The 230686-nt window shown below is 35.9% G+C and carries 216 protein-coding genes, 4 tRNA genes and 2 pseudogenes (1 of these 222 only partly in view); 123 read left to right on the top strand and 99 right to left on the bottom strand.

All coding sequences use genetic code 11. The features are described 5' to 3' along the window. The 3 genes from EG849_RS01095 to recA form a co-directional block, all read right to left on the bottom strand. Positions 1 to 172: the beginning of an RNA polymerase sigma factor gene (locus EG849_RS01095; RefSeq protein ID WP_125011238.1), read on the bottom strand. 374 nt of this gene lie to the left of the window's left edge; 172 of the gene's 546 nt are visible here — the first part of the coding sequence; it begins with the start codon at positions 170 to 172; its stop codon lies off the left edge, out of view. Positions 173 to 192: 20 nt separating this feature from the next. Next, entirely contained in the window at positions 193 to 621 is a 429-nt protein-coding gene (locus tag EG849_RS01090) for a hypothetical protein (RefSeq protein WP_125011237.1), read from the bottom strand. Positions 622 to 721: 100 nt separating this feature from the next. Then, complete coding sequence (gene recA, locus EG849_RS01085) at positions 722 to 1738, bottom strand: recombinase RecA (RefSeq protein WP_125011236.1); 1017 nt, start codon at positions 1736 to 1738, stop codon at positions 722 to 724. Positions 1739 to 1877: 139 nt separating this feature from the next. Here recA and EG849_RS01080 point away from each other — a divergent pair, with 139 nt between their 5' ends. From EG849_RS01080 to EG849_RS01070, 3 genes are read left to right on the top strand one after another with little or no spacing between them, the layout of a single operon-like run. Then, on the top strand, positions 1878 to 2612 hold the full coding sequence (locus EG849_RS01080; RefSeq protein WP_125011235.1) for a lysophospholipid acyltransferase family protein: 735 nt from the start codon (positions 1878 to 1880) through the stop codon (positions 2610 to 2612). Positions 2613 to 2618: 6 nt separating this feature from the next. Next, the gene (locus tag EG849_RS01075; protein ID WP_125011234.1) at positions 2619 to 3614 is read left to right on the top strand and encodes an acyl-ACP desaturase; all 996 of its coding nucleotides are present in this window, start codon (positions 2619 to 2621) and stop codon (positions 3612 to 3614) included. Between the two features lie 54 nt (positions 3615 to 3668). Beyond that, the gene (locus EG849_RS01070; RefSeq protein WP_125011233.1) at positions 3669 to 4319 is read left to right on the top strand and encodes an HD domain-containing protein; all 651 of its coding nucleotides are present in this window, start codon (positions 3669 to 3671) and stop codon (positions 4317 to 4319) included. A gap of 35 nt (positions 4320 to 4354) precedes the next feature. Here EG849_RS01070 and EG849_RS01065 read toward each other — a convergent pair whose 3' ends face one another. From EG849_RS01065 to EG849_RS01040, 6 genes are all read right to left on the bottom strand, one after another. Next, the gene (locus EG849_RS01065) at positions 4355 to 5137 is read right to left on the bottom strand and encodes an enoyl-CoA hydratase/isomerase family protein (RefSeq protein WP_125011232.1); all 783 of its coding nucleotides are present in this window, start codon (positions 5135 to 5137) and stop codon (positions 4355 to 4357) included. 137 nt (positions 5138 to 5274) lie between these two features. Next, on the bottom strand, positions 5275 to 6690 hold the full coding sequence (locus EG849_RS01060) for a sensor histidine kinase (protein WP_125011362.1): 1416 nt from the start codon (positions 6688 to 6690) through the stop codon (positions 5275 to 5277). Between the two features lie 56 nt (positions 6691 to 6746). Then, positions 6747 to 7295: a CopD family protein gene (locus EG849_RS01055; RefSeq protein ID WP_125011231.1), complete on the bottom strand. Its 549-nt coding sequence runs from the start codon at positions 7293 to 7295 to the stop codon at positions 6747 to 6749. Next, positions 7279 to 8637, bottom strand: a complete 1359-nt coding sequence (locus tag EG849_RS01050; protein ID WP_125011230.1) for an MATE family efflux transporter — start codon at positions 8635 to 8637, stop codon at positions 7279 to 7281. Before EG849_RS01050 ends, EG849_RS01055 begins: the two co-directional genes overlap by 17 nt. Before the next feature lies 1 nt (position 8638). Beyond that, positions 8639 to 9670, bottom strand: coding sequence for a ferrochelatase (hemH, locus tag EG849_RS01045; RefSeq protein ID WP_125011229.1), 1032 nt, complete (start codon positions 9668 to 9670; stop codon positions 8639 to 8641). A 24-nt stretch (positions 9671 to 9694) separates the two neighbouring features. Next, positions 9695 to 10567, bottom strand: a complete 873-nt coding sequence (locus tag EG849_RS01040) for a helix-turn-helix domain-containing protein (protein ID WP_125011228.1) — start codon at positions 10565 to 10567, stop codon at positions 9695 to 9697. A gap of 269 nt (positions 10568 to 10836) precedes the next feature. On the opposite strand from EG849_RS01040, the gene hemA reads away from it, so the two are divergent. The 9 genes from hemA (at position 10837) to EG849_RS00995 (ending at position 18259) form a co-directional block, all read left to right on the top strand. Next, entirely contained in the window at positions 10837 to 12099 is a 1263-nt protein-coding gene (hemA, locus tag EG849_RS01035) for a glutamyl-tRNA reductase (protein WP_125011227.1), read from the top strand. Positions 12100 to 12211: 112 nt separating this feature from the next. Next, positions 12212 to 13132, top strand: a complete 921-nt coding sequence (gene hemC, locus EG849_RS01030) for a hydroxymethylbilane synthase (protein WP_125011226.1) — start codon at positions 12212 to 12214, stop codon at positions 13130 to 13132. A 149-nt stretch (positions 13133 to 13281) separates the two neighbouring features. Beyond that, positions 13282 to 13956: a uroporphyrinogen-III synthase gene (locus EG849_RS01025; protein ID WP_125011225.1), complete on the top strand. Its 675-nt coding sequence runs from the start codon at positions 13282 to 13284 to the stop codon at positions 13954 to 13956. Positions 13957 to 14019: 63 nt separating this feature from the next. Continuing rightward, positions 14020 to 15045, top strand: coding sequence for a uroporphyrinogen decarboxylase (gene hemE / locus EG849_RS01020; protein ID WP_125011224.1), 1026 nt, complete (start codon positions 14020 to 14022; stop codon positions 15043 to 15045). Beyond that, entirely contained in the window at positions 15045 to 15467 is a 423-nt protein-coding gene (locus EG849_RS01015) for a hypothetical protein (RefSeq protein ID WP_125011223.1), read from the top strand. Before hemE ends, EG849_RS01015 begins: the two co-directional genes overlap by 1 nt. 12 nt (positions 15468 to 15479) lie before the next feature. Then, a complete protein-coding gene (locus tag EG849_RS01010; protein ID WP_125011222.1) occupies positions 15480 to 15854 on the top strand; it encodes a hypothetical protein in 375 nt (124 codons plus the stop codon). Between the two features lie 5 nt (positions 15855 to 15859). Beyond that, a complete protein-coding gene (gene hemF, locus EG849_RS01005; protein ID WP_125011221.1) occupies positions 15860 to 16762 on the top strand; it encodes an oxygen-dependent coproporphyrinogen oxidase in 903 nt (300 codons plus the stop codon). Positions 16763 to 16822: 60 nt separating this feature from the next. Further along, positions 16823 to 17815 carry a porphobilinogen synthase gene (gene hemB, locus EG849_RS01000; RefSeq protein ID WP_125011220.1) on the top strand — a complete coding sequence of 331 codons (993 nt, stop codon included), beginning with the start codon at positions 16823 to 16825 and terminating at the stop codon, positions 17813 to 17815. A gap of 57 nt (positions 17816 to 17872) precedes the next feature. Next, positions 17873 to 18259, top strand: coding sequence for a c-type cytochrome (locus tag EG849_RS00995; RefSeq protein WP_125011219.1), 387 nt, complete (start codon positions 17873 to 17875; stop codon positions 18257 to 18259). 48 nt (positions 18260 to 18307) lie between these two features. Here EG849_RS00995 and EG849_RS00990 read toward each other — a convergent pair whose 3' ends face one another. Further along, the gene (locus EG849_RS00990; RefSeq protein ID WP_125011218.1) at positions 18308 to 18742 is read right to left on the bottom strand and encodes a DUF1573 domain-containing protein; all 435 of its coding nucleotides are present in this window, start codon (positions 18740 to 18742) and stop codon (positions 18308 to 18310) included. A gap of 178 nt (positions 18743 to 18920) precedes the next feature. Between EG849_RS00990 and EG849_RS00985 the strand changes: the two genes are divergently transcribed. From EG849_RS00985 to EG849_RS00960, 6 genes are all read left to right on the top strand, one after another. Next, the gene (locus EG849_RS00985) at positions 18921 to 20183 is read left to right on the top strand and encodes a sensor histidine kinase (protein ID WP_125011217.1); all 1263 of its coding nucleotides are present in this window, start codon (positions 18921 to 18923) and stop codon (positions 20181 to 20183) included. 4 nt (positions 20184 to 20187) lie between these two features. Then, positions 20188 to 20871 carry a response regulator transcription factor gene (locus EG849_RS00980; protein WP_125011216.1) on the top strand — a complete coding sequence of 228 codons (684 nt, stop codon included), beginning with the start codon at positions 20188 to 20190 and terminating at the stop codon, positions 20869 to 20871. A gap of 82 nt (positions 20872 to 20953) precedes the next feature. Beyond that, on the top strand, positions 20954 to 21427 hold the full coding sequence (locus tag EG849_RS00975; RefSeq protein WP_125011215.1) for a methylated-DNA--[protein]-cysteine S-methyltransferase: 474 nt from the start codon (positions 20954 to 20956) through the stop codon (positions 21425 to 21427). Between the two features lie 13 nt (positions 21428 to 21440). Continuing rightward, positions 21441 to 22601 (top strand): serine hydrolase domain-containing protein, encoded by a 1161-nt coding sequence (locus tag EG849_RS00970; protein ID WP_125011214.1) that lies wholly within the window; start codon positions 21441 to 21443, stop codon positions 22599 to 22601. Beyond that, positions 22585 to 23298, top strand: coding sequence for a 3'-5' exonuclease (locus EG849_RS00965; RefSeq protein ID WP_125011213.1), 714 nt, complete (start codon positions 22585 to 22587; stop codon positions 23296 to 23298). Before EG849_RS00970 ends, EG849_RS00965 begins: the two co-directional genes overlap by 17 nt. A gap of 25 nt (positions 23299 to 23323) precedes the next feature. Continuing rightward, complete coding sequence (locus EG849_RS00960; protein WP_125011212.1) at positions 23324 to 24436, top strand: DUF6794 domain-containing protein; 1113 nt, start codon at positions 23324 to 23326, stop codon at positions 24434 to 24436. A 91-nt stretch (positions 24437 to 24527) separates the two neighbouring features. Here the strand turns inward: EG849_RS00960 and EG849_RS00955 are convergent, their stop codons facing one another. Continuing rightward, positions 24528 to 25133, bottom strand: coding sequence for a hypothetical protein (locus EG849_RS00955; protein ID WP_125011211.1), 606 nt, complete (start codon positions 25131 to 25133; stop codon positions 24528 to 24530). A 198-nt stretch (positions 25134 to 25331) separates the two neighbouring features. Beyond that, positions 25332 to 28304, bottom strand: coding sequence for a S8 family serine peptidase (locus EG849_RS00950; RefSeq protein ID WP_125011210.1), 2973 nt, complete (start codon positions 28302 to 28304; stop codon positions 25332 to 25334). 186 nt (positions 28305 to 28490) lie between these two features. Between EG849_RS00950 and EG849_RS00945 the strand changes: the two genes are divergently transcribed. Together EG849_RS00945 and EG849_RS00940 are read left to right on the top strand one after the other, a co-directional pair. Then, positions 28491 to 30179, top strand: coding sequence for an ABC transporter ATP-binding protein (locus EG849_RS00945; RefSeq protein ID WP_125011209.1), 1689 nt, complete (start codon positions 28491 to 28493; stop codon positions 30177 to 30179). 12 nt (positions 30180 to 30191) lie between these two features. Continuing rightward, entirely contained in the window at positions 30192 to 30581 is a 390-nt protein-coding gene (locus tag EG849_RS00940; protein WP_125011208.1) for a hypothetical protein, read from the top strand. 70 nt (positions 30582 to 30651) lie between these two features. Here EG849_RS00940 and EG849_RS00935 read toward each other — a convergent pair whose 3' ends face one another. The 10 genes from EG849_RS00935 to EG849_RS00890 form a co-directional block, all read right to left on the bottom strand. Further along, on the bottom strand, positions 30652 to 31311 hold the full coding sequence (locus tag EG849_RS00935) for a 3-oxoacid CoA-transferase subunit B (RefSeq protein ID WP_125011207.1): 660 nt from the start codon (positions 31309 to 31311) through the stop codon (positions 30652 to 30654). 2 nt (positions 31312 to 31313) lie between these two features. Then, the gene (locus EG849_RS00930) at positions 31314 to 32015 is read right to left on the bottom strand and encodes a CoA transferase subunit A (RefSeq protein WP_125011206.1); all 702 of its coding nucleotides are present in this window, start codon (positions 32013 to 32015) and stop codon (positions 31314 to 31316) included. 69 nt (positions 32016 to 32084) lie between these two features. Next, entirely contained in the window at positions 32085 to 34397 is a 2313-nt protein-coding gene (locus EG849_RS00925) for a penicillin-binding protein 1A (RefSeq protein ID WP_125011205.1), read from the bottom strand. Positions 34398 to 34401: 4 nt separating this feature from the next. Then, complete coding sequence (locus EG849_RS00920; RefSeq protein WP_125011204.1) at positions 34402 to 34887, bottom strand: gliding motility lipoprotein GldH; 486 nt, start codon at positions 34885 to 34887, stop codon at positions 34402 to 34404. Further along, positions 34871 to 36373, bottom strand: a complete 1503-nt coding sequence (gene ricT, locus EG849_RS00915) for a regulatory iron-sulfur-containing complex subunit RicT (RefSeq protein ID WP_125011203.1) — start codon at positions 36371 to 36373, stop codon at positions 34871 to 34873. The genes EG849_RS00920 and ricT overlap by 17 nt, the downstream gene beginning before the upstream one ends. Before the next feature lie 189 nt (positions 36374 to 36562). Then, the gene (gene trhO / locus EG849_RS00910; protein WP_125011202.1) at positions 36563 to 37942 is read right to left on the bottom strand and encodes an oxygen-dependent tRNA uridine(34) hydroxylase TrhO; all 1380 of its coding nucleotides are present in this window, start codon (positions 37940 to 37942) and stop codon (positions 36563 to 36565) included. Between the two features lie 383 nt (positions 37943 to 38325). Beyond that, positions 38326 to 38736 carry a BrxA/BrxB family bacilliredoxin gene (locus tag EG849_RS00905; protein ID WP_125011201.1) on the bottom strand — a complete coding sequence of 137 codons (411 nt, stop codon included), beginning with the start codon at positions 38734 to 38736 and terminating at the stop codon, positions 38326 to 38328. Between the two features lie 114 nt (positions 38737 to 38850). Beyond that, positions 38851 to 39993 carry a lycopene cyclase family protein gene (locus EG849_RS00900; RefSeq protein ID WP_125011200.1) on the bottom strand — a complete coding sequence of 381 codons (1143 nt, stop codon included), beginning with the start codon at positions 39991 to 39993 and terminating at the stop codon, positions 38851 to 38853. 49 nt (positions 39994 to 40042) lie between these two features. After that, entirely contained in the window at positions 40043 to 40501 is a 459-nt protein-coding gene (locus tag EG849_RS00895; protein ID WP_125011199.1) for a thioredoxin family protein, read from the bottom strand. 10 nt (positions 40502 to 40511) lie between these two features. Further along, positions 40512 to 42770: a TonB-dependent receptor gene (locus tag EG849_RS00890; RefSeq protein WP_125011198.1), complete on the bottom strand. Its 2259-nt coding sequence runs from the start codon at positions 42768 to 42770 to the stop codon at positions 40512 to 40514. Positions 42771 to 42858: 88 nt separating this feature from the next. On the opposite strand from EG849_RS00890, the gene EG849_RS00885 reads away from it, so the two are divergent. Together EG849_RS00885 and EG849_RS00880 are read left to right on the top strand one after the other, a co-directional pair. Continuing rightward, positions 42859 to 43512, top strand: a complete 654-nt coding sequence (locus EG849_RS00885) for a metal-dependent transcriptional regulator (RefSeq protein WP_125011197.1) — start codon at positions 42859 to 42861, stop codon at positions 43510 to 43512. Positions 43513 to 43515: 3 nt separating this feature from the next. Beyond that, positions 43516 to 44334, top strand: coding sequence for a ZIP family metal transporter (locus tag EG849_RS00880; protein WP_125011196.1), 819 nt, complete (start codon positions 43516 to 43518; stop codon positions 44332 to 44334). Here EG849_RS00880 and EG849_RS00875 read toward each other — a convergent pair. The 6 genes from EG849_RS00875 to EG849_RS00850 form a co-directional block, all read right to left on the bottom strand. Continuing rightward, the gene (locus EG849_RS00875) at positions 44331 to 44459 is read right to left on the bottom strand and encodes a FeoB-associated Cys-rich membrane protein (protein WP_125011195.1); all 129 of its coding nucleotides are present in this window, start codon (positions 44457 to 44459) and stop codon (positions 44331 to 44333) included. The two genes, EG849_RS00880 and EG849_RS00875, sit on opposite strands and share 4 nt — an antisense overlap. 9 nt (positions 44460 to 44468) lie before the next feature. Further along, complete coding sequence (locus EG849_RS00870) at positions 44469 to 45287, bottom strand: hypothetical protein (protein WP_125011194.1); 819 nt, start codon at positions 45285 to 45287, stop codon at positions 44469 to 44471. 4 nt (positions 45288 to 45291) lie between these two features. Next, positions 45292 to 47397 carry a ferrous iron transport protein B gene (gene feoB / locus EG849_RS00865; RefSeq protein ID WP_125011193.1) on the bottom strand — a complete coding sequence of 702 codons (2106 nt, stop codon included), beginning with the start codon at positions 47395 to 47397 and terminating at the stop codon, positions 45292 to 45294. A gap of 2 nt (positions 47398 to 47399) precedes the next feature. Beyond that, on the bottom strand, positions 47400 to 47630 hold the full coding sequence (locus tag EG849_RS00860; RefSeq protein ID WP_125011192.1) for a FeoA family protein: 231 nt from the start codon (positions 47628 to 47630) through the stop codon (positions 47400 to 47402). Positions 47631 to 47847: 217 nt separating this feature from the next. Beyond that, the gene (locus EG849_RS00855) at positions 47848 to 48594 is read right to left on the bottom strand and encodes a hypothetical protein (RefSeq protein ID WP_125011191.1); all 747 of its coding nucleotides are present in this window, start codon (positions 48592 to 48594) and stop codon (positions 47848 to 47850) included. A 250-nt stretch (positions 48595 to 48844) separates the two neighbouring features. Further along, positions 48845 to 49228 (bottom strand): SPW repeat domain-containing protein, encoded by a 384-nt coding sequence (locus EG849_RS00850; RefSeq protein ID WP_125011190.1) that lies wholly within the window; start codon positions 49226 to 49228, stop codon positions 48845 to 48847. 209 nt (positions 49229 to 49437) lie between these two features. On the opposite strand from EG849_RS00850, the gene EG849_RS00845 reads away from it, so the two are divergent. The 4 genes and pseudogenes from EG849_RS00845 to EG849_RS00835 all read left to right on the top strand — a co-directional run bounded on the left by EG849_RS00845 (position 49438) and on the right by EG849_RS00835 (position 51306). Then, positions 49438 to 49869: a glycine zipper family protein gene (locus EG849_RS00845; RefSeq protein ID WP_125011189.1), complete on the top strand. Its 432-nt coding sequence runs from the start codon at positions 49438 to 49440 to the stop codon at positions 49867 to 49869. A 132-nt stretch (positions 49870 to 50001) separates the two neighbouring features. Further along, positions 50002 to 50286 carry a DUF2461 family protein gene (locus EG849_RS15800; RefSeq protein ID WP_233581729.1) on the top strand — a complete coding sequence of 95 codons (285 nt, stop codon included), beginning with the start codon at positions 50002 to 50004 and terminating at the stop codon, positions 50284 to 50286. Further along, positions 50261 to 50688 (top strand): annotated as a pseudogene (locus EG849_RS16045) (DUF2461 family protein). Before EG849_RS15800 ends, EG849_RS16045 begins: the two are co-directional and overlap by 26 nt. Before the next feature lie 24 nt (positions 50689 to 50712). Beyond that, on the top strand, positions 50713 to 51306 hold the full coding sequence (locus EG849_RS00835; protein ID WP_317125173.1) for a sugar O-acetyltransferase: 594 nt from the start codon (positions 50713 to 50715) through the stop codon (positions 51304 to 51306). Positions 51307 to 51339: 33 nt separating this feature from the next. Here the strand turns inward: EG849_RS00835 and EG849_RS00830 are convergent, their stop codons facing one another. Further along, positions 51340 to 52008, bottom strand: a complete 669-nt coding sequence (locus EG849_RS00830; RefSeq protein WP_125011188.1) for an SCO family protein — start codon at positions 52006 to 52008, stop codon at positions 51340 to 51342. A 118-nt stretch (positions 52009 to 52126) separates the two neighbouring features. On the opposite strand from EG849_RS00830, the gene EG849_RS00825 reads away from it, so the two are divergent. Further along, a complete protein-coding gene (locus EG849_RS00825; RefSeq protein WP_125011187.1) occupies positions 52127 to 54184 on the top strand; it encodes a M13 family metallopeptidase in 2058 nt (685 codons plus the stop codon). Between the two features lie 105 nt (positions 54185 to 54289). Here the strand turns inward: EG849_RS00825 and EG849_RS00820 are convergent, their stop codons facing one another. From EG849_RS00820 to EG849_RS00805, 4 genes are all read right to left on the bottom strand, one after another. Next, positions 54290 to 55087, bottom strand: coding sequence for an NAD(P)H-binding protein (locus EG849_RS00820; RefSeq protein ID WP_125011186.1), 798 nt, complete (start codon positions 55085 to 55087; stop codon positions 54290 to 54292). Next, positions 55074 to 57455, bottom strand: coding sequence for a M28 family peptidase (locus EG849_RS00815; protein WP_233581726.1), 2382 nt, complete (start codon positions 57453 to 57455; stop codon positions 55074 to 55076). The genes EG849_RS00820 and EG849_RS00815 overlap by 14 nt, the downstream gene beginning before the upstream one ends. Before the next feature lie 25 nt (positions 57456 to 57480). Beyond that, positions 57481 to 57831: a hypothetical protein gene (locus EG849_RS00810; RefSeq protein ID WP_125011185.1), complete on the bottom strand. Its 351-nt coding sequence runs from the start codon at positions 57829 to 57831 to the stop codon at positions 57481 to 57483. Positions 57832 to 58098: 267 nt separating this feature from the next. Further along, positions 58099 to 59622 (bottom strand): carbon-nitrogen hydrolase family protein, encoded by a 1524-nt coding sequence (locus EG849_RS00805; RefSeq protein ID WP_125011184.1) that lies wholly within the window; start codon positions 59620 to 59622, stop codon positions 58099 to 58101. A gap of 186 nt (positions 59623 to 59808) precedes the next feature. Between EG849_RS00805 and EG849_RS00800 the strand changes: the two genes are divergently transcribed. After that, entirely contained in the window at positions 59809 to 60144 is a 336-nt protein-coding gene (locus EG849_RS00800) for a single-stranded DNA-binding protein (protein ID WP_125011183.1), read from the top strand. A gap of 133 nt (positions 60145 to 60277) precedes the next feature. On the opposite strand, the gene EG849_RS00795 is transcribed toward EG849_RS00800, so the two are convergent. The 5 genes from EG849_RS00795 to metG all read right to left on the bottom strand — a co-directional run bounded on the left by EG849_RS00795 (position 60278) and on the right by metG (position 66583). Then, entirely contained in the window at positions 60278 to 61255 is a 978-nt protein-coding gene (locus EG849_RS00795; protein WP_125011182.1) for a fasciclin domain-containing protein, read from the bottom strand. 287 nt (positions 61256 to 61542) lie between these two features. Continuing rightward, positions 61543 to 62943, bottom strand: coding sequence for a hypothetical protein (locus EG849_RS15690; RefSeq protein WP_199732242.1), 1401 nt, complete (start codon positions 62941 to 62943; stop codon positions 61543 to 61545). 43 nt (positions 62944 to 62986) lie between these two features. Beyond that, positions 62987 to 63616 carry a chloramphenicol acetyltransferase gene (locus EG849_RS00785; protein ID WP_125011181.1) on the bottom strand — a complete coding sequence of 210 codons (630 nt, stop codon included), beginning with the start codon at positions 63614 to 63616 and terminating at the stop codon, positions 62987 to 62989. Positions 63617 to 63683: 67 nt separating this feature from the next. After that, positions 63684 to 64370 (bottom strand): HAD family hydrolase, encoded by a 687-nt coding sequence (locus EG849_RS00780; protein WP_125011180.1) that lies wholly within the window; start codon positions 64368 to 64370, stop codon positions 63684 to 63686. An 89-nt stretch (positions 64371 to 64459) separates the two neighbouring features. Beyond that, positions 64460 to 66583 (bottom strand): methionine--tRNA ligase, encoded by a 2124-nt coding sequence (metG, locus tag EG849_RS00775; protein WP_125011179.1) that lies wholly within the window; start codon positions 66581 to 66583, stop codon positions 64460 to 64462. Positions 66584 to 66903: 320 nt separating this feature from the next. Between metG and EG849_RS15685 the strand changes: the two genes are divergently transcribed. The 6 genes from EG849_RS15685 (at position 66904) to EG849_RS00750 (ending at position 70239) form a co-directional block, all read left to right on the top strand. Next, a complete protein-coding gene (locus EG849_RS15685; protein ID WP_199732241.1) occupies positions 66904 to 67074 on the top strand; it encodes a hypothetical protein in 171 nt (56 codons plus the stop codon). A 119-nt stretch (positions 67075 to 67193) separates the two neighbouring features. Beyond that, positions 67194 to 67421, top strand: coding sequence for a CDGSH iron-sulfur domain-containing protein (locus EG849_RS00770; protein ID WP_125011178.1), 228 nt, complete (start codon positions 67194 to 67196; stop codon positions 67419 to 67421). Positions 67422 to 67546: 125 nt separating this feature from the next. After that, positions 67547 to 68086, top strand: coding sequence for a DMP19 family protein (locus EG849_RS00765; protein ID WP_125011177.1), 540 nt, complete (start codon positions 67547 to 67549; stop codon positions 68084 to 68086). Positions 68087 to 68225: 139 nt separating this feature from the next. After that, positions 68226 to 69116, top strand: coding sequence for a S66 peptidase family protein (locus EG849_RS00760; protein WP_233581725.1), 891 nt, complete (start codon positions 68226 to 68228; stop codon positions 69114 to 69116). Between the two features lie 30 nt (positions 69117 to 69146). After that, positions 69147 to 69506 carry a YraN family protein gene (locus EG849_RS00755; protein WP_125011175.1) on the top strand — a complete coding sequence of 120 codons (360 nt, stop codon included), beginning with the start codon at positions 69147 to 69149 and terminating at the stop codon, positions 69504 to 69506. 73 nt (positions 69507 to 69579) lie between these two features. Beyond that, positions 69580 to 70239, top strand: a complete 660-nt coding sequence (locus EG849_RS00750) for an aspartate kinase (RefSeq protein WP_125011174.1) — start codon at positions 69580 to 69582, stop codon at positions 70237 to 70239. Between the two features lie 48 nt (positions 70240 to 70287). On the opposite strand, the gene mfd is transcribed toward EG849_RS00750, so the two are convergent. Both mfd and EG849_RS00740 read right to left on the bottom strand, forming a co-directional pair. After that, complete coding sequence (mfd, locus tag EG849_RS00745) at positions 70288 to 73590, bottom strand: transcription-repair coupling factor (RefSeq protein WP_449404082.1); 3303 nt, start codon at positions 73588 to 73590, stop codon at positions 70288 to 70290. A gap of 60 nt (positions 73591 to 73650) precedes the next feature. After that, a complete protein-coding gene (locus EG849_RS00740; RefSeq protein ID WP_125011172.1) occupies positions 73651 to 74313 on the bottom strand; it encodes a hypothetical protein in 663 nt (220 codons plus the stop codon). A 272-nt stretch (positions 74314 to 74585) separates the two neighbouring features. Between EG849_RS00740 and EG849_RS00735 the strand changes: the two genes are divergently transcribed. Further along, positions 74586 to 75551, top strand: a complete 966-nt coding sequence (locus EG849_RS00735) for an L-threonine 3-dehydrogenase (protein WP_125011171.1) — start codon at positions 74586 to 74588, stop codon at positions 75549 to 75551. A 58-nt stretch (positions 75552 to 75609) separates the two neighbouring features. Here the strand turns inward: EG849_RS00735 and EG849_RS00730 are convergent, their stop codons facing one another. Beyond that, entirely contained in the window at positions 75610 to 76101 is a 492-nt protein-coding gene (locus tag EG849_RS00730) for a nuclear transport factor 2 family protein (protein ID WP_125011170.1), read from the bottom strand. Between the two features lie 116 nt (positions 76102 to 76217). Here EG849_RS00730 and EG849_RS00725 point away from each other — a divergent pair, with 116 nt between their 5' ends. Further along, positions 76218 to 76826, top strand: coding sequence for a hypothetical protein (locus EG849_RS00725; RefSeq protein WP_125011169.1), 609 nt, complete (start codon positions 76218 to 76220; stop codon positions 76824 to 76826). 27 nt (positions 76827 to 76853) lie between these two features. Here EG849_RS00725 and EG849_RS00720 read toward each other — a convergent pair whose 3' ends face one another. Beyond that, complete coding sequence (locus EG849_RS00720) at positions 76854 to 78092, bottom strand: NAD(P)/FAD-dependent oxidoreductase (protein WP_125011168.1); 1239 nt, start codon at positions 78090 to 78092, stop codon at positions 76854 to 76856. Positions 78093 to 78220: 128 nt separating this feature from the next. On the opposite strand from EG849_RS00720, the gene EG849_RS00715 reads away from it, so the two are divergent. The 32 genes from EG849_RS00715 (at position 78221) to EG849_RS00560 (ending at position 110187) form a co-directional block, all read left to right on the top strand. Further along, entirely contained in the window at positions 78221 to 79741 is a 1521-nt protein-coding gene (locus EG849_RS00715) for an HAL/PAL/TAL family ammonia-lyase (RefSeq protein WP_125011167.1), read from the top strand. Between the two features lie 17 nt (positions 79742 to 79758). Further along, positions 79759 to 80871, top strand: coding sequence for a WG repeat-containing protein (locus tag EG849_RS00710; protein ID WP_125011166.1), 1113 nt, complete (start codon positions 79759 to 79761; stop codon positions 80869 to 80871). A 19-nt stretch (positions 80872 to 80890) separates the two neighbouring features. Beyond that, positions 80891 to 81622: a 3-oxoacyl-ACP reductase FabG gene (gene fabG / locus EG849_RS00705; RefSeq protein ID WP_125011165.1), complete on the top strand. Its 732-nt coding sequence runs from the start codon at positions 80891 to 80893 to the stop codon at positions 81620 to 81622. Positions 81623 to 81644: 22 nt separating this feature from the next. Continuing rightward, the gene (locus EG849_RS00700) at positions 81645 to 82865 is read left to right on the top strand and encodes a beta-ketoacyl-[acyl-carrier-protein] synthase family protein (RefSeq protein WP_125011164.1); all 1221 of its coding nucleotides are present in this window, start codon (positions 81645 to 81647) and stop codon (positions 82863 to 82865) included. Positions 82866 to 82874: 9 nt separating this feature from the next. Continuing rightward, positions 82875 to 83123 (top strand): acyl carrier protein, encoded by a 249-nt coding sequence (locus EG849_RS00695; protein WP_125011163.1) that lies wholly within the window; start codon positions 82875 to 82877, stop codon positions 83121 to 83123. A gap of 258 nt (positions 83124 to 83381) precedes the next feature. Further along, a complete protein-coding gene (locus tag EG849_RS00690; protein ID WP_125011162.1) occupies positions 83382 to 84269 on the top strand; it encodes an LpxL/LpxP family acyltransferase in 888 nt (295 codons plus the stop codon). A gap of 84 nt (positions 84270 to 84353) precedes the next feature. Beyond that, the gene (locus EG849_RS00685; protein ID WP_125011161.1) at positions 84354 to 86009 is read left to right on the top strand and encodes a phytoene desaturase family protein; all 1656 of its coding nucleotides are present in this window, start codon (positions 84354 to 84356) and stop codon (positions 86007 to 86009) included. Positions 86010 to 86060: 51 nt separating this feature from the next. After that, positions 86061 to 86963, top strand: coding sequence for a dialkylrecorsinol condensing enzyme DarA (locus tag EG849_RS00680; RefSeq protein ID WP_125011160.1), 903 nt, complete (start codon positions 86061 to 86063; stop codon positions 86961 to 86963). A 23-nt stretch (positions 86964 to 86986) separates the two neighbouring features. Beyond that, complete coding sequence (locus EG849_RS00675; protein ID WP_125011159.1) at positions 86987 to 88120, top strand: beta-ketoacyl-ACP synthase III; 1134 nt, start codon at positions 86987 to 86989, stop codon at positions 88118 to 88120. Positions 88121 to 88126: 6 nt separating this feature from the next. Continuing rightward, positions 88127 to 88552, top strand: a complete 426-nt coding sequence (locus tag EG849_RS00670; RefSeq protein ID WP_125011158.1) for a hypothetical protein — start codon at positions 88127 to 88129, stop codon at positions 88550 to 88552. 2 nt (positions 88553 to 88554) lie between these two features. Continuing rightward, positions 88555 to 89019 carry an ABC transporter permease gene (locus EG849_RS00665; RefSeq protein ID WP_125011157.1) on the top strand — a complete coding sequence of 155 codons (465 nt, stop codon included), beginning with the start codon at positions 88555 to 88557 and terminating at the stop codon, positions 89017 to 89019. After that, positions 89006 to 89410 carry a hypothetical protein gene (locus tag EG849_RS00660; protein ID WP_125011156.1) on the top strand — a complete coding sequence of 135 codons (405 nt, stop codon included), beginning with the start codon at positions 89006 to 89008 and terminating at the stop codon, positions 89408 to 89410. The genes EG849_RS00665 and EG849_RS00660 overlap by 14 nt, the downstream gene beginning before the upstream one ends. Continuing rightward, complete coding sequence (locus tag EG849_RS00655) at positions 89410 to 90405, top strand: BtrH N-terminal domain-containing protein (RefSeq protein ID WP_125011155.1); 996 nt, start codon at positions 89410 to 89412, stop codon at positions 90403 to 90405. Before EG849_RS00660 ends, EG849_RS00655 begins: the two co-directional genes overlap by 1 nt. After that, positions 90405 to 91160 carry an ABC transporter ATP-binding protein gene (locus EG849_RS00650; RefSeq protein WP_125011154.1) on the top strand — a complete coding sequence of 252 codons (756 nt, stop codon included), beginning with the start codon at positions 90405 to 90407 and terminating at the stop codon, positions 91158 to 91160. The genes EG849_RS00655 and EG849_RS00650 overlap by 1 nt, the downstream gene beginning before the upstream one ends. Further along, positions 91153 to 92415, top strand: a complete 1263-nt coding sequence (locus tag EG849_RS00645) for an ABC transporter permease (RefSeq protein ID WP_125011153.1) — start codon at positions 91153 to 91155, stop codon at positions 92413 to 92415. The genes EG849_RS00650 and EG849_RS00645 overlap by 8 nt, the downstream gene beginning before the upstream one ends. Next, on the top strand, positions 92390 to 92839 hold the full coding sequence (locus EG849_RS00640; RefSeq protein WP_125011152.1) for an acyl-CoA thioesterase: 450 nt from the start codon (positions 92390 to 92392) through the stop codon (positions 92837 to 92839). Before EG849_RS00645 ends, EG849_RS00640 begins: the two co-directional genes overlap by 26 nt. A 147-nt stretch (positions 92840 to 92986) precedes the next feature. Then, positions 92987 to 94123 carry a beta-ketoacyl synthase N-terminal-like domain-containing protein gene (locus EG849_RS00635; protein ID WP_125011151.1) on the top strand — a complete coding sequence of 379 codons (1137 nt, stop codon included), beginning with the start codon at positions 92987 to 92989 and terminating at the stop codon, positions 94121 to 94123. Further along, a complete protein-coding gene (locus EG849_RS00630) occupies positions 94124 to 94738 on the top strand; it encodes a 3-oxoacyl-ACP synthase (RefSeq protein WP_125011150.1) in 615 nt (204 codons plus the stop codon). A gap of 2 nt (positions 94739 to 94740) precedes the next feature. Next, the gene (locus EG849_RS00625) at positions 94741 to 94998 is read left to right on the top strand and encodes a phosphopantetheine-binding protein (protein ID WP_125011149.1); all 258 of its coding nucleotides are present in this window, start codon (positions 94741 to 94743) and stop codon (positions 94996 to 94998) included. Positions 94999 to 95001: 3 nt separating this feature from the next. Continuing rightward, positions 95002 to 96198 carry a beta-ketoacyl-[acyl-carrier-protein] synthase family protein gene (locus EG849_RS00620; protein ID WP_125011148.1) on the top strand — a complete coding sequence of 399 codons (1197 nt, stop codon included), beginning with the start codon at positions 95002 to 95004 and terminating at the stop codon, positions 96196 to 96198. Beyond that, entirely contained in the window at positions 96195 to 97259 is a 1065-nt protein-coding gene (locus EG849_RS00615; RefSeq protein WP_125011147.1) for a beta-ketoacyl synthase N-terminal-like domain-containing protein, read from the top strand. Before EG849_RS00620 ends, EG849_RS00615 begins: the two co-directional genes overlap by 4 nt. Further along, positions 97253 to 98026, top strand: coding sequence for a polysaccharide deacetylase family protein (locus EG849_RS00610; RefSeq protein WP_125011146.1), 774 nt, complete (start codon positions 97253 to 97255; stop codon positions 98024 to 98026). Before EG849_RS00615 ends, EG849_RS00610 begins: the two co-directional genes overlap by 7 nt. Further along, entirely contained in the window at positions 98016 to 98636 is a 621-nt protein-coding gene (locus tag EG849_RS00605; RefSeq protein WP_125011145.1) for a LolA family protein, read from the top strand. The genes EG849_RS00610 and EG849_RS00605 overlap by 11 nt, the downstream gene beginning before the upstream one ends. Beyond that, positions 98602 to 99237 carry a hypothetical protein gene (locus EG849_RS00600; protein ID WP_125011144.1) on the top strand — a complete coding sequence of 212 codons (636 nt, stop codon included), beginning with the start codon at positions 98602 to 98604 and terminating at the stop codon, positions 99235 to 99237. Before EG849_RS00605 ends, EG849_RS00600 begins: the two co-directional genes overlap by 35 nt. A gap of 13 nt (positions 99238 to 99250) precedes the next feature. After that, positions 99251 to 99874, top strand: a complete 624-nt coding sequence (locus EG849_RS00595) for an outer membrane beta-barrel protein (protein WP_125011143.1) — start codon at positions 99251 to 99253, stop codon at positions 99872 to 99874. Next, positions 99874 to 100248, top strand: coding sequence for a 3-hydroxyacyl-ACP dehydratase (locus EG849_RS00590; protein WP_125011142.1), 375 nt, complete (start codon positions 99874 to 99876; stop codon positions 100246 to 100248). Before EG849_RS00595 ends, EG849_RS00590 begins: the two co-directional genes overlap by 1 nt. Then, complete coding sequence (locus EG849_RS00585) at positions 100245 to 100730, top strand: hypothetical protein (protein ID WP_125011141.1); 486 nt, start codon at positions 100245 to 100247, stop codon at positions 100728 to 100730. The genes EG849_RS00590 and EG849_RS00585 overlap by 4 nt, the downstream gene beginning before the upstream one ends. 59 nt (positions 100731 to 100789) lie before the next feature. Beyond that, positions 100790 to 101983: a DUF2062 domain-containing protein gene (locus EG849_RS00580; protein ID WP_125011140.1), complete on the top strand. Its 1194-nt coding sequence runs from the start codon at positions 100790 to 100792 to the stop codon at positions 101981 to 101983. After that, complete coding sequence (locus EG849_RS00575; protein WP_125011139.1) at positions 101976 to 105593, top strand: 1-acyl-sn-glycerol-3-phosphate acyltransferase; 3618 nt, start codon at positions 101976 to 101978, stop codon at positions 105591 to 105593. The genes EG849_RS00580 and EG849_RS00575 overlap by 8 nt, the downstream gene beginning before the upstream one ends. A gap of 31 nt (positions 105594 to 105624) precedes the next feature. Continuing rightward, positions 105625 to 107142 (top strand): phytoene desaturase family protein, encoded by a 1518-nt coding sequence (locus EG849_RS00570; RefSeq protein ID WP_125011138.1) that lies wholly within the window; start codon positions 105625 to 105627, stop codon positions 107140 to 107142. Between the two features lie 15 nt (positions 107143 to 107157). Then, entirely contained in the window at positions 107158 to 108828 is a 1671-nt protein-coding gene (locus EG849_RS00565) for a C45 family autoproteolytic acyltransferase/hydolase (protein ID WP_125011137.1), read from the top strand. A 69-nt stretch (positions 108829 to 108897) separates the two neighbouring features. Then, complete coding sequence (locus EG849_RS00560; protein ID WP_125011136.1) at positions 108898 to 110187, top strand: phenylacetate--CoA ligase family protein; 1290 nt, start codon at positions 108898 to 108900, stop codon at positions 110185 to 110187. Between the two features lie 69 nt (positions 110188 to 110256). Here EG849_RS00560 and EG849_RS00555 read toward each other — a convergent pair whose 3' ends face one another. Beyond that, positions 110257 to 110442, bottom strand: coding sequence for a very short patch repair endonuclease (locus EG849_RS00555; RefSeq protein WP_233581724.1), 186 nt, complete (start codon positions 110440 to 110442; stop codon positions 110257 to 110259). 154 nt (positions 110443 to 110596) lie between these two features. Between EG849_RS00555 and EG849_RS00550 the strand changes: the two genes are divergently transcribed. Both EG849_RS00550 and EG849_RS00545 read left to right on the top strand, forming a co-directional pair. Further along, the gene (locus tag EG849_RS00550; protein WP_125011135.1) at positions 110597 to 111151 is read left to right on the top strand and encodes a helix-turn-helix domain-containing protein; all 555 of its coding nucleotides are present in this window, start codon (positions 110597 to 110599) and stop codon (positions 111149 to 111151) included. A gap of 11 nt (positions 111152 to 111162) precedes the next feature. Then, positions 111163 to 111618 carry a response regulator gene (locus tag EG849_RS00545; protein ID WP_233581723.1) on the top strand — a complete coding sequence of 152 codons (456 nt, stop codon included), beginning with the start codon at positions 111163 to 111165 and terminating at the stop codon, positions 111616 to 111618. Positions 111619 to 111627: 9 nt separating this feature from the next. On the opposite strand, the gene EG849_RS00540 is transcribed toward EG849_RS00545, so the two are convergent. Together EG849_RS00540 and EG849_RS00535 are read right to left on the bottom strand one after the other, a co-directional pair. Continuing rightward, positions 111628 to 112221, bottom strand: coding sequence for an HPP family protein (locus tag EG849_RS00540; RefSeq protein WP_125011134.1), 594 nt, complete (start codon positions 112219 to 112221; stop codon positions 111628 to 111630). Then, a complete protein-coding gene (locus EG849_RS00535; protein WP_233581722.1) occupies positions 112221 to 113453 on the bottom strand; it encodes a chloride channel protein in 1233 nt (410 codons plus the stop codon). The genes EG849_RS00540 and EG849_RS00535 overlap by 1 nt, the downstream gene beginning before the upstream one ends. A 229-nt stretch (positions 113454 to 113682) precedes the next feature. Here EG849_RS00535 and EG849_RS00530 point away from each other — a divergent pair, with 229 nt between their 5' ends. From EG849_RS00530 to EG849_RS00435, 22 genes are all read left to right on the top strand, one after another. Then, positions 113683 to 115725 (top strand): tetratricopeptide repeat-containing sensor histidine kinase, encoded by a 2043-nt coding sequence (locus EG849_RS00530; protein ID WP_125011132.1) that lies wholly within the window; start codon positions 113683 to 113685, stop codon positions 115723 to 115725. Positions 115726 to 115752: 27 nt separating this feature from the next. Beyond that, positions 115753 to 116406 carry a response regulator gene (locus EG849_RS00525; protein ID WP_158611900.1) on the top strand — a complete coding sequence of 218 codons (654 nt, stop codon included), beginning with the start codon at positions 115753 to 115755 and terminating at the stop codon, positions 116404 to 116406. 101 nt (positions 116407 to 116507) lie between these two features. Next, positions 116508 to 116702 carry a hypothetical protein gene (locus EG849_RS00520; protein ID WP_125011130.1) on the top strand — a complete coding sequence of 65 codons (195 nt, stop codon included), beginning with the start codon at positions 116508 to 116510 and terminating at the stop codon, positions 116700 to 116702. Between the two features lie 202 nt (positions 116703 to 116904). After that, positions 116905 to 117105 carry a hypothetical protein gene (locus EG849_RS00515; protein ID WP_125011129.1) on the top strand — a complete coding sequence of 67 codons (201 nt, stop codon included), beginning with the start codon at positions 116905 to 116907 and terminating at the stop codon, positions 117103 to 117105. Between the two features lie 454 nt (positions 117106 to 117559). Next, positions 117560 to 117985, top strand: coding sequence for a hypothetical protein (locus EG849_RS00510; protein WP_125011128.1), 426 nt, complete (start codon positions 117560 to 117562; stop codon positions 117983 to 117985). Positions 117986 to 118029: 44 nt separating this feature from the next. Further along, positions 118030 to 118971 carry a hypothetical protein gene (locus tag EG849_RS00505; protein WP_125011127.1) on the top strand — a complete coding sequence of 314 codons (942 nt, stop codon included), beginning with the start codon at positions 118030 to 118032 and terminating at the stop codon, positions 118969 to 118971. A gap of 23 nt (positions 118972 to 118994) precedes the next feature. After that, on the top strand, positions 118995 to 120227 hold the full coding sequence (locus EG849_RS00500; RefSeq protein WP_125011126.1) for a hypothetical protein: 1233 nt from the start codon (positions 118995 to 118997) through the stop codon (positions 120225 to 120227). A 165-nt stretch (positions 120228 to 120392) separates the two neighbouring features. Beyond that, a complete protein-coding gene (locus tag EG849_RS00495; RefSeq protein WP_125011125.1) occupies positions 120393 to 121136 on the top strand; it encodes a hypothetical protein in 744 nt (247 codons plus the stop codon). A gap of 290 nt (positions 121137 to 121426) precedes the next feature. Then, the gene (locus EG849_RS00490; RefSeq protein WP_125011124.1) at positions 121427 to 122665 is read left to right on the top strand and encodes an SH3 domain-containing protein; all 1239 of its coding nucleotides are present in this window, start codon (positions 121427 to 121429) and stop codon (positions 122663 to 122665) included. 123 nt (positions 122666 to 122788) lie between these two features. After that, positions 122789 to 123364 (top strand): hypothetical protein, encoded by a 576-nt coding sequence (locus tag EG849_RS00485; RefSeq protein WP_125011123.1) that lies wholly within the window; start codon positions 122789 to 122791, stop codon positions 123362 to 123364. 95 nt (positions 123365 to 123459) lie between these two features. Then, complete coding sequence (locus tag EG849_RS15540) at positions 123460 to 123603, top strand: hypothetical protein (protein WP_158611899.1); 144 nt, start codon at positions 123460 to 123462, stop codon at positions 123601 to 123603. Positions 123604 to 123826: 223 nt separating this feature from the next. Then, positions 123827 to 124081 (top strand): hypothetical protein, encoded by a 255-nt coding sequence (locus EG849_RS00480; RefSeq protein WP_125011122.1) that lies wholly within the window; start codon positions 123827 to 123829, stop codon positions 124079 to 124081. Then, positions 124075 to 124197 (top strand): hypothetical protein, encoded by a 123-nt coding sequence (locus EG849_RS15940; protein WP_262678913.1) that lies wholly within the window; start codon positions 124075 to 124077, stop codon positions 124195 to 124197. The genes EG849_RS00480 and EG849_RS15940 overlap by 7 nt, the downstream gene beginning before the upstream one ends. 77 nt (positions 124198 to 124274) lie before the next feature. Further along, positions 124275 to 125411, top strand: coding sequence for an SH3 domain-containing protein (locus EG849_RS00475; RefSeq protein ID WP_125011121.1), 1137 nt, complete (start codon positions 124275 to 124277; stop codon positions 125409 to 125411). Positions 125412 to 125950: 539 nt separating this feature from the next. Next, on the top strand, positions 125951 to 127774 hold the full coding sequence (locus tag EG849_RS00470) for a type VI secretion system Vgr family protein (RefSeq protein WP_125011120.1): 1824 nt from the start codon (positions 125951 to 125953) through the stop codon (positions 127772 to 127774). 2 nt (positions 127775 to 127776) lie between these two features. Further along, on the top strand, positions 127777 to 129030 hold the full coding sequence (locus EG849_RS00465; protein WP_125011119.1) for a hypothetical protein: 1254 nt from the start codon (positions 127777 to 127779) through the stop codon (positions 129028 to 129030). Beyond that, a complete protein-coding gene (locus EG849_RS00460) occupies positions 129027 to 129812 on the top strand; it encodes a hypothetical protein (protein WP_125011118.1) in 786 nt (261 codons plus the stop codon). The genes EG849_RS00465 and EG849_RS00460 overlap by 4 nt, the downstream gene beginning before the upstream one ends. 12 nt (positions 129813 to 129824) lie before the next feature. Further along, positions 129825 to 130646, top strand: coding sequence for a hypothetical protein (locus EG849_RS00455; RefSeq protein WP_125011117.1), 822 nt, complete (start codon positions 129825 to 129827; stop codon positions 130644 to 130646). A gap of 11 nt (positions 130647 to 130657) precedes the next feature. Then, complete coding sequence (locus EG849_RS00450) at positions 130658 to 131122, top strand: DUF4280 domain-containing protein (RefSeq protein ID WP_125011116.1); 465 nt, start codon at positions 130658 to 130660, stop codon at positions 131120 to 131122. Positions 131123 to 131124: 2 nt separating this feature from the next. Next, a complete protein-coding gene (locus EG849_RS00445; RefSeq protein WP_125011115.1) occupies positions 131125 to 133629 on the top strand; it encodes a hypothetical protein in 2505 nt (834 codons plus the stop codon). Continuing rightward, entirely contained in the window at positions 133616 to 134026 is a 411-nt protein-coding gene (locus EG849_RS00440; protein WP_125011114.1) for a hypothetical protein, read from the top strand. Before EG849_RS00445 ends, EG849_RS00440 begins: the two co-directional genes overlap by 14 nt. Further along, on the top strand, positions 134023 to 134634 hold the full coding sequence (locus tag EG849_RS00435; protein WP_125011113.1) for a hypothetical protein: 612 nt from the start codon (positions 134023 to 134025) through the stop codon (positions 134632 to 134634). Before EG849_RS00440 ends, EG849_RS00435 begins: the two co-directional genes overlap by 4 nt. 15 nt (positions 134635 to 134649) lie before the next feature. Here EG849_RS00435 and EG849_RS00430 read toward each other — a convergent pair whose 3' ends face one another. From EG849_RS00430 to rseP, 5 genes are all read right to left on the bottom strand, one after another. Beyond that, positions 134650 to 134916, bottom strand: coding sequence for a hypothetical protein (locus EG849_RS00430; protein WP_125011112.1), 267 nt, complete (start codon positions 134914 to 134916; stop codon positions 134650 to 134652). A gap of 250 nt (positions 134917 to 135166) precedes the next feature. Further along, a tRNA-Asn gene (locus EG849_RS00425) sits at positions 135167 to 135240 on the bottom strand. Between the two features lie 163 nt (positions 135241 to 135403). Then, a tRNA-Asn gene (locus EG849_RS00420) sits at positions 135404 to 135477 on the bottom strand. Between the two features lie 163 nt (positions 135478 to 135640). Beyond that, positions 135641 to 135714 (bottom strand) — tRNA-Asn (locus EG849_RS00415). Positions 135715 to 135801: 87 nt separating this feature from the next. After that, positions 135802 to 137139: an RIP metalloprotease RseP gene (gene rseP / locus EG849_RS00410; protein WP_125011111.1), complete on the bottom strand. Its 1338-nt coding sequence runs from the start codon at positions 137137 to 137139 to the stop codon at positions 135802 to 135804. Between the two features lie 211 nt (positions 137140 to 137350). Between rseP and EG849_RS00405 the strand changes: the two genes are divergently transcribed. The 5 genes from EG849_RS00405 (at position 137351) to EG849_RS00385 (ending at position 142991) form a co-directional block, all read left to right on the top strand. Then, on the top strand, positions 137351 to 138415 hold the full coding sequence (locus EG849_RS00405) for an NADH:flavin oxidoreductase/NADH oxidase (RefSeq protein WP_125011110.1): 1065 nt from the start codon (positions 137351 to 137353) through the stop codon (positions 138413 to 138415). Positions 138416 to 138526: 111 nt separating this feature from the next. Next, positions 138527 to 139567 carry a Gfo/Idh/MocA family oxidoreductase gene (locus tag EG849_RS00400; protein ID WP_125011109.1) on the top strand — a complete coding sequence of 347 codons (1041 nt, stop codon included), beginning with the start codon at positions 138527 to 138529 and terminating at the stop codon, positions 139565 to 139567. A gap of 120 nt (positions 139568 to 139687) precedes the next feature. After that, positions 139688 to 140638 carry an aldo/keto reductase gene (locus tag EG849_RS00395; protein WP_125011108.1) on the top strand — a complete coding sequence of 317 codons (951 nt, stop codon included), beginning with the start codon at positions 139688 to 139690 and terminating at the stop codon, positions 140636 to 140638. A 94-nt stretch (positions 140639 to 140732) separates the two neighbouring features. After that, positions 140733 to 141707 (top strand): 2-hydroxyacid dehydrogenase, encoded by a 975-nt coding sequence (locus tag EG849_RS00390; RefSeq protein WP_125011107.1) that lies wholly within the window; start codon positions 140733 to 140735, stop codon positions 141705 to 141707. A gap of 78 nt (positions 141708 to 141785) precedes the next feature. Continuing rightward, the gene (locus tag EG849_RS00385; protein WP_125011106.1) at positions 141786 to 142991 is read left to right on the top strand and encodes an MFS transporter; all 1206 of its coding nucleotides are present in this window, start codon (positions 141786 to 141788) and stop codon (positions 142989 to 142991) included. Positions 142992 to 143200: 209 nt separating this feature from the next. On the opposite strand, the gene EG849_RS00380 is transcribed toward EG849_RS00385, so the two are convergent. After that, positions 143201 to 145120 carry a M1 family aminopeptidase gene (locus EG849_RS00380; protein ID WP_125011105.1) on the bottom strand — a complete coding sequence of 640 codons (1920 nt, stop codon included), beginning with the start codon at positions 145118 to 145120 and terminating at the stop codon, positions 143201 to 143203. A gap of 161 nt (positions 145121 to 145281) precedes the next feature. Here EG849_RS00380 and serS point away from each other — a divergent pair, with 161 nt between their 5' ends. The 8 genes and pseudogenes from serS to EG849_RS00340 all read left to right on the top strand — a co-directional run bounded on the left by serS (position 145282) and on the right by EG849_RS00340 (position 153690). Then, the gene (gene serS, locus EG849_RS00375) at positions 145282 to 146553 is read left to right on the top strand and encodes a serine--tRNA ligase (protein ID WP_125011104.1); all 1272 of its coding nucleotides are present in this window, start codon (positions 145282 to 145284) and stop codon (positions 146551 to 146553) included. A 154-nt stretch (positions 146554 to 146707) separates the two neighbouring features. Beyond that, positions 146708 to 148483 (top strand): tetratricopeptide repeat protein, encoded by a 1776-nt coding sequence (locus tag EG849_RS00370; protein WP_125011103.1) that lies wholly within the window; start codon positions 146708 to 146710, stop codon positions 148481 to 148483. A gap of 93 nt (positions 148484 to 148576) precedes the next feature. Beyond that, the gene (locus EG849_RS00365) at positions 148577 to 148897 is read left to right on the top strand and encodes a DUF4286 family protein (protein ID WP_125011102.1); all 321 of its coding nucleotides are present in this window, start codon (positions 148577 to 148579) and stop codon (positions 148895 to 148897) included. A gap of 79 nt (positions 148898 to 148976) precedes the next feature. Next, positions 148977 to 149756: a 16S rRNA (adenine(1518)-N(6)/adenine(1519)-N(6))-dimethyltransferase RsmA gene (gene rsmA, locus EG849_RS00360; protein WP_125011101.1), complete on the top strand. Its 780-nt coding sequence runs from the start codon at positions 148977 to 148979 to the stop codon at positions 149754 to 149756. After that, on the top strand, positions 149746 to 151098 hold the full coding sequence (gene mgtE / locus EG849_RS00355; RefSeq protein WP_125011100.1) for a magnesium transporter: 1353 nt from the start codon (positions 149746 to 149748) through the stop codon (positions 151096 to 151098). Before rsmA ends, mgtE begins: the two co-directional genes overlap by 11 nt. 293 nt (positions 151099 to 151391) lie before the next feature. Then, positions 151392 to 152339, top strand: a pseudogene (locus EG849_RS00350) (2-hydroxyacid dehydrogenase); the annotation flags it as partial. A 540-nt stretch (positions 152340 to 152879) separates the two neighbouring features. Then, positions 152880 to 153251, top strand: a complete 372-nt coding sequence (locus EG849_RS00345) for a DUF4234 domain-containing protein (protein ID WP_125011098.1) — start codon at positions 152880 to 152882, stop codon at positions 153249 to 153251. Between the two features lie 7 nt (positions 153252 to 153258). After that, positions 153259 to 153690, top strand: a complete 432-nt coding sequence (locus EG849_RS00340; RefSeq protein ID WP_233581721.1) for a DUF2752 domain-containing protein — start codon at positions 153259 to 153261, stop codon at positions 153688 to 153690. A gap of 48 nt (positions 153691 to 153738) precedes the next feature. Here the strand turns inward: EG849_RS00340 and EG849_RS00335 are convergent, their stop codons facing one another. After that, complete coding sequence (locus EG849_RS00335) at positions 153739 to 155547, bottom strand: GNAT family N-acyltransferase (protein ID WP_125011096.1); 1809 nt, start codon at positions 155545 to 155547, stop codon at positions 153739 to 153741. A gap of 147 nt (positions 155548 to 155694) precedes the next feature. On the opposite strand from EG849_RS00335, the gene EG849_RS00330 reads away from it, so the two are divergent. The 3 genes from EG849_RS00330 (at position 155695) to EG849_RS00320 (ending at position 158260) form a co-directional block, all read left to right on the top strand. Further along, a complete protein-coding gene (locus EG849_RS00330) occupies positions 155695 to 156456 on the top strand; it encodes an exodeoxyribonuclease III (protein WP_125011095.1) in 762 nt (253 codons plus the stop codon). A 182-nt stretch (positions 156457 to 156638) separates the two neighbouring features. Further along, positions 156639 to 157259 (top strand): hypothetical protein, encoded by a 621-nt coding sequence (locus tag EG849_RS00325; protein WP_125011094.1) that lies wholly within the window; start codon positions 156639 to 156641, stop codon positions 157257 to 157259. 41 nt (positions 157260 to 157300) lie between these two features. Further along, positions 157301 to 158260, top strand: coding sequence for an OmpA family protein (locus tag EG849_RS00320; protein ID WP_125011093.1), 960 nt, complete (start codon positions 157301 to 157303; stop codon positions 158258 to 158260). Positions 158261 to 158429: 169 nt separating this feature from the next. Here the strand turns inward: EG849_RS00320 and EG849_RS00315 are convergent, their stop codons facing one another. The 7 genes from EG849_RS00315 to EG849_RS00285 form a co-directional block, all read right to left on the bottom strand. After that, positions 158430 to 159788: a PQQ-dependent sugar dehydrogenase gene (locus EG849_RS00315; RefSeq protein ID WP_125011092.1), complete on the bottom strand. Its 1359-nt coding sequence runs from the start codon at positions 159786 to 159788 to the stop codon at positions 158430 to 158432. Between the two features lie 111 nt (positions 159789 to 159899). After that, a complete protein-coding gene (locus EG849_RS00310; protein WP_125011091.1) occupies positions 159900 to 160964 on the bottom strand; it encodes an endonuclease/exonuclease/phosphatase family protein in 1065 nt (354 codons plus the stop codon). Between the two features lie 204 nt (positions 160965 to 161168). Next, positions 161169 to 163139 carry a transglycosylase domain-containing protein gene (locus EG849_RS00305; RefSeq protein ID WP_125011090.1) on the bottom strand — a complete coding sequence of 657 codons (1971 nt, stop codon included), beginning with the start codon at positions 163137 to 163139 and terminating at the stop codon, positions 161169 to 161171. A gap of 76 nt (positions 163140 to 163215) precedes the next feature. After that, complete coding sequence (locus tag EG849_RS00300; protein ID WP_148096048.1) at positions 163216 to 164436, bottom strand: DUF3999 family protein; 1221 nt, start codon at positions 164434 to 164436, stop codon at positions 163216 to 163218. Continuing rightward, on the bottom strand, positions 164420 to 166678 hold the full coding sequence (locus EG849_RS00295; RefSeq protein ID WP_125011088.1) for a DUF2339 domain-containing protein: 2259 nt from the start codon (positions 166676 to 166678) through the stop codon (positions 164420 to 164422). The genes EG849_RS00300 and EG849_RS00295 overlap by 17 nt, the downstream gene beginning before the upstream one ends. 121 nt (positions 166679 to 166799) lie before the next feature. Further along, positions 166800 to 168164 carry a DNA repair protein RadA gene (gene radA, locus EG849_RS00290; protein ID WP_125011087.1) on the bottom strand — a complete coding sequence of 455 codons (1365 nt, stop codon included), beginning with the start codon at positions 168162 to 168164 and terminating at the stop codon, positions 166800 to 166802. A 4-nt stretch (positions 168165 to 168168) separates the two neighbouring features. Further along, on the bottom strand, positions 168169 to 169311 hold the full coding sequence (locus EG849_RS00285; RefSeq protein ID WP_125011086.1) for an alpha/beta hydrolase: 1143 nt from the start codon (positions 169309 to 169311) through the stop codon (positions 168169 to 168171). 127 nt (positions 169312 to 169438) lie between these two features. On the opposite strand from EG849_RS00285, the gene EG849_RS00280 reads away from it, so the two are divergent. Beyond that, positions 169439 to 169894, top strand: coding sequence for a nuclear transport factor 2 family protein (locus tag EG849_RS00280; RefSeq protein ID WP_125011085.1), 456 nt, complete (start codon positions 169439 to 169441; stop codon positions 169892 to 169894). Between the two features lie 2 nt (positions 169895 to 169896). On the opposite strand, the gene EG849_RS00275 is transcribed toward EG849_RS00280, so the two are convergent. Genes EG849_RS00275 through panC form a run of 3 tightly spaced genes read right to left on the bottom strand, consistent with a single transcriptional unit; the run spans position 169897 to position 172089 of the window. Beyond that, positions 169897 to 170862, bottom strand: coding sequence for a lysylphosphatidylglycerol synthase transmembrane domain-containing protein (locus EG849_RS00275; protein ID WP_125011084.1), 966 nt, complete (start codon positions 170860 to 170862; stop codon positions 169897 to 169899). A gap of 7 nt (positions 170863 to 170869) precedes the next feature. Then, positions 170870 to 171220, bottom strand: a complete 351-nt coding sequence (gene panD / locus EG849_RS00270) for an aspartate 1-decarboxylase (protein ID WP_125011083.1) — start codon at positions 171218 to 171220, stop codon at positions 170870 to 170872. A 20-nt stretch (positions 171221 to 171240) separates the two neighbouring features. Next, the gene (gene panC / locus EG849_RS00265) at positions 171241 to 172089 is read right to left on the bottom strand and encodes a pantoate--beta-alanine ligase (RefSeq protein ID WP_125011082.1); all 849 of its coding nucleotides are present in this window, start codon (positions 172087 to 172089) and stop codon (positions 171241 to 171243) included. 107 nt (positions 172090 to 172196) lie between these two features. On the opposite strand from panC, the gene EG849_RS00260 reads away from it, so the two are divergent. From EG849_RS00260 to EG849_RS00230, 7 genes are all read left to right on the top strand, one after another. Then, a complete protein-coding gene (locus EG849_RS00260; RefSeq protein WP_125011081.1) occupies positions 172197 to 173003 on the top strand; it encodes a glycogen/starch synthase in 807 nt (268 codons plus the stop codon). 21 nt (positions 173004 to 173024) lie between these two features. Continuing rightward, positions 173025 to 174650 carry a DUF4270 domain-containing protein gene (locus tag EG849_RS00255; protein WP_125011080.1) on the top strand — a complete coding sequence of 542 codons (1626 nt, stop codon included), beginning with the start codon at positions 173025 to 173027 and terminating at the stop codon, positions 174648 to 174650. A 12-nt stretch (positions 174651 to 174662) separates the two neighbouring features. Next, positions 174663 to 176507, top strand: a complete 1845-nt coding sequence (gene glmS / locus EG849_RS00250; RefSeq protein WP_125011079.1) for a glutamine--fructose-6-phosphate transaminase (isomerizing) — start codon at positions 174663 to 174665, stop codon at positions 176505 to 176507. A gap of 233 nt (positions 176508 to 176740) precedes the next feature. Further along, positions 176741 to 179551 carry a carboxypeptidase-like regulatory domain-containing protein gene (locus tag EG849_RS00245; protein ID WP_125011078.1) on the top strand — a complete coding sequence of 937 codons (2811 nt, stop codon included), beginning with the start codon at positions 176741 to 176743 and terminating at the stop codon, positions 179549 to 179551. A gap of 34 nt (positions 179552 to 179585) precedes the next feature. Further along, positions 179586 to 181136: an SGNH/GDSL hydrolase family protein gene (locus tag EG849_RS00240; protein ID WP_125011077.1), complete on the top strand. Its 1551-nt coding sequence runs from the start codon at positions 179586 to 179588 to the stop codon at positions 181134 to 181136. Between the two features lie 221 nt (positions 181137 to 181357). Then, positions 181358 to 182869 (top strand): F0F1 ATP synthase subunit beta, encoded by a 1512-nt coding sequence (gene atpD, locus EG849_RS00235; RefSeq protein WP_125011076.1) that lies wholly within the window; start codon positions 181358 to 181360, stop codon positions 182867 to 182869. Positions 182870 to 182953: 84 nt separating this feature from the next. Then, the gene (locus EG849_RS00230) at positions 182954 to 183235 is read left to right on the top strand and encodes a FoF1 ATP synthase subunit delta/epsilon (RefSeq protein ID WP_125011075.1); all 282 of its coding nucleotides are present in this window, start codon (positions 182954 to 182956) and stop codon (positions 183233 to 183235) included. A 79-nt stretch (positions 183236 to 183314) separates the two neighbouring features. Here EG849_RS00230 and EG849_RS00225 read toward each other — a convergent pair whose 3' ends face one another. The 11 genes from EG849_RS00225 to EG849_RS00175 form a co-directional block, all read right to left on the bottom strand. Continuing rightward, positions 183315 to 183500 carry a GldL-related protein gene (locus EG849_RS00225; RefSeq protein WP_125011074.1) on the bottom strand — a complete coding sequence of 62 codons (186 nt, stop codon included), beginning with the start codon at positions 183498 to 183500 and terminating at the stop codon, positions 183315 to 183317. Positions 183501 to 183515: 15 nt separating this feature from the next. Beyond that, complete coding sequence (locus EG849_RS00220) at positions 183516 to 183722, bottom strand: helix-turn-helix domain-containing protein (protein WP_125011073.1); 207 nt, start codon at positions 183720 to 183722, stop codon at positions 183516 to 183518. 2 nt (positions 183723 to 183724) lie between these two features. Further along, positions 183725 to 184240 (bottom strand): DUF2975 domain-containing protein, encoded by a 516-nt coding sequence (locus EG849_RS00215; protein ID WP_125011072.1) that lies wholly within the window; start codon positions 184238 to 184240, stop codon positions 183725 to 183727. Positions 184241 to 184473: 233 nt separating this feature from the next. Then, positions 184474 to 185553 carry an AI-2E family transporter gene (locus tag EG849_RS00210; protein WP_125011071.1) on the bottom strand — a complete coding sequence of 360 codons (1080 nt, stop codon included), beginning with the start codon at positions 185551 to 185553 and terminating at the stop codon, positions 184474 to 184476. A 385-nt stretch (positions 185554 to 185938) separates the two neighbouring features. Continuing rightward, positions 185939 to 189988 carry a T9SS sorting signal type C domain-containing protein gene (locus EG849_RS00205; RefSeq protein WP_125011070.1) on the bottom strand — a complete coding sequence of 1350 codons (4050 nt, stop codon included), beginning with the start codon at positions 189986 to 189988 and terminating at the stop codon, positions 185939 to 185941. A 300-nt stretch (positions 189989 to 190288) separates the two neighbouring features. Continuing rightward, positions 190289 to 190768, bottom strand: coding sequence for a regulatory protein RecX (locus EG849_RS00200; protein ID WP_125011069.1), 480 nt, complete (start codon positions 190766 to 190768; stop codon positions 190289 to 190291). Between the two features lie 421 nt (positions 190769 to 191189). Then, the gene (locus tag EG849_RS00195; protein WP_125011068.1) at positions 191190 to 192062 is read right to left on the bottom strand and encodes a cupin-like domain-containing protein; all 873 of its coding nucleotides are present in this window, start codon (positions 192060 to 192062) and stop codon (positions 191190 to 191192) included. Between the two features lie 131 nt (positions 192063 to 192193). After that, on the bottom strand, positions 192194 to 193858 hold the full coding sequence (locus tag EG849_RS00190; protein WP_125011067.1) for a tetratricopeptide repeat protein: 1665 nt from the start codon (positions 193856 to 193858) through the stop codon (positions 192194 to 192196). A gap of 191 nt (positions 193859 to 194049) precedes the next feature. Further along, complete coding sequence (locus EG849_RS00185) at positions 194050 to 194502, bottom strand: hypothetical protein (protein WP_125011066.1); 453 nt, start codon at positions 194500 to 194502, stop codon at positions 194050 to 194052. Between the two features lie 183 nt (positions 194503 to 194685). After that, positions 194686 to 196002 carry an HTTM domain-containing protein gene (locus EG849_RS00180; protein WP_125011065.1) on the bottom strand — a complete coding sequence of 439 codons (1317 nt, stop codon included), beginning with the start codon at positions 196000 to 196002 and terminating at the stop codon, positions 194686 to 194688. Then, positions 195999 to 196925, bottom strand: a complete 927-nt coding sequence (locus EG849_RS00175; protein WP_125011064.1) for a bifunctional riboflavin kinase/FAD synthetase — start codon at positions 196923 to 196925, stop codon at positions 195999 to 196001. Before EG849_RS00175 ends, EG849_RS00180 begins: the two co-directional genes overlap by 4 nt. Before the next feature lie 184 nt (positions 196926 to 197109). Between EG849_RS00175 and EG849_RS00170 the strand changes: the two genes are divergently transcribed. Then, a complete protein-coding gene (locus EG849_RS00170; RefSeq protein WP_125011063.1) occupies positions 197110 to 200370 on the top strand; it encodes a zinc-dependent metalloprotease in 3261 nt (1086 codons plus the stop codon). A gap of 141 nt (positions 200371 to 200511) precedes the next feature. On the opposite strand, the gene EG849_RS00165 is transcribed toward EG849_RS00170, so the two are convergent. From EG849_RS00165 to EG849_RS00150, 4 genes are all read right to left on the bottom strand, one after another. Further along, positions 200512 to 202593 (bottom strand): T9SS type A sorting domain-containing protein, encoded by a 2082-nt coding sequence (locus EG849_RS00165; RefSeq protein ID WP_125011062.1) that lies wholly within the window; start codon positions 202591 to 202593, stop codon positions 200512 to 200514. A 91-nt stretch (positions 202594 to 202684) separates the two neighbouring features. Beyond that, positions 202685 to 203251, bottom strand: coding sequence for an aminoacyl-tRNA hydrolase (gene pth, locus EG849_RS00160; protein ID WP_125011061.1), 567 nt, complete (start codon positions 203249 to 203251; stop codon positions 202685 to 202687). 251 nt (positions 203252 to 203502) lie between these two features. Beyond that, complete coding sequence (locus EG849_RS00155; protein ID WP_125011060.1) at positions 203503 to 204111, bottom strand: 50S ribosomal protein L25/general stress protein Ctc; 609 nt, start codon at positions 204109 to 204111, stop codon at positions 203503 to 203505. Between the two features lie 73 nt (positions 204112 to 204184). Next, the gene (locus tag EG849_RS00150; protein WP_125011059.1) at positions 204185 to 205126 is read right to left on the bottom strand and encodes a ribose-phosphate pyrophosphokinase; all 942 of its coding nucleotides are present in this window, start codon (positions 205124 to 205126) and stop codon (positions 204185 to 204187) included. 159 nt (positions 205127 to 205285) lie between these two features. On the opposite strand from EG849_RS00150, the gene EG849_RS00145 reads away from it, so the two are divergent. Beyond that, positions 205286 to 205365: transfer RNA gene (locus EG849_RS00145), tRNA-Leu, on the top strand. A 185-nt stretch (positions 205366 to 205550) separates the two neighbouring features. Here EG849_RS00145 and EG849_RS00140 read toward each other — a convergent pair. Continuing rightward, positions 205551 to 206276, bottom strand: a complete 726-nt coding sequence (locus EG849_RS00140) for an MBL fold metallo-hydrolase (RefSeq protein WP_125011058.1) — start codon at positions 206274 to 206276, stop codon at positions 205551 to 205553. A 198-nt stretch (positions 206277 to 206474) separates the two neighbouring features. Here EG849_RS00140 and EG849_RS00135 point away from each other — a divergent pair, with 198 nt between their 5' ends. From EG849_RS00135 to EG849_RS00125, 3 genes are read left to right on the top strand one after another with little or no spacing between them, the layout of a single operon-like run. Next, positions 206475 to 206960, top strand: coding sequence for an acetyl-CoA carboxylase biotin carboxyl carrier protein subunit (locus EG849_RS00135; protein ID WP_125011057.1), 486 nt, complete (start codon positions 206475 to 206477; stop codon positions 206958 to 206960). An 8-nt stretch (positions 206961 to 206968) separates the two neighbouring features. Further along, positions 206969 to 208426 carry an acetyl-CoA carboxylase biotin carboxylase subunit gene (accC, locus tag EG849_RS00130; protein WP_125011056.1) on the top strand — a complete coding sequence of 486 codons (1458 nt, stop codon included), beginning with the start codon at positions 206969 to 206971 and terminating at the stop codon, positions 208424 to 208426. After that, positions 208416 to 209957, top strand: coding sequence for an acyl-CoA carboxylase subunit beta (locus tag EG849_RS00125; protein ID WP_125011055.1), 1542 nt, complete (start codon positions 208416 to 208418; stop codon positions 209955 to 209957). The genes accC and EG849_RS00125 overlap by 11 nt, the downstream gene beginning before the upstream one ends. Before the next feature lie 36 nt (positions 209958 to 209993). Here the strand turns inward: EG849_RS00125 and EG849_RS00120 are convergent, their stop codons facing one another. From EG849_RS00120 to aspS, 19 genes are all read right to left on the bottom strand, one after another. Then, a complete protein-coding gene (locus EG849_RS00120) occupies positions 209994 to 210437 on the bottom strand; it encodes a LexA family protein (RefSeq protein WP_125011054.1) in 444 nt (147 codons plus the stop codon). Next, positions 210424 to 211698, bottom strand: a complete 1275-nt coding sequence (locus tag EG849_RS00115; protein WP_125011053.1) for a Y-family DNA polymerase — start codon at positions 211696 to 211698, stop codon at positions 210424 to 210426. Before EG849_RS00115 ends, EG849_RS00120 begins: the two co-directional genes overlap by 14 nt. Before the next feature lie 249 nt (positions 211699 to 211947). Further along, entirely contained in the window at positions 211948 to 213318 is a 1371-nt protein-coding gene (locus EG849_RS00110) for an NADH-quinone oxidoreductase subunit N (protein WP_125011052.1), read from the bottom strand. A 16-nt stretch (positions 213319 to 213334) separates the two neighbouring features. Next, entirely contained in the window at positions 213335 to 214774 is a 1440-nt protein-coding gene (locus EG849_RS00105; protein ID WP_125011051.1) for a complex I subunit 4 family protein, read from the bottom strand. A 10-nt stretch (positions 214775 to 214784) separates the two neighbouring features. Next, on the bottom strand, positions 214785 to 216665 hold the full coding sequence (nuoL, locus tag EG849_RS00100) for an NADH-quinone oxidoreductase subunit L (RefSeq protein WP_125011050.1): 1881 nt from the start codon (positions 216663 to 216665) through the stop codon (positions 214785 to 214787). Positions 216666 to 216671: 6 nt separating this feature from the next. Then, positions 216672 to 216992 (bottom strand): NADH-quinone oxidoreductase subunit NuoK, encoded by a 321-nt coding sequence (gene nuoK, locus EG849_RS00095; protein ID WP_125011049.1) that lies wholly within the window; start codon positions 216990 to 216992, stop codon positions 216672 to 216674. Positions 216993 to 216994: 2 nt separating this feature from the next. After that, positions 216995 to 217513, bottom strand: a complete 519-nt coding sequence (locus EG849_RS00090) for an NADH-quinone oxidoreductase subunit J family protein (protein WP_125011048.1) — start codon at positions 217511 to 217513, stop codon at positions 216995 to 216997. A gap of 1 nt (position 217514) precedes the next feature. Continuing rightward, a complete protein-coding gene (locus tag EG849_RS00085) occupies positions 217515 to 218060 on the bottom strand; it encodes a NuoI/complex I 23 kDa subunit family protein (RefSeq protein ID WP_125011047.1) in 546 nt (181 codons plus the stop codon). A gap of 210 nt (positions 218061 to 218270) precedes the next feature. Next, positions 218271 to 219305, bottom strand: a complete 1035-nt coding sequence (gene nuoH / locus EG849_RS00080; protein WP_125011356.1) for an NADH-quinone oxidoreductase subunit NuoH — start codon at positions 219303 to 219305, stop codon at positions 218271 to 218273. A gap of 5 nt (positions 219306 to 219310) precedes the next feature. Then, complete coding sequence (locus tag EG849_RS00075; protein WP_125011046.1) at positions 219311 to 220360, bottom strand: 2Fe-2S iron-sulfur cluster-binding protein; 1050 nt, start codon at positions 220358 to 220360, stop codon at positions 219311 to 219313. Positions 220361 to 220430: 70 nt separating this feature from the next. After that, a complete protein-coding gene (nuoF, locus tag EG849_RS00070; protein ID WP_125011045.1) occupies positions 220431 to 221798 on the bottom strand; it encodes an NADH-quinone oxidoreductase subunit NuoF in 1368 nt (455 codons plus the stop codon). An 11-nt stretch (positions 221799 to 221809) separates the two neighbouring features. Further along, complete coding sequence (locus EG849_RS00065; protein ID WP_125011044.1) at positions 221810 to 222334, bottom strand: NADH-quinone oxidoreductase subunit NuoE family protein; 525 nt, start codon at positions 222332 to 222334, stop codon at positions 221810 to 221812. 85 nt (positions 222335 to 222419) lie between these two features. Continuing rightward, on the bottom strand, positions 222420 to 223655 hold the full coding sequence (locus tag EG849_RS00060; RefSeq protein WP_125011043.1) for an NADH-quinone oxidoreductase subunit D: 1236 nt from the start codon (positions 223653 to 223655) through the stop codon (positions 222420 to 222422). A 24-nt stretch (positions 223656 to 223679) separates the two neighbouring features. Beyond that, a complete protein-coding gene (locus EG849_RS00055) occupies positions 223680 to 224201 on the bottom strand; it encodes an NADH-quinone oxidoreductase subunit C (protein ID WP_125011042.1) in 522 nt (173 codons plus the stop codon). Between the two features lie 9 nt (positions 224202 to 224210). Continuing rightward, positions 224211 to 224759: an NADH-quinone oxidoreductase subunit B gene (locus tag EG849_RS00050; protein WP_125011041.1), complete on the bottom strand. Its 549-nt coding sequence runs from the start codon at positions 224757 to 224759 to the stop codon at positions 224211 to 224213. 105 nt (positions 224760 to 224864) lie between these two features. Next, positions 224865 to 225230: an NADH-quinone oxidoreductase subunit A gene (locus EG849_RS00045; protein ID WP_125011040.1), complete on the bottom strand. Its 366-nt coding sequence runs from the start codon at positions 225228 to 225230 to the stop codon at positions 224865 to 224867. 301 nt (positions 225231 to 225531) lie between these two features. Beyond that, positions 225532 to 225732 carry a cold-shock protein gene (locus EG849_RS00040; protein ID WP_027310289.1) on the bottom strand — a complete coding sequence of 67 codons (201 nt, stop codon included), beginning with the start codon at positions 225730 to 225732 and terminating at the stop codon, positions 225532 to 225534. Positions 225733 to 226198: 466 nt separating this feature from the next. Beyond that, positions 226199 to 226843 (bottom strand): porin family protein, encoded by a 645-nt coding sequence (locus EG849_RS00035; RefSeq protein WP_125011039.1) that lies wholly within the window; start codon positions 226841 to 226843, stop codon positions 226199 to 226201. Continuing rightward, positions 226843 to 228591: an aspartate--tRNA ligase gene (aspS, locus tag EG849_RS00030; RefSeq protein ID WP_125011038.1), complete on the bottom strand. Its 1749-nt coding sequence runs from the start codon at positions 228589 to 228591 to the stop codon at positions 226843 to 226845. The genes EG849_RS00035 and aspS overlap by 1 nt, the downstream gene beginning before the upstream one ends. A gap of 207 nt (positions 228592 to 228798) precedes the next feature. Between aspS and EG849_RS00025 the strand changes: the two genes are divergently transcribed. Further along, the gene (locus EG849_RS00025) at positions 228799 to 229146 is read left to right on the top strand and encodes a toxin-antitoxin system YwqK family antitoxin (protein WP_125011037.1); all 348 of its coding nucleotides are present in this window, start codon (positions 228799 to 228801) and stop codon (positions 229144 to 229146) included. A gap of 63 nt (positions 229147 to 229209) precedes the next feature. Here the strand turns inward: EG849_RS00025 and EG849_RS00020 are convergent, their stop codons facing one another. Further along, on the bottom strand, positions 229210 to 229767 hold the full coding sequence (locus tag EG849_RS00020) for a hypothetical protein (RefSeq protein ID WP_125011036.1): 558 nt from the start codon (positions 229765 to 229767) through the stop codon (positions 229210 to 229212). Between the two features lie 71 nt (positions 229768 to 229838). After that, on the bottom strand, positions 229839 to 229997 hold the full coding sequence (locus tag EG849_RS15535) for a hypothetical protein (RefSeq protein ID WP_158611898.1): 159 nt from the start codon (positions 229995 to 229997) through the stop codon (positions 229839 to 229841). Between the two features lie 100 nt (positions 229998 to 230097). On the opposite strand from EG849_RS15535, the gene EG849_RS00015 reads away from it, so the two are divergent. Continuing rightward, a partial coding sequence (locus EG849_RS00015) for a transposase (protein ID WP_199732240.1) occupies positions 230098 to 230686 on the top strand: 589 nt, incomplete at its 3' end.

The raw sequence follows: 230686 nt of genomic DNA, 5'->3' as shown, positions 1-230686 counted from the left end.
TTTTCTTAAAAATAATAAGGAATCCGTCCTGAAGATTATCTTCGGCTTCGGTATAATTTCTCGAATACTTTAAGCAAACGCTGAACAATTTTGGAGAAAGCAACTTATATAATTGTTCTTGAGCTTTAGTATCGTTATGGCTACAACCGTGTATGAGCTGATCTAAACTCAAAGTGTTTTTATATAAGTTAATTATTCTTCAGTTACTGGAATTTCGTATTCTAAAAATGTATTTTGTCCTGCTGCGTCTTCGCCATTATAAAATTTAAAGAGGTAAGATCCGTTATTTGAGACATAAAAATTAAAAGAAGCTTCGCTTACTTGTTCTTCAAGCGCTTCACAAGTGGTGTTATTTACTACTGCCATTTGAAGTGCAAAAGTTCTTGTGTTTAAATTTTTTTCGTAATAAAACCCGTTTTCAAAATGACACGTAGTTGGTCTTTTATAATACACAGTAATTTCTTTGGTTTCTCCCAAAACAAAATGATCTGGAACATCGACAGAATCAATTATCGCAAATTCAAAATTGTAAGTAGGTGAATTATCGTCATTCAGTTCGCAAGAAGCAAAGGTGAAAGTCGCGATAATGACCAGGATAAATAAGGTAACAAACTTTTTCATTGGTATTTAATATTTTTATTCTTTAATGATAGATGCACCATTTTATCAATGGTTGCGTCAAGGTATAAAAAAACCCGAAAATAATTTCGGGTTAAATTTATTAAGCATTTTGCTCTTTTATCAAAGCTTTGATTTTAAGCTCAAGCTCCTCTGCCATTTCTGGATTGTCTTTTATTAAGGCTTTTACCGCATCGCGGCCTTGGCCTAATTTTGTTTCTCCGTAGCTGAACCAAGATCCTGATTTTTTTACTACTTCAAATTCTACGGCTAAATCTAAAATTTCTCCTGTTTTTGAAACGCCTTCGCCATACATGATGTCAAATTCTGCCGTTTTAAACGGTGGAGCCACTTTGTTTTTGACAACTTTTACTTTCGTTCGGTTACCAATTACATTATCGCCGTCTTTAATTTGAGTTGATCTTCTGATATCCAAACGAACTGAAGCATAAAACTTCAAGGCGTTACCACCGGTAGTGGTTTCTGGATTTCCGAACATCACTCCGATTTTTTCTCTCAACTGGTTGATGAAAAATACAGTACAATTTGTTTTGCTGATTGTTCCTGTCAATTTTCTCAAGGCTTGAGACATCAAACGTGCATGAAGACCCATTTTTGAATCTCCCATTTCGCCTTCAATCTCACTTTTTGGAGTCAAAGCAGCCACAGAGTCAATAACCACGATGTCAATTGCGCCTGAACGAATCAAGTTTTCTGCAATTTCTAAAGCTTGTTCACCATTATCGGGTTGCGAGATGATCAAATTTTCTACATCTACACCTAGTTTTTCAGCATAACCCCTGTCAAAAGCGTGTTCTGCATCGATAAAAGCAGCGATTCCTCCCGCCTTTTGAGCTTCGGCAATGGCATGTAATGTAAGAGTAGTTTTACCTGAAGATTCCGGTCCGTAGATTTCGATAATTCTTCCCTTTGGGTAACCATTTACTCCAAGAGCTAAATCTAATCCTAAAGAACCTGAAGAAATAGATTCCACTTCTTCTACAGCTCTGTCTCCCAGTTTCATAACCGTACCTTTTCCGTAGGTTTTATCTAATTTGTCAAGCGTTAATTGTAATGCTTTTAATTTAGCGTCTTTCTCTGAACTATTTTTTTCTTTCATATAAATTGGCACTTATTTTTTGTAAAAATAGTTCTTTTTTTTTATCTTCCAATAGCAATTTTTTCCACATAAAAAATCCTTTTTCATATTTAAAATTAACAAAAATATAATTCTTACTTTTGCATAGAATATTATGAATATGGAAAAACTTATTTCATACCCCATTTCAGCGGTATATTATTTGGTTTTTGGATTTTTTCTGGCCCTATTTCATCCCATACAATGGATTTGTTTTAATCTTTTTGGATATCAGGCACACAAAAAAAGCGTGGATTATCTGAATTTCTTTTTGTTGAGGACTACCCATTTGCTTGGAACTACTTATAAGGTAGAAGGAAGAGAGTTGATCCCAAAAGGAGTTCCGGTGATTTTTGTAGCCAATCATCAAAGTATGTATGACATTGTGGCGATGATTTGGTTTTTCAGAAAAGCGCATCCGAAATTTGTCAGCAAAGCCGAATTAGGAAAAGGAATTCCAAGTGTTTCCTATAATTTAAGGCACGGAGGTTCGGTTTTAATTGACCGTAAAGATCCAAAACAAGCCGTCCCAACGATTAAAGGTTTGGGAGAATATATTGAAACGAACAAACGTGCGGCAGTTATTTTTCCCGAGGGAACTCGAAGCAAAAATGGCTATCCAAAAGAATTTGCCCAAACGGGCTTGAAAATTTTATGTAAGAATGCGCCGTCAGCAATGGTCGTACCGGTCAGCATCAATAATTCTTGGAAAATTGTTAAATATGGCTTTTTCCCTGCGGGTTTAGGAAATCATCTTACCTTTACGGTGCATAAGCCCATTTCAGTTGCAGAAATGCCTTTTCCAGAACTGATGAAACAGACTGAAAAAGAAGTAGTTGAAGGAATAAAAAATTAAAAAAATATGTCTATAAAAAACATGCGTCTAGAAGTAATGCAGTTTCTAGAGAAAAATATTGACACGTTCGTTGACCAGTATTTGATTCCCACGGAAAAAATTTGGCAGCCAACGGATCTTTTGCCTGATTCTCAAAATGAAAACTTCTTTGAAGACGTTAAAGAACTAAGAGAAATCGCTAAAGAATTGCCTTATGATTTTTGGGTAACTTTAGTGGGAGATACCATTACCGAAGAAGCGTTGCCAACCTATGAATCTTGGTTGATGGATGTGGAAGGTGTGAATCAAACGGATAATATCGGGAACGGTTGGTCAAAATGGATCAGAAACTGGACGGGCGAAGAAAATCGCCACGGAGATGTTTTGAACAAATATCTTTACCTTTCTGGCCGTGTAAATATGCGTGAAATTGAGATGACGACACAACATTTAATCAGCGACGGTTTTGATATTGGAACTGGAAGGGATCCTTATAAAAACTTTGTGTACACGAGTTTTCAAGAATTGGCCACCTATGTTTCACACAACAGAGTAGCCCAAATTGCTAAAAAACACGGTGACAACAAATTGTCAAAAATGTGTAAGCTGATTGCAGGAGACGAAATGCGTCACCACCACGCTTATTCTGAATTTGTGAACCGAATTTTTCAAGTAGATCCAAGTGAAATGATGCTTGCTTTTCAATACATGATGAAGCAAAAAATCGTAATGCCAGCGCAATTCTTGAGAGAATCTGGAGAAAAAATAAGTTCTGCTTTTGAACAATTTTCTGATTCAGCACAAAGGATCGGGGTGTATACGGCACACGATTATGTGGATATCATGCAGAAATTAATTGACAAATGGGAAATTTCAAAAATTTCTGGATTGACTGATGAAGCTGAAAAAGCAAGAGACTATCTGATGAAATTGCCAGCAAGAATGGCTCGAATTTCTGACAGGATCGTGATTCCGGCAGAATCTCATATTTTTAAATGGGTTGAGCCAGCCACTTTGAAATAATACAATAATTAAAATCCTTTCTTCACCGAAAGGATTTTTTTCTTCCTAAAAATTATGAATACGACTTTAATAGAAAATACAATTTCTTTCGTAAAAAAAGAACTTCAAGGTGCTGAAGGAGGACACGATTGGTTCCATATCGAAAGAGTGTATAAAAACGCTTTGAATATTTCAAAAGAAGAAAATTGTGATGAAACCATCGTCGGACTTGGAGCCTTATTGCACGATATTGCTGATAGTAAATTTCACGGCGGAGATGAAACCGTTGGGCCGAGAGTAGCCAGAGAATTTCTGGAAAGCCAAAATACATCTGAAGAAATTATCGTTCACGTCATTAATATCATCGAAAATATTTCTTTCAAAGGAGGAAATTTTGAGCGTAAATTTTCTTCGATAGAATTAGATATTGTGCAAGATGCAGACCGTTTAGATGCCATCGGCGCCATCGGAATTGCAAGGTGTTTCAATTATGGAGGATTTAAAAACAGATCATTATACAATCCAGAAATTCCGGTGAATAAGAATATGAGCAAGGAAGAATATAAAAATTCAGTTTCGCCGACAATCAATCATTTCTACGAAAAATTATTGTTATTGAAAGACAAGATGAATACCAAATCAGGAAAGAAAATTGCCGAAGAAAGACACAATTATATGGAGAAATTCTTAGAACAGTTTTTTGCGGAGTGTGAAGGAGAAAGATAAAAAAAGCCGGAAAGTAATTTCTGGCTTTTCAATTATTATTTCCCAGTAAAAACCGGTTTTCTCTTCTCTAAAAAAGCGCCGGTTCCTTCTTTAAAATCTTCGGTTCCAAAAGACTCGCCAAAGTTTTTGATTTCAATAGCATAACCGTCAACGCCATCTTTGAAATTGGCATTGATCGCTTCAATCGCTTTGCCAATTGCCAAGGGCGAATTTCGCATAATTTTTTGCGCGATGCTGTTTGCTAATTCCAATAATTCCGCTTGCGGCACCACGTGATTCACCAATCCAGCAGTTTTTGCTTCTTCAGCAGAAAGCATTCCAGCAGTCATAATTAATTCCATTGCTTTTCCTTTTCCAACCAATTGCGGCAATCTCTGAGTTCCTCCATAACCTGGAATCACGCCAAGAGAAACTTCTGGCAAGCCCATTTTTGCATTATCCGAAGCAATTCTGAAGTGGCACGCCATCGCCAATTCCAAGCCGCCGCCTAAAGCAAAACCGTTCACGGCTGCAATTACCGGAGTTTTTAAATTTTCTACAAAATCAAACAAAGAAGCTTGTCCTTTTGCAGCCAATTCTGCTCCTTCAGAAACAGAAAAATCGGCAAATTCAGAAATATCTGCACCAGCCACAAACGCTTTGTTTTCGCTTCCTGTCAAGATAATTGCCCTCACTTTTTCATCCTTTTCTAAAGCTTCAAAAGCCATGTGCAATTCTTGAATTGTCGCTTTGTTCAACGCATTTAATTTCGTTGGCCTGTTGATGGTTACCGTTGCGATTCCGTTTTCAGAAGTCGTTAAAATATTTTCAAAGTTCATATCTTTATATTTATTTGTTTTTCAGATTCATAGATTTTTTCTAATGAATCTGTGTCAATTTGTGAAATTTGTGTTGTACTTTATTTTTAGGAATTAATGCAATTCCTATTTAAAAATCTACGATTCTGTGGTAAAATTTACATCCTAATTATAGGAAGGAAAACACAAAAAACGGTTCCTTTTCCGGAAGCGGTTTCAAAAGTAATCGTTCCATTATAATTTTCAATAATATTTTTGATGATTCCCAAACCAAGTCCCATTCCTGAGTTTTTGGTCGTAAATTTTGGTTCAAAAATACGGCTTCCGTTATCGCTTTCAATTCCGGTTCCGTTATCTTGCACGCTGATTTGCACTTTGTTTTCTTCTTCTTTAACCGAAACGACTATCGACTTAAATTCTTGGTTTTCAGGAATGGCCTGAATTGCATTTTTAACCAAATTGGTCACGATGCGAATCAATTGCGTGCGATCCATAATCGTGATAATTTCTTTGGCTTCACTTTTAAACTGGATGTACTCTTCGTTGAAAATATCCAAAGTCAGTTGTACAACATCCACCACATTCAGGGTTTCATTTTGTTGGGCCGGCATTGATGCAAAGTTCGAAAACGCCGAAGCTACTGAGCTCATCGTATCAATCTGCTGAATCAAAGTATTGGAATAATCCGTCATTTTCTGCTTGACTTCGGGATCATTTGGATCAAATTTTCGCTGGAAACTCTGCACCGTCAAACGCATCGGAGTCAACGGGTTTTTAATTTCATGCGCCACTTGTTTTGCCATTTCGCGCCAAGCCTGTTCTCTTTCGCTTTGCGCTAGTTTTGAGGCACTTTCTTCCAATTCTTCAACCATCGAATTATAGGCGTGGACCAACAGCGCAATTTCTTTACTGCTTTCTTCAAGCTCAATTTTTTCATTTTTTTGGTTGAAGCGCGTTTCTGTAATTTTATCGGTAATGGATTTTAGGAACTTGGTAATATAACTCGATAAAAAGTAGGCCAAAAAAATGGCAACAATCAGCATTATCGAATACACTTGTCCTAAACTGATCAAAAAATTTCGCAATTCTTTCTCATAAAATCCATCATCTGGAATGTAGGGAAGATTTAAAATTCCCAAAGGTTTGAACTTCGTGTCCTTGATTTGGGCATACGAAGAGCGAAACTTCAGTCCGTCGATACTTTGCACGTCCACATACCTTTTGTCCATGGAAGATTGGACCAATTTCAAGATATAATTAGGGATCGGGGGCAAAATAGTATCAACGGTAAACGATGCTTTTGATGATTTTAATAGTTTTCCGTCTAAGCTGTAGATGTTGATGGCCAAACTATGAATATCGGCCAGTTTATAAATCTCGTCCTTAAAAATCAAAGATAAATTTTCAGAAGTCAGCGGATAAGTTGTGGTGCTTAAAATATAATTGATATGCTCTTTTACAGCGGTCTCCCTTCTTTCAAGACGTTCTTCATGGTATTCTTTTGCAGCAGTTTTAAATTGATAAATCGACAAGGAAGCCATCAAGACTGATGAAATCAAAGTCAAGACAATCATGGAAAGAAAGATTCTGACACGGAGTGAAAGTCGTTTTATTTTTATGGGTTGCAGCATTAAGACTGGTTTCTTTCGCGAATTTTTTTATAAAATTTAAAGCCCAACATAATAATTACAGAGAACAGAATGATTCCGATTACTCCATAAATCCAATTGACGGCGTTTTTCAAAATTACCAAAAAAACGACAGCAAAAAGAATAATTGTGGCACCTTCATTCCAAAGACGCATAAAATTTGAAGTATGCTTTACTTCATCATTTTGCAATTGCTTAAAAATCTGATGGCATTTTAAATGGTACAGATACAGAGCAAAAACGAAGCCAAGCTTGACGTGCATCCAAGATTGCTGCAGCCAAACCGGACTGATATACAATAAAAGAATTGCAAAAATACTCGCCAAGACAGCCGAAGGCCAAGTGATGATGTACCACAAACGATACGTCATGATCTTGTATTGCTTTTGTAAAATTTCTTTTTCAGGAGATGCTTTTTGCGAAGCTTCAATTTGATAGACAAACAATCTGACAATATAGAATAATCCTGAAAACCAAGTGATTACAAAAATTAAATGCAAGGATTTTATGTAGTTATAATAATTTTCCATCTGTGGATTCAATTAGATTTTCATTCATTTCTTTTTTCAAAAATACGGCGGTTACTATGGTGGAAAGCACGTCTGCAATTGGAAACGCGATCCAAACGCCTAAGATTCCAAAAAAATGGGGTAAAATTAATACCAAGGGAATCAAGAAAAACCCTTGTTTGGTCAACGTCAGCAGCAATGCTTTTTTTGCCTTTCCGGCCGCTTGAAAATATGCAGCTCCAATGAGTTGAATGGCAATAATGGGCGAAGCAGTAAAAACCCATCTCAAGGCATTTGGCGTTTCGTCAATAACTAATTGGTCTGTCGTAAAAACGGAAACAATCGGTTTGGCAAAGAATAAAATTACGACAAAAATTAATGTGGCCAAAACTGCCGCATATTTGATGGAAACCGAAATGGTTTCTTTCACGCGATGGTAATTTTTGGCCCCATAATTAAATCCGGCAATAGGCAAAAAAGCTTGCGTAATTCCCAAAACAGGAAACAGAGCAAACATCAACATTCGGCTGATAATGCCATAAACGGTTACCGAATGTTCGCCGCCAAAAGTATATAAGGTATGATTCAGAATAATCGCCAAAATGCTCACAACTCCTTGTCTTGAAAAAGTTACAAAACTCAGCGAAGTGATTTCTTTAACTATTTTTTTATGGAATTTAAAATGGTGGAGTTGCAGTTTTAATTCGGTTTTGTAAATAAAAAACCAAAGCACAAAAAGGAAAGCACTTGTATAAGAAATGCTGGTCGCTAAAGCGGCTCCGAAAAGCCCCAAATCCATGAATTTAATAAAGACGATGTCTAAAATAATATTGACAATCGCTGGAATTATCATTGAAATCATGGCGAAAGAAGGTTTTCCTTCGGCCCGGATCACGTTGTTTCCCATCATGCTAAGTGCCAAGAAAGGAACGCCAAGTAAAACAGGATAAAAGAATTCTTTGGCTGGCGCCAAAATATTTCCATTCGCTCCAAAAATCAATAACATTTCATTGCTGAAAAATAATCCGAGAATGACAAAAATAGAGGCAAGCCCGAAAGTCATCATGATTTGATTGGCAAAAACGATATCTGCTTTCTCTTTATCGCCCGAACCCAAAGCGCGCGATAAAACAGAACCGCCACCAACGCCAATGGCCATTCCCAAAGAAGAAATTAAAAACGTAATCGGCAAGACAACAGAAACGGCGGCAATGGCCAGCGAACCCACCCATTGCCCTACAAAAATGGTATCCACCAAAATATTAACTGACATGAACAAAATCCCGACTGACGAGGGAATTGCTTGTTTGAGCAGTAATTTTTTGATGTCTTTCGTTCCTAATTCTTCCGATGAAACCGCCATGTTAAATTGCTTTCTTCTCAGCGAAAGCCCATTCTTCAATCCAATTTGTTGCGGTTTGTACCCAAGCATCATCATCATTCAAACACGGAATCGCTAAAAATTCTTCACCTCCGTTGGCTTCAAAATCTTCTTTGGCACGCATTGCAATTTCTTCCAAAGTTTCCAAACAATCAGTCACGAAAGCAGGAGTCACCACGGCAATTTTTTTGATTCCTCTTGAAGGCATTTTGTCAATTTCAATATCCGTGTAGGGGTCAAGCCATTTGTCTCCGGCTAACCTTGATTGAAAAGTCAGGCAATATTTGTCTTTCGGAATTTGTAATTTTTCAGCAACAAGTCGCGTGGTTTCATAACATTGGTGGCGATAGCAAAACGCGTGTGCTGCAGAAGGTGTTGAACAACACGAACCGTCTATTTTGCAATGCGATTTGGTTACGTCTGTTTTTCTGATATGGCGCTCCGGAATTCCGTGGTAAGAAAAAACCAATTGGTCATAATCATAACCTTCTAAACTTTTTTGCATCAAGTCTGCTAAGTTTTGAATATAATCGGGCTTGTTGTAAAAAGCAGGGACATCAGTAAATTTCATTTGCGGAAATTTTTTCTTTCTGATTTCTTCGGCTAAAACTAAAATAGTCAATGTAGAGGCCATTGCATATTGCGGATATAACGGAAAAAGCAAAACTTCGGTCACGCCTTGTTCGTGCAATTCCTGAAGTCCTTTTTCAATGGTCATTTCGCCATAACGCATTGCCAAAGCCACCGGGATTTCAGTTTTCGCCTTTACTTTTTTATGCATTCTTTCAGAAAGAACAATTAATGGAGAACCTTCTTCCCACCAGATTTTTTTGTAGGCGTGAGCCGATTCTTCTGGTCTTTTTCTTAAAATAATGCCTCGAACTAATAATGCTCTCAATAAATAAGGAACGTCAATCACGTATTTATCCATTAAAAATTCATCTAAATACGGCTTTACGTCTTTTGGTTCTGGGCTCTTCGGTGACCCAAGGTTTATTAATAATGCGCCTTTCATCTTGTTTTCGTTTTGTTTTTAAATTTAAGCATTTACTGTTATCGACATCAAATATTTTTTCGGTGTAGTGCCGAATTTCTTTTTAAACGCCGAAATAAAATGGCTTGCAGTGCTGTATCCAATTTTTAATCCAACTTCGTTTACGTTATAAGAACCGCTGTCGAGTAATTTTCGGGCAAATTCCATTTTATAATCAAATAAGAAACTATAAACGCTGTCGCCATAAATTTGCTTGAAACCCATTTTTAGTTTCTTCAAGTTAATTCCCACTTGGTCTGCCAATTCTTGCAAACCTGGCGGTTCGGCCATATTGGCGATAATAATTTCTTTGGCTTTTTTTATTTTTGTTACATTGTCTTCGTCAACCAAAAACGGACATTGTTCAATATTCGTGTCTTCACTTCGATTAAAATAAAGGCTTAATAATTCGTAAGCTTTACCTTTAAAATAAAGATTTTTTATCGAAGGGTGAAGGTTGTAATTGAAGAGCTGATTCAAGACAATGGACATCGACGGATTGATTGGTTCGTCTTTATAATATTTTTTGTCTTTATTTTCTTCGCTCAAAAACGGAATGTAATCGGCTTCTGAAGAAAATAATCCGTGAAATTTTTTAATAGAAATCAATACAGAAATCGTCCAAGAATGGGGCGCTATCTCTAGATAAACAGGAAGTTCCTTTTGTGGATTGTAAAGAAATAAGGAAACATCTTCTTTTAAGTCTAAAGCATAGCTTCCTTGATTGAATATGAATTTGGCGCGCCCTTTAATTCCAAAGTGAAACTGTATAAGGTCGACATTAACGGCTCTCTCAAAATGAGAAGTCTCGTTGCTGTCATTTTGCGACCGAATTATTATAAAATCATCATCAATTTTAATTTCTTCAAATGAACTCATAGCGATATTTTTTATCTCGGTATAATTAAAATCTATAACCGTTTTATTTAGAATGGTTCTAAACTAAAAACCTGTAATATGCTGATATGACTGCAAAAATAAGCCTTTTCTAAGTTATAATTGCTAAAATTATCAAAATATCTCATAGCGACACAAAAAGTACTTTGAGCGTTACTTTTATAAAAACGATAAAGCTAATTTTGTGGAGTTCAAATTAGAATCCGTTTTTAGCGGATTTTATTTTAACAAAAGATACTTAAAGCAGGACTATGAACAAAAATAACGTGTCAAAGCATCAATACTTCTATGCCGTTGGATTGAGTTACAAAAAGGCTGATGCAGAGACTAGAGGGAAATTCAGCTTGGGGACTGACGCCAAAGCCACTGTTTTGCAACAAGCAAAATCAGAAGGAATTGGAAGCCTAATCGTTACTTCCACTTGCAACAGAACTGAAATTTACGGTTTTGCTGAACATCCATTTCAATTAATCAAATTACTTTGCGATAATAGTTTGGGAAGTGTTGAAGACTTTCAAAAAGTAGGTTTTGTATATAAAAATCAAGAAGCAATCAATCATATTTTCAGAGTGGGTTGCGGTTTGGACAGCCAGATTTTAGGCGATTTTGAAATTATCGGACAAATAAAATCGAGTTTTGTTGAATCAAAAGAGCACGGTTTAGGCAATGCTTTTATGGAAAGATTGGTGAATTGTGTGATCCAGGCGAGCAAAAAAATCAAGACTGATACCGAAATCAGTTCGGGAGCTACTTCGGTTTCCTTTGCGTCGGTTCAATATATAATGAATAATGTTCCTGATATCAGCACTAAAAACATTTTGCTTTTCGGAACTGGAAAAATCGGAAGGAATACCTGCGAAAATTTAGTAAAACATACTAAAAACGACCACATTGTTTTGATCAACAGAACAAAAGACAAGGCCGAAAAAATTGCTGGAAAATTCAATCTTATCGTTAAGGACTATGACATCTTGCCGTTGGAAATTCCAAAAGCAGATGTTTTGGTCGTGGCAACGGGAGCTCAAATCCCCACCATTGACAAAGATATTTTGCAATTGAACAAGCCTCTTTTGATTCTGGATCTGTCAATGCCAAAAAATGTGCACGACAACGTGAAGAATATTCCTGGCGTGACAGTAGTTCATTTAGACGATTTGTCAAAAATGACCGATAAAACATTAGAAAAAAGAAAACTTCATATTCCAGAAGCCGAAGCAATTATTGAAGAAATCATCGAAGAATTCAACACATGGCTAAATGGAAGAAAGTTTGCCCCAACAATTCACGCGCTTAAAGCAAAATTAAACTCAATTAAAGACGGTGAATTAAATTTTCAACGTAAAAAATTAGACAATTTTGACGAAGAACAAGCCGAATTGATCAGCAAAAGAATCATCCAGAAAATCACGAATCATTTTGCCAATCACTTAAAAGAAAGCGATACCATGGTAGATGAAAGCATCGAATGGATTGAAAAGGTATTTCAAATCGAAGCAACTAAAGTAGCAAAATAAAAGGTTCACCGCAGATTCAATGATTTTACAACATTTAAAATTTCTGCGAAAACTTAATTTACTTACTATCTTAAGGATCCAAAATAACGGCCTTTAAGAAATAAACAAAAAAGTGATAGACAAAGTCATAAAAATAGGAACTCGCGACAGCCAACTAGCACTTTGGCAAGCGCATACGGTTGAAAAAAAACTCAACGATTTAGGCTATAAAACAGAAATTGTTGCGGTAAAATCAACCGGAGACGTGATTCTTGACATTCCGTTATATGAATTTGGAATCACTGGAATTTTTACCAAAACCCTTGATATCGCAATGATTAAGGGCGATGTTGATATCGCAGTCCATTCAATGAAAGACGTTCCCACTGCGTTGCCAAAAGGAATCGTGCAGACTGCCGTTTTAAAAAGGGCCAATCATGAAGATATTTTGGTTCACAAAGGAAACTTGGATTTTCTGCATTCCAACGGTACCATCGCCACCGGCAGTTTGCGTCGCCAAGCCCAATGGTTAAACCGTTTTCCGAACCATAAAGTCGAAGATTTGCGTGGAAACGTGAACACAAGGCTGAAGAAATTAAAAGAAAACGATTGGAACGGAGCCGTTTTTGCCAAAGCAGGTTTGGAAAGAATCGAACTTTTGCCTGAAAACCATATGGTTTTAGACTGGATGATTCCCGCGCCAGCACAAGGCGCGATGGTTATCGTGGCGATGGAAAAAGATGATTTTTGCAAAGAAGCCACTTCCAAGTTGAATCATTTTGAAAGCGAAATCTGCACCACAATCGAACGCCAATTTTTGAAAACGTTAGAAGGCGGTTGCACGGCGCCAATTGGTGCATTTGCAGAAGTTTTTGAAGATAAGATCCGTTTTCAGGGCGTACTTTTTTCGCTTGACGGAACAGAAAAATTAGAGATTGAAAGAACAATAGAAATTTCAAGATATAAAAATTTCGGACAGGAAACAGCGCTTGAAATCCTTGAGAACGGAGGAAAAGAGCTGATGGAAATCATAAAGAGAGATTTGAAGAAATAAAATTTTTAGAAGCAGAAATTTAGTGGATTTTAACACGTCCAGTCCCGCTTTCTGCAGTAGCTTTTCACCGAAAACGGATGAAAAGGCTACTGTCGCCAATCGGGGCTAGTTAAGAACCAATAGTATTTCTAATAACCTTTACAACCAAAATGTCTGAAAAAATTCGAATTCTGTCCACCAAAAAATTGCTCCAAAACCAGAAGCAATTTTTGCTGAATGCCAATTTTTCTGTCATTGAAGCTGATTTTATTACCACAAAAGCAAAAGAATTTACGATCAATTTCGATTCGTCAAGTCTTTTATTTACAAGCCAGAATGCCGTAAAAAGTTTCCTTGAAAATAAAAAATCAAAAGATTTAAAAGACAAGAAAATTTTTTGCGTAGGCCAAAAAACAAAAGCGTTATTAGAACAAAACGGATTTAAAGTCGTGGCGTCCAGAGAATACGCTTCTGAATTGGCAGAAATAATCGTGAATGATTTTAAAAACGAAACCATCACTTTTTTCTGTGGTAATTTAAGAAGAGAAACGTTGCCAGAAGCGTTCAGAAAAGCAAACATTTCTTTTGAAGAAATTGAAGCTTATGAAACCATCTTAACGCCACAAAAAACGAATTCTGGGGCAGATGCAATTTTGTTTTTCAGTCCATCAGGAATTGAAAGTTACTTGAAAGACAATAAAATTACAGGTGAAAAATGTTTCTGCATTGGCACAACAACCGCAGAAGCATTGCAAGAAATTACAGAAAATATAATAATCGCGCAACAGCAGACGGTTGAAAATGTGATTGTTCAAGCAATAAATTTTTACAGCAAAACGCCGTAAACAAAATAAAGACAAACAAAAAACGGCTTCGAGCTTACAGCTTACAGCCTAAAGACCAAAAAAATGATAAAAAACGACCTTTTCTTAAGAGCATTAAACAAAGAAACCGTTGAACGTCCACCAGTTTGGATGATGCGCCAAGCCGGAAGATACCTTCCAGAATTCATCGTTTTGCGTGACAAATATGATTTTTTCACCCGTTGCCGAACGCCAGAATTGGCAGCTGAAATCACGGTGCAGCCCATCAGAAGAATTGCTCCAGATGCTGCAATTTTATTCTCAGATATCTTGGTCGTACCGCAGGCAATGGGAATCGAAGTCTTGATGAAAGAAAGCGTTGGTCCCTTTTTGCCAAACCCAATCAGAACGGTTCAAGACGTGGAAAGAGTGATTGTTCCAGATATTCACGAAACGTTGGGATATGTAATGGATGCCATTAAGTTGACCAAAGAAATGTTGAACGATGAGGTCCCGTTAATCGGATTTGCGGGTTCGCCTTGGACGATTTTCTGTTATGCCGTGGAAGGAAAAGGCTCTAAAAGTTTTGACATGGCCAAAGGATTTTGCTTTACGCATCCAGAAGCCGCACACGTTTTATTGCAAAAAATCACCGATACGACCATCGCTTATTTAAAAGAAAAAGTAAAAGCGGGAGTGAACGCAGTACAGATTTTCGACTCTTGGGGAGGAATGCTTTCTCCAGTTGATTATCAAGAATTCTCTTGGAAATACATCAACCAAATCGTAGAAGCTTTGTCAGAAGTAACGCAAGTAATTGTTTTCGGAAAAGGTTGCTGGTTTGCTTTGGGAGAAATGGGAAAAAGCAAGGCTTCGGCTCTTGGAGTAGATTGGACGTGTTCGCCAAGAAACGCACGTTATTTATCTGGAGGCGACATTGTGTTGCAAGGAAATTTTGATCCGTCACGATTGCTTTCGCCAATTCCTACAATTAAAAAGATGGTCAACGAGATGATTAATGAATTTGGGAAAGACAAATTTATTGCCAATTTAGGACACGGAATTTTACCAAATATCCCTGTAGATCACGCAAAAGCATTTGTGGATGCCGTGAAAGAATACAAAGGGTAATGAGGAAATTTATTTTAATCTTTGTTTTTACGTGTATTTTTTATTCGTGCAAGACGTATACCGTAACACCAGAAAACTTAAAAGAACAGCTTTCGAGCACTGCTGGTGTGAAAAAGACAGAAATTAATAATCCAATGGGTTTTGGAACGCTAAGCTATGAAGCTAATAGTTTGAAAAAAATTCGAGTGGTTAACAAAGAGGGAAGACAAGAATCTTTAGAAAATTCGCCAGCGCTTGAAATGAGAGTTACCTTGAAAAATAAAAAACGGTATCATTTTTATTTCGATACTGTGGTCATAAAAGACGACACTTTATCAGGCGGAAGATCAAGATTTATAGGGTCGCTTACGCGAAAAATCCCATTTGACAGCATTCAGAAAATCGAAATTCAAGATGGAGGGAAGAAGTTTGAATACCAGTAAATAAATTTTAAAATGCTCACAAAGGGATTGCGCGACGAAGAAAACGAAAGAATCAATAATGTCTTGAAACAGTTGATTTCATTGACTTATATTCCTGAAGATTGGAATTTGGCCGATTTAGACAGCCAGTTGAAATACTTGGCTTTGACTTTTGAGGATGTTCTGAAATTTTCGTCAGAAGAAACAATCCAGCATTTAGAAAAGTTGCATTTTGATTGGGCCAATGCCGAATCCTTTGCAGATTTTTTGATTCAGGTTTCGAATAATTACGAAGAAGAAAAAGCACAATTGAAAGTAAAAGCCGTAGCGGTGTATGAATATGTCCAAAACGGAAGCAAAACGTTTTCCTATGCCATTTTCAATAAGATTTCAAGTGCAAAAGCATAATTACAATGAAAAATAAATTTTACGCTTACATACAAAATTTACAAGATACGATCGTTGCCGGACTTGAAAAAGTCGATGGCCATGCCAAATTCAAAGAAGATATTTGGGAACGACCTGAAGGCGGTGGCGGAAGAACGCGTGTCATTGAAAACGGAAACGTATTTGAAAAAGGAGGCGTTAATATTTCGGGCGTTCACGGACCGTTGCCAAAAGCGATGCAAGCTTATTTTAATGTAGGCGATGTCGATTTTTTTGCCTGCGGTTTAAGTTTGGTTTTACATCCAAAAAATCCGAAAGTACCGACGGTTCATGCCAATTGGCGTTATTTTGAAATGTATGACAAACAAGGAAACACGGTAAATCAATGGTTTGGCGGAGGCCAAGACTTGACGCCTTATTATTTGTTTGAAGAAGATGCAAAACATTTTCACCAAACGTGTAAAAATGCTTGCGATAAACATAATCCCGAATTTTATTCAAAGTTTAAAAAGCAATGTGATGAATATTTTTGGAATGCGCACCGAAACGAAGCGCGTGGCATCGGAGGTTTGTTTTTTGACCATTGCACCGCTTCTGAAGATTTTACTTTAGAAAACTGGTATGATTTTGTAACCGAAGTCGGGAATAGTTTTTTGGAAGCGTATGTGCCGATTGTTGAAAAAAGAAAAGAGTTGGCTTTTACTCCAGAAAACAGAAATTGGCAAGAAATCCGCAGGGGAAGATATGTCGAATTCAACTTGGTCCATGACAAAGGAACGCTTTTCGGCTTAAAAACCAACGGCAGGATTGAAAGCATTTTGATGAGTCTGCCACCGCACGTTCAGTGGGTTTATGACCATCATCCAGAAGCCGGAAGCGAAGAAGAAAAGTTAATAGATGTATTAGAAAATCCAGTGGATTGGATTTAAATAAATATTAATTTTAGATTGGGGTTTTGCCTAAATCTAAAATCTAAATCACAAATAATTATGTTTCCATTACAACGAGATAGAAGATTGAGAACAAACGAATCCATCAGAAGTTTGGTTCGTGAGACACATTTATCGCCAAACGATTTTATGTTTCCGATGTTCATTGCTGAAGGGAAAAATTTTCAAGTTGAAATTCCATCAATGCCCGGAATCTACCGCCGTTCTTTAGATTTGACGGTAAAAGAGGTCAAGGAATTATGGAATTTAGGAATCAAAGCCGTCAATATCTACGTAAAGGTTGACGACAAATTAAAAGACAATACCGGCAAAGAAGCTTGGAACAAAAACGGATTGATGCAAGATGCCATTCGTGCCATCAAAGACGCCGTTCCGGGAATGATTGTGATGCCAGATGTGGCGCTTGATCCCTATTCGATTTATGGCCACGACGGAATCATCGAAAAAGGACAGGTTATCAATGACGCCACAAACGATGCGTTGGTAAAAATGGCAGTTTCGCATGCCGAAGCTGGTGCTGATTTTGTTGCGCCAAGCGACATGATGGACGGACGCGTTCTTGCCATCAGAAAAGCCTTGGAGCAAAGCGGACACCACAATGTGGGCATCATGAGCTACAGCGCCAAATATGCGTCCTCTTTTTACGGTCCGTTTCGTGAAGCGTTAGACAGCGCGCCTGTTGACGTGAACGAAGTTCCAAAAGATAAAAAAACGTACCAGATGGATTATGCCAACCGCATCGAAGCCATCCGCGAAGCGCTTCACGACGTGGAAGAAGGTGCCGATATCGTGATGGTAAAACCAGGAATTGCTTATTTAGATATCGTTCGTGAAATCAAAAATGCGGTAAATGTTCCGGTTTCGGTTTATCAGGTTTCTGGTGAATATGCGATGGTAAAAGCGGCTGCAGAACGTGGCTGGTTAGATCACGACAAGATTATGATCGAACAGTTGCACTGCATCAAAAGAGCCGGAGCTGATATCATTTCTACTTATTTTGCAAAAGAAGCGGCCATAATTTTGAACAGATAAATTTAATCACAGCTCTAAAAGAGTTTTAAACTTTGTTGGAGCTATTTTTTTTAAAATATGAGAAAATTAGCATTCACACTTTGCCTTTTAGCATTTATTTCTTGTAAAAAAGAAGAAGAAACAAAAGAAGCACTTTATCCAGAAAAAACTATATCCGCTGAAGAAAAACAATTACAGCTGGGCCAAGAAATTTTTGACGGAAAAGGAATGTGTTTTTCGTGCCACAAACCAGACCAAAAAGTAATTGGGCCAAGCGTCAAGCAGATTGCAGAAATCTATAAAGCGAAAAACGCAGACATGAAATTGTTTCTTAAAGAAAAAAGCGAACCAATTGTGGACCCAAGCCAATATTCAGTGATGAAAGCGAACTTGACCATTACCAAGACATTTACTGACGAAGAATTAAAGGCGGTTGAAACTTATTTTTACAGTCATTTAAAATAAAAAAAAGCCATCATTACGATGGCTTTTTAAATATATTGGAAAATCTGATTAAGATTGTGGTTCAACAACTTTTCCCTTGATAGTTAAGATTTTTGGAGTCTCAGAATCATTAGTTGTTACCGTGATCGCTTTTGAAAACGGACCTGCAGAAGCTGCATTGAAAGTTGCCGTTACGCTTGCCATTTCTCCCGGTTTGATAGGAGTTTTTGTGTAATTTGTTGCTGTACAGCCACAAGAAGCTTTTACGTTCGTAATCAAAATGGTTTCTTTTGTCGTGTTTTTGAAGGTGAAATCATAAGATGCCGGAACCGCTTTCTTAAGGTCACCAAAATCATGAACATCTTTTGTCCAAGTAACCATAGATGGTTTTGAAGGCGCTGTAACTGTTGCAGGCGTTGCTTTAGCAGTTTGTGCAGATGCAGGTGCAGCAACTAAAAATAATGCGCCAGCAAGTGCAAAAAATGATAATTTTAAATTTTTCATAATACTAATTTTAAATAAATTGATTCAGTAGTTGGGTTCATTAAATTGAACAATACAAATATATTCAGAAATTTTAAGAAAGTTGTTAATCATTTGGCAACTCTTGTTAACGACATGTTAACGGGTTGGCTGCTACTTGAAATTGTATTAATATCGTGTTCTAAATATTCTTTAAACATTGAAATTCAATAAATTAAATACCATTATTTTTATCGGTTTGCTGGCGATTGTCGGCGTACTTTTTATGCAACTGCTGACGTTGACGCAGGCATATGCTTTTGAAAAAAAGGAATTTAGCGAAAAAATTCATTTTGCGTTGCAAGATGTGGTTAGCAAAATTCACAAAGACAATAATACCGAATCTCCAATTGATAGCCAGATTAAAAAAGTCACGGATGATTATTATGTAGTCAATGTGGACGACGTTTTTGACGCTTCGGTTTTAGAATATTATTTGAAAACAGAATTCCAAAAGGTAAAATTAAATATCGATTTTGAGTATGCGATTTACAACTGCGGTTCTGACGAAATGATGTACGGTGACTACATTTCCTCTTCTGACAAGAAAGTTTCAAAATGTGAAAAATGCTTTACAAAAAAGCCTGATTTGGTTTATTATTTCGCGATCCGTTTTCCGCAATTGAAGTACAATTACATCACTTCGTTGCAACAATATTGGATTTATACCGGTGTTTTAGCTTTGGTTTTGGTGATTTATGTTTATTCGGTTTTGCTACTTTTAAAGCAGAAAAAATACACCGAACTGCAGACCGATTTTATCAATAACATGACCCACGAATTTAAAACACCAATTTCCTCCATTTTGATTGCATCAAATTATGCGAACAAACAGCAGGAAATTATCAATAATCCAAAGCTTTCAAAATATGTGCAGATTATTATTGAGCAAAGCAATAAGCTGAACCAGCACATCGAAAAAATTCTGAATATTGCCAAAAGCGATTCCAATTCGATGGTTTTAGAAAAATCAAAATTCAATTTGATGGACAGCGTTTTGTTGGCCAAAGAAAGTATTTTGCTGAAATATGAAGATGCCGTTTCGATAGAAATTAACTCAGAAAATAAAGAATACCAAATAGTTGCTGATGAGTTTCACTTTTCAAATGTGATTTACAACATCATTGACAATGCGATAAAGTACAACGACAGCAACCCTGAAATCAAGATAAATATCGATGATTCTGGAAAAGAAATCAAGCTTGAAATCATTGATAACGGAATTGGCATCGAACCTTCAGAATTAAATACTATTTTTGATAAATTCTATCGTATTTCAACGGCAAAACGAAACGAAGTTGGCGGTTTTGGCCTCGGACTTTTTTATGTCAAACGAATTTGTACGTTGCACCAGTGGAAGATTACGATTAAAAACAATCAAGATTCAGGAGTTACCGTTACTGTCGTGATTCCGAAAAAGTAAAAATATGGAAAAAAGCAAGCTGTTTTATGTAGAAGATGATGCAACTTTGGCATTTCTGACGATAGATTATTTAGAGCAGTTTTATGACATTACCCATTTTTCAGATGGTGCGGAAGCCATAAAAAATTTCCATAAAGGCCATTTTGACTTGTGCATTTTAGATGTGATGCTTCCTAAAAAAGATGGTTTTGAAATTGCGCAAGAGATTCGGAATTCAGATACTGAAATTCCTATTTTATTTCTTTCTGCAAAATCATTAAAAGAAGATAGAATCAGAGGTTTGAAACTGGGTGCCGATGATTTTTTAGTAAAACCATTCAGCTTGGAAGAACTCCACTTAAAGATTGAAGTTTTTTTAAAACGAAGCCAAAAATCGACTGTAATCATTCAGAAATTTTTTGAAATCGGAAGCTTTCAATTTCACCCTAACGATTATTGTGTCACAAAAGACAAAGAAAAAATTAGCTTGACCGAAAGAGAATCGGCGTTGCTTAAATTATTTTTAGACAATAAAAACGAGGTCTTAAAACGTGAAAAAATCCTGACAGCACTTTGGGGCGTGGACGATTATTTTATGGGAAGAAGTTTGGATGTTTTCATCTCGAGATTGAGAAAAATCTTCAAAGACGAAGAAAATGTGCGCATAGAAAACATTCCCAGAATCGGATTTAAATTGGTAATTGAGTAACTACTTCTTCTTTTTACGATTTTGTCTTAATTTCCTTCCAATAAAAAAGTTTTTCATAACTTTAAGTCCTAAACGATTTTCAATGTTGCAGGCCAATCTCAAAACTCCTCTCGGAACCGTCGTAATTTCTGGCGATGAAAATGGCATTTCCAGCATTTCTGTTTTTGATGAAGAAAGAGAAATTTCAGGAGTAATTCCTGAAGCATTGCAGGAAGCGTATCAACAAATTCAAGATTATTTTAACGGAGAAAGAATTGATTTTACATTCAAAATAAATCCGTCGGGAACCGAATTCCAAAAGAAAGTTTGGCAAGGTTTGCTCGAGATTCCTTTTGGGAAAACAATGTCGTATCAAGAACTTTCGATACAATTAGGCGATGTAAAAGCCATTCGCGCCGTTGCTTCTGCCAACGGAAAAAATCCACTTTGGATTGTGGTTCCGTGTCATCGTGTCATTGGAACTGATGGTTCTCTCACGGGTTATGCCGGAGGTTTGTGGCGAAAAAAATGGCTTTTGGATCACGAAAATCCGGTTAAACAGCAAAGTTTATTTTAAAAAAAATAAAAATATGAGATTCCTCAAAAACTTCTTTCTTTGGTTCGCAGTGATTTTTACTGTGTTGCTTTGTGTGCTTTACATTTTAAATTATGGCTATTTGGTTCGCGCCGTCAGGACTATTTACTTCAGTGGAGAAACGACTGCTTTTTTGAGTGATTACAACGAATTTCCGAATAGAAAAATTGAAAAAGGAGTGGGACAGCCTTGGGCAATCAGCAAAAATTATAATAAAATTCCAGAAACAAAAGTGCTTTTTGAAGCCAATTCCGAGTTTGAAACCGTAGCTTTTTTGATCATTAAAAACGATAGTATTTGGCACGAAAGTTATTTTGACGGTTACTCAAAAGACACCAAATCCAATTCTTTTTCGATGGCAAAAAGTGTGGTTACCGCTTGTTTAGGAAAAGCAATTATGCAAGGGAAAATCAAAAGCTTGGACCAAAAAGTAACCGATTTTTTTCCGGAATATTCAAGTGAATTTGGAGATAAAATGACCGTCGGCGATTTGTCGTCCATGTCTTCCGGATTGGATTGGGATGAATCGTATTATAGTCCGTTTTCAGTTACAACACGTGCTTATTTTGATGAAAATTTGAGCCAAGTTTTGTTGGATTTAAAAGTAACAAGCAAACCTGGAAAAGAGTTTGAATATTTGAGTGGAAACACCCAACTTTTGGCAATGGTAATTGAAAAAGCGACCGGAGAAAAACTGTCGGATTATGTTTCAAAAAATTTCTGGAAACCAATGGGAGCCGAAAATGAAGCGCTTTGGCAGGTCGATAAAGATGGCGGAATTGAAAAAGCCTATTGCTGTATCGCCAGCAATGCCAGGGATTTTGCGCGTTTTGGAAAATTGTATTTGCAAAACGGTAAATGGAATGGCGAGGCCATTTTAGATTCTACGTTTATTCAAAAATGTGTGACGCCAAAATTTAAAGACAGTCCGCAATATGGATATGGCTGGTGGCTGAGTGACCATTTAGATAAAAAAATATATTATATGCAAGGTCATTTGGGGCAATATGTGATTGTAATTCCCGAAGATGATTTGATAATTGTTCGCCTTGGGCACAAACGTGGCAAGCGTGAAGAAGGTGAATTTCACCGTAATGATTTTTATTTATATATTGATGAAGCCTATAAAATGTTAGAAAATGATAGAAAAAATTAGCCTTGAAAACATTCTTTTTTTAGATATTGAAACCGTTCCTGAAGAAGCCGAATTTTCACTTTTAGATGACGATAAAAAAGAGCTTTTCGGATTAAAAACGCAATACCAACGAAAGGAAGATTTTACGCCAGAAGAATTTTATGACAGAGCCGGAATTTGGGCTGAATTTGGAAAAATCGTGTGTATTTCTGTGGGATATTTTACCTTTAAAGGAGACATTCGCCATTTTAGGGTTACTTCTTTTTATGGAGAAGAAAAGAAAATACTGCAAGATTTTAGCACTCTTTTGAACACGCATTTTAACCAGCCACAACATATTATGTGCGGTCATAATGCAAAAGAATTTGATTTTCCGTTTATTGCCAGAAGAATGATTATCAACCAAGTTCAAATTCCGAATAAGCTGAATTTATTTGGGAAAAAACCTTGGGAAGTACCGCATTTAGATACTTTAGAAATGTGGAAATTTGGCGATTTCAAACATTATACATCGCTTAAACTTTTGACGAAAGTACTCAACATTCCGTCACCAAAAGATGACATTTCAGGAAGTGAAGTCGGGCACGTGTATTACATAGAAAAAAACATCGACCGAATTATTATTTACTGCGAAAAAGATGTGATTGCCGTAGCGCAAATTATGTTGCGATTGCGAAGAGAAGATTTATTGATTGAGGAGGAAATTATACATATATAGATAAATTGTTTGATAGGCTATGAGTATGAAATTAAAAATAATTGTATTAATAGTTTTTATATCTACAAATTTTTTTGGACAAGAAAAACTTCCTAAAAATTTAAAACAAGCTGTAAAATATTTAGACAAAGATTGTCCTGATATTGTAAAAAATAAAATTAAAAACATCCATAATGACAGTCTGATTTATGCAGTTTATCCATTTGCAAAATCTGAACAGGGAAAAGATTACAAAACAATATTTCTTTGGACGATTGATGAAAATAGTAATTCACGACTCATAAAATCTTTTGAAAACAAAGGGATTTTTGATTTTCATTCAGAAGTTATATTGTTTTCATTTAAACAATATTTGCTTCAAGGAGAAATAAATGAAAAAAATATACTCAATAAATATATCGAATATCAAAAAAAATCAGAAGAAAAAGATAAAATAAAGTTTGTAACTGATAGTATAGACAACATTTATATTCCGAAAAATCTTGAAGATTCTTTTACTCAAATAAATTTGTTTTGGTCAGACAGTACAAAAACGAAAGAAAAAAATTTAACCGAAGATAAATTTTCATCAAATGTTCATTTCGGATTCGGAATGTGGATAAGAAATAATTGGAAACTTTGGGGAGGGTCAAGACTTTCAAAATATTTTAATGATTTAGGAATTCGTCACCCGGATGATATGTCGGGAATTATACTAACAAGCTATCATAGGTATTTGAATAACAAAGAAATCAGATTAGAAGAACAAATTAAACATTACCAAGACTTTTGGGAAAATTCCAGAAAATCTGAACTACAAAGGCAAGAAGTGGAGTTTTCTAAATACAAACTTGGAGATACGCTTGAGTTTAAATATAGCAATGGATATGTAAGTAAAAAACAAGAAGAGAAAGATGATAATAGTATTTGTGTCGCTAAAGGTTTAATTTCAGAATTGAATCAAGAAAATTTTTTGATTAAAGTGAAAATTATCGAAACTTGCGACAATAAAGGAATTATTTATTTCGACAATGATGGAAGCAAAATTTATAATCTAAAAACAAAAAGATGGAGGGTTCCACCAAAAAGAATTATAAAAAAGGTAAAAAAGAATAAAGAGCAGTGGTTCAAATATAACGATTGGGAAACTATCGAATAATGAAAAATCTTCAATTTTAGCTCGAAAGAGAAACATTTAAACACAAAAAAGCCTTGAAATCTCAAGGCTTTTTTCATTTTGGCTTGTACTTTTATCTTTTGGTTTTTACTTCTTTTTCATTTGCTTTTCTGTAATAAATATTGTCATTATTGTTGTTGTAGCCTTGACTGTTTCCGTAATAAGGAGAAGTGCTTCCGTTTTGTGCGTGACTGCTTCTTCCGTTTACGTTTCCAATCATATCAATAATTTGTCCTCTTCGGTTGTACACAATTTGCAGGTTTCCCACTCTTGTCAAGTTGAAATTGTTGTAAGTCATGTATACTGAACCAATTCTTTTGATTCTATCTTGTGCGTCATAGTTTACAAAAACGTTTCCGATTCTGCGTACTCTTCCTTGACTGTCGTGTTCAATTTTTACACCAGAAATCACTGTGTTTGCCGGAGCTCCATAAGTGGCGTTTACATTGCCACGTCTTGCAGTTCTGTAATACATTTCACCTTGAGAAGGTTGGGTATTGAAATCAAATTGTCCGTCAGGAAAAATATAAAATTCAATTCCTCTTTCGGTAAATGCGATTGGTTCTGCATTGCTAAAAGTTCTAAAATTCGCTACATAAGAAAATTTGATTATTTCTGAAGCATTTGCAACACCTCCAAAAAGAAGGAAACTTGCCACTAAAAAAGTAAAATTTTTCATAATCAAAAAAGTTTGTGTTTTGCTTACTCTTGCGATTTTCAGCTTCTTCGAATCTTGCTATTTTGAAGGTTATTTAGCGATATCCAATTTGCGTGCCAAAACTTTTTAGAAGAATTCTCTATAAATAAAAAAATCCTGATTGCGTTGTGCAATCAGGATTCATTATGAATGGATTAGGTTCTAAAAATAATTTAAAAATTATCTGTTTAAAACTACTTTTTTAGAAGTTTTTAAAGAGCCACTTTGAATGTTTAAGATATAAACGCCTTCTGAAAGGTTTTCAATATTTAAAGTTTCTAAGGTATTTGAAACTTCTTTTTTCAATATTTGTCTTCCTTGGATATCAACTAAAGTCAATGTGGTAACTTCTGACATTTGCGGTAGTGAAATATTCAAAATCCCTTGTGTTGGATTTGGATACACTTTTACGTTGCTCAACTCATTTTCACCAACGCTTAATGCAGAAGCCGTGACATTGCAGAAGTTAAGACTGAAACTGTTTATAATGCCGCCATCACCGTTGTAGGGGTCGTACGCATATAAAGTCCATTCACCATCAGCAAGTAAATTATTAAAAGAATTCAAAGCATCAACAGGTTTTACGGTTCCAGAGATTGCTGGTATCGAAGCGCTACATGTAAAAGTAGTTCCGGCATCACTAATTGTGACCACAATGTTATCGTTGTCACCACACGGCTCTTGAAATAATCTGATAAAAGGATAGCCTAAAGATGCTGGACCTTCAAGATAAATCGTTAAATCTTCGATGTAAGTATGAGAAATATTCAGGGTTGCCGTCAAGTTTCCAATGGTCATTCCGCCTGTTACATTTACTGGAACAATTCCTTGTGAATTGGCTGTCGCTGCAATTGTTGCATCTGAAAAGTCTGTAGCATTAAAAACAATATCGCAAGTTAATAATCCGGTTGAAAAAGTATTTGCAGTTCCAGTTGAAGCTTCTCCACAACGATTTACTGGCAAAATTCGCCAATAATAAGTGGTTTCTTGAGCAAGGTTGGTTACGGTAAAATTGGTGCTTGTTGTAATTTGATTTAAGAATAAATTAGAAAATGCAGCATTTGTGGAAACTTGAACTCTATATGATTCTGCATTTATATTTTCGTTCCATTCTAAATTTACAGAAGTTGTTAATCCGCTTGATTGATTTGCAGGAGAAACCAAAGTTATATTTTGAAAAGTAGTACTATACACTTTTAATTCCACATAACTTGTTTCTGTTTCAGAACCTCTAGTTCCTTTTAATCCGATAGAATAATCTCCAGCTGGAACTCCCTGAAGGTTTGAAATTGTCATTGAAACACTGCCAGCAGCAGAGAGAGAATTTGAGCTCAATGAGGCAGTTGCTCCAGCCGGAAGTCCAATTACAGAAAAATCAGTAGTTCCTGGAGCGGCAGTTGTGTGGTTAAAATTATAAGTTGCACTTTGTGTATTGCAAATAATTTGAGTTCCTGTAGTTGGTGTAATTGCAAAACTCGAACTTACACCAGTTACTACAATTGAAAAATTTTGAGAACCCGTTTGTAAAGTTCCTTTGTGAGTGACCGTAATAGTGTAATTTCCGCCCATTGTTAAAGCAGTTGCAGCACTTTCAACATTGTCAACATTGTTGTCTTCTGAATTAATCGCATTTGCGCTTGCATCTGAAGTTAATTTCCAAGGAAAATAAGTTTCATTTCCCTTAGTAATTCTGATGTCTAAATCATTCACCAAAGCGCGAGTTGAGCTGTTTAAAGCTCCTTGATTTGCTGTTCCTGGAACATCATTCCAGACAATGGTAGCTTTAACGGGACCATTGCCGCTTGCTACTACATTTAACGTATAAGTTTGATTGTTTTCAAGTTTTTCTTCTGCAATCCAAGTGCTCAACCCATTCGAAGTTATTGTTTCAGCAGCTCTTTTTGCATTTAATAAACCCCAACCAAAAACAGCATCAGGACCAGGTCTACCTGCATCATCAGCAGTATGACAAGCTAAAGCTTTTAATGTCGCCGCTTTCATGTAACGATTGTTGGTGTTTTTGTAATGTTGTTGCAATAATAAAAGGGTTCCGGCCACATTTGGTGAAGACATTGAAGTTCCTGTGATAGCGCCATAAGCGGTGTTTGAAGTTTCAAAAGTGGAATATACATTGGTTCCATTTCCGGTAATATCGGGTTTGATTCTGTAGTCATCAGCAGGACCTTGACTACTTCCAGAATTAATGTTTACGTTAATTAAATTACCATTGGCATCAATATTGGCATCATTGGCATTTGCGACAACCAGATTGTTTTTTGAAACTTTATTTCCGGTTAATTTATCATATCCGGATGTTGTTGCGCTTGAATTGGAGTCTGTTCCGTTATTTCCTGCTGAAAGAACCATCAAATAATAAGGAGAATTATAAGCAATAATGTCCCACATTCTTGAATCATCAGAATAAGCTCCGATATACCAAGCAGGGGCTGAAGTTGATGGAACACCATAAGAATGATTCGAAATCAGCATTCCCAATTGCACTTCAGATAAAACTTCACTAGCATCATCGGTCCAGTTAAACGTTCTGGCTTGTGCTAAAGGCGCCATTCCTTTTGCGTTTGCGTTAATACCCGAAGCAATGATGGTTCCGGTCACGTGAGTAGCATGGAAATTATTTCCTGTTGGTCCAGCAACGGCATCAACAACAGTAACACGATTTCCAAATTCTTGATGTGAAGCTCTAACTTTTCCGCCATCCCAAACGCGAGCGACCATTCCTTGCCCGTCTAAATTCAGTCCAAGTCCGCCTCCGCTATTTAAAAAATTAGCTCTTGTCGAAGCGGCAGCATTTACGTTATTTGAAGAATAATATAGGGGTTTTCCATCCACAGTCAGCTTTATTAGCTCATCAATGCTTCCATCTTTATTTTTAATAAATTCAGGCCAATTATTAGCCTTTGCAGCTAGTAGAGCTTTTTGTTTTTCAATTCTAGATTTTTTAAGAAAGGTGTTTTCTAGATTTTTTAATTTCGTTAAATCATATTCTTTTACCATCTGAGCCACTTCTTCCTTATTTTGAGAAAAAGCAGTTGTAGCAAAAAGCGAGATCGAAAGAACCAATAAAATTTTAGAAGCGAAGTTGTAATTGTAGATCACTAGTTTAGGAATATGGGGATTTTTATTTTTTTTCAAATATAATCAATTGAATGATGTGCAATAAACTTTTAAAAATATTATTTATAAAATAGGAATTACCTTCAATTTAAGCGATAAGTTTTAAAAATGTGTTTCTATTATTAAAAGATTCTTATTATATACGTTTAAAAAGATCTTTGGGTTTTCTTTTTACAGACAGCCAATTTTGTTACTTTTATCGATATGAAAACACCGTTGCTAAACATCCAAAATCTTGAAATTTCTTTTAAGATAGAAAAAGAATTTCTTCCGATAATCAAGCGGATAAATTATACGCTGGAATCGAACGAAATACTTGGAATTGTAGGTGAATCTGGCTCTGGCAAATCCGTTTCTTCTTTGGCAATTGTGGGTTTGCTGCCTCAAAATATTTCAAAAGTTTCAGATGGAGAAATTGTATTCGAAGGAAAAAATATTGCCACTTTATCTAAAAAAGAACTTCAAAATTTAAGAGGAAAACAAATTTCGATGATTTTTCAAGAGCCGATGAGTTCTTTGAATCCTTCCTTGAAATGTGGTTTTCAAGTGGCCGAGATTTTAGAACAGCATACAAAGCTTTCTAAAAAAGAGATCAAGCAAGAAGTTTTACAGCTGTTTTCAAGAGTAAAACTTCCTGATCCAGAAAAGATTTATGAAAGTTATCCGCACCAAATTTCAGGCGGACAAAAACAGCGCGTGATGATTGCGATGGCAATTGCTTGCAAGCCAAAAGTTTTAATTGCTGACGAGCCAACTACGGCTTTGGATGTAACCGTTCAAAATGAAATCATCCAGCTCTTGAAAGATATCCAGCAAGAAACCGGAATGAGCATCATTTTTATTTCACACGATTTGGCGCTGGTTTCTGAAATTGCCAACCGCGTGTTGGTGATGTACCAGGGCGAAATTGTGGAACAAGGCAGTGCGGTGGATGTTTTTCACAACCCACAGCATATTTACACACAAGCTTTAATTAGTTCGAGGCCTTCATTAGCGGTGCGATTGAAAAGGCTTCCGACGATAAAAGATTATTTGGAGAATTCAGTAAATTCAGAAATTATAACTTCGGAAGAAAGGAAAAAAGCGCAAGAAAAACTATACAGGCAAGATCCGATTTTAGAAGTAAGAAACGTAGAAAAAGAATATTTTTCAACCGCGGGATTGTTCGGGAAAAAAACCGGATTTAAAGCGGTGAACGATGTCAGTTTTAAAATTTATGAAGGTGAAACTTTAGGCTTGGTGGGAGAATCAGGCTGTGGAAAATCGACTTTGGGAAATACCATTTTACAATTAGACAAAGCAACTTCGGGACAAATTTTTTACCGAGGTGTTGATATTACAAAGCTTCCGTCAGAAGAAATTCGAAGTCTTCGAAAAGAAATACAGATTATTTTTCAGGATCCTTATTCCTCCTTGAATCCGAGAATTCCTGTCGGAAAAGCAATTATGGAACCGATGAAAGTACATAATTTGTATAAAAATGATGCTGAAAGAAAGCAAAAAACCCTCGAAATTTTAGATAGAGTAGGATTAGGAGCCCCATTTTTTAACCGTTATCCGCACGAATTTTCGGGAGGGCAAAGGCAAAGAATCGGGATTGCGAGAACGATTGCTTTGCAACCCAAATTGATTGTTTGTGACGAATCGGTTTCCGCTTTAGATATTTCGGTTCAAGCACAGGTATTGAATTTATTGAACGAATTAAAAGAGAATTTCGGGTTTACTTATATTTTTATTTCGCACGATCTGGCTGTTGTAAAATACATGTCTGATCAGGTTTTGGTCATGAACAAAGGAAAAATTGAAGAATTGGCAGATGCCGATGTTTTATATGAAAATCCGCAGAAAGAATACACTAAAAAATTAATTGAAGCCATTCCGAAAGGGAATTAAAAAATAATAATTATGACATTTACCGATACATTTTCTGAGTTTTATGAACATTTTAAAACGAGTCTTTCTGATGGAACTTTTGCCAAGCTTACTTTTGCAAAAACGATTGGTAATTCAGAATTAAAAAATATTTTTATCCGCCCCGTTTTAGATAAAAACGAGTTGAAATTTGAACTTAAGTTTAGATTCCAGCAAGAAGAAATAATGGAAACACATACCGTCAATAGTGCTTTTGACCGATTGCTTCCTTTTATTAACAATCCTTTCTTATCGGCAATTTTGTTTACGACAGAATTTGATTTGACTTATAAATTAAACAAGAAAAGGGCGGTGAGCATAACAGACCAGCCTCCAACTTTTGGCAATGCGAATGAAGTTTTGCTGGCTTATCTGGGCAAATAAAATAGATGTAGATTATAATAAAAAAGCCACAAGTTTTAAAATTTGTGGCTTTTTTATTTATGCAGAAAATTTAATCAATGATCATTTCAGGAATCTCTCCCTCGATGATCAAATTTCCTTCTGTTGCTTTCTGAATTTCTTCTACTGAAACGCCTGGAGCTCTTTCTAAAAGTTTAAAACCTTCAGGAACAATTTCTAAAACTGCCAATTCGGTAACCACTTTTTTCACACATCCAACGCCCGTCAATGGCAACGAACATCTTTTTAAAAGTTTTGACTCTCCGGCTTTGTTGACGTGCATCATTGCCACGATGATGTTTTCGGCAGATGCCACTAAATCCATGGCGCCACCCATTCCTTTTACCATTTTTCCTGGAATTTTCCAGTTGGCAATGTCTCCGTTTTCGGCAACTTCCATCGCACCAAGAATGGTCAAATCTACTTTTTGGCTACGGATCATTCCGAAACTGAAAGCAGAATCAAAAAAACTCGCGCCCGTAAGCGTGGTGATGGTTTGTTTACCGGCATTAATTACATCGGCATCTTCTTCGCCTTCAAAGGGAAACGGGCCCATGCCGAGAACGCCATTTTCACTTTGAAATTCCACTGAAATATCTTCACGAACATAATTGGCAACCAATGTCGGAATCCCGATTCCTAGATTAACGAAATATTGGTCTTTAACTTCTTTTGCTATTCTTTTTGCAATTTGATTTTTATCTAAAGCCATCGTTAGTCTCTTTTTCTAGTTGTTCTTTGTTCTATTCTTTTCTCAAATTTTTCTCCTTGGAAGATTCGCTGCACCATAATTCCGGGAATGTGAATTTGATTTGGGTCTAAGCTTCCCGCAGGAACCAGTTCTTCTACTTCGGCAACAGTAATATTCGCTGCGCCAGCCATACATGAATTAAAATTTCTTGCCGTTCCTTTGAAGATTAAATTCCCGGCTTCATCGCCTTTCCAAGCTTTTACGATTGCAAAATCAGCTTTGTACGCTTCTTCCATAATGTGCATCTTGCCATTGAATTCTCGTGCTTCTTTTCCTTCGGCCACTTCAGTTCCAAAACCAGCAGGAGTAAAAAAGGCTGGAATTCCGGCTTGGGCCGCGCGGCATTTTTCAGCTAGAGTTCCTTGAGGCGTCAATTCAACATCTAATTCTCCGGAAAGCATCTGGCGCTCAAATTCAGCGTTTTCACCTACATATGAAGAGATCATTTTTTTGATTTGGCGTTTTTGAAGCAATAATCCCAATCCGAAATCATCAACTCCGGCATTGTTAGAAATGCAAGTCAAATCAGTAACTTCTAATTTCACCAATTCGGCAATGCTGTTTTCAGGAATGCCACAAAGTCCGAAACCGCCGAGCATAATGGTTTGCCCGTCTTGGATATCTTTCAGTGCATCACTCACCGATGCGACTTTTTTATTAATCATATAAAGAATGTTTGTTTTGGAGGATAAATATATAAAAAAACGCCTTAAGAAAGGCGTTTTATAGATAATTTAGAAATCAAATTCATCTGTGTTTTGTTCTTCTATATCCACATCAGTGGAATCTTTTTTGACCGGCGGTGACCAGCAATCTACTTTTATAGAGAGATTTTTTGGGCGTTCAAAGGCTTCTTTTGATACGTTAAGTTCTTTATCTGCGTAGCATTTTTTCATATACAATCCCCAAACAGGTAAAGCCATAACAGCTCCCTGGCCATAAGTGATGCTCTTAAAATGCGCAGAACGGTCTTCGTTTCCAACCCACACTCCAGTGGCTAAATTTGGAACCATTCCCACGAACCAACCGTCAGATTGATTTTGAGTTGTTCCGGTTTTACCCGCGATTGGATTTCTTAAAACGTATGGATATCCGGTCATCATTTCATAACCATATCCGCCACCGTCAGTTCTCAAACGACCTCCAGAACCAAATTCAGTAACGCCTTCTAGAAGTTTAATCACCGCATAAGCGATATCTTGATTTAAAACATCGTGAGAAACAGGTGTCGATTCATAAAGGACGACTCCGTTTTTATCTTCAATTCGCGTAATAACTTGCGGTTTTACATACACCCCTTTGTTGGCAAAAGTACTGTAAGCGGCAACCATATCTTGTACTGTAATTTCTACAGCTCCCAAAGCAATCGACGGTTGCGAAGGAATTTTAGAATTAACTCCTAATTTTTTTACCAAATCAATTACAGCATCCGGACCTACTTTATCAATCAATTTAGCCGAAACGGTGTTGATTGAATTTGCCAGCGCTGATTTTAAAGTAACCATTCCTTTATAAGTACCGTTTGAATTTCTTGGTGTCCAAGTTTCGGTAACATTGTGTCTGCCTTTTGGAATGGTGTAAGGCGCATCAATAATCGAGTCGCAAGGAGAATAACCTTGCTGTTCAATGGCAGCGGCATAGACAAAAGGCTTGAATGTAGAACCCACTTGTCTTGCTCCTTGGCCTACGTGATCGTACTGAAAATGTTTGTAATTAATTCCTCCAACCCAGGCTTTCACGTGACCTGTTTGCGGTTCCATTGACATTAAGCCTGTTCGCAAGAAATGTTTGTAATATCTGATTGAATCGTTTGGCGTCATTATGGTATCTTTTTCACCTTTCCAAGTAAAGACCGTCATGTCTGTTTTTACATCAAATGATTTTTTGATCTCACCTTCACTTTTTCCTTGAGCGCTCATTTGTCTCCATCTTTCAGACGATTTTCTGGCGCGTTCCATCAAGGAGTTGGTTTCTGCGTCAGACAATTTGATGAAAGGGGCATTTTTATTTGATTTGGCTTGTTTGAAAAATTCTTTTTGAAGATTTGCCATGTGTGCGCTAACAGCTTCTTCAGCGTATCGTTGCATTCTGGAATCAATCGTAGTATAAATTTTTAAACCGTCTCTATAAATATCATAATCGCCACCATCTTTTTTAGGATTTTCTTTTACCCAAGTTTTCATGAAATCACGAAGATATTCCCTGAAATAAGTAGCAATTCCTTCGTTATGGCTTTCTGGATGATAATCTAAAACCAATGGTTTTTTTGCAAGCGATTCTTTTGCAGCAGGTTCTAATTTGTCATTTTTCACCATTTGGCTCAAGACCGTATTTCTTCGGTCAAAAACCAATTGTTTTCTTTTTTCCCTTAAAGGATTAAAAAAAGATGGATTTTTTAACATTCCGACTAAAACAGCACCCTCTTCAATTTTCAAATCGCGAGGTTCTTTACCGAAATAAACTCTTGAAGCAGTACGAATTCCCACAGCATTATTGACAAAATCGGCTTTATTAAAATACATTGCAATGATTTCCTGCTTTGTATATTGTCTTTCTAAACGCGTAGCAATAATCCATTCTTTTGCTTTTTGAACCACGGCAATGATCGGATTTCTTGAACGTTCTCCGTGAAATAAAAGTTTGGCAAGCTGTTGCGTAATTGTACTTGCTCCGCCACTGCTTCCCAATCCGGCGATGGCTCTTAAAGTTCCTCTGGTATCAATTCCAGAATGCTCATAAAAACGTTCGTCTTCTGTTGAAATCAAGGCATCAACCAAGTGTTTTGGAAGATCAGAATACTTGATTGCAGTTCTATTTTCGTTATAAAATTTGCCGAGTGTTTCTCCATCCGAAGAAATAATTTCGGTTGCCAGATTTGATTCTGGATTTTCAAGTTCTTCAAACGAAGGCATGGAGCCAAAAAGTCCCCAAGAAGCAAACAAAAAGAACAAGAAGCCACAACCGATTCCGATTAAAAATAGTTTCCAGAATTGTCTGTTATAATAAGCCAAGTCTTTGCCTTGGCCGTTATTTTTTTTAGTTGCCATAACTTTAATCTAATTTTTCTACTCTAAAACCAATTTCGGTAATTCCTTTTAAATCTGGAACGCCATCTACTTTTCCGGTTTGGCGAACCGCTTGTTGGATTCCAATTTTATAATCCCCAATTTTGTCAAACTTGAATTTTTCCTTGAAATACAATTTGCTTTCTTTTAAATCCGAAAAACCATCGCCAAGCAAACTTCCGTCTGGATTTGCCATTTGATATTCAACGGTATCCACTTTTGTCATTCCGCCCGGAGCTTCAGTCATCACAATCAAAAAGATATTATTAAAAGGATACTCATTGTTAGAACGCAAGTTGAGGTACAAATCGTATGCCTTTGTGGTATCTTGATTGTTATAAATAAAAGAGGCAATGCTGTCTTTTGGCCAAGTGGTCCCGAAGGATTTGTATTGGTCAAAAACTCTTTTTTTATCGCAGGAAACCAAAAGCACTACGGCAAAAATAAATAGGAGGCTATTTTTCAGGCTCATTTTTTTTGACTGGAATTATTTTGTTATCTGGTTTAGTTTCGGTTTTATTCTCTGGTGCTGGCTTTTGAGGCCTGTTTTTATTGTTGTTTTTGTTTGGATTCGGCTTTTGATTTGGATTCGGGTTTGCCTTTTGATTTGGATTTGCCGGTTTTTGAGCCTGATTCGGGTTCGACTGCTTTTGATTCGGGTTTATTGCCGGTTTTTGATTTGGATTTTGTGCTGGCTTTTGATTCAAATTTTGTTTTTGATTCGGGTTGGCATTTGGCACAATTTTTTGAACTGGCTTGGGTCCTTGACTTCTATTTTCTGGCGTATTTTTTTGAATTGCCGGACCTTTTGAAGTTGTAGCTTCACCTTCTGGCTTGCGCTTTTTGGCAGGTCTTTTCTTTTTCTTTGGCTGGTCAAAACGTGTCAAGCTCTCTTGTCCCATCGCATTGTTGAAGTCCTTTTCAGGTTCTGCAACTTCATCAAGAGCATAATCTTCTAATGAGGAAACTTTTATTTTTTGCTTATTTTCAGCAATGATTTCGTTTACCTGGTCGATTTTTAAAACGTGCCAATTTGCAAAATTATTGGTGTAAGCAAACCACATCAATCCTTTGAAAATATCTTGTTTTTGACAAATGGCGTCACCTTTTTCAGTAACTAATTTGGTGTCAAAATCTGGAAAACTTTTTAAGGCATCCATGTAAGTGTCTAATTCATAGTTCAAACAGCATTTCAGTTTACCGCATTGTCCCGCCAATTTCTGCGGATTCAATGAAAGTTGCTGGTAACGTGCCGCAGAAGTATTCACGCTTCTAAAATCAGTCAGCCAAGTAGAGCAGCAAAGTTCTCTTCCGCAAGAACCGATACCGCCCAAACGAGCCGCTTCTTGACGGAAACCTACTTGTTTCATCTCAATTCTGGTACTGAATTCTTTGGCGAAATCCTTGATCAGCATACGAAAATCAACACGGTCGTTGGCGGTGTAATAAAACGTCGCTTTTGAACCGTCACCTTGAAACTCGATATCAGAAATTTTCATTTCTAATTTTTGGGCAATTGCCAATTCACGGGCGCGGACCTTCATCGGCTCTTCTTTTGCGCGTGCGTCTGACCAAATATCAATATCTTTTTGTGAAGCTTTTCTGTAAATTTTACCAATTTCATTGCTGGTATGATTTACGCCTTTTTTCTTCATCTGAATTTTTACCAATTCGCCGGTAAGCGTAATGATACCAACGTCATGACCAGGAGAGGCTTCTGTTGCCACAATATCTCCCATGCTCAAGGTTAGTTTCTCCGTATTTCGGTAAAATTCTTTTCTTCCGTTTTTGAATCGTATCTCGACACAGTCAAATGGAGCTTCGCCGTTTGGCATGCTCATGTTTGAAAGCCAGTCGAATACCGTCAGTTTGTTGCAGCTGTCCGTGCCACAATTTCCTTTATTTCCACATCCTTTTGGTGCGCCACCATCAGATGTTGAACAACTTGTACAGGCCATAATTTTATATAGATGTTGCGCGAACACAACTTAAAATTCTTAAAAAGTTTTGAGCGTAAAGATAGTGATTTTTAAATTTATACTGCAAAGTTGAAAAGTTGTTGATTTTCAATGCATTATGTTTTAAAAACAAAAAACCTATCTCATAAAATATGAAATAGGTTTAACGTAAATAATGTAGAAATATTTTTAATCCAAAATCTTATAGATTTTATCGGAGAGACGAATCCGGAACGGAAGACTCATAGTCATTTTATCGCCTGTTTTGGCAACAGTTCCCACTTGTCCATTGACGAACATTGCGGTGATTTGCATTTCTTGATTACCTGTTGTTGGTCCGGAAATTAGGATTTTGTCGCCAATTGAAAGTTCGATATTTTCAATTAAAAACTGTCCAACTTCAGATTTTGGGAAATAATGTGTTGCACTTCCGGCCAAAACTTTTTTGATTTTGATCTTTTGACGAATGTCTTTCGGTTTTTGAATTACAGCTGTATCTTCAGGAGCAGTCGCTAAAGCTACATCAGACAATTCTCCCGAATTTTTGAATTTTAAATTATCAGATTTTCCTTTTCTGAAAATCATATTCCCATTTTTCACGCCACGGCGTAATTTTACTTGATCTGCCAATGACATGTGGATGATTTCTTGGCATTCTGTGGAACAGCAATTTTCCATAGCCGATTTGCACTCATCGCATTGGATAAATAGCAAATGACAGCCTTCGTTTTCGCAATTGGTGTGATTGTCGCACGGTTTGCCACATTGATGGCATTGTGATAAAATGTCGTTTGTGATTCTTTCGCCCAAACGGTGGTCGAAAACGAAATTTTTCCCCAAGAATTTACTTTCGATATTTTCTTCCTTGATTTGCTTGGCATAATTGATGATCCCGCCTTCAAGCTGATACACGTTTTTAAAACCTTGGTGCTTGAAATAAGCCGAAGCTTTTTCACAGCGAATTCCTCCGGTGCAATACATCACCAGGTTTTTATCTTCTTTGAACTCTTTTAACTGTTCGTTAATAATTGGTAGCGATTCGCGAAAAGTTTCTACGTCAGGCGTGATGGCGCCTTTAAAGTGGCCAATTTCACTTTCATAGTGATTTCTGAAATCAACTACAATCGTGTTTGGGTCGTCTAAAATCTGGTTGAATTCTTTGGCTTTTAAATGAACTCCGATATTGGTCACGTCAAAAGTTTCGTCGTTCAAGCCGTCGGCAACGATTTTGTCTCTGACTTTGACTGTCAATTTTAAAAAAGAGTGGTCGTCATGTTCCACGGCAACATTCAAGCGAATGTCTTTCATGAAATCATAAGCTTCTAAAGTGTCTCGAAAAGCTTCGAAGTTTTCTGCCGGAACCGACATTTGCGCGTTGATTCCTTCTTTGGCGACATACGTTCGGCCAAGGGCATCAAGCTGATTCCAGGCTACAAATAAGTCGTCGCGAAATTGTTTTGGATCTTCAATTTTGGCATACGCATAGAAAGACAAAGTTAATCTTTGTTTGCCGGCTTGGTCAATCAATTCGGCTCTTTCTTCTGCGCTTAAGGTGTTGTACAGTTGCATGCTATAAACGTTTTTAAGTGAGAAATGAATTCTAATTGGAAGAATTCGGGTGCAAATATACGGCTATTTTAGAAATTTGAAAAATGATAAATATCAGTGTTTTATTGAAACTTATTTAAACGCGGATTTTGCAGATTGGCGTGGGTTTTTAAGACAAAGGTTGGCAAACGGAAGTTTAAAAGGTGCCTTAAAGTTGGGGAAATAGCCCTGATGCTGACTTTGTTTGAGCTCTTACAGCTGTGCCAAACAGATGTAAAGCGAGTGGCCGCAGCAGGAATTTCATTTAAAGGAATGCGTTTTGTTTGGCTTCAAAAAAAAAAACCGCAGCTTCACAGAGTAATTTGAATCTGCGAAGCTGCGGTAATTTTCTTTAAAAAATAATCTTAGCAGAATTCTGCGTAAGCGTCTTTTAAGTTTTCAGCGATCAATTCAGCCGGGCGGCCTTCAATGTGGTGGCGCTCCAGCATGTGCACCAATTCTCCGTCCTTGAAAAGCGCAATGCTTGGCGATGATGGAGGAAAAGGGAACATGAAGCCACGGGCAGCATCTACTGCTTCTTTGTCAACACCAGCGAAAACCGTTACCAAATGGTCAGGTTTTTTTTCACCGTCAAGGCTTGTTTTTGCTCCCGGACGTGCATTTCTTGCCGCGCATCCGCAAACTGAATTAACGACTACTAAAGTTGTTCCTGATTTTGCTATAGCATTTTCAACCGCTCCTGCGCTATATAATTCTTCAAAACCGGCGTCTGATAATTCAGCACGCATTGGTTTTACCATTTCTTCTGGATACATATTTTTTTGTTTTTTGTTAAAGTTTAAGGCTCTATTTTGTGCAAAGTTACAAAGAATTTGCAGTTGATTTTTTAAATTAACATTGGTTTACAAATATCAAAACACATTTTTTTTCTATTTGTAAAGTCGGTCAAATAACGCTTTCAAAAATATTCCTTTTGGGCATTTCAAAATTACTTGAATGTCTTCGTAAAAACTGGTTTCTTCATCTAAAAATTTGAAAATCAGACTTGGATTTCCTTTTTTGAACATCGCCGAAAATATGGAACTTCCGACCTGATTTTTTTGGGCTAAAATATCCAATAGTAATAAATCATAAAACCAGAATTTAGTTCTTTTGTGGAATTTTCTAAAATCATTTTCTTGGCCTAAAAAAGAAACCAAAGCTTTTGATTTTTTAGAAGCACTTTTAAAAGTATAACCGGTACTTGCTTTGGTCCAACCGCCGGCAGAACCTATGTTCAGTATGTTTTTAGAATTTTTATTCCAAAATTGATAGCTCGTCATTGGGATGTTTCCAGTTTCTTTTTCGAGTATTTCGTAGTTTTTTATGCCTAATTTTTTAATATAATCTTTAATTGCTTCTTCATATTCTTCTTCAGAAAGCAAGTCTTTTGAAAACAAAGTGTATTCAATCAAGGCTTCATTTTCTGAAAAAGGCAAGACATACATAAATCGGGTGTTTCCTTTTTGGGCAACAGAAAAATCCATAAATGTGGCTTTTTCTGGAAAGAAAACAGCTTCAGAACTTTTGATTTTCCAACCGATAAAATGCTGTTGCAATAACGGATATTTGTCTTGTTCTAAAATTTCTTTCGGATTAAAAATACTGTTGAAAAGCTTGTGGCAACTGAATTCTTCTGTTTCTGTCTTGACAAAAACGCGGTTATCTTCTTCTTGGAACGAGACTATTTTTTGGTTGAAAAATTCAATATTTTTTTCAGCAGAAATAATTTCGAAGACAAATTTATAAAAATCCAAACCTTGGATCATTTTGTACTGATAGGGTTTTAGGTCTAAATCTCGCGTGTATTTTTCATTGGAAAAAACGGCAACATCCCACTTTTTATGGACTAAATTTTCATACCTCCCGTTTGGCTTTTCCCAGAAACACCACGTTCTGTCATTGGTTTTTTTTAAATCAGCATCAAGAAGCAGGATTTTTTTGTCCGAAAAATTTTTTGAAAGCACCATTTCATAAACCGTCATTAAGGCAGACAATCCGGTTCCGGCAAAAATGTAATCGTAATTTCTCATAGCCCAAAAATAGTTTTCTTTTTTCAAATCATTTGAAATTTAAGGAAATTTAAGGGTTTGTTTGATTTGTTTTTTGGAGAATCTGTAACAAATCTTTTGCATTTACAAACGATTCTATTTGCATTAAAATGGAATAATCAGAATTTAAAATGGTTAGTGTTGGATAGATTTGATTTGACAGTTCTTCTGCTAATTCATGAACGCCAGAATTTGTTCCTTTTGGCTTGAATTTGAAAGTATATTTGTTGAAATTAATGTCTATTTTAGTTTCAGCATTGAAGGAAATGAAATAGAAATTTCGATTCAATTCTTTTAAGATTTCTTGATTTTTGAAAGTTGTGTTTTCCATCATTTTGCAGATTTTGCACCAATCGGTATGAATGAAAATCACAAAAGGTTTTGGATTTTCTATCGATAATATTTCTGCTTCTTCAAAAGTAAACGTGTTTAATTGTGCAAAGTTTTGATTTGTAATTAGCAAGAAAAAAAGAAATAGAAATTTTTTCATAACACAGATTTTATTTCAAAGTATATCGAACACCAAAAAAACTTCGAATTCCTTGATTCGGGCCGTAAACATAACTCGGATCAAATGTCAAACCATACGGATTTTCAGGTGTTGCAAGCACATTTCCGCTTGGACCGTATTGTACATTTTCATCAAACGGATCATTGGCACGTGCTATTATAAACGGATTTCCTTTATTAGGCGTCCAATTCAAAAGGTTTTTGATTCCCATATAAATTTCGATATTTTTCAATTTGTTGTATGTAAATTGAATGTTCTGGATGCTCCATGTTGGTGAATATTCTTTTCTAGGATCATTTTCTCCAAGCAACGGCAATCGCATCGGTCCATACACATTTCCAGTGTAATCAATATCGATAAACCATTTCGGAATTCGGTAAGAAATGGCCCAAGTTCCTGAGAATTTTTCGGTCAAAATCTGTCTCGTTTTGATATCGTTTTCCGTTTTGGAAACATCCATATATGTTACGCCTAAAATCATTTTCAATCCGTTTTGAAAAACCACATCTACGTTGGCGCTGATTCCTGTCGTTACTGCAAATCCGTCTAAATTTTTGTAAATAATTTTATTGGGATCGGTATCATAATCTGGTATAATCGAGTTCGTGAAATACGTGTACCAAGCCGAAGTTTCAATGCCGATATAGGTTCCGTTTTCAGTATAAATCTTCTTCAGATAATTCAAATTTGCATTATATGATTGTTCAGGTTTTAATTCTTCTTGCACAATAACCTCGCGAGAACCCGTCAATGCCGCGTGTTCTTCGGTAAAAAGATTGACGACCCTAAAACCAGTTCCGGCATTAAAACGAATGATGTCATTGTCAGTCGCTTTAAATTTATAGGCAAATCGAGGCGTAAAAATCGAACCGTGATCAGCGTTGTAATCGTATCTTGCGCCAAGCAAAACGCTGTGTTTTTCATTAAATTTAATTTCATCTTGCGCAAAAACACTCGGAATCCAAGTCTTGTCTGAAATTTCAGTTGCCGGCGTATTATTGTTGTAATATTGATAACGAACGGCGGTCCCGAAAAGCAAATCGTGGTTGCTTAATTTTTTGTCCCAAGTCAATTGCCCAAAGCCAATTTTTTGTTGCGCCAAATAAGGAATATTACCATACACTGAGTTTTGATCGTGATTGGTAATTGAAAATGAAAACAGCATTTTTTCTTCAATCGGAAGTTCATAAGCGCCTAATAATTCATATCTTTTGGTGTAAATGTTTTCGCCATACACTTCACTGCCACCTCGGTATTTTTTCTCCCACTGCATTTCGCCACCCCAGCGATCTTCATAAAAATAGCGTCCGGCGAGTGAAAATAATTTGTTGCTTTTTCGGGCAAAATTCCACTTTTGAAAAACAGAAATTCGGTGTTGCAACGTGACATCCGTGAAATTATCATTGTTGTTATCCGTAGGATTATTGAAATTGAAATAGTTTACACCTACTAAGACCGAAGATTTTTCTCCGATATTTGCTTTGAAACCCAAATCTAAATTGGCTTCTCCCCAAGAATTGCTAAATCCGTCAACCGAAAATCGGGGTGCACTCGAAGGATTTTTGGTGATAATATTGATCAAACCGCCTACAGCCTCGCTTCCGTACAATGACGAAGCCGGACCTTTGACAATTTCGATTCTTTCTAACAATGAATTCGGAATTCCTGACAAGCCATAAACCGTTGACAAACCGCTTACAATAGGCATTCCGTCAATTAAAACCAACGTATACGGACCTTCCAAACCGTTAATGTGAATGTCGCCCGTGTTGCAAATATTGCAATTCAATTGCGGTCGAACGCCGTTCACGTTTTGCAACGCTTCAAAAATATTTGCCGTTGGATTTTTCTTGAAAAAAGTTGGTTTGTAAACTTCCACAGGAACCGGACTTTCCAATCGACTGACCGGTTTTAGCGTTCCAGAAACCACAACTACGTCTAAAGAATTGTTGTCATTTTCCAGTTCAAAATCTATATCTAAATCTTCTGATTGAATCGAAATATTTTTTCGAAGCGTTTTATTTCCGAAGTAAGAAACTTGAATTTTATAATTTCCGGCAGGAATATTTTCGATTTTATACTTCCCTAATTCATCTGAAGAAGCCGTATAATTCGTTCCAATAATTTTAATATCGGCATTTGCCAAAACAACTCCATCAGAAGAAATAACTCCAGAAATAGATTTTTTTTCTTGAGCATCAATAACTTGTGTGATTAAAAAACAGATTATTAAAAAAATATTTTTCATAATAGCAAAACTAAATTTTAGACAAATCTAAAAATAAATTTTTAATGAAAAAAATTTATATATTTGTATATCTAAATTTTAGCAGTTAATGACCTATTCTGAAGAAAATTACATCAAAGCCATCTATCATTTATCCTTATTTCAAAAAAAAGGGGTAAATACCAATGCTATCGCGAAAATGATTGAAACGAAAGCATCGTCAGTAACCGATATGATTAAAAAATTGGCAGAAAAAGGTTTGGTAGAATATCAAAAATACCAAGGAGTGACTTTAACAGAAACCGGACTTTATTCTGCAAAAATGATTGTTCGAAAACACCGCCTTTGGGAAGTTTTTTTAGTGGAAAAGCTTGATTTTTCTTGGGATGAAGTACACGATGTCGCAGAAGAATTGGAACATATTAAATCTGAAAAATTGATTAATAAATTAGACGCCTTTTTAGGTTTTCCGACGGAAGATCCTCACGGTGACCCGATTCCGAACGCGAAAGGAGAAATTAAAAAGATAGATAAAAAGTTGCTGTCTGATTTGAAGATTGGGCAGAGATCAATTTGTGTTGGCGTAAAAGATACTTCGTCTGAATTCTTGAAATATCTTGATAAACAGCATATTGCATTGGGCTCTAACTTTGAAATTATAGAAAAAGAAAGCTTCGACGCCTCTCTTATTGTTTTAGTGAATGAAAACGAAATGAATATTTCAAACAAAATTGCAAGCAACCTGTATGTAAAAACAATTTAAAATATGTTTGAATCCATAGTTGAATATTTTCAAAGCATCGATCCCATTTTAGCGGCGCTTTATGCCACGCTTTTTACTTGGTTTGTGACTGCTTTCGGTGCCTCATTTGTGTTTTTCTTTAAAACAATGAACCGTGCCGTTCTTGATGGAATGCTTGGTTTTACGGGAGGCGTGATGGTTGCCGCAAGTTACTGGAGTCTTTTGGCTCCAGCAATTGAAATGAGCGAAGGCGAAGGCTTTACAAAAGTAATTCCGGCGGCCGTTGGGTTTGTGCTGGGCGCTCTTTTTCTCTTTGGATTGGATAAAGTATTGCCTCATTTGCATATTAATTTTCAAGAAACGGAAGGCGTAAAATCGCCGTGGCAGCGAACGACTTTGCTGGTTTTGGCCATCACGTTGCACAATATTCCCGAAGGTTTGGCTGTAGGAGTTCTGTTTGGCGGTGTTGCCGCTGGAATTCCAGAAGCTTCCATTGCAGGTGCCTTGACTCTGGCCATTGGTATTGGAATACAGAATTTTCCAGAAGGAATTGCGGTTTCAATGCCGTTGCGAAGAATGGGAATGAGCCGCACTAAAAGTTTTATGTATGGCCAGTCTTCGGCTTTGGTCGAGCCAATTGCGGGTGTAATTGGAGCTGTTGCAATTACTTTTTTTACGCCAATTTTGCCTTATGCGTTGGCTTTTGCCGCTGGTGCGATGATTTTTGTGGTCGTTGAAGAAGTGATTCCTGAAACGCAACAAGATAAAAATACAGATATTGCAACGCTTGGTTTTATTGGGGGTTTTGTAGTCATGATGATGCTCGACGTGGCTTTGGGTTAATGACAGCCACAATCGTCACCGCCACAACCGTCTGCTTTTTTCTTTTTTTTCCAAAAGAATTTCTTCACTAAAAAAACAGCAGCGGCAATGACTAAGAAATAAGCTATGATTGATTGTATGTCCATTTTACAAAGTTAAAAATAAATACCTGCACCAATGCCAACAAAATTATAAACGGGCGAAGCTATTTTCAAATGTTCATAATTGATGCTCAGAAAATAATTTTCTTTGTGGTAACGACTTTGAATTTTAAAAGCATTTACCGGATTTTGATTGATGCGCGACCATTTTGCAGAAGCACCAAAACTTATTTTCTTGGTCAAAAAATAATCTGTGTTTAAACCATAAGAAAATCCCGCTTTTCTGACTTCGTTTCCAACGTAAGTTGAGCCAAGTGTCCAGCCAAAATTAAATTTTTCAAAACGAATTCGGTCGTAACCGAAGTTGAAATTAAACATAGACAGTCGGTCATAATTTTCGTCAAAAGCATCATATTCATATAATTGACGGTAATCTCCTTCTAAATAAAAATATTGGAAAGGCCGAAATTTAGCTTGTAAATGATTTCCAAATAAAGAACTGTTGCCGTAAAGAATAGTGTTTTCGATATCAAAACGAAGCTGTCTTCTTCCCACAGAATCCATTTCGGTATAATTTCCTTTTGCTTCTTGATAAAAAGGATGGGGAGTTAATGTATTGTATAAATGATCTTCTTTATTGTAATCTCCGATAATTCCATATTTGAAAACTGCAACCGGAATAAAAACTAAAACTTCTCCAAAAAAACCTAAAAAGGGACTGTCATCATTTGATGAAGAAGATGCAGATGCTGAAATTTTTTTAGAACCTGTTGAATTAGTTGTATTCAATTGTGATTTTGAATTCCCTAATTTATTTTGAGAAAACCCTGATAAAAAACTTAAAACTGCCAGTAAAATCAGGGTCTTTTTCATAAATTTATTTTAGTAATTGATAGGCAATTAAAGAAGTGACATACGCAAAAACTGTCATAAAGCCCAATTGAATCATAGGCCATTTCCAAGAATTTGTTTCTTTTTTAGTTATCGCGAGTGTACTGATGCATTGCATCGCGAAGGAATAAAAGAGCAACAATGATATTCCGGTGGCAAAATTGAAAACCTTTTCTCCTGTAACAGGATTTACTTCGGCTTCCATTCTATTTTTAATGGTCAATTCTTCTTCGCTGTGGCTTCCAACATTATAAATGGTGGCTAAAGTTCCCACAAAAACTTCTCTTGCCGCAAACGAAGTTACGACAGCAATTCCGATTTTCCAATCATATCCTAAAGGACGAATTACAGGCTCAATTCCTTTTCCAATGATTCCGATATAAGAGTTTTCTAACTGAAAAGAAGCAATTTCATCTTGTAACACTTCATCGTGAATTTCTTTATTTTGAGGCATTTCAGTAACAATCTGCTCTGCGTTTTCAAAATTTGCTCCAGGTCCGTGTGAACCTAAAAACCAAAGAATTATTGAAAGTGCTAAAATGATTTTTCCGGCTCCAAAAACAAAGGCTTTCGTTTTTTCGATTACGTTTATGGCTACATTTTTAAATAACGGCATTCTGTAATTGGGCATTTCTACTACAAAGTAAGATTTTGACTTAAATTTTAAAATTTTATTTAAAAGATAAGCGGAGAAAATAGCCATTCCAAAACCTAAAAGATATAAAATCATCAAGGTTAATCCTTGTAAATTTATGAAACCTAAGACTTTTTCGTCTGGAATTACCAAAGAAATTAAGATGGCAAAAACCGGCAATCTTGCGGAACAAGTCGTGAAGGGTGTGACTAAAATGGTAATCAAACGTTCTTTCCAATTTTCAATATTTCGAGCCGCCATAATTGCCGGAATCGCACAAGCAGTTCCTGAAATTAAAGGCACCACGCTTTTACCGCTCAAGCCAAATCTTCGCATAATTTTATCCATAAGAAAAACGACGCGACTCATATAACCGCTCTCTTCTAAGATCGAAATAAAGAGAAAAAGGAAGGCGATTTGCGGAATGAAAATAACGACACCGCCTATTCCCGGAATGATTCCTTCTGAAATTAATTCGGTTAAAAGACCGGGTGGCATTGCTGTTTTTGTCCAAGAACTTAACTTGGCAAAAGATTCGTCAATAAAATCCATTGGAATGCCTGACCAAGAAAAAACCGATTGGAAAATAAGCATCAAAATACCGAAAAAGATAAAATATCCGAAGACTTTGTGCATTAAGATTTTATCTAAAACAGCACGAATTCCTTTGGCTTTTGAACTGTCAACAATGTAACCTACTTTTAAGACATCATTTATAAATTGGTATCTTTTTATGGTTTCTTTCTGTTGCATTTTCTTCAGCTCAGAGGCTGGTTTTGCAAAAGATTTTTCTTCAATTTCATTTCGCTGTAAATTTCCAAAATTCACGTCTTGCGTAATAACAAGCCATAATTTGTAAAGTAATTCTTTTGGAAAAGCGTTGCGAAGTCCGTCAAAATAAGCCGGATCAATACTTGACGCATTTAAACAAGGTTTCGTAGAAAGCTCTTGGGAATTGGCAATTAATTCTTTTAAATTATCTAATCCGATGTTTTTTCTAGAACTGATTAAGGCAATTTTGGTATTCAATTCTTTTTCTAAATGAGGAATATCTAGAGAGATTCCCTTAAAATCCATACGGTCTGACATATTAATTGCCAAGATTGTTGGAATTTCAAGATCTTTTATTTGTGTAAAAAGTAATAGGTTTCTCTTTAAATTTTCAACTTCGGTAACCACGACAGCCACTTCTGGAAAATTTGGATCATTTCGATTTAACAGTAGTTCGATAACCACGTTTTCGTCAATAGAACTTGCATTTAAGCTGTACGTTCCAGGTAAATCAAGAATGGTTGCTTTAGTGTTTTCGTTCAGCTTGCAATAGCCGATTTTCTTTTCAACAGTAATTCCGGGATAATTGCCAACTTGCTGTTTCAAGCCGGTTAATTGGTTAAAAACAGAGGTTTTTCCAGTATTTGGATTACCAATTAAGGCAACTTTTAAATTTTTATGGCTCATAATTAAGAATTCAAAATTTCAACACTTATTTCTTGGGCAGTCTCTTTTCTTATGGCAACAAAACTGTCATTTACATTAATATAAATAGGATCTCCGAGCGGAGCAACTTGTAATATTTCAATGGTATTTCCAGGAAGACAGCCCATTTCCAACAATTTTAAAGGAATACTGTCACTATTTAAATCAATGATGAGTGCTTTTTGGCCAATTTTGAGTTCTGCTAGTGTTTCCAAGTCTTAATTTAGATTGAATTTAGATTGCAAAAGTAAGGATTTTATTTTTGGCTATCAGGCGCTGAAATACTAAAAAAGCCTTAAAGTCTTTACTGAAACGATAGTTAATGACTTAGTTTCTAAAAAGTTTTAAAGTTAGCATATGTATATAATACAAAATGCTTGATAAGACCATTTCATCAAACCGATCATATTTAAGATTTAAGGAAGTTGGTTTTTATGGTTTTTGTGCGTTTAATATTCGGTTGATTTTCTGGAATTCCTTGTTTTTTAAAATCAAAAAATCCATAGTCGCTAAAGTATTGTTGGTTTCAGAAATCGTTTGTGATTTTGGGTCAGCTTCGCAAAATTCTAAGAATAAAAGCATTTCGTCTGGTTTTATTTTTAAAGTTTCTTCAAAAAACTGTTGGTTGAAACTGGCTGTTACATAATCAGTAAAGGGCAAAGCAGGCATTGCTTCTTTTTCTTTTTTCTTTTTAAATAATTTTCCAATTTTTTTCCCAATAGCCACAATGTCCATACCATCTGTGATAGAACCCTCATAAATTGTTTGATTTTTTATTGCAGATTGCCCGTCACTGATGTATCTTTTGTTTATAATTTGTTGTAAATAATCTGCTGACCAAGCATCTTCTCTTTCAATGATGACCTCTTCGATTTGAATTGCTTTTTTTTCTAAAGAAACTTTGATTTCAGATTCAGAAATTATTTTTGCGTTGAGCGTAAGACTGTAGGAAGTATATTCAGAGCCATAAAATACAAGTACATCTTTGTCTTTTCCCGTGATTGAAAAGTTTCCAAAATTATCTGAAACCGTTATTTCTTGAGTGGTTTGATTGATGACTTCAATTCCTTTTAAATCAAAATTGTCACTTTTGATATTTCCTTTTATGACTTTATTCGTTTGAGAAAAACTTAAAAAAGAAGTAAATACAAGTAGGAGAGTTAGTAATTTTTCTTTCATCAGAATAATTTTTTATTTACAAGATTGTGTTTCCAAAGTAATTGGGGATGGAGCAAATATGCAAATAATACTAATTGTGAGAATTATTTTATGTTTTATTTGGGTTTATAAACATAGGAATTAAAAAAAATTAGATGATAATTACATGTACTGAAAGAAATATAATCTATTAACAATTGAATAAAAACAACAGACACAAATACTTTTTAAGCTTATTTTATCATTATGGATATTAATAAATTTCTAAAAATTAATTTATTAAAGCATTTGAATATTTTTTCTTTTTTTGAGATAGCGGTGAAAAACTATTCAAAATCAGGATGCATCCAATTAAAAAATGCGGTAAAAGAACAGTGCCAAAAAAGCCAAATAAAAACGGTGAAACAGCCAAAAACCATCCAAGAAACAAATCAACTTTTAAGTGTGCTTTTTTATTTAAAATTTTGGCAAGACCAAGACGGTGCGTCGTAATTAAATTCAATAAAATAACGGACAAACCAATAGTAAGAATGATTTTGCTTTCAATCGATTTTGACTCTAACGAAAATAATGTTGGGGAAAATAATAAGAGTGCGCCAATACTATAATCTACATAATTGTGTAATTCGATTTTTTTTTTGTTTCTCAACTTCATAATCCCTGTCTTTTTTTAAAATTTTATTGTATTGCAAAATTGCAGATTATCAAATGGTTATGTCTTACAGCATTAAGAAAATTGTTTATACAAATTCAAGAGTGGCATCATTGTACCTCTAGTTTTTATAATATAAAAAAGGAATAATATAAGCTTCGGTGTGCTGAATAAGCTTACCTTTAAAAATTATAATCTTAAAAAGAAATATCATGAAAAGAGTACTTTATATAGCAGTTGTAGCGTTTGTTTTTACATCTTGTAGAGACACGGCCGCAGAAAAAGTGGCATTAGACCAGCAAAGAGAATTAGATTCGATTAAAGCGGTCATGAAAGTTGAAAAAGAAGCATTGGCAAAACAAAAAACAGTAGATTCGATGAATGCCATAATTGCTCAAAAAGACGCAGCTGCAGCACAAAGAGTTGCAAATGCTTCTGCAAATAATGCGGCGCCAGTTACCGCAGAACAAAAGAAAAAAGGATGGAGCGGAACTGCAAAAGGAGCCGTGATTGGAGCTGGAGCCGGAGCAATTACCGGAGCAGCAGTTTCTAAGAAAAAAGCAGAAGGCGCAATTATTGGTGGTTTGGCAGGTGCTGCAGTTGGTGCAGGTACTGGAGCAATCATTGATGGAAAAAAGAAATAATAAATCAAAAATAAATTTGTTTATTTTGGGCATTGTAGCAATACAATGCCCTTTTTTTGTGGTGTTTAAATTTTAAAAAAAATTAAAATAGTATCTTCGCTTTACGTGTTTCCAAACTAAAAAATAAGGTCAATGTCAAATCCAATAATTCCTGAAGCAACCATTGTATTTTTAAAAAATCTGAAAGAAAACAATAATAAAGACTGGTTTGATACCAATAAAAGCGAATATCAAAAACAGCTTGAATCAATGGTTTCTTTTGCAGATGGATTGTTGGAAAAATTAAGCATACATGATGTAATCGAAACAGCTTCTGGTAAAAAAAGTTTACACAGAATTTACCGAGATACCCGATTTTCAAAAGAAAAAATTCCCTATAAAAACAACTGGAGTGGCGGTTTTTCAAGAGCTACATAAGAAAGAAGAGGTGGTTATTATTTTCATATTGAACCCGGAAATACGTTTGTTGCTGGAGGTTTTTTTTGGGCCAAATACAGAAGATTTAAAACGGGTTCGTGATGAGATCAGTCGAGATTCTAGCGAGTTGCGAGTTATTTTAAAAAGCAAAGAATTTAAAACTACTTTTGGATCACTGCAAGGCGAGCAATTAAAAACAACTCCAAAAGGTTTAATGCCGATGACAAAGCGATTGATTTGCTTCGATTCAAGCAATTTATATTGGTTAAAAAATTTACGGATAAAGAAGTTTTAGCTCCAAAATTTACAGACGAAGTAAATCTTGCATTTAAAAATATGCGTCCTTTTTTTGATTATATGAGCGAAGTATTGACCACAGACGGCAATGGAAATCCGCTTTAAATGGAGTCCAAAAAAATAATTATAATGACAGAAAAAGAAAAAATGATTTCGGGGCAGCCTTATCTGGCGAATGGAAAAGAACTTTTTACAGAAAGACAAAATGCTAAGGAATTGGTTTTTGAATTCAATAATTCACATCCGAAGGAACTAAAATTTAGATCAGAAATAATAAAAAAACTCTTCGGCAAAACAGAAAAAGGATTTTATATCGAACCCCCATTTCGTTGTGATTATGGCTATAATATTTCTGTTGGAAAAAATTTCTACAGTAATTATAACTGTACCATTTTAGATTGCGCCGAAGTAAAAATTGGCGATAATGTGATGTTTGCGCCAAATGTCAGCATTTTAACAGCTGGCCATCCAATTCATCCCGAAATGAGAAATACCGGAATTGAATATGCATTTCCGATAACGATTGGAAACAACGTTTGGATTGGAGGAAATGTGGTTGTCAATCCTGGAGTTTCGATAGGCAATAACACCATTATCGGTTCAGGAAGTGTGGTCACTAAAGATATTCCAGATAACGTGATTGCAGTCGGAAATCCGTGTAAAGTTTTGAGAGAAATCAGCGACGAAGATAAATTGTTTTATTTTAAAGATAAAAAGTTTTAAAAATGAAACACTAAATTTTAAATCAATTAAATTTTATTCTTCAGAATCTAAAAAGCGAATATCTTCTAATAAACGTTTCACTTCTTCTAATTTAGTTCCGTCATAAAAACCGCGAATTCTCTTTTTTGCATCGACCAAAATAAAATTTTCGGTGTGAACCATATCATATAATTCACTTGAATTTGAGGTTTTTACGGCTAAATAAGATTTTCGGGCAATGAAATAGATGTCTTCTTTTTTACCAGTAACCAAGTTCCATTTGCTATCAATAACACCTTTTTCTTCAGCGTAGGCTTTTAAAACTTCGGGTGTGTCAATATCAGGCATTACGGTGTGTGAAAGTAACATTATGTTCGGATTGTCTTTAATCTGATCTTGTAACCACGCCATATTTTCACCCATTGGAACACAAATGGAAGGACACGTTGTAAAGAAAAAATCAGCTACATATATTTTTCCCTCATAATCTTTTTGGGTGATTGTTTTTCCGTTTTGGTTGGTGAAAGAAAAATCATCGATCGTGTGGTATTTTTTTACATATTGAACAGTTGTATCCACCAGTTCTGGATTCACATCAGCCGGATTGAAAATTTTTAACTTTTTTGATGGTTTTAAGGCAGAATAAAAAAGAGTAAGGATTATTGCAGAAAGAACGAAAAAGATAATAAAGAAAATCCTATATTTTTTAAAAAAGGTAAGCATCTGAAAGGGGTTTTCCACAAAACTACGAACTAAACATTCATTCAGGTTGTTTTTTAACAGTAATTTGATTCCATACCATTATTAACTTTTTAAATTTGTGACTAAACAAAATTTCAACATGAAAGTAGTATTAAATAAAAGTATGCTTTCAATCGCAGCGCTTGTTTTAGCGTCGATTGGAGCTGATGCTCAGGAGAAATCCAAAAATCATGGTATTGAATTGCAATACATGGACAAAAGTGTAAGGCCAAATGATGATTTTTTTCAATTTGTAAACGGAACTTGGGTAAAACAAACAGAAATTCCAAGTGATAGAACGCGTTGGGGAAGTTTTGATGAATTGCGTCAAAATACAGATGTAGATGCTTTGGCAATTTTAAAAGAAGCGGAAGCAGACAAAAAATTAGATCCAAAATCAGATCAGGCAAAAGCAGTCAACTTGTACAAAACGATCTTGGATACTGTGACCAGAAACAAACAAGGTATCACACCACTAAAACCTTATTTGGCTAAAATCAATGCTGTGAAAAATGTAAAAGACATGCAAGCGTTGATGACAGAAATGGAGCCTTATGGCGGTATTGGTTTCTTCGGAACAAATATTGGTTCTGATAGCAAGAACAGTAATAGAAATGTAGTTTCAGTTGGACCAGGAAGATTAGGACTTCCAGATCGTGATTATTATGTTTCTGATGATGCGGATTCAAAAGAAAAGAAAGCAAAATATGAATTGCACGTGGCAAAAATGTTGCAATATCTTGGAGAAAAACCAGCTGATGCAAAAAAAGATGCGGCAAGAGTGGTAGCGATTGAAACAGTAATGGCACAACCAAGATTGGACAGGGTGGAAAGAAGAGACAGAAGGAAATCATACAATCCGATGACGGTTGCTGACTTGCAGAAATTAGTTCCATCATTTAATTGGGATTCGTATTTAACAGGTGTTGGTCTTCCAAAACTGGATACTTTAATTGTTACGCAGCCAAAATACATGACGGCTTTGGAACAAATTTTCAAAGAAAACAAAGTGGCTGATTGGAAAGCGTATATGAAATGGACGTTGTTAAATCAATCAAATTCATTACTGTCAACAGAGGTAGAGAATGCAAATTTTGATTTCTACGGAAAAACATTAACAGGTGCTATCAAACAAAGACCACGTGACGAAAGAGCACTGCAAACTGTAAATGGATCAGTTGGGGAAGCTTTAGGAAAGTTATACGTAGCTAAAAAATTCCCGCCAGAAGCAAAAGTAAAAGCAGAAGGCATGATCAAAAATGTATTTTTAGCTTTTGAGAACAGAATCAATAAGTTGCCTTGGATGACAAAAGCCACAAAAGCAAGTGCTATTGAAAAGTTGCGTAAATCAAGAGTAAAAATTGGATATCCAGATAAGTGGAAAGATTATTCAGCATTGACGATTGTAAGTCCTGAAAAAGGAGGAACTTATTTTGAAAACACAAAAAACCTTTCAAAATGGCGTTATGAAGAAGATGTGACAAAATTGAACAAACCAGTTAACAAAGACGAATGGTTTATGTCGCCGCAAACGGTGAACGCTTATTTTAACCCTTCTTATAATGAAATTGTGTTTCCAGCGGCAATTTTACAACCTCCGTTTTATGATTACAGAGCTGACGAAGCCGTAAATTATGGCGGCATCGGTGCTGTAATCGGTCACGAAATCTCTCACGGTTTTGACGATTCAGGTTCAAGATATAACGCTGACGGAAACTTGGTTGACTGGTGGTCAGCAGAAGATTTGGCACAATTTACTGATTTAGGTGGTGCTTTGGCGGACCAATACAGCACTTTGCAACCATTGCCAGGAACTTTTGTAGATGGTAAATTTACATTAGGAGAAAACATCGGAGATTTAGGTGGTGTAAACGCGGCCTATGACGGTTTGCAATTGTATCTAAAAGAAAACGGAAACCCAGGCTTGATCGATGGTTACACACCAGAACAACGTTTCTTTATTTCTTGGGCAACCATCTGGAGAACTAAAGCCAGAGACGAAGCAATCAAAAACCAAGTGAAAACAGATCCGCATTCACCAGGAATGTACAGAGCTTACGTGCCACTTCAAAATGTGGATGCTTTTTACGAAGCATTTAATATCAAAAAAGGTGACAAAATGTTTATCGATCCTGAAAAAAGAGTTAAAATCTGGTAAGAGAATTGAATAGATAATAAAAAATCCCAAGTGAGAGCTTGGGATTTTTTATTTTTAAATTTTCACAATTATATCGTTCTAATGAAGGAGTCGAAAAAAAAAATATTAAAGTTTTCCAAACTCATATCCCAAACGCTCCAATTTACAGCTGTCAATAATTTTTCCAACAGCAATTTTCTCTTCATCAAACCCGACCAACGGCAATCCTAATAATTTTGCTTTTCCGTTATAATAGTCTTTTCGGCTTGGATGCTCTGGATTTACGACATTAAAAACTTCGTTCCAAGCTTCTTTTTCTATGATTTTTTCAATGCTTCCGATGCAATCTTTTAAGCCAATTAAGTTAATAGGCGCTTCGGGATTTGCAATGCCACTTTTCCCTGATAAGTAATGGACCGGATGCCTGTCTTCTCCGTATAGGCCTCCAAAACGAATACTGGTGGTTTGAAAATTAGTGTTTTTGAATAATAATTTTTCTGCTTCCAACATCTGTTTTCCGCTTTCCGTTTCTGGATTTTCTGGGGTTTCTTCCGTAATATTTCTAAAACTTTCATCGTCATCATATACCGAAGTCGCGCTCACAAACAAAACTTTTGAAACTGAAGATTTTTCAATTTCTGGAATCAAATTTTTGATTTTTGCGGCAAAATTCTCGTTTTTGCCATTTCTTAATTTCGGCGGAATATCCACAATCAGAATTTCGGCATCATGTAAAAAACCAGAAATAGCGCCTTCAATTCTATCAGAAATTGTAATCAAATAAGGATGCAGTCCCAAATCCTCCAGCATTTCAATTTTCTCTGGAGAAGTCGTTGAGGTTTTTAATTCGTGGTTTTTTGCTGACAAAGATTTTGCCAACGGCAAGCCTAGCCAGCCACAGCCGAGAATGCTAATTTTGGACATTTATTTTTTGATTTAATGGTGCTTGCTTCAGGCTGTCTGAAAGTTGAACCGGAATAATTTCTTCTTTAAAACTTGGCTTTATTTTCTGTCTTACCACAACGGCATCGTTTAAAACAAAAGGTGTCGGCATCATCCAGTTTTCTCTTTTTGGCACGCTGAACATCGTATTGGAAATCAGGTCAAAAGAAGCTTCCATCAATTCCATATCTAAAACAGCTTTAGCATCTACACTGAATCGAAGTTCTAAAGGTTCGTTGTCCGTCACATAATAACTCAATATTTTTCGGCCATTTCGCTTGAAGGCAGATCCTTTTTGGTTGATATGTTTTACGCCATTCGTTCTCAAATTATGAAAGGTCAAGTTTTCGTGGGCAAAAATATCATAACGATTCACTTTTCGGTTCGGACTGATTTTTATTGTCAAATACCGTTGGTTTCCAATAACAGAATCACGCAAAAATCGAATCGATGGGCCTTCTAAATCTTTAACGGGAGCAGGAGCAGAATATGTAAATTTTGAATTGTATTTGCTGAATAAATTATAAGGCTCAAGTGATTTGGCATCACCCGGATTTTCGCCTAAGAAATTCTTGGTCCAGGCATCTAAATTTTCGTCATACGTCACCCACAATCCTTTGTGGGTATCGTTGTCAAAGATATACACCAAGCTGTTTGGCTTGGCTTTTCCTTCTTCATAATGAGCGCCTAAATGCGCTTTGATGAAAAAGCCTGCCGCAATCAAAAGCATTGCCATTGCCCAATTTCCCTTCTTAGGATAATAACCAAAAACAGGAAGCAGCAATGCAAAAACCAAAGCAGCCAGAACAGCGCTTCCGGCCAGCATTTTTAAACCCAAACCAATGGGAAACATCACAATAAAAGGAACCAAAATGATAAAAGCCGGAATCGCTAAAATCAAATTCAGGAGCCAATTGGTCTTTTGCGTAATCACAAAATAAGCCAACATCAGAATGCTGCAGAAAACCGGAATGATAAAAAAGCCGGCACCAGGAAGGTAAATTGCCAAGCCGATATTGATTAAAATCCAAAGAAAAATGGGTGCGACTGCATAATTCATGGACTTATTTTCAAAATAAAATTTCTGGTAGAAAGCAAAGCAAACCGCCAAGGTGACAAATGTAAAAAAGGCAATATACGAATGTCCGTTATAGGTGAATCCGTGTAAAATATCTTGGTATTGCGGATAAAAGACCTTGAGCGTTTTCCATCCTAAAAAAGCGACAGCGCCAGAAATTAAAAGAGATCCAAAAAGAGGTATAAAGCCACGGCCGATTTCTGGGATCGAAAGCGTTCTCTTACCGATTCCGATAAACACGAAGAAAATAAAAAGAATTCCGGCCACTAGAACGAGCCACAAATTCCAAGAAAACGGATAGCTGATAAAAGCAAAAGGCGTGTTGAAATAGACATAATCTTCACCAGAATCAAGCGATGCCAAATTTGCATTGGCAAAATAGTGCAACAGCGGCATGATGTAAGTTCCTTGGTGTTTTAACGTTTTTTGGCTCAGATGCGCCAAATCATCTTGTTGCGTATGATAGTTGAAATGATCGTCAATAAAAGCAAAATTGAAGCCCTGAATTTTTCCTTCTTCTCTAAAAACGGTCAGATCGGTATCATTCGGAAGCATTTTGTAAATGCTATACATCAAAGAATTTGAAACCGGAAAACCAGGATTGGCGTTCGTGAATTCCTGAACCATTTTCGCATTTCCTTGGTTGGTTTCCATCAGCATATACGATGGTCCTGCCGTGCCGCGCGCTTCGAGGTTTAAAACCACACCTACGTCTTTTGCCCATGGATGCTCGGTTACAAAAAGGGCGGCGCCATTTAAGCCCAGTTCTTCGCCATCGGTAAATAAGATGATGATATCGTTTTTGTTCGCCGATTTATTGGCTAAAAAAGCACGTACGCTTTCTAAAATTGTTGCAATTCCGCTGGCATCGTCGCTCGCGCCAGGCGATGCGGAGTGTGGCGCGCTGTCATAATGAGATAACAGCATAACGGCTTTTGAAGAATTTGAACCTTTAATTCGGGCTAAAATATTTTTTGATTTCGAAAGGTTTCCCCATTCGGTAAGTGAAAAACCTTCCTGGGTAGAAGTTTCCAGGCCCATTTCTTGCAGTTCTTTTTCAAGATAAGAACCCACCTTTTTATGATTGTCAGAACCCACATAATGAGGTTCTTTTGATATTTCTGCCACTTGCGTAAGTGCCCTTTTGGTCGAAAATTCTGTTAAAGGGGTGTTTTCTTCATTGACGTTTTGGGGCATCATCAAAAAGAAAACGCCATAAATAATGGCTGCGCTCAGCAAGGCAGAAATTAAAAAATTATAACTTTTTTTCATTAGTCGTTTCGATTATTTCGTGGTATTAAATATCTTTTCTAACTAAAACATAATATTCGTTTTCCAAGGCCATATAACCTTGATCGTACAAAAAATAGTAGGTATTTCCTGTTTTGGTGTGCAAGATGCTTGTAAAAAACTCAAAATCAAAACCTTTGCTCAATAATTTTGACCGAGAAGTTTTTGTTTTTCCTTCCACATTTATTTCTGATAAAATTCTGTAATTTTTGCGCAGCTTGTTGTTAATGTTGCGCATTAAATTATTTGAATCTTTGTTTATTTTGTTATTATATGCGTTTCTACAGCCATCGCTACAGAACTTTTTGTCCTCGCGGCCCATTATTTTTTCCTCACATTCCAAACACGATTTTGGCATAATTTTTATTTTTTTGGAGTGGCACGAGCATAGCAAATTGGCGAAGCAAATCGTCGTTTTGTTCTTGTTTTCCATTTTCCTGCTGTATGCACTATCTTTTATTCTGAACCCCAGAACAAAAGGATGTTTGCAACCATCAGGGCTATTTGAGAAAGGTCATTTTTGATTTGATATCTTTTGAACCTTTGTGTTAAAACTTCAAAGGATTAAAAAATAAAATCAAAATTAAACTTCCTTTTCTTACACAAACATATATAAATTTTTCAATTACAGCTTTTTAATCTTATATAAATCGTGTCTTCTGTCTTTCAAGATTCGAACGCTTCCTTGCTCGTGCAGTTTTTTCAGCATATCAAGATCGACATCGGCAATCAGCGTCATTTCGGTATTTGGTGTCGCTTCGGCCTTGATTCCATTACTCGGAAACGCAAAATCAGATGGCGTGAAAACCGCCGCCTGAGCATATTGAATGTCCATATTGTTGACTCTCGGCAAATTCCCGACGCAACCCGCAATCGCCACATAACACTCGTTTTCAATGGCACGCGCCTGAGCACAAAGCTTTACGCGGGTGTATGCATTTTGCGTATCGGTTAAAAACGGAACGAAAAGAATTTCCATTCCTTCATCGGCCATCAATCTTGACATTTCTGGAAACTCAACATCATAACAAATCATAATTCCAATTTTTCCGCAGTCGGTATCAAAAGTCTTGATTTCTGAACCGCCTTTCATTCCCCAATATTGCACTTCATTAGGCGTAATATGAATTTTGGTGTACATTTCTGAAGTTCCGTCGCGCTTGCACAAAAAACCTACATTATATAAGTTGCCGTCTTCGGTGTAAGGCATGCTTCCGGTGATAATATTGATGTTGTAAGCAATGGCAAATTCTTGAAATCTTTTTCGAATCGGTTCGGTGAAATGTGAAATTTCTCGAATCGCATCCGCTTCATTCAAATGGTTGAAATCGGCCATTAACGGCGCAATGAATAATTCTGGAAAAAGCACAAAATCACTTCCATATCCCGAAACTACGTCGACGAAAAATTCTGACTGTTCAAAAAGAGCTTCTAAATTGGCCAACGGACGCATCTGCCATTGTACCAATCCCAGTCGGATGACGCTTTTTCGAGCATTGATTAATTTTGGGCTCTTTTCATAATAAATATTGTTCCATTCAAGTAAAACCGCATATTCTTGAGAACTTACATCGCCTTCAAGATAGTTTTTCATAATCTTCAAAACGTGAAAATCATTGCTCAGCTGAAAAGATAAAACCGGATCGTAATATTCTTTCAGCCGTACTTTGTCAATATATTGTTTTGGCGTGATCTCTTCTGCATATTCGGAATATTTTGGAATTCTTCCGGCAAATATGATCGATTTTAAATTTAGGGTTTCGCACAATTCTTTTCGGGCATCATACAATCTTCTTCCCAAGCGCAATCCGCGGTATTCAGGATCTATAAAAACATCAATTCCATATAAGACTTCGCCTTCGGGATCATGAGTGGAGAACGTCGAGTTTCCGGTAATTTTTTGATAGGTGTGATTGGAACTCGCTTTTTTATAATTTACTAAAAGGGAAAGTGCAGAACCGACAACTTTGTCATCGACCAAAATCACCAATTGCCCTTCTGGAAAAATGGATAATAAATTTTCAATTTCAGATTCTTCCCAATACGACTCGTCAAGTTCGCAATAGGCTTTTACCATCGAATTTTTTAGCTGTTTGTAATCTTCTATCTGTAAATTTCGGAGTTCTACTTTATTGATTTCCGTTTGCATAAGATTTTATTTTCCTGAAAGTTACGCAATTTAATTTCCGTTTGCAAACGGTTACAATCAATTACAACCGAAAGTAAACGTATATCAACCGAATAGTTTTTTGAAACCGCCACATCTTTGCACTGTTGATTTGAAACAATTATTGCTTTGAACAACAATGTAATACTAACATAAAATTTAAACGCCATGAGTACATTAAAAAACAGAGTTCAATTAATTGGAAATGTAGGAAACGATCCAGAAGTAAAAATGTTTGAAGGAGGAAAGAAAGTTGCCAATTTGACAATCGCTACCAACGAAAGTTATCGAAATGAAAAAGGTGAAAAAGTGGAACAAACCGAATGGCATCGAATTGTGGCTTGGGGAAAAACGGCTGAAATCATCGAAAAATATGTTGGCAAGGGAAAAGAAATTGCCATTGACGGCAAACTGACGCACCGAAGTTATGACGACAAAAACGGAGAAAAGCGATTTATAACGGAAGTTGTCGTGAATGAAATCAATTTGTTAGGAAGTAGATAAAACTGTAGTATAATTATATTTGCCATTTAGATTATTTAAAAACCATCTGATTTCCCCAGATGGTTTTTTTTGTATACATAAAAAGGCACTGAATAGTCAGTGCCTTCCTAATTAACAACCTAATTAACAACAATTATAATGCGGGCAATAAAACCTGATCAATTGCGTGGATCACGCCATTTGAGGATTGCACATCAGTTGCAATGATATTTGTTATTCTATTGTTTGCATCGGTAATTTTTGCACCTCCAGTCAAACCAATTGTAATATCTTGTCCTTGGAATGTAGTTACATTGCCGGCAGTTAAGTTTGTAGACAATACATTGGCACCTGTAACGACATGGTATTTTAAGGTGTTTTCTAAAACTTCTTGCGGTACGTCAGCTAGACCTGATAAGTTTAACTCTGCTAATAAATTTACAAATGCCTCATTTGTGGGAGCAAATACGGTAAAAGGTGAATTTGCAGTACCTGAAAGAATTCCTGCAAAATCAGGTTGGTCTTCTCTTGTTAAAGCCTGTACTAAAATAGAGAAATTAGGATTTGCAACCGCATGGTTCACAATGGTAGGCAAAGCCAAAACTCCATTGATTACATGAACTACTCCATTGCTTGCCTGAACGTCAGCTGTCACCACACTTCCTCCGTTGTTTGAAGTCCCTCCGTTAAGAACAACACCATTACCAGTATTTACAAAAAGACTTAATGTATTTGTTGGAGAAGCACTTCCTTTTGCTAAGGTTTTAACATAACCCGTATTTAAAGCAGAAGCTGTAAGCTCTCCGGCAACAACATGGTTTAATAAAATTTCTTTTAAAACATTCGTCGGAACCGCATCAAGATTTGCAAAACCATTCGCTTGCAAGAAGGCCGTAAAAGAAGCATTCGTTGGAGCAAAAACGGTAAATTCTTGCGAGCCGTCTAAAGTGGCAACTAAATCAGTTTTTTGAAGCGCTTGGACTAAAATGCTTAAGTCTGCATTATTTGATGCAATAGTAGCAATTGTATTTTTAACTGGTGGAGTTGTGGTGCTGTCATCATCGCTACTGCAAGAAACAAATGGCAAAGCAATTAATGCCAAGATGCTGATTTTTTTGATTAATTTTTTCATGTGTTTATTTTTATGGTTAATTTTTGTAAATACTAAATTAGCCTAAAAATACATTTTGTTTAGCAATATTATGAAAACATTAAACATTGTTAATCACTTTTTATGCCGAAACATTGTCTGACTTACTAAATGAACATGAAAAGGTTAGGTGATCAGTAAATTAAGTGCTTAAAATAAGTGGAAAGATTGTAATGCTCAGAATAAAAAATAAAAGAGTACAGAAAAACAATTTTCCTGTACTCTTTTAAACAGTTCTAAAACTTTATAAAGTGAAACAATAGCGCTTGTTAATCAGAAACATCTTCAAATTTCCGCATTGCAAATTCTTTCCTTTTTGAATCGTAATAGCTTAAAATATAATAATTTTCAAAAGGAAAAACAGCAGGTAAGTCCACGTTATTCTCATTTAAAAATTGTGAGATCAAATCTACAGCCAAAACATTCTGTTGCTTCATTTGGTGTACAAAATTTGTATCAAACAAAGCTTCAAAATAATTAGACTGAAGCGTTCCTTCATTAAAAAAGGAGCTGACATCGCCACCAGATCCCGTGCCGATCATGGCCGCTCCAGCGGTGATTCCAATTAAAATGTTTCCCGTTGTATTGACGTTTCTGACACCGCCAACCGTCAGCATTATCGATTCGGGTGTTTTGTACACGGAAAGTCCAATTTCTGAATTTGCTACTCTTTGGAGAAACTTCTTGATACTTTTAAGGGCTTTTCCGCCTTGATTTCCGGTTTGTGTAAAAAGGGGCGAATTTCTAAAGGAGATAGTGTCTTTTGTATCGGCATAATACTTTTTAATGGTTTCTTCCGAACTTAAATCTACGGCAGCAAGTGCCAATTCTTCCGCATTTGTTTTTAACTGATAAAGTTTGTTTTGATGGAAGTAAGAATTTGATTTGCCTGATTTTACTAAAATTTGCTGTGGAATAAGCTGCTCATAAATTGAAAAGCTATTTAAATCAATTTGCAAAACTTGTGTTCTTTCTGAAGAATCAAAAGTCAAAATCATTTTGTTTCCTTCCACAAACATTTTTGATTTGCCAACAGTTTCAAATAGAGGATTTAAAGCTTTCGTATCAATCATTTGTAAACCATTTTGACGAATTAATTCCGTAAAGGAAGTAGCTTTTCCTTTTTCATCCACAAATTTATAGGCAGAAAAATCGATGGCTTTTTCGTAAAGCTGTCCTTTCCGCAAAGCATAAATTTTAAGAGATTCTTCTTTTTCAGGAAGAGCCAAAATGTAAAAAAAATTGTTTTCGCTAAAGGTATTTAGGATTGTTTCGCCAGTAAGGCGTAATTGAAAATCAGCAACTTTGGTGGTTTTGTTTTCCAAATCAAATGTCACCGATTGCAATTTTTTAAAATCTTCTGTTGCCCAATAAACATTTGGGTTTCCATTGTTTTCAAAACTGTATCCCGCCATAAATTCATACTCTTTGTCAGGACGGCTTATGGATAGGCTATCAGAAAAAAATAGAAATTTATTGTATTTTAAAACGGTTAATGTTTCCTTGTCTGATGCAATTGCAAAAATCTCTTTCTTTAAATTGACCGCATTTAAAATCTGATGATTTACTCGAGATTTCCTGAGTTCTAAAGGATGTGAATTTAATAAAGTCTGACCAATGGAATTCGTAAAAGTAGAAAGAACAAAAAGCGCAAACAGTAATTTTTTCATAGCTACATTTTTATTTTCTTGCTCAAAAACAATACCGCAAGTTTTAAGAATCCATAAACTCCTGAAATTTAGCAAAAAATTCGCAGACATGAAAACCATCCATCAAACCGTGATGTACGTGGACAGAGACCGCCATAGTTCTTTTCCCGTCTTCGGCAATCATCATTTTTCCAATGGAAATCTTGGGGCAGCTGTCAGGGAAAGTGAAACTCCGGGCGTGCGAAAGTGAAGTAAAATCAACCCAGGGAACTGCTGAAAAATGAATCAGATTATCGGCTTCAAAAATTCTGGTAAATAAGCCAGTGGTGTTACGGACTCTTTCGATTTCTTCTTTAGAAATTTTTTCAAAAGTTTCAAAATCGGTAGAAAAAGGCATTAATGAAAAGCCAAAAGTGTTGTCATCACGCGTCAATGTTGCCGAAGCGTCGATTCTGTCGTAAATAAAAATTTCGTTGTTTTCAATTCGGTATCTGAAATTTTTAACAGCGTTTACCGCAGAAAGCGTTTTGTGAAGGTAATATAAAAAAAAGGAAACTCCGTTTTTCTTGGAAGTTTCATACGCTTTTGTGCAATCGATATGGGCTACGATTCCAAAAAAAGGCTCTTCAAATTTACTGAAAAATTCAAAGTGTTCCTTTCTGGGCCAAGTGTTAAGATCTAATTTTGTTTTCATAGTAACCCCAGATTATTTGATCTTTTTTAAAATCTTTGAATTCCTGATAAAAAAATCGGTGTAAATTTTATAATAAAAAAGGCAAAACTTCAGTGATTTTTCCCACGGTTTTAAAGTTCTCGTGCTTTACTTCGTGGTCAATTCTTTCATGAGCCCAAGTTGTGTGGAACGGAATATGAACGGCGTGGCCACCGATTCCTAAAACCGGCAAAACATCTGATTTTAGAGAGTTTCCAATCATAAAAAACTCTTCGGGCTGAATTTCCAAACGGCCTAATAAATCATGATAATCTTTTTCCTGCTTGTCTGACATCACTTCGATATGGTGAAAATAATGGCCCAAACCGGAATTGTGCAATTTTCTTCTTTGGTCTAATAAATCGCCTTTTGTGGCAACAACCAATTTGTATTTTCCGTGTAGGGCTTGAAGCGTTTCTTCAACGCCATCCAACAATTCAATGGGCCTTTGCAGTAATTCTTTTCCGTATTCTAAGATCTTATCTACTACTTGAATGCTGATGGTCTTGTTCGAAATTTTCATCGCCGCTTCAATCATGGACAAAATATACCCTTTGATTCCGTAACCGTAAAGCGGTAAATTATCGATTTCCACCTTGAAAAGTTCCTGGGAAATTCCTTGCTTCGAAAGATAATCATTCATCAGGCCACAGAATTTTTCTTCTGTTTCCTGAAAATAAGGTTCGTTCACAAATAAGGTGTCGTCAGCGTCGAAAGCTATTACTTTGATGTTCATAGATTATATTTTAAACACAAATTTCACGAATTTACACAAAATCGCTGAGAAATCAATTCGTGATAATTCGTGAAATTCGTGTTTCTTATTTAATTTATCGTTTCTCCATTTCCAGCTTCAGCATCTGGATTTACAAAAACCAATTTGCCTTCCGCATTGGTCGTCATCAAAATCATACCTTGGCTTTCCACACCACGCAAAGCTCTTGGAGCCAAATTCACCAAAACCGTCACTTTTCTTCCCACAATTTCTTCTGGAGAAAAACTCTCGGCAATTCCAGAAACGATGGTTCTGACATCTATTCCGGTGTCTACTTTCAAAACTAAAAGCTTATTTGCTTTTGGCATTTTCTCCGCTTCGATAATCGTTCCAACACGTATATCCATTTTAGCGAAATCTTCAAATTGAATCAACTCTTTTTGAGGTTCTGCTTTTTTGTTTTCTGCTTTGTTGGCTGTTTTTGTTGCTTCCAATTTGTCTATTTGTTTTTGAATTTCTTCGTCTTCAATTTTTGCGAAAAGCAATTCCGCTTCTCCAATTTTGTGTCCAGCCGGAATCAAATCTGAATTTTCAGAAATGTCGCTCCAAGTCAGGCTTGAATTATTTTTAACTTCCGCCAAAACCGCCGTTTCATCAGAAATTCCAAAAGTTGAAATGGAAGATGGCGTTGCATTTAAAATACGTTTTAATTTCTCCGATGTAAAAGGCAAAAACGGTTCTGCCAAAACGCTCAAAGCACCTGCAATTTGAAGCGCCACATACATCTGCGTTTTCACTCTTTCTGGATTGTCTTTAATGACTTTCCAAGGCTCTTCATCGGCCAAATATTTGTTTCCTAAACGTGCCACATTCATCAATTCGCCCAAAGCTTCCCTAAATCTGTAACGTTCCACCGAACTTGCAATTACAGCAGGATACGCTTTTAATTCGGCCAAAGTGGCTTCGTCAACATCAGAAAATTCGTTTGGAGTTGGAACAATTCCGTCGTAATATTTATTCGTCAAAACCACAACTCTGTTGATGAAATTACCAAAAATCGCCACCAATTCATTGTTGTTTCTCGCTTGAAAATCCTTCCAAGTAAAATCATTATCCTTTGTTTCCGGAGCGTTTGACGTCAATGCATAACGCAAAACATCTTGCTTATCTGGGAAATCTTCCAAATATTCGTGCAACCAAACCGCCCAGTTTTTAGACGTAGAAAGTTTGTTTCCTTCCAAATTCAAAAACTCATTTGCAGGCACGTTATCTGGCAAAATATAACTTCCTTCGGCTTTCAACATCGCCGGAAAAATCACACAGTGAAAAACAATATTGTCTTTCCCGATGAAATGAACCAACTTCGTATCGTCTGATTTCCAGTACGGTTCCCAATCTTTTCCTTCGCGCAAAGCCCATTCTTTCGTAGAAGAAATGTAGCCAATTGGCGCGTCAAACCACACATATAATTTCTTTCCTTCTGCACCTTCAACCGGAACGTCAATTCCCCAATCTAAATCTCTTGTCACGGCACGAGGCTCTAAACCGCCGTCAATCCACGATTTCACTTGGCCATAAACATTCGGCTTCCAGTCGTTTTTATGTCCGACTAGAATCCATTCTCTCAAGAAATCTTCGTAGCGATCCAAAGGCAAAAACCAGTGTTTCGTAGACTTCAAAACCGGAGTTTCGCCTGTAATGGTCGATTTTGGGTTAATCAAATCCGTAGCGTTCAACGTCGAACCGCATTTTTCACATTGGTCGCCATAAGCTTCCTCGTTGCCACATTTCGGGCAGGTTCCCATCACAAAACGGTCGGCCAAAAACTGGTCGGCTTTCGCATCATACAATTGTTCGGTTGTTTCTTCGATAAAATCACCGTTTTCATACAGTTTTCTGAAAAATTCAGAAGCCGTATCGTGGTGGATTTTAGCTGAAGTACGCGAATAATTGTCAAAAGAAATTCCGAAATCGGCAAACGATTTTCGAATGATTCCGTCGTACTTGTCAATCACTTCCTGTGGCGTAATTCCTTCTTTTTTAGCTTTCATAGAAATCGCAACACCGTGTTCATCGCTTCCGCAAATGAAGGCGACATCGCGGTTTTGCAAGCGTAAAAAACGCGCATAAATATCAGAAGGAACATAAACTCCCGCCAAATGCCCAATGTGAATTGGGCCGTTAGTGTAAGGCAACGCTGCCGTAATCGTATATCTTTTTGGATGCTGTATCATTGATTTTCAAAATTAAGATTCTGAAATTAATTCAGAACGAATGCAAAAATAATCTATTGCCATTGAAATACCTAAAAAGCCACTTTTTATTATGATTTTTTGAAGCAAATCGTCAGGCATTTTCGAAAATTCATTTTCCCGCTTTCCGTTCCAATCTTTTTATTTTTAAAGAAAAAATAAAAAGGATTTTCTCTGCAATCGGGGCTATTTGAAAAACGTTAGGCTTTCTTTTAACTTCGGGACAATTGCGTGAAAAGCTAGTGTTCATTCATTCTTAATTATTCAGTTATCTTTGCAACATAACTTCCAAATTAAAAATTATGGCAAAAGGACCTGAAAAAAATACGAAAAACAAGGCTTTGCACACCAAATTATTGAACCGTAAAAAAGCCAAGCTCCAAGAAGAAAAAAGAGAAAAAACGGCACGAATGAAAGCTTTGGTTGCCAAAATGAACCAGCAAAAAAAGGACGATGAATCAAAGCTGGAATAAATTCTCTTCTAAATTAGAACCAATTTAAACTGACCTTTAAAAATCCAAAAACCCAGCAAAACAATAATTCCTTCAAATATATTTTGCAATCTTTGACTTCAAATAAATAAGAAAGCAAAATGAGCAAGACAAAATTAACCGTAACCAAAAACGGATTTATAAAAATAGATGGTGATTTCGAAATTGTTGACCAAGAAGGAAAGGTGTATGATTTGCAAGGCAGAACGGCTTTAGGACTTTGCCGTTGTGGATTATCAGCAAACAAGCCTTTTTGTGACGGAGCTCATCGAAATGGTTTTGAGCACGAACCAACTGCTTTTGATTTGCCACCGATGAAAGCGAAATAAGAAGTTGAAAATAGACCGAAAGCCACATTTTAAGAATGTGGCTTTTTTGTTTCAGTTAAATTCAGAAAATAGTGAACCACTCAAGAAATTATCAGAAATTTGCATCTACTTAAAAATCAGAAAAAATGGAATTCGGTAAAATAATAGTTTCAGAAACAGCAATGAACAGTGAAAATCAGCACGACGTGATTCTCTCGAATATTTCAATAATTAATTTAATGCGTGAAGAAGGCGTCAACGATGATTTGATTCATGAAGATGCTTTGATGAGCTATTATTTAGATTATTATTGGACACAACTTTCAGAAGGCAATTTTGCTCAATTTGTACACAAATCAGGTTGGGACAAAGAATTGAACGAACTTATTGAAGAAGGTTTGGCGCTGATTGGAGCCGAAAAACATCTGGGATTGTTTCAACAGCAATCTAAAAAAGTAAGGTTGATGAGCAGTGTGAAGCTCAATAAGTTTCTGAAAGGAAAATTGGAAGGCGTAAATCCGGTTAGAGATTCTTTAAACAATGATACTTTTTTTGAATTAGAAGAAAATCTAATCTCACTGAATGCTGATTTTTTAAAATCGCATCCCGATTTTGAAGTTCTTTCGGTTGATGAAATTTTTGAAACGTTAGAAGAATTTGTCGGCCACGAAATTAAAAGAGCTTAAGTTGCAGCAAGACAGAACGTTTTATTAAATTTACGTTTTAACGAAGCGACTAAACAAAAACGAGATGTTTATAAAAAAAATAATTGCACTTTTTTTCTTTTTCAATCTTACTATTTTACATTCTCAAACAAAACTAACTATGCCAGAATATTTAAAAAAAGGAGATACTGTCGGGATTTTAGCAACCGCCCGAAAAATTGATTTGGCAACGCTTCAACCCGGAATAAAATTACTGGAAAGTTGGGGATTGAAAGTAGTGATTGGAAAAACTATCGGGAAAGAGCAAAATCAATTGGCTGGAGCCGACTGGCAGCGTGCGACTGATTTCCAGGAAATGATTGACAATCCAATTATTAAAGCGATCTGGGCAGCCAAAGGCGGTTACGGAACGGTGCGAATCGTGGATAGAATCAATTTTGAAAATTTCAAGAAAAAACCAAAATGGGTCATCGGTTTCAGCGATGTGACGGTCTTGCACAGCCACATTAACAATATGAACATAGGAACCTTGCACGCAATCATGACGATCAGCGCGAAATCGGCAACTCCTGAAGCAATTGAAACTTTTAGGAAAGCATTGTTCGGAGAGAAATTAGAATATCATATTCCGAATCACGCATTTAATAAACCAGGAAAAGCAACTGGTGAATTGGTCGGAGGAAATCTTTCAGTTTTATACAGCATTCAAGGTTCGGAATCAGCTGTTGATATGAACGGAAAAATTCTTTTCTTGGAAGATTTGGATGAATACCTGTACCATATTGATCGGATGATGATGAATCTGAAACGAAATGGTTCGTTGAAAGGATTGAAAGGAATTATCATCGGAGGCATGACTTCAATGAATGATAATGATATTCCGTGGGGCCACGATTCGCTCCAAATTATCCAAGATATTGTAAAAGACTTAAATATTCCCGTGGCCTATAATTTTCCGGCAGGACACATAAAAGACAATAGAACGCTGATTTTAGGCAAAAATGTTATATTTGAAGTAAACAGCAACGAAACTGTGTTAAAATTTCAGTAGTTTTTATATTTTTAAATTATTGGTTCCACTATGGCAGAACATAATGAATTGGGGAAATTAGGGGAAGAATTAGCCGTAGAATACTTGCAAAAAGAAGGTTATGAAATTTTGGAAACCAATTGGGTATTTCAAAAGGCAGAAATAGATATCATAGCAAAAAAAGGCGAAATCGTTGCAGTAATAGAGGTTAAGACGAGATCTAGCATTGATTTTGGCTTGCCGCAAGATTTTGTAAATCCTAAAAAAATTCAGCTTTTAGTAAAAGCAATCAACGAATATATTATTTCTAATGATTTAGATGCAGAAGTGCGATTTGATATCATTTCTATACAAAAAATAGAGAAAAATTTTAAAATTGAGCATTTAATCGATGCTTTCTATTATTTTTAAAATTTAAAGTTTTAACAATTTGTTTTTAAATTGTATGTTTGCAATCAAACTACCACCAATTTATTAAAAAACTATGAAAACTATCTCTTCTGTAGTAGAACACTACATCAAGACCAAACCATTTTTATTAAGTGCGCTTTCCCAAGGAATTATCAACTTGACTTCCTTATCCAGAAATATGCTTCCTGATTTGAAGCAAGAATTAGGAAAAGATGTAAAACAAGGAGCTGTAGTAATGGCTTTAAAGCGCCTTTCAGAAGATCTTGATTTCAGATTAAATCACAAAATTGTTAAGGTTTTGAAAAGCATCGGAGAGATTACGGTCCGTTCTTCGCTGACAGATTTTACGTTTGCAGTTTCTGATAAAATTTTAGATAAGCAAGCGGCGTTAATCTCTGAAATAAACACGCATTCTGATATTTTTTATACGTCATCAAGAGGCGTAAGCGAAACAAATATCGTGATCAGCGAAAGTATGGCTCACCTGGTAAACGAACATTTTGTGGGAGAAAAATTGCTTCACAAATGGGAAAATTTAGCATCAATAACTGTTAAGCTACCAAAAGATAACGTTTCAACTCCGGGCGTTTATTATTTTATTTTCCAACGTTTGGCTTGGGAAGGAATTATTGTGAATGAAGTGATTTCTACTTCTTATGAATTTACAATCTTAGTGAGCGAAGACGAAGTGGATGTTGCTTTTAAAGTGATCAAAGACTTGAGAAACCTATAAGATTTTCAAATAAATGAAAAAGCCGTTTAAAATTTAAACGGCTTTTTTTTATATCATTTCAATAAGTTCCAACGCTCTCTTGACTGATTTTACATTTTCAAAAGTAAGTAGCAATCGCAATCCGTTTTTGGTTTCTTTCTCTTTCATTCGGCACAGGTTTCCATTTTTCTGCACAAATAGCAATACTTTCTGAAATTGATTTGAGGTGTAGTATTCTGATTGTTGGTCAGATACAAAATAAGCAACGATCTTTCCTTGTTTTAAAACCAATTTTTCAATTCCAAGTTTAATAGCGGTCCATTTGATCCGGATGCTGTTCAATAAAGCAATTGCTTGTTTTGGCAAAGGTCCAAATCGGTCAATCAATTTCTGTTCATAAGCAATTAATTCTGCCTCATTTTTTACATTGCTCAATTCATTATAAAGATTCAAACGTTCAGAAACATTGTTGATGTATTCATCAGGAAACAGCAATTCAAAGTCAGAATCAATCTGAATTTCTTTTACGAAATCTTTTTCAGGCGCATTTTCATCTTCCGGATACAAATCTTTAAACTCGTTTTCCTTCAATTCATCAATGGCCTCGTTCATGATTTTTTGGTAGGTTTCAAAACCGATCTCATTAATAAAACCGCTTTGTTCGCCACCTAATAAATCTCCGGCACCGCGAATTTCTAAGTCTTTCATGGCAATATTGAAACCGCTTCCCAATTCACTGAATTGTTCCAATGCTTGGATCCTTTTTCGGGCATCTTCCGTCATTACGGAATAAGGCGGACAAATAAAATAACAAAATGCTTTTTTATTGCTTCGACCCACGCGGCCACGCATTTGGTGCAAATCAGAAAGCCCGAAATTATTAGCATTATTGATGAAAATCGTATTCGCATTCGGTACGTCCAAACCACTTTCAATGATGGTTGTAGCGACCAAGACGTCAAAATCTCCGTTCATGAAAGCCAACATCAATTCTTCTAATTTTTTACCGTCCATTTGTCCGTGGCCCACGCCAACTCTGGCGCTAGGAACCAATCGCTGGATCATTCCGGCAATTTCTTTGATGTTCTCAATCCTGTTATTGATGAAAAAAACTTGTCCGTTTCTTTGTATTTCGTAGGAGATTGCATCGCGAATCAGCTCTTCGTTAAACCCGACAACTTGTGTTTCAATCGGATAGCGATTTGGTGGAGGCGTTGTAATTACAGACAAATCGCGTGCGGCCATCAATGAAAATTGCAACGTTCTCGGAATTGGAGTTGCTGTCAAAGTCAGCGTGTCGATGTTTGCAGCAATTGTTTTTAATTTGTCTTTTACATTTACGCCAAATTTTTGCTCCTCATCGACGATCAGCAATCCAAGATTTTTGAAAGAAACATTTTTATTGACCAATTGGTGCGTTCCGATGACAATATCTAATTTTCCGTCGGCCAGTTCTTTTAACGTTTCTGATTTTTGTTTTGCCGATCTAAAACGGTTCAAATAGCCCACGGTTACCGGCATGTCTTTTAAACGTTCTGTAAACGTTTTGTGATGCTGAAACGCTAAAATAGTTGTCGGAACCAATATTGCAACCTGTTTTCCGTTATCGACCGCTTTAAATGCGGCCCGAATGGCAACTTCTGTTTTTCCGAAACCAACGTCGCCACACACCAATCGGTCCATCGGGCGCTCGCTTTCCATATCTGATTTGACATCTTGCGTTGCTTTGTATTGGTCGGGCGTGTCTTCATAAATAAAAGACGACTCTAATTCTGCCTGAAGATAACTGTCTGGCGCATATTGAAACCCTTTTTCAAGCCTTCGCTTTGCGTATAATTGAATCAAATTAAAGGCAATATGTTTGACTCTCGCTTTGGTTTTTTGTTTTAAGACTTTCCAAGCGTTAGAACCTAATTTGTAAATTTTTGGAGGAGAACCGTCTTTGCCGTTGAACTTTGAAATCTTATAAAGCGAATGGATGCTCACATACACGATGTCATTATCGGCATAAACCAATTTTATGGCTTCTTGGGTTTTGTTCTCGACTTGAATTTTTTGCAAACCCCCAAAACGCCCAATTCCGTGGTCAATGTGCGTTACATAATCGCCAACCGAAAGCGTGTTCAATTCTTTTAAAGTAATCGTCTGCTTTTTTGAGTAGCCGTTTTTGATGCTAAATTTATGGTAGCGTTCAAAAATCTGGTGGTCGGTGTAGCACGCAATCTGGTTTTCTTCGTCCACAAATCCTTGATACAGAGGGAAAACCATGGCATGATATTGTTTTCTGATATTTTCGCTATTGGCTTCGTCTAACGATTCAAAAATGTCATGGAAACGTTTTGCCTGCTGTTCATTCGAGCAAAAAATATAATTTTTATAGCCGTTTTGCTGGTTGTCATTCAAATTATTTAGCAGTAAATCAAATTGCTTATTGAACGACGGCTGTGGCAGAATATGAAATTCAAATGTTTTTTGAGTCCTAAAAACAGCTTTTGAACCCAGTTCTGCAATGGTAAAATCAAGTGCTTTTTTAATAAACGCTTTCTGATTCAAAAACAATTCTTCTGGAGCAATGTGGTTTACAGTTGCATCCATTGTTCCAAAAATTTCTTTTGCCCTTCCAAAAAGTTGGTCTAATTTTGAAAAAAGCAAATCGGTATTCTGAATTAAAAGAACCGTTTTCTCATTGATATAATTTAAAAAGCTTTCTCTGTTTTCTTGGAAGAATTTATTTTCTACGTTTGGAATAATCGTAATTTTCTTCTGTTTTTCAATCGAAAGCTGTGTTTCTACATCAAAAGTCCGGATGCTGTCGACTTCATTTCCAAAGAATTCAATACGAAACGGGTTTTCATTCGAAAAAGAAAATACATCTAAGATTCCTCCCCGAACCGAAAATTCTCCAGGTTCTGTGATGAAATCCACGCGCTTAAATTCATATTCGAATAAAACTTCGTTGATGAAGTCAATTGAAACTTGGTCGCCGACTGCCACTTTCAGCGTGTTTTTGTCTAATTCTTTTCTCGTGACCACTTTTTCAAAAAGCGCCTCGGGATAAGAGACAATCAGGGCTGGTTTCTTTCTGGAATTGATTCGGTTCAAAACTTCCGCGCGAAGCAAAACGCTTGCATTGTCGGTATCTTCAATTTGATAAGGACGGCGGTAAGAACCGGGATAAAAAAGCACATCTTCTTCGCCAATCAGCTGCTCAAGGTCGTTTAAATAATAAGCGGCTTCTTCTTTATCCTGCAAAATAAGCAAGTAAGGAAGCTCCTCTTTTTTAAATAAGGAAGCAACAATTACAGAAAGCGATGAACCGATGAGTCCTTTCAAATGCACTTTATTCTCTCTAACGGCAAGGCTGTCAGAAATTTGCTTGACCTTTGGAGAATTGGCGTAAATATTTAAAATTGGTAGTTTCAAAAGATAATATTATCGGTTTTGTTTTGGATCTAAGTTCGGAACGATACCGCTGTTTCCTCTTGTATTACTCGGTTTTTGCTGTTGCAAATTAATGGGTGCTTCTGGCGCTGTCTTAACAATTGAATCGCGAACAGAACGCAACATTTCTGCTTCTCCTTCTTCAAGTCTGATTTCGCTTTTCTTAATGATTTCTTCCATTTGAGATTGCAGCGACGCTAATTCTTCGTTGATTTCAGGAATTAATTTGATGACTTTTTGGTCTTGAACATAACTCAAGTTGATATACAGGTCAAGAGATTTTATTTTTGTCGATAAAGTCATAATTCTGCTGATGATTTCTGGCTTGTTAAAACTGGCAGGAATATGATTTTGCAAATCGTTCACTTTTAAAGAAAGCGTTTTGGCTTTTTGCTGAAAGGCACCTATGGAACTTTTTGGTTTTTGCTCTAATTCTGAAATAAAAAGACGCCATTCTGACCAATTCTGAATTCTGTTTTGCAAAGCGGGACTTGGCTGTGGTGAATTAAAAACCCAAGCTTTGTTTATAATTTCAAATATCTGTTCGTTTTTTTTGCTTACTTTTTCATTCGCTTCAAGGCGTGCTGACTCGTCGTCTTTACACGAAACAAAGACCGAAAAAAGAGCAATAAGCAAATAAGGATAAATTCTCATTTAAATAGTTTTGAATTGCAAAGTTAATAAACAATTGGATAGCAATCTTTACGACAAAGACGAGTTTATTCATAAAAGTTCTTTAAAATTTCACAGTCTGTTTGTTGAATAATTGTTAGTATATGAGGTTATTAACTATTGTTTTTTAGTTTATCATAAATAGAAAGGCGTAAAAATCACAAATAATTTAAAATCTCAAAAGAAATCAAAGATTTAAATGTAATTTTTGTTTTTCGAAATCGTTATATTTGCCACTACCAAAATCCTCTCAGATGCACGCTAAAATTTTAATCATTGGCGCTTGTGGCCAAATCGGAACTGAATTAACAAAACAGCTCCGCAAACAATATGGAACTGATGCCGTCGTTGCTTCAGACGTTCGAAAAGGCAGTCCAGAATTTGTAAATTCAGGGCCTTTTGAAGTTGTAAACGCATTAGATTTCAATCAAATTGAAACAATTGTGGAGCAATATAATATTGAAGAAGTCTATTTGATGGCGGCTTTGCTTTCGGCAACCGCTGAAAAAAATCCAGCATTTGCTTGGGATTTGAATATGAATTCGCTTTTCCACGTATTAAATTTAGCCAAAGCAGGAAAAATTAAAAAGATTTTTTGGCCTTCGAGCATTGCAGTTTTCGGACCAACGACACCCAAAGAAGATACCCCGCAATATACCGTTATGGAACCTTCAACAGTATATGGAATCAGCAAGCAGTCTGGTGAAAGATGGTGTGAATATTACCACAATATTTTTGGGGTGGACATCAGAAGCATTCGTTATCCGGGATTGATCAGCTGGTCAACGCTTCCGGGTGGCGGCACGACAGATTATGCGGTTGATATTTACCATAAAGCATTGAGCGATGGAAAATATGAGTGCTTTTTATCAGAAGAAACAAAATTGCCGATGATGTATATGGACGACGCCATCCGTGCGACGATCAGCATTATGGAAGCTCCGGCAGAAAATATAAAAATTCGTTCCGCTTATAATTTAGCTGGAATCAGTTTTACTCCAACTGAAATTGCGACTGAAATTAAAAAACATATTCCAGAATTTTCAATTTCGTATGAACCTGATTTCAGGCAAAAAATCGCAGACAGCTGGCCATCAAGTATTGATGATTCTGAAGCAAGAAAAGACTGGGGCTGGAAACACGATTTTGACTTGGAAAGCATGACCAAAGATATGTTGGACCATTTAAAAGAATTGGAAAAAATTAGTCAATTTAGATAATGATTGGTTTAATTCAATAAAAAAAGCCGAAAGAGGAATTCTCTTTCGGCTTTTTATTTTATTTCTTTTTAAGTTTTTCAATAAGCAGATTTTCAATGGCTTCTTTTGCTTTAATAACTTCGTCAGAAGTGTCGTTGGGAATTGTCATTGAAAGTACATACTGTTTGATTTTCCATTGGCCGTTTATTTTTTCTAAAACACCAGAACCGCGACAGATTTTCATTTGCGTTGAAAGAAGTTCATCAAACCAAGCGAATTTTTTGTCAGAACTGAAGTAAATATTTCTTTCTAAAGCAAAAAAACTCCAGGCTTTTCCTTTGTCAAAATAAGGTTTTGCAAAAACTTCAAATTGCTTCTTGTTCCAATTTTCTGTGGCGTCGGTTCCGATGTAAATTCCGTCTTCGGCAATTTTATCGAAGTAATTTTTAAAATCTGCATTTGCAGCGTCTTTGTGCCAAGAATCCAAAAAGGTATTTATGGCTTTCTTTTGGTCTTGTGCTGAAGTTGCTATTGTAAAAGCAATAATTATGAAGGTTAAAATTTTTTGCATGAAATATGATTTTTAAAAGTAACTTTTTTTTGTAAAATTATAGATTATCTAAAATATAATGGTAGAAATTTTACTATACTTGCATCTAAAATCATTAATCATAAACAATTAACAAAATGAAAAAAATTACGCTGATCGCATTTTTGCTGGTTTCTTCATTGGGAATTGCCCAAGACATGAAAGTTATAAAAGGAGACTATAAATTCTTGAACGGAGCAAAAGAATTAAATGTAGAGTTTAATTATTCTGATTTAAAACTAATGAAAGATAATCTGACAAATGAGGAATATGTTTCTAAAAGAGCTTCTGAATTAAACGAAAAAACAAAAGGCAATGGTGATGTTTGGAAGAAAAAATGGGCAACAAGCAGAGAAGCTATCTGGGGTCCAAAATTCTTAGAATTAATGAACAAGGTTTATGGAAGTGAAAAAGATGTTACTATTCAAGAAGACTTGAAAAGCGCAAAATATACCTTAATTGTAGATGTAGTTTGGATTTATCCAGGTTGGGATGCAGCAGTTATGAAACAAAAAGCAAAAGTATCTTTAAACTATAGATTTGTAGAAACAGCAAACAAAAGCAACGTCTTGCTAGAAATTAAAAGTGAAGAAGCTCCTGGAGATCAATGGGGAAATAATTTTAGTAACGAATCAAGAATCGGAGAAGGTTTTGCAAAATCTGGAAAATCGCTAGGAAAAGAAATCGTTAAGAAAGCTTACAGATAATAAGCAATGAAAATATAAAAAAGCGCCTTATTGGGCGCTTTTTTCGTTATTTAAAATGTAAGCCATATTCTTAATGACATTATCGTGTTTTTTTACAAACGGATTTTCTTCATCCCAAACATATCCGGCTAAAACAGCACAAATTTTTCGTTTCACGTCGGGATTTTCAGGTCGGTGAAAAAACAAAGTTTGTAAGTTTCCGGTGTACCATTCTTTGACGTATGTCGCAAAAACATTGACACCGCGACGCATATATTCGGTATATTCTTTATCCCAATCTACTTTTTCGCCTTTTAATTCTTTTAAAAATAATTTGGCAGAAAGCATTCCCGATTCTGTAGCAAAACAAACTCCTGAAGAAAATACAGGATCTAAAAATTCAGAACTATTTCCGGTCAGCGTAAATCCGGATCCGCAAAGCTGGGTTACAGAACATGAATAATTTTCAATTTTATGCGGTTCAAATAAAAAATCGACGCCTTCAAAACGGTCTCTGTAAAAATCAGAACTTTTGATGACTGACTTTAAGGCTTCCGTGTTATCTTTTGAAAGTGAATTGATAAAGCTTGTTGGTCCAACCACGCCAATACTGGTATTTCCATCTGAAAAAGGAATGACCCAAAGCCACACTTTTGTTTCTAAAATATCAAAGGAAATCAAAGTTCCTTCGCGGCCTTCGGGACGATTTATGTCTTTTACATGCGAAAACATGGAAGAATTTTCTGGAATCGAAGAAGGCGCGTCTAATTTTAAAATCCGTGGCAAAACGCGTCCATATCCGCTGGAATCAATGATGAATTTAGCGGTAATTTCTTTTAAATTTCCGTCTTTGTCTTTTACAATTGTTTTTGAGGTGGTTCCTTCAAATTGCACGTCCAAAACTTCGGATTCAAATTCTACATCAACACCTTTTCTTACAATTTCTTGCGCCAATGTGTTGTCGAAATCAGCTCTGGGAACCTGCCAAGTCCAATCCCAACCTTGGGTAAATTTATCAGAAAAGTCAAAAAGGCAGATTTCTTTACCGCGAATAAAGCGGGCTCCAAATTTTTTTTCGAAGTTTTTTGGCAACAAAGCATCCAATAAGCCGGCTTCTTCATAATGCTCCATGGATCTGGGAATCAAGCTTTCTCCAATGACGAATCGAGGAAATTTTGATTTTTCAACCACTTTAATAGAGGCATTATTTTTATGCAAATAGCCTGCGGCAACGCATCCTGATGGTCCAGCGCCAATTATTAAAACATCAACATTCTCTTTCAGCATATTTAGTTTTTTAGAAACCTTAAAATTATCTTAATAAATCTTACATTTGTGAATGTAAATTTAAGCAACAATATTTCAATATAAAAATAAAATAACGGGCATCTAATTAGCGATATAAACTCGAATTAATGAATGTAATTAATGAATTTTTGAGCCTTGAGGAATTCAAGTCAGTCATTTTCAAAAAGAATGCGGTCAATGTAAGTGATGCTGTTCTAAAAAGAGTGATTGAAAGTTTTGATTTTTTAAAGCAATTTTCAGAAAATAAAATAATCTACGGCGTAAACACTGGTTTTGGACCAATGGCGCAATATAGAATCAAGGACGAAGACAGAATCCAACTGCAATACAATTTGATCAGAAGCCACTCTTCAGGAACTGGAAAACCGCTGAACGAAACATTTGTAAAGTCGGCTATCTTGGCGCGTTTGAACACACTTTCTTTAGGTAATTCTGGCGTTCATCCGTCGGTAATTCATTTAATGAAAGAATTTATAAATAGAGATATCACGCCGCTGATTTTTGAACACGGAGGCGTTGGCGCGAGCGGAGATTTAGTGCAATTGGCACATTTGGCTTTGACTTTAATTGGCGAAGGTGAAGTTTTTTACAAAGGTGAAAGACGCGCAACAAAAGAAGTTTTTGAGATTGAAAAGTTGCAACCCATTCAAGTGGAAATCAGAGAAGGTTTGGCCTTAATGAACGGAACATCTGTGATGACGGGAATCGGGATTGTGAATCATTACAATGCGGAAAAATTGTTAGATTGGTCGCTTCAATTTTCGTGCGCTATTAACGAAATCGTAAAAGCGTATGACGATCATTTATCATCAGAATTGAACAATACCAAACTTCACAAAGGACAGCAAGATGTGGCGGAAAGAATGAGAAATCACCTTGCTGATAGCAAATTGATTCGAAAAAGAGCCGAGCATTTATATACCGGAGAAAATAAAGAAACCGTTTTCACCGAAAAAGTGCAGGAATATTATTCGCTTCGATGCGTGCCTCAAATTTTAGGACCTGTTTTGGATACGATTAATAATGTAGGCGAAATTTTAGAAAACGAAATCAATTCTGCCAATGACAATCCGATTATTGACGTAAAAAATAAGCACGTTTATCACGGCGGAAATTTCCACGGCGATTATATTTCCTTAGAAATGGACAAACTGAAATTGGTTATAACCAAATTGACAATGCTTGCCGAAAGACAGTTGAATTATCTTTTGAATTCAAAGATCAACGAGATTTTGCCTCCGTTTGTCAATCTTGGAACGTTAGGTTTTAATTTCGGAATGCAAGGTGTTCAGTTTACGGCAACATCAACGACCGCTGAAAACCAAATGCTTTCCAATTCGATGTATGTGCACAGTATTCCTAATAACAATGACAATCAAGACATTGTGAGTATGGGAACAAATGCGGCGGTAATTACCGGAAAAGTCATTGAAAATGCTTTTGAAGTACTTGCCATCGAGCTGATTACCATTGTGCAGGCGATCGATTATTTAGGATATAAAAACGAAATTTCTTCGGCTACTAAAAAAATATACGACGATATCAGAGTGATTATTCCTGAATTTAAGGAAGACCAAGTGATGTATCCTTTTGTTCAAAAAGTAAAAGATTATTTGATAAACAATTAATATTTAAAGGGATCATTATGAAAAAAATTTTCTTTTTATTGTTGGCATTCGTGCAAATTTCTAATGCCCAAGAATTGGCTTTGGTTCGAAAAGACGGAAAATTTGGATACATTTCCCAAAAAGGAGATTTTGCAATCCAACCCAAATTTAAAACAGCAAAAAACTTTTCTGATGGTTTAGCGGCCGCAGAAGAAAACGGAAAATGGGGCTTCATAAATCCAAAAGGAGATTGGGCAATTCCGGCAACTTTTGACGATGCCAAATATTTTGACAGCGGTATTTGTATGGTTTCAAAAGATAAAAAATGGGTCTACATCAATAAAAAAGGAGAAGTTCAAAAAGCACCCGAAACGGATAAATTATTTGATTTTGAAGGTGGCGTAGCATTTTTCCGTCAAGGCAAAAAAGTGGGTTTGATTGGTCCAAAAATGAATGTGGTTTTAGAACCAAAATATGATATGATAAAACCGTTTGAAGATGGTTTTGCAAGAGTAAAAAATAACGACCGTTGGGGAATTATCGATAAAACCGGAAAAGTGGTGGTCGAAATCATTTATGACGAAGTAGGGAATTATTTCAAAAATGTGACTTGGGCAAAAAATGGCTCGGCTTTTGGATTAGTAATCGCAGGAAAATTTAAAGCCATTGACGGCGTTGAAAAAATATGGGATTTCCACACTCAAGATATGACGTATGCTAAAAAAGCAGGGAAAATTGGTTTCATCGACTTAAAAGGAAATTGGGCAATCGAGCCAAAATTTGACAAAGCAAGATCTTTTTCAAAAAATTTAGCTCCGGTTTGTGTCGGAAGCAAATGGGGTTACATCAATACAAAAGGAACGATGGTAATCGAACCGCAATTTAAAGATGCCGAAATTTTCAGCGCAGAAGGTTTGGCGCCAATCAAAGATAAAAATTGGGGATTCATCAACGAATCTGGAAAAATCGTAATTCCAACACAATACGGAATCACGGCTGGAGGCGTTTTTGCGATGTTTAAAGACGAGCAAAAAGGTTTTATCAACGGTGTGGCAAGAGTAAAAAGCGGTAGCCAATGGGGTTTTTTAAAACCAGACGGAACCACTTTAGGAAAGCAATGGTACGATAACGCGGAACCATTTTCAAAATAAAAATTTTACAGAAAGATATATGAAGTGTGCATTAGTAACAGGTGGTTCAAGAGGAATTGGAAGCGCGATTTGTCAAAAACTGGCAATCGACACCGATTATCACATTCTGATTAACTACCAATCTAATAAAGAGGCGGCCGAAGAAACTTTGAAAAAAGTAATCGAAGCCGGAAATACAGGAGAAATTATCAAGTTTAATGTGGCCGACGCCGAGGAAGTAAAAAATGCGTTGGCACAATGGCAAGAGGCAAATCCAGAAGCTATTGTGGAAGCAATTGTAAACAATGCAGGAATCACTCGTGACGGACTTTTTATGTGGATGAACCACGAAGATTGGTCGCAAGTGATCAACACCAGCTTAAACGGATTTTATAATGTGACCAATTTTTTCATCCAAAAAATGCTTCGCAACAAATATGGCAGAATTGTCAATTTGGCCTCTGTTTCAGGTGTAAAAGGAACGCCCGGGCAAACCAATTATTCCGCTGCAAAAGGCGCTTTGGTTGCGGTCACAAAAGCATTGGCACAAGAAGTGGCCAAAAGAAATATTACGGTAAATGCTGTTGCGCCAGGTTTTATAAAATCAGATATGACAAGCCAATTAGATGAAAAAGAATTGGTGAAATTAGTGCCCGTAAATCGTTTTGGCGAAGCCGAAGAAGTGGCCGATTTGGTCAGCTTTTTGGTGTCTAAAAAAGCGAGTTACATCACCGGCGAAATCATCAATATCAACGGAGGAATTTATTCTTAAACTTTCACAAGTAAAGAAAAATATGGATAGAAGAGTAGTTATCACGGGAATGGGAATTCATTCTTGCATCGGAACATCGCTGGAAGAAGTGAAGCAATCTTTATATGAAGGAAAATCAGGAATTGGTTATGACCAAGAAAGAAAAGAATTCGGTTTTCGTTCTGCGCTAACCGGAATTGTTCCAAAACCAGACCTAAAAAACCTATTGACCAGAAGGCAAAGAATCAGCATCGGCGAAGAAACCGAATATGCGTATATGGCCACCATCCAAGCTTTAGAGCAGGCCAAAATCACCGACGAATTTTTAGATAGCAATGAAGTAGGGATTTTATATGGAAACGACAGCGTTTCAAAAGCCATCATTGAAGCCACAGACATTATTCGCGAGAAAAAAGACACGGCCTTAATTGGTTCTGGAGCAATTTTTAAGTCCATGAATTCCACGGTAACCATGAATTTGTCAACGATTTTCAGGTTAAAAGGAATCAATTTGACCGTCAGCGCCGCGTGTGCAAGCGGTTCTCATTCTATCGGAATGGGGTATTATTTGATAAAAAGCGGTTTGCAAGACACCATCATTTGCGGTGGCGCTCAAGAAATCAACAAATATGCCATGAGCAGTTTTGACGGTTTAGGCGTTTTTTCGCCTGACGAAGCCGAACCTGCAAAAGCCTCAAGACCATTTGATGCGTCAAGAAACGGACTGATTCCAAGCGGTGGCGGAGCCACTTTGGTTTTAGAAAGTTATGAATCCGCGATAAAACGGGGCGCTCCAATTTTGGCAGAAATTATCGGTTACGGATTTTCTTCAAATGGCGACCACATTTCTACGCCAAACGTGGACGGACCTTCAAAAGCGATGCAAAAAGCGCTCGATCAAGCCGGAGTCAAAGCTTCAGAAATTGATTATATCAATGCCCACGCCACTTCCACACCAGTAGGTGATGAAAATGAAGCCAAAGCGATTTTTCAAATTTTTGGCGAAAGCAATCCTTACGTAAGTTCCACAAAGTCAATGACAGGCCACGAATGTTGGATGGCCGGAGCCAGCGAAGTCATCTATTCGATATTGATGATGCAGAATGATTTCATCGCGCCAAACATCAATCTTGAAACGCCAGACGAAGATTCAAAAAAATTAAATATTGCGAAAAACACAATTAATAAAGAAATTAATATATTTTTGTCCAATTCTTTCGGGTTTGGAGGTACAAATTCCGCATTAATTGTAAAAAAGATATAACCCCAGCAGATGAACAAAGAAGCCATTATAGAAAAAATAAACGGATTCCTTTCAGATGAATTCGAAGTTGACATTGAAACCATTGAGCCAGACGCCGTTTTAAAAGACACGCTTGGCCTTGATAGCCTTGATTATGTAGATCTTGTGGTAACCGTAGAATCAAATTTCGGAGTAAAATTAGGCGAAGCAGATTTCGTCGGAATTTCCACTTTTGAGAACTTTTATGACTTGATAGAAAATAAAATCAAGAACAAATAGCATTTTTTTTAGAAGCCAGACAAAAGGCGTTTTTTAGGCCATTTTCCCGCCATCCACTATATCTTTTCTTTAGAAAAAAAGAAAAGGATACCGCTTCTGTCGGGGTTATAAAACAAACCAATGGCCTTTTTTAAACTTTCACATAAAACCTGTTACGTTGCAAAAACATAGCAGGTTTTTTTCTGGATTTTTTAAATTGTGATTGGCAAGTTTGTAACTTTGAGAATTTGCAACGTATTAACTTTAGATAAAATAACAATGAGCAAATGGGATGGTAAATCCAAAGGAAGCGTTTTAGGATATCAGATTTTCGTGTTCTGTATCAAAACTTTTGGCGTCAGGGTCGCTTATTTTATTCTATATTTTGTTGCCACCTATTACTTTCTTTTCCTGAAAAAGAGCAATCGTGTGATGTATTATTACTTCCACAAAAGACTTGGGTTTTCATCAGCAAAAGCCAGGAAAATGGTCTACAAAAACTATTTTGCCTTCGGCCAGACGCTTATTGATAAAATAGCAATCGCTTCGGGAATGCGCGAAAAATTCACGTATGAATTCGATGGAATCGAAAACTTGCAACAACTTTTAGCCGAAAAAAAAGGAGGCGTCTTAATCTCCGCCCACATCGGAAACTTCGAAATCAACGAATATTTTTTCAACGACATCGATTTTGATTTAGAGATAAACGTCGTGACTTCAGATACGGAACACCGCGCCATCAAAGAATATTTAGAAAGCGTTTCGCGAAAAACGACCGCAAAATTCATTATTGTCAAAGACGATTTATCGCATATTTTTGAGATAAATACCGCTTTGGCAAAAAACGAATTGGTTTGTTTCACCGGCGACAGATACATTGAAGGAACAAAAAGCATTACTGAAAAATTCTTGGGCGAAGAAGCAAATTTCCCAGCCGGGCCTTTTTTAATTGCTTCGCGTTTAAAAGTGCCTGTAGTTTTTGTGTATGTGATGAAAGAGCCAAAATTGCACTATCATTTGTACGCCAGGGTTGCTGAAGTCACGCACAGAAACGACCGCGAATTATTAAAAACATATATAAAAAGCGTGGAATCGATGTTGCAAAAATATCCGTTGCAATGGTTTAATTATTTTGATTTTTGGGATAAATTTCCAGATAAAAAATAGAAAAACACCACAGATTTGCAGTTCTTAATTGCTTATCACAATCAATATTACGATTTTAAATTCTGCAAATCTGCGGTGAAAAATATGGAAGAATTTGATTCAATAATTATCGGTTCAGGAGCTGGCGGATTGGCCACAGCACTTTGTCTTGCACGTGCGGGACAAAAGGTTTTGGTTTTAGAGCAACATTCCGTTCCAGGCGGTTGGTGCCACAGTTTCACTTTAAACGGCCAGCGGTTCAGCCCCGGCGTTCACTATATCGGACTTTTAGACGAAGGGCAATCCACGAGCAATTTGTACCAAGGCTTGGGCGTAGCGAACGACATCATTTTCTTCCGAATGAAAAAAGAAAGCTACGACCATTGCATCATCGCAGGAAAAAAATATGATTTGCCAGCCGGAATTGAAAACCTCCAAAAAAGTCTGACTCATCAATTTCCACAAGAAGAAAAAAACATAAAAGAATATCTTTTTCTGATAAAAAAAGTCAATGAGCAATTGCAAATGATTCCGAAACTGAAAGGTTTTTGGCAACATTTGATTGTTCCGTATACGATGAAACATTTCGGAAAATTTGCCCTCTTTACGTTAAAAAGAGTCATTGATTGGCACATAAAAGACGCCACTTTAAAAGCGGTTTTGAATGCACAATGTGGCGACCACGGCTTGCCTCCAAATCGCGCCAGTTTTCCGGTGCATTGTTCCGTAATGAATCATTATTTTGACGGCGGATTTTACCCGATGGGTGGCGGAAGTGGGATTGTTAAAGCAATGACGACCAAAATAAAAAGTTTCGGAGGCGTTGTGAGAACACAGCAATCTGTTGAAAAAATCTTGGTCGAAAATAAAAAAGCCTACGGAATCCAGCTTGCTGATGGAACAAAAATTTTGTCTAAAAATGTAATCTCAAATGCCGATCCGTCGACTACGTATTTGAAATTAATCGGAAAAGAAAATATCAGCAAAAGCCTTGCAAAGAAATTAGAAAACACAAAATATTCGGTTACCTCTTTGATTCTATTTTTAACTTTAGATATGGATGTGACACAATTCGGAATCGATTCTGGGAATATTTGGAACTTTAAATCCGAAGATATTGATGCACATTTTGACACTTTAACCAAAGGAAATATCTTGGAAGGCGACGAATTTCCTGCTTTTTTCTTTAGTTGTACCACGTTAAAAGATCCGGTGAGTTTTAACGGAAGATACCATAATTTTGAAGTCGTGACGTATGTAAATTACGACAGTTTTAAAGAGTTTAATGATTCCGAAGATTATCATTCGCCGAAATACGAAGCTTTTAAAAAGCGAATTATCGAGAAATTTTTGAACTCGGTAGAAAAAATAATTCCGACAGCAAAAAATCATATTGTTCAAGCCGAATTAGGAACTCCAAAAACCAATCAGTTTTACGTGAAAACCGCCAACGGAAATGTGTATGGAACCGAGAAAACGCTTCGCCAAATCGGACCATTTGCTTACAAAAGTAAAACGGAATTTGAGAATTTATTTTTGTGTGGCGCAAGCACGTTATCGCACGGTGTGACAGGCGCGACCTACTCTGGAATTGCAACGGCTTCCAAAATATTGAACGTTTCTTTTGACGATTTATTAGTAAAGGAAGAAGGCCAAAAAATAAGGATTTATGATGCTGAAGATCCATCGACTTGGGACGAATTTATCCACAAAAAAAGGGAAGATAAAATCCGAACTTTTAAGGAAATAAAAATTAATTAACATCAACTATTTACGGTAGTTTTTATATTTGTTAAAACAAAAAACCTATTAATGAAAAATGTTCTTGTAATTCATTATTCGCAATCTGGACAATTGACCGAAATTGCTCAAAATATAGCAAAACCGCTTGTTGAAAATCCAGAACTGAACGTTTCATTTCACACAATTTCACCAGTAAAGCCCTATCCTTTTCCTTGGAATAAAGATACTTTTTTTGACGTTTTCCCGGAATCATTTTTGCAAATTCCCACCGAATTAAATCCAATTCCAAACGAAATCTTAGATAAAAAATACGACTTGATTTTATTCTCCTACCAAGTTTGGTATTTGACGCCATCGATTCCGGCAAACTCTTTTTTGAAAAGTTCCCAAGCGAAAAAATTGCTTGAAAATACTCCGGTCGTAACCATAATCGCTTGCCGAAATATGTGGGCTTTGGCGCAAGAAAAAGTCAAAAAATTATTGAAAGCAAACAATGCCGACTTAAAAGGAAACCTCGCATTTATTGATAGAGCCGGAAATTTAATTAGCGTAGTTACTATTGTTGATTGGATGTTTTCGGGCATTAAAAAGAAATATTTAGGTATTTTTCCGCTACCGGGCGTTTCACAAAAAGACATTAACGAAGCAGATAAATTTGGGAAAATCATCAATGAAAGCTTAAGCCAAAATAATTTTGAAAATCTCCAAGAAAAATTCGTAGAAAACAACGGAGTTTATGTGAGTCCGTATTTGGTAAACGTTGATAAAAAAGGAAATTTCATTTTCAGTAAATGGTCGAAATTTATCAGCAAAAGAAAAAATACGCGCAGTTCTTGGCTCAAGGTTTTTTATGTGTATTTATTTATTGCAATTTGGGTAATCTCGCCAATTGTCTATATCTTGCACGTGTTAACATACCCACTAACGTTCCAAAAACGAAAAAAAGCCATTAAATATTATCAAAGTGTCTGACACTTGAAAGACCGCAATACGCTATGTTTGAAGTATATATAACGAAATCAGGGAAATATTTGCCTAATGAAGCTGTTTCAAATGACGAAATGGAAAACTTTTTAGGAAAAGTAAATGACACAGCGTCAAAAGCGAGAAGAATCATTCTGAGAAATAACGGAATCCAATCGCGCTATTATGCACTCGATCAAAACGGACAGACGACGCACACCAACGCAGACTTGACCAATCGCGCCATCGAAGAATTATACGATGAAAATTTCACCAAAAAAGACGTAGAATTGCTTTCGTGCGGGACTTCAACGCCTGACAATTTGCTTCCGTCGCACGCGGTTATGGTCCACGGATTGATGAAAAATCATTCTTTGGAACTGAATTCGTCTTCAGGAGTTTGCTGTGCGGGAATGAATTCGCTGAAATATGGCTTCCTTTCGATAAAATCTGGAAATACAAAAAACGCAGTTTGCACAGGATCTGAACGTGTATCATCTTGGCTGAAAGCCGATAAATATAATAATGAAGTGGTGAATCTTCAGAAATTAGAAGAACAGCCAGTTATTGCGTTCAAAAAAGATTTTCTTCGTTGGATGCTTTCTGACGGAGCGGGCGCTTTTTTGTTAGAAAACCAGCCAAAAGGCGACATTTCATTAAGAATTGATTGGATGGAATCGTATTCCTTCGCCTATGAGTTAGAAGCGTGTATGTATGCTGGGGGTGACAAATTAGAGAACGGAGAAATCAAGCCCTGGAGTGATTATAATTCGGAAGAGTGGCTGAAAGAATCTATTTTTTCTATCAAACAAGATGTGAAAGATTTAGACAAATATATATTAGAAAAAGGTTCCGATTGCATTCAAACAACGTTGGAAAAGCACAAAATGAATCCTGCCAATTTTGACTATTTTTTGCCACACGTTTCTTCAAATTATTTTGTAGATAAATTTTACAACGCGATGATTTCAAGAGGAATGGATTTTCCAAAAGAAAAGTGGTTTATGAATTTGACCAAAGTTGGAAACGTCGGTTCGGCTTCCATTTATTTGATGGTTGAAGAACTAATGAATTCTGGAAAATTAAAAAAAGGCGAAAAAATACTTTTGATTGTTCCTGAAAGTGGCCGTTTTTCGTATGCTCACGCTTGTTTAACTGTTTGTTAAAAAACTATGGAATCCATTTTAGATAAAAATACAGTCGAAGATTTGCTACCGCAAAAGTTTCCTTTTGTGATGGTTGACAGCCTTTTTTCATACGAGGAAACGAGTCTGACTTCCGGTTTTACAATTAAGGAAGACAACATTTTTGCTGACAACGGAAATTTCGCAGAATCCGGATTAATTGAACATATGGCGCAATCAGTGGCGTTGCACACGGGTTATAATTTTTTTCTAAAAAAGGAACAGGCGCCAACGGGTTACATTGGTTCTATCAAGGAAATCGTGATTAATGAAATTCCGAAAATCAATGACAAAATCGTAACCGAAGTAAAAATTCTTCAAGAATTTATGGGAATTACTTTGGTTGATATTTCCACAAAATTAAACGATAAGGAAATTGCTTTTGGGCAAATGAAAACCGTTTTGGCAAAATAAAAATGAGCGCGACCGTAAACATACAGCACTTTCTTCCACATCGAAAACCGATGCTGATGGTCGATCTGATTCTTGAACTTGACAAAGAAAAAGTAAGGACGGTTTTTGAAATTTTACCCGAAAATATTTTTGTTGAAAACGGTTATTTTGCTGAGGTTGGATTGATTGAAAACGCAGCGCAAACCTGTTCTTCTATCGTGGCTCAAGACTATTTTGACAAGTCAGATTTACAAAATAAAGATAAAAAAGACGTCATCGGATTTATCAGTTCGATCAAGACTTTAAAAGTATATTCGCTACCAAAAACAGGCGAAAAAATTGAAACTTTGGCAACATTAATTTCAAGTTATGTCACCGAATTTTACACGACTTGCACAATGAAATGCCAGACTTTTTGTGGCGGAGAATTTTTAATGGAGTGCGAAATTAATTTATTCATAAAAGAAAAAGAAGATGAAAAAGGATGAAGTGCCACAAGACAAAAGCAATCTTTCTTCGATTAATATGAAGGAATTGTGTTATGCTGTCGATGAAAACGGAAACTATACCACCGCTTTAAGCGAAGGTTGGGAGCCAAAAACCATCGCGCTTGACAATTCAATGGCGTTGATCAGTGAACGAATTGAAGAGGCAAAAAACCAAGTTTTAAAAGGCGAAGCAAGTCCGATTGTGTATTTTATGGAATTGCATCGAATGGACGAAGGTATTTTGGCAAGCTACGTCGGGAAATGGGTTTGGCAAGTGAAAAGGCATTTTAAGCCAAATGTTTTTAAGAATTTGAACGAAAAAGTACTCCAGAAATATGCCAATGCTTTTGGTATAAATGTGGCCGATTTAAAAAACTTTAAAATAGACTAATGCAACTGGATTTTACACATCATCAGTCAGCCCATTGTGAAAACGGAGTGGCTTCAAATCTTTTGAAAGACAAAGGAATAAACATCAGCGAACCAATGGTTTTTGGCATTGGCTCGGGACTTTTTTTCGTTTACCTTCCTTTTATTAAAGTAAATCACGCACCCGTTGTGAGCTATCGTCCGTTGCCAGGAATGATTTTTAACAAGCTGGCAAAACGTCTCGGAATCAAAATTAAAAGAACAAAATTTTCTTCGGAAGCAAGTGCAAATAAGGCTTTAGAAGAAAATCTAAAAAATAATATCCCAACAGGTTTGCAAGTCGGAGTGTATAATCTGACTTATTTTCCTGATGAATACCGCTTCCATTTTAATGCACACAATTTGGTTGTTTATGGAAAAAATGACAATCAATACCTAATTTCAGACCCAGTGATGGAAAATGTCACCACGCTTACTGAAGAAGAATTGAACAAAGTTCGTTTTGCCAAGGGCGCGTTTGCACCAAGAGGGCAAATGTATTATCCGATTCATATTCCGGTAGAAATCAATTTTGAAAAAGCGATTATTACGGCCATAAAAGATACGTGCCGAAATATGTTGGCGCCAATTCCAATTGTTGGCGTAAAAGGAATCAAATTCGTGTCGCGACAAATCAGAAAATGGCCTATCAAACACGGCAATAAAAAAGCCAATCATTATCTGGCACAATTGGTCAGAATGCAAGAAGAAATTGGAACTGGCGGTGGCGGTTTTCGTTTTATTTATGCCGCATTTTTGCAAGAAGCTTCTATTCGATTAAAGAATGAAGAACTTCGAAAATTATCCTTGGAAATGACTGAAATTGGTGATTTGTGGAGAGATTTTGCAGTACAGGCTTCTCGTGTTTACAAAAACCGAAGCGCACAAAATGATGTGTATAATAGGTTGGCCGATCATTTATTAGACATTGCCAATCGTGAAGAAGTATTCTTTAAAAAATTAAAAAAGGCAATCTGATGGAAAGCCCAATTATCCAAATAAAATCCCTTTCAAAGCAATACAGAGATGCCGATATTTTCTCTGTAGACAATCTTTTTTTGGATGTAAAAAAGGGAGATATTTTTGGTTTATTAGGACCGAATGGTGCCGGAAAAACCACGCTGATTTCAATGCTTTGCGGCTTGATAAAACCAACTTCGGGGGAATTTAAAATCAACGGACTTTCTTATAAAAACGATTCTAAAAACATCAAAAAAATAATCGGAGTTGTTCCTCAAGAATATGCGCTGTATCCCACTTTAACGGCAAGAGAAAACTTGGAATATTTTGGCGCAATGTATGGCTTGAAGGGAAAAGATTTAAAAGAAAAAGTAATTGAAAGCCTTGATTATTTGGGACTTTTAAAATTCGCCGATAAAAAAATCGATACCTATTCGGGTGGAATGAAACGCAGAATAAACCTGATTGCAGGAATTTTGCACAAACCCACTGTTTTATTTTTGGACGAACCAACCGTTGGCGTTGACGTTCAGTCCAAAAACGTGATTATTGACTATCTAAAAAAATTAAATTCTGAGGGAACGACAATTATTTACACGTCGCACCATTTGATTGAAGCACAAGATTTTTGCAACCAAATTGCAATTATCGATGCCGGAAAAATATTTGCAGAAGGAACGCCTCAAAATTTAATTTCACAAACAGAAAACGCCCACAATCTTGAGCATGTTTTTATTTCATTAATCGGAAAAGAACTTCGCGACAATGTATAAACTCTGGAGTTCCATAAAAAAAGAAGTATTGCTCCTCAAACGTGATTTGGGCGGTTTGGTTATACTTTTCGTAATGCCATTGGTCTTGATTATCACGATAACTTTGATCCAAGACAGTACTTTTAAAACGGTAAGCGATTCAAAAATTCCAATTTTACTCGTTGATAATGACCAAGGCGAAGTTTCAAAAGTCATTGAAAAAAACTTAACAGAAAGCAATTCATTCGAAGTAATTTCTAAACCAAATGAAAACGAAGCAAAAGATTTGGTTTTCAAAGGAAAATACCAGCTTGCAATCGTAATTCCTAAAAAATTATCGACAGATTTGCAATTGAAAGTAAACCAAAATGTCAACAAAATTGTGGCTGATTTTGGTATGGAAGATGCTACAAATGTCACTTCATCCGAAAAAATCGAGTCTAAAGAAGTCAAGATTTATTTTGATCCGGCGGCACAATCTACTTTCAGAAATGCTGTAAAAAGTTCAATCGATAAAATGATTTCTCAAATTGAAACCAAATCGATTTATACTGCTTTTCAAGAGCAATTGGGCGAAGACGAAACCGCCTTTCAGCAAGAAAGCTTTATCACTTTTAAAGAAATTACGCCTACAAAAGACAACAAAGAAGTTATCCCAAATTCAACGCAGCACAACGTTCCGGCGTGGACACTTTTTGCGATATTTTTTATCGTAATTCCGCTGTCTATCAATATTGTAAAAGAAAAAAACCAAGGAACAATGATTCGTTTGCGAACCAATCCGGTTTCATATTTTACCGTAATCGCTGGAAAAACCATCACATTTTTAGTCATTTGTATGGTCCAATTTTACCTGATGGTTGCCGTCGGGGTTTACCTTTTCCCGCACCTTAATTTGCCGGCTTTGCAAGTCGAAGGCATTTTAGGCTTGATGAGCATTGTCGCACTATTCGCAGGTTTTGCCGCCATCGGATTCGGAATTTTATTAGGCACAATCGCCAAAACGCAAGAACAATCTGCCCCGTTTGGCGCCACATCAGTGGTTATTTTAGCGGCGGTTGGCGGTGTTTGGGTTCCCGTTTTTGCAATGCCAAAAATTATGCAAGTCATCGCCGGAATTTCTCCAATGAATTGGGGACTTAACGCCTTTTATGACGTCATTTTAAGAAACGCAACATTCCTCGATATCGTCCCAGAAATCAGTTATTTATTCCTGTTTTTTATCGCGATGATATTGATTTCACTATTTTATGATGAGAAAAAAAGAGCCCTTTAACGAAGCCGAATACCTGACTGTTTCCGAAGAAATCCGAATCAGATTCAATGAAACCGACCCGTTGGGAATCGTTTGGCACGGCTATTACATCACTTATTTCGAAGACGGACGCGAAGCTTTTGGCAGAAAACACCGCATTTCCTACCTTGATATTCACAAATCAGGGTACACCACGCCCATCGTCAAATCATCGTGTGAACACAAATTGACATTAAAATATGGCGACGTAATCAGAATCGAAACATCGATAATTGACACGCCCGCGGCCAAAATAATTTATAGATTTAAAATTTTTGACAGCAACAACCAACTCGCTTGCACCGGCGAAACCGTCCAGGTTTTCGTCGACAGCGAAGGAAATCTGTCGCTCAATATTCCTGCTTTTTATGAAGAATGGAAACGAAAAGTAGGATTGTTAAAATAATTTGAAACGAAAGTTCAGGCATTTGGAGAATCCATTTTCCCGCTGTCTGCAGTAGTTTTTCCTGCGAAAATGCAGAAAAAAGCTACAGTCGCCCATCGGGGTTAGGGGAGAAACCATTTGAATTTAAAGAAACGCCAGTACCAAGCAATGCCGAGAAAAATCTACATAACCGCAACAAACTGCATTACGCCCCTTGGTTTTGATGTGGAAACCAATATCCAAAATATTGAAAAAGAAATTTCTGGAATTGTATCGCATACAAACAAAAAATTCTCGCAAAATTCTTTTTTAGGAGCTATTATTGACGATGCAAAATTAGAAACAGAATTCAATAAAATTAGCCAGATTGACGGTTTTACCAAATTGGAAAAAATGCTGATTTTAGCTCTAAAACCAATTGTGCAAAAAAAACCAACCGACAAAACAGCGCTAATTCTATCGACCACAAAAGGAAATATTTCAGAACTAAATACGTCTTCTGATGAAATTTCTGAAAAAGTATATCTTCAAAATTTAGCCAAGACAATTGCCGATTTCTTTGATTTCAAAACCCAACCGATTGTGGTTTCAAACGCCTGTGTTTCGGGAATTTTAGCAATCGCAACAGCCAAAAGATTGATTCAAGCTGAAATTTATGACGACGCTTATGTAATTGCCGGCGATGAATTTTCAGAATTCGTACTTTCCGGATTTACTTCTTTTCAAGCGTTAAGCGATACGCCTTGCAAACCTTATGATGAAGCGCGAAATGGCCTAAATCTGGGCGAAGCAACTGCTTCAATTTACATTACTTCGGATGAAAATTTGGTAAAGAAGAATGATATAAAGATTATTGGTGATGGCGCAATTAATGATGCGAACCACATTTCTGGTCCGTCAAGAACCGGCGAAGGACTTTTTAGAAGTATAAAAAGCGCGATGAACGAAGCAAACATTGAAAGTTCACAAATTGAATTTATTTCGGCTCATGGAACCGCAACAATATATAATGACGAAATGGAATCAATTGCTTTCTCAAGATTAGAGTTGCAAAATGTACCAATAAATAGCTTAAAAGGTTATTATGGCCATACGTTAGGTGCTTCCGGATTACTGGAAACGGTCATCGGAATTGAGTCTTTAAAACGAAATAGGCTTTACAAATCATTAGGTTTTGAAAACCCAGGAACTTCCGAAAGAATAAATGTCATTACCGAAAATAAAGATATAGCATTGAAAATTTTCCTGAAAACAGCTTCGGGTTTTGGCGGTTGCAACACAGCAGTTATCTTTGAAAAAATTTAAATGGAAAAGAAAACGTACATCAATTCGTATTGCAAAATTGAAAAAAATGCAATTTGGCTGAACGGAGAAAAAATCTTCGAGTCAAAGGAAATTGCTTTTCCTGAATTTGCCAAAGAAGCTTACAAGAACTTTGATATTTCGTATCCAAAATTTTTCAAAATGGACAGCTTGAGCAAAATTACTTTTTTAGCTTCTGAAATCATTTTGAAAGAAACGATAAATCCAGAAATGGAGAATGACATCGCGCTACTTTTTGCCAACAGATCATCAAGTTTAGATACCGATGTAAAATACCAAAAGTCAATTTCTGATAAAAACGAATATTTCCCTAGTCCGGCCGTTTTCGTTTATACGCTCGCCAATATCTGCATGGGCGAAATTAGCATCAAGAATCAGCTGAAAAGTGAGAATTGTTTCTTTATATTTGACGCGTTCAATTGGGATTTTATGGCAAATTATTCCAAAATTTTAATTGAAACTGAAAAAGCAGAAAAAGTACTTTGCGCTTGGACTGAGTTATATCAAGAAGATTACGAGGTATTTATGTATCTTGTTTCGGCCGAAGGAACTTTAGAAAACACAAAAGAAAATTTAGAAAATTTATATAAAAAATAATTATGGAAGCATTAAAATTAGAGCTAAAAGAAAAAATCATCACTCTTTTGAATCTTGAAGATGTAAATGTAGATGAAATTCAAGATACTGATGCGCTTTTTGGCGACGGTCTTGGCCTTGATTCCATCGACGCTTTAGAGCTGATTGTGATGCTTGACAAAGATTATGGAATCAAATTGTTAGATCCAAAAGAGGGAAAAGCAATCTTCCAATCGATCAATTCAATGGCTTCTTACATCACAGAACACAGAACAAAATAACAAATGAGCAAAGTTGCCATAACCGGAATGGGAATTATTTCTGCCATCGGAAACTCCGTGGAAGAGAATCTGAATGCCTTGCTGAGCGGTGTTTCTGGGATTTCGACTATTGAAAATATAGACACAAATCACAGAAATAGCATTAAAGTAGGCGAGATTAAAATGACCAATCTTGAGTTATCGCGATTGCTTGATTTGCCCGAAGACAATAATTTTTCAAGAACAGCTTTGCTCGGCCTTTATGCTGCAAAGCAAGCCGTCAAAAATGCAGGAATAGAAAATAGCAACGAGTATAAAACGGGACTAATTTCTGCCACAAGCGTTGGCGGAATGGATATGACCGAACGTTTTTTCTATGATTTTATCGAAAATGAAGAAAATCGCCGTTATATTTTGATTAATGACGCGGGAGATTCTTCGCATAAAATTGCTGATAATTTAGGCATAAACGGAATTGTAACTACTATAAGTACAGCGTGTTCGTCTTCTGCAAATGCAATTATGCTTGGCGCAAGATTGATTAAATCTAAACAATTAGAGCGCGTGATTGTGGGCGGAACCGATGCTTTGTCAAAATTCACGATCAACGGTTTTAAAACGCTGATGATTTTGTCAGACACTTTTAACACGCCATTTGATAATAACCGGAAAGGTTTAAATCTTGGTGAAGCGGCGGCTTATTTGGTTTTAGAATCAGATGAAATAGTGCAAAAAGAAGGAAAAAAAGTCTTGGCTTATGTTTCTGGTTATGGAAATGCGAACGATGCTTTTCACCAAACAGCTTCTTCAGAAAATGGAGAAGGCGCTTTTTTGGCAATGGAAAAAGCGTTAAAACTGGCTAATTTAAATCCAGAGGATATCGATTATATCAACGCTCATGGAACGGCAACTCAAAACAACGATTTGTCTGAAGGAAGAGCGATTGAAAGTGTTTTTGGTAAAAATGTTCCTGATTTTAGCTCTACAAAACCATTTACAGGCCACACATTAGCGGCTGCGGCTGCGATTGAAGCGGTTTACAGTATTTTGGCTTTGCAAAAAAACATCATTTTTCCAAACTTGAATTTCAAGACAAAAATGGAAGAATTTGATTTGGTTCCGGTAACGGAATTAAAGGAAAAAAATATCGAAAATGTGTTGTCAAATTCCTTCGGTTTTGGAGGAAATTGTTCAACCGTAATCTTTTCAAAAAGCAAATGAAAAAAGTATATATCAATGGCTTAGGAAATATTTCGTGCCAAAAGACTTTTGATTCCGTCTTTTTGGAAGAAGTAGTTGTAGAAACAGATGAAAATGTTTTGACAGCAAAAGAACCCGTTTACAAAGATTATATTTTACCTGGAGCAAGCCGAAGAATGGCAAAAGGTGTCAAAAACGGCATCGTGGCTTCGGCAATTGCAATGAAAGAGGCAAATGTTTCAACGCTTGATGCAATCATCACGGGAACGGGTTTGGGCTGTATTGAAGACTCTGAAAAATTCTTGAAATCAATCATTGATAATAAGGAAGAATTTTTGACTCCGACGTCTTTTATCCAATCGACTCACAACACTGTGGGCGGGCAGATTGCACTTGGACTGCAATGCAAAGCCTATAATTTTACGTATGTAAATGGCGGAATTTCGTTTGAATCGGCGTTGCTTGATGCAAAAATGCAATTGGAAACGGAAGAATCTGAAACAATTTTAGTGGGTGGAATTGATGAATCAGCTGATTTTACCACAAATTTTTTCAAGATTGCGAAGGTTATCAAAAGTGATAATGAAAAAAATAGTTCTATTTTAGACCAAAAAACTAAAGGGCACATTGCAGGAGAAGGCGCTACTTTTTTTATCTTAGAAAATAAGAAAACAGCTAATACGTATGCTGAAATTGCTTCAATTTCGTTTGTAAATAGGTTAGACCCGAATCAAATCGAAAGTCAAATCGAAAGTTTTTTAGCTGAAAATTTATTGGCTGTAAAGGATATTGACGCTGTAATTTTAGGAATTAATGGTGATGTAGATTTTGACAAATATTACGAAGCTATTTCTAATAATCTTTTCAAAAACACTGCACAAATTTATTACAAACATCTTTCGGGAGATTATCACACGGCTTCTTCTTTTGGAGTTTGGGTAGGTTCAAAAATCTTGAAATTGCAAGAAATTCCAGAAATAATTCGGTTGAATTCGGTTGTAAAAAGCAATTATAAAAACGTTTTGATCTACAATCAATATCTTGGAAAAGACCACAGTTTCTTACTTTTAAAACAATGCTAACACACAAAAGCAATACTTTTTTCTTGCTTGCTGTTTTATTTCTATTGTCAATTTTGAGTTTTTACATAGAAATAAAAGGGTACTATTTTGTGCTGATTTTTTTCTTTTGGTTGCTGATTGCAGTGGCTGGTTCGGGGTTGATTCGGATGAATTATCACTTAAAAGCGCATTCGCGAAGTTTTTCTTCCGATAGAAAAATTGCCATAACTTTTGATGATGGACCGACTGAAATTACGCCAGAAGTTTTAGATGTTTTAAAGAAAAATAATGTGAAGGCAACCTTCTTCTGTATTGGAAATCAAATCGAAAAACACCCTGAAATTTTTGATCGAATAATTGCAGAAGGTCACGTGATTGGAAATCATTCCTTTACACATTCAAAAAACATCGGTTTTTTCTCCAAAAAAAAGATGTTGGAAGAAATTTCACAAACCGATATTTCAATCACGAAATTTTTAGGCAAGAAACCAAGATATTACCGACCGCCGTTTGGTGTCACAAATCCAAATATTGCAAAAGCGTTGAAAGAGACAAAACATTTTGTAATCGGCTGGAATGTGAGGTCTTTGGATACCAAAATTAAAACCGAACAGAAGATTTTAAAACGAATCAAATCTAGAATTTCTCCAGGTTCGATTATTTTATTGCACGACACTTCTTTAAAATCGCTTCGGGTTTTGGAACAATTATTGGTATTTTTACAAGAAAATAATTATGAAGCGGTTACGGTGGAACAGCTTCTGGAAATTCCTGCTTATGAAAATTAAAATCTTTACAACGCTACTTTTTTTATGCTCGATTGTGGCTTTTTCGCAAGAACAAAAAATGTCTGAAAGCGAGATTTCAAGCTTCAAAAATGCGGTAAATAACACAGCAAAAAGTACCAAAACGCTGACTGCCGATTTTATACAATACAAACATCTAGACTTTCTTGAAAAAGATATCGAAACCTCTGGGAAGATGAATTTTAAAGCTCCGGGGGCATTGCAATGGGAATATTTGAAGCCGTACAAATACAGTATCGTATTTAAAAACAACAAAATTTATATCAATGACGCCGGCAAAAAAAGCAATATTGATAATAATAAGATGTTTGACAAGTTGAACAAATTGATCGTTGGTAGCGTGAACGGAAATATGTTTGACGACAAAGAATTTACCATTTCCTATTTCAAAACAAGGGATTTCAACATCACCAAATTGCTTCCGAAAGATGCGACTCTAAAAAAATACATCAAGCAGATGGAACTTTATTTTGACAAATCGGGCACGGTTTCGCAAGTAAAAATGATTGAATCTTCAAATGATTTCACCAAAATTATCTTTAAAAATAAAGCCATCAATGCAAAAATCGACGATTCCGTTTTTAATAATTAGTTTTTTTTTATTGGTTGTATTGAATTCTTGTGCTGTAAAAACGGTTCAAGATTTCGACAAAATTCCGGTTTCAAAAGCTATTTACAAAACACCTTACTTTTCAGATAAGTCGGTAGATTATGTTTACAAATCAAGCATTTCAGTTTATGGAAGAGATTTCGGAGGCATTTTCATAGCAAAAAAAATCAACGAAACCACGCACCGAATTGTTTTTACGACTGAATTCGGAAACAAATTATTTGATTTTGAAATTGCAGGAAACGAGTTTAAAGTAAATTTTATTTTAGAAGAATTAGACCGAAAAATTATCGTGAATATGCTCAAGCGCGATTTTATGCTTTTGCTTATAAATGAATTTCAAGTGGATGAAGAATTTGAAAATACTGATTTCACAGTTTTAAAATCAAAAGAGGACAAACGATTTAATTTTTTATTTGTAAGTAAAAAAAATATAAAGCTCGAAAAATTAGTACATTCCACAAAATCAAAAGAGAAAATCAGCATTGAATATTTGTCAGAAAACAATACTTTAGCAGAGAAAATAATCATTGATCACAAAAATATCAAACTAAGAATCGAACTTAATTTTTTGAGAAACTAATTTCCCCTACTTTATGAAAAAAGCAATCGTTGCCTCCTTATTTTTATGTCTTGGAATTTCAAATCTGAATGCCCAAGTTACTTTTAAACCCGGAGTTAGAGGTGGTTTGAACTTGTCAACCATCACTCAAACGGAGGGAACTTACAGGCCAGATTTTTATTTGGGCGTTTTTGGCGCAATAAATTTTACAAAAGTGTACACATTGCAACCAGAAATAAATTATTCTCGACAAGGCGTAAATGATATTTTGCTTTACGATTACAATTCAAATTCAAATGAATATTATTTAAAAAATGACGATATATCGGTAAATTACATTTCGTTGTCTGCAATGAATAAATTTACAATTGCAAATCGTTTTCAAATTATGGTCGGACCAACATTAGATTTTGTTGTTGGCAAAGATTCAGAATATATTTATTCGGATGCTGATTTAGCTGTTAATTTTGGTTTAGGATATAAATTCCCTAATGGAATTTCTGTTGAAGCTAGGTTTAAAAAAGGGATTGCTGAAGTTTTGTATAATAATTATTACTATAATGATAATGATAATTATTTTTGGGGAGATTGGAATACAAACAACGTCTTTCAATTAGGAGTTTCTTACGCTTTCAACTTAAAAAGCAAAAATAAATAATGCTATTAAAAGATTTTTACCAAATTCAAATTATCGATAAAATTTCGGATACTAAATATGTAGCCCAAATTCTTTTGAACGAAAATCACGACGTTTTCAAAGGACATTTTCCTGGAAATCCAGTCACTCCAGGAGTTTGTATGATGCAAATCATTAAGGAATTGTCGCAAAATATTACGGGATTTTCATTGCAATTAAAAAGTTCCTCGAACGTGAAATTTATGGCTTTGATCAATCCAGAAGTAACTCCAGAACTTAAATTAGAATTGGAGATTACTTCAATTGAAGACGACGTAAAAGTAAAAAACGCTACTTCTTTTGGAGAAACTGTGGCACTAAAATTGAGTAATACCTATAAAAAAATTATAAAGTGAAAGGCCTGATTTTATTCTTTTCGTTGTTTGTTTTATTTGTTGCTCCAGAACTTTCTGAAGTCAGGAAACAGTACACGAATGCGATAGAATCCAAAGAAAATGCTCAAAAATTTTACAAATTACTTGAAGGTGTTTCCAAGCAAGATTCAAAAACTTTAGTCGCTTACAAAGGTGCTTCCATCGCTTTGCAAGCAAAATTTTCTCCTAAAAAAGAAGACAAGAAAAAGCAATTTATCGAAGGAACGCAACTTTTAGATTATGCTTTAAAAAATGATTTTAACAATTTAGAAATCAGGTTAATTCGGTTGAGCATTCAAGAAAATACGCCGAAGATTATGAAATACAAAGCAAATATTGCCGAAGACAAACAATTTATTGTGTCAAATTTTTCAAAGCAATCGAACTCTTTAAAAGATTTTGTTCGTGTGTATTTGAAACAATCTAAAGTATTTTCTGAGATTGAAAAAGCTTCGATGCAATAGTTTTTTGCCAAAGAAAATTAAAAAGTATCTTTGCAGGCAATCCCCGAAGGAATCAATGAATGGACGCGTCGTTAGAAATTTATGAGAAGATGAAAAGGCAAAAGTGCTGTGTTATTATTCCTACGTATAATAATCACAAAACTTTAAAACGCGTTATTGACGGCGTATTGAATTTTACCCAAGATATCATCATTGTCAACGACGGTTCGACCGATTCCACTTCCCAAATTCTTTCAAATTATCCAAAATTAACTCAGATTCACCTTGAAAAAAATCAAGGAAAAGGAAATGCTTTAAAAGTAGGTTTCAAAAAAGCCAAAGAATTACAGTTCAAGAATGCAATAACCATTGATTCTGACGGTCAGCATTTTCCAGATGATATTCCGGTTTTTATCGAATATTTAAAACAAGAAGGAGAAATTCTTTTGATCGGAAGCCGAAATATGGCGCAAGAAGGCGTTCCAAAAAAGAGCAGTTTTGGAAATAAATTTTCTAATTTTTGGTTTTGGTTTGAAACCGGAAACAAATTAGAAGACACGCAATCGGGCTTTCGATTGTATCCTTTGGATAAAATTCCGAATCGTTTTTTTACCAATAAATTTGAATTCGAAATTGAAATTATTGTGCGTTCGGCTTGGAACGGAACGCGTGTGAAAAACATTCCTATTCAGGTTTTGTATGATATGAGCGAACGTGTTTCGCACTTTCGACCGTTCAAAGATTTTACCAGAATCAGCATTTTAAATACTGTTTTGGTGGCAATCGCGATCTTTTATATCAAACCAAGAGATTTTTTCAGGAGGCTTAAAAAAAAAGGATTTAAGCAATTTTTTCTTGAAAATATTTTAGAAAGCCAAGACAGCAAAATGACTAAATCGCTTTCCATTGCTTTAGGCGTTTTCATCGGAATCGCTCCTTTTTGGGGATTTCAAACGGTTTTGGTTTTATTTTTGGCGTATGTTTTGCGTCTGAATAAAGTGATTTCTTTTGCTTTTTCTAACGTAAGTTTTCCACCGTTTATTCCGCTTATTATTTTTGGGTCGCTTAAAATTGGAGGCCTATTTATGGAAAATCCGCAAGATGTTTTCCCAAATTCCTATACAGATTTTGACCAAATTAAGCAACATCTCGTTCAGTATCTCATCGGAAGTTTTATCTTAGCATCGATTATGGCTGTCATTTTTGGCCTTTTAGGATACATTTTGATGACCATTTTCAGTTCCAATAAAAACAAACAAATCAGAAATGCATAAGTATTTCATCGCCATACATTTTTTCATCAGCAGAAACCGAATTGTATCGGTTTTCTTTGCGTTTTTGATTTTAGCACTCTTCGGGTTTTTTGCTTCTAAAATTAAATTTGAGGAAGATATTACCAAGCTAATCCCAAAGAGCGAACGTTCTGATGAAACGGCAAAAGTCTTGGGACAACTGAATTTTGCAGATAAAATTACCGTAATTTTTAATGCCGAAAAAGGTGCAAGTTCCAATGATTTGACCGAAATGGCAACGGTTTTTTTAGACAGTTTGCAAAGTTGTGATGCTTATATTAATTCAGTTCAAGGACAAGTTGACGACGAAAATATCCAAGAAACTTTTGGCTTTGTGTATGAAAATCTTCCTTTGTTTTTGGATGATGCCGATTATGAAAAAATTCAAGAAAAGTTAAGAAGCGACAGCGTTTCAGAAACAGTTTCAGTGAATTACCGAAATATTATTTCGCCAACCGGAATCGTGACCAAAGATTTTATATTGCAAGATCCACTCGGAATTTCGTTTATCGCTTTAAAAAAATTACAGCAATTAGGGACGAGCGATGATTTTATTCTTGAAAACGGATTTGTTTTGACCAAAGACAAAACCAAATTATTGCTTTTCATAAACCCGAAATTACCCGGAAGCGAAACCGAAAAAAACACGCTTTTTGTCGCCAAATTAAAGTCAATCCAAGAAAATCTCAACACACAATTTAAAGGGAAAACCAAGCTCGATTATTTTGGTTCCGCATTAATTGCCGTGGCAAATGCCAACCAAATTAAAAGCGATATTCAAACAACGGTTTTTATCTCGATGGGTGCGTTAATGCTGATTCTGTGTGTGTATTACCGAAAATTTTTCATCCCGATTATCATTTTTATCCCTACGATTTTTGGGGTTTTGGCTTCATTGGCTTTGCTTTATTTTTTAAAAGGAACAATTTCTGCCATTTCATTGAGCATTGGCGCGGTTTTGCTTGGTGTTACAGTCGATTATTCGTTGCATATTTTGACGCATTACAAGCACAATAGCGACATCAAAACGCTCTACAAAGACATCACAATGCCACTGATAATGAGCAGTACGACCACGGCGGTTGCTTTTTTGTGCCTGCTTTTTGTGAAATCAGAAGCCTTGCAAGATTTAGGGATTTTCGCTTCTTCGAGCGTCATCATCACTTCCTTGTTTTCGCTTTTGATAATTCCGCATTTGTACACGCCAAAACCGGGCGAAAGTTTAGAGCGAAAAACTGTTTTGGATAAAATGGCTGGTTTTGCATTTGAGAGAAATAAAATACTTGTGCTTTCAAGTATTGTGATTATTATCGTGAGTTTGTTCACGTACCAAAAAGTAGGCTTTAACAATGATATTTCGCAATTGAATTATGTTCCAAGTGACATTAAAAAAGCAGAAAAAGATTTAGAATCATCCACGAGTTTGACTTCGAAATCTTTGTATGTGGCGGTTTACGGAAATTCTATTGACGAAGTTTTGCAAAAAAACAGAAAATTATACCAAGATTTAAGTCAAGAAAAAAACGAGAATAAAATTTTAAATTTCAGTTCTGTCGGAAGTTTATTGCTTTCAAAACAAGAACAGCAAAAGAAAATTGACAGGTGGAATTCTTTTTGGGACCAAGATAAAAAGTCAAATCTGACAAAACAATTAATTTCAAACGGACAAAAATTTGGGTTTAAACCCACGGCTTACGAACCATTTTATGAACTTCTAAATAAAAATTTCGGGCAAGTTTCGTACGAAGAATTCTTAAAAATTAAAGCTTTGTATTTGCAAGAATTTGTAACCGAAAAAGAAGGTTTTTTCACGATTTCTACCCTAATAAAAGTCAACGAAAAACAGCGTGAAGCCTTGGTCGAAAAACTTTCAAAGGACAAAAAACTGATTTTGATTGACCGTCAAAAAATGAACGAAACATTTTTAGGAGAATTAAAAAACGACTTCAATTTGTTGGTCAATTATTCATTTATTGCAGTGGTTTTAATTCTGTTTTTATTCTTCCGAAGAATTGAATTGGTTTTGATGAGTTGCATTCCAATAGTCATCACAGGTCTTGTTACCGCTGGAATTATGGGGATTTTTGACATCCAATTAAATATTTTTAGCTTAATTGTTTGTACGTTAATTTTCGGTCACGGAGTCGATTTTAGCATTTTTATGACAAGTGCTTTGCAGAAAGAATATTCCACCGGAAAAAACGAAATGGGAACGTATAGAACGTCTATTTTGTTGGCGGCATTGACGACCATTTTAGCCATTGGCGCTTTGGTTTTTGCATCGCATCCAGCCTTAAAATCAATTTCAAGCGTTTCATTGATTGGAGTTTTTGCAGCGTTGCTGATTACATTTATTTTTTATCCAATATTATTTAGATTTTTTCTTTCTTCAAGAGTAAAATCGGGAAAATCGCCTTTTGAATTCAGAACGCTGATTCATTCGACTTTATCTTTTATTTATTATGGTTTAGGTGGGTTTTTGCTTTCGATTTTTAGTGTTTTATTCGTGAAAATTCTTCCGATAAAACGACAAACGAAGATTAGGGCGTTTCATTATCTGATGTCGAAATTTATGAAATCGGTGCTTTATACGAATCCATTTATAAAGAAAAGAATAATCAATTTGCAAAATGAAACGTTCGAAAAACCAGCTGTTATCATTGCAAACCACACGTCATTTTTAGATATTTTGGCGATGGGAATGCTGAATCCGAAGATTGTTTTTTTGGTAAGCGACTGGGTCTATAATTCTCCAATTTTTGGGAAAGGTGTTCGCCTGGCAGGATTTTATCCGGTTTCACAAGGTCTGGAAGGTGGCGTGGAACATCTTCGCGAGAAAGTAAACCAAGGATTTTCGTTGATGGTTTTTCCCGAAGGTTCGCGCTCGACTGACAATCATATCAAGCGTTTTCACAAAGGTGCCTTTTATTTGGCAGAACAATTTAATTTAGATATTCTTCCGGTTGTAATTCACGGAAATTCGGAAGTTTTGCCGAAAGGTGATTTTATCATAAATGACGGTCTCCTGACTTTGAAAATCCTTCCGAGAATTACGCCAGAAAATAAATATTTTGGAGAAAATTATGCAGAAAGAACCAAAAAATTAAGTGGTTATTTCAAAGAAGAATTTCAGCAAATGCGCATGGATATTGAAGATGAAAACTACTTCAAAAAGATGATCATAAAGAGTTTTGCTTACAAGGAAAGGGCTATAATTTCTTCCGTAAAAGATAATTTGAAATTGAATTTGGCGTTGTTTTATAATTTAAATAAAGTCATTGAACCCAAAGCAAAAATCCTTAGAATTGCTGATGATTACGGAGAATTCGATTTGCTTTTAGCGTTGCAAGAATCTCAGCGAAAAGTTGATTCTTACATTGAAAATAGCGAAAAAAGAGAAATTGCATCAACAAATTACATTCTGAAAAAGCGTTCGATTTCCTATTTAAATTCGTTAGAAAATTTAGATTTTAAGTATGATATTTTGATTGTAAATTCAGAAGATACATTGCTTGCGGAAGAAGCATTTTTGTCTAATTTCAAAAAAGTGATTGTTTTGGATCCTTCCACTGCAACTTTTAAAATATTGTAATTAATTGTATATTCCATAAAAATAAAACGCTGTGAAAAACGAATATGATGTAGTGATTATCGGAAGCGGTCTTGGTGGCCTTGTTTCGGCAATTCTACTTGCGAAAGAGGGTTACAGCGTGTGTGTGCTTGAAAAAAACAATCAGTTTGGTGGAAATCTCCAGACTTTTGTGCGTGATAAAACTATTTTTGATACCGGAATTCATTATATCGGAGGCTTAGAAAAAGGACAAAATCTCTATAAATATTTCAAATATATTGGAATAATGGATGATTTGAATCTTAAAAAAATGGACGAAGATGCGTTTGATATTATTTCTTTTGGAGACGACACAATCGAATATCCGCACGCGCAAGGTTATGAAAATTTCATTCAGCAATTGCTCACTTATTTTCCGGAAGAAGAAGCTTGCCTTCGTGAATATTGCCGAGAAATTCAAGAAATTTGCAACTCATTTCCTTTATACAATTTAAAATTTGGAGGCGGTTACAGCGAAGAAATTCTATCCAGAAATACCAATGAATTTTTAAATAACCTTACGGATAACCAAAAATTAAAAGCGGTTTTGGCGGGTTCCAATTTCTTATATGCGGGAATTGAAGATAAAACGCCGTTGTATGTGCACGCTTTATCAGTGAATTCTTATATTCAAAGTTCATGGCGTTGTATCAACGGAGGAAGCCAGATCACGAAGCAATTAATCAAGCAATTAAAGAAATACGGAGGCGAAGTCTATAAATACAAGGAAGTCAATGGTTTTGGTTTTGAAGAAGGAAAATTAGTTTCTGCTAAAATTAATGAAAATGAAGAAGTTTTTGGCAAGTTATTTATCTCGAACATCGAGCCAAAAACGACGCTGAAAATGATCGGGGAAGAAAAATTCCGAAAACCGTTTTACAAACGTGTCCAGAGTTTGGAGGGCGTTCCGTCGGCGTTCAGTATTTATATCGTTTTTAAGCCCGAAAGTTTCAAATATTTCAACCACAATTATTACCATTTCAATAACAGCAACGAAGTTTGGAAAGCCAATGATTACAAGGAAGAAACATGGCCAAAAGCCTATATGGTTTCCATGAATGTCGGCAAAAAGATGGAAGTTTGGGCCGAAAGCATGACGGCGATAACCTATATGAAATTTGACGAACTTGAAGAATGGGAAGCGACAAAAAACACGACTGCTGATGAAATGGACCGTGGCGAATCGTATCAAGAATTTAAAAAACGAAAGATTGAAAAATTCTTAAAAGCGTTAGAATTAAAATTTCTTGGAATTCGGGATTCTATAAAGTCCGTTCACGCGTCAACACCTTTGTCTTACCGTGATTATATTGGTGGTGATCGAGGAAACTTATATGGATACATTAAAGATTCAAACAATCCGATGAAGACGTTTATTACGCCAAAAACCAAAGTAGAAAACCTGTTTTTGACTGGACAAAGCATCAATATGCATGGTGTTTTGGGCGTGACCATTGGCGCGGTTGTCACCTGTTCTGAAATCGTCGGGAAAGAATATCTGATCAATAAAATTAATGCTGAAGTCAGTTAGTTAGCCCAGATTGCAATGAAAAAATGTATTCTCTTTCTACTTTTAATCCTTCTGAATTCGTGCGGTGTTCGAAAGTCCATCCAGCATTTGCCACAAACTGAAGGTTACAATAATGAAATGCCGGTTGTGGTAAAACATTCGCCAGAAAGTTTCAGTTACAAAGACAATTTTTTATTTAAAAACAAGCAGAATAACCTTTGGGAAATGTATGTTGAAGGTGATGCTCTGCAACGCGGTTTGATAATGGGAAGCCTGAGCGATTCGCTGATGAAAAAGCAAGAGACGGTTTTCTTTGGAAAAATCAAACAAATCGTTCCTTCGAATTTTAAATTGCGCTTGCTTCGCCAGTTTTTAAAAGTATACAACAGAAAGTTATACAAAAATGTTTCCGAAGAATATCAGACGGAAATCTATGGACTTTCGAGGTTTTCTTCTAAAGAATTTGATGACATTGCACCCCAATATTTGCGCGCGCTTTACCTTCACGGTGCCCATGATATCGGGCACGCCTTGACTGATTTGGCATTGGTTGGCTGTACTTCTTTTGCGGTTTGGAACAAAAAAACGCCTGACGGTTCGTTGTTAATCGGACGAAATTTGGACTTTTATGCGGGCGATGATTTTGCAGAAAACAAAATCGTTTATTTCATAAAACCAGACCTCGGGCATCCGTATGTGTCAGTTTCTTGGCCGGGAATGATTGGTGTCGTTTCAGGAATGAATTTAGAAGGTTTGACCGTGACAATAAACGCTGGAAAGTCAGATATTCCTTGGGTTGCCAAAACTCCTGTCTCGATTTTGGCGAGAGAAATTTTGCAATATGCTGGGACGATAGACGAAGCCATTGCCCTTGCAAAAAAGCGCGAAGTCTTTGTTTCGGAAAGTATTATGGTTGGAAGTGCAAATGACGGAAAAGCCATTTTATTAGAAGTTTCTCCGAATCATTTTGGAGTGTATGACGTGCCCAATAATTCAGAGTTAATTTGTGCGAATCATTTTCAGAGCGAAACTTACAAAAACGATAAAAAAAATAACAAACACATCATCGAAAGCCATTCAAAATACCGATTTGACCGGATGGAAGAATTGCTGGAGGAAAACCAAACAATCACTCCGAAGGAAGCGGTAAAAATACTTCGAGACAAGAACGGATTGAAAGGCAAATCGATTGGTTTTGGCAATGAAAAAGCGCTGAACCAACTGTTGGCGCATCACGGAATCGTTTTTAAACCAAAGGATAAATTGGTCTGGATTTCAGCAAATCCTTATCAACTGGGGGAATTTGTCTGTTATGATTTGAATAAAGTGTTTGGCTCAAAAATCGAAAATAATTCAACTACTTCTGAAATGAAAACCATGGCGGAAAGCAATTTGAATATTGAAAAAGATACTTTTTTAGAAACCAAAGCATACTCAGATTATGAAAAATATAGAATTCAGAATCGGGAATTTGATCACTACATAGAAAGTAAAACAGCTATTTCAGAAGAAATGATTTCAGAGTTTAAAAGCTTAAATGCAGAACATTGGGTGGTTTATTACAAAATCGGGAAATATTACCAAGAAAAAAAGCAGTACCAAAAAGCGTTTGATAATTTTGAAACCGCATTGACAAAAGAAATTACTACATTGCCAGACCGAAAAACAGTCGAAAAACAGTTGAAAAAAGCGAAACGAAAACTCTGATAATTTAATTTTTGATGGTTCGATTTTTCGAATTATCCAAGAATTTAAAAATTGGAAAATCACAAAAAAATGACATTCCCAGCAATAGAAAAAGCGTCAAAAGAAGAAATTAAAATACTCCAAGAAAGGTTGCTTCAGGAGACTTTGCATTATGTAAATGTGAATTCTGAATATTACAGAGCGCTTTTTTTAGAGCAAAATATTGATGTAAATGCAATCAAAACAATTTCTGATTTGCAACAGCTTCCAGTGACCACAAAAGATGATTTACAAAAAAATAACGATGCTTTTTTGTGTGTTCCAAAAAACAAAATCATTGATTATTGCACGACTTCAGGAACTTTGGGCGATCCCGTAACGTTTGGCTTGACCGACAAAGATTTAGACCGTTTGGCTTATAACGAAGCGATTTCTTTTGATGTTGCAGGCGTAAAAGAAGGCGATGTTGTGCAACTGATGACCACGATTGACCGAAGATTTGTGGCAGGTTTGGCGTACTTTTTAGGACTTCGAAAATTGGGTGTTGGCGTAATTCGTGTAGGTGCTGGAATTCCACAGTTGCAATGGGATTCTATTTTGAAATACCAGCCAAATTACTTGATTACAGTTCCGTCATTTTTATTGAAATTGATTGAATTTGCCGAACAGCACAATATTGACTACAATAATTCGGGAATAAAAGGTGCGATTTGTATTGGAGAACCATTAAGAAATCAAGATTTTACGCCTACTATTTTGGCCAAAAAAATTACGGATAAATGGAACATCAAGTTGTTTTCAACGTATGCTTCAACCGAAATGAGCACTGCTTTTACCGAATGCGAACATTCAAAGGGAGGCCACCATCATCCCGAATTGATTATTACAGAAATTCTTGACGACCAAAATAATCCGGTAAAATCAGGAGAAAGTGGCGAGTTGACTATTACTACATTAGGCGTGGAAGGAATGCCTTTGATCCGTTTTAAAACCGGCGATATCGTCCAGCTTCATGACGAACCTTGCCCATGCGGAAGAACGACGATTCGTGTTGGGCCCGTTTTAGGCAGAAAACAGCAAATGATAAAATACAAGGGAACAACGCTGTATCCGCCGGCGATGCACGATGTCTTGAGTCATTTTGACAGCGTTGAAAATCATGTGATAGAAATTTCTACGAATGATTTGGGAACAGATGAAATCGTAATTAAAATTGCTTCTGAAAAAGCGTCTGACGAATTACTCTCTGAAATTAAAGATTATTTCAGAGCAAAATTGCGCGTAACACCTAAAATTGAATTTGCTCCAATAGAAGAATTGAATAAAGTGGTTTTTCCGGCCATCAGCAGAAAGCCGATTCGTTTTTTTGATTTGAGATAATCTAGCACATTTTTCTTGATCCAAACTCTTTGTTGGAATCTAGCTTTTTTTGACGTTTTACCAATCTTTTCAGTGGAAGAATTTACCATCGACAAAAATGGCAATCTTGTATTTTTTGAAAGACAGATCATGCGTCCCGAAAACCGTTTTGTCGTGTATTCGATAGCGATAGCATCGTTTCCACAATGCTTTTGCCAAGCAAAATTCTTCCTTGGTATCTTTATTCTTGATGGCACCCATGATTTTAGCGCGCATATTATAAAGTTATCAAGAAAGTCTCATTCAGTGGGATTATAGTAAATGAGATTGCTTGTTCTCATTTAGTTGCTGTTGCTAATAAATTCATAATTTCTTTTAATGAAATTCTTTTTTCCTTATATTTATTGAACCAACCAACACAAACACCACAATGAAAATCTACATTAAATATGATATTAATGTGGCCTGTCGAACAATTTTACAAGAGCAACTTGAAAAGCTGGGAATACATTTTGATATGAATGAATCTGGAGAAATTCAGGTTTTAGAGGTTATTTCTCTGGAAGATAATATTCAATTGCAAGCCAACTTAAAAAGATATGGAATCGATATCTTGAGCGATCAGAAAAGCCAATTAATCCAACGGATTAAGAATGTGATTATGGACATGATCGGGAGAGAAAAGCTTCCAGCATCAAAAATTTCGCTTTATCTTGCTGAAAAAATGAATATGAATTACAGCTATATTTCTACTCTTTTTTCAGAATATACCCACAGCTCAATTGAGAATTATATCATATTGCAAAAGATTGAAAAAGCGAAAAAGTTATTGCTTCAAGAATTATCATTAACTGAAATTTCATATATTTTAAATTACAGCAGTGTTGCACATCTTTCGGGGCAATTTAAAAAAACCACGGGGCTTTCTCCGTCGGTTTTTAAGAAAATTATTGATGGAAGAAAAAGAAAAATCTATACGACATAAGACAAAATCACATGAGCGAAGAAGAAGAAAAAATGAATATTATTTTAGCGGATGATGATGAAGATGATCGTGATGTTTTTAGGCAAGCAATTGAAGAGCTGGGCTTAAATGTTAATCTTTTGACATTTGAAACTGGTGATGATCTTTTAGATTATCTTTTTGATCCTGAAATAATTGAATTGCCACATATCCTTTTTCTAGATTTGAATATGTTTTGTGTTAAATATGAAAATTGCTTGAATGAAATTAGAAAAAGAGAAAAACTTCGAGATATGTCAATTGCCATTTATTCGACATCCACAGCTGAAAAAGATATTCACGAAACCTTTATTGGAGGCGCAAATATTTACATCAGTAAACCTAATGACTTTCAAGTTTTGAAGAAATCGCTTCGAGAAGTTTTAAAGATCAACTGGCAATTTCATACTTCGGGATTGAGCAAGGATACTTTTTTATTCAGCATATAATCGAAAAAGCTAGCTTTTCTTTTTCAAGAATAACTTCTTGATTTTTGTTCGCGCAGGAAGTGACGGATAACTTCTGTTTTTGGTAAGATTGTTGAAAATTAAGGCGATTATCAATAAAATCAATGCACCCGAAAGTATTGGGGAGATCACATACAAATACCCCAAATCCTTTATTTCAGCAGAACCTGTAACTGCAATTAAAGCGGTCGCGCCACCTGGCGGATGTAATGTTTTTGTGATTTGCATAAAAACAATGGATAAGGAAACAGCGAGTGGTGCGGCAACCCAAATTAACTCAGGAAGTAATTTTTGTATCGAAACGCCAATAATTGCGGAAACTAAATGGCCTCCGACCAAATTTCTGGGTTGTGCCAGCGGACTTTGGATAACGCCATAAACCAAAACACAAGAAGCTCCGAAAGAACCAATTAAAAAAATAAAATCGGATTGTGGAAATGCTTTATATTCTAAAAATGTAATAATTCCCAAGCCGATAAAAGAGCCAATAAATGCCCAAAAATGTTCGGTAAAATCCACCAAAGTTTCTTTGTATAAAACATATTTGGTTTTGCGATAGGTACGTTTTATTTTTTTGATTGGCATTAGGCAGTTGCTTTTTCTTGGTAAGTATAAACGGTATAAGAGCAGAAACGTTCAGCAGTAAATTTTGATACAAAACAAACAATCAAAATTGGCACGAAAAGCGTGTAATCACCAACTAATCCACAGACTAAAAATAAAGCGGTAAAAGGTGCGCTAATACTTGCAGAAAGCATTGCGGCCATGCCAATAATCATAAAGTTTATAGGAATTACTTCAGCATTGGCGTACTTGTTTAAAAGCAAAGCGGTAAATAAACCGATAAAGGCTCCGATAAAAATACTTGGAGCAAAAACTCCACCGTCGCCTCCAGCAGATAGGGTTACTGAGGTGATAATTGGTTTTAAAATAATTATGCCTAACAATGTCATAAAGACAGAAAGCGTCGGTATGACTGAACTTGATGTGGCAATATTCTGTTTGATTGCGTGATAGCCATCACCAAAAAGTTCTGGAAAAAAGGCAAGTGAGATTCCGATAATTGCTGATCCTAAAATGACGCGATGGTATTTTGTTTTAATGTTTGTAAATTTCTTTTTAAAAAACAAAACTGTTTTTGTGAGATACACTGAATTTAGTCCGGAGATGATTCCTAACAAAATAAAGTAAGGAAAGGCGTGCCAATGCCAAGTCTGGATATTAACGGCAAACAATGCCGTTTCGTGTAAAAAGAAAGACAAAGCCGTTGCTACGCCAATGGCAATGAATGTTGCGATTAAGAATACTTTAGAAATTTTCTTAGAAAGGACTTCATAAACAAAAAGAAATCCAGCCATGGGACTTGTAAAAAGCGCCGCGATTCCGGCTGCAGTTCCGGCACATATCAATTCGTTTTTATACTTTCTCAAGAATTTTTCCTTTGAATGTGCAATAGAACCAATTGCAGCAGAAGAAACAACGGTAGAAACTTCAATTCCAGTGGAACCTCCAAAAATCACGGTCAGAAATCCGTTTAAATAATGGGAAGGAATTTTGTATGCCGGAAGCGATTTGTCAGTTTTAAAACTTTCAAAAACCTCCTTGATACCTTTGTTTTCTTTATTCTTAAAAAGATATTTTCTTAAAAGATAAATTACAGAAAGACCAATGAAAGGCAAGATTAAAAAAAGATACCAATTTGTTTCTGCCTTGGCAAAGAAAATATCTTCATAATGTTCAGTAATATGTTTTAGAGAAATTGCCAGCAGTGCAGCTAAAAATCCAATAATAGCAGAAGCAATAATGAGGGTTTGCAATTGCAATCGTGTTAGCTTTTTTTTGCGAGTATTGAAATCAGGCATATCATAAAGGTTGAAGTAATGCAAAGTTATCTATAAATAAAGGAAGCATAAAGTTTTTGTATCATATAAAATAAGTTTAACGAAATTTAAAGCAATCTAAAACCAATTTCACTTAAAATTCTCACAGGGCATTTTACTTTTTGTGAAAAAAACAATATATTTGAATATCTCAATAATCCCCCAATTGAAGAATTCATACTTACTTTTAGCGGCAATTTTTTTAATTTTGAGTTGCAACTCAAAAGACAAAGAAGCGAGCCAACTTTTGACAATTTCAACTCCAATGGATTCTATTTTAGAGCATCCCGAAATGGACGAATTACCTCGCGATGAGAAAATAAAACTTTTAGACAGCTTGACCCAAATTTTGGCTAACGGAAGCAACGATACTGTATCAAGATCCAATATCATTCAAGTCGCCAATCATTATTTTTATTTAAACGAAATTGATAAATATCATGATGTTTCAAAGCAATTGGTCGCAATGGGTGATGAAGCAAATGACACCTTGGATATGGCTCGTGGTTATCAATATATTGGTGATTATTTTACGGATAGAAGCATTCCTGATAGTTCTTACTTTTATTTTACAAAGGCAGAAAAATTGCTTGCAGAAACGGATGATCGCGAAAACTTTGGACGTGTAAAACTTAAAAAAGGTTATCTTATTTATAAAATTAATGATTTGGCTTCATCAGAAGCTATAGCAATTCAAGCGTTGAAAATTGCGCACGAAGTAAAAGATTTGACGCTAGAATATGAGTGTTATAATTTTTTAAGTTCGGTACTTACCGCTCAAAATAAATATGATGAAGCCATTCAATACAACGAGAAAGCTTTAAAAACGCTTGATGAATTTACAGATGATCCTCAGTATTTTACACTTTTAAAATCGCAGACTTACAACAGCATTGGGACCGTTTTTATGTCTAAAAAAGAATTTAAAATCGCCGCAGATCATTTTAAAAAAGGTTTAGAAATGCCTGATTTACTTACGATTCATCCGGCATATTATGCTTACATCTGGGACAATTTGATATATTGCCGTGAAAAAATGGGTGATAAAAATGTGTTAGGAGATTATAAAAATTGCCTAAAAATTAGAGATAGTACGGGCGACCTTGCCGGAATTGTAACTAGCAAAATTAAGTTGGCCAATTATTATCTATCAAAAAAAGATACTGTTCTTGCACTTGAATCAATTCGAGAGGCGAGAAAACAAGCCGAAGAAATTAAGAGTGTAGGGGATGTAAATGAATCATTACAGGTTTTGGCTAAAGCTGATGTAAAAAATAGTCCGATTTACTTTGAAAAATATGTCACACTTACTGATGAAAATCTTAAAAAGGAAAGAGAACAACGAGACAAATTTGCAAGAATAGAATATGAAACCGATGAGATTTTATCAGAAAAAAAAATAGTAGAATCTGAAAAAGATCGAATTTCGTTGCAACGCTGGATGATCTTAGGGTTTAGCGTGCTTTTAGTGCTCATTATCATATTATGGTATATGATTCAATCGCAACGGAACAAAAATAAAGAATTGCGCTATATTCAGCAGCAGCAGGAAGCCAACGAAGAAATTTATGAATTAATGCTTGACCAACAACAAAAGTTGGAAGAAGGAAAGCAGCTGGAGAAAAAGCGAATTTCACAAGAATTACACGATGGTATAATGGGCAAACTGACCGGTATTCGGTTGAACCTTTTTGTTTTGAGCAAAAAACGAGATGATGCCACGATTGATCATTGTTTGCAACACATTGCAGAAATCCAGAATGTTGAAAAAGAAATCAGGACGATTTCACACGATTTGAGTAAAAACTTTTTTTCTGATGTCGTAAATTTTATTATAATCGTAAAAAATCTTTTTGCCTCGATAGAAAACCATAGCGACATTCATTTTGAACTAAAAGTTGATGAAAAGATAGATTGGGAAATAGTCAATAGCAATATAAAAATGCAGATTTACCGTATCTTGCAAGAATCAATTCACAATATTCAAAAGCACGCAAATGCTACTGAAGTATTTATTTCAATGGCTAAATTTGATAATGATTTAAAAATTGAAATAAAAGATAACGGTACCGGTTTTGATATAGCTGAAAAAAAACAAGGTATCGGTTTAAAAAACATTCAAGACAGGCTTGAACAAATTGGCAGTACACTAACTATTAATTCTACTATCGGAAAAGGTACAGTAATTCACCTTATTTTTCCGATATAAATAGACAAGAAGAAAAAACTTATGGCAATGCGCATTTTAATGGTGGATGACCACCCCACACAACTTGACGGTTATAAGATAATTTTGGCTTACAACAATCAAGGAATTGAAATTGATGCCACAATGGCTTACAATTGTAAAGCGGCTTTTGAAATCATTACTGATCCTGATACTTTGGCTTTTGATATGGTCTTTTTAGATCTAAATCTTCCTGGTTATCCTGAGGAGTTGCTTAAATCAGGTGAAGACTTGGCTTATCTTGTAAAAAAATACTTTCCAGATGCAAAAATTATAATGCTTACTTCTCATTCAGAATCTTTCGTATTGTATAATATTGTAAAGAAAATTAAACCAAATGCTTTTTTGGTCAAGAGCGACTTTGGAGGCGAAGAGCTTCTGATGGCTTTTGATACCGTGATTAAAGATGAAACGTATTATAGCGAAACGGTTACGGCAAGTATTCAAGAATTGTTATCTCGAGAAGAATATTTAGACACTTACAATCGGCAAATCATCACGCTTTTGGCTCAAGGTGTAATGACAAAAAATCTTCCGGAGCATCTGAATCTTTCGATGAGCGCTGTAGAAAAGCGCAAATCTCAGATCAAGGATTATTTTTGTATTGAAAAAGGTAGCGACGAAGACATTGTTCGCGAAGCCAGAAAATTAGGATTTATATAGCTACTAACATTTTTAACAAATTTTACGGAAAAACCGTACTCTGTTGTTTTTTCATTGCCTTATTTTTACGCTTAAGCAGTTTGTTTTTGAGCATACATATAATGGTAAAAATACTTTCACTTTTAGCGATACTTCTTTCAGCAGAAATTTCAACAACTGCATTACTAGATTCTGTTCCAAACAAACAAGAAAAAAAGATAAAAGAAACAAACACCACGCAAATAAAGCGTTTTAATGATAACATTATTCATTATCCTTATTTTGATTTTAAGAAAAAAAAGATAGATGATGAATAAGTTGTAGATTTTTAGTTTAGTAGTAGTTTTTAGGACGGTGGTTTTGGTAGGCCACCGTTTTTCTTTTTTAATATTCAAATGATATTGCTTTTAGCATCAATCATTACTTTTGAAAATTAACTTTTTCCAAAAAACCTCTCTTATCCATTTTAGAATCACAATGTTTGGGTAAAATTAAATATAAATTTTATTAAAAAAAATCATGAATTTAGAAGGTGTTGCTGTTTTGAATAAAGAGCAACAAAGAAATGTAAGTGGAGGAGACGAAGCAGGAAAAAGACCACGCGGGTGCAGACAATGGTCAATATCATTATTTGGATATACATTAGTTGCGTACAATAATGATGAGTGCCAAAATTCAGATGGTAATTGGGATTGGGGAGGAAATGGACCTGTTCCTTAATCCATAAAAGTCAAAAAGGGCTGACTTTTTAATCAGCCTTAAAAAAAAAACAATATGAAAATTTTTTTAATAATTTTATTTTTAGGTTTGATCCAATGTTCATTTGGATAAGATTCGATTATTTTATTGAACGAAGTGACAATAAATAAATCAGCGGAAAAAGATTTGAAGAAAATAATAAAAAGCATCAAAAAAAATCTTAAAAAAAAATTATCAAATTGAGCAAAAGGAATTTAAGATAAAACAGTTTTCACTTTTAAATTCTAAAGACACTTTAATTAGCAATGAACTTACATGTTTTTTTAATATCAATTCGTTAGACAATAATTTTTCGAAAAAAGAAACCAAAACCAAAAATAACTATGCTTATAAAAAAATTGATTTTTTTGACGCTTATGAGGAAGCAAAGGATTCCCCAGAATATTGGATATCAGAAGTGTTAATTAGAAAAAATTTGAACATCGTTGCTTTTGATTTTTTTAATTCATTTCAGGATTACAAATTTGAAATAAAAACGGAAGAAAATTTAGTAACTGTTTGCTTTTTATCTGAAGAGATGTACTCTGGATTTTTCACATACGATAAGAGAAATTATAATTTACATAGAATATCTTTTTCAAGTTCTCAGCCTTATCCGTTTATAGTCTCAAATAATGACAACGGTCAAAAAAGAGGGTTGAAGAGCTGGACATATACTATTGAAAATACAATAATTGACTTTACTGAAAATAGCCAGAAACAAATTTCTTTGAAAAGTATTATTTCAACAGAAGAAATTAAAGATTATAGTTCTATAAAATATGATAAAAATGGAAAAGAAATTAGAAAAGATGGAATTTACAGTTTTCATTCTTTTTTAAAAATGGAAGCAGTACAGTAATATTAAAATACCGCAAGAAAACAAATTTAAAATTCAAATAATCGATGAAGAACAATATATTAAGTGTGGTTGGTTTGTTTCTATTTTTAGTTTTCTCGAGTTGCAAATCAAAAGAAGTGCAATTTAAAGATACCATGCCAGACTATATTCCTTATTACTTAAAGGTTTATGATGCAGATAGCTTGTTTTTGTCTAGTAATTATAATGAAAGCAATAATATACTAGACAGCTTATTCAAAAAACACCTTCCAATAAATGCAGAGGGCTATTATGAATACAGCAATTATATAATATCTTCAATAATGACGGGCAGGACAAAGGATATTAAAAACAAAATTAAGTATGCGTATGAAAATTTTTATGGAATTGGAATAATGCACATGGAATATTCTAAAATAGGAGATTCTCTTAATAAGTATCAAAACTTATTTGACAAAAAAGAAATAGAAGGATTCAAGGAAATATATAAAAAAAAGATTGATTTCAGTTTGAGAAACCAGATCATAATGATGGTTGGTAAAGATCAGGATATTCGGAATCAGAGTGTTATAAATATAGATTCAATCATAAATATAAGGCAAAAGCAAGAGCCTATAATTAAGGAAATTTTTTCAAAAGTTGGGTACCCTGCCAGAAAAATTATTGGCAGAATAGATCTTGACGGAAAACAAGATGATTTTAATCTATTGCTTCTACATTCTGATAATTCTTTTAAAAAAAATGTTTTGCCATTTCTACTAGATGAGGTTAAAAAGGGCAAATATAGTCCACAAGATTATGCAATGATTTATGATAAGTCACTACAAGATTTGAAAATACAATATTATGGAGAATTTCGTAAAAATGAAACAGAATTAGTAGACTTAATCAACGCTAAGGATATAGATTCTATAAGGAAAACAATTGGACTGCCCAAGCTGTCTTATGTTTTTTGGAAAGAAAAATATATAAAAAGAATGATTGCAAAGATGCAATCTGAATATTAATTATTAACCTAAATTTTTTTAAAATGAAATTCATTAACGATTTTAAACAACAAGGATTGGCTTTAAAATCAGAAGAACTTCAGAGTGTAAATGGATCAAAACAATGGAAGAACAAACTGCATTATAAAAAAGCACTTCTTTTATTATTATTTGTTGCCTCAACGGCTTTTTCTTGCACAAATAAAAAAGAAGAAGTTAAGATTTTAGCACAGCAATCCCCGGATAATTCTATAATCGGAAAAACGCTCTCGAGTTTGTATGAGTCTAAATATTTTGTGGCAGGCAATGATTTGGTAGTTGCGCCAGAATTAAAGAAACACTTAAATTCTTCTTCCGATAAATTTGTTCAAGTTGGCGCACAGTTGCTTGAGAAAACCAATGTGAGAGTTACGGCTTTGAAAGTTGCAGATTCCAAACAAAATGCTCAGAAAACAAACCCGCAAGATTGCTATTTATTTTTTGAAAAAGGAAAGAATTTTGAAATTATTGATTTTATTAAAGTTGATAAAGGGAAGGACTATGTTTCCAATGTAATTTTTGAGAATAATACCTCTGGAATTGCTGTGGGCGTTTTTTCTGAAAGCCAAGAATATTTTGAACTACAAGAACTTTTTGAAGTCAACTCTTCGGGCAAAAAAAACAAATTGAGCTTGAATACAGTGATTCTTGATTGTCCCGTTCCTACGGATTATGTAGGCGAGGAAGATTCGGGAAATTATAAATTCGGAGTTAAAAGCGGAAAAAAATATTCAAGATTTTGGAAAGAAAACACAAATCAAACCGATGCAAAACAGAGCGGAGATTTTGTTTTAAAACAAGCCACAGTTTCTTCAAACGGTAAAGATTTTAAAATAAGCGTGTATGAAAAAAATGAAAAAAAGTTAGAGAACTCACAGCATTTTGACTTGAAAATTGAAATTTCTGAAAAAGCCAGAAATGTTTTTAGAGCAATAAAAAGCAATCAAAATATAATTGCGTCAGTCGATGGAAATTGTTCCGCCGACGGATTTACCGATGTGGTTTCAAAAGATAATTATTTTACAATTGAACAGACTTTTTGTAAAAACGTTTTGTATGTAAACGCTTACACAACTTTTAAAATTGTTGGCAATAATGTGTTGCTTCATAAATATACGGAGACCTATACCGATAGAAATAATCCAGATAAAGTGTTACAAGACAAAACATGGACGGCCAAGAAATTTGGTCAAGTAAAGTTTGAAAATTTTAATCATCAAACTTCCATAAAAAGATGATTTCTAAAGCATTCATGGTAAGGTATATGAAAAAGGAAATTACTATATAAGCATACACAAAAATTGTATGAAAATTTGGTAAGGAAATGGAAGACCAATAAATCAGTGGTAAGGGAAAATTTTAAATTAAAAAACATCATGAAGCTGTTAAAAATAAGTTCAATATTGATAATCATTTTACAATTGACAAGTTGCAAAGGTCATGACGAAAAAGGGGTAAGTTATCCAAAACAAAAAAAAAGGAATACGGAGAAATTTGATATTGAAAAATTTGATCAATATGCGAATATGCCCAACAAACCGTATTCAGAGAATTGCAAGGAAATTTTGCCTGATAAGTCAGAAAAAGTGCAATTGCTGATGGCAGAAAATTATCAAGAAGAAATAATTCCGCCACCGCCAAGCATGATAAAAAGAGTAAAAACATTTTATCTGAACACCGGAGTGATTAAAGAAGAACTGAGTACTTACATCGGACTTCATTTTCCTGTTGGTGAAATAAAATATTATGATCAAAAAGGAAATTTGGTAAAGACAGAAGATACTGACTTAGCTTATAAAGACTTTTCCGTTAAACTTTTAGATTTGTTCGAAATTTTACAGAAAGAGCCTTTGCTGGATGGACTTTCAATGGAAGAAAAAGAAAATTTTAATAGGATTTTTGAAATCAGAAAAGAATCCAAAGACGTTTCGTTAGAAGATGTTTTTAAAGAATTTAAGCAAAACAAATTTTTAAATTCTATGGACGACAAAGACAGGCGAAGTTTGATTGGAATTGACTTTAATGAAACAAAAAAAGAATGGAAGGTGGTTAAGGATCTCTATCCCTTTGGTCTAATTAACATTAAAGTAGATGCTAATGATGGAAGAGTTTTAGAAAAAAAATATGAAGCAGAAAAGAGACCTTGATTCTCCATAAGCAATTATAAAAAGAGCAAAGTTTGGGAAGGACGCGACGCTGTTTATAAATATGCCTGTAGAAAGTCTACCGATTTTATGGGAAACAACAAGGCAAAGCTAAAGGAAACAAACGATAATGTGACCGCAGAAAGTATGTGACTTTTGTAGTAGCAAAAAAAAGGAAGGAAGGCATTTATTTGGATTAGGCGGAAATCAAGGCGATCCAGTAAAAATTAGTGCCTATAGCGTCAGAAATTCAAGAGTTTATCCGATTGAATATACATTTAAAGAAGAAGATTATGAATAAATTAGTTTTTGTCTTAGTGGTCCTTTTTTCATCTTGCAATCAAAATGCAACCACACTCGATTCTTTCCAACAGCCCAAAACCAATCCTTCTGATGATAAATTTATAGCTGATTTTCCGAAGAGCTATGCTGACTTTGTAGCTGTTTATGGTTGGAATGAAGAAAAAGAGGAGCCGTCTCCTCTGTATGATGAGAGTGAGGCACACATCGCGCGTTTTTATCAAATCGTAGAAGAGAATCCCAAGTACAGTAGCAAAATTTACGACATCGCCCAAAACGGAAGATGGCAGGCCGATGTGGTCAATATTTTTCAGATGAAGGCATTGGCCTACATTAAAAATCATAAAGACGATTTCTGCACGTATCTTAAAAATATAAAAGATACAAATAAGACTAAATCAATCTATTATTTTTTAATTGACAAACCTACCGCGACCCCAAATGTGATAGAACTTTCTGAAAAATGTTCTGAAGAAAATAAAAAACTTCTTGAAGCGGTAATTAAAGAATACAAAGCCAAAAATACTTCAAGTAAAACGCCTTCAGCATCAAGTGGTAATCTCAGTAGCTTTGTTCCTAATGATTTTGTCGTGCTTGAAAAAGCGATGGCTGACTACAACGCTGATGGCCATCAAGATGCCATTTTGATACTTTCTCCTGTTAATGAAAATACGATTTCGATAGAAGAATCTGAAAAAACCGGCAAAAAAAGACAGCTCATTATTTTAGAAAGCACAGGAAACGGTCATTATATTTTGGCTGTAAAAAACGAGAATATTATTCCCTGTCTGAAATGCAACGCTCCTGCCGATTCTTACTCTGATTTCAAGGCCAAAAATAATGAACTTCAGTTCACGAAAATCTCTGGCTACAACTCACAGGTGGAACTTATAACTTTTATCTTTAAGTACGAACAAAGCGAATGGTTGCTAAGCAGGATTTCTACATCAGAAAAATCTGGAAATACAACTGAAAAAAACGTATTGACACTGATAAAAAAACCAAAGCTTGTTGCTTTAGATTTGGCAAATTTTGCTACTTATCAAACTGGAGAAATTAAAGATGCTGACGGATATACCAATTTAAGGCAAGAAAAAAACGCAACCTCAAAGATTCTCGAAAAGATAAATTCAGGAACTCGCATACAGATTTTGGACAATTCAAGTGACTGGTGGCGCATTAAAAACAAAGAAAAAACAGGCTATGTCCATAAGTCGAAGATTTCGATTTAAACCCAAATACTTTAATGGCACAATTACCTACTGCAGATAAAGGTGCTGAAAAATTTTTCAAAAAGAACAACAACTTTCGATTGGCAAATTTGAAAGCATTTTTTAAACCTTGAGAAAAGAATTATGAAGAACAATAAAATCATACTATTATTATTAATAAGTGCCCTTTTCATAAAATGCAACACTGACAAAAATTTAGGCGGATATATTGAACCTTACAACAATGCAGAACAGCCAGTCGATACCGTTTTCTATAAAAAAGAAAAAGAAGTATTGATGAATAGTGTCTTTGAACAAGGTACTTGCGACAGCATTATTTCAAAAGATTTTACACTTGATATAACACACGAAAAAGAGAAACTAGACAATTATGAAATTGCAGTTTTTGTTTCGGGAATGCGAATTTATAAAGGAAAATACCAAAACAGTATAAATATCAAAGATGTCAAATTATGCGGTGCTGATAACAAAATGGCTTCGATGACTTTTTATGTTTTTGATGATCAAGAAAGTAGAGTCCACAAGTTTTCTGATGGAGAATGGACGTATCCCATTTTAGATGCTAAATATGAAAAACTAGAAATAAAATTGCTTCCAGAACCAAAAACATTTCATGATTCTTTTAGAACGAGTTTTGTGATTACAAACATTTCTGATAAGATTCAATATGAAAAAAAAAGGAACCTGAATAAAAAATAACAAGAAGGAACGAAAGAAGCCCTTCGGTTTTATGTGCTTCCATATTCTTATTAAGAAAAATAATTGAAAATGACCCATCAAGAATAGTTGCTTATTTGAATTTAGCTGACTCACAATGGGATTTGGAAAACCGTGAAACCGCATCTAAAAATTATCAAAAATATATTTCATTGATGAAATCAAATAATAAAGATTTGAAAAAAAATACCAGCCAGAGCAATAGAAAGAGCAAAGCTTAATTAACTAAATACATAAAAAGTATGAAATCTATTTACATCTTAATTTTCGCCCTCACAATATTATCTTGCAAATCAAACACAGAAAACAAAGATACGGTTGCAAATTCAGATACTATTTCTCAAGATTTAATAACTCCTTTTAAAAAGTCTTAAAAAAAATAATACTGATCATGATACCATTAAATCCAATGCCATAAATGAGCAATCTCTAAAAAAAGTAAGTTTGCCTTTTGATTTTCAAACATATATGAAACGCTGTTATTTAGAAGAAAAAACAGAATGTGATGAGGGATTTCCTTTTTATGAAACAACAGAATTGCCAGTAGTTACCAGCTTAATTAACAGCAAAATAAGTAAAAATACTCTGGGTAGATTTTATTGGATGGAAAATGGCGATTTAAGTTTTGAAACTTATATTTTTAAGATAAGAGACGAAAAAGAAGATTATTTTTCAAAAGTTATTATTAATAAATGTTAAAGAAATTTTTATACAGCCAAGAAATTGCAATTGTTTATGCAATTTTAGATGCGATTCCGGATTTGCCTTTAAGCGATGATAAACCCGTCAGAATGATTATCGAAGAACGACTGTAAAATAAGAAACTCGGGCTTCAGCAAGCGTTGGGACCACAAAAGGGACAGAGATTTTATAAATTGTTACAAATAAACCTATGAAAATATTAAATCTATTAGCAATTTTATTCCTGTTGACTTCGTGTAACGGACAAAATAATAAGGAAAAAAACAATCAAGAAAAAACTATAGAGCAAACCGCAACCGGAAAAAATTCGCCATATAATGTGTTTCATGAAGGAGAAATGAAAATTGATTTTGTGGATTTTATAAATACTAATAAAGATAAAATCCAAGCAGAACTTAATAAAAAAGGCTATAAAAAACCATCAGAAACTGTTTTTGAATCGAAGATAAAAATGTTTTATAATTGGGATATTAAGAAATATTCCAACGTAAGCGCATTGCAACAAAGCATGCTTTCTGAAATTGCCGTAAAAGATTTGGGAATCGTGTTTGTGGAAGGAAGCGATACAGAAATTGAGGCGGATTTATTATACAATTACAACCAGTTTATTTTTTATAACGAGAGAGTCGCATTAACTTGGCTAAAGGCGAAAAAACCTGATTTATTGCATCTGCTTGTTAAATCATATGGCTTTACAAAAGATGATGAGATTTTAAAATTTGTATTTGATATAGTAAATTTTAAAAACAGTTTTGACATCACAGAAATCATTTTTGGCACAGAAAACAATAAATTGGTAATGCGTGAAGAAATGGTCACAAAGATTCGTCAGATCAAATATAAAGGACAAACTGTAGCAGGATTTTCTGAAACTGTGACGGGTGATTTTTATACAACGATAGTCAAGAATATAAATGACATCGTCAAAAATCCGAAAAACTATAAAGATCCAGATCGTTATGTAGCATTTTTATTGAATGAACTCGCGCTTTCAGGGATTACAGGCGATATTGATTTAGTTTTGAGTACTAATGCAGTGTATTCAAAAAAGATAAAAGATAACAAATATTACAATTTTGAGGAATTAAAAAGCTACATAGAAAATAATTATGATTCAAGTAACGCAGATGTCTCAGCTATTTATTTTATAAACGACGCAGATGGTTATACCAACTTAAGGCAAGAAAAAAACGCAACCTCAAAGATTCTTGAAAAGATAAATTCAGCAACTCGCATACAGATTTTGGACAATTCAAGTGACTGGTGGCGCATTAAAAACAAAGAAAAAACAGGCTATGTCCATAAGTCGAAGATTTTGATTTATTAAGATTTAAGCGCACTAGTAGCAATGTCAAAAAATGGCTCAAGAATCAGCTATTTTGAAACATAACATTCTAAGACAAAAAAAGGAAAAGAACTTTGCTGAGGGTTTTATGGAAATGATATTATGAAATCTTTCAAAATCTCCACAGCTATAAATTATAAGTATAATTCGAACTAATTATTATGGATATGTTTATGATAAATAATTTTAACAGACTGTAATAATGCTCCTGAAAAATCAGATTATGGCGTCTTGTTTCTCGCCATAAAGGTTAGGAAATGAGGTTTTGGATTAAAAATTAAGGAAATACTACATGTGCTTTTATTGAATTAAACGATATATAATTGCTGTTTTTTTTCACAAAATTGTTAGATTTAAATTCAAATAATTTTGCAAACAACTGGTATTTAGTCATATATTTTTTAGATTTGTTTAAAAAATAAATATTGATATGTTTGAATTTTAATAAAAAATATAGTAAATTCACAAAACATAATTTTGCATCTTCCCCCAAGATCTATTTAACCTTAAAAACTACTGTTATGCCTATCAGTACAAAGATTGTTATAGAAATTGCGGGAGAAAAATTAACCCGATTTTCAAAATTGGTGATCAACCAAAAAGTGCAGACGCACCATAGATTTTCACTTTTGCAACCTTTGCCGAAAGAATTTGTGAGCCAGGCCATTGACAAGGCTCAAAAATATGTGGGACATGAAATCAAAATTTCAATAGTGCCCACGGCAATGTCCACCGAATCTCCTTTGCTTTTTAACGGAATCATTACCGAAACCCAAATGGTCAGGACTTCTGGAGCTTCTGGAGGAATTATCATCAACGGGTACAGTACCACAATTTTGATGGAAGGAACTCCCAATATTCGTTCTTTCAGTGACCAATCGTTGTCAGATATCGTTAAAGAAGTTTCAAAAGAGTATCCTGAAAAAAGCCTAAATCTTTCGGTTAACGTTGCAAACGATTCTACCTTGCCTTACACGGTTCAGTATAATGAAAGCGATTTTGCATTCCTAAGCAGGATGGCGCAAAAAAAGGGAAATTGGTTTTATTTTAACGGAGAAGAATTGATTTTTGGAAAACCGAAACCAAAGAATTTTACCTTAGAATATGGGAGGACCTTGCATTCCTTCAATATAGAAATGCGGGCAAAATCACTCGGATTTGAATATATGGGCTATGATCCTTCCAACGGAGAAACCCAAAAAGCCAGTTCGATGGAAGTCAACCATTCTCCAGACGGCTATTCAAAAGCGATATTTGAATCCTCTAAAAAATTATTTCCAAACAGTTCCACAATGCTGTATTCACATTCTCTGGAAGAAGGGAATTCTCGAACGCATTTGGTTGACCGAGTGACCACGCAATTGCAATCTCGAACAGCAGATTTGGTAACGGCAAAAGGTGATTCTGACGAAACCGGATTGAGAATTGGCGACGTAATTACCATCAAAGAACCTTCCTTTTCATTAACCGGAAATATTTTAGACGGACTTCAAGAGCAAAATTTCGGCAATTATATCATTACCGATATTATGCACGTCTGTGATGAATCAGGCACTTATCACAACAGTTTTGACGCGGTTCCAGAAAGTGTGATGGCACCGCCTTATGGCAATGTACACAGTTTTCCAACAGCAGAATCACAGCCGGCAACCGTCATTTCAAACAATGATCCGGCGGGTCTTGGCAGAATTCAAGTGGCATTTGCCTGGCAAACCGAAAGCGGTAAAAACACCCCGTGGATTAGAATGACGAACCCACATTCGGGTGGCGGAAAAGGTTTTTATTTTATTCCTGAAGTGGGTGAAGAAGTGCTGATTGCTTTTGAAGGAGGAAATGCAGAAAAACCTTTTGTATTAGGAGCCATGTATAATGGAGGAGCTTCTAGCGGTTATGCAAATTCAGAAAACACGGTGAAAGCCATTCATACAAGAAGCGGACATATCATTAAATTTACGGAAGATGAAAGTATATTAATTACGGATAAAAGCGGCAATGAAATCACGTTGGATACCGTTGGAAGTAACATCAACATAAAAGCGCCGAACGATATTAATATCACAGCAGGCGGAAATATGACATTAACTGCTGGAAAAAACATAAGCCTTGGAGCCAGAGAAAATATATCTGAAACGGCTGGAAGTTGCATTGTTCAGACTGCTAGCAAGGATTATTTGCTTACAGCTTCGGATATTACAGAAATGGCCAGTGGAGAAATAAAAACCGACGCAGAAAATATCAGCAAGCAGGCCACGGGCGCCATTCAAGTGATGGCTACGGGTATGCTGACTCATAATTCGGAGCAGACGGTACATAATAAATCAGGAGAAAAAGTTACAAACGCATAAATATGGGAGGCAATCATACCAAAATAGCAGGTGGAGGCATTTCAGAAACATCTAGAAATGAGTATCGGATGGATGCTAATGGCACCATAACCAATTATGGTGAAAAGGGTGTGCAACAAAATGGCCGGCAAGGCGTGAGAAATGGTTCTTTTGAAACTATTCCCGTTGATGCAAGATGTGTAGTAGAATTTAGACCTACAAAAGATTGGAAAGGAGAATTTGGGTTTGACTGGCCAAGAAAAGCAGATAGCCAAATGGCCGTTGATGTAAATTACAACGGAATTATCGGTAAATACGGAAACGTATATGCCACAGAATCCAATGCGGTATTTACGCCAAGAAATGATTTACATATAAGGCATCTCAAAGAATATGAATTTTTTAATTCTTACAAAGGAAGATATTCTGTTCCAAATATGTCGCTTTGTGTGGGAACAACGGCCATTTTAGACGCTATAACAGAAGTCGCTGAAATCCCAGATTCTATGCGTTATGACTATGACACCGAAACTTTTGAATTAGTCATATTAAAACGATTGACAAAATCTGTCGGAAAAAATTTTGACAAGAGCGCGGTCAGTATAAAATGTTTAAAAGCATTTCCCACAAATAAAAACATCAGGGTTTTTGCCACAAAAAATGGAAAAGAACAAAGAGTGGGACAAATCAAGCTTTTTCCAAATAGTGTTTTAAAAAATGCAAACGTAGTTTTTATTCCGGTCAGATATAATAATGTGCAGGGTTCTATAAAAGGAAATGAAGTGGATATAACACGATTTGCATTGCAACAATCCTATGTTCAAGCTTCACTCAGTGTTGGTCCGGCAATCAGGGCCGAGGGTTGGTGGTTTAATAAATTTTTTACCACAAGAGATTCCACCGGAAGAGTGCTGATGGACGACTCCAGATGGGCGTCGCTTCATAGATATTTAGACGGTAAGTTTTTTGAAACTGCAGCAAATGCTTCCTATCGAAATCATTACCGCGTTTATATGTTGCCAGATGGAACTTTAAACGGGGTTGCAGAAGGTATTGGAAATACAAAAGTTGTTGTGGTTTTTCAAGGAAGAAACGACTCCACTTCACCTCACGAGTTGCTTCACGCCATGGGAGTCCACCACACGTTTGACAACAATGGACTTTATACGTACAAATACCGTAATACCGACAATATCATGGATTATACGCACCAACTTGGAGAACAACGTTTTTCAACAAATCGTTGGCAATGGAATATTATAAGATCTGCAATATGAAGCTAGTTAAAATATTTTCGATGTTTCTGGTCGTTGCGCAGTTATCCAGTTGCAAAGGACAAAATGAAGACGGAATTCAACCAAAAAATAAGGCTATGACCACAGAGCGTTTTGATCTAGAAAAATATAATGAATGCATTGGCAAGAAGAAAAAAGAAGGAGAAATTGACCTTTCTCAATGCGAGTATAAACTTGCTGACGGCACAACGATTATTAGCGTAAAAGACAGTGAAGAATCATTTTCAAGAGTGATTCCGGCAGCTCCAGCTTTGTTCGAAACTGTAAAAGTGTATCACGGAGAAGGTCTTTTAAAGGAGGAATATTCGAGATATTTAGGTGTTTTTTTGACTTCTAGTGAAGTTCGGAATGGAGTTACAAAATTTTATGACAAGCAAGGAAATTTGACAAAAACAGTTGATGAAACTACAACTTACAAAGAGGCAAAGCTAAAAATAGAAGACTTGCTGAAAGAATTGGCGAACGAGCCGCTGTTAAACGAATTGACAAATGAAGAGAAAGCGACATTTAAAACCATTTTTGGATTCAAGGAAGATGTTTCAAAAGTAACGAAAGAGCAGGTTTATGAAGCCTTCGGGAAAAGAAAATTTTTAAATCCATCCGATGAAAAAGACCGGAAAAGTTTAGGAATTATTTTTGTGGAAAAGGAAAAAAAATGGTCCGTTGTAAAAGATTTATATCCTTTTGGAACCCTGGAAATAGATGTAAATTCTGATGACGGATCCATAATTAGGAAAAAATATAATGAAGAAACGCGATCTTAAATTCAAGATAGAATGGTCGAGATAAATTCTGATTCAAAAATTTCAAGTTTGCAATGTGGTAATCAAATTGTCTTTGTGCCTAAAAATTTGATAAAAGAATATATGGTCAAGTTGGTCGTGAATAAAAATGCTGAAAAAGAAAATTTACTGCTTTACAGAGTGAAAACAACTTGGAATAAGTTAAAGCCGTCTGGTTTTTTAGTAAAAGTGGAAACTAGGGATTTTTTGGTCAATTACGAAAATCCGTCGTCAATGATAGAAGTTTTGGCCGAAGAATGTAGAAATTCATTGAAAACAATTGTTGTACAACTTGATAATTTTGGAAAATTGGAACAATTACTGAATTTTCAGGAAATCGTAGCTACTTGGAACCAAATTAAAGAAAATCTTGCTTTAAAATACAGTGGTGACATTGTTGAAAAATATATAAAGTTACAAAATGAAGCACTTTTGTCAGAAGAAACAGTATTGTGTCGGTTAAAAAATGATCTTTTTTTGAATCAATATTTTTATCCAATTTACAACAATGCATTTCATGATTTTAAGTTAGAATTGATCGAAAAATCCAATCTGTTGCAAGTGAAATATACGTTTCCAATTGATTTTCTGGCACAAAATAATGCAACCTTAAATGACAAAGAGCAGATTGAATTTGAAAAAAAAATTAGCAGTAAGTATGATAATCAGCAGATGCCGGTTTCATCTTATGAAACAAAATATACGTTAAACCGAAATCATTCGATTGAATCTATAAGCGGCAATTTTGAAGCTTTGGGACAAAAATTAACTTTCTCGATTTATGCCGTGCCTGACACCAAAGCATTTGATACTTAAAAAATACAGTTATGGGAGCAAAACATTTAGTATGCCACGGAGCGCTCTGTATGTGTAATTTTGGGACAGCACCCGACAAATTATCCGTGAAAACGCATAACAAAGAATTCATTAATGATGCTGACGGAGCCGAGAAAATGATTGCTTCGACAAAAGATATCAACAAAACTTTTGAAAAAAATACTTTTGGTTCTTGTTCCAAGCAAAACAACAATCCATGTCAAGCAACAGTAACCGAGTGGAAAGGATTTTATGAAAAAGTAACGCTTGAAAATGAAGGACAAGTTTTAATCGAAGATTCAAAAGCCACTTGTCCGGTCGGTGGGCCAGATTGTATAAAAATTACTTTTCATGGGCAAACCGCGCAACTGTCTAAAAAGAATGTCAAAAACATAGATCCCGACGTGCACTCAATGATAAATCCATTGGTGGATGTAGCAGAAATTACCGAAGAAGAGAATCCAGATTATTATTAGTTATGGCAAAATTAGGTGTAAAATCAATTAGAGGAAATGTTTCGCCCCTTATCGGGCAACCTACATTTTATGAGGTTCACGAGTTTTATCCGGGAACTTCTATTGCTGATCAAAATGCAGTGAAATGGAATCTGTATGCGATGGAAAATGGACGTTTACGATTGCTAGACGGCGGTCCCACAAAATTTGGCAAACGCGTAAGTTTTGAATTTCCGCAGAAATGGTATGGAGAAAGTCTGTTGATTGAAGCTTATGTGCATAGCGCTGAACGAAAAGCACCTCCGGGACTTATTGTAAGGCCTGTCCAAGGCCCAAAAAAGGTCACCACTTTAACGATTAAAGACGTCAATGAAAATACGATTACCAAACCGCCAAAATATGGCGAGCACATCACGGCAATTGTAACCACAGAAAACATGATTGGTGATGAAATTGATTTAGCAATTTGGGAACGCGATACGATTTTTTCGAATTCAGGTCACGATGCCAATTCAAACACGCTTTTGTGGAACAGAAAATTTATCATTTCCGACAGGAACGGAATTCTAAAGCAAAAAATATTGCTGGATACCGGAATGATGGCTAAGGCAAATCGAGCATTTGACGGATTTGAACACGAATATTATTTAGTTGTAAAGTCACAAAATAGAAGAACTCACGGAACTCAAACGGTAAATGTCAGCAATAGCGAAATAGTTTTAAGTCCGAGTCAACGAAGCACACCGCCCAGACCGCAACCAAGGCCAGCATCGCCCCCAGAAGAAGAAAAAGGAATGGTGGAAACCTTAACCGCACCGGTGGTTGTTGCGGCTAAAATTGGTTGGGATATGGTTATGGATAAGTTGTTCAAACCTGTGACCGTAAACCCAACACAAGTACAAAGTTGCGAAGGGAAATTTTGCATCAAAAGAGGCGATCCAAAAAACGAGCTGATTCGGGAGATAAATATAAGACTTGCAGGCTTTGGTGGAAATGTTCCCACTGATGAATTTACCAATAGAACAGAAAAAATGGTGAAGCAATTCCAGCGCGACTACATGAAAGTGGCTGAAACCGGAAAAGTTTGTGGAAATGTTTTAAAAGCGATTGAAGATTTTCAGACAAAATTTAATTTTAATTTCGACAGTATCAAGTGCAAATGCGGAACCTGTAGCGGTTTTGGCGACAACAGCCATAAAGGCGAATATTTAAGCGGTTCGGCAGAATCTCGCCATCGTTATGAATATCCTGGGTTGCACAGATCGTTGCTTTGGGCGTTAAAAGCAGTAATTTTTTATTTGGAAAAAGACGGACGTTATTCGTTAAACGCAATTAGTTCTGGATACCGATGCAGACACCACGAAGAATATCGAAAAAGACCAACGACCAATCATATGGGAAAGGCACTCGATTTGCATTTCAATAAAAATAATACCAGAACAAGGGCGGTTCCAGATATCGAAACCATTAGATCGGATATTTTTAATAAATATTTGGGTGCCAAATGGGATTGGAATGCAGAAAAAGACATTTTTTATTTAGAATCTACGCGAGTTGGCGCAACTACGTGGGTGCATTATGACGTGCGCGAGTTTAATCCTGCCAATTATCTTCAGGATAAATACTTCGCAAAAACCCAGGCAGAAATGAACGGCCAGAATATTATTTTGCTTGCCAAGGATGCTGGGTATCAAAATACTTGCAGTTGCTTGCAACCTTCTGCAGAAGTCACCAGCCCAGCTGTGGCGGGAGGATGCTATTGTGACCGCGACTTGACTAGCGACGAATTGGTTCACCTTGGTATCAGCAGGGCAAATGCAGATAAGTTTTTGGAAGCTATAAATGCAACCATGACCGAATATACGATCAATACTTGCGAAAGAAAACTACATTTCTTGGCTCAATTGCGCCATGAATCGGGGGAATTTGTATATATGCAAGAAATTGCTTCAGGAAGTGCTTATGAAGGAAGAACAGATTTAGGAAATACCCAAACAGGAGACGGCGTTCGATTTAAAGGAAGAGGTTTGATCCAGATTACCGGAAGAACGAATTATACCAATTATGGTATTTATAAAAGCGAAAACTTCACAACAGAACCCAATAATAAAAAATTAGGAGAATTACCATATTGCGTAGATTCTGCAGGATGGTATTGGAGCGAAAATTTATCTGTGGATCTTAATGATTTTGCAGACAAAGATGATATTATCTATATTACCTATCGAATTAACGGCGGTTTTAATGGCTATATGAGCGACCGAAAACCCAAGTTGATCAACATGATAAAAAAGATCACTTGCACGAAAACCAAGTTTGAAAATTTTGAAACCTATTCTATAAAAAACAGCAAAGCGTGGGACGGACACGATGCTGTTTATAAATACGCCCGTCTCAATACCGATGAATCTAAGGATTGTTACCAACGATATTTGGATCTAACGGTCAATTATTTAACTTGGAATATTTCTCAATCTAAGAAAAACAAAATAGCAACACGAAGACAAGTAGCCAATGACAACAATTAAAAACACTGCATTCCTTTTAGTATTATTTCTAGCAAGCTTAAATTCGTTCGCTTGCGTTCCACAACAATTTTCGGCCAGAAAAGAAATGGTAGAGCAAAAAGATTCGCTTGCTGGAGTTTATGTGCTGGACGAATGTGAAAACGGACGTTTTAAAATCCAAATTGAAAAGTCTGGAACAGAATATAATTATCGTATTTTAGACAAAGAAAAATCAATTGGAAAAGGAAAAGTGAGGATTATGAAAGACGGCGACGTGACCTATTTAACCTTTGGAGCTATTGGCAGTTTGTGGGAAGACGGCTCGATAATTGTCCAAAACCATGGCAACGCAATGAATGAATACAATCATTTTACGCAGTGCGATTCAAAATATCTAACTTTCAAAAAAAATAAATGAAACCGCTAAAACTTATCATTGTCCAAATTATTGCAATACTGTTTTTATCATTCGCAAGTTGCAACACGAAAACGCAAACCGAAATGGCTACTTTAGAAGCTGTTTCTGAGACAGATACTGTAAACGCCGTTCTGCCAGATAAGGAAATTGTTACGCCAGTAACTTCTGGTGATAATTGCATTGAAGCAAGCGCAATTAAATTTCCTTATGCCAAAACCATTGATCCAAAAAAAGCCAGCTACAAAAAATTAAACTGCAAGATTAAAGGTATCGAGGAATTTATCTGTGACCCAAGTGATGCGCGCTACATTGCGTTACCCGATTTTGAAAATATCAAAGTAATTTTAGTACCAATGGATTGTGGTGATTTCAGTTACCGTTATTATCTACTGACAATTTTTGAAAATAAATTGGTTTCTAATCGCTACGTGGAAGGCGAGTGGCATGAACCCGGAAGCCACGATTATAAGGAGATTACCAGCTTTTCCATTGACTCTGATTATGTTATTACCATTACCACAAATGCTGTGGAAAATGGGGCCACCCGATTAAAAGAAACCGCGAAAATTACAATACGCGACGACGGTACTTTTGATAAAGTGAATTAAAAATTAGCAATTAAATCAATAAGCTATCGTAATCACATCCCCCTGTTTGTCCAATAATTTCAACTGAAAATCTTTTTCGTCAAGAGTAATTTTATCATTTCGGCCAATGTGGTAAATGGCGTATTTTTTACTGAGAATTTTAAAGTCAACGTTTTTTTCTTCGATATCCATCAAAAGCCAAATCGGGACAAAAGCCAAATCTAAATCGGTTTGCGAAGCGATGGTTTCAGAATTCGTCGTGTCGCCGGAAAGAAATATTTTCTTCCCGTGCCAAGTTGCCAAATAAGAATAATGCTTAAACGAAATCCCAAAAACGGTATGATGAGTTTTAAAAGCCTTGATCGCTTAATCTGGAATGGTCTCGCTTAATTTTTCTGATTCTTCAATATTCCACAGATCAAATTTTTGGCCACTTAATTTCTTAAAAATTTTGCTCGTGTAAAACTAATAATAAATCAAATCAGATAAGAAGGAAATTCTACGAAAGTATATAAAACAAAAAATCCTGATATTTCTATCAGGATTAATTTTGCTCCCCCTCTTGGGCTCGAACCAAGGACCCTCTGATTAACAGTCAGATGCTCTAACCAACTGAGCTAAGGAGGAAGGCGTGTGCCTTTTAAAAGCGGTGCAAATATAATCTTTATTTTAATACCTGCAAATAAATTTTTTATAAGTTCAGCAATGTTCATTTACAATTAAAAAATGAAAATCTATTGATTTTTCTATAAAACAAAAAATCCCGATATTTCTATCAGGATTAATTTTGCTCCCCCTCTTGGGCTCGAACCAAGGACCCTCTGATTAACAGTCAGATGCTCTAACCAACTGAGCTAAGGAGGAAGGCGTGTGCCTTTTAAAAGCGGTGCAAATATAATCTTTATTTTAATACCTGCAAATAAATTTTTTATAAGTTCAGCAATGTTCATTTACAATTAAAAAATGAAAATCTATTGATTTTTCTATAAAACAAAAAATCCCGATATTTCTATCAGGATTAATTTTGCTCCCCCTCTTGGGCTCGAACCAAGGACCCTCTGATTAACAGTCAGATGCTCTAACCAACTGAGCTAAGGAGGAAGGCGTTTTGCCTTGTAAAGCGGTTGCAAATATAAAGCTTAATTTTGTTTTTGCAAGTGAAATTAATGAAAAAAATATTTTTTTTTTCTACCTCGTCAGCGCCTTATAAATATCGTTTCCGTTGGCAAATAAAACCAATGCTATAAGTATAAAGAAACCAGCAACTTGTGCTCTTTCCATGAATTTTTCGCTCGGTTTTCTTCGTGTAATAATTTCGAATAATAAAAACATAACATGGCCTCCATCAAGTGCCGGAATCGGCAATAAGTTCATTACGCCAAGCATAATGGAAAGGAAAGCCGTGATGCCCCAAAAATATTCCCAGCTCCAAACACTCGGGAACACATTGAAAATCGCGTAAAATCCGCCCACGCCTTTATAGGCTCCGGTATCTGGATTCACGATCGCTTTCAATTGCGTGATGTATCTTCCCAATTCGTCTTTGCTTCGTTGAATTCCCGCAGGAAAAGCCTCCGCAAAAGAAAAAGTTTCACGGCTGATGTTGTAATAACCTAGTTTTTCAAGATTATCCACTTTCACATTTCCTTGATAAGTTCCCAGTTTTCCCTCTTTATTGATCGTAAGCTTAATGTTTTCTTCCTTTTCTTTTCTGAAAACAACAGCATCGACTGTTTTTCCAGGATTTGCATTGTTAAATGCTAAAACTTCATCAGCATAACGCATTTTTTGTCCGTTGATGCTTAAAATCATATCGCCTTTTTCAAGACTGTTTAAGTTTGGAGAATCTTCAGCAAGATTGCTTACCACAAAAGGAATTCTCAAATCAAGATACCTTCTTTCGTCTTTCATTACTTTGTCTAAAACGTCAACCGGAAGCTTGATCGCTTGTTCCGCGCCATTTCTTTCAATAGTAACTTCTTTGGCAAAATTTACGCTATACGGAACGTCATTGAATTTCTCTACTTTTTTACCGTCAACAGCAATGATTTTATCTCCCGTTTTAAATCCCAATTCTTCTCCAACCGGACTCGAAACCCAAACGCCATCTTTCAATTCAGAATTGGCGATGTAGGTATTTCCATATACAAAAGCCATCCCGATGTAAATGATAATAGCTAAAATAAAGTTCACAGTCACACCTCCAAGCATTATAATCAAACGTTGCCAAGCTTGTTTTGAACGAAATTCCCACGGCTGAGGTGGCAACGCCATTTGCTCTTTGTCCATGCTTTCGTCAATCATTCCGGCAATTTTCACATAACCTCCAAGCGGAAGCCATCCGATGCCATATTCTGTTTCGCCCACTTTTTTCTTCAAAAGCGAGAATTTTACGTCAAAGAACAAATAGAATTTTTCAACTCTCGTCTTAAATAATTTGGCAGGAATAAAATGCCCTAATTCGTGCAATACAATCAGCAAAGATAAACTCAATAAAAACTGTGAGAGCTTAATAACTATTTCCATTTTTTAGTTTTAGATTCAATAATTCCGAACAAAAATAGTGTTTTCTATTTACTTACAATTACAATCTTTGTTTTTCCCTAATTTAAAAGTTTGTTAATAATTGAAATCCGCTTCCCACTTAATAATTTGTACCTTAACTTTACTTAATTGAATGGCTTTTCTGTCATTTTTCATAGGCTTAAAAAGCCATTTCTCTTAAAAACACGCAATTATGTCTTCAAAATTATTTTCAATATTTCAGATAAAAAGCATTATTCTGAAAAATAGAATCGTCATTTCGCCAATGTGTCAATATTCTGCCAAGGATGGTTTTGCAAACGATTGGCATCTAGTCCATCTCGGGAGCCGTGCCAACGGAGGTGCTTCCTTAATTATCCAAGAAGCGACAGCCGTTTCTCCCGAAGCCCGAATTTCTCCCGAAGATATAGGAATCTGGAGCGACGAACACATCGAAAAATTAAAAAATATCACCCATTTTATTACCGAGCACCATTGCGTTCCCGGAATCCAATTGGCGCACGCCGGAAGAAAAGCCAGCGTGAGTTCGCCATGGCAAGGAAACAGAAAATTGTCAAAAGAAGAAGGTGGTTGGGAAACTTTTGCGCCAAGTGCCATCGGTTACCACGACATTGAAAACACGACCGAATTAGACAAAACCGGAATTGAAAAAGTAATTTTAGATTTTAAAAAAGCAACCAAACGCGCAGTTCAAGCAGGTTACAAAGTACTGGAACTGCACGGAGCGCACGGTTATTTACTGCACCAATTTTTGTCGCCCTTGTCCAATAAAAGAACTGACGAATATGGCGGAAGCTTTGAAAACAGAATCCGATTTACATTAGAAATTGTAGAAGCCGTGCAAGAAGAATGGCCAAATGATTTGCCTTTATTCGTAAGAATTTCGGCTACAGATTGGGCAGAAGGCGGTTGGAATATCGAAGAATCAATACAACTTTCCGAAATTTTAAAACACAAAGGCGTTGATTTGATAGATGTTTCTTCTGGCGGATTGGTTTCACACCAAAAAATTCCGGCAGAACCAGGATACCAAGTACCTTTTGCCGAACAGATCAGAAAAGAAACAAAAGTGTGCACCGGCGCCGTCGGATTGATAACGGAAGCCAAACAAGCTGAAGCCATCCTCCAAGAAGAAAAAGCCGACCTGATTTTCTTTGCCAGAGAATCATTGCGCGACCCAAATCTTGCCTTAACTTTTGCCAGAGAATTAGGAGTCGATGTCCAATGGCCAAACCAATACGACAGAGCGAAGAAATAGTTTCAGAGTTTCAAAGTCGCAGAGTCTCAAAGTTTCTGAGTCAAACACTGTTGCGTCTTAGCGCCTTTGCGAGAAAAATCAAAAACCTCGCGTTAAAATTAAAAACACAAAATGAAAAATATAAAAACAGCACTTCTTTCCTACGGAATGTCTGGTAAAGTATTCCATGCGCCTTTCCTCAATTTACACGAAGGATTCGAATTGATCGGTGCTTGGGAACGAAGCAAAAAATTAATACAACACGATTATCTTTACACAAAAAGTTACAGTTCAATAGAAGAACTACTTCAAGACGATGTCGATTTGGTCGTCGTAAACACGCCGGTCGGAACGCATTTTGAATTTGCAAAACAAGCACTTTTGGCCAATAAAAATGTCTTGGTCGAAAAAGCATTCACCACAACAGTTACTGAAGCCGAAGAACTTCGTGACATCGCCAGAGAAAAAAAGTTAAAATTAGCCGTGTTCCAAAATAGAAGATGGGATAGCGATTTTAAAACCGTAAAACAGATTTTAGACCAAGATATTTTAGGAGAAATTGTAGAAGCAGAAATTCATTTCGACCGATATAATCCAAATTTAAGTCCAAAACAGCACAAAGAAACGGCCAATCCGGGTGCTGGGATTTTAAAAGATTTAGGGTCGCATATTATTGACCAAGCCTTGACTTTATTCGGTTTTCCTGAAGCTTTGAATGCTGATATCCGAATCACTCGCGATTATTCTTTAGTTGATGATAATTTTGATATTTTATTATATTATCCTCGTTTTCGCGTAAGACTGAAAGCCGGATTTTTCGTCAGAGAAATGCTTCCTTCGTATGTTTTACACGGAAAAAAAGGCTCGTTTTTAAAAGCTAGGGGCGATGTTCAAGAAGACGAATTGAAGCTCGGAAAAAAACCAAGTCGTGACAATTGGGGAATCGAACCCGATTATAAAGAAGGATTGCTTCACACCGAAGTAAATAGCGTAGTCATCAGAGAAATTGTCCCAACATTACACGGAAATTATTTCGAATTTTTTGATGGAATATACGATTCAATTACCAATAACAAACCCGAACCAGTAACTGCTGAAGACGGCGTAAACGTAATGAGAATCATCGAAGCGTCGATTAAAAGCAATGAAGAAAAGAGAGTAATTGAATTTTAGTAGAATTACGAATTACGAATTACGAATTACGAATTACGAATTACGAATTACGAATTGTTTCAAATAGACACGGATTTACAACCCTAATTAATTCGTGAATTCGTGGCAAAAAATAAATTTATGGAAAAGAGAAAATTAGGAAATACGGATTTGGAAGTGTATCCAATCGCTTTTGGAGGAAATGTATTCGGATGGACTTTAGACGAAAAAAAATCCTTTGAAATTTTAAACGGTTTTGCGGAAGCAGGTTTCAATTTCATCGATACGGCCGATGTGTATTCACGTTGGAAACCGGGGAATTCAGGTGGAGAATCAGAAAAAATCATCGGAAACTGGCTGAAAGAAAAGAAAAACCGACACGATATTATTTTGACTACAAAGGTGGGTTCTGATATGGGCAACGGTAAAAAAGGCCTCAAAAAAGAATACATTTTAAAAGCGGTTGAAGATTCTCTAAAAAGATTAAAAACCGATTATTTAGATTTGTACCAAACGCATTTTGACGATGAATCGACCCCTGTTTTAGAAACTTTGGAAGCCTACGACCAATTGGTGAAAGACGGAAAAATTCGCTGGATTGGAACTTCAAATATGTCACCAGAACGAATCAAAGAATCTTTAGGGACCAGTGCTGAAAAAGGCTTGCCAAGTTATGAAACCTTGCAACCGCATTATAATTTGTATGCCCGGGAAAAATATGAAAGCCAATATGAACCGCTTGCTTTAGGCCACGGATTAGGCGTTTTTACTTATTTTTCTTTAGAAAGCGGTTTCCTTACCGGAAAATACAAAACCAAAGAAGATTTAAAAAAGAGTCCTCGCGGTGGCGATATGGATAAATATTTTGATGCAAGAGGATTGAAAATCTTAAACGCATTAGACGAAATTTCCAAACAAAACGACACGACTCCCGCATCGGTAGCTTTGGCTTGGTTGATTCAAAGGCCATCAGTTACCGCTCCAATTGTCAGCGCTACGAGTTTGAATCAATTAGATGCCATTATTCAAGCACCAGATTTAAATCTAAATTCAGATGCCATTCGTTTTTTAAACGGATCAAGCGCTTGGTAGGAATTTTTGATTTAAGATTTATGAATTGTAGTCGATAAAACAATCCGTTTTACCCATTTCCAAAACCTTGAACCTCTTACCCTGAACAAAAAAAATGAAAATATTTATCACCAGAATAATTCCCGAAGCAGGTCTGCAACTTTTTCGTGATGCCGGAATTGAAGTCATCCAATGGGAAGAAAAAAGAGAGTTAACGCAAGCAGAATTAATCGAAAACTGTAAAAAAGTCGACGGATTGCTGATTGCCGGAAGAGGCAATATTGACGCCGAGTTCTTGAATGAATGCAAACACTTAAAAGTAATCTCGTTGTTCGCCACGGGTTATGATAACGTGGATATTGCCGAAGCCACAAAATTGAAGATTCCAATCGGGCACACGCCAGATGTTTTGAGCAAGGCCACAGCCGATATCGCTTTTTTGTTACTGCAAAACGTGGCTCGAAAAGCATTTTTCCATCATAAAAGAATCATCAATGACGACTGGAATTTCTTTGAGCCTTTAGCAAATATTGGACAGGATTTACAAGGAAAAACACTTGGGATTTTAGGTTTGGGAAAAATCGGTTATGAAATGGCGAAAGCTTGCAAAGGCGCTTTTGAAATGGATATTATTTACCACAATCGAAGCACTAATAAAGAAGCCGAAGAAAAACTAGGGGCACGAAGAGTTTCCTTTGAAGAATTACTTGAAAAAAGCGATGTGATTTCGGTTCACGCCAATCTTACGGATGAAACCAAAGATTTGTTCAATAGGGAAGCTTTCGCTAAAATGAAACCGATCGCCATTTTTGTCAACACGGCGCGCGGACCAATGCACAACGAAAAAGATTTGCTCGAAGCCTTGAAAAACAAAACCATTTGGGGTGCCGGTTTAGACGTAACCAATCCGGAGCCGATGCATTTTGACAACGAACTTTTGAATATGGCAAACGTTGCCGTTTTGCCACATATTGGTTCGTCAACAGCCGAAACGCGTAATGACATGGCGGTTCTTTCGGCTAAAAATGCAATTGCAGGAATCAAAGGCGAACGACTTGTGAAGGTGGTCAATTCAGCGATTTATGAATAAATAAAATTTGGCAATTGTAGAAAACAGAAAATGTCGACCTTTGCTACTTGCTGAAGCATACTGCAAGTCAAGATTATTATGGAATTCAGATTCGTCAACCGGTTCAATACCCGACCAAAATTAAAAGGCTACAAACACGCCAAACAGTCCTATTTAAACCGAATTCGATGGGCGGTTTCCCTATTTTATTTCGCAATGGGATTGTGTTCTGCTACTTGGGCAAGCCGAATTCCAGACTTAAAAACCAATTTGCATTTAAGTGAAGGCGAATTAGGAACCATTTTATTTGCGATTCCGTTTGGGCAATTGTTTGCGATGCCTTTTGCAGGAAAAATGGTCACGCGATTCGGTAGCCACAGAATTCTTTTAATTTGCCTGACTTTGTATGCCTTTTTCATGACTACAATTGGTTTGGCAACTGATCCTTGGCAATTATCTGGAGCCTTATTTATTTTCGGAATTTTCGGAAACATGAGCAATATCGCTGTAAATACACAAGGAGTTTACACCGAAAATCTTTTCAAAAAAACCATAATGTCTTCATTTCACGGCGCTTGGAGTTCGGCAGGTTTTACTGGCGCTTTCATTGGTTTGGCGATGCTGGCGTTTGACATTTCGCCTTACATCCACTTCATCATCACGTTTGGAATCGTACTTATTTTAATGTTTTCAAATTTCAAATTTTTGATTAAAGCCAAAGAGAAAAAACCGTTAGAAAAGAAAAAGTTTTTCACCAAGCCAGACCGCGCTTTAATCTGGCTCGGCGTCATCGGATTTTGCTGTATGGCAAGTGAAGGCGTGATGTTTGACTGGAGCGGTGTCTATTTTAAAGATGTTGTGAAGGCACCGGGTCCGTTGGTAATTTTGGGTTATACCAGTTTTATGGTAATGATGGCAACCGGACGTTTTGTGGGTGACAGATTCATCTTGAAATTCGGCAGAAAAAGAGTGCTACAAATTAGCGGTTTGATGATTTCCATCGGATTATTTACTGCGGTTTTTCTTCCTTATTTAATTGCATCCACATTAGCTTTCATGTTGGTCGGATTGGGAGTTTCAACGATAGTTCCAACCGTTTACAGCGTTGCTGGCAAAAACACAACGGTTTCTCCGGGGGAAGCTTTGACCATAGTCTCGAGCGTCAGTTTTCTTGGCTTTTTAATGGGACCGCCTGTTATTGGCTACATCGCAGAAGCTTTTGGATTGCAGTTTTCGTTTGCATTCATAGGGGTTTTCGGGATTTTAATTACGATAATGGTCAGCAGAATCAAAGCGATAGAATAAAACTATGCTAATAAATATTTAATAGATGTGACATCGATCGATAGCGCACTAATTTATATTTGTCTAAAGAGGAAAACTTAAAAAGGAGTAATGCTTTTTTAGAAAAAAAATCAAATATTTTGCTATAATTTCATTTACAATCTGTTAGTTGAGAATTGGCAAATAAAAAATAAGGCCCTGAAATTAATCAGAGCCTTATTAAATAACACTTATGCTTTTACAAATTTCATCTGTTTTGTTCCTGAATCGGTGAAAATCTTGATGTAATTTATTCCTGTGGGCAAAGCCGAAACATCCCAAGAAATTTCGCTTTTAGATTCCATAATAATTTGTCCCAAAGAGTTGTAAAAAATAGCTTTTTCAATCGAAATGCTTTCAGGCAATTGCAAGTTCAAGGTGTTTGAAGCCGGATTTGGATATAAATTAATTCCTTCGATTAAAACAAAGTCATCGTTGCCCAATGTCGCCGAGCTGTTTTTTGAAATAATATCATTATTCGGATTAAAAATAACTCCAGTAATTGCGAACGGTACCGTCTTAAAAATAACTTGATTGTTTGCTGTATTGTCTAAAACCAAATCCAAGCTTTGTCCGCCAGCACCAGTAACTCTTACAGGAACGGGCATTTCAAAAAAGTTAACTGATGAATGTGATTGCGTTTGATTTACCAAGAATCTCACCTGACCCGCTGTCCAATTTTGAGCTGTAATTGTGTATGTTGGATAACCTTGTTTAAAAACCCAGTCATTAAAAAACTCATCTAAGTTCATTCCAGAAGCTGTTGCCAAATGTGTTTTTAGATTTTCGGTAATTGCATAGCCATAGGCAAGATTAGGATCAGCCAAATAATTTTTAAGACCTTGAAAAAAAGCAACATCACCTATCTTAAATCGAAGCATGTGCGCCACCATCGCGCCTTTATTGTAAGACAACCTGCTGCTAAAAATTCTTCCAACATTTTCGGTTTCGGCATCAGTTAAGTAAACCGCGCCACCAGCTTGTGAAGTAATATTATTGACCAAGCTTCCTTTCCAAGTGCTAAAACTAGAATCGCCATCAAGATTTTCAACAACCAATCCTGATAAATAAGTAGCAAAACCTTCATTCAGCCAAATATCTTTCCAAGTGCCACAAGTAATTTTGTTTCCAAACCATTGATGAGCCAATTCGTGAGCGATTAGATTTCTGTCAAAACCTCCCATAAAAGAAACGGTTGAATGTTCCATTCCACCGCCAAGAGCACATTGCGCATGACCATATTTTTCGCTTGAAAAGGGATACGTTTCAAATAAATTTTCAAATAAATTCATAATAGGCAAAGTCACGGCCAAGCTATTTTGAACTGACGCTTGCGTTTCGGGATAGATATAATTGACTATCGGAAACGTATTCGGCGCAGTTCCGGCTTGTTGTGTGAAAACAACATAATTTGTCGCAGCGATGGCAATTAAATATGCAGGAATCGGGTAATTGTGTCTGAAATGTGTAGTTTTTGTACCGTTAGAATTGTTTACAAGTCCCAATTGAATTCCATTGGCGACACTAACATATTGAGAAGGTGCAGTTATGTAAAAATCAACTTTGTCCACTTTATCATTCAAATCTTGTTTGCAAGGCCACCAATCTCGAGCGCCATAAGGTTCTGATAAAGTATAAAGTCCCGAAACTCCTGCGTGAGTGTAAGTTGTAAAAGCATTTTCTCCATTGGATGGAACTCCCGAATAATTGATAGAAAGTGAATCTAAAACCATCGCATTTTGGGTGGAACCAAGATTTATGACCAATTCATCATTGTTATTTTGAGCAAAGCTCAAAGGATTTCCGTGTCGTGTGACCGAACTTACAGTTAATTCATTTGTCAAATCAAAAGTTATGGTGTTCAGATTTTGTGTGGCTACATAATGCGTTGTTACTTTTCCTGAGATGAAATAATTTGCAGGATTTATCGAAAATTCCAATCGATGGTATTTGATATCGTAATTCGAAGTATTTGAATTTACTGCAAAATTGACCAAATTTGAAGAGGAATTCATTTCCGATTCGGCAATTCTTTTGTTTGCAGAACTGTGGTCTTGAGAAAAACCAAAAAACACCGAGAATAATGCAACTAATAACGAAAAACTTTTCATTTTAAAAATAAATTTTTCAAATGTAGTTAATAATACAATATACGAAGTGTTAATTTCTTAGGTTTCAGCTTGCTTTAAAACTTTACAATATAGTTATTTCGCAACGTTGCAACTGTCCGGCTTTTTTCACTAAATTTGCTTCCTTATAAAAACCAAGTATAATGTTACAGATAGCGTTTATCCGAGAAAATCAGGAAAAAGTCCTTAGAGCTTTGGCAAAAAGAAATATGGATGCCAAATCTATTGTTGAACTAGCGGTGCAACTCGATGAAAAGAGAAGAACAACACAAGCTGAAATGGACGGTATTTTATCGGAATCGAACAAACTATCCAAAGATATTGGCGAGTTGATGAAGTCTGGAGAAAAATCAAAAGCCGAAATCTTGAAGCAAAAAAATGTTTTGTTGAAAGAAAAAAGCAAAGATTTATCAGAGAAATTAGACGTTTTTACGAATGAATTGACTGAACAGCTTTATCTTTTGCCAAACCTTCCAGCCGATTTAGTTCTGGAAGGAAAAACCCCAGAAGACAATTTGACGACGTTGCAAGAAGGAGAAATTCCGGTTTTGCACGAAGGTGCTTTGCCTCACTGGGAATTGGTAAAAAAATACGACATCATCGATTTCGAATTAGGAAATAAAATCACAGGTGCTGGTTTCCCGGTTTACAAAGGAAAAGGAGCAAAATTGCAACGTGCCCTGATCACCTATTTCTTAGATAAAAATACCGATGCAGGTTACCAGGAATACCAAGTACCACATTTGGTAAATGAAGCTTCGGCTTACGGAACGGGACAATTGCCAGACAAAGAAGGGCAGATGTACCACGACAAAACCGATGATTTGTATTTGATTCCAACGGCGGAAGTTCCGGTTACGAATTTATTCAGGGACGTCATTTTAAACGAAAATGAAATGCCGGTTTTGGCAACAGCGTACACGCCTTGTTTCCGTAGAGAAGCAGGTTCTTATGGAGCGCACGTTCGCGGTTTGAACCGTCTGCACCAATTTGACAAGGTAGAAATCGTGCGGGTAGAACATCCTGATAAGTCATACGAAGCGTTGGAAGGAATGGTTGAGCACGTTCGCGATATCTTAAACGAATTGAAATTGCCATACAGAATCTTGCGACTTTGTGGTGGAGATATGGGATTTGCTTCTGCAATGACCTACGATTTCGAAGTGTTTTCAACAGCGCAAGACCGTTGGCTGGAAATCAGTTCGGTTTCTAATTTTGAAACGTTCCAAGCAAATAGATTAAAATTGCGTTTCAAAGACAAAGACGGAAAAAACCAATTGGCGCATACCTTAAACGGAAGTTCATTGGCGTTGCCACGTGTTTTGGCGGGAATTTTAGAAAACTACCAAACGCCAGAAGGAATTGTAATTCCTGAGGTTTTGAGAAAATATACGGGTTTCGATATTATAAATTAATCTCAGATATAAAATAAATGCCCTTGCCGATTTTGTGTGGTTCGAAAACGCCATATAAAAAGACAAGGGCATTTGATAATTTATATTTCATTGGTTATTAATACCTTTTAGGTTGAAAAAGTATTATATTTAGTATCGCTTTGATTACATTAAAATGAAAAAAATCCTTCTCATCATATACTTATTTTTCTCCCTAATTGCTTTTTCTCAAAATGAGCAATTGGCGCAGAATTATTTTGAAAAAGGAGAATTTGAAAAAGCGATTATCAGTTATGAAGAGTTGCTGAAAAACCAACCTTCGAATAGTTTTTATTTCCAAAAATTAATAGAATCCAATCAGCAATTGCAAAGGTATGATGTGGCTGAAAAGCTGATTCAAGATCGCCTTGATAAATACCGCCAACCCTCAATTTTAGTGGAATTAGGTTATAATTTTCAATTAAAGAAAGACGCTTCCAGGTCAAAGAAATATTACGACCAGGCGGTTGAAAAAATTAAAGAAAACCCTTCAAATGTGTATGCGATTGCAAGTGCTTTTGAGAAAAAAGTGCTGTTAGAGTATGCTTTGCAATCGTATAAATTAGCAGTAAGCATCGAACCAAAAATGAACTTTAATTATCAAATGGCGGTTTTGTATGGCCAATCGGGGAAAACAGATTTGATGATTGAAACCTTTTTAGACGAATCTTTTTCTAATCCAAACAGCACGATTATGATTCAAAATCAGCTGTCGCGTTTTATGGGCGAAGACGTCGAAGGATCATTTAATGCGTCTTTGCGAAAATCACTTTTATTGAGAGCGCAAAAGAATCAAGATCTTTTTTGGAACCAATTTTTAAGCTGGTTTTTTGTCCAGCAGAAAGAATATTCAAAAGCGTTTATTCAAGAAAAAGCAATTTACAGAAGAGATCCTGATTCGTTTTCAAATATCGTGAATTTGGCGCAATTGGCTTTGGAGGAAAATGAGGAAGAAACCGCCCAAGAGATTTTTGGGTTTGTTTTAGAAAATACGCGAGACCAAGATCTGCAGATTTTGGCCAATTATTATTTAATGGAAGCCAAAATCAAAAAAGCGCCTGAGAAAAATTATCCGGCGATAAAATCAGAATTGGATTTATTGGTAAAAAAATTCGGAATCACGCCGTATAGCTTGCAATTGCAAATTCTTCAAGCGCATTACACGACGTTCAATATGAAAAATCCTGAAGAAGGAAAAGCCATTTTGAAACGAACTTTAGAGCTTCCGTTGAATAAATACCAAACGGCTGATGTCAAAATGGAACTGGCAGATATTCTTTTATACGAAGAAAAATTCAACCAAGCTTTGATCTATTATTCTCAAATCGAAGAAGATTTAAAAAACGATCCTGTTGGTCACGAAGCAAGTTTGAAAGCGGGGAAAACCAGTTATTTCAAAACGGATTTTGAGTGGGCTTTGAAACAATTTAAAGAACTCAAATCGGCTTCGACACAATTGATTGCCAATGACGCATTGGAATTATTTTTGCTGATAAATGACAATACGGTGGCCGATTCGACCCAAGTTGGCCTGAAGAAATTTGCCCGTGGCGATTATCTTCTATACCAAAATAAAAATAAGGAAGCTTTAGAGCAATTTCAAAGTATTTTAAAAGAATACAAAGGACAAGAAATTGAAGACGAAACGCTGTTGCGAATTGGTCAAACCTATCAAAAAATGGGCGATTTTACTTCGGCTTTAGCCAATTTTCAAAGCATAATTGACAATCACAAAGACGGAATTTACATTGACGAAGCTTTATTTTTTTCCGCAGAAATTTATAGCGATTTAAAAGATACTGAGAAAGCAAAAGCATTGTATGAACAGATTTTGTTCAATCACGAAGACAGCATTTATTTCATTGACGCCAGAAAGAAATTCAGGCAATTGAGAGGCGATGCGAGTCTTTAGAGTTATGAATGAGGAGTTATAAGTTATGAATTTCATATTCGCTCAAAACATCGAATAATCTAAAAATCGAGCAATCGAAAAATTTAAAAATATATGATAATCTACAACGTAACCACAAATATCGACGATTCTGTTCACGACGAATGGATTCACTGGATGCAACACACGCACATTCCTGAAGTTTTGGCTACCGGAAAATTTACAAAAGCACATTTTGTAAAAGTTTTGGTAGAAGAAGAAATGGGCGGAAAAACCTATTCGGTTCAATTTCATACCGATTCTCACGATACTTTGCAAAAATATTACAAAGAAGATGCACCAAGACTTCGCGAGGATAGTTATAAATTATTCGGAGATAAAATGCTCTCATTCAGAACAGAATTAGAATTTATCTGCGAACACAAAGCAATTTAATTAGTCAATTGGGTTAATTAAAAATAAATAATGGTTTAGCGAGAAATCTTAAATCAAAAATCCTAAATCAAAAATTAAAATGGAAAAGGTAAAAGCCAAGAAACATCTAGGACAGCATTTTTTGAACGATGAAAGCATTGCAAAAGACATTGCCGACACTTTGAGCTTGAAAGGCTATGACAATATTTTAGAAATCGGTCCGGGAATGGGCGTTTTGACCAAGTATTTGTTGGAAAAACCGACCACAACTTATGTCATTGAAATCGACACCGAATCAGTGGATTATTTGAATGCAAATTATTCAAAGTTGCACGATCATATCATTTCTAAAGATTTTTTGAAATACGATATCAATGAAATTTTTGAAGGAAAGCAATTTGCCATCATCGGAAATTTCCCTTACAATATTTCAACGCAGATTGTTTTCAGAACGTTGGAAATGCGCAACCAGATTCCAGAATTTTCAGGAATGTTCCAAAAAGAAGTGGCTGAAAGAATCTGTGAAAAAAAAGGTACAAAGGCTTATGGAATCTTATCGGTCTTGGTCCAAGCCTTTTATGAAGCAGAATATTTGTTTACCGTTCACGAACACGTTTTTAATCCGCCTCCAAAAGTGAAATCAGGTGTTTTAAGATTGAGGCGAAAAGAAAACTTTACGCTTCCGTGCAGTGAGAAATTGTTTTTTACGGTTGTAAAAACAGGTTTCCAGCAACGAAGAAAAACGCTTCGCAACAGCTTAAAATCGATGAATCTATCGGATAGTTTGCGAGAAGATACTATCTTTGACCTCCGTCCAGAACAGTTGGATTACCAGCAATTTATAGAACTAACACAAAAAATAGAGGCCGATGCAGTTTAAAATCAGTAAGGAGCTTATTCTTGAAATCGAAGAATTAATCGAAAGCAAAAACGACAAGCAATTGGAAGTTTTGCTGAACGATATGCACCACGCTGATATTGCAGAAATCCTTGACGAACTTGATTTTAACGAGGCAACTTACATTTTCAAGGTTTTAGACAGTGAAAAAACCGCAGAAATTCTTCTGGAATTAGAAGATGACCTGCGTGAAAATATCTTGAGCAGGCTTTCCCCAAAAGAGATTGCCGAAGAGCTTGACGAGTTGGACACCGATGACGCGGCCGACATTATCGGGGAACTTTCTACTGAAATTAAAAACGAGGTAATCTCTGAATTGATTGACGTTGAACACGCCAAAGACATTGTCGATTTGTTGCGTTATGACGAAGATACTGCCGGAGGTTTGATGGGAAAGGAGCTCGTGAGCGTCAATGAAAACTGGAATGTTTTGACTTGCGTCAAAGAAATGCGAATCCAGGCCGAAAATATTTCCCGCGTACATTCCATTTATGTTGTCGATGATGAAAATCGCCTGAAAGGACGGCTTTCATTGAAAGATTTATTGACAACTTCCACAAAAACGCCCATCAGCGAAGTCTATATTCCAAAAGTAGATTACGTTCGCGTAGATACTGAAGACGTGGAAGTGGCCCGAATCATGCAAAAGTATGACTTGGAAGCCATTCCGGTGATCGATGAATTGGGGCGCTTGGTCGGAAGAATTACCATCGATGATATCGTTGACGTCATCAAAGATGAAGCCGACAAGGATTACCAGTTGGCAGCCGGTATCTCACAAGACGTTGAAGCCGATGATAGCATTTTAGAATTGACAAAAGCACGGCTTCCGTGGTTGGTTTTGGCGCTTTTGGGTGGCTTTATTTCTGTGAAAATGCTCGGGCTTTTTGAAGGCGCGATGGAAGAACACGGCGAACTTTTCTTTTTTACGCCCTTAATTGCCGCAATGGCCGGAAACGTGGGCGTGCAATCTTCTGCCATCATCGTGCAAGGTTTGGCAAACAACACCATCAGCGGATCGCTCTGGAATCGCTTGATCAAAGAAATTTCACTAAGCCTTTTAAACGGAGTGATTTTGGCGGTAATCTTATTTACGGGAAGCCACTTTTTGCTCAACGTCAACATTGAATTAGGCATCACAGTCACCGTTTCTTTAATTTCCGTAATTATTATTGCGTCCTTGATCGGAACATTTGTCCCGTTATTGCTCAACAAATTCGGCATTGATCCTGCCTTGGCAACTGGCCCGTTTATCACAACGAGTAATGACATTTGCGGAATTTTAATTTATTTCTCTATTGCCAAATTAATTCTCGGATTTTAATTTGGACATTACCCAAAAGGGCCACGCTTTGCGCTCAATCTTTTTAAATTCGTAAAGAAAGAATTTAAAGAGGATGCCGCTTCAATCGTTCATGCAAACCCTGTTTCAAACAATTGTTGCATAAAAAGATTATTGATAGGTTTCCAAGATCCAATTTTGTCTGGTAAATATTTACTGGAGTGCTTAAATTTTGGGTTTCCATTTTATTGAAATAGACCATCCCTATTTTTAAAATAAATCTGCAAATTCGCTCGCTTTTCGTTAAATTTGAAAAACAATTTCAAATATAGAAAATGAATCCAGCAACAATAAAAATCCTTCACATCGACAGCAATAATCCAATAATGATGGAGCAATTGCAGGAAGCCGGATTTACCAACCATGAAGATTTCAAATCATCAAAAGAAGCAATCGAAGAAAAAATCCACGACTATCACGGAATCATAATCAGAAGCCGATTCAATATCGACAGAACTTTTTTAGACAAAGGCAAAAACTTGCAGTTTATTGCCAGAGTCGGAGCCGGTTTGGAAAGCATCGACACCGATTATGCCAAAAGCAAGAACATCAAACTGATTGCGGCGCCAGAAGGAAACAGAAATGCCGTTGGCGAACATTCTCTTGGAATGCTGTTGTCGCTTTTTAATAAGTTAAACCAAGCCGATAAAGAAATTCGTGCCGGGCATTGGAACCGTGAAAAAAACCGCGGCCACGAACTGGACGGCAAAACCGTTGGAATCATTGGTTATGGAAATATGGGTAAATCGTTTGCCAAAAAATTGCGTGGTTTTGATGTGAAAGTTTTGTGTTATGATATCAAAAAAAATGTGGGCGATGACAATGCAAAGCAAGTTTCTTTAGAAGAATTACAGCAAAAATCAGATGTGTTGAGCCTTCATATCCCGTGGACATCGGAAACAGATAAACTGGTTGATACTAAATATATCAATGCTTTTTCAAAACCTTTTTGGTTGATAAATACCTCACGCGGAAAAAATGTAGTCACGGCAGATTTGGCCGAAGCCCTGAAGTCAGGTAAGATTTTAGGTGCCGGTCTAGATGTTTTAGAGTATGAAAAATTGTCGTTTGAAACCCTTTTTGAAGCAGATTCCATTCCTGACGCCTTTCAATATTTATTAGATTCTGAAAACGTGATTCTTTCCCCGCACATTGCGGGCTGGACTTTTGAAAGCCACGTGAAATTGTCTCAGGTCATTGTTCATAAAATCAAAGCCCATTATTTTGGAGAAATCCAGCTAGAGAAAGAAGAAAAAAGAGTAACCGGAATTGGCGGTTTTTTCTTCAAATCTGAAAATCCTTCGGAATTAAAAAATTGGTATAAAAAACACCTTAATTTGAATACGGACGATTATGGCTGTACCTTTTGGTGGAAAAATGAAAAAGGCGAAAGATGTTCCACGCAATGGTCGCCCTTTAAAGACGATACCAAGTATTTCGAACCTTCGGAAAAACAATTTATGCAGAATTTTAGAGTAGAAAATTTAGAAAAGCTGCTCGAAAAATTTAAAGAAGAAAAGGTGCAGGTAATTGGTGAGATGGAAAGTCACGACTATGGAAAATTCGCTTGGATACTGGATTTAGAAGGAAATAAAATTGAGCTTTGGGAACCGATTGACAGTGTTTTTGAATAAAGAAGCTGTAGATAACAAATAAATTTTAATTCAAAAGATGTTTTATTTATAATAAATTTAAATAAATTCTTTTATGTCTTATAATTTTTGTTAATTTTATCCCAACAAACCCAAAAACCATAATCATAAATGGAAATAATAAATCCTCAAAAAAACAATCCGATTCCCGTATTTAACGTGGATCCAATTTTAGTCTTAGTTTTCGGAATTCTTACCTGCGGTATTTACTTAATTTACTGGAACATTAAAGTGGCAGAAGTGATCAATGCTGTTGCAGACCGTGAAGTGATTTCACAGCCGATTGCCATTTTTTCTGGGTGCTGTATGCCGGTAAATTTGTATTTTTACTACTTGGCAGGAAGAGAAGGCTTGCCAAAAATTTATGAAAGAACTGGGGAACCAGGGAAAGACCAATCTACATTATTATTAATTTTAGGTTTCTTGTTTCCAATGGTTGCCGCAATGATTGTTCAAGGTGATATCAATAAATTATACAGATAATAAAAAATTGAAATTAAAAATTTTCGGAATTGCTGGCGCGCTATTGACTCTGGTAATTCCGTTTTTTTTGATGCTGCACAACGATCATGACCATCTTCAAACCGATCAGTCGCTGTGTCCGTTTAAAATGCTTACTGGATTTCCGTGCCCAGGTTGCGGCATCACAAAATCTTTGGTTTATTTATATGAAGGAGATGTAGCGAAAAGTTTCTCGTATCATCTTTTCGGGCCCTTTGCCTTTGTGTTTTGCATCGTAGTAGTAATAACGCTAACGGCAGAATTAATCTCCGGAAAAGAATATTTTAACTCCATTTTTTACAGCAAAAAAATAGCCTATTTTTTAGGAATCATTTTAGTTTCTTACCATCTCGGAAGGTTGGTTTACTTTGTAAAAGATCATACTTCTGAAGAAATAATAAAAGAATCGATCTGGAGATAAACCTAATTGAAATAAAAAACCCAAGACAGTCATCTTGGGTTTTTTATTTTATAATTTTTCACCTTTTTCAATCAGCTTTCGCTCTAATTCGGCTTGAAATTCTTCCATTACAGGCTTCATGGTGCTTTCGGGAATATCAGAGATTCTGATGTACATTAATCCGTCAACGGCATTGTTAAAGAGCGGATCGACGTTAAAAGCGACTACGCGCGCATTTTGCTTGATGTATTTTTTGATCAAAACGGGCAAACGCAGGCTGCCCGGTTCCAGTTCATCAATAATTTTATCAAATTTATTTAAATCCGCTTCGGCTTCATCAAAAATAAAATCTTTGTCGGCGTCTTTCAGTTTTACTTTAAACTCCTTCTTTGGATGCACGTATTGCGCAATGTAAGGGTCATAATAATGCGACTTCATAAATTCAATCATCAGCGATTTTGAAAAATCTGAAAATTGATTGCTGATGCTCACGCCACCGATTAAAAACTTATGTTCTGGATAACGCAAGGTTGTGTGCATGATTCCTTTCCACAGCAAAAATAAAGGCATCGGCTTTTGTTGAAAATCTTTAGTAATGAAAGCGCGTCCCATTTCAATTGATTTGTTCATCATGTCGTGCAATTCGGGCTCAAATCTAAAAAGTTCCTGAAGATAAAATCCGTCAATTCCGTATTTTGGATAAATTTCAGAACCCAATCCCATTCGGTACGCACCCGCAATTTGCTTGGTATCATCGTCCCACAAAAACATGTGGTGGTAATATTTGTCAAAACGGTCTAAGTCTAAAGACTCATTGGTTCCTTCGCCAACTTCCCTGAAAGTAATTTCACGAAGCCTTCCGATTTCGTGCAAAACATTCGGAATTTTATTCGCTTCCGTAAAGAAAACTTCATAGTTTTTGCTTTGCAGCAAGCGGCAATCCGTGTTTCTTAAAGCATCAACTTCTTTTACAATTTGATCGTGATTTGCAGGCATTGCAATTTCCTTCGGACTTCTTGAAATTTTTAAATTAGAAGTATCCAAAAGCTTGCTTTCCTTCTCAAAAGGATTGGCCAGCATATAGGTTTTTCTTCTTAAAAATTCAGAATATTCTTCAATTGATTCATGCTCATTCTGTTCATTTACAGAAATCGCTTTTCCAATCCTTACTTTTATAACGCGATCTTTTTGAGTCAATAATTCTGACGGAAGTTTCGCTGTTCTTAAAGTGTCATCCAATTTTGAAAGCAGGTAAAACAAACGGCTGTTTTTGGCGTGGAAATAAATGGGCACCACAGGAACTTTCGCTTTTTTAATGATTTTAATCGCGCCTTCTTCCCAAGGTTTGTCCACCACCAATTTGCCGTCTTTATAAGTAGAAACTTCTCCCGCAGGAAACATTCCCAATGGTTTTCCGTCGCTCAAATGACGAAGCGTTTCCTTGATTCCGATCACGCTTGATTTGGCATCCTTGTGTGTTTCAAAAGGATTCACCGGCATGATATAAGGTTTCATCGGGTCAATTCGGTGCAGTAAAAAATTGGCAATAATCTTAAAATTAGGCTCTCTGTCAAGCATTAATTTTAATAATAAAATGCCGTCAATTCCGCCAAGTGGATGGTTTGATATGGTAATGTAAGCGCCGTCTTTTGGCAATCGCTTTAAATCTTCCTCCGGAATTTCAAATTTTATCTGAAATTCGTCCAATATTGCATTCAGGAATTCCACATCTTTTAAATGTTTATTCCTGTCGTAGATTTTATTTAAGGTAGAAATTTTGAGTATTTTCATAAGCAACCAGCCAGAAAACGTTCCCAAAACCCCATATTTGTCAGTGTTTATTGCTTTTGCAACTTCCTTAGCGGTGACTAGACCCATTTACATTTTTTGTTTTCGTGCGTAAAAAAACAAAGATAGCAAAATTGATTTAACAGACTGATTTTTTTGCACCCACTATCAAAGAGATTTTAATTAATGGTTAATCTTTTTTTACTTACTTTTGAAAAATCCAAAATTGGAATCACAATGAGAATCATCTCCTATAATGTCAACGGAATCCGGGCGGCAATCGCCAAAGGTTTCCTTAAATGGCTTGAACAGGCCAGTCCAGACATCATTTGTCTTCAAGAAATAAAAGCAACTCCAGAACAAATTCCGCTGGACGAATTTGAAAAAGCAGGTTATCCTTATAATTATTGGTTTCCGGCACAAAAAAAAGGATATAGCGGCGTAGCCGTTTTGTGTAAAACAAAACCAAACAATGTAGTTTTTGGTACGGGAATTGAGCATATGGATTTTGAAGGACGAAACCTTCGTGTGGATTATGACGATTTTTCAGTGATGAGCTTGTACCTGCCTTCCGGCACCAATATTTTGAGATTAGACCACAAATTTATGTTTATGGACGACTTCCAAAATTACATTACCGAACTGAAAAAAGAGATCCCAAATCTTTTGATCTGTGGCGATTACAACATCTGCCATGAAGCAATTGACATTCACGATCCGGTGAGAAATGCAAAGGTTTCCGGATTTTTGCCTCAAGAAAGAAGCTGGCTGGATCTTTTTATGAAAAACGGATTCGTCGATTCTTTCCGTCATTTTAACAAAGATCCGCACCATTACACTTGGTGGAGTTACCGCGCTGGTGCCAGAGGAAACAATAAAGGCTGGCGAATTGATTACATTTTGGCCAGCAAAACAATTGAGAACAGGTTAACGCGTTCGGTGATTTTGCCAGACGCCAAACATTCAGACCATTGTCCGGTTTTGGTAGAAATTGAGTAAGATTTTCCGAAGCTATTTCCAGCATTTCAGTACAATCTTTTCTGCAAATTCCTTTTTTTGCACGAATAAAAAAGAGCTTCCGCTGGTCGCTTTTTTTCTGCATGAAAAAATAGTCATCTGCAAAAAGGATTTCCCTTTCAATCTGGGCTATTCCATTTTGAAATAAATAAAATTTAGAATTAATGAAAAAAAAGTTTCTTAAAGTAGCCGTAACAGGTTTTGCTTTATTTTCAATACTAATGGTTATGCAAGCTTGTACAGTAGCGAGTTCAGCGGTTAGTTCTCAACTTACCTTCAGTCCATTTTCTGAAACCGGATTGATTGTCGGAAGCGTTTCTTTTCCAGAGACAAAGCCTACATCAAATATGTATTTTCCACTTATCAAATCGTTAGATTCTGATGAAAAAGTGGCAAAAAAGAATTCGGGAGAATTCATAATTAGTCCGGAACAAATTGTGCGATTGAAACATAAAGGGCAACTTGAAGATGGTAAAACATATCTTTTTGCAATTCCAAGAAAACCAGGGCACTATGATTTGTCTCATGTCAGATATGCAAATATGGGATTTGCAGGCAATTCGAGAACTAGTTTGTCTGGAGGATTTTCAATCCCATTTGAAGTAAAAAAAGGAGAAATCGTTTATATTGGAGATTTATTTATTGATGAATATGCCTCAAAAACCGATACGATGATTTACTTAAAAGATAATTTTGAAAGAGATATTCAAGGTTTAAAGGTTTTGAAACCAGCTTTTGACTGGCCAAATGCTAAAAAAGGACCAATTAAAATTATTTACAAGTAGAAATTAAAAAAACTAAATTACACATATATTAAACTTAAATTATGATTAAAAAAGTTTCCCTCGGCTTATTGGCGTTGGCCCTGACAACATCCTGCGTTTCATCAAAAGTGTACAAAGAATTAGAAAGCAAATATGCCAACTTAAAAAAAGAAAACAGAAGCCTGTCTGATGAAAATGGCGACTTGGCACAAGCCAAAAACCAATTAGATTTAGAATCAAAAGATTTAAAATCACAATTGGATAAATTGAAAGCCGAAAGAGATAAATTGGCAGCTGATTACGCGGCAGCATCGGGCAAGTTGAATACGCTAAAGTCTTCTTATTCAGCATTAGAAAAAAATAGTGATGACGCTTTAGATACCAATATGAAAAAGAACCGCGAACTTTTGGCACAATTAGAAGCCAAAGAAAAAGCATTGGCGGCTGAACAAGAAAGATTGAACAAGCTGCAAACAGAATTAAAAAGCCGTTCAGCACGCGTGGATGAGCTGGAAGGAATGATCGCAGCCAAAGAAGAAAGCATGCGAAAGCTGAAAGAAACACTTTCAAAAGCACTGAACAGCTTTGAAGGAAAAGGTCTTACGGTAGAGCAAAAAAATGGAAAAGTATATGTCTCGATGGAAAATAAATTGCTTTTTGGTTCGGGTTCTTGGGCTGTTGGAACCGAAGGAAAACGTGCCGTTGTGGAAGTTGGAAAAGTTCTGGGCGTGAATCCAGACATCTCTGTTTTAATAGAAGGCCATACTGATAACGTGCCTTACGGCGGAACGGGCCAAATCGTTGATAACTGGGATTTATCTACAAAACGTGCGACTGCAATTGTAAATATCATCGCTGAAAATAAAGCTGTTGACAAAAAGAATTTGACGGCAGCGGGCCGTGGAGAATTTGCTCCCTTGGCACCAAACACAACCGCTGAAGGAAAAGCAAAAAACAGAAGAATCGAGATTATCTTGACTCCGAAGTTGGATGAAATTTCTAAAATGTTGAATGACTTGTAAGAATAAGTACTGAAGAAATTAGATGCAAAGCGTTACGTTTCTTGGATTATAAAAAGAAAAAGGCTCGTGATAGTTACTATCACGAGCCTTTTTTAATTAATAACAAACCCTTATTTATTAGTTGTAAGCATCTCAGTACATTGAAAGCTTAAAACTGTATTTCAGTAACTTATCGAATGCTTAATTTGGACGTAAATTTATTTCCAGCAACATCCTGCAACCGCACCAAATACATTCCGGTTTCAAGAAAGCTGGTGTCAATAGTATGTTCTGAAGTATTTTCTAAAGGCATTTCCATCACCAATTTTCCAGATAAATCAATAACTGAAAGGTGGTTTAAAATTGCACCATTCTTATTTGAAATTACAATTCGTTCGTCGGCAGGATTTGGAGCCATTAAAAAGCCGTTGTGCGCAAAGCTGTCTCTATTTAAAGACGTATCGATTATTTTGTAAACCGTTCCTCCAGAAGAAGCGATGTACAATTCACCATTAAAATCTTCTCCAAAAGTGGTGAAATTATTGTTTCCTGTAAAGTTTGGCGTGTAGGTAATTACGCCAGCAGAATTGACGGTTCCAATTCGATTTCTACAATAATCCGCAAAGAAATATTTGTTGGCAAAATTGGGATACATACTTCCCGTGTATGCATAACCGCCCGTGATGGAACATCCGTCAGCATGCGAATATTGCGCAAAAGGAAAAGTCATCGTGCTCATTCCAGGACATCCGGTGTTGTTGTAAACGCTGTTTCCTTCATAACATCTCCAGCCATAATTTAAGCCCGCCGTCGTTGGCAAAACTTTATTGATTTCTTCTACTTGACTTTGACCTACGTCGGCAATCCACAAATCGCCATTGGTTCTGTTGAAAGAAAATTTCCACGGATTTCGAAGTCCAATTGCCCAAATTTCATCCGCGCCAGTAGTTGCTCCTGCATAAGGATTTCCGGCAGGAATTCCATAAGTTGTCCCCGAATTCACATCAATTCGAAGCATTTTACCTAACAAATCATTGAGGTTTTGAGAACGAGCACCGCCATCGCCACCATCACCCATTCCGATATATAAAAAACCGTCAGGACCAAATTTCATTGTACCTCCATTGTGGTTGGTTGTAGAAGGTTGGTCGATCGTCAAGACAATTTGCGCGCTGGACGCATTGGCAACACTGGCGTCGCCAGAAACCGTATATCTTGCAATTACCGTATCGCCCGAAGGATTGATATAATTGACAAAGAAAAAGCCATTTGTGCTGTAATTTGGATGAAAAGCAAGTCCTAATAATCCTTGTTCACCAGAGTTTTGTACCAAAGTAGAAATATTCAAAAAGGCAGTGGCATTGGTCACGCCATTAGAATTTAAAATCTTGATGATTCCGTTTTGTTGCACAACGAATAAGCGAGAATCTCCTGCATTCACAACTTCTGTCGGACTTGTAAATCCGGTGGCAAAAGACTGAATGCCGATCGTCTGCGAAAGCATGCTATTTACTGTAAATAAAAATGCTACTAGTAAAATTCTTTTCATAAATGATTGGTTTTGTTGTTTCAGTAAATTTAACTAAATACTTTTAAACCTACTCATAATGAAATATTTATATGTTTTAAAAATTTCTTAAATAATTAATTTTTTGTGATTTTATAAAGGATTTCCTTCTAAACCCGCTTCAATTTTTTCTTCCACTAATTCGTTGTCTTCTTGATCGGCTTGCATTTTATCTTCGTCGTCTTTATGCGAAAGCACAAGGCAAATGCTGATCGGAAAATGGTCTGAATCAATATGTTTTTCAACTTTCATATCGACTAACCTAAAGTGACTGCTCACAAAATAATGATCCAAAGGCCAGCGAAGCAACGGATATTTCGCGTGAAAAGTGCTGTACATTCCTCGGCCACGGCGCGGATCTAAAAGCTCGCTGGTCTTCAAGAATAATTTTGTGGTGTAACTCCAAGCCACATCATTCAAATCGCCAATGACCACACACGGTCCTTCATGTTCTTTTGCCATTTTGCCGATCAAAAGAATTTCTGCGTCACGATCTGTGCTGTGTTCGTTTTCTTGCGGAACAGGCGGAGTTGGATGCAACCCGAAAACTCGAATGGTTTGATTGTAAAATTCGAGATCGGCAATTATCGACGGAATTTCCTCATCAATCAGATAATTTATTTCGTAGTTTTTAATTGGCAAACGGCTGTAAAACAAAAGTCCGTAGGTATTCTCAAGCGGAATTTCAATAAAATGAGGATAGTCTTCGCGTAATTCTTGCACGGCTTCCAACCATTTTTTATCGGTTTCTACTAAAAAAACTACATCTGGATTTCGCTTTTTGACCAAATCAAGCAATTTTTGGTATTTGTCATTGTATTGATAAATATTAGCAACCAGCAGATTTATTTTTTTCTGGCCTTTTCCGGAAACCCGGTCAATCATCTTTTTTCCTAAAAAGGTAAACGGCAAAATCAAATATAAAAGGTAGAAAAAAGCAACAGACAAAAATATCATAATGGTCAAATCAAGCCAAAATTTGCTTTCGCGGAAAAAAGCAAACCAGCAGACAGAAAGGATTCCAATAATCGTAAATTTCTGCAATCTCGGATAATCGAAAACCCGGAAAGCCCAAAAATCCTTTTTGATAAAAGGAAGTAAAACCGAAAGTATGGCGATAAAAGAAAAAACGTAAAGTAGTATTTTGAGCGCTTGCATTGTTTGAGTTTGGTAACTAAAGATACTATTTTAAAAAAGACGGAAGAAAAATTAATATTTTTTTCACAAATCGAATATGATTAATATCAATTTGTAAAATCCTACCACAAAGGAACGGGCGGTTATGTCACGATGATGGATTTATCAGATGTTGAAATTTCGCCGACTTATTAAGAAGAATTTCTTAAGGCTTTTAAATAAATATTAAAAATCAAATTCTTCGTCAATTTCGATTTTGTCTAAAACCAACGAATCTAAAGGCTGTAATTTGATAAAAGACCTTGCCGGACCGATGATTTCAACCGGAAATTGTTTTTGTAAAGTGTCTTGCGCTTCCAACAATCCGCGACGCAACATCAAGTCGGCGATGTAGTGGTTGCGCTTTATATAAGTATCTTTCAGTCGCGCCTGGCCGTCAAACTGCCACGCAAAACTTCTGGGTCTAGGGACAATGCTAGCCAAAAACAACGATTCATTTAAAGTCAAATGCGAAGGATGTTTTCCAAAATAAAATAGCGAAGCTTCGCCGATTCCATAGACATTTGGTCCCCATTCGATAATATTGAAATAGACTTCCAGCATTCTTTCTTTGCTCGAAATTCGGTTATTTTCAAGAATATAAACCAGTAAAATTTCTTCTAATTTGCGCGAAAGCGTTTTTTCTCGCGTCAAGAAAACATTTTTAATCAACTGCATGCTGATCGTACTCGCGCCACGAGAGAAACGTTTGGTCTTGATGTTTTTGATGATCGATTGTTTAAAAGCTTCATTGATAAAACCGCGGTGCGAGAAAAACGACGGATCTTCAGAAGTCAAAACCGCTTTTCTCAAATAAGGAGAAATTTCGCCCAATGGAGTGAAATTTGAATTCGACGGACTCACTTCCACGGCTCTTTGGCGAATACCGTTGATGATGGCGCGATAGGTAAAACTGCTGTTTAATTTATTCAGATTTGCTTCGCCGTATTTGATAATTTTCAGGTTTTCTTTCTTGAAATTGCTATCAAAAACCAATTCGCGCGGTTTGTTTTTATTGTATAAAAATTCTAAATTATAGCTGAAATTTCCTTCGGCTTCCATTCCTTCAAAGTTGGTAAAAAGTCCTTCCGGAAGCGAAACAATAAAGTCTTGCGCCTTCATTTTTGGGATTTTTACTTTCAAGGCGTAAATCTGGTTTTTATCTTCTTTTGTTTTTTGGTAGAAAACATACGGAGAAAATTTCATCTTGTTCAAAGTCACTGTCGAACTGCTGTCAATGGCGATAAAATCTTCGCCAAAAACAAAATTATAATCAAAGTTGGCTTTTTTGATGACCACATCTTTCGTAGAAATCTTGGGATGATTTACCGTGAAATTTGCCAAAGACGAAGTGCCGTCAATGTGCAATTCATTTCCGTCCATTTCTATATTTTTAATATTTAATCGAATAGAATCGAAACCTGCTTTTAAATTATAACGTTCGTCTATATACGGGATTTGGATTTTTCCAGTATCGGCATTAAAAAAGCGAAGGTCAGTTTTTTTATTTCTTGGATCCGCAAAACCTTTGATTTTCCAAGTTTGCTTGAAATTATCAGCGGTTACGCCAATCGAAGTTTCTAATTCTTTGTCAACAAGGCGCAATTTCTTCAAGTCTAATTTCACCTTGCGACCCATATCGTCCATTTTAAGCGAAACATTTTCTAGATCCATATCGGTTGGAACCAGATTCAGTGCTTGATTCAGCATCCTGTAGGCTTTTTGGGCATAATTGACATCCACATTCGTGGTGTCTTGAAGCGTATCTTTTTTAAGGAAGGCATCAAAGTTTCGGCCTTTTTCGTTTTTTACCAATTGTACAAAACCGTTTTTGACATACAAGGTTCCAAGTTGCACATCGCCAGTCAAAAGTTTCCAGAAACTCACATTGGTTTTGACGCTTTGCACTTTTAAAAGCGTGTCCGCATTCTTTGGAACAATCAGAATATTCTCTAAAGCAATTCCGGAAAAACCTTCGAAAGAAGCTGATTTTATTGAGAATTTGCTATCATATTCGGTCTCCATTTTCGCAGAAACTTTGGTAATCGCTTTTTGTAACAAGGAATTTCTGAAAATAAAAAACAAGCCAATGGCAAGCACAAGCAGTGTTGCAATAATTGTAATGGCAAGCACCACTTTCTGTTTTTTAGTTTTCATTCAGAATTTTCAAGTTTAAAACACAAATATAAAGGAATAATGCAAAAACTGCTGTTGTTAATCTCGAATTAACAGACTATTCCCGCAACATTTTTAGCGAAAAATAACCTATAACAATAATTATTATTCCCATTAACGCCCAAAGCCAAATTTTATTTTCAAACAATGGCGATTGGGTAACATTCTTAAAATCAGGATTGATTTCTTCTTTTGAAAGTGTAACTTCAGTAATGTTTTTAGGAATGTTTTCTTGAAAATTTTCAATATCATAACTCAGTTTAGAAGCTTTATTATTTCCATAAAATAAATCGTAATTGCCTTTTTTAGTAAATCTTGCGAGTAAATAATAAATCGGGTTTTTGACAGTTACACTGTTAATTTCTAAAGGCTGGTTGTTTTCGTTTTCTATCGTGATTCTTAGTTTTTTAGCCAATGAATTCCCAAGAGAAAAACTATTTTTATCTAAGGAACTCAAGGTTTCTTGCGATACAATTTCATAATTAAAATGCCAGCCTTTTTCGGTTTGGACACTATCTTTTAAAGCTTCAATTTTTAGTGGCCGGTAATAATCAAACGAACTTGTTACTTCAATATTCAATTGAGAAACCGGAATTTTATTCACCAACTCAATGTCAATTATCGAAAGTTTTTGCTTTGAATCAATTGCTTTTTTGATGCTTTTTATCGCAGAAATTTTTAGATTTTCGGCATTGTTTTTTTGTTGCCAAATCTTTGCTCCAGATAGTTTTGGCTGTTCATTTGCCTTGATTTTTAAACGATAGAATTTATACTTTGAATCCGGGAAATCAACTTGTGTAAACTGATAATCGGTTTGGTTATTTTTGATCGCAAGTATTCGGTAATTTTTTAGAATTGAAAACCATTCTGATTGATTATTGCTGGCTTCTAAATCAATTTTCCAATCAAAATTGTGCTGTTCAAAATCTAATTTTATTTGGTTGATTTGTTTGTTTTCTGAAAGTTCAAAAGTGTAAAAATACTCCGAGTTTTTATTCGAAACATTAATCATTTGAAACGGAATTTCAACTTGAGAAATCCTGCCTGCAGAACATTTTAGAATATAAGGCGCTTCGGTTTTTGATTTACTTTCAAAAATTCTAATGTCTGAAAAATCACTTTTTAATTTGGAGAAATCACTTTCGGGCAAAATAATTTTATGCCACGTTTCTGTGGTATTTTCTATTTTTCTTTTGAACTTAAAATCTTCTGTTTGCGCAAAAGAAGAAAAGCTTAAAAGAAGCAAAAATACTCTGAATATTTTATTTTTTATCGTCATCAAGAAGCATGTGTTTGTATTTGTTGTACATAAAGGATATGATCAAAAGCAAGATTCCGAGTAATACAAAAACAATAGTTTTTCTGATTGTATTCATCGTTGCAATGTCATAAAGAAACAGTTTTATAAGCGTGATTGCGAATAAAATTATCGCCAGCAAACGCAAATGTTTCCTGTTTTTCCAGATGCCATAACTTATTAAAAGCAATGATAAAACGCCCCATAAAATGCTTAATCCAAGTTTGCTATTTGTCCAAGAATTGTTGGCGTGAATCCAAATCAGCATTTCGGCACTTATAATCCATATTATTAAAATGGCGAAGGCGATTTCAAAAAGATGTCGGTTTTTGTCTAAATTATTTTGGAAATAAATATAAATTCTACGAATCAAAACCGCCAAGAAAGCCAACGAAATATAGTGAATTGCAACGGCAAAAATTCCGGTGCTAAAAATTGAATTTGCATCTAGATTGTAAAAACTGTAAATTAAATCGCTTTGCGTATATAATCCCGAAGTTAAAAAGACTAAAATAGCAACACCCGAAAGTGATAAAATGCTGATTTCTAAAAACTTGTTTTTTACTTTCTTTTCTACGGAAAAAAACAAAATAGAAAGATATAAAAGCGTGAAATTTAAAACCCAAATATCTCTATAATTATAATATTCAGAGAAATAGGCTTTGTGTTTAAAGATTTTTAAATCCCAATAATTGGTAATTTCCATTCGAATTGCATTGTATAAAACCAAAACAAAAACTGCCGGAATGAAGTGATTCATAAAATTTACCAACGTATTTTTGGGAGCAATTCCTTCGCGTTTTAATTTTCTTTGGAAATAAATAGTAATTCCAAAAGCGACCAAAAATAAAATCGAATTCAGGAATTGAGCGTTTAAAATTGGCGTTTCATTGTTATAATGAGACCAATCTTCGAGCAAGCTTGCTAGAGCCAAAAATAGCACGACATAAGAAAGTTTTTCATACAATAAAACGTTCTTGCTTCGTCCCAAATAATAGAGTAACATTCCTTGGAAAGCCCAAGCCAAAGTGACCCATTTTCCGTTTAATTGCACTGGGATTGCCAACGTGATGAATGTCAAAACCAATCCTATAATCAAATAAAATAAGCTTTTGTCAGCGAGTTTTTTCTTGTAAATAATCGCGCTTACAATAAAATGGATGATGGCATTCAGCAAAGTAAATAACCCAAAATAATGCGAAGCGACTGGATGTTCGTTTAAAATTGCGATTCCCAAGCCATAGAAAACAAACGAATTTGAAAGCACTGAAAAGATGTCTTTTGCTTCGTAATTTTCTTTTTTAATTAATTTAAAAGCTAAAAATGCGGTGTAAAATAGCGTGAAGAAAACGAATAAAAAGATTAATGCAATTTTAAAATGTGCATCGGGAACAAAGCTTGTAAAATACCAAGAACAGAATATGAGCCAAGTCGCCACAAAGGAAATTACGTTTAATAAGCGCCAGTATTTTTTGAAAGCAATAATCAAAATTCCGATGTTGATTATCGACATGTAGCAAAACAAAACCAGCACTTTTCCAGAACCGTCGCTCAATAAAAACGGAACGGCGTAAGCACCGACCAAACCTATAATGGAAATGACTTGCTGATTGTATTTTAAGGAGGCAAAAACGGTGAAAATCGTGAGAATTACCATGATGCCGAACGTCAAGGTTTGTGGCATCAAGCCGTATAAACTGTAGGCGAGAAAGGTAATGAAATACATAATTGCCATTGAACCGCTCAATAAAACGGCGCTGAAACTTTCAAATTTAGGCTTCAGTTTTAAAGCAAAAGCCAGTAATCCTAAACCGACGAAATAGCCTAAAATAATTCGGGTCAAAGGACTTATCAATTCGTTGTCGATGGCATATTTTGCTCCAATTCCGACACCAATTATCAGAATTAAAACTCCGATTTTATTGATTAAGTTTTCACCAATAAATTTCTCCCAATTGGATGGTTTTTGAATTCTTGGTTCTGATTTCGGGCTTATGGGTTTTGAAAAAACAACGGTTTCTCTTTGCAAAACAGGTTTGACTTCAGCAGGTTTTTCTGGATTAAAAGAAATGGTTTCTGGCGTTTTTGAAATCGAGGATTCATCGTTCTGAAATAATCGAATTTCATTGCGAATTTCAGCAATTTCTTTCTGAAAACTGTCTTGCCTTTTGATAAGGAAATCGAGTTTTTGATGAAGCAGATTTATTTTGTCTTGGTCAGGCATAAACAGAATTTTTGTAGTTAAAGATATACAAAAAAGGTGTTTGAAGTAAAAATTTGATGCGAAATTGAATTGGCTTTAGCGGCAATATGGCAATTGCAGCTAAAGCCAAATACTATAAATTTTATCCAAATAATTCTGCAGCGACATCTTCAATTTTAGAAACCAGGCGTATTTTTATAAACGTATTTTTCAACGTAATTTTATTGTATTTCGAAACAAAAATGGTTGAAAAACCTAATTTTTCTGCTTCCTGAATTCTTTGGTCCACACGATTTACAGGCCGAATTTCTCCAGAAAGCCCAACTTCACCGGCAAAACAAAAATCTTTTCCTACTGCAATGTCTTCGTTGGATGAAAGAATCGACGCTACGACTGCCAAGTCAATTGCGGGATCATCCACAGAAATTCCTCCGGTAATGTTCAGGAAAACATCTTTGGCACCCAGTCTGAATCCGGCTCTTTTCTCCAAAACAGCCAAAATCATATTCAGTCTTTTTGCGTTGTAACCAGTCGTGCTTCGCTGTGGCGTTCCATAAACTGCGGTGGACACCAAAGCTTGAATTTCAATCATAATCGGGCGCATTCCTTCCATCGTGGTGGCGATTGCGGTTCCTGAAAGTTCTTCTTCTTTGTGAGAAATCAATATTTCTGATGGATTTGAAACTTCTCTCAAACCCGTTCCTTGCATTTCATAAATTCCTAATTCTGCGGTAGAACCAAAACGGTTTTTCAACGAACGAAGAATTCTGTAAATGTGATTTCTATCGCCTTCAAACTGCAAAACGGTATCCACCATATGTTCTAAAATCTTTGGTCCGGCGATGTTTCCGTCTTTGGTAATATGTCCGATTAAAATCACCGGAATATTGGTTTCTTTGGCAAATTTTATCAGTTCGGCCGTTGTTTCCCTGATTTGCGAAATGCTTCCGGCAGTAGATTCAATATAATCGGTATGAAGCGTTTGGATCGAATCGATAATCACGATTTCGGGTTCAATCGCCTCAATCTGCTTAAAGATATTTTGCGTTTTAGTTTCCGTCAAAATATAGCAATTGTCACTTAACGGATTGATTCTTTCGGCACGCATTTTTATCTGTTTTTGGCTTTCTTCGCCCGAAACATATAAGGTGCGGTATGGTAATTTTAATGAGATTTGGAGTAAAAGCGTACTTTTTCCAATACCTGGTTCTCCGCCTAAAAGTATTAAGGAGCCAGGCACGATGCCGCCACCCAAGACACGATTTAGTTCGCCATCGCGTGTGTCCATGCGAATTTCTTCGGTGCTGTCAATCTCGTGGATTTTTAAGGGTTTGGTGACTCTTTTTGAATCAGGTGAACTGGCTGTTTTCCAGTCTTTTTTGTCTTCTTTTTGGATTATTTCTTCGGCAATCGTGTTCCATTCTTTGCACGAATTGCATTGGCCTTGCCATTTTGAATATTGTGCGCCACAATTTTGGCAGAAAAAAGTTGTTTTTACTTTCGACATATACTTATTTCGTCTTCATTTCGTCTGCTTTTTCAAGCATCATATCTTTGGTTAAATCTCCGATTTCATTTTTTGTATAGGCATTTTGGTAGGATTTAAATGCTTTTTTAAAATCGCCCGTGTGCTCGTACATCATTCCTAATTCATAATCTGCAAGCATCGCTTTTGGATAACTTTTTTTCGCTAAATCCGCTAATTTTTCAAATTCAGCATAGGCCTTGTTTTTTAATATTGCCGCTTCAATTGCTTTGAAATCATTTACTCTTATTGGCATTTTTATGCCTAGGGATTTTTCTATAATGGTATATTTATTAGCTAAATAATCAACATAACCGCTTGGCAGTTTTGCAATTTTATCTTGAAATTCAGAAGAAGAAATAGGTTGGTAAGCGGTGAAAATTTGGTACAAAGCATTTGGAACGGCTTGCAAAACTAAGGAATAATGCGTTGCATTTTTAAATTCATCAAAACGATAATTCACATTCGGATTCAATTTGTTTTTGATGTTTTGGTCCAATTCCTGAATTTTCTTCTGCATTCTTTTCAAATCACCATCGGCAGTGGCTTGATAGTAAAAAAGAGGCTGTTTGGCAACAGCAAGTCTATCAGCAATTCGCGTTTCCATTTCTGGAGCAAATTCTGGACTTAAAGAAATATAAGCGTTAAAAATTGGCTGGTCCTTGTATAAATAAAAATTCAAAAATCCAGCGGTAGTGTCGTGACCGGCGATTATCCTGAAAGGAGCGATTCTGTATTTTTTTTCTAAAGAAGGAATCAATTCTGAACCAATAAATTCATAAAAACGAGAACCGCCTTCTTCAGGAAGTCCTGATTCTTTGTCAAACTGGCTGTCTGCAAAACGCTCTCCATTTGCATTTTGATTGATGGCTACAATGATTACCGGAGGCAAATCATCCCAATAATTCGCGTAAGAAAGTGCGCCCGCAAATGCATCAAAAAGATATTCTCCATCCAAAACAATCATCAAAGGGAATTTTCTTTCCGATTCTTTTTCATAATTTGGAGGTAATGAAATCGTGATCTGTCGTGAGCCATTTAGCTTTTCTGATTTGACAATTTCAGTGGTCTTTTGGGCAAATAAGCTCAGTGAAAACAATGAAAAGGTAAGGAGTAATAGTTTTTTCATTTTGGAGGTTTGGTTAGTTGATCTCTTTCGAAATTTCTTCTGATTTAGGAAAGCAAGATACTGATTTATTTTTCTATTGAGAAATATGGTTTTTCAATATCTTCGCAATTATTAACAGCTGACAAAAATGAAATTGTATCCCATTCTTTTCTTCCTATTTTCTCTTTCCATAAGTGCCCAAGAAAATAAAGCATTTTCTGAATTAAAAAACGAGCCAAAACTTAGAGAGAATATGCGGCTTCTTGATTTTTACATGCAAAATAACGATTCGAAGATTTTAGAATTGGTCTCAGAAGATGTTTCTTTTGGGCATTCTAACGGTTGGGTTCAGAATTTTGACGATTTCAAGAAAGATTTTGAATCTAAAAAAGTCAGCTATAAATCAATTGAACAAACCGATCTTTCCGAATTTAAACGAAATAAAAAAACAGTCAGCCTTCGCCGAAAAGTAAAAGTTGCTGGAATCTATAAAGTTTATGATTTTGAAATGACGCTTTCGCTATTGGAAATTTGGATCAAAAAAGGGAAATCTTGGCGCCTCTGGAGCCGACAAGCGATTGAATTAAAAGAAAAACCAGAATAATATTATTGCTTTTTTCGGTTTAAAATGGGTAGCAACAAGAAAGACAATCCGCCAAGAATTATGATTTGGATGGTTTGTGATGTCCAGATAATCCATCCAAAAGCGGTTCCAGCTTCCTTTGGAATTCCGTACAAAGCTAATATTCCGGCGATTACTACGGGGAAAACTCCAAAACCTCCGTTGGAAAATGAAATAGCCAAACTTCCGATAACGAAAGCAGTTACCACTATGCCAAAACTGATTTCGCTAGTTTCTTCCAAAGCAAAAATAGCGGAGTAAAAAGTAAGTACGTAACAAACCCAAATCACGGCGGTGTGAAAGATAAACGGCCATTTTTTTTCCATTTTCCACACGCTCAAAAGACCTTCTGTCAATCCAGAAATTTTCACCTTGACCATTAGAATCCATTTTGATTTTGAATACATAAAAATCAAGATTGAACTGATGAAAATGACTAGGGCAACAACACCATAAACCAACAGTTTTTCTACTGGAATTGTGGACAATAGAAACGTTTTTAAAACGTCAAATTGCAATAGCACAGCGGTGGCGATAAATGCCAAAAGGATCATGAAATCAACAACTCTTTCTGCAATAATGCTTCCGAAAGCCTTGTCAAAAGGAATGTCTTCGTATTTTTTTAAGACCAAGGCTCTTGAAACCTCCCCCGATCTTGGGATGGTCATGTTCATAAAATAAGCAATCCAAACCGCCATGAAGTTATTTTTGAACGGAGAATTGTATCCCATGTGTTCCAACATGAATTTCCAGCGATACGCACGGGCGGCGTGACTGATGAATCCGAAAATTAAGGCGATAAAAATATAGGTGTAATCAGCATTGACGAAATAGCTTTTCATTTCTTCCAATTGTGCTGGCGTAAATGAATTGTAAGTGTAGATGGTCAAAAAAACTCCCAACAGAATTGGGAGCGCTATCGATAATGCTTTGCTTATTTTTTTTTTCAAAAGACGCTTACGTTAAAGTGTTGTCTTTTTCATTTGGGAAAACCAATGTTGGCTTGAATGTTTTTGCTTCTTCAAAATCAAGTATTCCATAAGAAATGATGATGATGATGTCGCCTTTTTGAACCATTCTTGCCGCAGGGCCATTTAAAGTAATGTCGCCGCTGTTTCTGTTTCCTTTAATGGCATACGTCTCTAAACGGGCGCCATTATTGATATTTACAATTGAAACTTTTTCTCCTTCTACTATGTTGGATGCTTCCATCAACGCTTCGTCAATAGTGATGCTTCCGATATAGTTTAAATCTGCTCCAGTTACCGTTACGCGGTGAATCTTGGACTTAACAACTTGAATTTGCATGGGGCAAAGGTAATTATTTTTTAATTTAGTGCGATATTATCTATCAAACGGATATTGTTAATAAAAACAGCTATAAAAGCGCGGTATTTTTTATCTTTTTTGTTTTCAGCTGAAGAAATTAATTCTTCTTCATCGGCAATCTCAAAATATTCTAATTTGAACTCCGCATTTTGCTTGAAAACATTTTCTACATATTCACTAACTTCTTTCGCAGAATTCGTGCCAAATTTTTCCTTGGCAGTCTTTAATGTCTTGTAAATCAATGCGGCATCTTCTCTGGCTTTAAGCGAAAGCCTTTCGTTTCTGGAGCTCATTGCCAATCCGTTTTCTTCTCTAAAAATGGGACAGCCGATTACGTTTACGGACAAATGATGCTTTTTGACCATTTTTTTGACAATCTGCAACTGCTGGAAATCTTTTTCTCCAAAGTAAGCATTGGTTGGATTTGCAATTTCAAAAAGACGCTTGACAATGGTTCCCACTCCGTCAAAATGGCCAGGCCGGTGGGCGCCTTCCATTTGGTTTTCCAATCCGTCAAAATTAAACGAAGCGGAAACGGTATTTCCTTGGTAAATATCTTCTACGCTTGGTGCAAAAATAATGACCTCTTTGCTTACGGCTTCAATTTTTTCGGTATCTATTTCTATCGTTCTTGGGTATTTTTCTAAATCTTCAGCATTGTTAAACTGCGTTGGATTTACAAAAATGCTGACAATGGTAATTTGATTATCTGTTAAAGAATTCTTGATCAGCGACAAATGGCCTTTGTGCAAAGCTCCCATTGTGGGTACGAATCCGATTGTTGTGTTTGGGCCAGAAACTGACTTCAAATGGTTCTTTAGTTCTTCTTGTCTGTTGAAAATGAGCATCTGCAAATGATTAAATTGAGTGCAAACTTACCATTTTTGTTAATAACTGCATAAATTTTTGTAATTTTGCGTGTTTTTTATAGGCAATAAATAAAGTTCAAAATAATATGGAGGATAAGAGGATATTGTATGTATCATCTGAGGTAGTACCTTACTTGGCTGAAAATGAAGTATCTAATATGTCATATGACGTTCCAAAGATGATCAATGACCAGGGAGGACAAATTAGAATTTTCATGCCGAGATATGGGAATATTAATGAGAGAAGACATCAATTGCACGAGGTTATTCGTCTTTCAGGGATGAATTTGGTTGTAAATGATTTAGATATGCCGCTGATTATCAAAGTGGCATCCATTCCAAAAGAGCGAATTCAGGTTTACTTTATTGATAATGACGAGTATTTTAAGCGCAAAGCAACTTTTACTGACGAAGAAGGTGTTTTGTACCCTGATAACGACGAAAGAGCGATTTTCTTTGCAAAAGGAGTGGTGGAAACAGTTAAAAAATTAAATTGGGTTCCAGATATTATCCACGTGCACGGTTGGTTGGCAGGAATGCTTCCGGTTTACATGAAACATTTTTATAAAGATGAGGCGCTGTTTTCTGATACAAAAATTGTGACCTCAGTTTATACCTCAGGTTTTGAAGGAAATCTGGATATGGAAATGATGAAAAAAGTAGCTTTTGATGGTGTTCCAAAAGAATCGATTGAGTTGTTGGCTACGCCTAATTATGAAAACATCATGAAAACTTCAATTATGCATTCAGATGCAGTGATTGTTGGCTCTCACGACCTTCCATCAGATTTAACAAAATTTATAGAATCATCGGGAAAACCTTTTTTACCTTTCGCTGCTAAAGATAAGTTTGCAGAAGCTTATACTGATTTCTATAAAAATCAAGTTTTATAAAAAAATTACATAAAAAAATCTATGCTAAATAGTTCTATTTTAAAGAAGTTCACATTGTTTTTTGTTGGATTTGCTTTTTTGGCTTCCTGTGACAAAGACTTTGATGGTATTGGAAGTGATATCGTAGGTGATGATCATTCTGATTTTGAGAAAGAATTTGTTGATGTAAATGCTTTTTCTATAAAAACGGGTGTTGTGGAAACAACAAATCTTCCTGTAAATCCACTTGGTATTTTTTCAAATGGTAAATTTGGTAAGACTACAGCAAATTTTGTAACGCAATTAGAATTGGCTACTGAAAACCCTGTTTTTAAGAATGTGCCAATAGAGCGATTGAAAACGGTAATCTTAAAAGTTCCTTATTTCAGTCATGTGGAAGATGTGAATTCTGATGGAGTAACCACTTATAAATTAGATTCTATTTATGGAGATCGTACCGCTACAATGAAGCTTAGCGTTTATGAGAATGGATATTACATGAGAGATTTTGATCCAAACAATAACTTACAAGCTCAAAAGTTTTATTCTGATCAAGATGCTGTTTTTGATGCTGCCAAAAGAGGAACAGATGATTCAGGAAATTCTGTGACAGGAGGATTGCCTTTAAATAATGCATCAGCAGTGGGCCAAAACACAGCATTTGTTTTTAGTCCTGCAGAGATATCAATTCCTGCTGCAACTGAAGATGGTGCTGCTACTAAAGAAGCGCCACAGATGAGAATGGAATTAAATAAAAATTTCTTTCACAATAAAATAATTTCGACACCAAGTTCTAATTTAGTAAACAATAACATTTTCAAAAATCACTTTAAAGGATTGTATTTTCAAATTGAAGAAATTTCTGGAGGTGCATTATCAATGCTTGATTTTTCTAAAGGAACAATAACATTGACTTATGATGATGATAAGGCAACCATTATTGATGGTGTTGAAACTGTGAATGGAACAGTTGAAAAAACATTGGTTTTAAACTTAAAAGGAAATACAGCTAGTCTTTTGAAACACACTGCAACACCTGAAAGCAATGATTATGAAATTGCAGACGGTATTGATAAATTATATTTAAAAGGTGGAGAAGGTTCTGTAGCTTATATTGATTTATTTGCTGGTGATAATGCTGCTTTAGAAGAATTAAGAGTTAATGCGATTACAAACAATTGGTTGATTAATGAAGCAAACCTTGTATTTAATGTGGAGCAAACGGATATGATAAATACAATCGATCCAAATAGGCTTTATGTTTATGACGCCAATAACAGTCGACCTCTGCTGGATTATTCTTTTGATGGAACTGAAAACAGAGTGAAGCCTAAATATGCCAAAACCTATCACGATGGTATTGCTCAATTAACAGGAGCTTCAGGAGATTCGGATAGAAAGGCTACAAAATACAGAGTGAGAATTACAGAACATGTTAAGAATCTGATTTATAAAGATTCTACAAATGTGAGATTAGGTCTTGCGGTTACAGAAACTATTGCAAATATTGGAAACTTGTCAGTTAAGGTACCACCAACACAACAGACGAAGAAAATTCCGCTGACATCAGTAATGAGTCCTCTGGGAACTATCATTTCTGGAAGCACAAGTGCAACCCCTGCAGACAAAAGAATAAAATTAGAAATTACATTTACTAAACCTAACTAATAAAGTAAATATATGTGTGGTATTGTTGGATATATTGGTCATAGGGAAGCATTTCCTATCATCATCAAAGGATTAAAAAGATTAGAATATAGAGGATATGATAGTGCTGGAATCATGCTTTTTGATGGTGAATCCATGAAAGTTGCCAAAACTAAAGGTAAGGTTTCTGATCTTGAAGAAAAAGCGAAAGAGATTTCTACAAATGGATTCATCGGTATAGGGCACACACGTTGGGCAACACATGGTGTTCCAAATGATGTGAACTCACATCCGCATGTTTCAAATTCGGGAGAATTAGCAATAATTCACAACGGAATCATTGAAAATTATGAGCCATTAAAACAAGAATTGATCAAAAGAGGGTATACATTTAAATCAGATACTGATACTGAAGTATTGGTAAACTTGATTGAAGATGTTCAGAAAAAGCATCAATTGAAACTGGGAAAAGCGGTTCAGGTTGCTTTAAACCAAGTTGTGGGCGCTTATGCGATTTGTGTTTTTGACACAAAAAAACCTGACGAAATCGTTGCTGCAAGATTAGGAAGCCCATTGGCAATTGGTATTGGAGAAGATGAATTTTTTATCGCTTCTGATGCTTCGCCTTTTATTGAATACACTTCAAACGCTATTTATTTAGAAGATGAAGAAATGGCAATTGTCAGAAGAAATAAATCAATTAAGGTTAGAAAAATTAAAGATGATTCTTTGGTAGCGCCATATATTCAAGAACTTCAAATGAATTTGGAGCAAATTGAAAAAGGGGGCTATGAGCATTTTATGCTTAAAGAAATCTACGAGCAGCCAAGTGTAATTAGAGATACATATAGAGGAAGGCTTCTTGCCAACAAAGGAATTATCCAGATGGCCGGGATTGAAGATAATCTTGAAAAATTCCTTAATGCAGAAAGAATCATTATCGTAGCTTGCGGTACTTCATGGCATGCAGGATTAGTAGCAGAATATATTTTTGAGGAATTTGCAAGAATTCCGGTTGAAGTAGAATATGCTTCTGAATTCAGATACAGAAATCCAATCATCGGGCCAAAAGACGTCGTAATTGCTATTTCTCAATCAGGAGAAACGGCTGATACTTTAGCGGCAATTAAATTGGCTAAAGAAAGAGGTGCTTTTGTTTTCGGAGTCTGTAACGTAGTTGGCTCTTCCATTTCCCGTGAAACGCATGCAGGTGCTTACACGCACGCTGGACCAGAGATTGGTGTAGCTTCAACAAAAGCATTTACAACACAAATTACCATTTTGACGTTGATTTCTTTACGTCTTGCAAAAGCAAAAGGGACGATGTCAAATTCAGATTTCCACAGATATTTACAAGAATTAGAAATAATTCCTGAAAAGGTCCAAGAAGCTTTGCAAACGAATGATGTTGCAAAAGTGATTGCTGAAATCTATAAAGATGCTCCAAACTGTCTTTATTTAGGTAGAGGTTATAATTTTCCAGTAGCATTAGAAGGTGCTTTGAAATTAAAAGAGATTTCATACATCCATGCTGAAGGTTATCCTGCTGCAGAAATGAAACACGGGCCTATTGCATTGATTGATGAAAAAATGCCAGTAGTTGTTATCGCTCCAAAACAAGGACATTATGACAAAGTGGTAAGTAACATTCAAGAAATTAAGTCAAGAAGCGGAAAAATTATTGCGATTGTAACAAAAGGAGATACTCAAGTAAGAGATTTGGCAGATCACGTGATTGAAATTCCAGATACAATTGAGGCTTTGACTCCCTTGTTAACTACGATTCCGTTGCAACTTTTATCTTATCACATCGCTGTTTTTAGAGATTGTAATGTTGATCAGCCAAGAAATTTAGCAAAATCCGTTACTGTAGAGTAACGAAATTACTTACATATTTTAAAAAGCGAGAAATTTTTCTCGCTTTTTTTATGCCTTTACTTTTTCTTGCTATGCATGCATAGTATTGATTTTATTGAGATGACGGAAAATCTAAACTAAGAATTGTGTAAAAATTAACTTTAATTAGTAATAATTACTATAAATTTTCTGACTTTTTTTATTAATATCAAAATAATTTGTACTTTGGTATTAATAAACTAACAAATTAAACCATGAGATTGTATTTAACCATTTTGTCTTTGCTTTTCTGTGGAATAACCGCAATTGCACAGAATTCAATTTCAGGAACCGTTACCGATGATAGCGGACTTCCTCTTCCTGGAGCAACAATTAAAATTAAAGGTGAGTCAACTTCAACATTGTCAGATGCTGGAGGTAATTTTACTTTGAATCCAGAATCACAACCTCCTTTTACGGTAGAAATTTCAAGCGTTGGCTTTGCTTCGCAATCGATTGAAATCACCTCCTTATCTGAAAAGATCACTTCGTCTTTAGTTAAGCAAGAGGTTAACTTAGATGAAATCGTTGTTTCTGCTTCAAGAACTCCCGAAAGAATTCTTGAATCTCCAGTAACCATTGAAAGAATGGGGATTAGAGAGGTAAAAAATACATCTTCCGCAACATTTTATGATGGTTTAGAAAACTTAAAAGAAGTTCATTTTAACTCAAGCAGTTTGTCTTTCAAATCCATCAATACAAGAGGTTTTGCTACCGTAGCAAACACTCGTTTCTTGCAATTAGTGGACGGAATGGATAATTCTTCTCCGGCATTGAACTTTGTTTTAGGAAATCTTATCGGTCTTTCTGAATTAGATGTGCAAAGCGTGGAATTATTGCCTGGAGCGTCTTCTGCATTGTATGGAGCCAACGCTTTCAACGGAATTTTGTTTATGAACAGTAAGAGTCCATTTGATTACCAAGGAATTAGTGTTTATGCGCGATATGGAAAAACAAATCAAAAGTTAGCAGGAACAAATGATTATTATGATTTCGGGTTTAGAGCTGCACACGCTTTTTCAGATGTTTTAGCGGCTAAGGCAAACTTTACTTACTTAAGAGCAACAGAATGGGTTGCGGGTGATGAAAGAAGTATGACAAATGGCGGAATCGGACATGATGTAAATCAAAATTATGACGGTTTAAATATTTATGGAGATGAGGTAACTACTTTTATTCCAAATGTGGGTCAAGTTAGTAGAACAGGTTATTTTGAACAAGACATCAATGATAATTCTATTGAAAGTGTAAAAGCCGATTTTTCAATCCATATTAAACCAATGAAAGATGATTTTGAAATTATCTTACAACATAAATTGGGTATGGGAAATACAATTTATCAAGGTGCAAATAGATATAGATTGGAAAATTTCATTATGCAGCAAACAAAAGTAGAAGTTAAAAATAGAAACTTTTTTGTGCGTGCGTACATGACATCTGAAGATGCTGGAGATTCTTATGACATGCGTTTTGCTGCTTGGAACGTGAACAGATCTTGGAAATCAGATCAAGAATGGTTTACAAACTACGCTACAGCTTACCAACTTGCTGGAGCTACTGGACTAGCGACAACTGCGCAACAACAAGCGGCAATAGGAAGACAATACGCTGATTACAATGTTTTGCCAGCTGGTTTAACAGGTCTTCCGCAATTTACAACACCTGTCGGTTCGCCGAGATTTATGCCAGGATCACCAGAGTTTAAAAATGCTTTGGCAACTGTAATTCAAAATCCAGACTTGACTCAAGGTGCAAGATTTATAGATCATTCAAAATTATACCACACTGATGCAAATTACAATTTTAAAGAATTAACAGATGTGGTAGAAGTTCAAGTGGGTGGGTCTTTCAGAACTTATGAATTGAATTCTGAAGGTACAATTTTCACAGATTATGACGGAGCTATTAAATATGATGAATATGGTATTTATACGCAAGCTCAAAAGAAATTTATGGAGGATAGATTGAAATTTACAGGATCGCTTCGTTATGACAAATCTCAAAACTTCGAGGGACAGTTTTCTCCAAGAGTTTCCTTGGTTTATTCTGCGGGCGAACGTAAAAATCATAATTTCAGAGTATCGTTCCAAACCGGATTTAGAAATCCAACGACACAAGATCAGTATATCGGATTGGATTTAGGTCCTTTTGCTTTGATCGGTTCGGCTGAAGATAACTTAGATCGTTATACAGAAACCATGAATGTGAGTGCAGCCGGACAAGCTCTTGGTTATGCGCCAACAGTTGATTTGTCTGGAAGAAGCGCTTATTTAAGCGATGTGTATTCTGTTCCTTCGGTAAGTAGATTTGCCTTGTCTCAAAACCCTGCAGATCTTGAAATTGTAAATATAAAATTGGTTAAACCAGAACAAGTTAAGGCTTTTGAAGTAGGATATAAAGCGATTTTAGAGAACGGTCTATCTGTAGATATGAATGCGTATTATAACATTTATACTGACTTCATGAGTACCTCAAGAGTTATTACTCCTTACTACGGAATTGTTGGTTCAGATTTGACTAATCCAGAAGTTTTAAGAGGTCTTCAAGCTTTAGGGAATGGTGACAGAAGAGTGTATCAAGTTTATACAAATACTACAGAAGACGTAGCTTCTTTAGGGTTCGGAATTGGATTGTCTAAAAAAGTAGCCGGAGATTTTGAATTAGGAGTAAATTACAACCACGCACAATTTGAATTTGATCAAGCAAAAGATCCTTCTTTTATAGCAGGATTCAATACTCCAAAACACAGGGTGAAAGCCTCTTTTGGGAATCAAAAATTATTTGAAAACTTCGGGTTTAACTTGAACGCTCGATGGAGTGATGAATATTTATGGCAATCTTCATTTGCTGACGGTATGATTCCTTCGGTAACTGTTTTTGATGCACAAATGAACTATGCCGTTCCTGCAATCAAGTCTGTTTTTAAAGTAAGTGCTTCAAATTTATTCGGAAATGATTATTTGCAAGTGGTTGGTGCGGGAAGAATCGGTCAGCAATATTTAGTGTCTTGGATCATTAATCCGTAAGACGTTTTAAGAAATTATAAAAAAAATATAGATTATGATAAAAAATTTCAAATGGCTGTTGTTTGCTTCATTAAGCATCGCCCTAGTTGGTTGCTCTGATGATGATACAGAAGATGGAGTTGGGGAAGTTCCTATTTCAGCAGGAACCGCAGATTTTTCAAAATATGTGGCACTTGGAGATTCCTTCGCTGCAGGATTTAGTGACAATGCGCTGTTTAAAAAAGGACAAGAAAATGGATATCCAAATCTTTTGGCGCAACAATTTATGTTAGTTGGAGGAGGAGAATTTACACTTCCTTTAATGAATGATAATGTTGGAGGATTGTTATTTGGTGGAAACCCAAATCCCTCATTTGGGCCAAGAGTTTACCTTCAAGGTTTTTTAAATCCTACAACGCCAATCATTGTTCCCATTCCAGAATCGTCTACTACAGATGTTTTTCAGCATTTGACAGGAACCTTCAGTAATCTTGGGGTTCCCGGTGCTAAAAGCTTTCATCTGATTGCGCCTGGTTATGGCAATCCAGCAGGACTGGCTACTTCGCCTGCATCTGCAAACCCTTATTTTGTGAGGATGGCGTCCAGTGTTTCAACATCCGTACTTGCGGATGCATTAGCTCAAAACCCAACATTTTTCTCGTTGTGGATTGGTGGAAATGACGTGTTAGGGTATGCTACCAACGGAGGTGTTCCGACTTCTCAAGATCCCATTTCAGGAAATGATATCACACCGCCTGCCACTTTTGAATTTGCGTACAATCAATTGATTACGCAATTAACTGCAGGAGGCAGAAAAGGGGTTGTGGCTAATTTGCCTTACATCAATACGCTTCCATTTTTTACAACCGTGCCTTACAATCCAGTTCCGCTAGATGAAGCAACGGCAACGCAGTTGAATACACAGCTCCTTGGGCCAGTAAAACAAATTTTGACGGCTTTGGGTGAAGGAGATCGAATTGCGACTTTAACGGCCGGTTCGGCAAATCCCTTACTAATTAGAGATGAATCCTTGGTTAATTATGCAACCCAAATAACAGGAGCTTTGATGGCCGGAGGTGTTTCGCAAGCACAGGCAGGATTGATGGGAAGTTTGTATGGGCAGGCTAGGCATACCAAAAAATTAGCAAACGGTTCCTTTACAGATTTTGTATTGTTGACCAGCAGGGCTGTCATTGGAACGCCCCAAGCAGGAGTTCCGGCACCTTTTAATACTGTGGGAGTTACCTATCCAATGGAAGATAAAAGAATCTTGACAGGAACGGAAGTAGCCGAGATAAAAGTAGCTACAGATGCCTATAATGTTACAATTAAAAACGCAGCAGACGCAAATGGATTGGCTCTTGTAGATACCTACGGGATTATGAATCAATTGCTTAATGGCGGAGTTCGTTATGGGAATATTCATATTTCAGCAAGCTTTATAACAGGAGGCGCATTCTCTTTAGACGGAATCCATCCTTCGCCAAGAGGATATGCCTACATTGCAAATAAATTTTTAGAAGCCATAGAAGAAGCTTACGGCTCATCAATTCCCGAATTGAATATCGGAAACTATACTGTTCAATATGGCCAAACCATAAATTAAGAATCAATTCGATCCTAAACCATCCGCCCAAACGGATGGTTTTTTATTTGAGATGACGATAGCTTTGTCAGTTGGAATCTTCTTAAACCGACAATTCTATATTTTTTTCATATTTTTTTCGCAAAAGATTATTAATTTTTCATTTTTAAAACTATCTTTGCGCTCTGAAAAAAGAGGTGTTTTTCACAAACCTAAATAGCTATTTAATAAATACATAAGTAATGTCAAAAGTAATAGGAAAAGTTGCTCAAATCATTGGTCCAGTAGTGGACGTTGTTTTCAACGGTCAAGATGTCGAACTTCCAAAAATTTATGATTCATTAGAAATCACTAAAAAAGATGGTACTTTATTGGTACTTGAAGTGCAATCTCACATTGGAGAAAACACAGTTCGTACAATCTCAATGGACTCTACTGACGGTTTAAGCAGAGGTTATGAAGTTGTTGGAACAGGAAATCCAATCAAGATGCCAATCGGTCCAGACGTTTACGGTCGTTTATTCAACGTAATCGGAGATGCTATCGATGGTCTTGGTGAATTGCCAAAAACAGGTGATAACGGATTGTCTATCCACCGTCAAGCACCAAAATTCGAAGATTTATCTACATCTTCTGAAGTTTTATTCACAGGTATCAAAGTAATCGATTTGATTGAGCCTTATGCAAAAGGTGGAAAAATTGGATTATTTGGTGGTGCTGGAGTTGGTAAAACAGTATTGATTCAGGAGTTGATCAACAATATCGCAAAAGGTCACGGTGGTCTTTCTGTATTCGCAGGAGTAGGAGAAAGAACACGTGAAGGAAATGACTTGCTTCGTGAGATGTTAGAGTCAGGAATTATCAAATACGGAGAAGAATTCATGCACTCTATGGAAAATGGAGGATGGGATTTATCTAAAGTTGATATGCCAGGAATGAGAGAGTCAAAAGCAACTTTCGTTTTCGGTCAAATGAACGAACCACCTGGAGCAAGAGCACGTGTGGCTTTATCAGGTCTTTCTATCGCTGAATATTTCCGTGATGGAGCTGGAACTGACCAAGGAAAAGACGTTCTTTTCTTCGTTGACAATATCTTCCGTTTTACACAAGCTGGTTCTGAAGTGTCTGCACTTTTAGGACGTATGCCATCTGCGGTAGGTTACCAACCAACATTAGCAACAGAAATGGGTGCGATGCAAGAGCGTATCACATCAACAAATAAAGGATCTATTACATCTGTACAGGCGGTTTACGTTCCTGCGGATGATTTAACGGATCCAGCACCGGCAACAACGTTTGCCCACTTAGATGCAACAACGGTATTGTCTCGTAAAATCGCTGAGCTAGGTATTTATCCTGCAGTAGATCCATTGGATTCTACTTCAAGAATCTTGACACCACAAATCTTAGGTGATGAGCATTACGACTGTGCACAAAGAGTAAAAGAAATTCTTCAAAAATACAAGCAATTGCAAGATATTATCGCGATTCTTGGTATGGAAGAACTTTCTGAAGAAGATAAATTATCTGTTTCAAGAGCGCGTCGTGTACAACGTTTCTTATCTCAACCTTTCCACGTAGCGGAGCAATTTACAGGAATTCCTGGAGTTTTGGTTGACATTAAAGACACGATCAAAGGATTCAACATGATCATTGACGGAGAATTAGATCACCTTCCAGAAGCAGCTTTCAACTTGAAAGGAACTATCGAAGATGCCATCGAAGCAGGTCAAAAAATGTTAGCTGAAGCTTAATATAGTTATAAGTTGTGAGTTATGGGTTACGAGTTTTTACTCTTACTTATAACTCATAATTCATAATTCATAACCCAAAAAATTATGTATTTAGAAATTATATCGCCAGAAGCAAAATTGTTCTCAGGAAAAGTGACTTCCGTTACCGTTCCTGGAATTGACGGAGAATTCCAAATGCTGAACCACCACGCTGCAATTATTTCAATCCTTGCAAAAGGAGATATCAAGATTGCTGCTGACAGCTTTGAATTTTCAAAAGAAGCGGAAGGTAAATTTTTCCTTGGTGGTGACAAAAAATACCATTTGTCAATCAATTCTGGAACTTTAGAAATGAACGACAATAAAATCAATATCCTTGTAGATTAATTCGATTTTATTCTAATATTAAAAAAGCCTAACATTTATTTGTTAGGCTTTTTTTGTGGAGACAATTTCTTCGAATGTTTTATAAATCTTCTTTTTTGGCTCTTAATAATTTTCCTAAAAAGAAGGCGATTGCACCTACTTCAAGACCTAATCCGGCTCCAAGTACAAAGTCACTGTGTTCGATATGCATAATTTTCATGATAGCGCCAATGATGATCAGTAATGCTCCGATCATAAAAAAGATATAGATTTTTTTATTGTTCATCTTTTTAAATTTTTATTATTCTTTAATAAATTCCATAATATCACCAGGTTGGCATTCCAGAATTTCACAAATGGCTTCTAATGTAGAAAACCGAACTGCTTTGGCTTTTCCTGTTTTCAATATTGAAAGGTTGGCTGTAGTCATACCAATGCGTTCTGCCAATTCATTTGAACGCATTTTTCGCTTGGCTAACATCACATCAAGGTTTACAATTATTGGCATAATTAGATGGTTAATTCATTTTCTTCTTTAATGTTTTTTCCCATTGAAAATACTTCGCTTAAAACCATAAAGAATAACCCTAAACTGGCAGTAAATAAGAAAGAGTCAAAAAAGCCCCCTTCGATGGCTGATTCAATTCGTTCGACATCATAGATATGTGATGCCAATTTCACGAGCGATGCAACAATTGATGCTGATATGAAAGCCATGCCTATTTTGTTTAGCATTACAATAACTTCGGAGTCGAATATTTGTTTTTTTGAAAAAAGGGCTAATATTTTTCGAAATAAAAATAATCCGTAAACAAAACAGAAGTAAGCTAAAACAAGACCAAGTAATAATAACTTAGTTGTTAAATCTGAAGGTACAATGCCTTTACCGCTCATCTCTTCTAAGGATGTTTTGTCGAATGTTTCAAAGAGTGCAATTGGTGTAAAAATCACTATAGCTATTGTTGTCAATACAGTGAAGAACCAGAGTAAATCGACAAGGGCTTTTAATAAGTATAATTTTTTCATGGATTTGTTTTGTTTAAGGTCGAACAAATATATAAAAATTATCGAATAACAATAATTAAAAATTAAAAAACGATAATTTTATTTTTTAAATCAAGAAATTTAAAAGCACTTATTTGTCTTGCTTTGTAAGCACAATGCTGCATTTTTTCACAGAATTTTTTAATATAAAATTCCGTAAAAAAAAATAATTAAGGAAGAAAATTATAGGCGAAATTAATGAGAAACAGCAACTTTTAAGTTTTTCGACGCTTGAACCATTTCGAATCTTCTTCTCCAAAAAGATAAGCGTAAGGTTCAGTATCAGGACTGAGCTCAAAAAGTTTTTTGAGAATGGCAATCGTTGGGATTATTAAAACCATACCAACGACACCCCAAATTGCGCCACCGATTAATAGTCCTAAAAAGGTAATGAATGCGTTTAAGTTTACATTTGCGCCAGTAATCTTAGGTGTTAAGAAACTGCTTTCTGCAAATTGAATTAATGTAAATGAAACGACCACTGCAAAAGGGTAAAATAAACTGTCTTTTGTCAGCAAAGCAAAAAAGAAAGGCATTATTGCACCTAAGAACGGACCAACGTAAGGAATGATATTTAATAATCCGGCGATCATACCAAAAAAGATGGCGTGTTTTATACCGAGTGCAAAAAGGACGACTGTGTTTACGATTCCGAGGATAATCATAACTTTTCCGGCTCCGACAATGTAAGCGTGTACAATTTTTCGGATGGAAACTATATGTTCTAAAAGAATTCGGTTTCGTTGTTTTGCAAATACTTTGGTTACAAAAATGGCCAAGTGATCTCTGTAAATCAACAAGAAAAATATAAAAACAGGAAGAAGTACAATATTTGAAATGGTTCCGATTGTGGTGAACAGTAAGGCAGACATGGTTGTGCCTCCTTTTTCAATCATAGCCATTATTTTTTCCATCTTGAATCCATTTCCCATTCCAAGATCATAGCTGATAACGTTGTTTACCCAAGTGTTTATTTTAATTGCAAATCCATTTACTTTTTCTTCCATATTCATTTCGACATCATCAGTGAACGACTGTAGTTGTGAAAATATGAAATACATGATGCCTGAGGTGGCGATAATAATTAATAACAAGGCAATGAAAGCGCTTAACGATCTGGGAATTTTCCAACGCTCTAAACGATTACAAAAAGAGGTCATCAGCATGGCAATATATCCAGAAACTAATAGCGGAATTAAAATGGCTTTAGCCATAATCATAAAAAAGATGATAATTATGATTAACAGTGATAGGAAAACTGCCTTGGCATAAGGTGGGAATTTTGTGGTGACCATTTTAATTTTGTGTTAGAAAAGGGTTATTTTAAATATAAATTTAGCGATTATAATTCCCTTTCAGTCTAAAAATTTTATTAAAATCTTACAAAATATCCGCTTTTGATTTAAATTTCAAAAAATGTTGATTTTTAACCTCTAGTACTTTTAGAGTTTTGATACTTATTTTTGTGGACAAAAGGTTTTGAAAGATAACAAGGATGTCTAAACTTTCTCAAACAGCCCCGATGGCGTGGAATTCTTTTTGTGCCTATTTTTATTCGGCTCAAAAAAATGGGAACAGAAGCGGGAATATGGAAAATTGAAAAAGTCTGAACTTTCGCGCAAAAAAAAATCCCGTAAACAAAATTGCTTACGAGATCTCTCGGGGGATTATTCACTTGCATTAATTCATTATTACTTTTTTAGATATCGTCTGGTTGTCATCTAAAGTAACTTTTACGATCAAAACTTGCGTTGCAACGTTTAATCCAGATGTTGTGAATGTGCTGTCGTTGATGTTTTTTGCTGACGTAATTAATTTTCCAGTGATGTCATACACTTGAACATTGTCAATTGTAAGGTTGTTTGCTCTTACAGAGATTTGGTTTGCTGATTTGAAAACCACAACGTCGTTTTGAGTGATTATTGGATTGTCAGTTCCAAGTGTGCTATCGTTGACATAACGAATTTCAAATCTTGAATCAAAAGTTCCAGCCTGACTTGTGAAAGTGTAGCTTTCGTTTTTAAGATTGTGGATTGAATTGTCAGTTCTGTCCACTAAAAATACTTTTTGATCTTCAAACAAACCATCAAAACTTTCAATTGCAATTGTGTATTCACCAGCTGTTGCAGCCATGAATCCTAAAGGAACTACGTCAGTATTTACGAAAGGCAAAGCTCTTCCTTGGATTACTAATTTTTTATTAGATTGAAGCGTGTAAATTGCTGTTCCAGAAGCATAAGTGATTCCGTCGTAAGCATCTTCTAAATTGTTTGTTGCTCCTGAAACATATCCGATCAATGTTTCATTGTAAGCGCCAGCAGCGTTTGAGATGTTTAAACAAACTCTGTTTGCTTCTACTGTTGTTTCTTCAGCTTCATCAATTTCCTCATTTGTTTCTTCAGAGCTTTGTGTGGTATTAGCCATTCTAAAAAAGCTTGAATTTGAATCTTTATTTGTTACCCTCATTGAATTATTAAATGTGATCGCTCCCGCATTTGTTGAATTGATGAAGAAACCTTGTCCAGCTGCAATATTTCTTGAAGCTTTTGGTGAGTTTTTTCCATTCGAAGTAGACCCGGTTTTGTTTAAAGAAATGTAGCTTGCTGGGTTGTATTGTAAAATTCCGTTTGCGTCAGGAGTTGAACTAAGAGCGATATTGTGCGTCCAGAAATAAAAGGTTCCGTCCATCAAACCTGCATTTTCATCTATAAATTTATAAGCATCAATTGCAGATGGATAAGGATTTCCGATTAAGTTTGATTTTCCATTAGTCCCAATAACTAAAGGTAAAGTAATAATACCATTATTTGGAACTCCCTCAAATTTAGCTGTAAAAGTTGCTGATGGATTATTTGTGATTGCAAACTCTTGGGGAGCTCTCACGATATATCCTTTTGCAGGAACCATTACTTCTGTACCATATTGAATAACGCTCCAAGCCTGAGTACCTCCATTAAAACTGTAATATTTGTCAAAATAAGTTGTTGGTGATAAACCTTTTCTGTTTGAATTTGTTTGATCTCTTCCTACTAAAAAGTCAGATGTTGTTTTCAATGGAGATGACCAGTAAGTATAATCAAATCTTGAAACAGGCGTTGTTGTTCTGTTTAATAAGAATGATTTATTGTTTCCGGTATAGGTAGCGTCATCATTGATTTGAACTAATGAACCATTGTTTTCAACGATGATTTTTCCTTCACCAATAACTGTAATGTTTTCAGTAACATTTAAGATAGCATCAGGTTTGATAGTTAATTTTTTTCCATCTGCAACTGTACATGAACATACATCAAGCTTAGTTGTAATTTGAATGTCAGAATCAATTTTAATTGATGTGTTAGCGCTGTCAGAAATGCTTTGACCCGTGTAAACCACTGGAGCTTCTGTAATTGACATATTAAAATATCCTGCAGATCCTCTGTCTTTTAATTTAATTTCAATTTTTGAAGAAGCATTTAGGTTTAAAGTCGCTACAATTTTTGCTGCATCTACAACTCCACCGCTATAATTATTGGCTTTCCAAGCTGCTACTGGATTGTCATTTAAATAAATCGCTACTGCATCATCCCAATTTTCCATTTTTAAAATATAAGTTCCACATTTGAAACCTTGCCTTCTGTAAGAAATTGTAAAATTGTCTCTGTGTGTTGGTGCACCATTCCATACGTTTGGAATTGTAATTGTTGAAGGAGCATTGTTTTTGTTCCAAACTGATTCTGTATTTGGAGCCATATCAGTTTGTGTGTAATACCCTGCGTACGATTTTTGATCTAATGTAAAAACATCGTTTGGCTGACTTTGTGTACTGAAACCATATACTTTCCATTCATTAATTCCAAAAGGAAGATTTGTTTCGTTAACTCCAAAAGGTAATGTGATAGCTTGACTTCCTGGAATTTTTATTTTTCCGTAAGTAAACTGAATGCTTGAGTTTCCATATTTTTCATAATATTCTAGTATCAACTCGTGATTACCTACAGAAAGGTTTTTTAAATTAGCTACAGTAGAACTATTGTCTGACCAACTATCGATAATTAAGTCATTGTCAACAGTCAATCTATAGGCGTCATCACCACTAATTGTGAAATTGTAAATACCCGGATCAGTAATTGCAAGTTTCATTTTATAACGCACCATAAAAAGGTTAGACGGTGCTGCAATACAACTTGGGATATTTAATGAAGTTTCCCTTCCATTTACGGTACCTGCGCCTACATTTCTTTCGAAAGAATCATTTTCTTTTAGTGTACCAATGAAAGTAGCTGAGTTAAAGTTTGGAATGGTATTGTTATCAGCATACGTATAAATATAACCATTCCATTCGTTGATTCCAAATTCTTGAGTGTTTGCCGGTGGAACACAAGGTGTAGTTGCTGTTCCTCTTAATTTTAAAGTATTTGTTTTAATTCTCCATCCATTAAAATTATAATCATTTCCTCCTCTTGCATAAAAACGAACTACTAATGTTTGATTTTCATTTACAGAAACGTTAAAAGGAATGTTTTTAATTGGATTAGAAGCTACTGATTCGTCGTTTATTAAAACAGTTGCTGTATTGAAAAAAGAGTAAGTAGTTTCATTAAAATTACCTGTTACAATTTTATATTTTATTTGATAATTTGAAGCTCCAATTGCAGAATTTGCAGCTAAACGCTCTTGTTCAAAAACTAAATTTGTAATATTTAAAACAGAACCTGCAGTTGGTTTTATTTTTAAATCAAAAGCTCTGTAGTGTTGAAAGCTAGGGTCTTCAGTATGTGAAATAGCCATTCCTAAAGAGCTATAGTTTGCTCCAAATTGAGTAAATGATAAATTTGTAGCACTTACATATGATTGTTGAAAAGTAACATTACTATTTGAAGATAGATTCCATTCTGCTAATGCCGGTTCAGATACATTAACAGTTACAGTCGCAATAGCGCTGCTTCCTGTGCTATTTGTTACTTTATAATTAAAAGTACTTGAACCAGTAAAACCAGTTGCAGGTACAAATTGAATTGTGTTATTTGCATTAACTGTAACGGTGCCTGCAGCATTTGTTGGCGTAGTTAGATTGCTAACGCTTGTAAAACTTCCTGTTCCAGGATAATCATTTGCAAGAACATTGATAGATGAAGAAGTGTTTTTATCAATGTTAACAATGTCGTTTACAGCATAAACTTCTTCTGTAGTTAAACTTCCTTTTAAAACTGGTCCTGTAGTTAAACTATTATCATAATTAATTAATAGACTATTATTAGTTCCGTAAACATAAATTCTAATAAAAATATTTCCATTAGTATTACTTGAGTAGTTCGCTGGGAAAGATGCAGTATAGTTTACATAAGAGCCAGTTACATTTGTTTCGCTTAAAATCTCAATAGGGTTATTAAAATTAGCATTTTTTGCTGCAATGACTTTTAATTTCATTGGCGCAGAAGTTGTTTTAGCTTTAAAGTTAAAACTAGTTGCTTTTATTTTGAAACCATTGTCAGAATTTGCTCTAAACTGGATGTAACGAGTTTCAGATGCTGTGTTATTTGATGGCCAGCCTGATATATGGAAAAAAGTATCATTAATTCCATAATTATTTGCTTGTAAAGAAACATTAGGAGCATCGATTGCATATCCGGTAACAAAATCAGCTGTGGTTGATGGTGTAAAATCGGATGAATTCCATTTTACAAGTTCAACTTGAGAAAATCCGAAAAAAGGCAATAATAATACAAAAAGTAATGTAAAATTTTTCATAGGTTAATGTGGTATTTTGTTTTTGGGTACTGCAAATGTATATTGAGGTACGAGATCAAATCCCACTTTGGATTGTCTATTTTAGGACTTTTCGATAAGGTGAGAATATTTATTGGTGAAGTGCACTTTTTCACGAAAACGTTGTAGTTAAAATTGTAAGATTTGTTTTATTCTTAAGTGCGTTTTATGTTAAAACCAAGGTTTTAATAGATCTAGCTGTTTGTATAAACAGCAATCGATTTAGGATAGAAAAGCCGGGACTAATCTGAAGGAAGGAAAAACAAAAAAGAGTAGGTAGATTTAAGTTAGATCTTGTAATTTTTCATAAATCAATGAAGTTTCAAATCCTTTGCGAAGCAAGTAATCGCAAAATTTCTTTTTCTTTTTTTGACTATTTGGTTCTGTAATCGATTCCCAAATTCTTTCTGACAGATTGTTAAAGTTTGTAGTATATTCTTCGGGATCGATCTCTTTTAAAGCTTTGTCAATATTGTACTTAGAAATTGAACGCGCTTTTAATTCTCTAACAATTCTGATTCTTCCCCAATGCTTGATTCGGTGTTTTCCGCGGGCGTAACTGCAAGCAAAACGTTCTTCATTTAAAAAGTTATGCTCAATCAAATGCACCACTGCATTGTCAATCACGGTTTCTGATGAAGAAAAAGTTTTCAGCTTTAGAATTACTTCGGTGTGACATCTTTCTTGATAGACACAATAGCTTTCTGCTTTGCGAAGAATTTCGTCAAAAGTAAAAGTTTTGTCTGATTTATTTTGTTGCATCAAGTTTGAATATTTTGTAAAAATAAAAAATTCGAACCCATTTTAAGAAAAACAGTTAAGATTTCACAAGACTAATATATTTCAACGTAAAATTTGCTGTTTTACAATTATTTGTGTTGTTAACAAACGGAATCTGATTAACATATATTTTTCTTTTTGAAATCTCTTTTCAATTTTATTTCTAGAACTGATTGATTTCAACGTATTGATTGAATTATAATAATGCCCCAATTTTTTTAAATGTGCGCATAAAAATTGGGGAAGATGGAAAGAAAATTACTTTTTGGTAGTATTGTGAAAGGTAAAATATTCATTAAGTCAACAAGCTTTAATCGTCAAAGTCCAATTAGAAAACGGAGCCAAAGTAGAAGAAAATAATTTTACAACTAAACAAAGAATCCCAGTTAGCGCTGGGATTTTTTTATGATTTAATATGTAAGTTTTTATGTGTTCTGATAACGGCCTGTTCGTTTTTATAATCGATCCAAGTTTGCCCTTTCCATTTTCGCATTAAAGTATCAAAATGACGCATAATCATAATGTTATAAACTGCTTTGCCTAAGTTTGAAATTTTCCTAGGAAACGCGCGCAAGCTCATTGAAAATCCAGGTGTCAAATATTTCATATAATGCCAATATCCTTCAGGCATGTATAACATTTCGCCGTGATTCAAATTTGCGATTAGTCCTTTTGCTTGTTTTAAAGCCGGCCATTTTTCAAAATCAGGATTGTCAAAATCGATGTCTTCTCTTGATATCAAGGCGTGAGGAACTTTATAAAGAAAAGGAGTTTGATCTGGAGCAAAAAGGATGCACTGCTTTTTTCCGTGAAAATGAAAATGTAAGATATTGGAATAATCAATGTCATAATGAATGAAAACTTTTGAATTCTCTCCTCCAAAAAACAACATCGGCAACTGTCTGACCAAACGCAATCCAATGTCGGGCCACTTGAAATCATTTCGAAGAGATGGAACTTCGTTCATCAAATTGTATAAAAAAATCCTGTAATTTGTGGGTTTTGACTGAAGCATGTCGATGTATTCCGACATCTTCATTTTGGCGTGAGCCTGATTAAAACCGTCTTTGTGCGTCACAGGTCTGTCATCATAAAGCGGAACGATTTTGTCGCCTGCAATATCTTTAATATAGTTTAATTTCCACTTTTCATAAGCAGGCCAATCTTCCGTAAGTTTTTCGATTACTAACGGTTTTTGCTTCTTGACATAATTAGAATAGAAGTCTTCTTTTGAAATAGTTCTAACGCGCTCAATTTCAGTTAAATGTAATGGCATGCAGATAGGTGGTTTGAGATAATAATCCTTTTTTTTTGGTCGGTTTATAACAAAGTTACTAAAGGATTACCTAATTGTAAAGCGTGAAATCTTAAATTTTTGCCATATTAATTACTGAAACAAATTGAAGATTAAAGCGTAGAAAGATAGTCATAAAGCGGAATTTCAGAAGATAATTCCATTCGATTGGCGATTCGCTCTTTTCTTTTTCGACAAGCTTCGGCAGTAATGTTCAACATTGAGGAAATTTCTTTTGTGCTAAGGTTCATATAAATGTAAGTGATGAACCGAATATCATTGGCATTTAATTTTGGATGTTTGGTTTTTAAATTGTTTAAAAAAGTTTGATTCACCTCTTCAAAGTGTGTTATAAAACTATCCCACTCTGCATCTGTTTTTAAGTGACTTTTTAAAGTTTGAATGTGATTGGTCAGCAAATTGTTATTTGAAATTTCGGGTAGTTTTGAAAGAGATTGTAAGGTTTCTTCAATCAGTTCATTTCTACCAGAAAGGTAAAGTGCTTTTGCAGATAGTTTTCTGTTTTTTTGCTCGATTTCATTTTTCAATTTTTCGTGTTCCAGCAAAGAGGCAGTCTCTTTTTCAGAGATCATTTTTTCTAAAAGAAGATTGTCGCTTTTTTTTTTTTCTAGTTCTAAAGAAATAATCTGCTCGTTTCGTTCTGCGATTAACTTTTTCTGTTTGTGTTTGACAGATAGGTTTCTCAGTGTTAAAATGACGAAAAAGACAACGATTATGATGATGGCGAGTACAGAATAAAATATTTTTCTTTCGTTTGAAAGCTGGGCCTCGTTTAAAGCAATTTCTTTTTTATAATTTTCAATTTCAAATTTTACGCGATTGTTTTCAAAAGCACGTCCGTTATTAATTTCATTAAGTTCCCTTTCAGCTTTGATTATGGAGTCTTTAAATTGTAGGGCTAAATCAAAATGCATTTTTTTTTGATTTATATCAGAAAGCAACTTAAAAACAGCCACTTTTGTTTCTAAATTAGGCTTTCGTGCAAATATTTTTTGAGCATAATCTGATGCCAAATCAAGATTGTTTTGTTCAAAATTACTTTTTGAAAGAATCATTAAAAGTGAAATACCAATGTCATGATAGTTTAAATCTTTTGTAGTTTTTAAGAGTGTTTCTGCTGTTACTTGAGCTTGATTATAATTTTTTTGAAGCAAATCATTTTCGGCAATTGCCATTTTAGCTAAAATCTCAAACTGCGGATTCGATTTCAATAAAGGAAGCGACTCATTAAAATAATCTCGAGCTTTTTTTAAGTTATTAGTTTCATTAGCAACATTTCCTAAATTCATTGCATACAGTCCTATTTTTACCTCGTCTTTATTTTCTACTGCAATATCATAAGCTTTCTTGAAATATTCATTTGCCTTTTCAAAATCTTTCTTTTTTGAATATAGAATAGCAATGTTATTTAAAACAATCATTTCATATTTTGGTTCGAGATGTTTAACCGCAATCGTATAACTTTCTAGGTAATAATTTAAGGCTTCACCATAATCTAAAAGATTGTAATAGTTGGCGCCAATGTTGTTAGTGGCTAGAAATAATTGCTTATACCAGTGATTTTTTTCGGCTAATGTTCTGGCTTCGGTTAAAAGTTCTAATGATTTTACATGATCTTTTTCCCACATAGCATCGATGCCGTTCTGAATTAACAAATCACACTGTTTGATGTCTTTTGAAAATGCTTGTATGCCGAAAACAAGAAATAGCAAGAGTGCTGAAAAAATATGCTTGGTGTGAAATGTAATATTCGGCATTTGAGGTAAATTTTTTAGAATTTAAATATAAGAATAACCATATCAAAATTGGTTGCGTGAAAAAAGAGTTTATTTTTAATAAAAGTTATAGTGTTTTAATAATCAGACTATTATTTTTTGAATTTTATTTTACACCAATAAAAAAGGATCTCAAATTAATGAGATCCTTTTTGTGTGAGAGAGGCTGAGGATTAGTCTGCCTCATTTATATTTTCGACTTTATTTTTCCAATACTGCATCATTGCAAATGAAACAATCATTGATGATGCGGCTCCTTCAACAAATAATCCAAAACAAAATTGGTACAATGAGGGTGATCCTCCTCCAAAAATATAACTATCAGCAAAAGTTTCTAAATAAGTATTTCCTCCTTTATATTCAATGTAAATCATAAACGCGATCAAGCCTACAATCAATCCAACCATTGCGGTAATAAATCCAGCTAAAATATTTTTAACGTAGCCTCTGATTCCGTCATGAACATTTGACTTAATTGTTCGATTTACACCATAAATTACAAAGACGAAATTTACTAATCTTAAATAAATTTGATCTTGTAGTCCTAATGCTTCAATCAGTAAAAAGTATACTGCAATGCCTATAAAAATAATAAGTCCATTAATTAAGAGTCTGGAGAATTTCATAATTTTAGTTTGTTAGTTTTGTAATTTAAAAGATGGTAATGCTTTTAAAATTACGTTGGTTAGTATCCTAAAATTACAAAATATTATCTGATATCTTAATAATCAATTATGGAATAAGTATTTTTTAATAAAAATTTAATAAACAAGGGTTTTCTGATTAAGAATAAACGAATCAAATTTTGATTATTTTTCCTTATCATCATAAAGCAAAATCCAATCATTGTGAGAAAAATAATTCCAATCAGCCGATGCTAAATCAACTTTTGGATCAATGAATTGTTTTAGTTTTTTACCATTAATTGAAACATGTGTATCTGCAAAAATGCTGACGTCTTTTCCCTGAGACGCAAATTCTTTTTTAATTCGTTGTGCAAATTGCCAAATTGCATCGGGTTTGTCAGAAACCATGTTGAATTGCTTTTCGGTAAGTTTCGATCGCACATTGTAACGGATCTCTTGGCCTGATTGTTTATCAACAATTTTAAAAACAGTATATCCAGATCTTGAACGAAGCATCATTCTCCAGCTCAATCGATGTCCTTCTTCCGTCCAAAGTACGTCACCTTTAATAAACCAATGTCTGATCGGCAAAAGTATCTGTAAGATAAAATAAGGCAGAAAAAAGTAAAGTAATATTGATTTATTTTTGTCCGATGGAAGATTATCGAAATCTAAAACCGCTTTTTTCTTGAAGAAAATGGAGCGTATTTTTTCGGGCGGATAAAAGAAAACCGCAAAACTTAAGGCGAAAAAAGGAAAAATTCCGATTTGAAGTGTAACTGCATTGAACAAATGAAAAATCAAAGAAGCAATAAAAGCGAAAGTTCGAGTTTTTTTCCAGAGTAACAGGGGAACAATTAACAGGTCAAAAGCAATTCCTGAATAGGCAATAAAAAGGTAAAACCACTTTTGGTTAAATATATCTTGAACAAAAGGAAAAGGCGACTTGTTTGCCAAAAGATTTTTTGTAAAAGTGCCATCAAGCCAATCGGGATAAAATTTAGATAATGTTGCAAAGAGATAAACAATTGCAATTTGAAGAATCATTACCCAGGAACACCACTGCGGCATACTCCAACTTTTGATTTCTGGATTTTGCTTTACATCTACAGAAGCATACCGATTTGCCGGAAGAAAAATCATAATCAAACAAACCAAAATCAGCATGTAATAATGATTGTTGTAAGATGTTTTTTGCATCCAATAGGTCAACGTCCACAAGATCGTGAAAGCAGAGAGAGTCAGTCGGTATTTGTAACCAATCATAACCAAAATCCCTAAAATTCCCATAGTGGCAAAATAGAAATACATTCCGTTTCCAGGAAGCGGTTGCAACCATTCCATGCCAATGTGGCTGAAAGTAAATTCTGGTTTTATGAAGTTTTCTTTTACCCAACCCGTTAAGATTGCTCCAAAAGTTTCAGCGGCTAAAAGAAATCCGAAAAAAATTCTAAAAATGATTAAAGGAGCGTTGTCAATGGGCTGAAAGAGTTTTTTCATTTTCCGTTGATATAATCTTGGGTTTTCATTTTATCTTTTGAAATCTGTTTTTTTAGGGCTTCTATCGACGTAAATTTCTCTTCAGAACGAATTCGGTATAACAATTCAATCTTTAATTCTTTGTCATATAGATCTCCAGAAAAATCTAAAAAATTAGTTTCGATAGTTTGAAATTGACCGCCAACTGTGGGGTTGGTTCCAATGTTCATCATCCCAAAGACTTCTTTTTGATCAATAGTGCTTTTTACTACATAAACTCCGTTTTGAGGAATCAGCTTGTACTCTTCTTCGATTTTTAAATTGGCTGTGGGAAACCCAATGGTTCTTCCCAATTGTTTTCCTTTGACTACAATTCCTGTCAAGAAATAATTGTAACCTAAATATTCGTTAGCCAGATGGATATTTCCGTCATAAAGTGCGTTTCTAATTTTTGTAGAAGAAATTGATACTTCATCAATTTCTTCGGCAGAAATTTGTTCTACGTCGAAATGATATTTTTGGCCAAAAGCAATCAGATCATGAATATCAGCGGAACGATTTTTTCCAAAACGATGGTCGTGACCAATAATTATTTTACCAACATTAAATTGATCAACCAGAATTGTTTTTACAAATTCTTCCGCTGACAATTGCGAAAAACTTTGATCAAAAGGATGGATGATAAGATTTTGTAAGCCCGCTTTTTCAAGCAAATCGGCTTTTTCCTGAATGGTATTTAAAAGTTTGATATCTGATTTTTCTTGAAGCACCATTCTTGGATGTGGAAAAAAAGTAAGCACAAGGCTTTGATGCTTTTCTGGAGAATGTTGCGTCAGCCTTTCAATTATTTTTTTGTGGCCCAAATGCACACCATCAAAAGTACCTAAAGTAACTGTGGTGGGACTGTTAGATTTAAAATCTTGTATCTTATTAAAAATATTCAAAATGCAGGGATTATCTTTTTACAAATTTATGGTATCAAAGTAAGATATGAAACAGTTGCCTATTTTATTTTTTTGAGGTTAAAATTGTTAATTTGTTTAGATGATCATTAGATAACCTTTTCATATAGTTATATTTGCGCAAACCACTCCAATAATTACTATTAAAACTAAATAACCTAAATTAATGAAAAAAGCTTTACTACTATCTTGTTTCGGATTGTTTGTCTGGTCGCAAGGATATTCTCAAAAACTAAACACGTGGCAATCGGCACAAAAAAATCAAGTAAGAGAAGTTTCTAAAACAGCTGTTCGAGAATCTTTTCCAAAGGATTTTACTCTTTTTAAATTGGATATCAGCAGTCTAAAAGATAAATTATTTTCAATAAATGACGATGCTTCAAAATCTGTGATAGTTTCAATTCCGAATTCAAATGGAGGATTGGAAGAGTTTCAGGTTTATGAATCTTCAAATTTTACAAAAGAATTACAAGCAGAATTTCCTGAAATCAGAGCTTACAAAGGAGTAGGAATTGACGATAAATATGCACAAGTACGTTTAAGCATAGATGAAAAGGGAATTCAAGCAATGGTTTTTAGAACAGACAAAAAAAACGAATTTATTGAACCTTATTCTGCTGACGGAACAATTTATGCAGTTTTTAATTCTTCCAGAGAAAAAGGAAATCTGCCGTTTGTTTGTTCTACAGAAGAACAAGTTTTGGCAAACAATCTACTTCACCGAACCACTAACGAAATTGAGTCCACATCAACAGAATTACTGACTTTTAGATTGGCAATTTCTTGTAATGCAGAATATGCCAATTTTTTTGGAGCCACTAATGCATCGCAATCAGGTTTAGTTTTAGCTGGATTTAATGCCACTATGACGCGTGTAAATGGTGTGTTTGAAAGAGATTTTGCAATTCATATGAATTTAATTTCTGAAACCACAAATGTAATTTATTACAATCCAGCGACAGATCCTTACACTACAATGGGACAATGGAATAGTCAATTGCAAAATACCTTGACCAATGTTATTGGTGAAGCAAATTATGATATCGGACATTTATTTGGAGGAAGTGGGGGCGGAGGAAACGCAGGTTGTATCGGTTGTGTTTGTCAATCTGGCAAAGGAAGCGGCTATACTTCACCAAGTGACGGAGTTCCGGTTGGAGATCTTTTTGATATTGATTATGTTGCTCACGAAATGGGCCATCAATTTGGTGCAAATCATACTTTTTCACATAGCGTTGAAGGTTCAGGTGTAAATGTGGAACCCGGAAGCGGATCGACAATTATGGGGTATGCCGGAATTACTTCCAGAGATGTGCAACCTAATTCAGACGATTATTTTGTGTACGCAAGTATCAAGCAGATTCAAGATAATATGGCCAGCAAAACGTGCCCAATCAGAACACCACTTACCAATTTGCCTCCTGTGGTTAATGCAGGTTTAGATTATACAATTCCTAAAGGAACTCCCTTTGTTTTAACAGGCGTGGCTTCAGATCCAAATGGTGATTTGCTAAGCTACTGTTGGGAACAAAATGATACTGCAACCAATCAGACGGGTGTTAATAGCGCTGCTTCAGCTACAAAAACAGCAGGGCCAAATTGGAGGTCCTATGATCCTGTAAGTTCTCCGGTCAGATATTTTCCATCTTTAGCAAGAGTTGTCGCTAATCAATCCACTGAGCAAGGAAGTGAAATTATTGTAGGCGCATTAAGTTCAGTAGCAAGAACATTGAATTTTGTATTGACTTGTAGAGATAATTTTCTGGGAGCGGGTCAAACAAAAACGGACAATATGGTTGTGACCGTGAATGCAACTGCGGGGCCTTTTTTAGTGACATCGCCAAATACAAATGTGACTTTTGAGGCCGGAAGTAATCAAACAGTAACTTGGGATGTTGCTGGAACTACAGAAAATGGAGTAAATACTGCTTTTGTAGATATTTATCTTTCAACAAATGGAGGTGTTTCATTTGATACATTGCTGGCAAGCAAAGTGCCAAACGACGGATCAGAAGTAATTACGGTTCCAAATGTTCCCGGTGCTACTAATAGAATTATGATCAAAGGAAATAATCATATTTTCTATGATTTGTCCAATGCAAACTTTACTATTTCGGCTCCATCGATCGCTTCTTTTGCAGCTTCTTTTTCAAGAATTGTGGAAGGACAGAATAAGTCGATTTGTAAAGGAGCGTCTGTTTCTTACGAAATTAAATATGAGGCTCTTGCAGGTTTTACTGGAACGACATCGTTTAGTGTAACAGGGAATCCTGCTGGATCTACCGTTACATTTTCTCCAACAACTTTATCTGCAACAGGATCAGTAGTGGCAACTTTTAATGCATCAAATTCACTTGTTCCTGGATTTTATCCAATTACCGTTGTGGCAACATCTGGTGCAACAACAAGAACGGTGCCTTTATATGTTCAAGTTTTTGATTCTAATTTTGAATCTATAAGTTTAATTTCACCTGCAAACGCTTCAGAAGCGCAAAATACATCAGTATTGTTTTCTTGGAATGCAACTGCAAACGCACAATCTTATGATATTCAAGTGGCAACAGATGCTTCTTTTTTAAATATTGTGAGTAATGGCACTACGGCAGCGACCACTTTTTCGGTTGCAGGTTTGGCAGAATCTACCACTTATTATTGGAGAGTTATGCCTAAAAATGCTTCATGTTTAGGAAGTTTTGGCACTGCCTTCCAATTTTCTACGGGACAAATAGCATGTAATGTTGTGGCTTCTACAAATGTTCCTATTGCAATTCCAGCATCGGGAGCACCAACGATAAACTCTGTTTTGTCAGTATCAGATGCATTTACTGTGAATGATATTAATGTTACCATAAACTTGACTCATTCTTATATTAGTGATCTTACGGCAACTTTAATCAGTCCAGCAGGAACGCAAATTCAGTTGTTTTCTAATGCATGTGGAGGCAGTGATGATGCAAGTGTTACTTTTGATGATTCAGGTAGTGTTTTGGTTTGCGGAAATTATCCAGCAATGTCAGGAGTTTTTGCACCTGCACAATCATTATCTGCATTTGCAGGAGAAAGTTCTTTGGGAAATTGGACTTTGAGAATAAGAGATGCGTTTAATCAAGATGGAGGCTCGTTGAATAGTTGGTCTATGAATTTGTGTGTGGTTCAGTCTTCATTAGGGGTAAAAGAAGATGACTTTTCGAGTTTTACGGTTTATCCGAATCCAAATAATGGCAACTTTAATGTCCAGCTTGGAAGCATGATTTCTGAAGAAGTAAAAATTACGGTTTATGATATTCGTGGAAGAATGATTTTTAATAAAGAATATCAAGGAGTGTCAACTCAAGAAATTCAATTGAGCGGTATTGAATCAGGAGTTTATCTTGTTACGGCTATTGCAGGACAGAAAAAAGAAACAAAAAGGATTGTTGTGAAATAATAGTTCAGTCTTAAATTATAAAAAAAGCGGCCAGAAGAGCCGCTTTTTTTTATGCTACAATATTAGTGCTTCTAGTTGGCATTGCGCAAAAAAAAGGGACTGAATATTTCCAGTCCCTTTTTTAAATTTAATTCGAATTATTTAGTTTTTAATAAAACGTAAAGTTTTTGAACCGTTGTCTTTAAACAACTTGATTAAATAAACTCCATTGCTATAAGAAGAAGTGTTCACTGAAAGATTTGCTTCAGATGTAATTTTAACTGTCTGTATTTCTTGTCCAAGGCTATTGTAAATCGTATAGCTTTCTGGTAATTCCATATTGTTTGTTACAGCAATATTTAAAACAGAGTTTGCTGGATTTGGGTAAAGATAAACGGCATCAAGTGGATTAAATTCGTTTACTCCCAAAGCATAAATTCCAAAGCTTTTTGATTCTGAACTTGCAAATGTTCCACCTGTTGCAATAACAGTGTTGGTTGGAGTTTTAAGTGTATACGAACCATTTCCATAAGAACAACATATTCCGTCTGCTCCTGAATCGTTAATTGTAAAAGTGTAACAATCATTTATTGGTAAGGTCCAGGTTTCATTTACAAGAGGAGGTAATCCTGTTATCTGATTTTGACTGTTTGCTGTTCCAAAAGAATAAGGGCCGCCACTAAATAAAGTGGCTCCAGCTGAATTTGTAACAGTCCAATTTGTTTCAGGGCCATAATAATCAGGTTGTAATGTGAAATTTACAGTTGTTGTTGTATAGCTTTCAGCAATAGTAAACGATTTTGCTCCGTTATTTTCACTGTTTTGGTCTGGTGCTCCGTTAACTGTATTGACATTTGCATTAAATATATGTGTTCCTGCTGTTGTTGTCAACGGGCTTAAAGTAACACTTGTAGTAGCATTTGTTGCTAATGATCCTGACCAGTTAGTTGTTGTGGCAGTTCCACCATCAATATTATATGATATAACTGCAGAAGTCATTGTAGTAGTTCCGCTATTTTTTAGAATTACTGTAGGTGTGAAGGTTTTTGAACATCCCAAGTTCCAAGTTCCAATTTCGATTGATCCGTCAAGTCCAAATATTTGTCCAGGTGTACAACCATTAGAAGTGGATAAGCTTGCTCTTCTTGGAGAATTCTGCATTACAGCAACCATTCTTGCTTTTTGATCTAGGGTAAATATGTTTAAGCAAGTATCATTACTGTAATCCATATAATTTTCAATCATATCAAGGCCTGGAGAACTAGGACATGTGTCTTTTCCTATTGGACAACCTCCCGTTAGTGTTCTTTGAGATGGTGTGTCAAGACAATAATCATTTGTGCTATCATTTGCATTTACTGTGCAGGATGCAGTAGAGGTGTTGTCTCCGTTAATGTGTCTAAGTCCTAAATAGTGACCTACTTCATGTGTTGTTGTTCTTCCTCTGTCGTATGGAGGGCTATAACTTCCAGCAGGGTAAATTGCAGATGATCCAAAATATCTATAACCAATTATGACACCGTCTGTATTAGCAGTAGATGTACCTCCTAGTCCTGGTAATCCAGATCCTGTGGGGAATTGTGCGTATCCTAAAGTTTCTCCGCCTGGGCTTGACATTTCAATTACAACCCATAAATTTAAATACTTAGTAGGATCCCATATCGTTGAAGGCTTAAGAGATGTTTCGATTTCGTTATCTGTCCAATTTGTTTGTGGTCTCACAACTCTATTGATACCAGTTGATAAAGAGCCGTTAGGTGTTCTTTGGGCTAAGCAGAATTGGATTTCAGTATCAGCTCCAACTGGATTTGAGTTAAAACCCGGAGTATTTGCCATTCTTCTAAAATCTTCGTTTAATACCTGAATTTGAGAAAGGACTTGTGCGTCACTGATATTAGCGCCAACACCAACAGCAGTTCCTGTGTGAACTACGTGTACAACAACTGGAATTGTGTAAACGGCATTTGTTGATTGGGTTGAGTTGCCAATCTTTGCGCTTTGTTGTCTTTTTACGGTAGCTACCTTTGGAGCAAGCCAAGCTTCAAACTCTTCGTTAGTCTGACGAGTTTTATGGTTCTGTTGTAGGTAGTGCTCATATTCTGTTGAAGCACATCTAATTACACCCCCGTTGTCTTCTATTTGAGTTTTGGAAACCTCTTTTCCAAAAACGGTAGGTTTTTTTTGTCCATAACTAAATGCTGTAAAGCATAGAGTTATAATTAATAGTAGAGTAGTTTTTTTCATTTTATTTAAAAAATTAATAGGTAGCTAAGTTAAGTTATTTTTAAATAAATACTAAAATTATATTAAAATAATGATTAGCAGTATGTTGTTTTTATTTTCCATTAAATGACGTCATTGTAATCTCAAGTCCGGCAAGGGCAAAAGATTGGATGATTGCTGCTGAAATATCGAGTCTTTCTGTCAATTTTGCTTTTTCTTCATCATTCCATTCACCTAGAACATAATCAACTTGTTTTCCCTTTTTAAATTCGTCACTAATGCCAAAGCGAAATCTTGGGTATTCAGACGTATTTAAAATTTGTTGGATGCTTTTCAGTCCGTTGTGGCCGCCGTCGCTTCCTTTAGTGCGGATTCGGATGCTTCCAAATGGCAAGTTTAAATCATCGGTGATGATCAAAACATTTGATGCAGGAATGTTTTCTTGGTCCATCCAATATTTTACGGCTTTTCCGCTGAGGTTCATGTAGGTGTTTGGCTTCAAGAGAAAAAGCGTTCTTCCTTTTAATTTGTATTCTGCCATTTGGCCGAGTTTGGCCGTTTGGAATTCTACAGATTCTTTTCGGGCCAAATGATCCACGACTTTAAAGCCAATATTGTGTCTGGTGTTTACGTATTCGGCGCCAATGTTGCCGAGGCCAACGATGAGAAATTTTTTCATTGGGTCTGTTTCTGTTTTATTTTCTTTTTTGAAGATGTTGGATAGCCAATTCATTTTGTAAAAATAGTTTTTCTGTATTAAATTTGGAAACAAAACTTTTATGGATGGCAGTTAGAAGAAGAAGGACTGAAAATGCCGTGACTTTCGTCCAAAATCATTAGAATGAAATGGTGAGAAGCTGGAACGATTTTGTTTAAATAAAAAAAGCACCAGTTTTGAGGCTGGTGCTTTTGATATAAATAAGGTGAAAATTATTTTTTCTTTCCTTTTACTGGTGCTTTAGCAGCTTTAGCAGCTTCTTGAGCAGCTTTCATTGCAGCACGAGAGATTCTTACTTGCGCAACAACTGTGTTGTCTGGGTGAAGCAATTTGTAGTCTTCAGAAACTAATTTAGTAACGTATAATTTGTTACCCATTTCAAGACCTGAGATTTCAGCTTCAATAAAATCAGGAAGATTTTTTGGTAAAGCTTTAACTCTCAATCTACGTTGGTTCAAACGTAAAACACCACCTAAAAGTACACCTGGAGAAACACCAGTTACTTTAACTGGAACTTCCATAGTGATTTCTTTATCATCGTGCAATTGGAAGAAATCAAGGTGCAAAATCTTGTCAGAAACAGGGTGCACTTGAGTATCTTGCAATACCGCGTTGAAAGTTTTACCTTCAAGTTCGATCACAACTGTGTGAGCGTTTGGAGTGTAAATCAAGTTTTTGAATGCTTTTTCTTCAGCAGAAAAATGCACTGGTTGATCTCCTCCGTATAAAACGCAAGGAACCGCTCCAGCATTACGTAAGGCTTTAGTTGCTACTTTGCCCACGCTTTCTCTTTCTGATCCTTTAATTGTAATCGACTTCATTGTAAATATATATAATTAATAAATAATAATTCTTTTTTAGGGCTATAAGCAATAGGCTTTAAGCCTGCGGGTTTTACATCAAAAATTTACCGCTGATAGAATTGTTGTGCTGCACCATCTGCATTACTTCTGCAAAAAGTGGCGCACAGCTCACTACCTTTATTTTTTTTGATTCTTTCTTTAACGGAATAGAATCGGTAACTATTAATTCGAGTAATTTCGAATTTTCAATTTTCTCATACGCTTCTCCTGATAAGATCGCATGCGTGCAGATGGCTCTTACACTCAAGGCGCCTTTTTCAATCATCAGGTCAGCTGCTTTTGCTAACGTTCCTCCGGTGTCAATCATATCGTCAACCAGTATAATATGTCTTCCGGTAACTTCGCCGATTAATTCCATGCTTCCAATAACGTTCGCTGCTTTTCTTTGCTTGTAACAAATTACAACGTCAGACTCTAAAAATTTAGAATAGGCATAGGCTCTTTTTGAACCACCCATATCTGGCGATGCGATGGTCAAGTTTTCCAGTCCTAAGCTTTTTACATAAGGCAAGAAAATAGTAGAAGCAAATAAATGGTCAACTGGTTTTTCAAAGAATCCTTGAATTTGATCTGCGTGCAGATCCATGGTCATGATTCTTGTTGCTCCAGCGGCTTCTAAAAGTTTTGCAACTAATTTTGCTCCAATCGGCACGCGTGGTTTGTCTTTTCTGTCTTGACGCGCCCAGCCAAAATAAGGAATGACAGCAGTAATATGACGTGCTGACGCTCTTTTGGCGGCATCAATCATTAACAAAAGCTCCATTAAGTTATCCGCACTTGGAAAAGTCGAACAAACTAAAAAAACTCTCAATCCTCTGATTGATTCTTCGAAAGACGGTTGAAATTCACCATCACTATAAGTTGAGAACGTTACCTTACCTAGCTCCACACCATAGCTTTTGGCTATCTGTTCGGCTAAATGTACGCTTTGAGAACATGCAAATATTTTTGCTTCTGGTTCTTGGTGCGGCATTTTAATATGTTGTTTAGTAGTTAGTTAGTTGTGTGTCGCGTTAACGAGGTGCAAATTTAGCAATAAAAATCAACTCTTAAACAAAAATTTTAAGAATTTTTTCTTTTATTTTAAAAAAAAGGTGTTACCTTTGCACCCACAATTGACAACAAATTGATTGCCTGGATGGCGGAATTGGTAGACGCGCACGACTCAAACTCGTGTACTTCGGTGTGTGGGTTCGATTCCCACTCTAGGTACTTTAAAAAAACCCTTTGATTTTTCAGAGGGTTTTTTTTGTGTTTTGGCGTAAATGTCTGCAAAGTTTTGTTGCTTAAAAAAATTTCAGCACACCATTTTTCTCAATTGACTTTTTCCGTGGTTTTTCCTCTTCCGTAAAAAAAAAAATGGATAGACTCTTAATAGTTACATTTTTGAATAAGCTTTAAAAAGTTATTGCATTATTTTTAAGGTCATGGTAAAATAAAACCGTCCAATGTTCTTCCTTGGCGGTTTTTTCCCAACTTTGGCGGAGCTCCATTGCTTTTTTGCCATCATCATCGGTTTTATAAGCAATATGAAATCTCAAATAACTTTTTTGAGGAAGATTGTCGGCGCCATAAAAAGCCGTTTCATTTTCAACAATAACCCAGAAAGCCTGATGAAAGGGCGAATGGCCCCCGGTTAATTCAAATTTGATATTTTCGGTAATAAACCCCTTGTCATCACGCATCCAATGAATATTTGGCAATGCCGAAATTTCTGTTAAGACATCTTGATTAAAAGACGGATTTTCTGTTTGAGATAAGCCATATGCTAGTTCTTTTTCTTGAATGTAAATCGTCGCTTTTTCAAAATTTTGTATAAATCTCCCTTCCTTAAAATGACCCAAGCCGTCGCAATGGTCTTTGTGCAAATGCGAAAGCAAAACTTTGGTAATTTGCTCCGGTTCAATTCCGTTTTTTCGAATTAAGGCTGTGATGTTTGGAATGCCATCAGTTTCAAAACCGGAGCCGGCATCTAATAGAATCATATCATTTTCTAAAATAATTAAAAAAGGACAAGTCGCCATTTTTAGAGTTCCTGCAATAGAATCTTCGGAATCAATGAGCTTGAAATTTTTCTTTTTATCAACGGCGAAAGTTCCTTCGTTAAGTGCTATAATTTTCATCAACTAATTTTTGAAATGCTTTACAAATTTAAGTTTTTAAAAAAAGAATTATCGTAGGGAATACATTTGAGTTTGAAATCTTTCAGTAAACGATTAGTCTGGGGCTGTATTCAAAATGAGTTGTTTGCTTAAATTTATGATTTCATCATTTCGCAAACGGTTTCTTTTTCCCTAATTTAGGCGCATCAAAAAAACGATATGGATATAAATTATAAAGTAACGGTAAATAACACAACTTCCTATAATAGCAAAGCTTCTGAAGCCAATGAAATTGACGCTGTTGAAATTACTCCTTCCCAATTTCACGTTTTAAAAGCCAGCCAGCCTTACACTGCAGAAATCGTCAGTTCTGATTTTCTAGCAAAAACCTATGGCGTAAAAGTCAACGGAAACCTATACAACGTATCGATTGCTACACCTTTAGACAGTCTGATCAAAGAAATGGGATTTGAAGTCGGAGCTTCAAAACAAGTAAATGTCATCAAAGCACCAATGCCCGGATTGATATTAGAAATGAGCGTTTCTGTGGGACAAGAAGTAAAAGAAAATGACTGCCTACTTATTTTAGAAGCAATGAAAATGGAGAACAGTTTCCTCTCGCCAAGAGCCGGAATCATCAAATCCATTTCCGCTAAAAAAGGCGATGCCGTAGAAAAAGGACAGTTGTTAATTGAATTCGAATAAGATATCAGATGAAAAAAATATTAGTAGCCAACAGAGGCGAAATTGCCATAAGGGTGATGAAAACGGCTCAAAAAATGGGCATCAAAACCGTTGCGGTTTATTCCACAGCCGATAGAAATGCACCTCACGTAAAATTTGCCGACGAAGCCGTTTGGATTGGAGAATCACCTTCAAATCAATCCTATTTATTAGGAAGCAAAATCATAGAAGTTGCCAAAGAATTAGGTGTCGATGCCATTCATCCCGGTTACGGATTTTTGAGCGAGAATGCCGCTTTCGCAGAAGAAGTCATCGCAAACGGAATCACGTTTATCGGGCCAGAATCAAAAGCGATTCATATGATGGGAAGCAAATTGGCGGCAAAAGAAGCTGTCAAAGCTTATGATATCCCAATGGTTCCCGGAATCGACGAAGCCATTACCGATGTTGCAAAAGCAAAAAGAATTGCGTCAGAAATCGGTTTCCCTATCCTAATAAAAGCTTCCGCCGGAGGTGGTGGAAAAGGAATGCGGGTGGTGGAGAAAGAAGAAGATTTAGAATCACAAATGACGCGCGCCATAAGTGAAGCAACTTCTGCTTTTGGAGACGGTTCGGTTTTTATCGAAAAATATGTAGCGTCGCCAAGACACATCGAAATTCAAGTAATGGCCGACAGCCACGGAAATATTCTGTATTTATTCGAAAGAGAATGCAGTATCCAGCGCCGCCACCAAAAAGTGGTGGAAGAAGCACCATCGTCAGTTTTAACCCCGGAATTGCGACAAAAGATGGGCGAAGCTGCGGTAAAGGTAGCCAAAGCCTGTGACTATCTTGGAGCAGGAACGGTAGAATTTTTATTGGATGAAAACCTGAATTTCTACTTCCTTGAAATGAATACGCGTTTGCAAGTAGAACATCCGGTAACGGAAATGATTACAGGTTTGGATTTGGTCGAAATGCAAATTAAAGTAGCCAGAGGCGAAGCACTTTCAATCAAACAAGAAGATTTGCAGATCAAGGGACACGCGATGGAATTACGCGTTTATGCCGAAGATCCGTTGCATGATTTCTTGCCAAGCGTTGGAAATTTAGAAGTATATAGTTTGCCTGTTGGCGAAGGAATCCGTGTAGATAATGGCTTTGAGCAAGGAATGGACGTTCCGATTTATTACGATCCGATGTTATCCAAATTGATTACGTACGGAAAAACCCGCGAAGAATCCATCCAATTGATGATCAAAGCAATTGAAAATTATCACGTAGAAGGCGTGAGCACAACATTGCCTTTTGGGAAATTTGTGATGGAACACGAAGCATTTCGTTCTGGTGATTTCGATACGCATTTTGTAAAAAAATATTACGATGCCGAACACTTAAAAGCGCAACAAGACAAAGAAGCCGAGGTTGCGGGAATGATTGCTTTACAACAGTATTTAAAAGACCAAAACAAGTTGCGTTTGCCAAACAATAGGTTATATGAAAAATAAAATAAAAACATTACAAAATAAAATAGCTCTCGCGCATTTAGGCGGAGGTCAAAATAGAATTGAAAAACAGCACGAAAAGAAAAAACTGACAGCCAGAGAGCGAGTAGAATACTTGATGGATGAAGGTTCTTTTGAAGAAATCGGAATGCTAGTAACCCACAGAACCACCGACTTCGGGATGGAAAAAGAAGTCTATTTAGGGGATGGAGTGATTACAGGTTACGGCACCATCAACGGAAGAATGGTCTATGTTTTTGCACAAGATTTCACCGTTTTCGGTGGCGCTTTATCTGAAACACACGCCGAAAAAATCTGCAAAGTAATGGATATGGCCTTGAAAACCGGAACGCCAATGATTGGTTTAAACGATTCTGGTGGAGCAAGAATCCAAGAAGGAGTGCGATCTTTGGGCGCTTATGCTGATATTTTCTTCCGAAACGTAAAAGCATCGGGAATTATTCCGCAGATTTCAGCCATAATGGGACCTTGTGCGGGTGGAGCCGTTTATTCTCCGGCAATGACCGATTTTACAATGATGGTCGAAAATACCAGTTATATGTTTGTGACGGGTCCGAATGTGGTAAAAACCGTAACGAACGAAACCGTAACTTCCGAAGAATTAGGTGGAGCAAGTACGCATTCTACCAAATCAGGAGTAGCCCATATTACATCAGCAAATGATGTGGAATGTCTGGAAGATATCAAAAAACTGTTGAGCTATTTGCCTCAAAGCAATAATGAAACCACACCAAAAGTTCCGTTTGAATTGGGTGATGAAATCCGGGAACAATTGAACGGAATTATCCCAGAAAATGCCAACAAACCCTATGATATGCACGATGTCATCAAAGGAATCATCGACGAAGATTCTTTTTATGAAGTGCATAAGAATTTTGCCGAAAATATTTTGGTCGGTTTTGCCAGAATAGGAGGAAGAAGCATCGGAATTGTGGCGAACCAGCCTATGTTTTTAGCTGGCGTTTTGGACGTAAACAGTTCGGTGAAGGCCGCACGTTTTACCAGATTCTGCGATTGTTTCAATATTCCGCTACTGGTTTTGGTAGATGTTCCAGGTTTCTTGCCAGGAACCGACCAAGAATGGAACGGTATCATCGTTCACGGTGCCAAATTGTTGTACGCTTTAAGCGAAGCAACTGTGCCAAGAGTAACGGTTATTACCAGAAAAGCCTATGGTGGCGCTTATGATGTAATGAACTCCAAACACATCGGAGCGGATATGAATTTTGCTTGGCCTTCGGCAGAAATTGCCGTTATGGGAGCCAAAGGAGCGAGTGAAATTATCTTCAAAAAAGAAATCGCTGCGGCCGAGGATTCAGCGGCAAAATTATTGGAAAAAGAAGCAGAATATGCCGAGAAATTTGCGAATCCGTATCGTGCTGCAGAGCGCGGATTTATTGATGAGGTCATTTTGCCACAAGATACCAGACGAAAATTAATCAAAGCATTTTCTATGTTAGAAAACAAAGTGAGCGAATTGCCCAAAAGGAAACACGGGAATATTCCGTTGTAAATATAAAAAAGCTGCATTGTTTTAATGCAGCTTTTTTTATAGTTTTTTAATCACGTAGGTAACGATTCCCCAAATGATAAAATTATTTTCTTCGGAAACTTTTATAGGTTCATAGTTTTGATTTTCGGGCATCAAATACAAACAGTCTTTTTCAAGTTTGAGCCTTTTTACGGTAAATTCTCCATCAACAAAACAGATGGCTATTTTTTTATCAGCTGGTTCAAGACTTCGGTCTACAACCAAAATATCCTTGTCGTCGATTCCGGCATCAACCATTGAATTCCCAGCAACTTTGATATAAAATGTGGCTAATAAATTTTCACTCAATTCTTTATTGAGATCGATATTATTCTCCATGAAATCTTGTGCCGGGGAAGGGAATCCAGCAGAAACTCCGTCTGCAATCATCGGAATTTTTACTTCGCTTTTGAAATCTGGGCGTATGAAAGTCAGCTTATTCTCGTTTTTATTTATCGACATTGATGGTCAGAATTTCTTTAAAATTAGTTGTATACCTTGGTGACAAGTGGTTTTGTTTCATATCCCATGTTTTTTCATTTTGAGTGGCTAATTTTACAAGTCGCATACCATTTTTCTTGTTTAAAAAATCCATTGTTTTCATTAAAGCTAAGTATTTTGGATTTTCCTCATCAAATAATTGAAACTGTTTGGTGTCTTCTGGAATTAAATCAGAAACAATAACGCCCGCTTTTTTATATCTCTGAACCGGATTTTCGTCCAATATTTTTTTTAGCAATTGAATGGCGACATTGCTGATCGTTAAATCAGAATTAGTGGCAAAAGGCAAAGTCTGAACTTTGTTGAAATAATGAAATTTGACTTGTTCGTCCTTATGTTTGTCAATCACCAACATCACAATTATGGAATGGCAGCAGGCATTTTGCTTGCGTAGTTTTTCGGCACAAACTGTGGCAAAAGTAGAAACTCTTTCGCGAAGCAAATCGAACTCAGAAATTTGTTTCGGAAAGCTTCGGGTGATGGCAATGCTCTTTTTCTGTTCTGGAATATCTAATCCTAAAACTGATTTTCCTTCTAATTCATATTTTAATCGCAAGCCAATAACGCCCATTTCTCTTTTGATCCAAGGTTCTAAATGTGGTGAAGTAAATTCTAAAGCATTATTTATATTTTTAGCTTTTAGTTTTTTTGCAGTTCGATGCCCAATCCCCCAAACGTCCTCAATTTTGGTCCATTTTAAAGCCTTGATTCTTTTTTCATCAGTATCAATAACATAGACACCTTTTGTTCTGTCTTCAAATTTCTTCGCGATTTTATTGGCTACTTTTGATAAGGCTTTTGTTGGAGCAAATCCAATAGAAGTTGGAAGGCCAACCCATTTGATAAGGCGGCTTCTGATTTGTAATCCATAGTCATGGAAGTCTTCAACCTTAACTCCGTCAAAATTCATAAAAGCTTCATCGATACTGTAAACCTCAATGTTTGGCGTATAAGTGGCCAAAATTTTCATTACACGTTCGCTCAAATCTCCGTAAAGAGGATAATTTGACGAAAAAATCTTGACGCCTTTTTCTTTAACTAATTCCCGAATCTTAAATTCTGGAACACCCATTTGTACTCCGGCAGCTTTGGCTTCTTCGCTTCTTGAGATTACGCAACCGTCATTATTAGACAAGATGGCAACAGGCTTTCCGTTAAATTGTGGCTGGAAAACCCTTTCGCACGAAGCGTAAAAATTATTACAATCAACTAAAGCATACATACTGCAAAATTAAGATATTCAGATTTGAAACAGATGTTAATTGTGACAGGAATCTGAATAATATTTGCTGGCAATCTTATTGTAAATAATGAGCTTATATTTTTTTAAGTTTTATTTATCTTCTTTTGTTGCGGGAAATTATATCATTGCGGATGGTAGTTATACTGTGGTTTAAATACAATTGCTTACATATTAAAAAAGGCTGTCTAAATTTTAGACAGCCTTTTTTAATATGTAAATTTTGAAATTTTAATTCAATAAATCTAATAAAAATGAAGGATACAATCCGATTGCGATATTTAAGGCAATTGCGCTTACAGCAACGGCGTGAAACACGAATGGAACCGGTCTTGCTTCTTCAGTAGCCTCTTTGGTGTACATGGCCAAAATCAGTTTGAAATAATAGCCCACACTGATGATTGAGTTTACTACCGCAACAATTACTAAAACAATGTGACCTGCGTTTAGCATTTGCCCAAACAAGAAAACTTTAGCAAAGAAACCTGAAAATATTGGAATTCCCGCCATTGAAAGCAAAGAACAGGTTAAAACTCCTGCTAAAACCGGACTTGTTTTTCCTAATCCATTGAAATTGAAAATATCTTCGTTGTCTTTGTCTTTTGTGACATATAAAATTACTGCAAATGCTGCGATTCCTGATAAAGCATAAGCCGAAGCATAATATAATAAAACACCTGCAGAAGTGGTAACGGCCAAAAGTGTCATCAGCATGAAACCGGCGTGAGAAATTCCTGAAAAGGCCAACATTCTTTTTACATTGGTTTGTTTCAAAGCCATTATGTTTCCAATAGTCATAGACAAGATTGAAATCACGATAATTGCAGTTTGAGAAGAATAAGGAAGGTTTACGTTCATTGCTCCAACTAATTTGAAGAACGCAGCCATTGCTATAACTTTAGTTAATGTACTCATTAATGCAGTTGTCAAAGCAGGTGAACCTTCATAAACATCAGGAGCCCAAAAGTGAAATGGTGCTGCAGCAACTTTAAAAAGCATACCGATACTTAACAATATAGCTCCAATATAAAACCAATCTTCCACATCAGCAGAAGAACCAGCTTCTTGAATTGTTGCCATGTCAAATGAACCCGTAGCTCCGTAAATCAAGGCAATACCAAATAAGATAAATCCAGAAGCGAAAGCTCCCATCAAGAAATATTTCATACCCGCTTCGTTACTTTTTATGCTCAAGCGATCGCTTGCGGCTAAAACATACAAAGCAATAGAAAGGATTTCAATTCCTAAGAAAAACATAGATAAGTTGCCAAAAGCGACCATGGCTACACCACCCGACAAAAGAAATAATTTTATAGAAATAAAATCGGATATTTTGGTGATTTGTTTTTCGTGAAAATTAGGCGACAACGCAACCAAGAAAATCGTTAAAACAATGAATAAACAAGAGAATGTAGTTGCAAAATTGTCAAATACAATCATGTTGTTGAAAGTATCTGCCGAGTCATTGAAACCTGTCGCAGTCAATCCTAAGATGGCAAGTAAACCAACAATTGTTATAGGAACAATTGCTTTTCTACCGTTAAAAATTTCAACGATGAGGCATAAAACTCCCAATGCGACAATAGCTATTAATGTATACATTTTATATCTGACTAAATTAAATTCTGTTTATAACTGCTAAAATCTGTTCTAAGCTTGGCGTAATTAAATCCACGATTGGTTTTGGATACAATCCGAAAAACAATAAAACAGCAATAATTATGACCATTGAAAAACCTTCGTTAAAGTTAACGTCTGCAAAAAGTTTTTCATTTTTCTTTCCAAGCATCACTTTTTGGAACATTTTCAACATATAAAAAGCTCCTAAAATGATTGTTGTTCCTGCTAAAATGGCAACCCAAATGTTCACTTGCGTCAAGCCGTAAAGCAATGCAAATTCTCCAATGAAGTTGAAAGTTCCTGGCAATGAAATAGAAGCCAATACCAAAATCATAAACATGGAAGTGAATTTTGTAGATTGAATTCGGATACCGCCCATTTCTGAAATTTTAGTAGTGTTATATCTTCTAGAAATAATTTCAGCTGCGAAGAATAAGCCAACAATTACAAATCCGTGTGAGATCATTTGCAAAACCGCTCCACGAAGACCGTCTAAAGTCAAAGTGTATATACCGGCAGCAATTAATCCAACGTGGGCAAGAGAAGAATAAGCCAATAATTTTTTAAGATCTTTTTGTTTCAAGGCGATGATTGAACCATAGATTACTCCAGCAACGCTTAATCCGATGAAATAAAACATGTATTCTTTTGCAGCAACTGGTGCAATTGGCAATTGCCATCTGATGATGCTGTAAAGTGCCATTTTCAACATAATTCCAGACAAAAGCATTGTCCCAACTGCGGGTGCTTTTTGGTATACTTTGGCTTGCCAAGTATGAAAAGGTATAAGCGGAATCTTGATAGCATATGCCATAAAGAAACCTAAGAATATCCAAAATTGTTCTCTTGCAGTCAATTCAACACTTGTCAAATCAGCCCACAAGAAACTTCCAGCTCTTAAATATAAATAGATGAAAGAAACAAGCATAAATAACGAACCTGCAAATGTGTAAATGAAAAATTTCACCACTGCTTTTCTTCTGCTTTGCGGATTACCATTACCCCAAATCAAGGCTATGAAGTAGATCGGAATTAAAGCAATTTCCCAGAAAATATAATATAAGAAACCGTCATCACTCAAGAAAGTTCCTGCCATAGCAAAAACCATAAGCATTACTAAACCATAGAAATTTCTTGATTTATCGTATGAATTTCCAAAAGAAGAGAATAAAATTAGTGGTGTTAATGCCGTGGTCAGCAATACTAATGCCAATGCCAATCCATCTGCTTTAAACGAAAGTGAAATGTTAGGTACAGAAATCCATCGTGCGATGAAGTTGATATTCTGTCCCGCGTTATACAAGCTTAAAAGGTAAAGCGATGCACCGAAAGCAGCCAAGCTAAATACCAAAGCTGTTTTTGAAGCCCATTTATCTCCTGACAAGAAAGTGGCAATTGCTCCAACTAATAAAATAATTAATAATAAAGATACGTCCATTAGTGATAAATTATTGTGCTAAAAATAAATAGGCGATGAATGATGCAGAGGCGATTACAAAAACGAAAAGGTAAAAACCAACGCTTCCGTTTTGAATTGCTTTTCCTTGATTTCCAACGATATTTGTTACTTTTCCTAATCCGAAAACAAATCCGGAAATGGCTGTTTCAATAAAGTTTTTCGAGAAGCTTGCAATAGCATAAATTGGCTTCACGATAACCGCCATATAAATTTCATCTACATAAAATTTATTGTATAAAACCTTTGCAAAGCCAGTGATTTCGCTGTCTTCGCTTGGTACTTGTGATTTTTTGATATAGTTTGAATATGCCATCCCAATTCCGATCAAGGCGCCGATAACCGCAATTCCCATCAACATATACGTCGTTCCGTCTAAATGATGCTCTTCCCTTGCTCCAATGAAAATTGGTGTCAGGTAACCATTCAGCCAGCTGTTTCCAGGAAAGCTGATAAAACCTCCAACCGTAGAAAGAATAGCCAAAACAACTAATGGAAAAGTGATCAGGCTTGGTGATTCGTGCAAGTGATGCTTTTGCTCTTCTGTTCCTCTGAATTCTTTAAAGAATGTAAGATATAAAAGTCTAAACATATAAAAAGCAGTCATGATCGAAGCCAAAGAGGCGATGGCCCAAAGCGCTTTGTTCTCGTGGAAAGCCACCATTAAGATTTCATCTTTTGAGAAGAAACCTGCAAAAATTGGAATGCCCGAAATGGCTAAAGTGGCAATGAAGAAAGTGATATAAGTTACTTTCATGTATTTTCTCAAGCCACCCATTTTTCTCATATCCTGTTCACCGCCCAAGGCGTGGATAACTGAACCTGAACCTAAGAACAGGCAAGCTTTAAAGAAAGCGTGCGTGATCACGTGGAAAACAGCAATTTCATAAGCTCCTAAGCCTAAAGCCAAGAACATCAATCCTAATTGTGAAACCGTAGAGTAAGCCAAAACTTTTTTGATGTCGTTTTGAACCAAGGCGATAAAGGCAGCAACTAAAGAGGTTACAGCACCGACAACCGCAATAATCATTTGAACATCTGGCGTCAAATCAAACAAGAAGTTTAATCTTGTGATCATAAAAATACCAGCCGTTACCATCGTTGCCGCGTGAATCAATGCAGAAACTGGAGTCGGTCCAGCCATCGCGTCAGGCAACCACGTGTAAAGTGGAATTTGTGCCGATTTTCCTGAAGCTCCAATGAAAAGACATAGAGTGGCAAAACCTAACCAGCCTAAATCAACTGATTGTCCGGAAGCAATTGCCGTTTTCATGGTGGCAAAATCTATAGAATTAAATAAATAGCCCAAAATAAATACACCCACCAAGAAGCCTAAATCTCCTATTCGGTTCATGATGAAGGCTTTTTTAGCCGCATCATTATAATCTTGGTTTTTATACCAGAAACCGATTAATAGGTAAGAACAAAGTCCAACACCTTCCCAGCCGATGAACATGATCAGCAAGTTTGAACCCACAACCAACATGATCATAAAGAAGATGAATAGGTTTAAGTAAGCAAAAAACTTATTTAAATTTTCGTCATCGTGCATATAGCTGATCGAGTAGATGTGAATTAAAGTTCCGATTCCGGTAACAAAAAGCAACCAAAGAACAGAAAGTTGGTCTAGCAAGAAACTGAAATTTACATTAAAGTTTTCTAAAGTCATCCATTGAAATAAATCAATAAGAATAGGCTGTTTTGTACTGTTTATCTGAAAGAAGAAGTTCAGGGAAACGATGAAAGAAACGGCAACGGCAATAGTGCCGATGGTTCCAGAAATGTTTCTGCTGACTTTTTTTCCAAAGAATATATTGAATAAAAACCCTGCGAATGGGGCCAGTAATAAAGTTAGTAGTAAGCTTGTCTCCATTAGGGATTATCCTTTTAAATTTTTTAATTTGTCAATATCGATCGAATGGATGTTTCTGTAGATTCCCACCAGAATTGCCAATCCAACGGCAACTTCCGCAGCAGCGACAGCCATTGAAAAGAATACAAAAACTTGTCCAGCAGCATCTTGGTGGTACGTTGAAAAAACAACCAATAAAAGATTGACTGCATTCAGCATGATCTCGATTGACATAAACATCACGATAGCGTTTCTTCTGAACAATACTCCAAATATCCCAATACAAAATAAAATTGTAGAAAGATAAATATAGTTGTCAACGCCTATTTCTTGTAAAACATTTTGCATAACTATACGCTTATTTTTTCTTCTTTTTTAGACAATAAAACCGCTCCAATCATTGATACCAACAGCAATACCGAAGCAAATTCAAACGGAACCATAAATCCTTCTTTTTCATCAAGCAAAACCTGCCCAAGAATTTTGATAGATTGGTAGTCTTCGCCTGAAACATAATATTCTTCAATAATTGGCATCGATTTCAAAAAAGCAGCCAAAAGCACGAAGCAGACCAAACAGAAAGAAGCTACGGCCGCAATGATGGTCAAGCCCCGCTTGTTAGGTTCGTCTTCTTTATTGAGGTTCATCAACATGATCGTAAAGAGCAGCAAAATCATGATTGCTCCAGAATATACAATGATGTGCACCACTGCCAAAAACTGAGCGTTAAACATCAAATAATGTCCGGCAATCGTAAAGAAACAGATCACCAAATAAATGGCACTGTGGATTGGGTTTTTGGTCAAGATGGTCAAAAAAGCCGTTGCCAAGGTCAGCGCCGATAAAATATAAAATACAGTTGTCAACATATTAATTAGCCGTTTTCAATTTAGTATTATTCAAAGCTTGCTCTAATGGCATCACCAATTTATCTTTTCCATAAATGAATTCGCCACGGTCATAATCTGCCTGGACGATTTTCTTTGAAGTCGTCAAGTAGATCGCCTGTTTTGGGCAAGCTTCCTCACACAAGCCACAGAAAATGCAGCGCAACATGTTGATCTCATAGATCGAAGCATATTTTTCTTCTCTGTACAGGTGTTTCTCTTCCGGCTTTCTTTCTTCAGCTTTCATCGTGATCGCTTCCGCAGGACAAGAAAGGGCACAAAGTCCGCACGCCGTACAGCGCTCGCGACCTTCGTCATCACGCATCAACATATGCTGGCCACGATACACGGGGCTCATTTCTCTCTTTTGTTCTGGATATTTAATCGTCACTTTTCTGGTGAACAAGTGTTTGATCGTGATGAACAATCCTTTCACAATCGCCACAAGATACAGGCTCTCCAAGAAGGTCATCTTCTTGTTGGAAACCTGCGTTTTTCTTCCCGATAATGATACAGTTTCTATTGACATATCAGTATATATTTCTTTTTTATTTTGAAGCGAAACGTTCTTTTGTTTCAGCCATCCATTTTCCCGCTTTCCGTTGCAATCTTTTTCTTTTTTCTAGAACCTGAAATAAATTCAGGTTCTAGAAAAAAGAAAAAGCATTTCCTCTTCAATCGGGGCTATTTATCAAACTATTCGAATTCTTTAAACTTTTAGACCAATCGTTGTCAGCCCTTAGCTGTCAAACAGCAAGATCACAACTCCCGTAATCACAATATTTGCAATCGCCAACGGAATCAGCATCTGCCATCCCAAGCGCATTAACTGGTCATATCTAAATCTTGGAATCGTCCATCTTACCCACATAAAGAAAAAGATGAAGAAACAGATTTTGCCAAATAATACGAAAATCCCGATTACGTTTGCAATATTCACGCCCCAATTTTCAACAGCCCAAGCCATTCCTGGATAATTATAAGCACCAAGGTATAAAACCGCCAAGATTGTTGAAGAGATAAACATGCTCGCGTATTCAGCGAACAAATAAAATCCCATTCTCATTGACGAATATTCAGTGTGGTACCCTCCAATTAATTCGGCCTCACATTCCGCCAAGTCAAAAGGCGTCCTGTTGGTTTCAGCGAACGAACATACCAAAAAGATAATGAATCCTAAAGGCTGGTAAAAAATATTCCAGTTCATTCCGCTTTGTTGCAGTGAAATTTCTCTCAAGCTCAACGTTCCGGTCATCATGATCAGCGCAATGATAGAAAGTCCCATCGCCACTTCATAAGAAATCATTTGCGAAGCAGCCCTCATTGCTGACATTAACGAGAATTTGTTGTTAGAAGCCCAGCCTCCAATCATAATTCCATAAACGCCAACAGACAAAACTCCGAAAACATATAAGATGGCAACATCAATATCTGTTGCCTGCAAAATAATATCTCTTCCGAATAAGTGCAATTTATCTCCCCACGGAATTACGGCACTTGTCATCAAGGCCACACTCATGGAGACTGCAGGACCCACTACGAATAAAAATTTATTTGGAGTGTCGGGTAAAAATTCTTCTTTAGAAAATAATTTCAAACCATCAGCAAGCGGTTGCAAAATACCACCTTTTCCAGCTCTGTTGGGACCAATACGGTCTTGAAGCCAGGCAGCTACTTTTCGTTCTGCAAGCGTAGAATACATCGCCATCAACATTGTAATTGCAAAAATGATGACAATGAAAATCCCTTTTTCTATAATAATAGTGCTATCCATCATGATTAAATATTACCTTCCTTAAATGCCTCTTGCTCTTCTCTTTTCAAAGGAATTGCTGGCATGCTGATTTTTTTTCTGTCTTGGTCGCGTCCTTTCAAGATTCCTTTTTCTGTTTCGATCACAACCGTGTCTAATTTTTGGGTATAATTATTTTGGTTGATAACTGAATCTTTTTCGAATTTTCTTGGTCCTTCAATAACCCAGTCTTTCGTATCTTTATGGTCAAATCGGCATTCGTTGCAGATGAATTCTTCTACTTCGTGAAATTCATCTTTTCTTCCCGTGACTCTTTGGATTTCGTTACCAAACATCCACACGGTTGTCTTGCCGCAACATCCCGGAGTTTTACATTCTCTGTGCGCGTTGTAAGGCTTGTTGAACCAAACTCGCTGTTTAAAACGGAAAGTTTTGTCAGTCAAAGCTCCAACAGGGCAGACATCAATCATATTTCCAGAAAACTCATTGTCAATCGCTTTTGAAATACACGTCGAAATGTTAGAGTGGTCGCCCCTGTCCATAACTCCGTGAACGCGATTGTCAGTCAATTGGTCAGCAACCATCACACATCTGTAGCACAAAATGCAGCGGTTCATGTGCAATTGAATATTCGGACCGATATCTTCTGGCTCAAAAGTTCTTTTTTCTTCAATGTAGCGCGTTTGCGATTTGCCATGCTTGAAGCTCAAGTTTTGCAAATCACATTCTCCGGCTTGGTCACAGACAGGGCAATCTAAAGGGTGGTTGATAAGCAAAAATTCAGTAACTGATTTTCTTGCTTCGGTAACACGCTCCGATTTGATGCTGTTCACTTCCATACCGTCCATAACGCCCGTTACGCACGAAGCCATTAATTTTGGCATTGGTCTTGGATCAGCTTCACTTCCTTTAGCAACTTCCACCAAACAGGCACGGCATTTTCCGCCAGAACCTTTTAATTTTGAGTAATAGCACATCGTTGGCGGCACTGATTCTCCCCCAATCATTCGAGCAGCTTGCAGGATTGTGGTTCCTGGCGCTACTTCTATAGTTTGACCGTCTATTGTTACTTTCATTCTTTTATTTTGAAAGTTTAAGGCTTAAAGTTTAAGGTTTTGCAACTTTCAACTTTAAACGCCAAACTTATTAAACTGTTTGCTTTGCTACCAAATGCTTTACCTTTTCAAAAGGCTCCGCTACATAATGGTCTCTGTTTTTAATTTTTTCTGGGAAACGAACATGGTACTCAAATTCATCTCTAAAATGGCGGATCGCTGCTGCAACCGGCCAAGCTGCCGCATCTCCTAATGGGCAAATTGTGTTTCCTTCAATTTTTCTCTGGATGTCCCAAAGCAAATCGATATCTTCTTCGCGGCCGTGGCCAGTTTCGATTCGGTGCAATACTTTTTCAAGCCATCCCGTGCCTTCACGGCAAGGAGAACATTGGCCACAGCTTTCGTGGTGGTAAAATCTTGCAAAATTCCAAGTGTTTCTCACGATGCAAGAAGTGTCATTGTAAACAATGAAACCTCCTGAACCCAACATGGAACCAGTGGCAAAACCACCGTCGCTTAAGGATTCATACGACATTAATCTGTCGTCACCATTAGCCGTTTTATAAATTAAATGAGCAGGCAAGATTGGCACAGAGGAACCTCCAGGAACTAACGCTTTTAAAGGCCTGTCGTCTAACATTCCTCCTAAATATTCGTCAGAATTCATAAATTCATAAACGCTCAATCCCAATTCAATTTCATAAACGCCAGGATTTTTAACGTGTCCCGAAGCAGAAATTAATTTGGTACCCGTCGATTTTTCAGTTCCGATTTTTGCATATTCTGCACCAGAATTGTTTACGATATAAGGGACGGTTGCGATAGATTCTACGTTATTAACCACCGTTGGATTTGCCCATAAACCGCTGATTGCAGGAAATGGCGGCTTGATACGAGGATTTCCTCTTTTACCCTCCAAAGATTCAATTAATGCTGTTTCTTCTCCACAGATATAAGCACCAGCGCCCACGTGAACGTGAAGATCTAGGTCATAACCTGTTCCTAAAATATTTTTTCCTAACCATCCTGCAGCATACGCTTCTTTAATGGCGTTTTCTAAAATCTTGTATACCCACATATATTCTCCACGAATATAAATGTAAGAAAGGTGTGCTTCAAGCGCGAAACTTGCGGTAATCATACCTTCGATCAAAAGGTGGGGCATGTATTCCATCAAATAACGGTCTTTAAAAGTTCCCGGTTCTGACTCATCAGCGTTGCAAACCAAGTGTCTCGGGTTGCCCGATTTCTTGTCAATGAAACTCCATTTCATTCCCATTGGGAAACCAGCACCACCGCGACCTTTTAATCCTGAGTTCTTAACTTCAGTAACGATCTCGTCTGGAGTCATTGTTTTCAGGGCTTTTTCAACAGAAGCATAACCGCCTTCACGACGATATACTTCATACGTCTTGATCCCTGGAACATTTATTTTGTCTAATAATATTTTCTTTGACATAATTTCTATTATTAGTGTAAGCTTATTTTACCTTCTTTACAATCCTCTATCAGTTGGTCAATTTTTTCTTTCGTAAGATTTTCTTTGTAGAAATCTCCCAATTGTAGCATTGGCGCATAACCACAAGCGCCTAAACATTCCACCGCTTTTACTTCGAACATTCCGTCAGCGCTGGTTTCGCCTAATTTAACGCCTAACTTATCACAAGTATAGTCTATTAAATTTTCAGCGCCGCGCAAACAGCACGACGAAGTTTGGCAGAATTCAAACATAAATTTACCGATCGGGCGTCTGTTGAACATCGTGTAAAAAGACACTACTTCATAAACTTCAATAGGTTTGATTTCAAGTATTTCGGCCACTTTATCCATCAATTCAATACTCAACCAATTGTCGTGAGCATCTTGAACATCGTGTAAAACCGGCAAGAGCGCTGATTTTTTCTTGTCCGCTGGATAATGGCTCAAAAGCTCATTGATGCGTTGCATCAAGGCTTCTGTCATGTTTATTTCTTGTTTGATATGCGAAACTTCCATTTTTTCTGAATTTTGAATTATTAATTATAAATTTTGAATTTCTTCAAAGTCTAACAATTTATAATTCATCTTTTATAATTCTATTTTAAGCGTCTAATTCTCCTGCAATTACGTTCAAACTTGACAAGGTTGCGATGGCATCAGAAAGCATTTGTCCTTTTACCATATCATTGTAAGCTTGGTAATAAATAAAACAAGGTCTCCTGAAATGCAGTCTAAAAGGTGTTCTTGAACCGTCTGTGATTAAGTAAAAACCTAATTCTCCGTTTCCGCCTTCCACCGGGTGGTATACTTCTGTTATTGGAACCGGAACTTCTCCCATTACAATTTTAAAGTGATAGATCAAGGCTTCCATTGTGGTGTAAACGTCTTCTTTTGGCGGTAAATAATAATCAGGAACATTTGCGTGGAAAGGACCTTCTGGTAATTTTGCAATCGCTTGTTTGATGATGCTTAAACTTTCCCAAACTTCTGCATTTCTTACGCAGAAACGGTCATAGGTATCGCCTGATTGTCCTACGGGAACTTTGAAATCAAAATCTTCGTAAGAACTATAAGGTTGCATCACTCTGACGTCATAATCCACTCCAGCTGCTCTTAAGTTTGGACCTGTAAATCCGTAGCTCATCGCTTTTTCTGCTGAAATTGCCCCAACATTTATGGTTCTGTCCATAAAAATTCTGTTTCGGGTCAATAAGTTTTCGAATTCGCTCCAAACTTCAGGAAATTCTTCTAAAAAAGCATTGATTTTTTCCCAAGCTTTCGGGCTCCAGTCTCTTTCGAAACCACCGATTCTTCCCATATTTGTAGTCAAGCGGGCGCCACAAATTTCTTCATAGATTTCGTATATTTTTTCTCTGAATTGGAAAACATATAAGAAACCAGTTAAAGCTCCGGTATCCACACCCATTACAGAACTGCAAATAATGTGGTCTGCAATACGCGCCAATTCCATAATAATTACGCGCATGTATTGCACGCGTTTTGGAACTTCTATATTTAAGGCTTTCTCCAAAGTCATCCACCAACCCATATTGTTGATGGGCGCAGAACAGTAATTTAACCGGTCTGTCAAGGGCGTGATTTGGTAAAAAGGTCTATTTTCTGCGATTTTTTCAAAAGCACGGTGAATGTAACCCACGGTTCCTTCGCCTTCCACGATTCGTTCTCCATCCATCAAAAGAATGTTTTGGAAAATTCCGTGGGTAGCAGGGTGCGTAGGTCCTAAATTCAGAATCGATAGTTCGCTTCCGTCTTCATTTTTTCGTTGCTTGATGATATCGGCGTATCTTAATTCTGGTGGTAATAATAAATCTGACATATTATATCAATATTTTCAGTGCTGTTAGCAATTATCAGTTGTTCTTCCGAAGAAACGGTCGTCTTTATCGGTTCTTCCGCCATCTTCCAATGGAAATTCTTTACGCATCGGGAAAGAAGTCATTTCATCCATGTTCAAAATTCGTTTCAACTGCGGATGGCCTTTGAAAATAATTCCGAAGAAATCATAGGTTTCTCTTTCTTGCCAGTTGGCGCCAAGAAATAAACTTGTAGCGGTTTCAATTTCTGGATTTTCTCCGTTTAAGAAACATTTGATTCTGATTCGAACATTGTCCATCCAATTGTGCATGTGGTATACCACTGCAAATTGTCTGTCGATTTCATTATCAGGATAGTGGATACCGCAAACGTCAGTTAAGAAATTGAAACGCAAGGTCTTGTCGTCTCTTAAGAATTTCATCACTTCCACATTTGATTTTGAATCCACTTCAAATGTGAATATATCGTGTACTTGTTCAAAATTGGTTGCAATCAACTCAAAATTCGCAACAAGCTTATTTTGTATGTCAGAGGTTTCTAAAGCCATTATTTTTCGTTAAGAAATGTTATAAGAAGCTAATAATTCTTGGTATTCAGGAGAACTTCTTCTTCTTACCGATTCAGATCTTACCAAATCTTGCAGACGCATCACGCCATCCAAAATTTGTTCTGGTCTTGGAGGACAGCCCGGAACGTAAACATCCACAGGAATTACCTTGTCAATACCTTGCAAAACAGAATAAGTATCAAAAATTCCACCTGAAGAAGCGCAAGCTCCGACGGCGATAACCCATCTTGGTTCTGCCATCTGCTCGTAAACTTGGCGTAAAATTGGGGCCATTTTTTTAGCAATTGTTCCCATCACCAAAAGCATATCTGCTTGGCGAGGAGAGAAACTCATACGTTCTGAACCAAAACGCGCCACGTCATAATGCGAAGCCATTGTGGCCATAAATTCAATACCACAGCAAGAAGTTGCAAAAGGCAAGGGCCAAAGTGAATTGGCACGCGCCATCCCGACAACGTCAGAAAGTTTAGTTGCAAAAAAGCCTTCGCCTTGAACTCCTTGTGGAGCATCTACCATTTTTATTTTTGAATCACTCATCTTTAAAAGATTTTAGATTTTAGATTTCAGAAAAAGAGAAACTTAAATCTGTTTTCATTATATAATTTGGAGAAATCTTAAATCGAAATTCCAAATCTTAAATTATTATTCCCACTCCAATCCTTTTTTCTTCAATACGTAGAAAAATCCTACTACTAGAAGAAACATAAAGACGCCCATTTTTACTAATCCCATCCAGCCCATTTCACGGAAATTGACTGCCCAAGGATACATAAAAATTACTTCTACATCGAATAATACAAACAAAATTGCAACCAAAAAGTATTTTACTGAAAAAGGAATACGCGCATTACCGACAGATTCGATACCGCACTCAAAACTCTTATCCTTATTTTTTGACTTTCTTCTTGGTCCTAAAAAACTTGAACCAATAATGGTCATAACTACAAATCCAACAGCAAGCAAAAATTGCATCAATATTGGAAAATAACTAGCCTGATCTGTGTTCATAAATAATTTGCTTTATAAAATAACTACAAATATACGTGCCAATAATTGATTTCGCACACTAACGTTTTCAATACCTTATTGTATTGTGCTTAATTTTAATTTAGAATGAATAAGAATAACAGATATGCAGTTTTCTCTTATTTATCAATTTCTTAATTTTTTAATAATAAGGTTTGCAATAATCTATAGTTATGCTTAAAAAGATGAACTAACTAATTTGTTGTGTTAAAATAAAAACATAAAAAAAACCGCTCCATTGGAGCGGTTAGTTGTGAGGTAACTAAAAATAGTATGCTATATATTAGTCTTCAAGAACTGCAACTTGAGCAGCTACTTTACCTTTTCTTCCTTCTTCTTCTTCGTAAGATACTCTATCACCTTCGCGAAGTTCTTCCGCTCTAATTCCTGAAGCATGAACGAAAATGTCTTTTCCTGTTTCTTCGTCTGTAATGAATCCGTAACCTTTAGACTCATTGAAAAATTTAACTGTACCTGTACGCATTGTAATTGTAATAATAATTTATAATGAGCAAATGTAATATTTAATACAATACAAATCACATGTTTGTGTTAAAAAAATGAAAAAAAATCTACTTTTTTTAACAAGCCAATTTTTTTATGAGTGTTTGCAACGGTTTGATTTTCAAAATTTAAAGAAAATAGGTGCCTTTTTTTAAATTTTATGGATTTAAATATTTTAAAATATTCTTGTCTTAATTTTCTCAAATAATAGCGCCTCCTTTTGAAACAATATTGATTTTACGCAAACGTTTTCGGAAAGCCTTGGTAATTTTATTTGCTCAAATACTTTGTGATATTTTTCTTGTAGCCTATTCTTTATTTCTAAGACTTAAAAAATTGTAAAAGAATAAGCAGAAAAAAAATATTTATAAATGTGAATTGTAAAAGATGTTTTCAAAAATAAAGCCCCAGATTTCTAAGGGGCTTTAGTGATAATTGTTTAAATTTTATAAATCAAACTGCCAATTTGCAATCAAGTTAAAAGAATTTGTTTTGACCTTGTCATCATTATAGACTTGAACTTTGCTGATGTTAGCCAAGCCATAATTGTGTCTGATTTCTAAATTAAGACTGTTTTTGTCGTTAATTTTGAAGTTTGTTCCGATTCCCAGATTTGCTCCAAAATCAAGTGTTTTAAACAGATAATTTTCGTCATTATTTGAATTTTCTCCGTCTCCTTTAGTATTGCTATCTAGGAAAATGCCAACAAATGCGCCACCATTCACATAGAACTTTTTGTTTGCGTCAATATAATATTTAAGATTTACAGGAATCGTAATGTATTCTAATCTGGCTTCTACATCTATATTTCTTGTTGTAATAACCGGATCAAAAGGATCTCCCGCATAAACAGTTACATTATTTTTAAAAGATTTTCTTTCATAATTTACATTTGTAAGTAAAGAAAATCTTTCATTCAAAGGAAGTTCAAAAGAAGCTCCGACCAAGAAATTTGCATTGTACTTGTTAGTATCTGCAATTTCATTTCCTCTAATGTTTGAAAAAGTGCCGCCAAGATTAACTCCAAATTTTGGTTTGTTTTGAGCAAAACTTGCAGTGCTAATCAATAATATTACTAGATATTTCTTCATTATGATCTCAATTTAATATGCAATTCTTCCAATTGTTTTTCATCAATCAAAGAAGGTGCGTCAATCATTACATCACGTCCCGAGTTGTTTTTTGGGAAAGCAATAAAATCACGAATCGTTTCTTGACCGCCTAAAATAGCCACCAATCGATCCAATCCAAAAGCCAGGCCTCCGTGTGGTGGCGCTCCAAATTGGAAAGCGTCCATCAAGAATCCGAATTGTGCTTTTGCTTCCTCTTCAGTGAAACCTAAATATTTAAACATCAATTGTTGTGTCGCTTTATCGTGAATACGGATAGAACCACCACCAATTTCGTTTCCGTTCAAGACCATATCGTATGCATTGGCACGAACTTTTCCGGGATCAGTTTCTAACAAAGCCATATCTTCTGGTTTTGGAGACGTAAACGGATGGTGCATCGCGTGCCATCTTCCGTTTTCTTCGTCTTGCTCCAATAATGGGAAATCTACCACCCAAAGAGGTGCGAAAACTTCTGGATTACGTAATCCTAAACGAGTTGCCAATTCCATACGAAGTGCAGAAAGTTGTGCTCTTGTTTTGTTTGCCGGACCCGAAAGAACTAAAATCAAATCACCTGGTTTTGCGCCCGTAATTTCAGCCCATTTTTTCAAATCTTCTTGGTCGTAGAATTTATCTACCGAAGATTTGATGCTTCCGTCTAGTTCATATTTGGCATAAACCATTCCTGAAGCACCCACTTGAGGACGTTTTACCCAATCAATTAAATTATCGATTTCTTTTCTGGTGTAGGTTGCACAACCTGGAGCTGCGATTCCTACAACCAATTCTGCTGCATTGAAAACAGGGAATTCTTTGTGCTGGGCCACTTCGTTCAACTCGCCAAATTTCATATCAAAACGAATGTCTGGTTTGTCGTTACCGTACGTTTTCATGGCATAATCGTAGGTAATTCTTGGGAATTTCTCTACTTCGATGCCTTTTATGGTAGAAAGCAAATGACGCGTCAAGCCTTCAAAAATATTCAAAATATCTTCTTGTTCCACGAAAGCCATTTCGCAATCGATTTGTGTAAATTCAGGCTGTCTGTCGGCTCTTAAATCTTCATCACGGAAACATTTCACGATTTGGAAATATTTGTCCATTCCACCCACCATTAATAATTGCTTGAAGGTTTGTGGCGATTGTGGCAATGCATAAAATTGTCCTTCGTTCATTCTGCTTGGAACTACGAAATCTCTTGCACCTTCTGGAGTCGATTTGATTAGATAAGGCGTTTCTACTTCGCAGAAATCCAAATCAGATAAATATTTACGAACTTCCATGGCCACTTTATGGCGAAAAAGCAAGCTGTTTTTTACCGGATTTCTTCGGATGTCCAAATAGCGGTATTTCATTCTGATGTCTTCGCCACCGTCTGTTTCGTCTTCAATTGTAAACGGAGGCGTCAATGCTGCGTTTAAAATCGTCAATTCAGAAACCAAAATTTCAATATCTCCAGTTGGAATGTTTTTATTTTTGGCTTCACGTTCAATTACGGTTCCTTTTACTTGAATTACGAATTCGCGCCCCAGTGTTTTTGCCAATTCAAAAACGGTTTTGTCGGTACGGCTTTCGTCAAAGATCAACTGCGTGATGCCATAACGGTCACGCAAATCTACCCAATTCATGAAACCTTTGTCGCGTGATTTCTGAACCCAACCCGCAAGAGTAACTTCGGTATTATTATGTGAAGCGTTTAATTCTCCACAATTATGACTTCTATACATTATCAAAATTTTAGATGGCAAATTTAGGACTAATTATGAATTTTAAAATGGCAATTCCTGTTTTTTACAGATATAAATTTTAAAAAGCATACAATTCCAATGTTAAGTTTTACGTCAATGTTACCGAATTGTTAAGTAAAGGTTTTTTTTATGTAAATTATTTTTTATATTTGTTATTCAATTGTAAACAATTTTAAAACTTCAGCTATGAAAAAATTAATGCTATTAGGAATTATGATGTTTTCAGGAGTTGTTTTTGCACAAGAAATCGATCACAAATATGAAATTGTAGATAAAAATGTAAAGGCAACCTATTTTTATGAAAACGGACAAGTAAAACAAGAAGGTTTATATAAAGACGGGAAACTTCACGGAAAGTGGGTTTCTTATGATGTGAATGGAAAAAAACAATCTCTTGGAGAATATAATAACGGCGTCAAAACCGGAAAATGGTTTTTTTGGACAGATAGTAATTTAAATGAAGTTGATTATTCTGACAGCAGAGTTGCTTTAGTGAAAACCTGGAAGCAAGATGCTCTTGCAAACAGAAATTAAATCTGATTATCTTCCAAAAGAAAAATCCATTAGTTTTTTTGCTAATGGATTTTTTTTGTGCTTTTATTTTTTACTTCTGTCGTTGCTTCTTGCGGTTCCGGTTTCTTTAAACGAAGAAACAATGTTTTGCATTTGTTCGGCATATTTTTCTTTGTTGTCTTTTAATGTCCAAGTGACGATTTGGTAAAATTTGTCTTTTCCTTCCACGTAAGCCACTTCATAATAAACAGGAATGGTTCCTATTTCACCGGTCAATGAAAATGTTTTGGCTTTCAAGCCATTGATCTGTGTGTCTTTTGTGGGCGTAATTTGAATGTCTTGAATGCCTTCCTCAAGTCCGTTTTTTAAAATTTGGTGGTACCCGTTGAAATCAGCCGGAAAATCTTCAGTAGTTTCAGCAATAGCATAGAATTCTTTTTTTGGTTCGTCAATTACCACAACATAAAATTCTCTCAATGCATTTTGATATTGCAAAGAGGCGTCTTGGTGAAGGTCTTTTGCTTTTGACAAAAAATCAGGAAGCTGAACAGAGTATTGGTTTTTTATGGTAACAGTCTGTACTTCTTTTGCATTGCAAGAAAGCAAAAGGGCGACTAGGCAGAGGGCAAGTATTTTTTTCATAAACGAGATTTTACTGCAATATAAAAAATACTTTTTTAAGTTATGGACTTCGACAAAGATGGATGCCAAATTTAAAAGAAGCGGAAAGTTTGAAAATAGCCCTGATGGTGCCTTTGCTTGAGCTCTTGCATCCGCCAAAAAGCGGGTGCAAAGCGAGTGGCTCCAGCAGGAATTTCAGTTAAAAGAAGCGGAACGTCAAACTGTCTAAAAACCCCTAATTTTTCATTCAATTTTCTTAAAATCGCACTCCTAAAACTTGTATAAATTATTGCTTTTTATTATATTTAATACTGAATAACAGATAGTTATGTTGTATTTAAAAAGTTGTTTATGGGTAAGTTTATCATCGGGAACGACAGGAGTCAAATTCCCCTTTTTGTTTCCTCTATCGATCAGGCAGTCCCACAAGACAATCAAGTCCGGCTGATTGACCTCTTTGTGGATAGTTTACTACTAGCCGATTTTGGTTTTGATTTTACCTTTGTTGAGAATGGTCGCCCGGCGTACCATCCCGCAGATTTGCTCAAGCTTTTTATTTACGGATACCTCAATCGTATGCGTTCTTCCAGGGTTTTAGAAAAAGAATGTGTTCGCAATATCGAGCTCATCTGGCTTATGAAAGGCTTGGTTCCCGATCACAACACTATTGCCAATTTTAGAAAAGACAATCCTAAAGCTATTGCTCGCGTTTTTCGCGCTACGGTCAATCTTGCTTCACATTTTGAACTCATTGGCGGAAGCCTTGTAGCAGGCGACAGTACTAAACTTCGGGCTCAAAACTCCAAGAAAAATAATTTTAATCCCGCTAAAATTGAGCGTCACATCGCTTATATTGACAACAAACTATTGGAGTATAATAAGATTCTCTCGCAAGGAGATGGCGATGAGTTGGTTAAAAAGAAGTGGCCTCTAAGATTAA

Origin of the sequence: Flavobacterium macacae, assembly GCF_003865365.1 — a bacterium.
GTDB classification, from domain to species: Bacteria; Bacteroidota; Bacteroidia; order Flavobacteriales; family Flavobacteriaceae; genus Flavobacterium; species Flavobacterium macacae.
This window is presented reverse-complemented; position numbering and strand designations above follow the sequence as displayed.

What these genes read in the sequence shown, in the direction of transcription:
- EG849_RS01090 (WP_125011237.1), bottom strand. Translation starts at nt 621, where the DNA reads ATGAAAAAGTTTGTTACCTTATTTATCCTGGTCATTATCGCGACTTTC.
- recA (WP_125011236.1), bottom strand. Translation starts at nt 1,738, where the DNA reads ATGAAAGAAAAAAATAGTTCAGAGAAAGACGCTAAATTAAAAGCATTA.
- EG849_RS01080 (WP_125011235.1), top strand. Translation starts at nt 1,878, where the DNA reads ATGGAAAAACTTATTTCATACCCCATTTCAGCGGTATATTATTTGGTT.
- EG849_RS01075 (WP_125011234.1), top strand. Translation starts at nt 2,619, where the DNA reads ATGTCTATAAAAAACATGCGTCTAGAAGTAATGCAGTTTCTAGAGAAA.
- EG849_RS01070 (WP_125011233.1), top strand. Translation starts at nt 3,669, where the DNA reads ATGAATACGACTTTAATAGAAAATACAATTTCTTTCGTAAAAAAAGAA.
- EG849_RS01065 (WP_125011232.1), bottom strand. Translation starts at nt 5,137, where the DNA reads ATGAACTTTGAAAATATTTTAACGACTTCTGAAAACGGAATCGCAACG.
- EG849_RS01060 (WP_125011362.1), bottom strand. Translation starts at nt 6,690, where the DNA reads ATGATTGTCTTGACTTTGATTTCATCAGTCTTGATGGCTTCCTTGTCG.
- EG849_RS01055 (WP_125011231.1), bottom strand. Translation starts at nt 7,295, where the DNA reads ATGGAAAATTATTATAACTACATAAAATCCTTGCATTTAATTTTTGTA.
- EG849_RS01050 (WP_125011230.1), bottom strand. Translation starts at nt 8,637, where the DNA reads ATGGCGGTTTCATCGGAAGAATTAGGAACGAAAGACATCAAAAAATTA.
- hemH (WP_125011229.1), bottom strand. Translation starts at nt 9,670, where the DNA reads ATGAAAGGCGCATTATTAATAAACCTTGGGTCACCGAAGAGCCCAGAA.
- EG849_RS01040 (WP_125011228.1), bottom strand. Translation starts at nt 10,567, where the DNA reads ATGAGTTCATTTGAAGAAATTAAAATTGATGATGATTTTATAATAATT.
- hemA (WP_125011227.1), top strand. Translation starts at nt 10,837, where the DNA reads ATGAACAAAAATAACGTGTCAAAGCATCAATACTTCTATGCCGTTGGA.
- EG849_RS01025 (WP_125011225.1), top strand. Translation starts at nt 13,282, where the DNA reads ATGTCTGAAAAAATTCGAATTCTGTCCACCAAAAAATTGCTCCAAAAC.
- hemE (WP_125011224.1), top strand. Translation starts at nt 14,020, where the DNA reads ATGATAAAAAACGACCTTTTCTTAAGAGCATTAAACAAAGAAACCGTT.
- EG849_RS01015 (WP_125011223.1), top strand. Translation starts at nt 15,045, where the DNA reads ATGAGGAAATTTATTTTAATCTTTGTTTTTACGTGTATTTTTTATTCG.
- EG849_RS01010 (WP_125011222.1), top strand. Translation starts at nt 15,480, where the DNA reads ATGCTCACAAAGGGATTGCGCGACGAAGAAAACGAAAGAATCAATAAT.
- hemF (WP_125011221.1), top strand. Translation starts at nt 15,860, where the DNA reads ATGAAAAATAAATTTTACGCTTACATACAAAATTTACAAGATACGATC.
- hemB (WP_125011220.1), top strand. Translation starts at nt 16,823, where the DNA reads ATGTTTCCATTACAACGAGATAGAAGATTGAGAACAAACGAATCCATC.
- EG849_RS00995 (WP_125011219.1), top strand. Translation starts at nt 17,873, where the DNA reads ATGAGAAAATTAGCATTCACACTTTGCCTTTTAGCATTTATTTCTTGT.
- EG849_RS00990 (WP_125011218.1), bottom strand. Translation starts at nt 18,742, where the DNA reads ATGAAAAATTTAAAATTATCATTTTTTGCACTTGCTGGCGCATTATTT.
- EG849_RS00980 (WP_125011216.1), top strand. Translation starts at nt 20,188, where the DNA reads ATGGAAAAAAGCAAGCTGTTTTATGTAGAAGATGATGCAACTTTGGCA.
- EG849_RS00975 (WP_125011215.1), top strand. Translation starts at nt 20,954, where the DNA reads ATGTTGCAGGCCAATCTCAAAACTCCTCTCGGAACCGTCGTAATTTCT.
- EG849_RS00970 (WP_125011214.1), top strand. Translation starts at nt 21,441, where the DNA reads ATGAGATTCCTCAAAAACTTCTTTCTTTGGTTCGCAGTGATTTTTACT.
- EG849_RS00965 (WP_125011213.1), top strand. Translation starts at nt 22,585, where the DNA reads ATGATAGAAAAAATTAGCCTTGAAAACATTCTTTTTTTAGATATTGAA.
- EG849_RS00960 (WP_125011212.1), top strand. Translation starts at nt 23,324, where the DNA reads ATGAAATTAAAAATAATTGTATTAATAGTTTTTATATCTACAAATTTT.
- EG849_RS00955 (WP_125011211.1), bottom strand. Translation starts at nt 25,133, where the DNA reads ATGAAAAATTTTACTTTTTTAGTGGCAAGTTTCCTTCTTTTTGGAGGT.
- EG849_RS00945 (WP_125011209.1), top strand. Translation starts at nt 28,491, where the DNA reads ATGAAAACACCGTTGCTAAACATCCAAAATCTTGAAATTTCTTTTAAG.
- EG849_RS00940 (WP_125011208.1), top strand. Translation starts at nt 30,192, where the DNA reads ATGACATTTACCGATACATTTTCTGAGTTTTATGAACATTTTAAAACG.
- EG849_RS00935 (WP_125011207.1), bottom strand. Translation starts at nt 31,311, where the DNA reads ATGGCTTTAGATAAAAATCAAATTGCAAAAAGAATAGCAAAAGAAGTT.
- EG849_RS00930 (WP_125011206.1), bottom strand. Translation starts at nt 32,015, where the DNA reads ATGATTAATAAAAAAGTCGCATCGGTGAGTGATGCACTGAAAGATATC.
- EG849_RS00925 (WP_125011205.1), bottom strand. Translation starts at nt 34,397, where the DNA reads ATGGCAACTAAAAAAAATAACGGCCAAGGCAAAGACTTGGCTTATTAT.
- EG849_RS00920 (WP_125011204.1), bottom strand. Translation starts at nt 34,887, where the DNA reads ATGAGCCTGAAAAATAGCCTCCTATTTATTTTTGCCGTAGTGCTTTTG.
- ricT (WP_125011203.1), bottom strand. Translation starts at nt 36,373, where the DNA reads ATGGCCTGTACAAGTTGTTCAACATCTGATGGTGGCGCACCAAAAGGA.
- trhO (WP_125011202.1), bottom strand. Translation starts at nt 37,942, where the DNA reads ATGCAACTGTACAACACCTTAAGCGCAGAAGAAAGAGCCGAATTGATT.
- EG849_RS00905 (WP_125011201.1), bottom strand. Translation starts at nt 38,736, where the DNA reads ATGTATCCAGAAGAAATGGTAAAACCAATGCGTGCTGAATTATCAGAC.
- EG849_RS00900 (WP_125011200.1), bottom strand. Translation starts at nt 39,993, where the DNA reads ATGAGAAATTACGATTACATTTTTGCCGGAACCGGATTGTCTGCCTTA.
- EG849_RS00895 (WP_125011199.1), bottom strand. Translation starts at nt 40,501, where the DNA reads ATGAAAAAATTTCTATTTCTTTTTTTCTTGCTAATTACAAATCAAAAC.
- EG849_RS00890 (WP_125011198.1), bottom strand. Translation starts at nt 42,770, where the DNA reads ATGAAAAATATTTTTTTAATAATCTGTTTTTTAATCACACAAGTTATT.
- EG849_RS00885 (WP_125011197.1), top strand. Translation starts at nt 42,859, where the DNA reads ATGACCTATTCTGAAGAAAATTACATCAAAGCCATCTATCATTTATCC.
- EG849_RS00880 (WP_125011196.1), top strand. Translation starts at nt 43,516, where the DNA reads ATGTTTGAATCCATAGTTGAATATTTTCAAAGCATCGATCCCATTTTA.
- EG849_RS00875 (WP_125011195.1), bottom strand. Translation starts at nt 44,459, where the DNA reads ATGGACATACAATCAATCATAGCTTATTTCTTAGTCATTGCCGCTGCT.
- EG849_RS00870 (WP_125011194.1), bottom strand. Translation starts at nt 45,287, where the DNA reads ATGAAAAAGACCCTGATTTTACTGGCAGTTTTAAGTTTTTTATCAGGG.
- feoB (WP_125011193.1), bottom strand. Translation starts at nt 47,397, where the DNA reads ATGAGCCATAAAAATTTAAAAGTTGCCTTAATTGGTAATCCAAATACT.
- EG849_RS00855 (WP_125011191.1), bottom strand. Translation starts at nt 48,594, where the DNA reads ATGAAAGAAAAATTACTAACTCTCCTACTTGTATTTACTTCTTTTTTA.
- EG849_RS00850 (WP_125011190.1), bottom strand. Translation starts at nt 49,228, where the DNA reads ATGAAGTTGAGAAACAAAAAAAAAATCGAATTACACAATTATGTAGAT.
- EG849_RS00845 (WP_125011189.1), top strand. Translation starts at nt 49,438, where the DNA reads ATGAAAAGAGTACTTTATATAGCAGTTGTAGCGTTTGTTTTTACATCT.
- EG849_RS15800 (WP_233581729.1), top strand. Translation starts at nt 50,002, where the DNA reads ATGTCAAATCCAATAATTCCTGAAGCAACCATTGTATTTTTAAAAAAT.
- EG849_RS00835 (WP_317125173.1), top strand. Translation starts at nt 50,713, where the DNA reads ATGACAGAAAAAGAAAAAATGATTTCGGGGCAGCCTTATCTGGCGAAT.
- EG849_RS00830 (WP_125011188.1), bottom strand. Translation starts at nt 52,008, where the DNA reads ATGCTTACCTTTTTTAAAAAATATAGGATTTTCTTTATTATCTTTTTC.
- EG849_RS00825 (WP_125011187.1), top strand. Translation starts at nt 52,127, where the DNA reads ATGAAAGTAGTATTAAATAAAAGTATGCTTTCAATCGCAGCGCTTGTT.
- EG849_RS00820 (WP_125011186.1), bottom strand. Translation starts at nt 55,087, where the DNA reads ATGTCCAAAATTAGCATTCTCGGCTGTGGCTGGCTAGGCTTGCCGTTG.
- EG849_RS00815 (WP_233581726.1), bottom strand. Translation starts at nt 57,455, where the DNA reads ATGAAAAAAAGTTATAATTTTTTAATTTCTGCCTTGCTGAGCGCAGCC.
- EG849_RS00810 (WP_125011185.1), bottom strand. Translation starts at nt 57,831, where the DNA reads ATGCCAAAATCGTGTTTGGAATGTGAGGAAAAAATAATGGGCCGCGAG.
- EG849_RS00805 (WP_125011184.1), bottom strand. Translation starts at nt 59,622, where the DNA reads ATGCAAACGGAAATCAATAAAGTAGAACTCCGAAATTTACAGATAGAA.
- EG849_RS00800 (WP_125011183.1), top strand. Translation starts at nt 59,809, where the DNA reads ATGAGTACATTAAAAAACAGAGTTCAATTAATTGGAAATGTAGGAAAC.
- EG849_RS00795 (WP_125011182.1), bottom strand. Translation starts at nt 61,255, where the DNA reads ATGAAAAAATTAATCAAAAAAATCAGCATCTTGGCATTAATTGCTTTG.
- EG849_RS15690 (WP_199732242.1), bottom strand. Translation starts at nt 62,943, where the DNA reads ATGAAAAAATTACTGTTTGCGCTTTTTGTTCTTTCTACTTTTACGAAT.
- EG849_RS00785 (WP_125011181.1), bottom strand. Translation starts at nt 63,616, where the DNA reads ATGAAAACAAAATTAGATCTTAACACTTGGCCCAGAAAGGAACACTTT.
- EG849_RS00780 (WP_125011180.1), bottom strand. Translation starts at nt 64,370, where the DNA reads ATGAACATCAAAGTAATAGCTTTCGACGCTGACGACACCTTATTTGTG.
- metG (WP_125011179.1), bottom strand. Translation starts at nt 66,583, where the DNA reads ATGATACAGCATCCAAAAAGATATACGATTACGGCAGCGTTGCCTTAC.
- EG849_RS15685 (WP_199732241.1), top strand. Translation starts at nt 66,904, where the DNA reads ATGGCAAAAGGACCTGAAAAAAATACGAAAAACAAGGCTTTGCACACC.
- EG849_RS00770 (WP_125011178.1), top strand. Translation starts at nt 67,194, where the DNA reads ATGAGCAAGACAAAATTAACCGTAACCAAAAACGGATTTATAAAAATA.
- EG849_RS00765 (WP_125011177.1), top strand. Translation starts at nt 67,547, where the DNA reads ATGGAATTCGGTAAAATAATAGTTTCAGAAACAGCAATGAACAGTGAA.
- EG849_RS00760 (WP_233581725.1), top strand. Translation starts at nt 68,226, where the DNA reads ATGCCAGAATATTTAAAAAAAGGAGATACTGTCGGGATTTTAGCAACC.
- EG849_RS00755 (WP_125011175.1), top strand. Translation starts at nt 69,147, where the DNA reads ATGGCAGAACATAATGAATTGGGGAAATTAGGGGAAGAATTAGCCGTA.
- EG849_RS00750 (WP_125011174.1), top strand. Translation starts at nt 69,580, where the DNA reads ATGAAAACTATCTCTTCTGTAGTAGAACACTACATCAAGACCAAACCA.
- EG849_RS00740 (WP_125011172.1), bottom strand. Translation starts at nt 74,313, where the DNA reads ATGAGAATTTATCCTTATTTGCTTATTGCTCTTTTTTCGGTCTTTGTT.
- EG849_RS00735 (WP_125011171.1), top strand. Translation starts at nt 74,586, where the DNA reads ATGCACGCTAAAATTTTAATCATTGGCGCTTGTGGCCAAATCGGAACT.
- EG849_RS00730 (WP_125011170.1), bottom strand. Translation starts at nt 76,101, where the DNA reads ATGCAAAAAATTTTAACCTTCATAATTATTGCTTTTACAATAGCAACT.
- EG849_RS00725 (WP_125011169.1), top strand. Translation starts at nt 76,218, where the DNA reads ATGAAAAAAATTACGCTGATCGCATTTTTGCTGGTTTCTTCATTGGGA.
- EG849_RS00720 (WP_125011168.1), bottom strand. Translation starts at nt 78,092, where the DNA reads ATGCTGAAAGAGAATGTTGATGTTTTAATAATTGGCGCTGGACCATCA.
- EG849_RS00715 (WP_125011167.1), top strand. Translation starts at nt 78,221, where the DNA reads ATGAATGTAATTAATGAATTTTTGAGCCTTGAGGAATTCAAGTCAGTC.
- EG849_RS00710 (WP_125011166.1), top strand. Translation starts at nt 79,759, where the DNA reads ATGAAAAAAATTTTCTTTTTATTGTTGGCATTCGTGCAAATTTCTAAT.
- fabG (WP_125011165.1), top strand. Translation starts at nt 80,891, where the DNA reads ATGAAGTGTGCATTAGTAACAGGTGGTTCAAGAGGAATTGGAAGCGCG.
- EG849_RS00700 (WP_125011164.1), top strand. Translation starts at nt 81,645, where the DNA reads ATGGATAGAAGAGTAGTTATCACGGGAATGGGAATTCATTCTTGCATC.
- EG849_RS00695 (WP_125011163.1), top strand. Translation starts at nt 82,875, where the DNA reads ATGAACAAAGAAGCCATTATAGAAAAAATAAACGGATTCCTTTCAGAT.
- EG849_RS00690 (WP_125011162.1), top strand. Translation starts at nt 83,382, where the DNA reads ATGAGCAAATGGGATGGTAAATCCAAAGGAAGCGTTTTAGGATATCAG.
- EG849_RS00685 (WP_125011161.1), top strand. Translation starts at nt 84,354, where the DNA reads ATGGAAGAATTTGATTCAATAATTATCGGTTCAGGAGCTGGCGGATTG.
- EG849_RS00680 (WP_125011160.1), top strand. Translation starts at nt 86,061, where the DNA reads ATGAAAAATGTTCTTGTAATTCATTATTCGCAATCTGGACAATTGACC.
- EG849_RS00675 (WP_125011159.1), top strand. Translation starts at nt 86,987, where the DNA reads ATGTTTGAAGTATATATAACGAAATCAGGGAAATATTTGCCTAATGAA.
- EG849_RS00670 (WP_125011158.1), top strand. Translation starts at nt 88,127, where the DNA reads ATGGAATCCATTTTAGATAAAAATACAGTCGAAGATTTGCTACCGCAA.
- EG849_RS00665 (WP_125011157.1), top strand. Translation starts at nt 88,555, where the DNA reads ATGAGCGCGACCGTAAACATACAGCACTTTCTTCCACATCGAAAACCG.
- EG849_RS00660 (WP_125011156.1), top strand. Translation starts at nt 89,006, where the DNA reads ATGAAAAAGGATGAAGTGCCACAAGACAAAAGCAATCTTTCTTCGATT.
- EG849_RS00655 (WP_125011155.1), top strand. Translation starts at nt 89,410, where the DNA reads ATGCAACTGGATTTTACACATCATCAGTCAGCCCATTGTGAAAACGGA.
- EG849_RS00650 (WP_125011154.1), top strand. Translation starts at nt 90,405, where the DNA reads ATGGAAAGCCCAATTATCCAAATAAAATCCCTTTCAAAGCAATACAGA.
- EG849_RS00645 (WP_125011153.1), top strand. Translation starts at nt 91,153, where the DNA reads ATGTATAAACTCTGGAGTTCCATAAAAAAAGAAGTATTGCTCCTCAAA.
- EG849_RS00640 (WP_125011152.1), top strand. Translation starts at nt 92,390, where the DNA reads ATGATGAGAAAAAAAGAGCCCTTTAACGAAGCCGAATACCTGACTGTT.
- EG849_RS00635 (WP_125011151.1), top strand. Translation starts at nt 92,987, where the DNA reads ATGCCGAGAAAAATCTACATAACCGCAACAAACTGCATTACGCCCCTT.
- EG849_RS00630 (WP_125011150.1), top strand. Translation starts at nt 94,124, where the DNA reads ATGGAAAAGAAAACGTACATCAATTCGTATTGCAAAATTGAAAAAAAT.
- EG849_RS00625 (WP_125011149.1), top strand. Translation starts at nt 94,741, where the DNA reads ATGGAAGCATTAAAATTAGAGCTAAAAGAAAAAATCATCACTCTTTTG.
- EG849_RS00620 (WP_125011148.1), top strand. Translation starts at nt 95,002, where the DNA reads ATGAGCAAAGTTGCCATAACCGGAATGGGAATTATTTCTGCCATCGGA.
- EG849_RS00615 (WP_125011147.1), top strand. Translation starts at nt 96,195, where the DNA reads ATGAAAAAAGTATATATCAATGGCTTAGGAAATATTTCGTGCCAAAAG.
- EG849_RS00610 (WP_125011146.1), top strand. Translation starts at nt 97,253, where the DNA reads ATGCTAACACACAAAAGCAATACTTTTTTCTTGCTTGCTGTTTTATTT.
- EG849_RS00605 (WP_125011145.1), top strand. Translation starts at nt 98,016, where the DNA reads ATGAAAATTAAAATCTTTACAACGCTACTTTTTTTATGCTCGATTGTG.
- EG849_RS00600 (WP_125011144.1), top strand. Translation starts at nt 98,602, where the DNA reads ATGCAAAAATCGACGATTCCGTTTTTAATAATTAGTTTTTTTTTATTG.
- EG849_RS00595 (WP_125011143.1), top strand. Translation starts at nt 99,251, where the DNA reads ATGAAAAAAGCAATCGTTGCCTCCTTATTTTTATGTCTTGGAATTTCA.
- EG849_RS00590 (WP_125011142.1), top strand. Translation starts at nt 99,874, where the DNA reads ATGCTATTAAAAGATTTTTACCAAATTCAAATTATCGATAAAATTTCG.
- EG849_RS00580 (WP_125011140.1), top strand. Translation starts at nt 100,790, where the DNA reads ATGGACGCGTCGTTAGAAATTTATGAGAAGATGAAAAGGCAAAAGTGC.
- EG849_RS00575 (WP_125011139.1), top strand. Translation starts at nt 101,976, where the DNA reads ATGCATAAGTATTTCATCGCCATACATTTTTTCATCAGCAGAAACCGA.
- EG849_RS00565 (WP_125011137.1), top strand. Translation starts at nt 107,158, where the DNA reads ATGAAAAAATGTATTCTCTTTCTACTTTTAATCCTTCTGAATTCGTGC.
- EG849_RS00560 (WP_125011136.1), top strand. Translation starts at nt 108,898, where the DNA reads ATGACATTCCCAGCAATAGAAAAAGCGTCAAAAGAAGAAATTAAAATA.
- EG849_RS00555 (WP_233581724.1), bottom strand. Translation starts at nt 110,442, where the DNA reads ATGCGCGCTAAAATCATGGGTGCCATCAAGAATAAAGATACCAAGGAA.
- EG849_RS00550 (WP_125011135.1), top strand. Translation starts at nt 110,597, where the DNA reads ATGAAAATCTACATTAAATATGATATTAATGTGGCCTGTCGAACAATT.
- EG849_RS00545 (WP_233581723.1), top strand. Translation starts at nt 111,163, where the DNA reads ATGAGCGAAGAAGAAGAAAAAATGAATATTATTTTAGCGGATGATGAT.
- EG849_RS00540 (WP_125011134.1), bottom strand. Translation starts at nt 112,221, where the DNA reads ATGCCAATCAAAAAAATAAAACGTACCTATCGCAAAACCAAATATGTT.
- EG849_RS00525 (WP_158611900.1), top strand. Translation starts at nt 115,753, where the DNA reads ATGCGCATTTTAATGGTGGATGACCACCCCACACAACTTGACGGTTAT.
- EG849_RS00520 (WP_125011130.1), top strand. Translation starts at nt 116,508, where the DNA reads ATGGTAAAAATACTTTCACTTTTAGCGATACTTCTTTCAGCAGAAATT.
- EG849_RS00515 (WP_125011129.1), top strand. Translation starts at nt 116,905, where the DNA reads ATGAATTTAGAAGGTGTTGCTGTTTTGAATAAAGAGCAACAAAGAAAT.
- EG849_RS00505 (WP_125011127.1), top strand. Translation starts at nt 118,030, where the DNA reads ATGAAGAACAATATATTAAGTGTGGTTGGTTTGTTTCTATTTTTAGTT.
- EG849_RS00500 (WP_125011126.1), top strand. Translation starts at nt 118,995, where the DNA reads ATGAAATTCATTAACGATTTTAAACAACAAGGATTGGCTTTAAAATCA.
- EG849_RS00490 (WP_125011124.1), top strand. Translation starts at nt 121,427, where the DNA reads ATGAATAAATTAGTTTTTGTCTTAGTGGTCCTTTTTTCATCTTGCAAT.
- EG849_RS00485 (WP_125011123.1), top strand. Translation starts at nt 122,789, where the DNA reads ATGAAGAACAATAAAATCATACTATTATTATTAATAAGTGCCCTTTTC.
- EG849_RS15940 (WP_262678913.1), top strand. Translation starts at nt 124,075, where the DNA reads ATGTTAAAGAAATTTTTATACAGCCAAGAAATTGCAATTGTTTATGCA.
- EG849_RS00475 (WP_125011121.1), top strand. Translation starts at nt 124,275, where the DNA reads ATGAAAATATTAAATCTATTAGCAATTTTATTCCTGTTGACTTCGTGT.
- EG849_RS00470 (WP_125011120.1), top strand. Translation starts at nt 125,951, where the DNA reads ATGCCTATCAGTACAAAGATTGTTATAGAAATTGCGGGAGAAAAATTA.
- EG849_RS00465 (WP_125011119.1), top strand. Translation starts at nt 127,777, where the DNA reads ATGGGAGGCAATCATACCAAAATAGCAGGTGGAGGCATTTCAGAAACA.
- EG849_RS00460 (WP_125011118.1), top strand. Translation starts at nt 129,027, where the DNA reads ATGAAGCTAGTTAAAATATTTTCGATGTTTCTGGTCGTTGCGCAGTTA.
- EG849_RS00455 (WP_125011117.1), top strand. Translation starts at nt 129,825, where the DNA reads ATGGTCGAGATAAATTCTGATTCAAAAATTTCAAGTTTGCAATGTGGT.
- EG849_RS00450 (WP_125011116.1), top strand. Translation starts at nt 130,658, where the DNA reads ATGGGAGCAAAACATTTAGTATGCCACGGAGCGCTCTGTATGTGTAAT.
- EG849_RS00445 (WP_125011115.1), top strand. Translation starts at nt 131,125, where the DNA reads ATGGCAAAATTAGGTGTAAAATCAATTAGAGGAAATGTTTCGCCCCTT.
- EG849_RS00440 (WP_125011114.1), top strand. Translation starts at nt 133,616, where the DNA reads ATGACAACAATTAAAAACACTGCATTCCTTTTAGTATTATTTCTAGCA.
- EG849_RS00435 (WP_125011113.1), top strand. Translation starts at nt 134,023, where the DNA reads ATGAAACCGCTAAAACTTATCATTGTCCAAATTATTGCAATACTGTTT.
- rseP (WP_125011111.1), bottom strand. Translation starts at nt 137,139, where the DNA reads ATGGAAATAGTTATTAAGCTCTCACAGTTTTTATTGAGTTTATCTTTG.
- EG849_RS00405 (WP_125011110.1), top strand. Translation starts at nt 137,351, where the DNA reads ATGTCTTCAAAATTATTTTCAATATTTCAGATAAAAAGCATTATTCTG.
- EG849_RS00400 (WP_125011109.1), top strand. Translation starts at nt 138,527, where the DNA reads ATGAAAAATATAAAAACAGCACTTCTTTCCTACGGAATGTCTGGTAAA.
- EG849_RS00395 (WP_125011108.1), top strand. Translation starts at nt 139,688, where the DNA reads ATGGAAAAGAGAAAATTAGGAAATACGGATTTGGAAGTGTATCCAATC.
- EG849_RS00390 (WP_125011107.1), top strand. Translation starts at nt 140,733, where the DNA reads ATGAAAATATTTATCACCAGAATAATTCCCGAAGCAGGTCTGCAACTT.
- EG849_RS00385 (WP_125011106.1), top strand. Translation starts at nt 141,786, where the DNA reads ATGGAATTCAGATTCGTCAACCGGTTCAATACCCGACCAAAATTAAAA.
- EG849_RS00380 (WP_125011105.1), bottom strand. Translation starts at nt 145,120, where the DNA reads ATGAAAAGTTTTTCGTTATTAGTTGCATTATTCTCGGTGTTTTTTGGT.
- serS (WP_125011104.1), top strand. Translation starts at nt 145,282, where the DNA reads ATGTTACAGATAGCGTTTATCCGAGAAAATCAGGAAAAAGTCCTTAGA.
- EG849_RS00370 (WP_125011103.1), top strand. Translation starts at nt 146,708, where the DNA reads ATGAAAAAAATCCTTCTCATCATATACTTATTTTTCTCCCTAATTGCT.
- EG849_RS00365 (WP_125011102.1), top strand. Translation starts at nt 148,577, where the DNA reads ATGATAATCTACAACGTAACCACAAATATCGACGATTCTGTTCACGAC.
- rsmA (WP_125011101.1), top strand. Translation starts at nt 148,977, where the DNA reads ATGGAAAAGGTAAAAGCCAAGAAACATCTAGGACAGCATTTTTTGAAC.
- mgtE (WP_125011100.1), top strand. Translation starts at nt 149,746, where the DNA reads ATGCAGTTTAAAATCAGTAAGGAGCTTATTCTTGAAATCGAAGAATTA.
- EG849_RS00345 (WP_125011098.1), top strand. Translation starts at nt 152,880, where the DNA reads ATGGAAATAATAAATCCTCAAAAAAACAATCCGATTCCCGTATTTAAC.
- EG849_RS00335 (WP_125011096.1), bottom strand. Translation starts at nt 155,547, where the DNA reads ATGGGTCTAGTCACCGCTAAGGAAGTTGCAAAAGCAATAAACACTGAC.
- EG849_RS00330 (WP_125011095.1), top strand. Translation starts at nt 155,695, where the DNA reads ATGAGAATCATCTCCTATAATGTCAACGGAATCCGGGCGGCAATCGCC.
- EG849_RS00325 (WP_125011094.1), top strand. Translation starts at nt 156,639, where the DNA reads ATGAAAAAAAAGTTTCTTAAAGTAGCCGTAACAGGTTTTGCTTTATTT.
- EG849_RS00320 (WP_125011093.1), top strand. Translation starts at nt 157,301, where the DNA reads ATGATTAAAAAAGTTTCCCTCGGCTTATTGGCGTTGGCCCTGACAACA.
- EG849_RS00315 (WP_125011092.1), bottom strand. Translation starts at nt 159,788, where the DNA reads ATGAAAAGAATTTTACTAGTAGCATTTTTATTTACAGTAAATAGCATG.
- EG849_RS00310 (WP_125011091.1), bottom strand. Translation starts at nt 160,964, where the DNA reads ATGCAAGCGCTCAAAATACTACTTTACGTTTTTTCTTTTATCGCCATA.
- EG849_RS00305 (WP_125011090.1), bottom strand. Translation starts at nt 163,139, where the DNA reads ATGAAAACTAAAAAACAGAAAGTGGTGCTTGCCATTACAATTATTGCA.
- EG849_RS00300 (WP_148096048.1), bottom strand. Translation starts at nt 164,436, where the DNA reads ATGACGATAAAAAATAAAATATTCAGAGTATTTTTGCTTCTTTTAAGC.
- EG849_RS00295 (WP_125011088.1), bottom strand. Translation starts at nt 166,678, where the DNA reads ATGCCTGACCAAGACAAAATAAATCTGCTTCATCAAAAACTCGATTTC.
- radA (WP_125011087.1), bottom strand. Translation starts at nt 168,164, where the DNA reads ATGTCGAAAGTAAAAACAACTTTTTTCTGCCAAAATTGTGGCGCACAA.
- EG849_RS00285 (WP_125011086.1), bottom strand. Translation starts at nt 169,311, where the DNA reads ATGAAAAAACTATTACTCCTTACCTTTTCATTGTTTTCACTGAGCTTA.
- EG849_RS00280 (WP_125011085.1), top strand. Translation starts at nt 169,439, where the DNA reads ATGAAATTGTATCCCATTCTTTTCTTCCTATTTTCTCTTTCCATAAGT.
- panD (WP_125011083.1), bottom strand. Translation starts at nt 171,220, where the DNA reads ATGCAAATTCAAGTTGTTAAGTCCAAGATTCACCGCGTAACGGTAACT.
- panC (WP_125011082.1), bottom strand. Translation starts at nt 172,089, where the DNA reads ATGCTCATTTTCAACAGACAAGAAGAACTAAAGAACCATTTGAAGTCA.
- EG849_RS00260 (WP_125011081.1), top strand. Translation starts at nt 172,197, where the DNA reads ATGGAGGATAAGAGGATATTGTATGTATCATCTGAGGTAGTACCTTAC.
- EG849_RS00255 (WP_125011080.1), top strand. Translation starts at nt 173,025, where the DNA reads ATGCTAAATAGTTCTATTTTAAAGAAGTTCACATTGTTTTTTGTTGGA.
- glmS (WP_125011079.1), top strand. Translation starts at nt 174,663, where the DNA reads ATGTGTGGTATTGTTGGATATATTGGTCATAGGGAAGCATTTCCTATC.
- EG849_RS00245 (WP_125011078.1), top strand. Translation starts at nt 176,741, where the DNA reads ATGAGATTGTATTTAACCATTTTGTCTTTGCTTTTCTGTGGAATAACC.
- EG849_RS00240 (WP_125011077.1), top strand. Translation starts at nt 179,586, where the DNA reads ATGATAAAAAATTTCAAATGGCTGTTGTTTGCTTCATTAAGCATCGCC.
- atpD (WP_125011076.1), top strand. Translation starts at nt 181,358, where the DNA reads ATGTCAAAAGTAATAGGAAAAGTTGCTCAAATCATTGGTCCAGTAGTG.
- EG849_RS00230 (WP_125011075.1), top strand. Translation starts at nt 182,954, where the DNA reads ATGTATTTAGAAATTATATCGCCAGAAGCAAAATTGTTCTCAGGAAAA.
- EG849_RS00225 (WP_125011074.1), bottom strand. Translation starts at nt 183,500, where the DNA reads ATGAACAATAAAAAAATCTATATCTTTTTTATGATCGGAGCATTACTG.
- EG849_RS00220 (WP_125011073.1), bottom strand. Translation starts at nt 183,722, where the DNA reads ATGCCAATAATTGTAAACCTTGATGTGATGTTAGCCAAGCGAAAAATG.
- EG849_RS00215 (WP_125011072.1), bottom strand. Translation starts at nt 184,240, where the DNA reads ATGAAAAAATTATACTTATTAAAAGCCCTTGTCGATTTACTCTGGTTC.
- EG849_RS00210 (WP_125011071.1), bottom strand. Translation starts at nt 185,553, where the DNA reads ATGGTCACCACAAAATTCCCACCTTATGCCAAGGCAGTTTTCCTATCA.
- EG849_RS00205 (WP_125011070.1), bottom strand. Translation starts at nt 189,988, where the DNA reads ATGAAAAATTTTACATTACTTTTTGTATTATTATTGCCTTTTTTCGGA.
- EG849_RS00200 (WP_125011069.1), bottom strand. Translation starts at nt 190,768, where the DNA reads ATGCAACAAAATAAATCAGACAAAACTTTTACTTTTGACGAAATTCTT.
- EG849_RS00195 (WP_125011068.1), bottom strand. Translation starts at nt 192,062, where the DNA reads ATGCCATTACATTTAACTGAAATTGAGCGCGTTAGAACTATTTCAAAA.
- EG849_RS00190 (WP_125011067.1), bottom strand. Translation starts at nt 193,858, where the DNA reads ATGCCGAATATTACATTTCACACCAAGCATATTTTTTCAGCACTCTTG.
- EG849_RS00185 (WP_125011066.1), bottom strand. Translation starts at nt 194,502, where the DNA reads ATGAAATTCTCCAGACTCTTAATTAATGGACTTATTATTTTTATAGGC.
- EG849_RS00180 (WP_125011065.1), bottom strand. Translation starts at nt 196,002, where the DNA reads ATGAAAAAACTCTTTCAGCCCATTGACAACGCTCCTTTAATCATTTTT.
- EG849_RS00170 (WP_125011063.1), top strand. Translation starts at nt 197,110, where the DNA reads ATGAAAAAAGCTTTACTACTATCTTGTTTCGGATTGTTTGTCTGGTCG.
- EG849_RS00165 (WP_125011062.1), bottom strand. Translation starts at nt 202,593, where the DNA reads ATGAAAAAAACTACTCTACTATTAATTATAACTCTATGCTTTACAGCA.
- pth (WP_125011061.1), bottom strand. Translation starts at nt 203,251, where the DNA reads ATGAAAAAATTTCTCATCGTTGGCCTCGGCAACATTGGCGCCGAATAC.
- EG849_RS00155 (WP_125011060.1), bottom strand. Translation starts at nt 204,111, where the DNA reads ATGAAGTCGATTACAATTAAAGGATCAGAAAGAGAAAGCGTGGGCAAA.
- EG849_RS00150 (WP_125011059.1), bottom strand. Translation starts at nt 205,126, where the DNA reads ATGCCGCACCAAGAACCAGAAGCAAAAATATTTGCATGTTCTCAAAGC.
- EG849_RS00140 (WP_125011058.1), bottom strand. Translation starts at nt 206,276, where the DNA reads ATGAAAATTATAGCACTTAACGAAGGAACTTTCGCCGTTGATAAAAAG.
- EG849_RS00135 (WP_125011057.1), top strand. Translation starts at nt 206,475, where the DNA reads ATGGATATAAATTATAAAGTAACGGTAAATAACACAACTTCCTATAAT.
- accC (WP_125011056.1), top strand. Translation starts at nt 206,969, where the DNA reads ATGAAAAAAATATTAGTAGCCAACAGAGGCGAAATTGCCATAAGGGTG.
- EG849_RS00125 (WP_125011055.1), top strand. Translation starts at nt 208,416, where the DNA reads ATGAAAAATAAAATAAAAACATTACAAAATAAAATAGCTCTCGCGCAT.
- EG849_RS00120 (WP_125011054.1), bottom strand. Translation starts at nt 210,437, where the DNA reads ATGTCGATAAATAAAAACGAGAATAAGCTGACTTTCATACGCCCAGAT.
- EG849_RS00115 (WP_125011053.1), bottom strand. Translation starts at nt 211,698, where the DNA reads ATGTATGCTTTAGTTGATTGTAATAATTTTTACGCTTCGTGCGAAAGG.
- EG849_RS00110 (WP_125011052.1), bottom strand. Translation starts at nt 213,318, where the DNA reads ATGTATACATTAATAGCTATTGTCGCATTGGGAGTTTTATGCCTCATC.
- EG849_RS00105 (WP_125011051.1), bottom strand. Translation starts at nt 214,774, where the DNA reads ATGGACGTATCTTTATTATTAATTATTTTATTAGTTGGAGCAATTGCC.
- nuoL (WP_125011050.1), bottom strand. Translation starts at nt 216,665, where the DNA reads ATGGAGACAAGCTTACTACTAACTTTATTACTGGCCCCATTCGCAGGG.
- nuoK (WP_125011049.1), bottom strand. Translation starts at nt 216,992, where the DNA reads ATGCAAAATGTTTTACAAGAAATAGGCGTTGACAACTATATTTATCTT.
- EG849_RS00090 (WP_125011048.1), bottom strand. Translation starts at nt 217,513, where the DNA reads ATGTTGACAACTGTATTTTATATTTTATCGGCGCTGACCTTGGCAACG.
- EG849_RS00085 (WP_125011047.1), bottom strand. Translation starts at nt 218,060, where the DNA reads ATGTCAATAGAAACTGTATCATTATCGGGAAGAAAAACGCAGGTTTCC.
- nuoH (WP_125011356.1), bottom strand. Translation starts at nt 219,305, where the DNA reads ATGGATAGCACTATTATTATAGAAAAAGGGATTTTCATTGTCATCATT.
- EG849_RS00075 (WP_125011046.1), bottom strand. Translation starts at nt 220,360, where the DNA reads ATGAAAGTAACAATAGACGGTCAAACTATAGAAGTAGCGCCAGGAACC.
- nuoF (WP_125011045.1), bottom strand. Translation starts at nt 221,798, where the DNA reads ATGTCAAAGAAAATATTATTAGACAAAATAAATGTTCCAGGGATCAAG.
- EG849_RS00065 (WP_125011044.1), bottom strand. Translation starts at nt 222,334, where the DNA reads ATGGAAGTTTCGCATATCAAACAAGAAATAAACATGACAGAAGCCTTG.
- EG849_RS00060 (WP_125011043.1), bottom strand. Translation starts at nt 223,655, where the DNA reads ATGTCAGATTTATTATTACCACCAGAATTAAGATACGCCGATATCATC.
- EG849_RS00055 (WP_125011042.1), bottom strand. Translation starts at nt 224,201, where the DNA reads ATGGCTTTAGAAACCTCTGACATACAAAATAAGCTTGTTGCGAATTTT.
- EG849_RS00050 (WP_125011041.1), bottom strand. Translation starts at nt 224,759, where the DNA reads ATGAGTGATTCAAAAATAAAAATGGTAGATGCTCCACAAGGAGTTCAA.
- EG849_RS00045 (WP_125011040.1), bottom strand. Translation starts at nt 225,230, where the DNA reads ATGAACACAGATCAGGCTAGTTATTTTCCAATATTGATGCAATTTTTG.
- EG849_RS00040 (WP_027310289.1), bottom strand. Translation starts at nt 225,732, where the DNA reads ATGCGTACAGGTACAGTTAAATTTTTCAATGAGTCTAAAGGTTACGGA.
- EG849_RS00035 (WP_125011039.1), bottom strand. Translation starts at nt 226,843, where the DNA reads ATGAAGAAATATCTAGTAATATTATTGATTAGCACTGCAAGTTTTGCT.
- aspS (WP_125011038.1), bottom strand. Translation starts at nt 228,591, where the DNA reads ATGTATAGAAGTCATAATTGTGGAGAATTAAACGCTTCACATAATAAT.
- EG849_RS00025 (WP_125011037.1), top strand. Translation starts at nt 228,799, where the DNA reads ATGAAAAAATTAATGCTATTAGGAATTATGATGTTTTCAGGAGTTGTT.
- EG849_RS00020 (WP_125011036.1), bottom strand. Translation starts at nt 229,767, where the DNA reads ATGAAAAAAATACTTGCCCTCTGCCTAGTCGCCCTTTTGCTTTCTTGC.